The sequence below is a fragment of the Kibdelosporangium philippinense genome (assembly GCF_021390435.2).
Taxonomy (GTDB): Bacteria; Actinomycetota; Actinomycetes; order Mycobacteriales; family Pseudonocardiaceae; genus Kibdelosporangium; species Kibdelosporangium philippinense.
This window is the reverse complement of sequence record NZ_JAJVCN010000002.1, coordinates 854,375-1,080,406: the sequence shown is the minus strand read 5'-3', so window position 1 is coordinate 1,080,406 and position 226,032 is coordinate 854,375. Positions and strand designations below refer to the sequence as shown.

Sequence of the window (226,032 nt, the reverse complement as noted above, 5' to 3'; positions counted from 1 at the left end):
AGCGCCGGATTCTTGTGCAGGGCCTGGAACAACTCGGCTGCGGCGGTGCTGTCGATATCCGTGGAGTTGCCGAGGAACTGCAGGATGGCCGCGTCGTCGAACTTGGCGACTGAGACCTTGTGGCCGAACCGGGTGTCGAGCTGACCCTGGTACACCACGTCCCGGCAGGTCACGATCATCTGGCAGTCCCGGTAGCGTTCGGCGAAGTCGTGCAACGCGCGGACCACTCGGTCGTGATCGTCCCTGCCGACCTCGTCAAGTCCGTCGAAAAGCAGCGACAACCGGCCGGTGACCAACGATTTGGCGGCCAGTGCCCGATCGCGGTCGGCCCGGCGCCGCCGGTTGGGCAGGCACCGGCCGATCGCGTCCGAGACCAGATCGATCAGCTCGGCCGCCGAGGAGTTGCAGCGGTGCAGCTCGACCAGGACCGGCACCTTCCTAGTCGGCTCTCGTGCCCACGTCAGCATGGCGTTCTTGAGCAGCATCGACTTTCCCGCGCCGGCCGGGCCGACCACCACCGACCTCAGCTCGTTGCGGATGTTCTGGTAGAGGTCTGTGCGTTCACCATGCTGCTCGGACTGCAGCGGAACGTAGACCTTGGTGATGTCCGCGATCGTGTCGTCGGCGAAGCCTGCGCGGTGCCGCCGGAACTCCGTGGTGATCGACTTGCGGTAGCGGGTGATCTGCAGCCGGGTGAACCCCGTCGATTTCGGCCGGACGGCGGACCGCTTGATCAACTCGCCGAAGTAGATCTTCATGACCCACAACAGGATCGCGAGCACCAGCACGCCGATCCCCAGCGGTGCCAGCCAACTCCAGACGGCTCCCATGTCGCCACGATCGATCATGTGACCGCGCCCGTTATCGGGTCAGCACACATTCACCCGTGAGGCCTAAACACTTAGGGTGGTCGTATGAGCCGAGAACGACTGTCCGCTGTGGACGTGATCCGAACCAAGCGGGATGGTCACCGCCTGTCCGACGACCAGATCGACTGGGTGGTGGACGCGTACACCCGCGGTGTCGTCGCCGACGAGCAGATGTCCGCGCTCGCGATGGCGATCTTCCTCAACGGGATGGACACCGCCGAGGCCGCGCGGCTGACCCAGGCGATGATCGACTCCGGTGACCGGCTCGACCTCAAGGTCGACCGGCCGACCGTGGACAAGCATTCGACCGGTGGGGTCGGTGACAAGATCACGCTTCCGTTGGCGCCCTTGGTCGCCGCGTGTGGCGCGGCCGTCCCGCAGCTTTCCGGACGTGGGCTTGGCCACACCGGTGGCACGCTCGACAAGCTGGAATCGATCCCGGGATGGCGTGCTCAGCTGTCCACCGACGAAATCACCAGGCAGTTGGCCGACGTTGGCGCCGTTGTCTGCGCGGCGACCGAAGGGTTGGCGCCAGCGGACAAGAAGCTTTACGCGCTCAGGGATGTCACTTCGACCGTCGAGTCCATCCCGCTCATCGCGAGTTCGATCATGAGTAAGAAGATCGCCGAGGGCGCCGAGGCGCTCGTGCTCGACGTCAAGGTCGGGTCCGGCGCGTTCATGAAGAACCTCGACGACGCCCGCGCGTTGGCTGAAGCCCTTGTGGGGATTGGCAAGCAGCACGGCCGGAAGGTCACCGCTCTGCTCACCGACATGTCAGTTCCGCTCGGCCGGACGATCGGTAACTCCGTTGAAGTTGAGGAGTCCGTTGAAGTTCTGCGTGGCGGTGGGCCGCAGGACATCATCGATCTCACGGTCACGCTGGCCAGGGAAATGCTTGCTCTGGCAGGGATCGATACAGATCCGGTCGAGGTGCTGGCCAGCGGTGGGGCGTACGAAACGTGGTGCCGCATGATCAGCGCTCAGGGCGGTGACCCGGAGGCCGCGCTACCCAAGGCGAAACACGTTCACGTTGTTACGGCTGAGGAATCCGGCACCTTGGCAACCCTCGACGCATACGGCGTCGGTGTCGCGGCTTGGCGCTTGGGCGCGGGCCGGGCGCGTAAGGAGGACGCCGTGCAGCACGCTGCTGGCGTCATATGCCACGCGAAGCCCGGCGACCGGGTCTCAGCGGGAGATCCGCTCCTGGAGCTGCGTACGGACACGCCAGACGCCGTTGCGGCCGCACTGGAATCCCTGCAAGGCGCCTACACCATCGGCGACCCGTCCCCCGAGCACAAGCTGCTCATCGACACGGTCCGCTGAACACACAGCTCAGCCCTCGTGAGTGGAAATGCCGGTTCTAACCGGCAAAACCACTCACGAGGGCTGAGCTGGGGTTTTGCTTAGTTGTCGTCGCCGCTGTCGGCTTCTTCGAGCTCTTCGATGCGCGGCTTCTCGCCGTTGACCTTCTTGCTGCCGCGCGCACGACGCTGCTGGCGGGGCAGGGTTGACGGCGGTGCCGCGGGCATCGCCGGGCCGCCGCCCATCATCAGCTCGGCGAACGTGGCCATGGCCTCGTCGAGGTGACCGCCGATACGACGCTCGGTCTCCTCGTTGCTCTTCTTCACGAGCGAGGTGACCACAGTGGTGTCCGGCTGCGCCGCCAGGGTGCCCTGGACCTTCGTCAGGCTCTGCTCAAGCGTGCCGCCGAGCTCGCCGAGGCGTGCCGCGAAGCCGTCCTCGACGGTGTCCAGCCTGGTTGCCATGTCGTCCAAGCGGCCGAGCGCCTGCTCCAGACGCTGCGCGAGGGCTTCGAGCCGGTCGCTGGCGTCCATCGTCTCCTTGGTCTCGTCCAGCGCGGCGTTGAGCGCGTTGCGGGCTTCGTCCAGGGAGTGCGTGATGCCTTCACGGGTGTCGCCGAGCGAGCCGACCAGCGCCTCACGCGAGTCCGACACCGCCGATGTGACCGAGTCGCGGGAGTCCGCGACGGCGGACGCGATCGTGTCGTGCGCGTCGGAGACGGCCGCTGCGAGCTTCTCGCGGGAGTCGGCGACCGCGGAGCTGATCGAGTCGCGCGTCGAGTTGAGGTTGTCGCGCGCCTCGTCGAGCTTGCCCACGAGGCCGTCGTTGACCTCGGTGACGTGCCGGTGCAGCGAGTCCTTGGTGCCGTCGAGGTGCTCGTGCACGCCCTCGTCGACCTCGTCCAGACGGCCGCGCAGTGCGGTTTCGAGCGTGTCGATGCGCTCCTTGACCGGCACGTGGACCTGGCCGGGCAGGGTGTCGATCCGGGCGTCCTGCTTGTCGAGGTGCCCGTCGAGGGAGTCGATCCGCCGGTGGATGTTCGCCAGCTTGTCCTCGAGACCGTCCATCCGGCCGACGACGCCCTCCATCTTGCCAACGACGCCGTCAAGGCGGCCGTCGAGCTGCGCGAAGGGAGTTGCCAGCTTGTCGACGATCGATTCGACCGCACGCGCAAGGCTGGCGATGGCCGTGTCCTGGGCCTCGAGTTTCGCCATCGCCTCGTCCAGGCGCTCGGCGATCACGCCGACCTCGGTGCGGTCCGGGAGCTCGGACAGTCGCTTGCGCACCGAACCGAGCGAGTCCAGCGGGCTCAGCCGCGCGTGGATCTCGTCCAGTGCGTCGAACACCTGCTGCTGTTCGCTCTCACGGATCTCGGCCGCGCGCGTCAGCATGTTGCGCATCCGGTCGAACGACACCGTGGCGTTGTTGTTCTCGTTCACGGAGGTGACCTTCGTCCTGGGGAGGGGAGACGCTGGGAGCCTAGCCAGTCCCAAAACGCGTCCATACACCACCCGTTAGTTTCGTGTTAGTTGATCTCGGTCGATTACGCCGTTCAGCGGTAATGCGCCGTTGCGGCCGATGACCGAGTGGACACAGTACGTGGGCACGGTTGGACACGATCGGGTGACGGCAGGGGCGGGTAACGTACATGCATGTCGAACCCGAACCCGGTTACCCACGAGGCGATCCGGCGTGCCCCCAAAGTGTTGCTGCACGATCATCTCGACGGCGGCCTGCGACCTCGCACGGTGATCGAACTTGCCGACGCCTCAGGCTATGTCGATCTTCCCACAACCGACGAGGCCGAGCTCGGCCAGTGGTTCACCGAGGCGGCGAACGCGGGCACGCTCGAGCGTTACCTGGAGACTTTCGCGCACACCTGCGGGGTTATGCAGAGTGAGGACGCACTCGTTCGGGTGGCCTCCGAATGTGCGCAAGACCTGGCGGACGACGGAGTGGTCTACGCGGAAGTCCGCTACGCCCCAGAGCTCTTCACGGAGAAAGGCCTGAGCCTCGACCAGATCGTGCAAGCGGTCGAAGCGGGCTTCCGCGAGGGCGAGAAAGCGACCGGCGGCAAGATCAGGATCGGCACGCTGCTGTGCGCGATGCGCCAGAACGCTCGCTCAGCGGAAATCGCGGAGCTGGCCGTGCGCTACCGCGACCACGGCGTGGTCGGGTTCGACATCGCCGGGCCGGAAGCAGGCTTCCCACCCACCCGTAACCTCGACGCGTTCGAATACCTGCGCCAGCAGAACGCGCACTTCACCATCCACGCGGGTGAGTCCTTCGGCCTGCCGTCGATCTGGGAAGCGATCCAGCACTGCGGCGCCGAGCGCCTCGGGCACGGAGTCCGGATCATGGACGACATCAAGATCGACCCGGACGGAACGGCGCATCTGGGCAGGCTGGCCAGCTACGTGCGCGACCGCCGGATCCCACTGGAAATGTGCCCGTCATCGAACATTCAGACAGGAGCAGCGAACTCGATCGCCGAACACCCGATCGGCCTGCTGACGAAGTTGCGGTTCCGCGTGACAGTGAACACAGACAACCGGTTGATGAGCGGCTGCACGGTGTCCAGCGAGATGGCCGCGCTGGTGGATGCTTTCGGCTACGGGTGGGCGGACCTGCGGTGGTTCACGGTCAATGCGATGAAGTCGGCCTTCATCGGGTTCGACGAGCGCCTCGACTTGATCAACAAGGTGATCAAGCCTGGCTACGCGGCCCTGCTGGCCGAAGGCGAGCAGCACCCCTCCGAGTAAAACCCCTCGTGAGTGGTTAGCCGCGTTAGAACGCGTCTAACCACTCACGAGGTCTGATCAGTGGGTTTCCAGGCGGTCCTCGAAAGCGTTGACCAGCTTCTGCCAGGCCTCGACCTCGGCGTCGAACGGAGCGCTGGGCACCAGCCGTGTCGGGTCCGGGCGAAGCACGAACGAGATCAGCCAGCCAAGCGACTCCGACTCCGACAGTGCCTCGCCGACCGAGTCGTCGCCAGCCCACTCCGCGGTGTCGGTCAGCAACTCGACAGCCAGATCCAGCTGCGTCGGGTCGATAGCGTTCGGGCCTTCCTCGATGTCCTCGCCAAGGCCCTGCAGCACGTAGGTGTTGTCTTCTTCGACCTCGATCTCCAGCGAGCCGTCGGTCGCCTTGGTGACGACCTCTTCCCACGTGGAGACCTCGGCGAGGTCGTTGTCGCCGATCTCGCCGGATGCGATGTACCGGCCGAGGGCGCGGGCCGACGGGAAGACGTCGACCTTGCCTTCTTTGCCGAGGAACACCGGTGCGTCGTCGAGGTAGCAGCGCAGCGTGTAGTACTCCGACCCGTCGGTGATGATCTTCACCGGGTCGATGCCGACCTCGCCCCAGAAACCGAGCGGCGCGGGCTCGACGTCCTCATCCGAGTCAGCGTCAGCGTCGGCTTCTTCCTCCTCTGAGGAGTCGTCGTCGGCTTCTTCCGCTTCGGCCTGGAGCTTCTCCAGCTCCTCCGTGGCCACGGCCAGCGCGGGCTCGTCGACGTCAGGTGTCGCGACGACCTCGTCGATCGCGTCGAGCACCTCGTCCCACCGCTCGACGATGGTCTCGGCCAGCTCGGTCCACCTGCGCTCGCCGTCGCGGCCGGTGAAGGCCAGCGTGCCCTGGTCGAGCAGGTCGAAGCCCTCGGCTGCGCCGAGGACGTCGTTCACCGCGTCCAGTTCGCACACGTCCGCGAGCGAGCGCACGATCGCCACGATCCCGGCGAGCTCGTCGAGCGTCCACGTGTCGGGGTCCTGTGCCGCCAGCTCGGGCACGCCCACGAGGTCGTACTGGTGCTCCTCGTCCGGGAGCAACTCTTCAACGGTCAGCTTCGGCACGACCGGCCACGCGGGGTGGTCCGCCAGGTCGTGCTCGTCGACCGTCCTTACGAACGCCGCGAGGTGCGCCGCGTCTGGGAACCCGTACAGGTCGTCCTCGTCACCGAGGAACGCCTCCCAGTCCTCGCCTTCCTCCCGCCAGCGCGGTGCCCAGAGGGTGACCACGTCGCCCTGTGGCAGCCCGAGCTCAATCGGGACGATGTCCTGAGCCATTGGCCCTCCGCCTTCTCCTGCACGATCCCAGACGAACGCGCCGGTGCGATTTCTGGCACACCGGACGCGGGCAGCCTACGGGTTTTGCCAACCCCGTCGATCACCGGTCGCTACGCAGCGACGAAGGATCGAAGGAGTAAATGTCATCATCCTCTTCCTCGGCCACCGGAACGGCCGCCGGAGCCTGCACGGCGGCGGGCGCGCGATCACCGATGACGTCCCAGCCAGCGGCACGTGCCGGCGCGATGCCCATGGCGCCTTCGAGCTGCCTTGCCGCGTCGTCGCCCAGCACAAGGGCCAGTTGGTTGAGGCTGCGCTGGCGCGCGAACTCGGCCGCCTGGTGGGCCGTTGCCATGATCGTTTCCGAAAGCCAGCGCACGCCTCGGTGCATCGCTTCGGGCCGTAGCCGCAGTGACTTCAACTCGCCACTCGCGGTCGTGGTCGCTTCGATCAGACCGTCGGGGTCACGAGCGACGGCGTAGATCGACGCGATATTGCGCTGCAGGTCCTCGCTGGCTCTGCGGCGCAGTTCGGCTTCATGGACGAGTTCGTCGACTGGTGGTTCGGTCACGACAGGACACCGCCGAACTCTTCGTCGTCGCGGTCGCGGGGAAGCGGCTCGTTGGGCATGCCGAGATCGGTCAGGCTCTTGGCCGTGCTCGGGCTCACCACCTGTCGCAGTGACGAGTGCATGCGGCTGTTGGCGATCTTGGTCGCCTGTCCGGCGAGCCGGACGATCTCGCGCGCGACCTCATCGGGATGACGCCCGAGAACCGCGGGATTGATGTCGAGCGCGCGCATCATGCCGCCAGGGCTCACCGACACGCTGATCGCGTTGTCGCCGGACGCGGCCTGGCCGATGATCGGGCCGGTCCGGCCGACCACCGCGGCCACCCGTTCCCCTGTCTCGGCGACATTCCGGCCGAGCCGGTCCAGCTCGTCCTGAACGTGATCCTCATTCCCCACGCGTCGAGTCTATGGCCCGACGCGTTCACTGCGCAGGCAAAGCCTGGTTCTGCGCCCCACAACGGTGATGCTGCGCCAACCACGCGGCGGCCGGGACAGATCGAGGCGCCGCGAGCGGCCCACATGCCGTGCGAAGGAGGCCTTTCGCAGCACGCGGCCGCGTGCGCGTTGCCCAGCCAATGCTTCCTCTGGCGTGGTCTCGACCCAGATGAAGTGCAGTACTCGCCACGTCAGCGTGCCGATGATGACAAGCGTCAGCCGCGTGCCCACGCCTGTCGCCGGATCGTGCACGGCGACCGGCCCTGGCGCGAAGATCGCGGCCAGCGCGATCCGGATGCGGTGGACGATGTGCACGAGCGGGCGGTACCGCGAGTAGGGCGTGCCGCTTGGCAGCCTGCTGGCCAGCCACTCCCGGATCTGGTCGGAATCGACCACGGTGACGCTGGGACCCACATCACGCAGCAGCGTGCTTTTCCCCGCGCCGGGCAGGCCTGCGACGACCACAAGCGACCTGCGCTGCACTGCCATCATGACCTGTTCCATATCTGGAAAAACGACGGTCAATCGTCCCGTTGTTCCGGATTTCACGGATACACAGCGGATAGACAGAAATTAATAGTCCATAAGGGACAGTGTGACGTCAGTCGCCGAGCAGTTCGCTGCCCACCGCGTAAAGCGTGATCAGCAAGGGACGCAAGGCAAATCCGCGCTCAGTCAGCTGGTACGTCGTGCGCGCGGGGAATCCGGTCGCACGGACGCAGGAAGTCAAGCCGCGGGCGGTCAAACCATGCAGCCGGTCGCTGAGAACCTTGGCGGACAACGAAGGCAGCCGTGATCGAAGTTCACTGAACGACAGTGGCCCGTGCATGAGCTCACGGATGACCAAAGTGGTCCAACGACCGGAGATCGCGTCGAGCGCGACCTCGACCGGGCAGCCCGGCGAGGGCCGATTGGTTCGGCCACGGTCGTCGGGCACCAGCGAGGCGTCCCAGGTTTCCGTTTGGTGACCCACGCGAGCTTCGGCTTGGCTCTGCATATGACCAGTGTGCAGCACGCGGCTGACCTGCCGCACGCCTTCGCGAAGGCGTTCGACTCGTTCGATCCGGCGCAAGTCGAGCGCGTCTACGAGCCGGAAAGCCTGCTCGTGCTGGACGCGGGCAAACCGCTGACCGGTGCAGAGCGTGCCAGTGCCAACGCTGAGCTACAGAAACTGGGCAAGCGCATCACGGTCGAACCGCGCCATGTCTATGTCTGCGGCGACATCGCACTGTTGCTTGTGGACTGGAAGATCCCGGATGCCGGAATCTCCGGTACCGCGACGGATGTGGCGCGTCGCGGCCCGGATGGGTGCTGGCGTTACGTGATCGACAATCCTCAGCCGGTCGGCCGGTAGAAACCCATGAACGGCATGCCGATGTTCGACGTCCGGATCGGGTTGATCTGCACCGGGTCACCGGCTTCGATCATCTGTCCGTTGCCGATCACCATGGCCACGTGTCCTTTCCAGACAACGAGGTCACCCGGCAGCAGCTGGCTCTGATCCGGCACGGAGGCGCCGACGGCCTGAGCCGCTGAATGCCGCGGCAGCTCGTGGCCTGCGGCCGCGTACGCCCAGGACGTCAACCCGCTGCAGTCGGTGCCCGATGGCGGGTTCGACGCTCCCCACACGTACGGCGTGCCCAGTGCGCTCAAGGCCTGGCGAACGGCGGCCGCGGCGACCTCGTTCGGAGCCTCGACCGTGGCGCCGCCAGGCAGGTTGATGCCGACACCGCTGCCAGGCTGCGGGGGAGTAGCGACGGGCAGTTGCGGGCCGACGGCCGTGCCGCCGCCACCCCCACCGCCTCCTCCTGCGCCCCCACCGCCGCCGCCTCCTCCACCACCGGAGCCGCCGCCTTGGCGTGAGTCGAGACCGCTACGGCCGTCGGTACCGGCGCTCGCGGTGGACGTGGCGGTGTTGGGCGGGCCCATCGGGCCGCCGAGGCCGCCGACGGCGCCAGCGTCCACCTTGGCCAGTCCGGTCAGCTTGCCCACCAACGGAGTCAGCTCGTCCTTGACGTTCTTCAACGCCTGCGCGGTCTTGGTGGCGTAGTCGTCGGCCTTCGCCTTGGCGTCCGCCGCGGCCTGCCCCCACGCCGCTTCGTTGCCGCTCGCCTTGGCCGCCTCAGCCGCCTGCATGACCGGAGTCGCCCAGCCGACGAACTCGTCGATCAGGCCTTGGATCTTGGTGCGGCCACCGGTCACCGCGGTCGTCGCCGTGCTCGCGACTTGCTGCGCGGCAGTGCAGTTGCTCGCCAAGGTGTTCATCGCGTTGCCGAACGACGCCGACTTGCCCTGGAAGGCGTTGGCCTGTTCGCCGTACCAGCCCTGCATGGTCGTCTTGGCCTGCGACTCCTGACGGCCCTTCATCTCGTTCAACGCGGTCGCGCCGCGCCCGAACGTCTCGCCAGCCCTGCTGCCCGCGCCGGTGTCGCCATCCAGCTTGGCCAGATGCTGCTTCATCGGTTCGACCAGGCTGCCGATGAATCCCGCCGCGCTCATCAGATCTGCTCCGCCCGCCGGATCGACGAAGCGGTCTGTGCCTGCTGGTGCTGGTAGCCGACCAGCGCGTCGCCAACGGCCTTCGCCAGGTCGGCGAGGCCGGTCGACGCGGCCTTCACCCCGTCGAGCTGAGCCTGCGCGGCCTGCTGGAAGGCCGCGTTCAGGCCGACTTCGGCGCCGATCTTGCCGAAGCAGTCGCCAGGCAACGAGGTCACGCCGTTGAGTGTGGCCGTGCCGACGTTGCCGATCTCACCGGCGAGCGCGGTCATCGTGCGCTGGTAGCCCTCGAGCGCCTCAGGCTCGACTTTGAAGCCGCTGTCCGGCATGGTCCCCCCGTTGAGTCTCCTTCGCTGGCCCTACTCTGCACTACGACGCAGGCGGGCGGTGCCAAGTTCCACCTAAATTAATTGAGGGCTCGCAGGATCGCCCACGACTTGACCGTGCCGCTGCCGTCACCCCAGTCCAGATCGTCGGCGAATCCGGTGAAATGCTCGGTGACCAGGGAATTGTTCACGGCAACCTCCTCCGCCTCGGTTTCCGCGACCCGACTGCACGTGGTGTACAGCCAAGTCGGACGCTCCGGCAGCTGACCACCAGTGGCCAGCCACTCAGCGACGATCATGGTCGGCGGATTGGCGGCGACCTTGTCCTCGAAGTCGGCGGGCAGATCATGAAAGTTCCGCGTGACAACCGGTCCAGCGAGAATCTCGCCGCCAGGCACCTGTTCCCGATACACCACACCGGTCAGCGGATGATCAGGCTGGCGCATGGCGATGAACAGCGGCAGCACGTAATGCGTCCACGCGAGCACGGACTCGCCGATCGGATGGCTGCCGTTGCGACTCACCCCGACCGAGCGGTCCCAGGCGTACCCGCCCCACGCCGGATCGCCGACGCCGATGAGGACCTCCACGAACGTCGGGTCGTGCTCAAGCACGCCGCCGACCTCGATCCTGTAGGACCATTCGGGCAGGTCGAGCACATTGCCGTCCCGCACGCACTCGGTGTCCACCACGCTGGCGATGAACTCGGCGATCTGCTCGGGTTCGAACTCAGACATGCTTACGCAACACCACCCATGACTTCACGGTTCCGCTGGCATCGCCCCAGTCCAGGACGGCGTCAAAGCCAGGGAAGTCGTCTGTTGCCAACGCGTTGTTCACCGTGACCTCGCGGATCACCTGGTCGCCAGCCTTGCCTGACATCGTGTACAGCCACAGCGGCTGTTCCTCCGACAGCCGCACGTCGCCCAGGAGCCGCTCGGCGACCAGCAGGCTCGGCGGGTCGTTGGCGAGGACCTGCTGGAACGACTCGGGAGGCTCGCCGACGACCCGCATCATCACGGGCGCGGCCAGCAGATCGGCGTGCTGACCGGCGGCGTCCGTCGCACCGAGCCGGAAAATCGAGCTGACAAGCGGATTCGACGGCGCACGCAGAGCGATGAAAAGCGGCAGGACGTGATGCACCCAAGCCATCAGTGCCTGCGCGAGCGGATGCCCGTCCTCGCCCGCGACGCCGACGGCCTGGTCCCACGCGAGCGCTGACCATGCCGGATCACCGATTCCGATCGGCAGCTGTACGAGGTTGCCGTGCCATATTGGTTCGCTGACCCGCACCACCAGGGACAACTCGGGTAGTTCGACCGTGTCACCGCGCTGAAACGCCGCGATGCCGTGGCTTTCGCTCAGCATCGCGGCGATCAGTTGAGTGATCTTGTCGACCTCGGTCGTCACACTCCGAGAGGATGCCAGACTGTCTTGGCTTCCAGATACGCCCGCAGCCGGGAAATATCGGGCTGCTTGGTCCAGTCCTGTTCCTCCGACGGCGCGCGCAGCACGCGTTTCACGGTGCCCGCGGCCGCTTTTTCCAGTTCGGCGCGCAGGATCGTGGGCGCGCCGGACAAGTCGAGGGCGTTCACGTCCGCGTGCGAAGCCAGCCAAGGCGCCAGCTCCACGGCACTACCGGTCAGGATGTTGACAACTCCGCCCGGCACATCCGAGGTCGCGAGCACCTCCGACAGCGTGATCGACGGCAGCGGCCGGTCCTTGCTGGTCACGACCACAGCCGTGTTGCCGGAAGCGATCACCGGCGCCACTACGCTGACCAAGCCGAGCAGTGACGACTCTTGTGGCGCGAACACCGCGACCACGCCAGTCGGCTCGGGGACCGTGAACGAGAAGTACGGCCCAGCAACAGGGTTCGCGGCACCGAGGACGGTCGCGATCTTGTCTGTCCAGCCCGCGTACCAGACCCAGCGGTCGATTGCCGCGTCCACAAGGGACTGGGCGCGCTTTGCCGGAACTCCTTCGCTGGCAGCGACTTCGGTGACGAACTGGTCGCGGCGGCCTTCCATCAGCTCGGCGACCCGGTAGAGCACCTGGCCACGGTTGTACGCCGTCGCGCCGGACCACTTCCCGAAAGCCTTGCGGGCAGCGACAACCGCTTCACGAGCGTCCTTTCGGGACGCCTGTGCCGCGTTCGCGAGGAACTTGCCCTTGCTGTCGTTCACCGGGTACGAACGCCCGGACTCCGAGCGGGGAAAAGCGCCACCGATGTAGAGCTTGTAGGTTTTCGCGACACCCAAACGGTTCTCAGACATCGAGGTACGCCTCCAGCCCGGCCCGTCCGCCCTCGCGGCCGAAGCCCGACTCCTGGTAGCCACCGAACGGCGCGGTGGGATCGAAGCGGTTGAACGTGTTGGCCCAGACCACACCGGCCCGCATCTTGTTGGCCATATAGAGAATCCGCGAACCCTTCTCGGTCCAGATCCCGGCCGACAGGCCGTACGGCGTGTTGTTCGCCTTGGCCACAGCTTCATCCGGGGTGCGGAACGTCAAAACCGACAGCACCGGCCCGAAGATCTCCTCACGCGCGATCCGCATGGCCTGGCTGACATTCGAGAACACGGTCGGAGCGAAGAAGAAACCCTTGTCCGGCAACGGACATGGGCTCGTCCACTGCTCGGCGCCTTCGTCAACGCCTGCCTGGGTCAGCTCGCGGATCTTGGCCAGCTGCTCGCTGGAGTTGATCGCGCCGACATCGGTGTTCTTGTCCAACGGGTCGCCAACGCGCAAAGTGGACACTCGGGTGCGCAGTTTCTCCAGCAGTTCGTCCGCAATGGACTCCTGGACAAGCAGCCGCGATCCCGCGCAGCAGACGTGCCCCTGGTTGAAGAAGATCCCGTTGACGATCCCCTCGACGGCCTGGTCGAGCGGGGCGTCGTCGAACACGATGTTCGCGGCCTTGCCGCCAAGCTCAAGAGTGAGCTTCTTGCCTGTGCCTGCCAGCGAACCCTGGATCAGCTTGCCGACCTCGGTTGACCCGGTGAACGCGACCTTGTTGACCTGCGCGTGGTTCACCAGCTCGGCGCCGATGTTGCCCGCGCCAGGAATGATGTTCACGACACCCGGCGGCAGATCGGCCTGCTGGATGATCTCGGCCAGCACCAGGGCGGTCAGCGGCGTGGTCTCGGCTGGCTTGAGCACAACCGTGTTGCCGCAAGCCAAAGCGGGCGCGATCTTCCACGCGGCCATCAGCAGCGGGAAGTTCCACGGGATCACCTGACCCGCGACGCCCAACGGCTGCGGCGACGGACCGTAGCCCGCGTAGTCGAGCTTGTCCGCCCATCCCGCGTGGTAGAAGAAGTGCGCGGACGCGGTCGGGATGTCGGTATCGCGCGATTCCTTGATCGGCTTGCCGTTGTCCAGGCTTTCCAGAACAGCGAGTTCACGGCCGCGCTCGGCGATCATGCGCGCGATCCGGAAGATGTACTTGGCGCGCTCGGCACCGGGCATCTTGCCCCACACCTTGTCGTACGCGCGCCGTGCGGCCTTCACCGCTGTGTCCACATCGGACGGAGAAGCGGTCGATACCTCGGCCAGAACCTCCTCGGTGGCCGGGTTGATCGACTTCAGCGGCTCGCCGGTGCCCTCGACGAACTTGCCGTCGACGAACATCCGGTAGCTCGGCTTGAGGTTGGCGATGTCCCGTGACTCGGGAGCGGGTGCGTAGTCCCACGTAGTCATTGTCAGTCCACCGTCACATAGTCCGGGCCGCTGTAGTGGCCCTCCAGTTGGGTCCGTCGCTGCATCAGCAGGTCGTTGAGCAGGCTGGAGGCGCCGAACCGGAACAGTTTGGGGTCGAGCCACTGCGGCCCGGCGACCTCGTGCACCGCGACCAGGTAACGAACGGCGGTCTTCGTGTCGCGGATGCCGCCAGCGGGCTTCACGCCACGAAGTTCGCCGGTCGCTTTGAGCCAGTCGTGTACGGCCTGCAGCATCACGTGCGTGACCGGGAGCGTCGCCGCGGGGGACACCTTGCCGGTCGAGGTTTTGATGAAGTCGCCGCCCGCGAGCAGCGCCAGCCACGACGCGCGGCGGACGTTGTCGTACGTGACGAGCTCGCCGGTCTCCAGGATGACCTTCAGGTGCGCGTCGCCACATGCCGCTTTGACGGCCTGGATCTCCTCGAACACCTGGCCGTACCGACCGGAGAGGAAGGCGCCGCGGTCGATCACCATGTCCACTTCGGACGCGCCCGCGGTCACGGCCTGCTTGACGTCGGCCAGTTTGATCTCCCTGGCGGCCCGGCCGGACGGGAACGCCGTCGCGACGCTGGCAACCTCGATCGGTGCGCCCTGCAGGGCCTCAACCGCGGTCGCGACCAGGTCGGGATAGACACAGACAGCCGCGACCTGCGGCACCTCTGGCCGCTCGGGGTCGGGACGGCGGGCTTTGGCGCACAGCGAGCGCACCTTGCCAGGCGTGTCCGCGCCTTCGAGCGTGGTCAGGTCGACCATCGAGATGGCCATGTCGATGGCCTGGAGTTTCGCGGCTTTCTTGATGCTCCGCGTGGCCAGGCCAGCGGCTCGTTGTTCGACGCCGACCTGGTCGACACCAGGCAGCCCGAGCAGGAATCTGCGCAAGGTTGTCTCGTCGCGGGTCGCGTCGGCGAGTTCGGGCGGTAGCCCCTCGCTCGACCGCGCTGTCGTGGGTGTGGCCATGCGGAGAGTCTATGTCCTCGCAGGTGGGGCGCTGATTGACCGGGTTGTTACATTGAGAGGTGTGAGAGCGCTCTCACAACCTCGAAGAGGAGGAGCGATGCCTGCGCAAACCCTGCCAAAGCCTGGTTGGAAACGTTTCCGTCGACGTATCATGGCGGCGGTCGCGGTGACCCCATTGGCCATGGTGGTCATCCTGCTCACGACTCAGTCCCCGACTGGACACTCTGCCCATGCGACGACCTTCGACGCGGGCCCGATCGTGGCGTTCGCGGCATCCGAGTTCCGCGCGAACTGTTCGTCGAGCCACCGGGCAGGCAACGACCCGATCGTCTTCCCAGGCCAGACGAACGTCTCCCATATCCACGAGTTCTTCGGAAACCGCACAACGAACGCCCACTCGACCCTGCAGTCCCTGCGGGCAGGAACGACCAACTGCCAGCCCGCAGTGGACCTGTCGGCCTACTGGGTGCCGACGGTCTACAAGAACGGTGTCGCGATCACGCCGGAAAGCGTGATCATCTATTACCAAGGCATCCACAACGCGTCCCAAGCCGTCGCGCCGCCACAAGGCCTGCGGACAGTCGTCGGCAACGCGGGCGCGACGACCGCAGACCAAAACCCGGCGGTCCGGTGGTCATGTGTGGGGCACGGCGCCTCCAGCCGGGACTTCATGAACTGCCCGCCCGGTAGCAAACTGGAGACCTACCTGGACTTCCCGACCTGCTGGAACGGTCGAGACCTCGACTCGCCGAACCACAAGGACCACATGGCCTTCGCACCTGGCCTTGTCTGCCCGCCGTCCCACCCGGTCGTCCTGCCGCGTACGGAATTCCTGATCACGTACCCGGTCAACGGAACCGGCCTGACCCTCGCAGGCACACGGAATGGCGTCAATGTCACCACCGCGCCCGGATTCACGTTTCACGGCGACTTCATGAACGCCTGGGACCCCGCTGAGCTGGAACGCAGAATGCGTGACTGCATTCGTGCTCAGCGCGTCTGCGGCACCAACGGCAACCCGATCTAGAGACCAGTGGTCCCGTCGATCTGCTCTCTGAGCAGGTCGGCGTGGCCGTTGTGCCGCGCGTATTCCTCGATCATGTGCATCAGCACCCACCGCAGCGACACGGGCCCCTCGCCAGGCTCGTCCCCAGTGACATCGAGGCTCACAGCCGCAGACACGAACTGGTCAGCGAAAGCGACCTCGGCCCGCCAGGCCGCCCAAGCCTCGGGCACAGAGGCCCCGGCGACGTCGAAAGCGTCGGAAAACAGCGGCGAGCCAGCAGAACCAGCCAGCACCTGACGGAACCAGAACCGCTCGGACTCGGCCGCATGCCGCAGCAACCCGAGCAAGGACAGCCCGGTAGCCGCCAAAGGCCGCGAAGCCAGCTGCCCTGCAGACAACCCCAAGCACTTCAGTTCCAGCGTTTCCCGGTGCCACTGAAGGAAAGCCGTCACCGTTGTACGCTCGTCCGCCAGTGGCGGCCGCTTGCTACGGGTCATTCCTCGATCTCGCGGCGGTCGGCGTCCCGCAGGTGCTTTCGCTTGGGAGGCTTGACTTCCACCGCGCCCATCATCGCGAAACCGTTGATTCGCACGACCGGACGGCCTGGGGCGGGGGTGCCCATCGACTTGTCCTCGAACGCGCCCATGAAGCCGACTCCGTCCACCACAACGTGAATGTCGTCCGGTACGTAGATCTCCACGCCGCCCATGAAGGCGAAGCAGGTGATCACCGTCTCCGCCGCCTCGAACCGGGCGTACGTCAGGTTCAGCTCCACCCCGCCCATCACCGCGATCGCTTGGTGTTGCGAGGGGACGACCCATTCGCCCTTGCGTTCCACGCCGGACATCACCGCGACGGAGTTACGCGGCCCCACGGTCGCCCCGGGCACGATCCGGCTGCCACGCATCGGCGAGGGCACCGGCTGCGGGACCGGGCTGGTGGACTGCACGGGCAGGTCACGCGTGACCGGTTCGAGGTCGCCGAACGTCTTCGCCGCGTACACCGCGTCCAGTCGTTCTTCCAGCTCAGCCATCTCGATGCGGCCTTCGGCCATCGCGTTGTGCAGGATCTGCGCCACACGCTCGCGATCTTCGTTCGAGATCCGGATACTCAGGTGGTCCCCAGGCTGGTCTTGGCTCACGCCGCTGAGCGTAGTACCACAGGCGGCCCGCTACGGTGTCCGCCATGGACGTCGTCGAGGTCGATCACCCGCTGGCGAAGGCACGCCTCACCACCATGCGGGACGCGCGGACCGACAGCGCCGCCTTCCGGGCCGCGCTGCAGGAGTTGACCGTCATCCTCATTTATGAGGCGCTGCGGGACGCGCCTGTGCGCGTGGATCGCATCCACACGCCGGTCGCGCGCACGGACGGCTACTGGCTGGCGAATCCGCCGCTGCTCGTCCCGGTGCTGCGGGCCGGTCTCGGCATGGCCGATCAGGCGCAGAAGCTGATCCCGGACGCCCAGATGGGCTTCGTCGGGATGAGCCGCGACGAGGAGACGCTGCTGCCGACGCCGTACATGGAGTCGCTGCCCGACAACCTTTCCGGGCGTCCTGTGTTCGTGCTCGACCCGATGCTGGCCACCGGCGGCTCGATGAAGCACACGATCGACCTTCTGGTCACGCGCGGCGCCACTGACGTGACTGCGGTGTGTGTTCTCGCGGCGCCGGAAGGTATTCAGGCGCTCGCGGACTCCGGCCTGCCGGTCCGGTTGGTCACCGCCAGCATCGACGAACGGCTCAACGACTCCGGGTTCATCGTGCCCGGCCTCGGTGACGCGGGCGACCGTCAGTATGGAGCCGTCTGAACCTTGTCCCCAGCCGACAACTCGGTGAAAGCGAACAGGGCTCCCCGCTGCCCTGACTGCTTACGCGTACGGGCTGCTCGTCGCCCTGGGTACTGCCACCGAGACACTGAAGCCGGCGAGACCGGCGCGTAGTACGCGCTCGACCTGGCCGGCATCTGTGAGGTTTCCGTTCAGTTCCAGCGAGACCAACCCGTGCACGAGCCCCCAGACCGTCATCGCGGCGGTCTCGGGCTCGGGTAAGCCTGCCAGGCGGCCAACCTCGACCATCGGCCCAAGCACGTGGGTCGCGGTCTCGTGGTCCGGCTCGAAACCGGCAACCGCCTTGGTGAACATGATCAGGTACAGGTGGGGTTCGGCCAGTGCGGCACGGCGGTACGCCATGCCGAGTTGGACCAGGTCCTCGGCGGGATCGCCGGTACGGCTCACCTCGGTGAGCCTGTTGCCGAACCTGTGGAAGGCATCGACGTACAGCTCTCGCACGAGCGCGGGCTTCCCCCCGAACAGCGAGTAGACAGCTGTGGTCGACGTTCCTACGTCGGCTGCGAGTCTGCGTAGGCTCAGTGCGTCAGGACCTTCACCGGACAGCAGTTCCCCGGCACGGGCCAATAACCGGACGCGTAAGGCCTCGTCATGTGTCTTTGGGCGCGGCACTTGTCGAGATTAGCCCGGTTTTTGGTGGTCGGAACCGACTGTGCACCAATGGGCAACCTGGAGGGCAGTACCAGCCAGCCCTCTGCTTTTCGAGATGTAACCGTTAGGATGCCGCAATGGCCATGACCTTGCGCCTGAGTGACGAGGAAAGCGAGCAGCTCGCGGCCCTCGCGGCGGCCGAGGGACGCTCCTCAGAGGAGATCCTCCGGCTCGCGCTCGCCGAACGCTGGTCGAAGCTGCACAAGCAGCAGCAGATCGGCGACGTACTCGAACGCATTCTGCCGCGTTACCAGGGGCTGCTGGAGCGACTCGGGACCGGCTGACGATATAAGTCTCGAGTGATCACCTACCTGGACGCCAGCGACCTGCTGGTGCTCGCGGCGGCGGTGACCGGGGGCGATCTGGTGGTCAGGGACCTTGGCCTGCTGGATTCCGCGGCGCACCGGCCGCAGGCGACTGTGCTCGGCGTCGAGGCGTACGGCACCCTCTGGTTGAAGTCGGCCGCGCTGATGGAGTCCATCATCCGGAACAGGCCGCTGGCCGAGGGCAACTGGCGGCTCGGCTGGGTCGCCGCCGTGACGTTGTGCGACATCAACGGCTACTGGATCGACGCCGACGAAGACGACGCGCTTGACCTGGTCAGAGAGGTTGACCGGGGTGCGATCGACATCGCGTCGATGGGCGCGCGGTTCGAGTCGTGGGGCGTGCCGCATAAATAACCTTGACCTGGAGTGCACTCCAGGTTCTAGCGTCGTGGTGTGACATATGCGATCGCCCAAGCTGCCGAACGCAGTGGGTTGTCCATCGACACCCTGCGTTACTACGAACGGATCGGCCTGGTCGAGCCGCCTGCGAGAGACTCCGGCGGCAGGCGCAGCTACACCGATGAGGACCTTGCCTGGCTGGAGTTCCTCACCAAGCTGCGGACGACCGGTATGCCGATCAGGATGATGCGCGAGTACGCGCAGCTGCGGATGCGCGGTGTGGGGACCGAAGGCCGCCGTCATCAGATCCTTGTCGACCACCGCAAAGACGTCCTCGCCAGGATCGCCGAGTTGCAGACGTGCCTCGGGATCCTGAACTACAAGATCGATCTCTACGGTGACCGGCTGGAGGCCTCCGCATGACCCTGCCAACCCGCAAGCTTGGCGAATTAGAGGTCGGCGCACAGGGCCTCGGTTGTATGGGAATGAGCCAGAGCTACGGCCCCGCTGACCGCGACGAGTCGATCGCGACCCTCAACGCGGCGCTGGACGCGGGCGTGACGCTGCTGGACACGGCGGACGTCTACGGCCTCGGCCACAACGAGCAGTTGGTCGGCGAGGTGGTCAGGGCACGGCGGTCCGAAGTCGTACTGGCCACCAAGTTCGGGTTCAAACGAATCCTGGACAAGTCCGACCAAGGTGTTCGCGGCGACGCGGCGTACGTCAAGCAGGCCTGCGAGGCGTCGTTGAAGCGGCTCGGCGTCGACCACATCGACCTGTACTACGCCCACCGCATCGACCCGGCCGTCCCGGTCGAGGAGACCGTCGGCGCGATGGGAGAGCTGGTCAAGGCGGGCAAGGTCCGGTACATCGGCCTGTCCGAGGCGGGCGCGGAGTCACTGCGGCGCGCGGCCGCCGTGCACCCGATCTCGGCGCTGCAGAGCGAATGGTCGTTGTGGACCAGGGATATCGAGGGCGAGATCCTCGATACCTGTCGCCAGTTGGGCATCGGGATCGTGCCGTTCTCGCCACTTGGCCGCGGCTTCCTGACCGGCCGGGTCACCCAGGACTTCACCGAAGGCGACTCCCGGCGCAACCTGCCGCGGTTCATGGGCGAGAACTACGACCGGAACTACACGATCGTCGAGGCATTGAAAGCGTTGGCGGACAAGCTGGGCGTCACGCCTGGCCAGTTGGCGCTGGCGTGGGTGCAGAGCCAGGGCAGCGACGTCGTACCGATTCCGGGGACCAAGCGCCGGACGTACCTTGGTGAGAACATCGCCGCGGCCACGATCGAGCTCGCCGCGGATGATTTGGCGAAGATCTCGTCGGTGGCAGGGGAAGTGGCGGGCGAGAGGTATTCAACCGAGGCCTTGAAGCTGGTTAACGGGTGATTATCCTGTCGTGAGTGGTTATCCAGGTTAGAACACGGATAACCACTCACGAGGATTATCCTGCGGCGTTGGCCAGCTGTGGCGGGCATTCGCCGCCGGGTTCGGTGGCCAGTTCGTAGTGCCACATCTCGTTGGAGTACGTCTGGCACAAGCCGTATTTCGAGCCTTTCCGGCTGAACCAGTCCGCGGCGTCGGTGTAGCCGATATCCACGGCTTTCCCGGTGACGTGCGTGAATTTGTCCGGCGTGTTCACGTGTTTGCGCGCGTCAGCCAGGCTGCCGTATTTGCTGGTGGCCTCGTCCAGCAGTTGTTGCTGGTAGTCCCGGCTGCGCCAGCCGGACGTGACCACGACCTTGATGCCTTTGGCCTCGGCGTCACGGGCCGCTTGCTGCATCGCGTCCCGCAATTTCGGATCCAGCCTGCTGATCGCGGGATGGTCGTTGTCGAATGGCGAGACGCTGCTGTCCGCAAGCGCGGCATCGTCCTGTGAGGACGCGAGTTTCGGCGTGACAAGAGTGGTGCATGCCGACAGGACGAGGGCCAGCGCGACGATTGCCAATTTCACGGCGATGACTCTCGCGCGCTGGTGTCCTCGTCCTATCCGCGTAATGTCCTGATTGTGTAACTACTTGATCGCGTAGGCCCGGATGACCGTCTCGGTCACTGAATTGCCGTCGATATCCCGGGCAGTTGCCTTGAGCGACGCGTATCCGGCCGGTCCGGCCGGGAGTTCCACGCGGTCACCCCTGACCTTGGCGCGCTGCCAGGTCTTGCCTTCGTCGAACGAGATCTCGACCGACGTCTCCACGACCCACGACGGCCGTGCACCTGGCTGGTGTGCGGCGGTAACCTTGCCGGACAACGGTTTCCCGGCAGCGGTCGTGTTGTGCTCGTCGAGCGGAAGGTCGAATCGGACGTCCAACAACGGCAAGGCCGTCCGCTGATCCGTGCCCGCACCGGCACGGAACGTCCACTCGGAACGGGTCTTCGGCGACAGCTGCGGCGCCAACAGCTCGTACTGCGGCCGGTTGGCGTCCGCGATCAGCTGGAATCGGCCTGGCCCAGCGGGAACCACGAACTCGCCCAACGCAGGCCGATCGTTGCGGCGCCCGATTTCCTTGCCATCCTTCAACAACACCGTACTGCCGAGGTTGGTGTCGTCGAGTTGGGCCGCGTTGCCCGGGTCGCTGTCGGCGAACATCGGGATCGCCAGGTTGATCTTGTCGCCCAACCGGTACGCCGACGGCACGGGTTTGCCGTCCTGGCGGCTGATCGGAGCCTGCGTGAGCTCAGGACCGAGCGGCGCCGCGAACATCTTGGTCGAATGCCGCTGACCGGGCTTGAGCTGCACGGGAAGCGCGATCTCGCCGCCGAAGTCGCCCTTGTCCCAGAAGCCAGCGGCCGAGTACAGCAGCAGTTGCGCGCCGGGGGAGATGAAGTCGGTGCGCCGTTGCGGCCACTTGACCTCGACTTCGGCGTTGCCGCTGATACCGCCTGCGGTGAGCACACCAATCTGGAAACGGTACGTGCCCTTCGGCAGCGTGTCGTTGAACTGACGGTCGATCCGGCCGAGCTCGGCCTTGCGGAACCGGAAGTCGTGACCGGTCGGCACGCCCTGGACGGAGTCCGCGAGGAAGTACGCCACCGGGCTGTTCGGCCGTGCGTTGATGGTCAGCTCGACCGGGCCCTGCTTCAACTGGTCCTGCACACGCATCAGATCCGCTTGGTCGAACGCGAGAATCGTGTTCATGGCGGGCGGCGACTGATCTTCGATGGCCGGGTTGAAGTACGAGACCACGGCCCGTGCGCCCTTGGCCTTCAGCAGTTCGATTCCGCTGCGCAGCTGGGACTCCGGCGGATACATCGGCGCGTTCCAGTCGTTCGGCGTGATGATCGCGATCGCGCCGGTCACATCGCCCGCCTTGTTGATCGACTCGGTGTCGGCCTCACCCACGTCGACGACGCGTGCGGTCAGATCACCGGTGAAATCCAGGTCGAAGGGTGCGTAGGCAACCCGGAAGCCGAAACCCTGCGGCCCGTTGGCCTTGATCGTCGCCCACGGGTACGTCCAGTAGCTCGACGAGGCCAGGCTCAGCCCACGCATCCGGTGGCCGCCGAGGGTGTACAGGTTTTCCTGAGCCCCACCAGCGAGCACGGCGGTGCCGAGCCGTGGCCCGGTTTCGTCCACATCGGACAGGATGCCGATCCCGCCGCCCGCTTCGGCCTTGGCGTCGGGGTCGTCGATCCCGACCGTGACCTTCTTGCCCTTTTTGGTGTCCACAGTGAACTCGGTGTCACCGGAAACCTGAACGGGCAAAGCGAACATGGTCCGCGTGAACGACTGGTCAACGATCATCCCGAGCGCACGGTACTTGCCCGAGGGGACCTCGAACGTGGCCTCGCCGGTGTCGGTCACGATCCCGTCCGCGTACCCGGTCTCGTCGTTCTGCACCGTGACGAGCGCGCGGTACGGCTCGCCGTCCCGCGAAGGAACCTTGATGGTCAAGGTGTTCTTGGCGCCCTTGAGGTTCGCGGTCAGCGGTGTCGTGAGCACGAGCTCTCCCGCCTGCGCCCGCACGACGCCCTCGAACTCGCCGTTCGGCTTGTCGGTCGCGTCCGCCTTGACCGTGACCTGCGCGGTTCCCTTGGCGGGAACGGCGACGGTCTTGTCCGTGGTGAACAGGTTCGTTGGCCCGCCGTGCTTCTGCTTGACGTCAACGGTCAGCGTGAGCTGAACCGGGTTCGGGCCGTCGTTGACATAGGTGATCGTGCGGTTGGCGTCCTGCTTGCCCCACAGGTTGCCGAACGAGAGCACGCCCTCGGCGCGTACCTGCTGCTTGACGCCGCGTGCGATGTCAAGACGACCGGCGCCTTGCGCGAAGGTATCGATCCCGGGCAAGCGCTTGGCCGAGCTGATCAGCGCGCTCTTGAGCTGCCCGCCGGTCCACTGTGGATGCTGCCCGGCCAGGATGGCGGCGGCCCCGGCGACATGCGGAGTGGCCATCGAGGTGCCGGAGATCTTGGTGTAGTTCTCGTTGATGGAGAACGGGACGTAGGTGCCTTCCGCGCGAGCGGCGACGATGTCCGTGCCAGGCGCGGAGATCTCCGGCTTCAACCCGAAGTCCCCGACCCTCGGCCCCTGGCTGGAGGTGACGCTGAGCTCGTCGGACTTTGTGACGTTGGCAACCGTCAGCGCCCGATCGGCGCTACCGGGTGAGCCAACGGTTTCCGGCGCACCGGAGTTGCCCGCGGCGATGACGAACAGCGCCTTCTCGGAAAGCTCGTTCACCACCTGCGACATCAGGTCGGTGCCATCGCTGACGCCGCCGCCAAGGCTCATGTTGACAACCTTGGCGCCATTGTCGACGGCCCATTGCATGCCGTTGATGATCCAGTCCTCGCGGCCGCCGTACTGGCCAAGAACCTTGCCGATCAGTAGCCTCGCGCCCGGCGCGACCCCGGCGTACCGACCGTTGGAGGCAGCGCCGGTGCCCGCGATCGTGCTGGCCACGTGGGTTCCGTGGCCGACGTTGTCGCGGTTGTCCTCGTCGGTGAAGTTCTCCGCGACATCCACTTTGGACTTCAGATCCGGATGGTTGGCGTCGTAACCGGTGTCGAGGACAGCGACCTTGACACCGTCCGCCTTGAACCCCTGCTGCCAAGCCTCGGGCGCGCCAACCTGCTTGACACTTTGGTCAAGGGTGGCGTGCACCTTGCCGTTCAACCAGACCTTCTGGTCGCCTCGGCGTTGCTGCTTCCACGCACTGGCCGCGTCCTTCTTGGGGACGTCGACCGCCTGGATACCGTTGGTCGCAAGCCTGCCCGCGGTCGTGCCCGTGATGATCGTCGGCACGCTGGGCTCACGCGCGTCGTCGTAACCCTGTTGGACAAGCCCGGTGACGTCGAACAAGCGCTTGTCCAACTTGCCCGCGTTGACCTGGCTCATCGCATCATCGGGGACGACGAAGTCATGGCCGTTGAGCGTGTACCGCCAGACATGAACGTGCTCACGTCCCTTGGCCATCCGCACCCCAGCCACCCGCTCACCGGCAACCCGCACAAGGTCACCAGTGATCAAAGTGACCGTGCCAGGCCTGTCGGCGGCAGTTCCCGGGTTGAGCTCAGCCGCCGCTGTGGCCGGCACGGCCGCCAGCCCAACGGCGAGTAACGCGGCTGTCAGGACCGCGCACTGCTTTCTGCCCACACAAACCCCTCAGGTTGATGTGAGCCGACGCCCACCGTCGGCTCACATCCCCTCACGCCGAGTAGCCCTCTTTGGTTGCATGCCCGTCGTTCACAGTCACCAAGAAACCCAGGACGACGTCGATAGGCTGCGGACATGGCAGCCATCGACGTGCACAACGAGTCGCCGGGATGGCTCGTGCTCTGGCTCGAACCGCTGGGGAGTGACTATTGGTTGCGCCCTGGCGAGCGGTGCCGGGTCCGGACGGACTATCTCGGCGACGAGCCCGCATTCGCCGTCATCTACTGGGTTGGTGATGACGATCGGGCAGCTGGGATCGAGAACATCAACGTCATCGTCGAGCAGGGGGACTGTTTCGCGGAGGTCACCGACCCCGAGGGCAATGTCGTCGAATGCGGACGCCAGCGCCCGGACGAGATCGACCGGAAATGGCGCGGACTTGCTGAGACGTAGGTCTGCTCATCGCCTTGGCGAAGTGCCTGGGAGACCGCCAGCCAATTGTCCACAATGGACGAAAGCTCGGTGCGGTGAGGAGGTGTCAGCGCGTGAGGGCCGGTTTTGGTGCGTTGAACGCCAATGCCAGGAACTTTATGGGTCGGAATTTGATCGACGCTAGAGGCAAGCGCGAGCCGTTGACCTGCGTAGATTTGCGGCCGGCACAAGTGAGTCGGTGCTGGGGCTAGGGGTGCGGGCATGGCATAGCGTGCATGGGCGTGAGGGCCGAGTTTGGTGCGTTGAGTGCAGTCAGGGTGACCTTCACGGCGTTGCGTTCCGTGATAGGTGAGGCTGGTGTGACACGTGTGACAGGCGAGACGAATTTCTGTCCTTAATGGACCTTGAGATGCCCGAAAGCGGCCTGCCCGTGGACTTGGTCAAGTTCCTGGCATTGGCGTTGAACGCCGTGAGGGTGGCCTTCACGGCATCAGGCTGGCGGCGATGGTGGCGCCGAGTTCCCAGCAGGCGTCGATGTCCGCCTTGCTCAGGGTGCCGAGGACGTTCACCGGTGCAGCCGCCTTCGACCAGCCGAGGCCGGTGGTGATGGATTCGACGGCACGGATGGCGCCCTCTGTGCCTTCGTTGCCGTGCACGTAGAGCCCGTATGGGCGGCCGCGGGTCGAGTCGAGGCATGGGTAGTAGATCTGGTCGAAGAAGACCTTCAACGCGCCGGACATGTAGCCGATGTTCGCGGGAGTGCCGAGGATGTAGGCGTCGGCCTCCAGTGCGTCCGGGACGGTGGCGGCCAACGCTGGCCGCCGCACCACATCGACGCCTTCGATCTCCGGCGCGGTGGCGCCGGAGACGACGGCTTCGAACATCGCCTGCATGCCTGGTGACGGCGTGTGGTGCACGATCAGCAGGCGAGGCATCCTCAGGCTCCCAACAGTTCCGAAACAGCCGCGCGCACCTCTGCCAACCGGGCCTGAGCGGCAGCGCGCGCGTCGGCGAGGTCGCCGGAAACAGGTTCGACAACCTCCAGGTATGCCTTGAGCTTCGGTTCCGTGCCCGAAGGGCGAACCACGACCCGGAGTCCCGGTCCGGTGAACCTGAGCACGTCTGCCTCGGGAAGAAGGTCCTCAACGGAAACGGCTATCCCGGCGAGGGCCGAGGGAGGAGTGGAACGCAGCTCAGTCATCAGGCGGCCGATCAACGGCAACTCGGTGACACGCAACGAAACCTGGTCGGTCAGGTGGACGCCATGCTTGACGGCCAAGTCGGCGAGCACGTCGAGCAAGCCGCGACCGGAAGCCTGCAAAGACGCAGCGAGGTCGCAAGCGACCACAGCCGCAGAGATCCCATCCTTGTCACGCACGTAAGAAGGATCGACGCTGTTGCCAAGGGCCTCTTCGTAAGCGAACACCAAACCGTCGCCAGCACGCACAAGCCACTTGAAGCCGGTCAAGGTCACGGTATACCTGGCGCCGTAACCAGCAGCGACCGAGCCAAGCAAAGACGAAGACACGATGGTCGTCGCAACCAAAGCATCCGGTGTGCCCAAAGTGGACAGGATGTAGTCCCCAAGCAGTACGCCGGTTTCGTCGCCGCGCAGCATCCGCCACGAGCCGTTGTCACGCACGCCCAACGCGCACCGGTCGGCATCCGGGTCCAAAGCAATCGCTAGGTCAGCGTCAAGGGAAGCGGCGGCCGCGAGCAAAAGATCCGAAGCCCCAGGTTCCTCGGGATTGGGAAAAGCCACAGTCGGGAAAGCCGGATCAGGGTCAGCCTGAGCCGAAACCAGTGAAACATCCGTGAAACCCGCCAACCGCAAGGCTTCTAGGGCAGGCTGTCCGCCAACCCCATGCATCGGCGTCAGCACGACCTTCAAGTCACGCGAAGCCCCACGCGGCAAAGAAGCAACCCGGGCGAGGTAAGCGTCGACGACATCCTGCCGCGTCGAGAGAGGAATCTCGGTCCGCGGAACGGAAACCGCCGGTGGCGCATCACGAATCGCGGCCTCGATGAGCCGGTCATCTGGCGGCACGATCTGCGTACCATTCGCGTCGTACAGTTTGTACCCGTTGTCCGCGGGCGGGTTGTGCGACGCAGTGATCTGGATCCCCGCGACAGCACCGAGATGTCGGACGGCGAAAGCGGTAATGGGAGTCGGCAGTGGACCGTCCAACTGGCACACCTGAAACCCGGCAGCCGTCAAAACCGCGACCACGTCACGGAAGAAAGCCGCCGAGCCGTGGCGCGCGTCCCGTCCAACCACAACAAGACCACCAGCATGTCCCTTGTGGACAAGCCAAGACGCGACACCATAAGTCGTACGGACGACCACAGACCGGTTCATCCCGTTGAGACCCGCGCGAACCGGGCCACGCAGCCCGGCCGTGCCGAAGGTCAACGGGCCGGCCATGCGGTCTTCCAGCTCAGTCAAGGCTTCCGGAACCCCGCCCATTGCCCGAGCAAGCACTTGTTGGAGCTCGTTACGGTCCGCCGGATCGACGTCGTCGGCGATCCAGCGGAAGGTCTTGTCGCGCAGCGTCGACGACAGGCTCACGCCCGGACCACCAACTCGCGCAACAGCTTGCCCATGCTGGTCGCGGCCTTCCGGCCGGCTTCGAGCACTTCGAGGTGGTTCAGCGGCTCGCCGGTCAGCCCGGCCGCCAGGTTGGTCACCATCGACAGGCCGAACACCTCCATCCCGGCCGCGCGCCCGGCGATTGCCTCAAGCACGGTCGACATACCGACAAGGTCAGCGCCGATCGTCCGGAGCATCCGGATCTCCGCCGGGGTCTCGAAGTGCGGCCCCGGCAGCCCCGCGTACACGCCTTCCTGCAGCGACGCGTCGATCCCACGGGCCACGTCACGCAGGCGCGACGAGTACAGGTCCGTCAGGTCGACGAACTCCGCGCCGACCAACGGTGACGTGGCCGTCAGGTTCAGGTGGTCGCTGATCAGGACCGGTTGCCCGACCCAGTAGCCCTCACGGATCCCGCCGGCCGCGTTGGTCAGCACGATCGTCTGGCAACCGGCCGCGGCCGCGGTGCGTACGCCGTGCACGACCTGCTGGACCGGGTGGCCTTCGTAGCGGTGGGTCCGGCCGAGCATCAGCAGGACGCGCTTGTCGCCGACCTCGACCGACCGGACGGTCGCGCCGTGCCCGGAGACCACCGGGGGGAGGAAACCGGGCAGATCGCCCACTGGCACCTCGACCCCGGTGCCGATCTCGTCGGCCGCTGGCCGCCAGCCCGAGCCGAGCACCACGGCGATGTCGTGCGTCGCGCAGCCGGTCCGCTCGGCCAACGCGGTGGCCGCCGACTTCGCCAGGATCTGTGGGTCTTGCTGAGTACCGGTCACTCGCCGGAGCCTACGTCAACCGGCAACCGTTCCTTTGTCGACTTACGCACGGCGGCGAACACCAGGAACCCGATGGGCGCGAACAGGATCGTCACCACGAGTGCCGGCGCCATCACGAGCGGATGGATCCGCCCGCGCGCCTCGAGGTACATCCAGCGGCCGACGAACAGGTCGAACGCGATGATGTGCGCCCACACCAGCGTCGCGGCGGCGCCGTCGGCCATCGCGTCCTGCAGTCCGGTCAACGTCGGCCCGGTCACCAGCGGCAGCAGGTCGCCGAGCCGTGGGATCGCGATCACCAGGTAGAGCAGCGCGATCGGCGCGACGATCAGCGGCGAGCCGACGATCCGGCGGGTCCACGACCACCCTGGCGCGACGATCATCAACGCCCAGAACGGCGCGGCCAGGTAGAAGCTGAGCTGGAACAGGAACGACATCAGACCAAGGCCTTGCTTTTCGAGACCTTCGAGCGGACCGCGGTCGCCCACGCGCCCGCGCTGCCGACAACCAAAACGCCGAGCACACCCAACGTCAGGCTGTCCGGGGCGATCAGCGACTGCCCGCGCAAGGCCTGCCACAGCACGAGACCCAGCACGCCCGCGTAGAAGATTCCGCCGATCAGCACAAGCCGCGTGCGGATCTCCACGGACTCGAACCGCCTGCGCAGGAACAAAGCCAGCAACGGAAGTGTCTGCATGGCGTGGATTCCGAAGAAGTGCGGGATTCGCAGGTCGCCGCCGACCGTGCTCCAGCCGGTGATCGGCATGCCCGGTCCGCCGTCAACGACACCGACCGAGTGGCCGCCGATCATCGCCGGGTCGATGTCCTGGCGCAGCAATGCCATTTGCTCAGGGGTGGGCGGGGTCATGAAGAACGCGACCGCCATACCGATCAACGCGAGCACGACGCCGAGCCGGATCGCCCAGGCCATCGGCGCGTCGAGGACTCGTTGGCGCATCAACAGAATCGCGACCACGAGGTTGGCAACCCACAGCACCACGATCGCGTTGCCCATGATCGAGAAGACCATCGAGTCGAACCCCGGTGCGGCGTTGAAGTGGCTCGGCACGCCACGGACGGTCTGCAGGACCAGTGCGATCATCTCGATCACCATTGCCACGGTTGTGATCATCGCCATCCACCACGCGACGCGTTTTCCCTTGTGCAGCAGGGAAACCATCCAGGCAAGGGTGGCGGCGTACACCGCGATCGACACGGCGAACTTGAAGGGTTTGAGCCAGATCGGGTCGCCGATCAGGACTCGGTCGTCGAACAGCAGCCCACCGACTGACAGCACCAACTGCACCAGCGCCAGTCCGGCGAGCACGAGTAAAGGTCGATTCCACGTGCGGATTTCTTGTCTTACCGACATCTGCAGCCCCCTCGGCTGATGTGGATAGTGAAACTATCTGTTATCGATAAGTACACTATCCATCCTGAAGGCGTTCTAAGCAAGCCCCTTGGAGTCACGGATGCGGATGGCCGAGCTGAGCCGCCGGACCGGTGTGCCGGTGCCGACGATCAAGTACTACCTGCGTGAGGGCCTGCTCCAGCCCGGCGAGCGGACCAGCCCCAACCAGGCCATCTACGACGAGACACACATCCGCAGGCTGCGCATGATCAGGGCGTTGGCCGAGGTCGGCGGCCTGCCGATCGCCAAGGTCAGGGACGTGCTCGACGCGGTCGACTCACCCGAGATCCCCTTCGAGATCCTCGGCACGGTCCAGCACAGCATCGAGCCGCCAAGCGGCGGCACGGGCAGTGAGTACTGGGAGACGGCCCGCGAACGCGTGGCAAAGCTCGTGCTCGACCGCGGCTGGCGCTCCAACATCGAGAGTCCACCCGCGACGACCTTGATCGCCGCGGTGGCGTCGCTCTACGAACTCGGCCGCGAAGACCTCACCGCGATGCTGGAGCGCTACGCGCCCGCGGCGGAGAAGATCGCCGAGTACGACGTGAACGCGGTCACCAGGGGCCGTGGCCTCGAAGACACCATCGAAGGCGTGGTCATCGGAACCGTGCTCGGCGACGCCATTTTCGGCGCCCTGCGCAGGCTCGCGCACCAGCACGCCACGGCTCATGCCCTTGGCGTGCCGGACGAATACAAGGTGCTAGGGCGTGAGGGTGAATGACGGCGCGATCTTGTCGAACAGCGCGCCCTTGCCGGTGTCTTCCTCCACGGTCGGCACCGTCAGGCTGACCACCCAGAGATCCGCGTCGTTCATCGGCATCAGGTTGCTGTAGGTCGTGCGCCGCAACACCCCGGCGTCGACCGTGTTGTACTTCCAGTACTGACCGGACTCGAAGCTGTTGGTGTACTGCAGAATCAGCGGGTCGCTCGCCACGAAGGCGTCCCTCGGCCACGTGCTCTGCACGGAGTCCTTGAACTGGTTGATCTTGCGGCTGGGATAGAAGTCCGGGAACCGCTCAATGGTCAGCTCGTACTTGCCGTCCGGTGAGACGTAGTGCACGCGCGTGCTGACCGGCAGGTTCTTCGGCTGCCGTTCCTCGACGAACGTGTCCCAGCCGGGCGGGACCTTGATGGAGAACCCGCCGCCCTTGGTGCCCTTCAACGTCGCCGCGTCACCATTGCGGACCGCGAATTCACCCGGCGGTGTTGCCTCGGGCGGCTGCACGACGGGTTGCTGGATGACGGTCGGTTGGGTTGGCAGCAAAGACTTTCCGCCCGCATACCGGGTCGCGGCGAACCCGCCGCCCGCGGCCGCCAAGAACAGCAGGACAGCGGCGGCGTAGATCAGCGAACGCGGGACGCCCCGCCGGATCCGTGCCGTCGGCTCGGCATCCAACTCCAGCATCGGTTGTGAGGGTGCGAACGGCAGCGGACCGGGATCGTCCGCAAGCGAAGGCCCAGTGGAATCGACTTCCGGCTCGACGACCGGTTCGGGTTCCGGCTGCTTGGGCGCGGGGATGAAGCTCTCGGCCTCAGTGATGTCCTCCAGCGTGAACGGCGACGTGCCGGGCTCCGGCAGCAGGCCGTACATCCGCCTGCGCACCTCGGCCAGCGTCATCCGGTCGGTCGGCTCCTTGATCATCAGGCTGCTGACGACCTTGGCCATCGGACCGGTGTTGCTGGGCTTCGGCACATCTCCGTTGACGACCTCGAGCAACGTGGCGATCACGTCGCCCTCGGGGTCGTACGGCGCGTGCCCCTCGATGGTCGCGAACAGTGTCGCGCCGAGGCTCCACAGGTCCGCGTTGTTGGTCACCTCGCTACCGGACGCCACCTCGGGGGCGATGTACGCGGGCGAACCGAGCGTGATGCCGGTCTTGGTGAGGGTGTTCTCGGAGATGTTGTGCGCGATGCCGAAGTCGGCGAGCTTGATGCGGCCGTCCGTGGCGATCAGGACGTTCGCCGGTTTCACGTCACGGTGCGTGATCCCCGCCTGGTGAGCCGCCTGCAGCGCGGCGGCGACGGCGTCCGCGACCGCCGCGGCCTGCGTTGTGTCCAACGGGCCTTGCGAGCGCAGTAAGTGCGCCAGGCTGCTGCCCGGCACGAGCTCCATCACGACGTATGGGTCGCCGTTCTCGTGCGCGATGTCGTGCAGCGTGACGACGTTCGGATGCGACAACACGCCGATCGCGCGCGCCTCTCGTAACGTCCGTTCACGCACTTCATCGGCCTGCCCCTGGGGCATACCCGGCGGTAGCCGGATCTCCTTGACCGCGACCGGCCGGTGCAGGAATTCATCGTAGGCACGCCACACCGTGCCCATCGAGCCGTGTCCGATCACGCTGACCAGGCGATAGCGGCCCGCGATCACACGCGTTGCCTGCTCCACCTCGGCCTCGGACACCATGTCCCCCATTCTGCCGTTACCCCTGTCTACGCCCCTGAGATGGTCCGAGTCACAGTTTCGCCTCGGAACGCTTCACTAGCATCCCAAGGTATGAGTCAGGCGCACGAGCCGGAGTTCGTCCTCGCCGCGCAGTTCCCAACGCCCCAGCGTGCGCAGTGGGTGGACCTGATCGCGGGCGTGCTGCGCAAGTCGGGACGAGTTCCCGCCGACTTCGACGGCGACGCTGCCGGGAAGATCGCGACGAAGACCTACGACGACATCCTCGTCCAACCGCTGTATACCCGTGATGACGCCCCAGAAGCGGCAGGCATGCCGGGATTGCCGCCGTTTGTTCGCGGCAGCAAGCCCGAGGGCGCGATCGCGACCGGCTGGGACGTCCGGCAACGGCACGTCTTCACTGATCCAGCGGCCGCGAAGAAGGCGATCCTCGTCGACCTCGAACACGGCGTGACCTCGCTTTGGCTGGCCGTCGGCTCGGCAGGCCTGCCGATCGCGGCCCTTGAAGATGTGCTCGACGAGGTCTACGTCGACCTGGCGCCGGTCGTGCTCGACCCGGGCGCCGACTTCCTGGCGGCGGCGGATGCCCTGCTCAGCGTGCATTCGGACAAGGCGATCCCGGCCAGCGAGGTCGGCGGCAACCTCGGCGCGGACCCGCTCGGCCTGCGCGCGCGGACTGGCTCCACACAGGACTTCGATGGCGCGATCCAATTGGCCGTACGGATGTCCGACGAGTACCCAGCGCTCCGCACCCTTGTGGCCGACGCGCTGCCGTATCACCAGGCAGGCGGCTCGGACGCGCAGGAACTCGGGCTGTCCATCGCGACCGGCGTGGCTTATCTGCGTGCGTTGACTGACGCTGGCCTGACCGTCGAACAGGCCGCCAACCAGCTGGAGTTCCGGTATTCGGCCACCGCTGACCAGTTCAGCACGATCGCGAAGTTCCGGGCGGCGCGGCGCTTGTGGGCCCGTGTGCTGGAGGTTTCCGGCGCGCCGACCGTGCCGCAGCGCCAGCACGCGGTCACCTCGCCGGTGATGATGACTCGCCATGATCCCTGGGTGAACATGCTCCGGACCACCCTGGCGTGCTTCAGCGCCGGTGTTGGCGGCGCGGACGCCGTGACTGTGCTGCCGTTCGACCACGCGATCGGCCTGCCGGACGACTTCGCGCGGCGGATCGCCCGCAACACCCACGCGGTGCTGCTCGAAGAGTCCAAAGTGGCCGGAGTGATCGACCCGGCAGGCGGCTCGTACTACGTCGAACGGCTGACCGACGACCTGGCCGGCGCCGGATGGGCGTTCTTCCAGTCCATTGAGGCCGCGGGCGGGCTCGTGGCCGCTTTGGATTCGGGTCTGGTCGAGGAAAAGCTCGGCGAGACGTGGGCGAAGCGGTCGAAGAACCTGGCGCGCCGCAAGGATCCGCTCACCGGCGTGAGCGAATTCCCCAATCTGAACAAGAAACTTCCGGTCCGCGAGCCCGCACCAGCCGTCCCATCGGGTGGGTTGCCGCAGGTCCGGCTGGCCGAGGCGTACGAAGAACTGCGTGACCTCGCCGACGCGCAGCCGGAACGCCCGAAGGTCTTCCTCGCCACGCTCGGCCCGATCGCCGCGCACACCGTACGGGCGACGTTCGCGGCAAACCTGTTCCAGGCAGGCGGAATCGAGACGCCGAACGCGGGTGCGACGGCCACTGCGGACGAGGTTGCCAGGGCATTCACCGCGAGCGGCGCGCGGATCGCGTGCATTTGCGGCTCCGACAAGCTTTACGAGCAACGCGTACCCGATGTCGTGCAGGCGTTGCGTGCCGCCGGAGCGGTCAAAATCCTGCTCGCGGGCAAGGGCGACTACGCGGACGTCGACGGATACGTGCACGTCGGCTGTGACGTGCTGGCCGTGCTGCGGGATACCCTGAAGACGTTGGGAGTGGGAGCATGACGATCCCCGATTTCACACACGTCTCGCTGGGCGAACCGTCGCCGGGCGGTATCGCCGAGTGGCAGGCCGCGCTGGCGCAGTCCACCGGCAAGGGAGTCGACGCGCTGGTCTGGGAGACCCCGGAAGGCATCGGGATCAAGCCCGTCTACACCGCCGATGACCTCGACGGACTCGACTTCCTGGACACCTATCCGGGCATCGCGCCGTTCCTGCGCGGGCCGTATCCGGCGATGTACGTGACCCAGCCGTGGACCATCCGCCAGTACGCCGGATTCTCCACAGCCGAGGAATCCAACGCTTTCTACCGGCGCAACCTCGCCGCAGGTCAAAAGGGCCTTTCGGTCGCGTTCGACCTGGCGACGCACCGCGGCTACGACTCCGATCACCCGCGCGTGACCGGGGACGTCGGCATGGCCGGTGTCGCCATCGACTCGATCTACGACATGCGCCAGTTGTTCGAGGGCATCCCGCTCGACCAGATGAGCGTGTCGATGACCATGAACGGCGCCGTGCTGCCGGTGCTGGCGCTTTACGTCGTCGCCGCGGAAGAGCAGGGTGTGGCGCCGGAGCAGCTGGCCGGGACCATCCAGAACGACATCCTCAAAGAGTTCATGGTCCGCAACACCTACATCTACCCGCCGGCGAACTCGATGCGGATCATCTCCGACATCTTCGCGTACACCTCGCAGCACATGCCGAAGTACAACTCGATCTCCATTTCCGGCTACCACATGCAGGAAGCGGGCGCGACGGCCGATCTGGAGCTGGCGTACACGCTGGCCGACGGCGTCGAGTACATCCGCGCGGGCATGGCAGCCGGCCTCGAGATCGACAAGTTCGCGCCCCGGCTGTCGTTCTTCTGGGCGATCGGGATGAACTTCTTCATGGAGGTCGCCAAGCTGCGTGCGGCCCGGCTGCTGTGGTCCAAACTGGTCGCCCAGTTCTCGCCCCAGTCGCAGAAGTCCTTGTCGCTGCGGACACACAGCCAGACGTCCGGCTGGTCGCTGACCGCGCAGGACGTCTACAACAACGTGGTCCGCACGTGTGTCGAGGCGATGGCCGCGACCCAGGGGCACACGCAGTCCTTGCACACCAACGCATTGGACGAAGCGCTGGCGCTGCCGACGGACTTCTCCGCCCGGATCGCGCGGAACACTCAGCTTGTCCTGCAACAGGAATCCGGCACTACTCGGGTGATCGACCCGTGGGGCGGCAGCGCGTTCGTCGAGCGGCTGACCTACGAACTGGCTCGTAAGGCCTGGGGGCACATCTCCGAGGTCGAGGCCGCTGGCGGGATGGCCAAGGCGATCGACGCGGGCATTCCCAAGCTGCGCATCGAGGAAGCCGCGGCCCGCACGCAGGCCAGGATCGACTCCGGTCGTCAGCCGGTGATCGGCGTGAACAAGTACCGGCTGGACGCCGAAGAGCAGATCGATGTGCTCAAAGTGGACAATGCCGGTGTACGGGCGCAGCAGCTGGCGAAACTGGAGCGGCTGCGTGCCGAACGTGACTCCGGTGCGGTCGAGGATGCGTTGCGACGCCTGGAATCCGCCGCCGCTGGCACCGGGAACCTGCTTGAGCTGGCGATCGACGCGGCTCGTGCCAAGGCAACGGTCGGCGAGATCTCCGGTGCGCTTGAGAAGGTCTGGGGACGGCACTCCGGCCAGATCCGTACGATTTCCGGGGTGTACCGCGAGGAGGTCGGAACAGGAGTGGCAGGCGTGGACTCCGCGCGCCGGGTCGTTGACGCCTTCGCCGAGTCGGAGGGCCGCAGGCCGCGAATCCTGGTCGCCAAGATGGGCCAGGACGGCCACGACCGCGGCCAGAAGGTGATCGCGACGGCCTTCGCCGACCTCGGCTTCGACGTGGACGTCGGCCCGCTGTTCCAGACTCCCGGCGAGGTCGCGCGCCAGGCGATCGAGGCCGACGTGCACGTCGTCGGCGTGTCCTCGCTGGCCGCCGGGCACCTGACGCTGGTGCCCGCGCTGCGCAAGGAGCTGGCCGAACAGGGCAGGCCGGACATCATGGTCGTGGTCGGCGGCGTGATCCCGCCGCAGGACTTCGACCCGCTGTACGAGGCCGGTGCCGCGGCGATCTTCCCGCCGGGGACCGTGATCGCGGACGCCGTCGTGGATCTGCTCGGCAAGCTGCGGGTACAACTCGGGCATGACTGACTTCGTCCGCGGCGTGCTGGCCGGTGAGCGGGCCGTCCTGTCGAGGGCGATCACGCTCGTCGAGTCCACCCGGGCCGACCACCGCCAGCAGGCCCAGGAAATGCTGGTCGAGCTGCTGCCGCACGCGGGTGGCGCGCACCGGGTCGGCATCACCGGCGTGCCCGGAGTCGGCAAGTCGACATTCATCGACATGCTCGGCACCCAGTTGACTTCTGCCGGGCATCGCGTGGCCGTGCTCGCGGTGGACCCGTCGTCCAGCCGGACCGGCGGCAGCATCCTCGGCGACAAGACCCGGATGGCCCGGCTCGCGGTCGACCCGAACGCGTTCATCCGGCCGTCGCCGACGTCCGGCACGCTCGGGGGCGTCGCGCGGGCTACGCGCGAGACGATCGTGCTGATGGAGGCGGCGGGCTACGACATCGTGCTCGTCGAGACCGTCGGCGTCGGGCAGTCCGAGATCACCGTTGCCGGGATGGTCGACTGCTTCCTGTTCCTGACCTTGGCGCGGACCGGTGACCAGCTGCAGGGCATCAAGAAGGGCGTGCTCGAGCTGGCGGACGTGGTCGCGGTGAACAAGGCAGATGGTGATCATGAAAAGGAAGCGCGACGCGCCGCTCGTGAGCTCTCCAGCGCCATGCGGTTGCTGCGCAGCGGTGACGAGCTGTGGACGCCGCCCGTGCTGACGTGCAGCGGACTGACCGGCGCCGGGCTCGACGAGCTGTGGAACGAGGTCAACCGGCACCACCAGACGCTGGACGAGGCCGGTGCGCTCGCCGACAAACGCCGTCAGCAGCAGGTCGACTGGACCTGGGCGATGGTCCGCGACACGCTGATGACCCGATTGCGTGACCACGCCGAAGTCCGGTCCATCGCGCCTGAGCTGGAACGAGACGTTAGAGATGGGCGGTTGACCCCCACGATGGCCGCCGAGCGGATCCTGAAAGCCTTCGGTTTGCGATAACCTCAAACAATGATGCGAGCTGTGGCCGCTTGTGTGCTCGTTGTGCTGTTTTCTCTGCCCGTTGGGGCAGCAACGGCCGCACCTGCGGACCTCGCTCCGTACGCCCAGCAGACCGCCACCGCGCCAGCCGGGCCGTCCATCGCTCCTCAGCCGACCGAGGAGGAGCAAGCCAGCCAGCGGCAGCGTTTGGTGATCGGAATCGCCGCCGCACTGCTGCTCGGTATCGTGATCCTTGGCCACCGCGCCAGGCGTAAACGGGCCAAGAAGAACGCTGGGTGATCTCGATTCACCTGGACTGAACCCGGTCAACCGTTTGGCGCAGCCGCGCTACCGGCGGCCGGTTTGATCATCTGGTACATCACTCGTGCGTAAGCACGATGGTGCAGGATGGTGGCGAGTGACACTTATGTTGCGCCGACCGTGCACGATGTTCACTCAAGAACCTGAAGCTCGACCCCGGTACCACTGGTTCATTGGTTTGTTCCGTGGTGCTGCCGCGGAGGTGCGGCATGACTGTTCTGGACTCGCACGCCCAGGAGGGCGATCCTGACGTGCTGCTGACCGACTCCGGCGTCAGTATGCCCACTGTGGATGACATCGGAGCCGGTCGAGGGCCGTCCTGGTTGGACGGATGGCTTGCCGGCAGTATCGGCGACATCGTCGCCTGGTACCGGCACATCCACGCGCATCCCGAGCTGTCGAGGCAGGAGTTCCAGACCACCCAGCTGCTCGCCACGATGCTGGCGTCGGCCGGTTTGCAGCCGATCATCGGTCCAACCGGAACGGGGTTGATCTGCGACATCGGCACCGGCGACCGGTGTGTCGCACTGCGCGCCGACATCGACGCTTTGCCTTTGCAGGAGACAACTGGACTGCCGTTCGCGTCCAGGGTGGACGGCGTAGCGCATTCATGTGGACACGACGCGCACACGACGATCCTGCTGGCCGCGGGCCTCGCGCTGGCGTCAGCGCCCGAGTTGCCCGGCCGTGTCCGATTGGTCTTCCAGCCGGCCGAGGAAGTCATGCCCGGCGGCGCTTTGGACATGATCGAAGCCGGTGCGTTGAAGGGCGTCGAGCGGATCTTCGGGCTGCATTGCGACCCGCGCGTCGAGGTCGGCCGGGTCGGTACCCGCGTTGGCGCCATCACCTCCGCAACGGACCTGCTTGAGCTGCGGCTGACGTCACCTGGCGGCCACACTTCCCGTCCCCACCTGACCGCCGACCTGGTGCACGCGCTGGGCACGGTCATCACCGGCCTGCCCGCGCTGCTGTCGCGGCGTGTCGACCCTCGCTCCGGCACTGTGCTGGTTTGGGGCGCCGTGCACGCTGGTGAGGCACCCAACGCGGTGCCTGAGGAAGGCCTGCTGCGCGGCACCCTGCGTACCGGCGACCACGAGGTCTGGGAGGACCTGGAGCCCCTGGTCGCAGGGCTCGTGCAGTCGTTGGTGGCGCCGCTGGGTGTTGGTTACGAGCTGCACCACCGCCGTGGTGTGCCGCCGGTGGTCAACGACAGCGAAAGCACGGCCATCCTGCGTGCGGGCATCGAGTCCGCGCTGGGTGGGGATGCTCTCGCGGGGACCAAGCAGTCTTCCGGTGGCGAGGACTTCGGCTGGTACCTGGAGCACGTGCCGGGCTCCTTCGCCCGCCTCGGAGTGTGGCCTGGGGATGGAGTGATGAGGGACCTCCACCAGCCAACATTCCAGCTGGATGAGCGAGCTTTGTTGACGGGTGTCCGAGTGATGGTGCACACGGCGTTGACGGCACTAGCGGCCTAGTTATCCACAGGCGCTGTCAGTCGATCTGGCGGTGGAGTCATGCTTCCCGACATCGTGGAAGCATGACAAATTTGCTCACCCGAGCCTTCGAAGCCCTTCGGACTGCCGGACCAGAGGCAGTACTCACCCACCACACCGCGTTGGCCCTGTACGGCTGCAAGGCGGCCGATCGGGGCATCGTGCACGTCCTGGTTCCGGATCAACGCAGAGTCCGTTCCCGGCCAGGCGTCGACGTGCATCACGGCGACTTCTCCATCCGTGACGTGGAGAACGTCCATGGCCTTCGGGTGCTCTCACTCGACCACGCGCTCGCCCATGTGCTGTGCCGGGAGGCGTCCTCGGTCGCCCTGGCCTGCTTCGAACAGGCCGTGGAGAGATATCCGCCGGATCATCGTGGCGCCTTCGCCGAGCGTGTCGGCAGATGTATCCGTGCTCGTGCCGATCATCGAGGCCAGCGAAAGGCCCTGTTGATGCTCAGATCGTGCTACCGCCTTGCCGCCTAGGGGCCTATGCCCTGGCAGGGCCTGATCCGCAGGTCAGCGACGTAGTCAGCGGGCGCGCCCGCAGCCTCGGCGGCGTCGGCGACCACGCCCAGGTATCGCGCGGAAGGCAGACCACCCTCGTAGGCATCGAGAACGTACAGCCAGGCGACAACCGAGCCTTCCAACGTCTGGACCCGCAGCCGGATCTTCCGGTACAGGCCGAGCGCGCCCTCCCAGCGGTCCAGCCGGGATTCGTCGCGGGGACTGACGTCGTAGAGGACGGCGAACACCTGTGATTCGGGGTCTTCGACGATGGTCGCGAGTGCGCCCTCCCAGCCGAGGTCCTCGCCTCCGAAGGTCAGGCGCCAGCCCGTGAGCCACCCGGTACCCGCCATCGGCGAGTAGGGCGCTCGCTCGAGCATCTGGCTGGGATCCATGTTGGACCCGTACGCGGCATAGAGCGGCACGCGGACAGCGTAGCGACCCGACACATCCGGCGAAGGGATGCGGCTCGGGGAGTCGGATCAACAAGGCGTGGATACTCCCCGCCGACAGACGTCACTGGACAAGAATGAGGAGGTGTATTGCCTGGAAGCGGTGCTGGCAGACGAAGCGGTGCTCACAGACCTAGCCCGCACGATCCCTCACGCCCACATAGTGCCCATAGGGCAGCACGTGTCCTTGCTCCCAATAACCGGCGCGGTAGTGAACGCGCTCAACGACGGCACGGAGACCTGCTTAGAAGGATTCGCTCTAGCCCCAGCCACCCTCGGCCCCATGCTGGCAGGAAGCTCAAAGGCGGCCCCACTGGCCTACGTAGAAGCGGAGTACTTCGGCGGAGCAGGAACCCAGTCAGCCCAGATCTGGCACGAAGGAGAAATCATCCTCGGGCCTATACACCTGCGAGAAGGAGAACGCCCACCACCAGAAGGCACCCCCATCTCCCAAGCCCTAAGGCAGCTAGGTGTGGAGAAAGGCAACCACTTCGACGAGTTCGACGCAGTTGAGCTCGGCCGTCACCGCCGAACAGAAGACTGGCTGACAACCTGACCAAACCCAAAGGAGGCGAACCAAACAGACCGGCCAAGCCATGGAGCGCCCACGCGACTGAACCATGGAGTGGCCCACGCGGCCAAGCCATGGATGGACTAAGCAGGCGACCAAGTCGTGGGTTGCCAAAGCCTGAGCTGCCGAGCCCTACGCCCCCAAGTCATGGCCCGGCCAAACCCGAACCGACCGAGTCCGGGCCGTTGAGCCACGGAACTGCCAAGCCGTCGAGCAGTCCCCGCACGACCGAGCCGTGGACCCGGCCGAGCGGCCAAGTTCGTGGGGTTGTCGGGTCCGTCGGGTCCAGCGTCCGAACAAACCACCAGGCCGAGCCATGGACCAAGCAAGCCGCCAAGCCGTGGGGTTGCCGAGTCGCCAAGCCCCGGGCGTTCGGATAAGCAAAAGGCCACCACCGAGCCATCGAGCAAACAAGCAAGCGGCCAAGCCGAGCGATTGACCAAGCAAGCCGTCAAGCCATGAGCGGCCAGGCCGCGGAGGCCTGCTTGCCACCGGCTGCCGGACCATTGGTCATCGAGGTTGCCCGGTTGGCTCTGAGCTCCGCCCCAAATGAGTTCCGAAGCCTCAATGGACACCCACGGTCTCCGCGCTGGCAAGCGAACAGTGCCTTACCGCTGCCCGAACGCGGTTATAACCGCGGGCCAGGTGGGGTGAGCAGGGAATGCCCGGCTGCGTGACGGTGACGGTTCAAGCGTACGGTTTAGGGCGACCAGCTCGTGCGGTACAGGAGGAACCCCGTTGACCCGGATCGTGATCATGGGTGGCGGCGTCGGTGGCTACGAGGCGGCGCTGGTCGCAGCGCAGCACGGCGCGGACGTCACGATTGTTGAGCGCGACGGCCTAGGCGGCGCGTGTGTGCTGTACGACTGCGTCCCGTCGAAGACGTTCATCGCGTCGGCCGGTGCCCGGTCAGCCTTCCGCAACGCCGATGAGCTGGGGATCCGTACCAACGGCTCGGACGCGGCAGTCGAGGTGCCGGTCGTGCACGGCCGGGTACGCGGTTTGGCGCTCGCACAGTCGGCGGACATCCGTGCGCGCCTCCAGCGTGAAGGCGTGCGGCTGATCGCAGGCAACGCGCGGTTCGTCGACGAGCAGCCGGGGATGGCGGCCCACCTGATCGGCGTGACCCCGCACAACGGCGAGCCCGAAGTGATCGCAGCCGATGTGACACTGATCTCAACGGGAGCAACCCCGCGCGTGCTGCCCGGCGCGGTGCCAGATGGCGAGCGGATCCTCGATTGGCGCCAGCTGTACGACTTGACCGAGTTGCCGGAGCACTTGGTCGTTGTCGGTTCCGGCGTGACGGGCGCGGAGTTTGCCTCGGCCTACACCGAGATGGGCGTGAAGGTCAGCGTCGTCTCCAGCCGCGACCGCGTGCTCCCGCACGAAGACGCCGACGCGGCCGCTGTGCTCGAAGACGCCTTCGCCGAACGCGGTACGACGCTGTACAAGCACGCGCGTGCGGAGAAGGTCGAGCGAGTGACCGACGGCGTCGTCGTGCACCTGCAGGATGGCCGCAAGATCGAAGCGAGCCACGCGCTGATGACAGTCGGCTCAGTCCCGAACACCTCCGACATCGGCCTGGAAAAGGTCGGTATCGAACCGGGGCCTGGGGGATTCATCTCCGTCGACCGCGTGTCACGCACAGGCGTGCCAGGTGTGTACGCAGCAGGTGACTGCACCGGCGTGTTGATGCTGGCATCGGTCGCGGGCATGCAGGGCCGCATCGCGATGTGGCACGCGCTGGGCGAAGGTGTCGCGCCGATCAGGCTGAAGACCGTGGCGGCAAACGTGTTCACCCACCCGGAGATCGCGACGGTCGGCATCAGCCAGCACGCGATCGACTCGGGCGAAGTCCCCGCCCGCACAATCATGCTCCCGCTCGCGACCAACGCACGGGCCAAAATGGAGGGTCTGCGCCGCGGCTTCGTGAAGCTGTTCTGCCGCCCAGCGACCGGCGTGGTCATCGGCGGCGTGGTGGTCGCGCCATCGGCCAGCGAGCTCATCCTCCCGATCGCGATCGCCGTGCAGAACCAGTTGACCGTCGAGCACATGGCTTTGACGTTCTCGGTTTATCCCTCCCTGTCCGGTTCGATCACCGAGGCGGGCAGGCGTTTGATGCGCCACGACGACCTCGACTAGGCAGGCACCCAGTCGCCTTTGCCAATGCTGTCCGGTTTGATCATTCAGGCCGGACAGCGCGGGTCGGGAGCATCGGCGAAGCCAGGAGCGTTGTGAGGCTCGCGCTCGCCCGGGTAGCTTCGCAAGAGCCATCGCCTCGCCTACTTTCCAATGCTGTGGGACAGCCTGGTCTGATGCCTGATGCCCGATGCCTGTGCAGGTCAGGCCTTTGGCCATCGCCTCGCTGGCTTTCCGGTGCAGTGGGAGAGCCGGGCCTGCTGCTGTCCGATGCCTCGCTGCCTTTCTTCTGCTGTGGCACGGCTTCTGCCTGGGGAATTCGGTGGTGCTCACCTGTGCTGGCTGTTTGCCGATCGCGGTGACCAACGGTGTGGCTGACCCGGTGTTGGCTGGGCGGGAAAAAACTTTGAAACTCGGGGCAACCCGGAGATCGACTTGGGCGTGCTTGGTGCGAAGGCATGAACCCGCCTGAACTTGAGAAAGGGTCTCCGATGCGTATTCGCTCCACTGTGGCCGGTCTGGCGCTCGGCGCAGGTTTCTTGATTCTTGGTGCGCCCATCGCGATGGCGGACGCCGCAGCCTCCCAGCCGCCGACGCCGCCGACGTCGACTCGGCCGACCGAGACCCCAGGCACTCTTGTGCCGACGAGCACTCGGCTGACCACGCCGCCCACGGCCCGGGAGACCGCGCCGACTGAGCGGCCGAGGGTGCTCAGGCCGGTTGGTGCGCCGGAAACCGGTGCTGGCATGGAAGAGTCGTCCAGCCCGGCTGGGCCGCTGGCGATCGGCGGGATCGCGCTGGTGGCGGTCGCCGCCGGTGGGTCGGTGATCTACCGCCGCACGCGCAAGCAGGGCTGATCGCGGATGCGGAAATGGCTCGGTGGCGTCGTTCTTCTCCTCGCACTCGCGGGGTGCAGCGGTCAGGCCGAACAGCAACAACCGGCGGCGACGGGGCAACAGTCCATTGTGGAGGACAATGCCACGCCTGCCAAGGGTGTCGCTTCGTTGCCTGCTTCGACACCGACCGAGATCGTCATCCCGAAGATCGGCGCGCGTTCGTCGCTGATCCCGCTCGGCCTGAACGCGGACCAGACCATCCAGGTCCCGCCGGTCGACCAGCCGATGCAAGCAGGCTGGTACGACAAGGCGAGGACACCGGGCGAGCTGGGTCCCGCAGTCATCCTCGGCCACGTCGACGGCAAGAAGAAACCCGGGATCTTCTTCCGCCTCAAGGAGATGGCCGTCGGTGACGAGGTCTCCGTGTCCAGACAGGACGGGACGACCGCGCACTTCAAGGTCACGCACGTCGAGCAGATCGCGAAGAAGGAGTTCCCGAGCGAGAAGGTCTACGGCGACACCTACGGCTCGGAACTGCGGCTGATCACCTGCGGTGGCACGTTCGACCACGCGGCCCACAGCTACAAGGACAACATCATCGTCTACGCGACCTTGGTGCCTCCAACGTCCTGAGTGGATAGTGGGTGGTGATTTGGTGTGGGCCCCACACCAAATCGCGGCATCACGCGAGCGTCGGCGGTCCTTGGTCGATTCGCCTGCGAATCGCGTCGGCGTTGTCGAGTAACTCGCCGAACGGCATGCGCTCGTCCCACCACGTCACGCCCGCTTCAACGAGCGCTTGAAGCGTCGGCCATTCACCGGCTGGACTGGAACCACCGACCACGAAGTCGAACGGTTCGTCCGCCAAGCCTGCCTCGGCGCGCTCTGCTTGTAAGAACTTGCCTGCCGAGCGAACTTCGTCCAGTGGCGGCGGCTCTGCCTGCCATGCGCCGCTCAACATTGGAATGGCGCCGTCCCACCGTGCCGCGCGGCGCATCGGCGGCAGGTTCGGCCATCGCCCGCCGACCCAGATCGGCACGCGTGGCCGTTGTACGGGCGTCGGCCGGAACATCACGTCTCGTACTGTCACGTGCTTTCCCTCGAATGTCGTACGTTCCCCTGACCACAAGCGGTCAAGGACGGTCAGGCCCTCGTCGAGGCGCTCGGCGAGCACGCGCCGGGACGTCGGTTCGCCGAACGCGCCGTATTCGTCGTCAACGGGCTCGCCGAGACCCACGCCCAGGATCATCCGGCCGCCGGTGAGGTGGTCCAACGTGGTCACTTCGCGCGCGAGTTTCTGCGGGCGGCGGCGCGCGACCGGCGTGATCATCGTGCCGAGCTTGATCCGGCTGGTGACCAGGCCAGCCGCGGTGAGCAGGATCCACGGGTCCGCGATGTCCCTGACCAGACGCTTCTCGTGCACCACGTGGTCCCATATGAACAACGCGTCCCATCCCGCGTGCTCGACCGCTTGTGCGAGGACGGCAACGGCCTCCGGGTCGGCGAAGTCGCCGAAGTTCGGGATGTTCACTGAGAATCGCATGTCTCACACCATGCACCCGACCACCGACAAAAATGTCAGACTGGCCCGCATGACCGCCCGTACGCTGCTGATACTGCGGCATGCCAGCGCCGCGAACGAGCCTGGCACGGCCGACGCGGACCGTCCGCTGACCCCGATCGGCCGCAAGGAGGCCAGCGAGGCCGGACGGCGGCTCGCTGTGGCGAAGCCGGAACGCGTGCTGTGCTCGCCGGCGCTGCGCACGCGGCAGACCTGGCAGCAGGTCAGTGCGGAGCTGGCGAGTCAGCCCAAGGTCACCTTCGAACCGGGCATCTACGAGGCCAGCGTCGACGCGCTGCGTGAGCTGATCTGGCAGACCGGCGACGAGATCGGCACCCTGCTGCTGATCGGGCACAATCCGGCGGTGCACGAGCTGGCCTGGATCCTGCTCGGCGACCAAGCGCCACAACACTTTCCGCCGGCCAGCTTGGCCGAGGTGACGTTCGACGGGGCTTGGACTGAGCTTTAGGGCGACCAGTGCACATTCGCTTGATCGAGGTGAATTTTCGGCGGCTCAGCCGAGGCGTTGCAATACCAGACGCGTTACCAGCGCGGGTGGTTTAGTCATCAATAGGGGCAAAGCCGCCATTTTCTATCTCCGGTGAAGGTTGCTTGCAAAGTCTGGCAATTTTCGGGCGATCCCCGGCTCAACCATCTACCGTCATGGGCGTCTTTGTGGGTGAGAAAGCAGAACACACCTTTTCAAAGACTCGGGGAACCTGAAATGCACAAGAAGACCTTTTTCGGCACCGTTGCCCTCGGAATCGCCGGCCTCGCGCTGGCCGCACCCATGGCGAATGCGACGACGGCCAAAGGCTCGCTCGGCTTCGACCACAATCCGGCCAAGGCCGGCGACAAGATCAGCGTGATCGGCACCTGCGACGACCCCAAATTCACCACTGCCAAGGTGGATTCCACCGTGCTCGAGCCATTCGAGGTGTCCCTCAAGGACGACGGCAAGGGCGGCAAGGCGCTCACCGGCGCGACCACGGTCAAGAAGGACGCGAAGCCCGGCACCTACCCGGTGACCTACCAGTGCGGCACGGTCCGCGTGGCCTCGAAGCTGACCATCGTCACCGATGAAAAGACGAAGCCGACGGCCACTGCGACAAAGCCTGCCCCGGTCAAGCCGAGGGAGGCCCAGGTCGCGGTGAAGCCAAAGGGCTCGGCCAACACCGGAGACGGCAGCGAGGCCGCGGCCCAGCAGGATTCCGGGTCGGACGCGGGCATGTACGTGCTGGGCGGCGCGGGTCTGCTCGCGGCCGGTGGCGCGGGTGCCTACTTCTTGCGTCGTCGTTCGCACGCCTGAGGCACCGCGAATGTGGGGTGGCTTTGCCTCCGCGAGGTAAAGCCACCTTTTAAATGTCAGGGGAAACTCCTGAATTTTTGGGCGAAGTCCGGGGCAACCATCCGGCGTGCGGCACGTCTACACAACTGAGAGGAACGGGGGTCGGGGAAATGCGGAAGTGGTTGGGTGGCGCGCTCGTCGCGTTGGCATTGGTGCTCGGGGCATGTTCGGGGGAGCATGACGCATCGCCGCCGCCGACGAGTTCCGTTTCGTCTCAGGGCGACCAGGAGGACCAGGCGGTTAACGCGCTGCCAGCTTCCGTGCCGACGCATGTCTCGATTCCGAAGATCGGCGCGGAATCGTCGTTGGTCGCGCTCGGCCTGAATCCGGATCAGACGATCGAAGTGCCGCCAGTGAGCCAGCCGATGCAAGCGGGCTGGTACGACCAAGCGCCGACGCCTGGCGAGCTCGGGCCCGCGGTCATCCTCGGCCATGTGGACGGCAACCACCAAAAGGGAATCTTCTACCGTCTCAAGGATTTGGCGCAGGGCGACGAGATCTTCGTGACCCGCACGGACGGGACGAAAGCGAAGTTCGTGGTCGACCAGGTGAAGCAGGTTTCCAAGGACGACTTCCCGACCGACGAGGTCTACGGCAACACGACGAAGCCGGAACTTCGGCTGATCACCTGTGGCGGAGCTTTCGACAAGAACGCGCACTCCTATAAGGACAACATCGTCGTCTTCGCCTCGCTGGCACCGAACCAGGTCTAATCTCCGCTACACCTGGACCTGGTAGCAAAAAGCCCCTCGTGAGTGGTTAGGCGGGTTAGAACGCGCCTAACCACTCACGAGGGGTCAGGTCAGTCCGTCACCCAGTCGAAGGTCTTGGTGACGGCCTTCTTCCACTCCGCGTACAGGGCTTCCCGCTTGGCCTCGTCCAGTGCGGGCTCCCATTGCTTGTCCTGCGCCCAGTTGTTGCGGATGTCGTCCTCGCCGGACCAGAAACCGACCGCGAGGCCCGCGGCGTACGCGGCGCCCAGCGCCGTCGTCTCAGCGACCACCGGACGGATCACGGGGACGTTCAGGATGTCCGCCTGGAACTGCATCAGCAGCTCGTTGGCGACCATGCCGCCGTCGACCTTCAGCGCGGTCAGCGGGACGCCGGAGTCGGCGTTCATCGCGTCGATGACCTCGCGGGACTGGAAAGCGGTCGCTTCGAGCACCGCGCGGGCCAAGTGTCCTTTGTTGACGAACCGGGTCAGGCCGACGATCGCGCCACGGGCGTCAGACCGCCAGTAAGGCGCGAACAGGCCGGAGAACGCGGGCACGAAGTAGCAGCCGCCGTTGTCCTCGACCTGGCGGGCGTGCTCCTCGATCTCCGCGGCCGTGGTGATCATGCCGAGGTTGTCCCGGATCCACTGCACCAAGGAACCCGTTACGGCGATGGAACCTTCGAGCGCGTAGACCGTGTCGTTCGAGCCGATCTTGTAGCAAACCGTTGTCAGCAGGCCGTTCTCGCTCATCACCTTTTCGGTTCCGGTGTTGAGCAGAACGAAGTTCCCTGTGCCGTACGTGTTCTTCGCCTCGCCGGGGGACAGGCAGGCCTGGCCGAACGTCGCCGCCTGCTGGTCGCCGAGGATGCCCGAGATCGGCACGCCAGCCAGCGCGCCCTTCTCCCGGACGTGGCCGTAGACCTCCGAAGAGGACCTGATCTCCGGCAGCATGGATACCGGAATGCCCATCTCACCGGCGATTTCCGCGTCCCACTGCAGGGTGTCCAGATCCATCAGCATCGTGCGGGACGCGTTGGTCGGGTCCGTCACATGCACGCCGCCCTCGGGGCCGCCGGTCATGTTCCACAGCACCCACGTGTCCATGTTGCCGAACAGCAGCTCGCCGTTCTCGGCACGCTCGCGTGCACCGTCCACATTGTCCAGAATCCAACGGATCTTCGGACCGGAGAAGTACGTCGCCAGCGGCAGACCCGTCTTGGCCCGGTAACGCTCCTGGCCACCACCCAGCGCGCCGAGCTCGTTGACGATCTTGTCGGTTCGCGTGTCCTGCCAGACGATCGCGTTGTACACCGGCTTGCCGGTCGCTTTCTCCCACACCACCGCGGTTTCGCGCTGGTTGGTGATGCCGACCGCGGCGATGTCCGAGACGTGCAGGTCCGCCTTGGCGACCGCGCCTGCCGCTACTTCCCGCGTGTTGCGCCAGACCTCTTCCGGATCGTGCTCGACCCACCCGGCCTTGGGGAAGATCTGCTCGTGCTCCTTCTGGTCGACCGAGACCACCCTGCCGTCATGACTGAAGATCATGCACCGGGTGGACGTGGTTCCCTGGTCGATCGCGGCCACGTACTGGGCCATGGTGCGCTTTCCTTTCCTAGACAGGCAGTACGAGGTACAGCAGACCTGCGAGCAGCGCGCCGATCAGCGGACCGACGACCGGCACCCAGGAGTATCCCCAGTCCGCGTTGGCCTTGCCGCGGATCGGCAGCAGGGCGTAAGCGATCCGGGGACCGAGGTCACGCGCTGGGTTGATGGCGTAGCCCGTGGGGCCACCGAGTGACGTACCGATCACCAGCACGACGAACGCGACGCCCGCGTATCCCAGTGCGGAGTTGCCGAACTGCGGCACGCCGTCAGTGCCGAGCTTGACCGCCGGGCTCAACAGGATCCAGCCGACCAGCACGAAAGTACCGATCACCTCGGTGATCGTGTTCCACAGTGGATTGCGCACGGTCGGTGCCGTGCAGAAGATGCCGCGGGTGTTCTCCGGCTCAGGGTGCCTGTCGAACTGCAGTTTGTAGGTCGCCCAGCACAGCGTGGCACCGATGATCGCGCCGACCATCTGGGCGAGGATGTAGATCGGGACGTCCGCCCACGCCACCTTGTCGGTGACCGCGAGACCCAGCGTCACCGCCGGGTTGAGGTGCGCTCCGCTCGGTGCGGCGATGCTCGCGCCAGTGAACACCGCGAAGGCCCAGCCGATGTTCACGAAAAGGAATCCAGCGCCGCTACCGAGCGTGTCTCTCAGTACGTGGTTTGCCACCACCCCGTTGCCCAGCAGGATCAGTACGGCGGTACCCAGCATCTCCCAGACGAATATCTCGCCCGCGCCCATCGCCACCTCCAACGTTCGGCCACACGGACCTGGGCAGACGAGCGAAGCCCCCATTGGCAACGCTGCCAAACCCCTCGGTGAGCAGCGACGTTAGTGCGCGCTAACCATGATGTCCATGATCCGGTCGGCGCAATCCTTCTCACGTGTCCGCACGGCGCGATTGTCGGTGGTTGGCGGTAGCGTGAGGGACGAACAGCGCAATCGAGTCGCGCACGCAGTCGAAACGGGCAGGAGGCGTTACGTGGCCAGCCGGAAGCCAAGCCAGCCAGTCCGCACCGCAGACCCGGTGACCGTCCCAGGTCGCTTGGGCCCGGCCGAACGCGAGAACTCCTGGCGCAGGCTTGGCGGGGAAACGTTCGATCTTGTCGTGATCGGCGGCGGTGTAGTCGGCGCGGGCACAGCGCTCGACGCCGCGACCCGTGGCCTGCGAGTGGCCCTTGTGGAGGCGCGCGACCTGGCATCGGGGACGTCCAGCCGGTCGTCGAAGCTGTTCCACGGCGGCCTGCGTTACCTGGAGCAGCTCGAGTTCGGGTTGGTTCGTGAGGCGCTGCGCGAGCGTGAGCTCATGCTGACCAGAATCGCGCCACACCTCGTGAAGCCCGTCGCGTTCCTTTATCCGCTCACGCACCGCGTGTGGGAACGGCCGTACACCGCGGCCGGACTGTTCCTGTACGACACGATGGGCGGCGCGCGATCCGTACCCGGTCAGAAACACCTGACCAGGGCAGGGGCCCTGCGTATGGTGCCCGCGTTGAAGCGGGACGCGCTCATCGGCGGCATCCGTTACTTCGACGCGCAGGCCGACGACGCGCGCCACACCATGACCGTCGCGCGCACTGCTGCCCACTATGGCGCGGTTGTCCGGACGTCCACGCAGGTCATTGGCATGGTCAGGGAAGCGGACCGTGTTTCCGGCGTGCGCGTGCGTGACGTCGAGGACGGCCGCGAGACCGAGATCCAGGCCAACGCGGTGATCAACGCGACCGGTGTGTGGACCGACGAGTTGCAGCGCTTGTCCGGCAGTCGCGGCCGGTTCCGCGTGCGGGCGAGCAAAGGCGTGCACATCGTGGTGCCGCGCGACCGGATCGTGTCGGAAGCCGGGATGATCCTGCGTACCGAGAAGTCGGTGCTGTTCGTGATCCCGTGGGGCAGTCACTGGATCGTGGGAACCACGGACACGGACTGGAACCTCGACCTGGCGCATCCGGCGGCGACCAAAGCCGACATCGACTACATCCTTCAACACGTCAACGCGGTCCTGGCGACGCCGTTGACGCACGACGACATCGAAGGTGTCTACGCGGGACTGCGGCCGTTGCTGGCCGGGGAAAGCGAAGAAACTTCAAAGCTGTCGCGGGAACACGCCGTTGCCCGTGTCGCCCCGGGTTTTGTGGCGATCGCAGGCGGCAAGTACACGACGTACCGCGTGATGGCGGCCGACGCCGTGGACGCGGCCGCGGTCGATCTGCCCGGCCGGATCCAACCGTCCATTACGGACAAGGTCCCGCTGCTCGGCGCCGACGGCTACCACGCTCTGGTGAACCAAGCGGACCAGTTGGCAGCGAAGGCTGGTGTGCACCCGTATCGCGTGCGGCATCTGCTCAACCGGTATGGCTCGATGGTCCACCAGGTGCTCGCGCTGGCGGAGAACCGGCCGGAGCTGCTCAAGCCGCTGACCGCGGCGCCGGATTACCTGCAGGTCGAGGTGGTGTACGCGACGAGTCACGAAGGCGCGCTGCACCTGGAGGACGTGCTGGCCCGGCGGACCAGGATCTCGATCGAGTACGCGCACCGGGGCGTGGACGCGGCCGAGCAAGTGGCCGGTCTGATGGCCGAGATCCTTGGCTGGGACGACGCGACGATCAAACGCGAGGTTGAGCTGTACAACGCGCGCGTTCAGGCCGAGCGTGACTCGCAGACCCAGCCGAATGACGAGGCCGCGGACGCGTTGCGGTCCAAGGCACCCGAAGCCCGAGCCCAGATCACCGAGCCGGTCAGCTAAAAACCTCGTGAGTGTTTTCGCCGGTCTGGTGTTTTAACGTTCCGGGTGGTTGATCTTTGACATGGAGGCGGCCACCGCTCGATGATCTTGGTTCCTTCCACAGAACTTTGATCACGAAAGCGGTGGCCGTGTCTGGCAGTGTGCCTGATGGATCCCTTGTAGGCCAACTCCGGCGGCTGCGGCGGTTCCGCCGGGCGGTGTATGAGTCGTTCACGAGGTGGCCGGATGTGTTGTTCGAGATGGTGGACGCGTTGTTGTGTCATCCGGGCCGGTTGGAGTCGTTGCCGTATCTAAGCTTGGAGCCGGTGTTGCGGCGTGGGCATGGCAGTGTGTATGCCGCGTTGGATCGGGGCCGGATCGACGCCGCGGTGTTGGCGGGTGTGTTGGCGGGTGTGGTGGATCGGTCCTCGGGGCTGGTGTTCGCGTTGGATTGTTCGCAGTGGCCGCGTCCGGATGCGCCGACCAGCCCGGACCGGACGTTGAACTACGACGCGGGCAAGGATGTTGGCGGTGGCAGCGGGGTGGTGACTCCGGGCTGGTGGTTTCAGTGGCTGGCCGCGACCGGGACGAGCGGTTCGTCGTGGGCGTCGCCGGTGGCGGTGGCGCGTATCGCGGTGGGTGAGAACCACAATGTGGTTGCTGTCGGGCAGATCGAGGCGTTGCTGAAGCAGGTGGCTGCCGACCGGGACCCGGACGGTGGTGATGATGGTGGTGGTCTGGTTCCGATTGTGTGTGCTGACGGGGACTACAGCCCGGTGTATCTGGGTGGCCGGTTGACCGGCGAGCGGGTGCAGATCGTGGTCCGGTTGCGTAAGGACGCGGTGGTGATGGCCGATCCGCCGCCGCGGGAACCAGGCACGATCGGGCGGCCGCGAGTGCACGGGCCAAAGATGAAACTGTCCGATCGCCGTAGCTGGCGTGACCCGGACGAATACCTCGCGGTGCCCGCCGAGCCTGGGCGGGCCGCGGTGAGTGTGTCGGTGTGGCATGGGATGCACCCGCGTGCCTCGGAATCGGCGGCACTGCGGGAACCTGGCTACCGGCCCGGGTACTCCCGCCCGGTGACCCGGGGCAGTGTGGTCTGGGTGTGTTCGGCCGACCCGGCGTACCCGCCGATGTGGTTGTTCTGGACCGGGCCTGAGGGCTCGTTCGATCTTGACCGGGTGTGGCGGGCGTATCTGCGCCGTTACGGCATCGAGCACCTCTTCCGGTTCCTCAAGCAATACCTGGCTTGGACCCGCCCTCGAGTGCGTGGCCCCGAGCAAGCCGAGCGGTGGAGTTGGCTGGTGGCTGTGGCTTATGTTCACCTGGTCCTGGCGCGTGGGCTCATCGCCGATCAGCGACTGTCCTGGGAACGACGCCGGGGACCGCTCAGCCCGCTACGGGTCAAACGCGGGTTTCGTGGGCTTCACCCGCGCCTGGGATCTCCGGCGAAACCGCGAAAACCTTCACGGCCCGGTCCGGGCCGCCCGACAGGGCATACATCCATCCCCGCGACGCGGCATCGCATCGTCCGTCCAGTGACAAAAACCTAAACCCAGCAACGAAAGCAGGGCCGCCGCTCCGCGACGGCCCTGCCCACCATGCCCTCACAACGTTAAAACACCAGACCGGCGAAAACACTGGGTCGAAAATAAGGCTGTGGGGCTGTTAGGCGGCCTCCTCGACGGTGACGCGGTAGCCGAGTCGGGTCAGTTGGGTGGTCAGGCGTTGGGCTTGGCGGGTGCGGCCGATCCGGTTGGTGCAATGGTCGGGGCCGAGGTCGTGGTAGTCGGTGTTGTGGGTGAGCATGTGCCAGATCGCGGTCAGGATGCTGTGGCCGACGGCGACCAGGGCGCGTTTCTTGCCCCGTCGTGTGACCAGCCTGCGGTAGCGGGCGGCGAGGTAGGTGTGTTTGGTTCGGGAGGCGGCCATGGCCGCCTCCCCGAGCGCGGCGCGGAGCCAGCTGTCGCCTTTGCGGGTGCGGCCGGAGTAGTGCTTGCCGGCGGATTCGTTGTTGCCGGGGCACATCCCGGCCCAGGAGGCCAGATGATCGGCGGTGGCGAAGCGGGACATGTCCGGGCCGATCTCGGCGATGACGATCTCGGCGATACGTGTGCTGATCCCGGGAATGGTGATCAACCGCTCGATCTGATGACGAAAGGGCTCGATCTCGACATCGATCTGGGCGCTGATGGTGTCCATGGTGGTGTCGGCGTGATCGATCCGGTCCAGCATGGCCCGGCACAGCAGGGCGTGATGCGCGGTGAACCGGCCGTCCAGCGCGTGTCGTAGTTGGGGGATCTTGGCCCGCATCCGGCCCCGGGCCAGCTCGGCCAGTGCGTGCGGGTCACGCACCCCCGCGATCAACGCCTCGAGCATCGCCCGGGTGGATTTGCTCAGTGTCTCGGAGGTGACCGAGGTGATCTTGATACCGGCGTCCTCGAGGAACTTCTCCAGCCGTTGGACTTCCCGGGTGCGTTCGTGCACCAGGCTGGCGCGATACCGGGTCAGATCCCGCAACCGGCGGATCGGGGGTGGCGGCACGAAACTCGGCCGCACCAAACCGTGCTCCAGCAGCCGGGCGATCCACGCCGCGTCGGACACATCGGTCTTGCGGCCGGGCACGTTATGCATGTGTCGGGCGTTGAGCAGCCAGCATTCGAACTGGTCTTCCAACAGGTAATACACCGGCTTCCAATACACGCCAGTGGCTTCCATCCCGACCACGCTCACCTCGTGCTCGGTCAGCCACTGCCGGCAGTCCAGAATCCCGTTGGTCATCGCTGAGAACGTCCGGACCTCACCACGCCGCCGGCCGCCCGCACCAGGCTCTCGCACACACACCGTGAAACTGGTCTTACCGATGTCCAGACCCGCACACCGCTCGATCACCATGTCCATCACACACCTCCCACAGACCTGTCCAGATCACTGGCCGGGTCCGGGAAGCCCGGGGCAACAGAAGACTCTGGGTCGCGTGCTCGAAGCAACGGTTCTCCGTGACCCGGATCACCTTCCGGGCCCACAAAAGGAGAATCGGAATGAAGGCACGGTCCCTGCTCGCCGGCCTGTTCACCGCTGGAGTCGCGCTCGCTGGTCTGGTCATCCCGGCCGCGGCGGCGCAGGCGGATCAGCCAACAGGGCGTCGAACCGATGATTGTCAACGGCCGCCCGGCCTCTGAAGTCTATTCGTTCATGGTTTCCCTGCAGTCCGCCTCCGGCGGCCACTCCTGTGGTGGCTCGCTGATCAAGGCGAACTGGGTCGTCACCGCGGCACACTGTGGCCAGCCGGCCCAGGTTCGCGTCGGCACAACCAACCGGACCACCGGTGGTTCGGTCGCCCGCGTCACCCGGCGGATCGCTCACCCGTCGGCTGACCTCGCCGTTCTGCAGCTGGCGACCTCGGTGCCACAGGCGCCGATCGCCATCGCCGCGACCTCCGGCCCGGACGGCACCGCCACCCGGATCATCGGCTGGGGCCAGACCTGCCCGATCCGTGGCGGCTGTGGCGCGCCGGTCGGTCTGCAGGAGCTGGACACGTCGATCGTGGCGGACAGCCGGTGCACCGGCGGCGGCATCCGCGGCGCGACCGAGATCTGCACCAAACAACACCGGCGGCAACTCCGGTGCCTGCTACGGCGACTCCGGTGGCCCGCAGGTCAAGCGGGTCAACGGCGTGTGGCAGCTGATCGGTGCCACCAGCCGGTCCGGCAACGGTGACGCGCGCTGCGCCACCGGGCCGTCGATCTACGTCGATACCTCGGCGCTGGCCAGCTGGATCCGCACCAACAGCGGCGGCTGACAAAAGCTCGTGAGTGGTTAGTACGGCAGCAGCACAGTGTTATGTCTGTTGATATGTGCGGTGTTGTCGCTGGTAGTGGCTGTGGCGGGCGCGGGTCTGGTGGCGTCGGCGCCAGGTAGACCAGTGCTGGATGTGTGCTCGGGGGTGTACTGGACGGGTGAGGGTGGCCCAGAGTCGTCGGATTTCGTTGCAGGATAACGGGATCAGCCGATCAGGATCGGTTCTGGCGCCCCCTTTTCCGGTGTCCTATAGCGTGGTGGTGGGGTGCGGATGCGTTCAGTATGGGCGGTCACGGCCAGGAACGCCGCGGCGAGCATGGCCAGGGTGATGTGCCGGTACCACGCGATGTACTTGCGGACTTGATAATGGTCCAGCCCGGTCTCGTTCTTGGCGAACTGGAAGGTTTCCTTCACCGCCCAACGGGATCCGGCCACGCGCACCAGTTCCGCGAGTGGCACCGGACCGGCGGTGTGGCAGACGTAGTAGGCCAGATCGGTCGGATCGCTGATCGAGCGACGCACCAGCAGCTGATGCCGCTCGCCGGGACCGGGATCGATCAGCAGCCAGTCATACAAGCGGTGGCCCTTGCTGCCCCGCCCGGCCGAGAGCCGCTGCCAGCCCCGCGCCGGTGCCCGGCCGGCCAGCACGTCCGCGCGCGCCGGCCCGGTCGGCGTGGTCACCTGGTAATCGCAGGACACCGCCAGCACGTAGTTCACCGCCTGCTCGGCCAGCCAGTCGCGCAGGGCCGGGTTGTCGCCGTAGAGCTCGTCCGCGGTGAACCAGCCCACCGTGACCCCGGCCTCCAGCAGCCGGGCGAGCATCCGGCGGGCCAGCTCGGGTTTGGTCGCGAACTCGACCTCGTCGCCGATCCCGGCCTCGCGACAGCGATCCCGGTCGGCACACCAGGACTTCTGCGGCAGGTAGAGCTCCCGGTCGATCAACGCCCGGCCATGCCGGGAGACATAGGTCAGAAACACGCCGACCTGACAGTTGTCGATCTTGCCCGAGGTGCCGGTGTACTGGCGTTGCACACCCGCGGATTTGGTGCCCTTCTTGATGAATCCGGTCTCGTCGCCGACGAACACCCCACTCGGGTCATCCAGATGCGCCAGCACGTAGCCACGCACATCGTCGCGCACCGCCTCGGCGTCCCAGCGGTAGAAGTTCAGCAGGCGCTGCATGCCGTCCGGGCTGCTCTCCCCGGCGAGCTCCGCCAACGACCAGGAGTTCTTGCGCTCCACACCAGACAGCAGCCCGAGTAGGTACTTCTGAGCACGGGCACGCGAATCGGCCTGCGCGAACCGGCCAGCTACCAGCGCGAACATGTCATCAAACCCGGCCCGCCAGCGGGCGAAACCCTCGTCTACTACAGTCTCCGACGCGGCCACCGCGTCTTCCTCGAGTCCAATCACACCTCGAAGTTGATCACGCGGTGGCCGCACCCATGATCACGACCCCACACCAAGATCACACTGTGCGGCTGTCGTATTAGCCGTGTTAGAACACGTCTAACCACTCACGAGGGGGTTACTCCCACTCGATGGTGCCCGGGGGCTTGCTCGTGACGTCGAGGACGACACGGTTGACCTCGGGCACCTCGTTGGTGATCCGGGTGGAGATCCGCTCGAGCACGTCGTAGGGCAGCCGTGTCCAGTCCGCCGTCATAGCGTCCTCAGAGGACACTGGGCGAAGCACGACCGGGTGCCCGTAGGTCCGGCCGTCTCCTTGCACGCCAACGCTTCGGACGTCCGCGAGCAGGACGACCGGGCACTGCCAGATGTCGCGGTCAAGACCTGCCACCGTGAGTTCCTCGCGGGCGATCGAGTCGGCCGCGCGCAGGATCTCCAGGTTGTGTTCGCTGACCTCGCCGATGATCCGGATCGCCAGACCGGGCCCTGGGAAGGGCTGGCGGTGCACGATCGTCTCCGGCAGGCCCAGTTCGAGACCGACCCGGCGGACCTCGTCCTTGAACAGCGCGCGCAGCGGCTCGACGAGCTTGAACTCGAGGTCGTCCGGCAGACCGCCGACATTGTGGTGGCTCTTGATGTTCGCGGTGCCCGAGCCGCCGCCGGACTCGACGACGTCGGGGTAAAGCGTTCCCTGGACGAGGAAGTCGACGCCGTCCTCGGTCTTCAGGTCGCGCGCGGCCTGCTCGAACACCCGGATGAACTCGCGGCCGATGATCTTGCGCTTCTCCTCGGGGTCGGTCACCCCGGCCAGCGCGTCGAGGAACCGCTCGCGAGCGTCCACAGTGACCAGATTGACGCCGGTCGCGGCGACGAAGTCCCGCTCGACCTGGGTCCGCTCGCCCGCGCGCAGCAGGCCGTGGTCGACGAACACACACGTCAACCGGTCGCCGATGGCACGCTGGACCAGCGCGGCGGCGACCGCGGAGTCGACACCGCCGGACAGCCCGCAGATCGCGCGGCCGTCGCCGACCTGCTCCCGGATCGCGGCGACCTGGTCCTCCACAATGGACGCAACCGTCCACTCAGGACGCAGCCCGGCGATCTCGTGCAGGAACCGGCGAAGCACTTCCTGGCCGTGCGGGGAATGCCCGACCTCGGGGTGATACTGCACACCGGCGAACTTGCGCTCCACGTTCTCGAACCCGGCGACCGCGGCGCCGTCACTGGACGCGGTGACCGTGAAGCCCTCCGGCGCCTTGGTGACGCTGTCGTTGTGGCTCATCCAGACCGGGTGCTTGCCGGGCAGATCCTCGTGCAGCACACCGCCGGACACCGACAGCTCGGTCCGGCCGAACTCACGGATCCCGGTGGCTTCGACCGTTCCGCCGAGGCCGCGGGCCATCGCCTGGTAGCCGTAGCAGATGCCGAACACCGGCACACCGGCGTCGAACAGGGCCGGGTCGACGCTTGGCGCGCCTTCGACGAACACACTCGCGGGCCCGCCGGAGAGGATGATCGCGGCCGGGTCGCGGGCGATCAACTCCTTGACGGACTCGGTGTGCGGGACGACCTCGGAGTACACCTGGGCCTCGCGCACGCGGCGGGCGATCAGCTGGGCGTACTGGGCCCCGAAATCGACGACGAGCACTGGCCGGGCGCTGGCGTCAGACACTGATCCTTGCTCCTCTCGGTTGACGCAGGTCAAGCATCCCAGGGACTCGTGCCGATCTACTAAGTGGGTGAACAGGCTCACCCCCGGTACTTGGTCACGTACTCCTTGGAGTGACTAGTTTGGACACCATGGATGCTTACACGCCCACGCCTCGGCCCTGTTGGATCGCGGGACGCCCAGAACAGGGCGTGGAAGCACTGACAGTGCACCACCCGTTCGACAACTCCGAGGTGGCCACGGTCGCGGTGCCCGGCCCTGAGCAGATCGAGCGGGCGGTCGCGGCGGCAGCGGCTGTCGCCCCGGGGTTCCGGCGCACGCCCGCGCACATCCGGGCCGACGCGCTCGAACACGTCTCACGTGGACTCGCCGCGCAGGCGGAGGAACTGGCCGAGTTGATCACGGCGGAGAACGGCAAACCGCTGAAGTGGGCCGAGGTGGAGGTCAAGCGGGCGGTCTCGACGTTCCGGGTGGCCGCCGAGGAGGCGCGCCGGTTCGGCGGCGAGATCCAGCGGCTGGACACCGATCCGAGCGCGGACGGGCGGGTCGCGTTGGTCCGCCGGTTCCCGCGTGGGCCGGTGCTGGGCATCGCGCCGTTCAACTTCCCGCTCAACCTCGTTGCGCACAAGGTCGCGCCCTCGCTCGCGGTCGGAGCGCCGATCTTGATCAAGCCTGCGCCGCGTACTCCCTTGTCTTCTTTGGTGCTCGGCGAACTGCTGGCCGAGACTGATTTGCCGGAAGGCGCTTTCTCCGTGCTGCCGGTCGGTAACGAGGCCACGGCGGGACTTGTGCGCGACGAGCGGCTGCCGGTGGTGTCGTTCACCGGGTCAGGGCCGGTCGGCTGGTCGTTGATGGATGCCGCGCCACATAAGCACTTCGTGCTCGAACTCGGCGGGAACGCGGCCGCTGTCGTGTGCGCGGACTGGCCGGATTTGGACTTCGCCGCTCAGCGCATTGCCACGTTCGGTAACTACCAGGCTGGGCAGTCGTGCATCGCGGTGCAGCGGGTGCTTGTCGATCGCGCGGTCGCCGACGAGTTCATCGGCAAACTTGTCGACGCGGTTCGTGGGCTGCGCAACGGAGATCCGCACGATCCCGAGGTCGAGGTGGGCCCGGTTGTGGACGAGGCCGCAGCGGCCCGCGTCGAGTCATGGATCGAGGAAGCGACCTCGCGCGGCGCGAAACTGCTGGCTGGCGGGCACCGGGACGGCACGTTGGTCGAACCAACCTTGTTGCTGGACGCTCCAGAGGACAGCAAGGTCTGGGCCGAGGAAGTGTTCGGGCCGGTTCTCGCGGTGTCAATTGTGGACGGTATCGACGACGCATTCGAACGGGTGAATTCTTCGGCTTACGGTCTGCAGGCCGGTGTGTTCACTCGTGATCTGCCGACCGCGACCCGCGCGGGCACCGAACTGGAAGTCGGCGGCGTGATCATCGGCGACGTTCCGTCATTTCGGGCAGACCAGATGCCTTACGGCGGCGTCAAGGGTTCCGGCTTCGGCCGCGAGGGGGTCCGATCAGCCATGATCGACCTCACCGAGGAGCGGATAACGGTATTGACAAACGTTAGCCTCTGATCGGATCAATTACGTCACAATCGGAGTAATTGGATCACATTCCCGTTTCCCTTAGTAATTCCCATTCCTCCATTCGTGCGGTACATTCAGGCCGGTTCATGAGGGGAACCGCGTTGAAGAACACCCAGAGTCGACCATCGCCGCTCGGCCGACTCTGGTCAGGGGACACGTGCCCTGAGCGCGTGACGAGGAGGGAATTACCCATGACGACCGCCAACACCGAGAACGAGAACCTCGACGGCCTGGTCAAGCCCAAGAAGGACCAGGTGCGCCCGACCGGCCCGGTGCACCACGAGTCCGTTCCGGTCAACGCCGGTGGCGTGTTCGACTCCAGCGGTGGCGACCAGACCGACGGCCCCGTGCACCACGAGTCGGTCCCGGTGACCGCGCTGACTGGCGACCGCCCCAAGGGTCCGGTCCACCACGAGTCGGTCCCGGTGACCGCGCTGGGCACGGACGGTGTGGACGGCCCGGTGCACCACGAGAAGACCGAGGGCGCTGACGGCCCGGTCCACCACGAGAACGAGCCGGCCAAGTAGACCCGGCCGCTTTGCCTATTGCTGCCCGCCGACTCAACCGGTCGGCGGGCTGGCTTGTTGACCTTTCTGTGGTCTCATAGACCAGTGCCCGCGACACGCCCGACCGAAGGGACACACCGGTCAACCGCCAAGGCGGTCAGCGAGGCGATGGACCTGCACCGGCGTGCCGTCGAGATCGGGCACACCGGCCGGTTCACCCAGGAGATCCAGCTGCTGCGCCAAGCGCTGGCCACGCTGGACACGGTCGGCCCGAGTGATGACGTCGACTGGGTCCGCGCCCGCGTGCGGATCCTGATCACGCTTGCCTTTGCCGAAGCCGAATCCGGCACGCTGGCCCGCGGGCTGGCGCGGCTGGCACAGCTGCGTCCCGCCGTGCAGCGCCTGACCGACGAACGGGTACGGGCCGAGCTCAACGCCGCGATCGACGGCAACCACGCGGGCATGCTGATCCGCAGCGGACGTTACGAGGAAAGCATCCCGCTGCTCGACTCGGCCGTGGCGCACAAGGAACGCCTCCTTGAGCTGGGCAGTGACGATCCTGGCCGGCTGATGGACTCGATGATCGCGTCGCTGGCCAACCGGGGGCAGGCGTTCCTGGAGATGGGGCAGATCGAATCCGCCTTCATCAACCTCAACATGGCGATCACCCTCGGCCTCGACCACGGCTTGTCGATGCGCGTTGCCTACGTCCGCCACCAACTCGGCGACCTGTACCTGCGGTCCGGCGACATTCCACAGGCACTGCGGTACTACCAGGAAGCCGAACGCGACTACCTCGAACTCGGCCCGTTCATGCTGCCGCGACTGCGAATCGACCAGTCGCAAGCACTGATCGCGGCTGGCCTTGCCGACGAGGTGGCCAAGAACCTCGACGACGTACTGCCCCAAATGCAGGCAGAACGCGTACAACAGGACCTCGCGGAGGCCGAGCTGATGCGCGCGACGGCCGCACTGATGGAAGACAACCTCTCGCTGGGCCGCAAGCTCGCCAGCTCCGCGCGACGCCGTTTCAAGCGCCGCGGCAGCGACGCGTGGGCAGCCGTCGCCGCGCTGATCGGGTTGCGTGTAGACATCGCACGCGCCTGGCGCGGTGCAAGGATTCCCGTATCTCTCCCAACTCGTGCGAGCCAGCTGGCAGACGAACTCACGACCCTACGCCTGATGGACGAAGCCGCTCTGGCACGAACGTTGGCAGCCCGTCTGGAAGTACGACGCGGAAACGTAACGGAAGCAACAATGTTGCTCAGCGCGTTGCGTCGCCCAGGGCCCGTTACTCCCATCGAGCAAAGGATGCTGCTGCGCCTGACGCGCGCCGAACTTGCCGCAGCCGTAGGGAACCGACGGCGTGCGTTCTCTCAGGCACGCGCGGGCCTCAACGACCTCGGCAACGCCCGTGACCGCATGGGCGGCCTGGAGCTCGTGTCCGCGACCGCGATCCACGGCCAGCAACTCGGCGACCTCGCCGTCCGACTGGTGCTCGACGGCGGCGACTCAGCGGCCGTGGCCCGCCGCATGTTCGGCTGGCTTGAACAGACACGCGCGCAGATGTACCGCTATGAGCCGGTTTCCGGCATCGACGACCCGCAGCTGGTCGAGCTGATCGGCGAGATCCGTAACCTCGGATACGCGCTCCGACAGGCCAAACTGGACGGTCGCCCGACAACGAAACTGCGTTCCCGTTACGCCGACCGGCAGCGCGCGGCCATGCGCCTCGGCTGGCACGCGGCATCCCAGTGGGGCAAACCCCGCCCGGTCGCAACGGTGTCGGAAGTGTTGGCACGGCTCGGATCCAACGCGTTGATCAGCTTCACGGTGTCCGGCGACGCCTTGATGGCCGTTGTCCTGGCGCAGGGCCGCGTGCGGTTGGTGCGGCTGGGTTCGGCGGCCCAGGCAACCGAGAACGCGATGCGCCTACACGCGGACCTCAACGCCATGGCGCCGGATTTCCTGCCAGAACCGTTGTTCGAGGCGATCTCGGCATCGGCCCGTAAGCATGCGGCCGCGTTGGACGCGCAGCTGATGCGACCGCTGGCGGGATTGAACGGCGATCTGGTGATCGTGCCGACCGGCTCGCTGTACGCAGTGCCTTGGGGCGTCTTGGATTCGCTGCGGTCGCGGCCGGTTGTCGTTGCGCCGTCAGCGACCGCCTGGCTCGCGGCATCGGCTTCGCCGGTCCATTCTGGACATACCGCTTTGGTTCGTGGTCCAGGATTGTCGGCCGCGATTGGGGAAATCGACAAGCTGGCCGCGCACTACGAGAAGGCCACTTTGCTCGCCGGGGAGGACGCGACCTCGTTCCGTGTGCTGGAGAGTTTGGACGGCGCATCGCTCGTTCACATTGCGGCGCATGGGGAACACGAGGCCGAGAACGCGTTGTTCTCCCGGCTCGAATTGGTGGATGGCGCTTTGTTCGCCCATGAGTTGGCGCGATTGCGGCAGCCGCCACGGCAGGTCGTGCTCGCGGCTTGCGAGTTGGCGCTGAACCGGATCCGGCCGGGTGATGAGGCTTTGGGGTTCGCCGGAGCTTTGCTCGCCGGTGGCGTCGGGACGGTTGTCGCCGCAGCCAGCCGGGTTGGCGATCAGCCTGCTGCGGCGGCGATGGACGACTACCACCGGGCATTGGCGTCCGGCGCGTCGCCTGCCGTGGCGCTGGCCGACGCTATGGCTGTGGATCCACTGCGTCGGCCGTTCGTGTGCCTGGGTAGCTGAGCCTAGGATTGGGGAATGCCCTGCGGGAAGGCGAAGACGCGGTTCGGGTCGACTGCCTTGGCGACCTGCTGAAGCCTCGGCAAGTTGGCGCCGTAGTACGCGTTCGCCCAGTCCGGCATGGTCGGGTCGATGTAGTTCACATAACCCGTCACGCCGGAAAACTCCGTCAGCGCATCCCGGACCTCGCCGACCTGAGCGGTCGCCCGGCCCGCGCCTGCGGCGTCCGTCTTCATGTAGATCTGGGCGCTGGCAAAGGCTTTCCGGTGCGGGAAGGCCGTTTCCGACGGCGCGAGGTCCGCCACCGCACCGCCCAGTGCGTCGACCAACAGGTCCAGACCTGGGCGGCCGGTCATCACGCGGGCGATCTTCGCGGGATCGGCCGGGCCAGACAGCATCCGTGATGAGGCCACAAAGGACTGACGGGCGCTGCTGCCGGAGAAGAAACGCATCGCGTCGAGGTATTCCTTTGCTTGCACGACACGGGAAGACGGGCGGACCTTCAGTCCGGCCAGCAATCCGTTCAGCTCTCCCGGCGAGCCGACAAAGCAGCCGCTGACCTCGCAGGACGGGGCTTGGGCGGCACCGACGATGATGATGTTCGACCACAGTTCCGGCGGAGTCGTGCCGATCCATTGCTGCCACGCGCCAAGCACGTCCGGGACCGAGCCAACCGGGAATCGCATGGTGAACACCGAAAGCGCGGGCGCTGGGACACTGGCGAAAATGAACTCGGTCACGATTCCGAAATTGCCGCCGCCACCGCCACGCAATGCCCAGAACAGATCCGCTGACGTTCCACCGGATGCTTCGATGATTCTACTGTCCGCCGTGACTACCGTTGCCGCGTCGAGCCGGTCACACGTCAAACCGTATTTCCGGGAAAGCACACCGATTCCGCCGCCCAATGTCAGTCCGGCTATCCCGACGGTAGGGCACGAGCCAGCGGGCAAGCACCTTCCGGCTTTCGCCAGTGCCGTGTAGACATCGGTCAGCTTCGCGCCAGCTCCAATCCGGACTGTCCCGTCTGGACGGACGGTGACCTCTTTGAACTCCGAGAGGTCGACTTGCAGGCCCGATTCCGGGATCGAATAGCCCGCGTAGCTGTGCCCGCCACTGCGGGCCGCGATCGGGATTTTGGATTCCGCGGCCACGGACACACAAACCTGGACGTCCTCTTTGGTCTTGCAGCGCGCCAGCGCGGCCGGTGCGCGGCCGTCGGCCAGTGGGTTGTAGACGCGCCGAGCCGTGTCGAAATCCTGTTCGCCCGGCAGCAGAAGGGATCCGCTCATCCTGGCGCGCAAGGATTCCCAGTTCGGTGGGGGTGGCGGCACCGTCACCGTCGTTGTCGCAGGCGGCAACGGCAAAGTCGTCGGAGGTTGCCCGCCCGGCGCCTTTGTTCCGGTAGATGAACAGCCCGCGAAAACAGTACCGGCCCCAGCCAGCCCCGCGGCCTTCAAAAAGGCACGCCTATCCAACATCCCCGACTCCTCCCGACTTGACCATCATCGGGTGTCCGGCGACTCTTCGCACGACAATGTCGTCGGATGCATAACTGCCGAGGTGAGACTACAAAATGTCGCCCGATATGAGTAGCCCTGATTTATCGCAAGGCGCCGGGAGCCGATGCCGGTACGGTCGGCGCCTTCGGCACGACCGCGTCAATACGTCGATACGGTGATCCCTGTTCCGGCCGTGGATCGGCCTCGCCCTTGTTGGGCCACAAGGAAAACGCACGTTCGGCCTGCGCGGTGATGGTCAGCGACGGATTGACGCCGAGGTTGGCCGTGATCGCGGCGCCGTCCACAACAGACAGACCGGGATAGTTGTGCACCCGGTGATATGGATCGATCACGCCGGTCTCGCTGTTCTCGCCGATCGGGCAGCCGCCGATGAAATGCGCGGTGAGCGGGACATCGAAGATCTCGCCCCACGTTCCGCCGGCGATCCCGCCGATGTGCTTCGCGGTCAGCTGATTCGCCTGGTAACCGGCGGGAATGAAGGACGGATTCGGCTCGCCATGACCCTGTTTGGACGTGTACTTTCCGCGCTTGTCCACATAGGTCGTGATCGAATTGTCCAGCGACTGCATCACGAGCAGGATCACGGTCCGCTCGCTCCACCGATATCCGTTGAGCAGCCGGGCAGTCTGGATGGGATGCCTGACCATGAACCGCAAGGCCTGTTTCCACCGCGGCACGTCCGACCCGCCATCCGTGGCGATCGACTGAAGCAGGCTCATCGCATTGCTGCCCTTGCCATAACGCACCGGCTCGATATGCGTGTTCGCGTCCGGGTGAATGGACGACGTGATCGCGACACCGCGGCTGAAATCCCTGGCCGGATCCACCTTGAACCGGCCGGCGCCGATGATCGCCTCGGAATTCGTCCTGGTCAGCTCGCCCAACCGGGCGGAAAGCGCGGGCAGCGCGCCGGATCGGCGCATCTGGTGCAGCAGCTGCTGCGTACCCCAGGTGCCTGCCGCGAGCACCACCTGTGACGCGGTCAGCGTGTGCCTGAAACGCTTGCCTGTCTTACGGATCGCAACCTCGAACGATCCGTCCGCGCGTTCAGTCAGCCCGGTGACCGTGGTCAGCGGAACGATCTTGGCGCCGGCCTGCTCGGCAAGGTGCAGGTAGTTCTTCATCAGCGTGTTCTTGGCGCCGACCCGGCAGCCGGTCATGCACGAACCGCACTCGGTGCACCCGGTCCGCGCTGGCCCGGCGCCGCCGAAGAACGGGTCGGCGACCGTCTCACCCGGCTTGCCGAAATACACGCCGACCGGCGTCGGGTGGTACGAGTCCGCGACGCCCATATCCGCGGCCACCTTCTGCATGACCTCGTCGGACGCCGTCACGGTCGGGTTGGTCACGACGCCGAGCATGCGCGTCGCCTGGTCGTAATGCGGCTCCAGCTCGGCACGCCAGTCAGTGATGTGCGCCCACTGTTTGTCCTGGTAGAACGGGTCGAGCGGACGGTACAGCGTGTTGGCGTACACCAGCGACCCGCCGCCGACGCCCGCGCCCGCCAGGACCATCACGTCCCGCAGCAGGTGGATGCGCTGGATGCCGAAGCAGCCGACCGCTGGCGCCCACAGGTAGCGGCGCAGGTCCCACGAGGTTTTGGCGAACTCGTCGTCGGCGAACCGCCTGCCCGCCTCGATCACGGCGACGCGGTAGCCCTTCTCGGTCAGCCGGAGAGCGGCGACACTGCCACCGAACCCCGAGCCGACGACGATGACGTCGTAGTCAACCATCCCTCGAATCTAGTTCGGCGGACGCGTTCTGACTAGCGGTAAGTTTCTCGCCAGTAACTTCCGCTCGAAGCAAGCCGTAAGCGACCAGGTCATGATGCTCACCACCGCGTAGCTGAGCGCCCCTGACAACACCCTCACGAGTGAAACCAGCCTTCGCCAAAGCCCGCTGAGCAGGGATGTTGGTGACATCGGTGCTCGCCTGCACCCGGTTCGACGGCGTCGTCTCGAACACGTAGCACGCCAAGGCCCGCATCGCCGCGCCGCCGATACCCCGCCCCCGAGCCGCTGGAAGCAGCCCAAAGCCAAGGTCGTAGGCGCGCGACCGCACCGACGGCCCGTAGTCCACCGCGTGCCACGTCACATCGCCGAGCAACTCGACACCGGTCTCATCGGTGATCGCCAGCCGGAAAACCTCCAGCAGCGGTGGCCGCTCGTCCCGATCGGGGTCGAAGGCCGCGTCACCTCGCTCGGACAGGTAGTCCTGGTCGCCGTCCAGCATCTTGGCGAGCGTGAAGCCTTCACCGCGCGCCACGATTTCACGTGCGGTCACTTGTCCGTCCGCAGCAGGCTGTAACTGATCATGTCCCGGCGTTTCCCCCCACGTAACTGAGCACCACGCAGCACACCCTCGCGGGTGAAACCCGCCTTTTCAAGGGATTTCTGCGCCCGCACATTGGTCACGTCCGTACTGCCCTCGATCCGGTCGACATCGGTCGTGTCAAACAAGTACCGGACGAGCGCCTTGAGCACAGCCGTGCCAATCCCCTTGCCGCGTACACGCGGCAGCAGCTCACGCCCGAAGTTCCACGCGACGCAGCCATACGAGGGGCCGTAGATGACCGGATGCCACATCACCCGGCCCAGCAGTTCCGTTCCGGTCTCATCGGTGATCGCCAGCCGGTGAACCGGGGCCTCGTAGGGCATCGCCCGCCCGTCCCGGTCGACGTCGAACGCCCGGTCACCGTGCTCAGCCAGGTACTCCTGGTCGCCCTTGGCGAGTTCGGCCAACGCGAACCCGTCGCCGCGGACCACGATCTTGCGCACACCAACCCCCAAAGTCTTGTCTGTAGCCCAGTTAACCCAATGTCGCGGAAAAATCACCCGTTCCGAGCACGATTTCGGCAGCGCAGCCCATTGAGGCACGGTTGGCCGCCCCGGCCGCAGGCTGACGAGCCCGGCCGCATTGATCGCCCCCGCAGGCCACCGACCAGCGCGGCGGCCGATGACCCGCACGCGATTCACGTGCGCGATGCCGGGGTCACGGCGGATCCTCGTCCCCCGACGTCACCGCGGATCCTCAAGCGACCGCCCCGGTTGTCGCCTATCTCGTGACCGAGGCCCGGCCCGCTGACCGGACTACACGCTAACCGGACTGGCCCGCAGACCGGTCAGGCTCTCGCGGTCCGCCCGCCCCGCGCGCCTTCCGAACTCGGCAACGAAAGAGGCGGCGATCCAGTTCCAAGTCTGCAAGTCTGCACGGAACCACCGTCACGATCAACAACGGCTGGTCTCCCGGCGCGGGACTTAACTCAAGCCAGTGAACCGTGGGCAGTCGCCAAACTTGGTGTGGCGCTTGGCAAACTGCCCTTCACCGATCCGTCTGAGAAGCTCGCCGGAGACGCACCTGGCACTGCGGGCCGGGACGAAATCCGAGGAATGTTCGTCGGACATCTTGACAAAGTCAGCCCCTGATGGTCAGGCCGACCTTCTGGAACTCCTTCAGGTCCGAGTAGCCAGTCTTGGCCATCGCGCGGCGCAAAGCCCCGAACAGATTGTGCATGCCGTCGGTGTCGGTGGACGGGCCGAACAGCAGTTTGCGCAAGTCGACCTCGCTCTCCGCGGCCGGGACAACGCGGCTGCGCGGCAGCGACGGGTGTGCGGCGGCGGCGGTCCAGTACAACCCGCCGCCAGGTGCCTCGCTCGCGGCAGCCAAAGGCGCGCCCAGCATGACCGCGTCCGCGCCACAGGCAATGGCCTTGGCAATGTCACCGCTGGTTTCAATGCCACCGTCGGCGAGCACATGTACGTACCGGCCGCCGGTTTCGTCGAGGTAGTCACGGCGTGCGGCCGCTGCGTCGACGATCGCGGTTGCCATGGGAACGCCGATGCCGAGCACGCTGTCCGTTGACGTGACACCGCTGCTGTAGCCGTAGCCGACGATCACGCCTGCGGCGCCCGTTCGCATGAGGTGCATCGCGGTGCGGTAGTCGTGCACGCCGCCGGCGACCACTGGGACGTCGAGGTCTTCGATGAACTTCTTCAGGTTCAATGGTTCGCCGTCGCGCGACACGTGCTCCGCCGAGACGATCGTGCCCTGCACGACCAGGATTTCCACCCCTGCCGCCACCAGATCCGGCGTCAGCTCGGCCGCGCGCTGCGGGCTGACTCGCGCCGCGACCGTCACACCCGAGTCTCGAACTTCTTTGATCGACTGGGCAACCAGGTCTGCTTGGATCGGCGCGGAGTGCAGTTCCTGCAACACCTTTGTCACGTCCGACGCTTCGGTCGCCTGCTCTGCCGCGTCCACGAGCCGGTCGAGTACGTCGTCCACATTGGAGTGACGGGCCCACAGGCCTTCCGCGTTGATCACGCCGAGGCCGCCGAGTTCTCCGATCGCGACCGCGGTTCGCGGCGAGACGATCGCGTCCGTCGGGTGCGCGACCAACGGGATCTCGAAGCGGTACGCGTCGAGCTGCCATGCCGTGGACACGTCTTTCGACGAACGCGTCCGGCGGGACGGCACGATCTCGATGTCGTCAAGCTCGTACGCGCGCCGGGCCGTCCGGCCCATGCCGATTTCGACAAGGTCCCGCACTTGATGTCCTCCTGCTGCCATCGTCCTCAGCGCTTCACGTAGTTCGGCGCTTCGACGGTCATGGTGATGTCGTGCGGGTGGCTTTCCTTCAGGCCTGCCGCGGTGATCCGGACGAGCTGCGCTTCCTGCAGCTCGGCAATGCTGTGCGAACCCGTGTAGCCCATCGCCGCACGCAGCCCCCCGATGAGCTGGTGGACGACGTCGGCCAACGGGCCGCGGTACGGCGTGCGCCCCTCGATGCCTTCCGGCACAAGCTTGTCCTCGGACAGCACGTCGTCCTGGAAGTACCGGTCCTTCGAGTAGGACTTGCCTTCGCCACGCGCCTGCATCGCGCCAAGCGACCCCATTCCCCGGTACGTCTTGAACTGCTGACCGTTGACCAGGACGACTTCGCCGGGCGCCTCGGCCGTTCCGGCGAGCAGACCGCCGATCATGACCGTGGACGCACCCGAAGCGATCGCTTTGGCGATGTCGCCGGAGTATTGGATGCCGCCGTCACCGATCACCGGGACACCGGCCGGGCGGCACGCCTGCGCGGCCTCGTAGATCGCACTGATCTGCGGCACGCCAACGCCCGCGACCACACGCGTCGTGCAGATCGAGCCAGGACCGACGCCGACCTTCACGCCGTCCGCGCCCGCGTCGACAAGCGCTTGGGCGCCTGCACGGGTCGCGACGTTGCCGCCGACGATGTCCACGACGTCGCCGAGTTCCTTCTTCAGCCTCGCGACCATCTCGATGACGTTGCGCTGATGCCCGTGGGCGGTGTCCACCACGATCACGTCGACGCCCGCGTCAACCAGGGCCATCGCGCGCTTGTGCGCGTTCTCGTCGACGCCGATCGCCGCGCCGCACAGCAGCCTGCCGTCCGGGTCTTTCGTGGCCAGCGGGTACTGCTCGGTCTTGACGAAATCCTTGACGGTGATCAGGCCACGCAGTTTGCCCGCGCCGTCGATGATCGGCAGCTTCTCCACCTTGTGGCGGCGCAGCAGGCCGAGCGCGGGCTCCGCCGAGACGCCGACCTGGGCGGTGACCAGCGGCCCTTTCGTCATCACCTCGCTGACCTTCTTGGTGTGGTCCACCTCGAAGCGCATGTCGCGGTTGGTGATGATGCCGACTAGCACGCCCTCGGCGTCGGTGACCGGCAGGCCGGAGATCCGGTAGCGCGCGCACATGGCGTCCACCTCGGCCAGCGTGTCCTCCGGCGAGCACGTCACCGGGTCGGTCACCATGCCTGCCTCTGACCGCTTCACCGTCTCAACCTGGGTGGCCTGCACCTCGATCGGCAGGTTGCGCTGCAGAACGCCGATACCGCCGTTGCGGGCCATGGAGATGGCCATCCGCGCGTCAGTGACCGTGTCCATCGCCGCGGAAGCGAGCGGAACACGCAACGTTATGTTGCGGGACAGCTTCGATTGGGTGTCAACCTCGCTGGGCACCACACTGGACGCGGCTGGCAGGAGCAGGACATCGTCGAAGGTCAAGCCGAGCATCGCGAACTTGCCCGGTACCTCGTGGGCGGTGAGCTCGCTGGTCATGGTGGTCGCGGGCCCTTCCTGCGCCGATGTCTGCGTCCGCCTGGCGTTTTCGCAGGCGGGAGGAGTTCAGCTCATGGTATCTGGACAGGCGTGGGGGCCCGCCCGGTACCGTGCGAGACCGTGCCGCACGACTCACTGCCCCCAGACCCCTTCGCGGGCGACCCGGACGACCCTGCCCGGGCCATCATCGACCACGACGACGAGGTCGAGCACCCGATGGGAGAGGACGAGCGGGCCGAACTGCTGACCGACCTGTCCGACCTGGCCGTCTACCAGGCCCTGCTTGAGCACCGCGGGGTCAAGGGCGTGGTCGTGGACTGCGGTGAATGCCAGGAGCCGCACTACCACGACTGGGCCCTGCTGCGGGCCAGCCTCGAACAGCTGCTGACCGACGGCCGGATGCGTCCGCACGAGCCCGCCTTCGACCCGGACCCCGGTTCTTATGTGAGCTGGGAATACTGCCGTGGCTACGCGGACGGCGTGACCGCCACCGAAAGTGCCCGCTAAACGCTCGTGAGTGGTTAGCCGCGTTAGAACACGGCTAACCACTCACGAGGGTTGTTCAGGAACCTGTGTTTGGTTCGGGCTCTGTCTTGGGAGACACGCCGCCGTCACCCGGCCTGCCACCGTCACCCGGCTGCGGGTCGTCGCTGCGCGGCGGGCCACTGCCCGGATTGCTGCCTGGGTCGTTGCCGCCCGAGTTCGGCGGGTTCGACGAGCTGGACGGCGGCTCGGAGGTCGACGGGCTGGACGACTGCGACGGCGGCGAGCTCGGCGAAGGCGAGGTCGACGAGGAGCTGGCCGGCGGCTTGGAAGTATCGGTACGCGGGTTGAGCGAGCTTGTGGGCGGGCCCATGGTCAGCTGCTCGAGCAGGGACTCGTGCTCGGCCTTCAGCACGTCCTTGCCGTCTTCGGACGAGACGTTCGGCAGCTCGCTGCCCGCGGCGGCCAGTGCGTCCTTCGCCTCGTTGATCTTGCCCTGTTCCAGTGCCTGCTGTGCGTCATTCAAGTCTGTGCGCACGGACTTGGCGGCTTCCACCGAGCGTGCGTGGTCGGCGTAGAGGACTTTGCTCAACTCCCAGAGCGCGTCGCCGGGTTCGGCTCCTCGCGCAGCCATCCCTACGCCTGCGAACGCGACCGCCAGCACCGCGGCAGCGGCCGCGAGCGGGACGAGCATTCGAGGCCTGCGTCTCCGCGCCGATCGTGCCGCGGTGACGGTCGCCACAGCGGTTTTGGTGTCCACGATCTCTGGTACGGGAACGCTGTCCACATCCTGACGCCACGCCAGCAACAGCGCGTTGAGTTGGGCGTCGTCGAAGTCCACGGAGTCGGCATCGCCGTTGGTCTTGGCCGCGAGGGCGTCGAGGAGCGCGTCATCCGCGCGGACCTGCGCCAGGTCGTCGGCCTCTTCAAGGTCGAGTGCCGAAAAGTATTCATTTTCTGTCGAAACGTGGGTATCGTCACGTTCCGTGGGCATTACGCCCGAGGTGATCGGGTAAAGATCACCCGATCGGCCGGTCTGCGGCGACTCGGGTGACTCTCTGCCGTCACTTTCGTGCCGGTCGGCCATTCAGACCACCTCCTCCGCTGACAGAGTCTTACGTAGCCGTGCCAAAGCGCGGTGCTGGGCAACCCGGACCGCCCCTGGAGTCGACCCCACCGCTTCGGCGGTCTCCTCCGCGGACAGCCCGACGACCACCCGCAGCACCACGATTTCGCGCTGTTTGTCAGGCAGGACGTCCAACAGTTGCTTCATGCGCCTGGTCAGCTCGCCCTGCATTGCCCGTTGTTCCGGTCCCGCGTCGGTTTCCGGCTCGTCAGGTACGTCGGCCACTGGCTCCGAACGGTTACGCGCAGCCGCTCGATGAGCGTCTGCCACTTTGTGTGCGGCGATGCCGTACACAAAGGCCAGGAAGGGCCTGCCTTGATCGCGGTAGCTCGGCAGAGCTGTGAGTACCGCGAGGCACACCTCCTGGGCGACGTCGTCCGCCGAAGCGAATGAACGTTCCTGCCTACCGACCCGTGCGCGGCAATACCGCACCACGAGGGGACGTATGGACGCCAATACACGACCGACCGCCTGAGGGTCACCCTCGACGGCAGCGCTCACTGAAGCGTCCAGTCCGTCCCCCAAATTCGTCATCGCAGACAACAGCCTTGGCGTTACTCGTAGGCGTCCGACAGTAACCGTCACCGTGCGCGGAGTATCCCCCGTCACGGTGACAACCACCTCACCGTACCGGTCACCCCCAAGCGGCCTAACCGCCGGATGGGGCTTTGTGGTCGGATCCGACCACTAGGGACAACACTGGCTGACACTGGCGGGGAAGACTGTCGCTTCCGGCATGCGGAACGGCCCGAGGTCACCAACCCCCGGGCCGCACCACGCTGTAGATGGTCGTCGATCCGCCGCTAGGAAACCAGACCCCGGCGGAAACCATGCGCGACAGCTTGTGCCCGGTCGCGCACACCCAGCTTGCGGAACAGCCGCCGAGCGTGGGTCTTCACAGTGTCTTCGGAGAGATACAGCTCACGGCCGATCTGGCCGTTGCTCTTGCCCTGGCTCATCCCGCGCAGGACCTGCAGCTCACGGTCGGTCAGCTGGACACCGGGGTCCGATGGCTGACGCGGCGCGGGCACCGAGGTGCTTGCCAGGGTGTGGGCCAGTGCGGCGACCAGCTCGGGACGCGAGGCGTCCCAGCGCAGGTAACCACGAGCTCCACCGGCGATCGCGGCGGCGATGCTGCCCGCGTCGTCGGGCGCACCGAACACGATGACGTTCGCCTGCGGGTTTGCCGAGACGAGCCGACGCGTTGCCTCCACGCCAGTCGGTACGGCGCGCTGGGTACCCACGAGCACGACGTCCACCGGCTGGCGGGAGAAGCGGGCGAGCAACTCGTCACCGTGCGCTACGCAGTCGATGCGACTAACCCCGGGTACAGCAGACATAACGCGGGTGAGACCTTCCCGCACGCTGCGCCGGTCGTCGCAGATCAAGACCGTCGTCACGGGGACTCCTTCCTGCAGCCGAGTGACGTTCCTCCTCCCCTATCGGACGCTTGCGCGCCGACCTTGACACGATCTGGTGGTAATTCTGTGAACGAGTTCGCCCGGATGCTCGGCTGAGTGGGTTCCACCGATGTCAAGAGCGTGTCCGGCACCCATGGGGACGACGCTGCCAGGCGACGCGCGATCGGGTCAGCTCGTCGTAACACACAGTGCAAAGCCCCGGCGGCCCGGCCTCGGTGCCGCTCCGCCTTCTGGGGGTCCAGATCGGCGAGCAAGAGTGAGCAAGGCCACACCAGCGGCAATAACCCGTACTCGATGGCCTGGTCCACCACCCCTGACGCGAGGTGTCTGGCCCGAATACGCTCAGTGACGCCACCGTGGGCCGTCAGCGTGGCCGCGAGCACCATCTCGGACTTCGCGATATGCCTCGCCGCCCCGGCGGCACGGGCCCGGCGGAGCGCGGACTCGGCGAACGGTACCGATTCAGAAGAATTTCCGGAGGCGAGCTCCACTTCCGCTTTGACCCACCCGAGCCGAACCTGACCCCGCCACCCGACATCGCCGAGCGCGTCGGCGGCGGCGATCAGCCGCCGGGAGGTGGAGAGCCTGCCGGTGCCGAGCGCGTCGGCGGCAAGCCCGAGCAGCGCGTCCGACCGTGCACCCAAGGTGTCGATTCCGTCACAGTCGCCATCGACGGTGTCGGTCAGCTTCGCGAGCGCGGCCGCGTCGAACCGTCTGGCTAGGTCATGACCGCCGACTTGCCGTCGATGCGAGCCAAGCGTGCTCGCGGCGAGAGAGGCGATGACCGCGTCGGGATGCGTGAGCAGATCGGTGAGGATCGTCGACGCGGCGGCGTAGCGGCCCTGCCCGCCGAGGATCACGGCGGCGAGCCACCGGTCCTTGGGAGTGGTCGTGGTGGTCACGTGGGCGTCCGGACGGTCACCGAAGGCGGCCCGTCTCAGTTCGTCACTTGCGGACACCAACCACCACCGCTTCTATCTGGTCGACCGCCTCGGCCAACGCGTCAAGCCGTTGTACCTGGCCGGGCAACTGGACCGAAGCCCACCCCGGACCGCATCCGAACATCCTGGTCTTCTGCCGCATCCTGGGCACCTGCTCGAAGACGCCCGGATCGCCATAACGCGGAAGTTGCGCCCAGAGGACTACGGCAGCCGGAGCCGTCCGGCGGACAGCGGCCGCGAGCGCGTCGGCCGGGAGCGCTGCGCCGAGCATCTGCGTACCGACGTCCCGTCGCGCGAGAGCCGCGCGCAGTACATATAGCGGCAAACTGTGCCGCTCTTCGGGAGCGCACGACAGTAATACCGGCCGTGGGTTGCGGGCGCTCGTCAGCAGAGGGGTCGCCGCGATCATCGCGGCGAGTACGCATTCGTTGAGCAGATGTTCGACTTCGACACACGCCCCCGAGTGCGCCCACCGTCCCGCGACAGCCGTGAGCACCGGCCGTACGACACGGTCCCAGCACGCGATGACTCCGTCAGCCTCGATGGCTTCGATGAGCAACTGCTGCACGCTAGGGGTGTCCATAGCCAGCGCGGCGCGGCCGAGGCCTTTGGCCAACATGGAACTGTCCGGCACTTCCTTCTTGGGCGCCGGCACCTCCGGTTCGGCGTGAGCCTTGAGCGCGTACTCAGCGGCTTCCGCCGGCGAGGCGCCTCTTAGTAGCGCGCGTTGCATGAGTTCGAGACGCGCTACGTCGTCGGGGTTGTAGCGGCGATGCCTGCCCGTGGTGTGGTCACGCGGGCCTAGGCCGTAACGGCGGTCCCATGTCCGCAGGGTCGCTGGCGCGACCCCGAGCCGGCGCGCCACGGCTGCCACCGGCAATGACGGTTCCGGCACCTCCCCCTGCAGGGTGATGCCGAGCATGGAATCCGGCCCCGTCGCCACGCTGTTCATCGTCGAGCCGGACCGGGGACCCGGCAACCTGAGCCCTCCGGCCACAGTGGACTCATCGTCGGTAACGCATAGATACCTTCGAATTCCGACGGAGTGATCGTCGCGCGGCGACGCTGTGCACCGTCGAGGTCACCCTGCGCTGTGCGTAGTGGACCGGTTACTGGATTGGGTGATCTCTAGGTGATCACTCTTGAACAAGTATTGGCGCGGTTCTACTGTCGCCTTCGTTGGACCGAATGGAGTACTGACGTCCTCTCCACTGGAACGAGGAGGCGGGCCACGATGGCGGATACGCGCAGGCTTCCCGGCCCCAACGCGGACGTGTGGGACTGGCAGCTGGAAGGTAGCTGTCGCGGTATGGACAGCGCCTTCTTCTTCCATCCTGACGGCGAGCGGGGGCCGGCACGAAGCAGGCGGGAGGCGCGGGCGAAAGCGATCTGCCACGCCTGCCCTGTCCTGGAACTGTGCCGGAAACACGCACTCGCGGTACACGAGCCGTACGGGATCTGGGGCGGACTCTCCGAGTCCGAACGAGACAACATCATCAAGACCCGTAAGCGAAGTTTCGTCGGCGCGGGCACATAACCCGCTTCCTTCAACACAACTGAATCCCGGCGACGGCGCCCTTGCTCAGCAGGGGCGCCGTCGCTATCTGTCTACTGTAGACACTGAAGCCCGGGAATGTATCCACGTGTCCACCGTTCCTGAACACCGTGTCCACCGTTCCTGAAGGCCGTGTCCACCTTTGCGGCACACCGTGTTGCACGTTGCTTGCGGGCTTGCCCTGCTCCAGCGGGGTTCTTTGCGCTTGGGGCTTGCACCTCAGGGCATCTTGCATTGCACCGCCCTTGGCGCGTGTCCACCGTTCCGTCACGGTGAGTCAAACTGCTCGACTCGCTCCCAGCGCGGCTGGGGTACTCGCCGTGCGCCGCTCGCGCGTTCAACACACCATGACGGAGCCGGTGGACACGCGAGGTCGCGCCGTAACCCGTCGCTTCGCTCCGGGGGTTGGGCACAGCACAGCAAGCGCGCGGTAGGTATGCCCTTGGGGGAGTTAGATGCCGCTCGCGCACCACTTCGAACCGGATTCACGCATTTCTAGCGTGATCGTTTGGGTTTGGCCGTTCATGTCCAGCGCGATCGTGGCTTGGCCGGTCGAACCGGATTCCTTGACGTCCTGGACCGTCGCTTTCGTCCCTACTGGCAGCTTGGCCATCTCACGCTTGAGTTCGCTGGCGGCCGTTGGGCTGCACGCGAAGATGTCGGCTTCCTTCGCCGACTGACGGCTGATGACGTCCGCGGCCACGCGGGCCAGCACATCGGCGCTCGGCGCACCCGTCCCACTGCCGCCACTCGATGACGTCCGGGTCCTGCTCGGCCTGCTCGCGTTGGGCGGAGGGATGTTCACGCTCGGCGCGCCAGTCGGTTTCGCGCTGTCGCTGCTCGCGGGCGCACCGCTGCCGTTGTCGTCATTTCCCGACAGCACAAGAACGAGTACCAACGCGATCACAGCGGCTGTGGCGACACCCGCGAGCACGATTACCAAAGCGTTGTTGTTCTTTTGTGGTGGCGGATATGGCGGTGGATATCCCTGCTGTGGCGGATAACCGTGTTGCTGCGGGTAACCACCTGGTTGCTGCTGATAGCCGCCGCTGTACTGCGGCCCCTGCGGATAGCTCATTCCCCGTCCCCAGCCGTGAATTCCACCCTTGCGGCGGGAGCATAACCAGCAGTCTGACGATTCGCAGGATTTCGGGGAAATGCCGCTATCTTGGGCCGAATTGCGCCTGTGGCGGCACCGGAATCTGACCGCTCGGCTGCGGTGGCGGGCTCTGCCAGCCGGGCTGTGGCACGTTCTGGCCACTCGGGGCGTACTTCGGCGGGAACACCGGCCGGAACACCGCCGCGGCCACGAAACACGCCACCGCCAGGACAGCGACCACGATCATGTAGCTCAGGTCGTTCGGGACGGTGTCGGCGTTCGGACACGGGTACGCCCGCATCGGCACGCCGGTTTCGAAACACGTCACCGGATTGGCGGCCAACTGACCGCCTCGGATCGCCGCGAAGATACCCAGGCCGAGGCCGCCGAGGAAGAAGATGCTCTGGAACACCCAAGCCACGATGCGCACGGGCCGGACTCTAACGGCCGCGACGATCGGCCGGGGGCTGATTGAACCGTTGGCACTCGACTGGGTAGAGTGCTAGTTGCACGGCACCAGACACCGCCCCGGCACCCGCGACGGCGGGGTGGCCAGGAGCCGCTGTAGGTACCTGCCAACGACCCATGGAGGTCACTTCCGTGAGCGTGAACATCAAGCCGCTCGAGGACAAGATCGTCGTTCAGGCCAGCGAGGCCGAGGCGACGACCGCGTCCGGTCTCGTCATTCCGGACACCGCCAAGGAGAAGCCCCAGGAGGGCAAGGTCCTTGCGGTTGGTCCGGGCCGCATCGACGACAACGGCAACCGCGTCCCGCTGGATGTCAGCGTCGGTGACGTCGTCATCTACTCGAAGTACGGCGGCACCGAGGTCAAGTACAACGGCGAGGAGTACTTGATCCTCTCCGCCCGCGACGTGCTGGCCGTCATCAACTGACGACCTGCCACTTCACGTCAAACGCCCCGGCGGCCCCTTACCGGGGCTCCCGGGGTGTTTGTCATATAGAGAGGTAGTACATGCCCAAGCAGATCAGCTTCGACGAGGACGCTCGTCGGGCACTCGAGCGCGGGGTCAACAAGCTGGCCGACGCGGTCAAGGTGACTCTGGGCCCGCGCGGACGGCACGTCGTGCTCGCCAAGAAGTTCGGCGGCCCGACCGTGACGCTCGACGGTGTCACCGTGGCGCGCGAGGTCGAGCTGGACGACTCGTTCGAGAACCTTGGCGCGCAGCTCGCCAAGAGCGTCGCGACGAAGACCAATGACGTTGCCGGTGACGGCACGACCACCGCGACCGTGCTCGCCCAGGCCCTCGTGCGGGTCGGGATGCGCAACATCGCGGCTGGCGCGAACCCGACCTCGCTCGGCCGTGGCATCCAGGCCGCCGTCGACAAGGTCGTCGAGGTGCTGCTCGCCAAGGCCACCCCGATCAAGGGCCGCGACAACATCGCACAGGTCGGCACGGTCACCTCGCGGGACGCGTCGATCGGCGCGCTGCTCGGCGAGGCCATCGAGAAGGTCGGCGAGGACGGCGTGATCACCGTGGAGGAGTCCTCCACGCTGGCCACCGAGCTCGTCATCACCGAAGGTGTGCAGTTCGACAAGGGCTACATCTCGGCGCACTTCGCCACCGACGCCGAGGCGCAGGAAGCGGTCCTCGAGGACGCCTTCGTCCTGCTTTACCGGGAGAAGATCTCGGCGCTGGCCGACCTGCTGCCGATCCTGGAGAAGATCGTCCAGGCGAGCAAGCCGGTGCTGATCATCGCCGAGGACATCGAGGGCGAGGCGCTGTCCACCCTGGTGGTCAACTCCGCGCGCAAGACGATCAAGGCCGTCGCGGTCAAGGCGCCGTACTTCGGCGACCGCCGCAAGGCGTTCCTTGACGACCTCGCGTACGTCACCGGTGGTCAGGTCGTGTCCAGCGAGATCGGCATGAAGCTGGCCGAGGTCGGCCTCGACGTGCTCGGCTCCGCCCGGCGCATCGTGGTCACCAAGGACGAGACGACGATCGTCGAAGGCCGTGGCGACAAGGCCGAGGTCCAGGGCCGCATCGAGCAGATCCGCAAGGAGATCGAGGCGTCCGACTCGGACTGGGACAGGGAGAAGCTGCAGGAGCGCCTGGCCAAGCTGGCAGGCGGCGTCGCGGTGATCCGTGTCGGTGCCGCGACCGAGACCGAGCTGACCGAGCGTAAGCACCGCATCGAAGACGCGGTGGCTGCGACGAAGGCAGCGGTCGAGGAAGGCATCGTGCCCGGCGGCGGTTCGGCCATCGTGCACGCGGCCAAGGAGCTCGAGGGCAACCTCGGCCTCACCGGCGACGAGGCGACCGGTGTCGCCATCGTTCGCGAGGCACTGAGCGCCCCGCTGTACTGGATCGCCAGCAACGCCGGCCTCGAAGGCGCGGTCGTGGTGCATCGCGTCCGCGAGGGCGACTGGGGCCACGGCCTCAACGCGGCCAAGCTGACCTACGGCGACCTCGTCGCCGACGGCATCATCGACCCGGTCAAGGTCACCCGCTCGGCAGTCACCAACGCGGCCTCCATCGCGCGCATGGTGCTCACCACCGAGAGCTCGGTCGTGGAAAAGAAGGAAGAAGAGCCACCCGCGGCCGGACACGGTCACGGACATGGCCACGGCCACTGAGCTGTAGAACACAGAACGGCGCTCCCAACCCGGGGGCGCCGTTTTGCGTGTCCACCGTTCCGGAACACCGTGTCCACCTTTGCGACACCATGAAATTCCCGCTCCGGTCACCCAGGGGAATTTCGGTGTGCGGGAATGGACAACTCACTGTGCTGGAATGGTGGACACGGTGTGCCGCAAAGGTGGACACGGCGATTGTTCATCCTGGGATAACCCGATCGTGGGGAGAGCTTCGTACACCGGCGTGAGGGTGAGACCATGTCAATCCCCACCACACCCTCACGCCGTACTGTGCTGTTCGGTGGCGCAGCGGCCTTAGGTTTGACAGCACTGGGAAGCACGCAGGCGAGTGCGTCCGCCGACAAGCTCACCGACCCTTTCACCCTTGGTGTCGCGTCCGGCGATCCGTATCACGACAGCGTCGTTCTATGGACACGGCTCGCGCAGAATCCGTTGGCGGACAACGGTCTTGGCGGGATGCCAGACCGGCCTTACCTTGTCGAGTGGGAGATCGCGACCGACGAGAGGTTCCGCCGGACTGTCCGGCGTGGCGTTGAGTTCGCGCGGCCTCAGTCCGCGCACAGCGTGCACGTTGAGGTCGAGGGCCTCCGCCCGGGATCGGAGTATTTCTACCGATTCCGTACACAGGGCCATATTTCGGCCGCCGGAAGGACCAGGACCGCACCCGCGCCTGGCGTCACACGGACCGATCTGACGATGTGTTTCGCTTCCTGCAGCCATTTCGGCGCAGGGCATTTCACCGCGTACAAGCGTCTTGCTGAGGACGAGCCCGGTTTGGTTCTGCACCTTGGCGACTACCAGTACGAATATGCCGCTGGTGCCAACGATGTCCGCACGGTTCTCGGCCCCGAGACTCGGACGTTGGAGAACTACCGCCTTCGGCACGCGCAGTACAAGACCGATCCGGATCTTCAGCGAGCGCACGCGACCGCGCCTTGGCTTGTCGTTTGGGATGACCACGAGACAGAAAACAACTGGGCTGACGAGGTTCCTGAGCAGCCGGACCCGAACTTCCTCGACCGCAGGAAGAACGCTTTCCAGGCGTACTACGAGAACATGCCACTTCGGCGCACCGCGCGTCCACGCGGGATCGACATGCAGCTCTACCGCAAGCTCCAGTGGGGCGGCCTGATCAACTTCCACATGCTCGACACCCGGCAGTACCGCGATGACCAGGCGTGCGGCGACGGCGTCAAGCCGAACTGCGACGCACGGCTTGAGCCGACGCGGTCGATCACCGGCGAGGAGCAGGAGCGGTGGCTGCTTGACGGGCTGCGGCGCTCGCGGGCTCGCTGGGATGTGCTTGGACAGCAGGTGTTCTTCTCGCAGATCGATCTCACGCCCGGGGTCAACCAGGGCTACAACATGGATGCGTGGGACGGCTACAAGGCCAACCGGGACCGGATCGCCGAGGGCCTCGGCAAGACCCGCAACGGCGTCGTTCTGACTGGTGACGTGCACCGGCACTGGGCCGCCGAGATCAAGTCGGACTACACCGACCCGACTTCGCGTGGCCTTGGCACCGAGTTCGTCACCACGTCGATCACCAGCGGCGGTGACGGCAACGACGACCCGAACGCCGGGGTGCTCGCGGAGAACCCGCACGTCAAGTTCCACAAGAACCGGCGTGGGTACATCCGCACCAAGTTCACCGCCGATGAGCTGCGGGCGGACTACCGAATCCTGCAATACGTGCGCCAGCCTGGTGCGGAGGCGACGACCGCCGCTAGTTTTGTCGTCGCTGACCGCGACCGGAGCCTGCACCCGGCGTAATCCTGTCACCAACTAGGCCGATTGGACGCAAGTTATTGACGGGCAGGGCGCATGGCCGCAGAGTGAGCATGACCTGACCAAGGGGAGAAAACCGTCATGCGTTCTGCCCTCATCCTGGCCACGGTCGCCGGCCTTGTGCTCGGTGTGACCCCGGCCAGCGCTGAACCGCCCGACCAGGCGCGGCAACGCGACTTCCGCGCGGCCGCGGCCGAGTTCGGCGTACCGGAAAGCGTCCTGCTCGGCGTGTCCTATCTGGAGTCCCGGTGGGACGCCAACGCCGGAACCCCAAGCACCAGTGCCGGATACGGCCCGCTGCATCTCACGGACGTGCTGGCGGCCAACGCCGGCGGCGGCACACACCACGACAAAGGCACTGAGGATCCTCGTGGTGACGACTCGCGGCCGCCGCTCTTGCCCAAGCCCGGCCCAGTGATCGAACAGCTCCAGAAACTGCAGACGGTGAACGAGGCCGCCGCGCTGACCGGTCTGTCCACTCAGGATCTGCGGACGATCCCCAAGCAGAACATCCGCGGCGGTGCGGCCCTGCTTGCCAAGTACCAGAGGGACATCGGCGTCGTCAGCGACAACGCTGCCGATTGGTATGGCGCGGTTCTGAAGTACTCGGGCGCCAGTGACACCGGTTCGGCGGGCACGTTCGCCGACGAGGTGTTCGCGACCATCAACCAGGGCGTCGAGCGCGTCACCGACGACGGCCAGCGCGTGAAACTGGATGCCCGCACCGTCCAGCCGAACAAGCAGCAGCTCGACAAGGCAGGCCTCCGTAAGTCCACTTCGGACAACACGGAGTGCCCGCACAGCCTCGCCTGTGAGTGGATTCCCGCGCCGTACCAGGAGTACGTCAACAAGGACGGCGTGCTCACCTACGGCAACCACGACAAGGGCAACCGGCCGGAGTCGCAGGAGATCAAGTACATCGTCATCCACGACACCGAAGGCCAGTGGGACGGCGTGCTCAAGATGGTGCAGGACCCGACATACGTGAGCTGGCAGTACTCGCTGCGTTCTGCCGACGGGCACGTGGCTCAGCACGTCAAGGCCAAGGATGTGGCCTGGCAGGCGGGCAACTGGTACATCAACGCCAAGTCGATCGGCCTTGAGCACGAGGGCTTCGCCAAGCTCGGCACCTGGTACACCGAGGCGATGTACCGCTCCTCCGCGAAACTGGTCCGCTATCTGGCGGCGAAGTACCGGATTCCGCTGGACCGCGCGCACATCATCGGCCACGACAACGTGCCCGGCACGACTCCAGCGAACGTCCGCGGCATGCACTGGGATCCAGGCCCTTACTGGGATTGGGCGCACTACTTCGACCTGCTTGGCGCGCCTTTCCAGGCAACAGGGAACCTTGGCCTGGTCACGATCAAGCCGGACTTCGCGACCAACAGGCCTGCGTTCACCGGCTGTGTCAAGGCCGGTGAGCCGTGCACGCCGCGTGGGTCCACTTCGGTCATCCTGCACGCCGAGCCGGACGAGAATTCGCCACTGTTGAAGGATCCTGGCCTGCGGCCGGACGGCTCGCCCGGCACGATGGACGTCGCCGACCACAGCAGCCGGGTTGAAACCGGACAGCAGTTCGCGGTCGCGGATGTCCGTGGCGACTGGACCGCGATCTGGTACCTGGGCCAGAAAGGCTGGTTCCACAACCCGCGCAAGGCGCCGAACGCCGTTGGTGGAGTTGGCCTTGTGGTCACGCCAAAGCCAGGCAAGGCCACAGTTCCGGTGTACGGCAGGGCATATCCGGAGGCCGCGGCGTACCCGGCGCACATCACGCCGCAGCCTTTGGCACCGCTGCAGTACACGTTCTCCGCAGGTGAGCGGTACTCGGTTGGCCAGGCTATGCCGTCCGAGTACTACTGGGCGACCACCTTCGACCCCGCGAACCACACCGTTGTTCGCGGCAAGACGAAGTATCTCCAGATCCAATTCGGACACCGGATCATGTTCGTCAACGCTGACGATGTGGACGTGCGCCCGTCGTTCTGGCCTTATTAGACATACACCGTGTCGACGGGCATCCCTGGATCCGTTGGCAGCTCAAGCGAAGAAGGACGGACACCGGCAGCGACGAGGTGAGCGCCAAGAGCGGCGATCATCGCACCGTTGTCGGTGCACAGCCGGGGTCGAGGGACGCGCAGCTCGATCCCGGCTTCCGCACAGCGTTCCTGCGCGAGGCCGGAGAGCCGTGAATTCGCCGCGACACCACCGGAGATCACGAGCGTACCGATGCCGAGTTCCTTCGCGGCCCGAACAGCCTTGGCTGTCAACACATCCGCGACCGATTCCTGAAAGGACGCGCAGACGTCGTCCACCGGAATTGGTTTGCCGTCGGACTCCTGCGCCTCGACCCAGCGGGCGACCGCGGTCTTCAAACCGGAGAAGGAGAAGTCGAATTTCGGGTCCCGCGGGCCGGTCAGGCCGCGTGGGAACCTGATCGCGGTCGGGTTGCCCTGCTTGGCCGCCTTGTCGATCGGCGGGCCGCCCGGGTAGGGCAGGCCGATGATTCGCGCGACCTTGTCGTACGCCTCGCCCGCGGCGTCGTCGATGGTCGACCCGATCTCCGTGATCTTGCCAGCCAGGTCCTCCACCTTCAGCAGCTGCGTATGCCCACCAGAAACCAGCAACGCCAGGCATTCCGACGGCAAAGCCCCATGCTGCAAGGTATCCGCGGCTACGTGCCCAGCGAGGTGGTTCACGCCGTACAACGGGACGTCCAGCGCGGCGGCGTACGCCTTCGCGGCGGACACACCAACCAGCAGCGCCCCGGCCAAACCAGGACCGCACGTCACCGCGATCGCATCCACATTGGACAGGCTCAGTCCTGACTCGTCCAGCGCCCGTTCCATGGTCGGCACCATCGCTTCGAGATGCGCGCGGCTGGCGACTTCCGGGACCACACCGCCAAAGCGGGCGTGTTGGTCCACACTGGACGCGACCTGGTCGGCGAGCAGCGTGATCTCGCCGGTGTCGGACAGCCGGACGATTCCGACGCCGGTTTCGTCGCACGAGCTCTCGATGCCGAGAATTATCTTGTCACTCACTGGGTCTCCCCGGCCTTGCCATCGTGTACGCGTCCGCGCCGGACGGCTGGTAGTACCGCCTGCGTACGCCGATCCGTTCGAAGCCATGTGCCTCGTAGAGGCTGATCGCGGGCACGTTGTCGGTCCGCACCTCGAGGAAAACGGGTGCGTTCAGCTGATCCGCGCGATCAAGGAGGTCACGCAGCAACGCCTTGCCGATGCCTTTGCCCTGAAACTCGGGATCCACCCCGATCGTGTGCACCTCGCACTCGTAGTTCCCTGGACTGCCGAGCTCGGAAATGCCCGCGTAGCCGACCAGTCCACCGGGATCGGCGTGCGCGCCGATGTAGTAGTTGCCGTTGTCCAGCTCGAACTGGAAAGCCCGCACACTCCACGGATCCTCACCGGGAAAGAGCAGTTTCTCCAGCTCAGCGCACCTCTCAAGGTCCTCGGTGCGCAGCGGTTCGAGTCGGACAGTCACGCCCGGCTCACCCGCTTGCGCGCGCCCGGCTCGACCGCGTCCGGCCTGCGCAGATACAGCGGGGTGAGCGGCGGAGGCGTCTCACCGAACAGGTGCGAGGCCGCGATGACCAGGCCATTCGGGCTCGGCGACGCAGGCTCGACGGCCCGCTGCAGCAACTCGGCGCCCACGACCATGTCGGCATCGACGTCTTCGAGGTTCGCCGGTTTCCGCACGTCCGGGCCTTCGACGCGGTGACCGTTCTCGTAGCGCGCCCAGTACACCTCTTTGCGACGGGCGTCCGTGACCACGAGAAGGCGATGCACCTCAGGGAAGTCGGCGGCGATGGCGTCCAGCGTCGACACCGGATATACGGGCTTACCAAGCGCTTGGCCAAGGGCAGCCGCGGTGACCATGCCTGCCCGCAGCCCGGTGAAAGGGCCAGGGCCCGAACCGCACACGATGGCGTCGAGGTCGGCGTAGTTCAGCCCGGCCTCGTCCAGCGCCTCCTTGGTGTGCGGGGTCAGCAGCTCGCCGTGCGCGCGGGCATCGACCGTGACCCGGCTGGCCAGGGTGCGAGCCAGACCTTCGTGGTCGAAGTCGACGACACCAGCGGTGACCGCGGGTGTGGCGGTGTCAAGGGCGAGAACGAGCACTGACCAAGAGTACGCAGCCTGGACTTGACGCCGATGTCAAGGCCTAGCGTGGGGGCATGATGCGGATCGGGGAGCTGGCCCAGCGCGCGGGCACGAGCACGCGGTCACTGCGGTACTACGAAGCCCAGGGTCTGCTCCAGGCGCGCCGGGCGGCCAACGGGCACCGGGAGTACGACGAGAGTGACCTGCGACTCGTGCAGGAGATCCGGTCGCTGCTGGAGATCGGGTTCGCGCTGGAGGAGACCCGGCCGTTCGTCGAATGCCTGCGTGCCGGGAATTCGTCTGGGGACGCCTGCCCGGCGTCGATCGAGGTCTACCGCAGGAAGCTGGCCGAGTTGAACGCGGGAATCGCCCGGCTCAGCGAGATCCGCGACCGCCTCGCCGCGCAGTTGGAGACAGTTTCGGAGGAACCATGCTCGCGTTGACGGATTCGACTTTCGCGGCTCATGTGGCTTCGGCTGACCGGCCGGTGCTTGTGTATTTCTGGGCCACGTGGTGCCCGCCGTGCCGGATGGTCGCGCCGGTGCTGGCTTCGTTGGCGGGCGAGTTGGCTGAGGTCTTGGAGATCGTGAAGGTTGATGTGGACGAGGCCGTGGAGACGGCCCGGTCCCAGCGGATCATGGGCGCGCCGACGTTGAACTTGTATCGGAAGGGTGAACTCGTGCATTCGATGGTCGGCGCCCGCCCCAAGCACGCTTTGCTGCGGGAACTGGAACCGCACCTGGCACCCTCGTGAGTGGTTACGCCGGTTCTAACCGGCGTAACCACTCACGAGGGGCTACCTGCGGAAACGTAGGCCGTCCAGCAGCAGGTCGAGCAACCGGCCGATCTGCTCGTGCTTGGCCTGGTCACCAGCCAGTGCCACCCCGCTGAGACTCACCAGCATGTCCCACGCGTCGATGTCAGCACGGATCGTGCCTGCCGCGATGCTCGCGTCCAGCAGCTGTTTCAACGCGCCCTTCAGGCGTTCACGGCTGTCGGCGAAAGGATTTCCGCCCGAAGCGATCAGAGCCTTCAGCGCGTCCCCCATCCCCTGCTTCGTGATCATGTACGCCACGAAGTGGTCCATCCACGTCCGCAAAGCCACGTCAGGCGCCATTGAGCCCAGCAGCTCCGCGGCCGAGTCGATCAGCTTGGTCAGCTCGTCGCGGTAGGCCGCGTCGACGAGGGCTTCCCTGGTCGGGAAGTGCCGGTACAACGTCCCGATCCCGACTCCGGCGTCTTTGGCGATCGCCTCGAGCGTGACTTCGTCCGTCCCGCCCTGCGAGAACGCCTCGACGGCCGCTTCGATCAGCCGGTCTCGGTTGCGCTGCGCGTCCGCACGCAAGGGGCGAGCCGTCACTGGTCCTCCTTCAACGAGTTGCAAGCGGAGGCTCCTCCGCATAACCTGAAGAGGTAACGGAGGTCCCTCCGTTTCATATTCTACCGGCAAAGACACCAAGCTCATGGCATTCGACAGGACCAACACCGCCGCGGAAGTCATCGCCGGGATCGACCTCACCGGCAAGCGCGCGATCGTGACCGGCGGCGCCTCCGGCATCGGCATCGAGACTGCTCGCACGCTCGTCAACGCGGGCGCCGAGGTGACCATCGCGGCACGTGACATGAAAGCCGCGCAGACCGTCGCTGACGAGATCAAGGCGCACATCGCCCCACTCGACCTGTCATCACAGGCCTCGGTCAAAGCCTTCGTGGACGCATGGGAAGGCCCGTTGCACCTTCTGATCAACAACGCGGGCGTGATGGCGCCGCCGCTCACGCGCACCGCCGAAGGCTGGGAGTTGCAGTTCGCCACGAACCACCTCGGTCACTTCGCCCTGGCCACCGGGCTCTACCCGGCCTTGGCGGATGCCAATGGCGCCAGGATCGTGTCCGTGGCCTCCAGCGGACATCTGTTCTCCCCGATCGTCTTCGAGGACATTCACTTCCAGTGGCGCGAGTACACGCCCTGGCTCGGCTACGGCCAGTCCAAGACGGCCAACATCCTGTTCGCCGTCGAGGCCACCAGGCGTTGGGCGGACGCGGGCATCTTCGCCAACGCGCTGCACCCCGGCTCGATCATGACCAACCTGCAGCGGCACATGCCCAAGGAGGAGCTTGATCAGCGACGCAAGGAGGTCGGTGGCACCAGGTTCGTCAAAACGCCACAACAGGGCGCGGCGACGTCCATCTATCTGGCGACTTCGCCTGATCTCGACCAAGTCGGCGGGAAGTACTTCGAGGACGTCAAGGAGGCCGAACCTCGCCGGCCAGGTGAGTTCTGGGGCGTCGCGCCATACGCGCTCAACCCTGGAGACGGCCGAGCGGTTGTGGGAGGTGTCGCTCACCACACTGGGCTGACCGCACGTGGCCCCGGCATAGTGGCTTGCATGTTTGGTGAGCTGACCCGGGCTACCGACCGCCCAGCACTGCGCTTCAACGACGCGGAACTGACCTACCGGCAGCTGGCCGGTGCCGCGGGCGCTGTCGCCGCGCAGATCAAGGGCAAGACTCGAGTCGCTGTGTGGGCGACACCGAGCATCCAGACCGCGGTCGCCGTCGTCGGCGCGCTGGTCGCCGGGATTCCGGTTGTCCCGGTCAATCCGAAGATCGGCACGCGCGAACTCGAGCACATCCTCACCGACAGCAAGCCGGACATCGCGCTTCGCGAAGAAGACGTCGACATCACCGCGTCCGCACCGCTTCCTGAGCTCGACATCGCCGAGACGCAGCCTGCTTTCGTCGTGTACACGTCCGGCACGACCGGGCCGCCAAAGGGCGTCGTGCTGCCGCGCCGAGCCATCGTGTCCAATTTGGACGCACTGGCTACGGCCTGGCAGTGGACATCCGATGACGTCCTTGTGCACGGGCTTCCGCTGTTCCACGTGCACGGCTTGATTCTGGGCATCGTTGGACCGTTGCGGCGCGGTGGGTCCGTGCGGCACATCGGGAAGTTCTCGTCCGAGGCCGTCGCGCGCGAGCTCGCCGGTGACGCCACGATGATGTTCGGCGTGCCGACGATGTACCACCGGATCGCCGCCGATGCCGAGGCCGATCACACGCTGGCCAAGGCAATCGGGCAGGCGCGGCTGCTCGTGTCCGGGTCGGCCGCGTTGCCAGCCAGTGATCACGAGCGCATCTTCAAGGCGACCGGCCAGCGGATTGTCGAGCGTTACGGGATGTCCGAAACGCTGATGAACTGCAGTGTCCGTGCCGACGGGGAACGCAGGCCGGGCACGGTCGGGCCGCCGGTCGACGGCGTCGACCTGCGGATCGTCGACGAGCAGGGCAATACCATCCCGGATGGGGAGATCGGCGAGATCGAGGTACGCGGTCCGAATCTGTTCATCGAGTACCTCAACCGCCCGGACGCGACTGCGGAAGCGTTGCGGGACGGATGGTTCCGGACTGGCGACGTGGCCACTGTGGACCCTGATGGTTACGTCAGGATCGTCGGCCGACGGGCCACTGACCTGATCAAAAGCGGCGGCTACAAGATCGGCGCTGGCGAGATCGAGAACGTCCTGCTCGAGCACCCCGCTGTCGCCGAGGTCGCGGTGACGGGCGAGCCGGACGAGGATCTCGGCGAGCGGATCGTGGCGTGGATCGTGCCCGCTGGTGAACGGCCTGACGAGCAGGAACTGATCGACCACGTGGCCACACTGCTGACACCGCACAAGCGCCCGAGGGTCGTCCGGTTCCTGAATGCGTTGCCGCGTAACGAAATGGGCAAGGTGACCAAGCGTGCACTCGGCCAGTAACCCGCTCGACTGGCCAGCTTACGACGAGCTACTGGCTCGCGCGCGCCACACGACCGGCGTCGAGGAATCGGTGACGTACGGCCAAGTCCTGATCGGCGACATCGACGTGATGCTGATCGAGTTCGACTTCCGCTTCCTCGGCGGCTCGGTCGGCACCGCGACAGGTGACCGTCTCGTGCACGCGTTGTCCACAGCCCGCGCGCGCGGGATGCCCGTGGTTTCGTTGCTGGCGACCGGCGGCAGCCGGATGCAGGAAGGCATGTTCTCGCTGCTGCAACTGCAGCGTGTGGCCAGGGAATGCCATCTCAACAAGGAAAGCGGAGTCCCGCACGTGGCTGTGCTGCGCAATCCCACGACAGGTGGGGTGTGGGCGTCGCTTGGCGCCAGCGCGGACGTGATTCTGGGTGTTTCCGGCGCCCAGGTCGCGTTCGGCGGCAGCCGAGTCCGCTCGGGCGAGGACGTTCACCATCCCGTTTTCACGTCGGAAGGCCAGTTCGCGGCCGGTCTGATCGACGCTGTGGTCACACCGGGCACGCTGCCTGCGACGCTTGTGACCTGGCTCGAACTGCTGACTGGCGGCACACCCGAGCCTGCGGACGTGCCGAAAGCCCTTGGCAGAACAGAACTTCCGACTGACGGATGGGACGCGGTAAAGCGAGCACGTGATCCGCGAAGACCGCGCGCTTCGGCGTACCTTGAGTCCTATTTCGACACTTACGCCCTGATCAACGGCGACCGGAGCGGTGGCGTGGATCCCGGGATGCTGTGCGGAATCGGCTGGCGTGCCGGTCGTTCGGTCGCTTTCGCGGCACAGACCGGAACCGCGACTCGTCCAGCCGGATATCGCACGGCGAGCCGGTTGATCACGATGGCTGACCGGTTCGGCATTCCGGTGCTGACGCTGGTCGACACTCCCGGTGCCGCCAACGATGCCGCGTCGGAATCCGCCGGGCTGGCCGATGCGATCTCGGGCGTGTTCGCCGCGGTCGCCGCCGCCCATATCCCGGTGACCACGCTGGTGATCGGCGAAGGCGGCTCCGGCGGTGCGCTCGCACTCGCCGGAGCCGGTCGGACCTGGATCACGCCGGACGCGTATTTCTCTGTGATAGCACCGGAACTGGCCGCCGGGATCCTGAAACGAGATTCGGCCGAGGACCTCGCCGACCAGCTACGCCTCCGCCCCCAGGACCTGCTCGACCTTGGGATTGTGGACGGCATTGCGTGACGTGACAACCACAAGGGCGAGGACACCGACAACGATGCCGACGACGCCCGCGACCACATAGGACTGCTCAAGTCCACTTTCGAAACTCGTGGCGTGCGCGACGACCGTGCCGAGAACCGCCACACCCAACGCCATTCCCAGCTGACGGAACGTGTTCAGCGCGCCTGAAGCCATTCCCGCGCGCTCGTGCGGAACCGTGGCCATGATCGCGCCTGGCAACGCTTGTCCAGTGATACCAACGCCGAACCCGGCGACGCTGAGCCCCGGCAAGGTGACAATCCAGCTGTCGCCGGTCGTCAACAGCAAGCCGCCCGCGCCGATCAGGGCAAGCCCGATGCCGAGCGTGTACCGGAACGGCACCGAATGCAGATGCCTGCCGACCGTACCGGCGATCACGAGCGCTGCCGCGCTCATCGGCACCATCACAAGACCAGCTGTCAACGGCTGCAAGCCAAGTCGCTGCTGCAGCCATACCGACATGAACGGCGTGTACGCGAATGCCGCGAACGAGAACGCCATAGCTGCCAACAGGATGACTGAGAACGACGGCTGCCGGAACAGCTTGAGATCCAGCATCGCCTTCTCGCTGCGTGCTTGCAGGACAACGAAAACGATCAACATCGCCAGCCCGGCGGCGAGCCAGCCGAGCACCCGGCCCGAGCCCCAGTCGTGTTGCCCGGCCTCCATCAGTCCAAAGGTGACGGCACCGATTCCCGCCGTGAACGTCACCACGCCGGGCACGTCGACTCCCTTGGCGTTCGGGTTGTTCGACTCCGCGACCACCTTCGCGGTCAGCCAGACCGCCACGATCGCGATCGGGATGTTGACCAGGAAGATCCACCGCCAGCCGAAGGACTCGGTCAGCAGCCCGCCGAACAACGGCCCGATCGCAGCGGCCGCACCGGCGACCACACCCCAGATGCCGAGCGCGATTCCCCGATCCCGGCCGTGATACGTCACGTTCACGATGGCCAGCGTCGTCGCCAGCATTCCCGCGCCGCCGATCCCCTGCACGGCACGGGCGAGCACCATCACTTCGATGTTCGGCGCGAGTCCACATGCGAGGGACGCGATACCGAAAATCACCAGACTGCCCAGATATGTCCGTTTCCGGCCGATATGGTCGGTCAGCGAACCGCTCGCCAGGACCAGCGCGGCGAGCGCGAGCGCGTACGCGTCGATGACCCATTGCAGGCCATTGAGCAAGGCATTGAGCGTGTGCGCCATTTCCGGCAGCGCGATCGTCACGATCGTGACGTCGACGAGCAGGATGAACCCGCCGAGGCAGACCGCGACCAGCGGGGACCACTTCCCCATGTCGTTCTCCTTAGGACACTGTGGATACAGTCAGAGGATTGCTCGCGGCAGGCTGGGATTGCCACAATCGCGGCCCGCCCGACGCTTTTCGACATTCACCCCAGCTTGGTGGCGGAAACCGACAGCCGGGCTATCGTGGCGGCGTGGAACTCGACGAGACCGATATGGCGTTGGTCCACGCGTTGAACATCGACGGCCGGGCGCCGTTCAGCAAGATCGCCGAGGTACTCGGCCTGTCAGACCAGACCGTCGCACGGCGTTATCGCAGGTTGCGGGCGTCTTCCGCGGTCCGGGTGGTCGGCCAGACCTCACCGTGGCGAGTCGGTCACGTGCGCTGGTACATCAGGATCAAGTGCGCACCGGCGACGGCGCTGCCGGTCGCGTCCGCGCTGGCCAGGCGATCCGACACGTACTGGGTCCGGATGTTCTCCGGTGGCACGGAAATCGGCTGCGTCGCGCAGTCACACACCGCCGAGCACACGGATGCGCTTCTCCTGCAACAGCTTCCCAAGACGCCGCGGGTGAACGAGGTCACCGCGCACAGCCTGCTGCACGTATTCTTCGGTGGCCCGGCCGAGCACCTCGGCCTGCTCGACATCTTGACGAGGGACCAGGTCGAGCAGCTCCGGCCACGGATCCATCCGACCGACGAGGTGTTCACACTCGACGACGCCGACCACCGAATGCTTGCGGTACTTGAGCAAGACGGTCGCGCGGGCTTCATGGAACTGGCCAAGGCCACTGGCTGGTCGGAATCCACCGTCCGGCGGCGCCTCGATCACCTGCGCGCTGCCGGGGCGCTGTTCTACGACGTCGACATGGACATCCAGCTGCTGGGTTTCACCTGCGAGGCGATGATGTGGATGTCGGTTCCGCCTGCCGAGATAGCGGACGTCGGGACGGCGTTGGCCGCCCACCCGGAGGTCGCGTTCGTGGCCGCGACAACGGGCACAGCCAACCTGATCGCCTCGGTGATCTGCCGGGATGTTCCCGCTTTCTACCGGTATCTCACGACGAAAGTCGCCGCTCTCAAGGCCGTCAACCACATCGAGACCGCGCCCGTGATCCGGACCGTGAAACGGGGTGCCACCCTTGTCAGCTGAAGTCGACGACATCGACCGGGCACTGATCCACGCGCTCGAAGTGGACGGTCGGGCGCCGTTCAGCAAGATCGCCGAGGTGCTCGGCGTGTCCGACCAGACCATTGCGCGGCGGTATCGGCGGTTGCGGGCCGAGTCGATCGCGAAGGTGGTCGCGCAGACGGTTCCGTGGCGGGTCGGGCAAGTGCGGTGGTATCTGCGGATCAAAGTGGAGCCAAGCGCCGCACTTTCCGTGGCACGAGCGTTGGCGCGCAGGCCAAGGACCTACTGGGTGCAGATGAACTCCGGCGGCACCGAGATCACCTGCGTCGCACAGTCGACCAGTCCCGAAGAGCCGGACAACCTTCTGCTGCACCAACTTCCGAAGACACCAAGGGTCATCGACGTCACCGCGCACAGCGTTCTCAACGTGTTCCTCGGCGACGAGTCCTTCGGCTACGCGGCGATGTCCGACTTTCTCACCGCTGACCAAGTGGCGGCGCTCCGGCCGCCACTGTCCATAACAGACGAGATAGTCCCGTTGGAGGAAGCCGATCAGGGCATGCTGGCGGTCCTCGAACTGGACGGCCGGGCGGGCTTCGCCGAGCTGGCCAAGGCAACTGGGTGGTCCGAGTCAAGGGTCCGGCGACGGCTGGAAGCCCTGCGTGAGTGCGGCGCGATGTACTTCGACGTGGACATCAACTCGGCGGCGGTCGGGCTGACCAGCGAGACGCAGATGTGGATGTCCGTCGCGCCATCGGAAATCCAGCGCACCGGCGAGATCCTCGCGTCCCACCCGGAGATCGTCTTCGTCGCGGCGATGACCGGAACTGCCAACATCGGCGCGACCGCGTGCTGCCGTGACGTGCCAGCGTTCTACCGGTACCTGACCACGAAGATCGCCTCACTGCCCGCGATCAAGCACATCGAGACCGCACCCGTCATCAGGACCGTCAAACGCGGCGCCACCCTCGTGAGTGGTTAAGCGTGTTCTAACCCTGATAACCACTCACGAGACTTTCCACCCTGGTGGTCCAGGTACCGTGGGGCTCCACAGTGGCTACTCGGGTGTCGTCGGGGCGCCTTTCCAGGCGTACCAACAGGAAGTCCTCGGCCAGCTGCTCGGCGAGGCCTTCGCCCCACTCGATCACCACGGCCGCTGTGGTCAGGTCCGAGTCGAGGTCGAGATCGTCGACCTCTTCGACATGGCCGATCAACCGGTAGGCATCGACGTGCACGAGCGCGACCCCGTCCGGCGAACCAGGCTTGTGCACCCGCTCGATCACGAACGTCGGCGAGCTGACCCGGCCCTTCACGCCAAGCCCGGCCGCGATTCCACGCACCAGCACGGTTTTCCCGGCGCCGAGCGGACCGGCGAGCAACACCAGGTCGCCCGCGCCCAGCAGTTTGCCGAGCTTCTGTCCGAACTCGACTGTGTCGTCAACCGTTGGAAGGGAGATCATGCCCTGCGCCGCCACCATCTACGTCCCGCGCCACGACCACTGACGCACTGCCTGACCAGATCGACCAGGTGCTCGTTGACCTGATCGGGTTGTTCGAGGATCACCATGTGCCCGGCGCCGCGTAACCGGACCAGTTTCGCGTCCGGCAGCTCTTCGGCGATCCGTTCCGCGTGCGAGTACGGCGTCATCCGGTCGTGGTCGCCGCTCAGCACCAGCACGTAACAGTGCTGCAGACCGGCCAGCGCCTTGTACCTGTTGTGGCTGCCCAAGGTCTCGATGAAGTCGGCGAGCACCCGGACCGGGGTGACGTCGAGCATCTCCATCATGAAGTCGACCAGCCGCGGGCTGACGCTCCGGCTGCCGAACGCGATCAGCCGCACCGCGCGCCGCGTCAGCTGACCACCGGAGGCTCGGACCAGTTCCACGAGGCCTGGCTGCCAGTCGGCCAGCGTTCCCATACTCCGGGTCAACGGGTTGTAGCGGGACAGCAGCGGCCTCGGCAGCCCGCTAGCGCCGATCTCACCGGCGGACGTGCCGATCAACGCAACGCCACGGACCCGGTCGGCGAAAAGATCAGGATCCTGTTCCGCCAAGGCGATGATGGTCATCGCGCCCATCGAATGTCCAACTAGGACGATCGGGCCCTTCGGCACCATCGCGCGCAACACCGCGGCGAGATCCCTGCCCAACTGGTCGATCGTGCTGGACTCTTCGGTTGCCCTCGCGGACCGGCCGTGGCTGCGCTGGTCGTAGAGGACCTGGCGGACACGCGGGTCGGTCTGCTCGGCGAACATCCGGCGCTGGAAGTGCCAGGATTTCCGGCTCAGCGCGAAACCATGAACCAGCACAACGGTTATCTCCGGCGTGCCACCGTCGTCCGGGTCCACTTCCTCGACCGACAACGGCACACCGTCGTCCGCCGCGACCGTGCTGGTGCGGCTCGGCGGCATGAGCCCAAGCGGCTCGTCGGCGTACATGTCCTCAATATCGCGGCGTTTGGACCGAACGACAGCAGCTCCTATCGCAGCGCCCGTCGCCACAACGCCGACCGCGCCGCCGATAAGCCCTGCGACCCGGCCGTTCACCGCGTCCCCAGATACCGGCGCCGAACTCGCGGCCGGTACATATTCGTGACTATCTCGTAGTCGATGGTGCCCAAGTTGTCGGCCCATTCGCGCGCCGTGGGCTCACCGCGGTCACCCGGCCCGAAAAGGATCACCTCGTCGCCGACAGAAACCTTGTCGTCGCCGCAGTCGACGACAATCTGGTCCATCGAGACCCGGCCGACAACCGGACGCCGATGTCCGGCAACGAAAACCTCGAGCTTCCCGGAAAGCCCACGCGGCACGCCATCGGCATAGCCAACTGGCACGAGCGCGAGCGTGGTGTCCTGCTGAGCGACCCAGGTGTGGCCGTACGAAACACCTTCACCGGCGCGGGTGCGTTTCGCACTGACCACACTGGACCGAAAGGTCATCACCGGCCGCAGATCTTCGTGCTGTGGCACGGGATTGAGCCCGTACATCGCGATACCGAGGCGTACCAGGTCATACGCGAGGTCCGGCCTGGTCAGCGTGGCCGCTGAGTTGGAAATGTGCCGCATTGGCCGGAGCCCTTCGGCCAGCGCGACCTCGTAAGCCCACTCGAACCGTTCGACCTGACGGTCGACCGACGGGTTACCGGGCTCGTCGGCGGAGGCCAGATGCGACCAGATCGCGCGGACGTTGTAGCCCTTGGCGGCTCGGACAAGCTCGGGCCACTCCTCCGGGGAGCAGCCGTTGCGGTTCATGCCGGTGTCGACTTTGAGGTGAACCGCGGCGCCTTCGGCCGCACGCAGTTCGTCAAGGTTCGAAACCCCAAGGTCCACACCAGCCTTGGCAGCGACCGAGAGGTCGGCACCGGGCGGGTGCAGCCAGGCCAGAATGGGCGCCTCGATGCCCGCGTTACGCAGGTTGACCGCCTCAGCCGCGGACGTCGTGCCGAGCCACGCGGCGCCCGCCTCGAGCGCGGCCTTCGCGATCGGCTCAGCACCATGGCCGTAACCGTCGGCCTTCACCACGGCCATGACAGGAACCTGGGCTCGCTCGGCGAGCAGGGCGACGTTGTGCCGCAGAGCGTCGAGATCGACGATCGTCTCCGCGGAGGGCACGTATTGACCGGACATAACGTCGCCAATGCTCGCACACGTTTGTTACGTCGCGCGCTCTAGATCCTGCTGATGAAGAACTCCTGAGACGGCTTGCCCTGGTTGACCAGCCAGTCGATCCGGCCGTGCACCACATATGTGCCGTATGGCGTGACTGCGGCGGTGGTCGGCGCGGTGATTGCCGTTGGTGTGTGCTGCGTCACCACCGCGCTCTCCCAGAGGCCGCATGGCCGGAGCACGGTCACGGCGTCCTCGCCGGGTACGGAGATCTTGTTGGTCACGACCGCGAGCGAGCCGTCGCGCTGGAACGCTATGCCATCGGCACCGATGAGCGACTTGTTCATGGCGACTTCTGTTATGCCGTTCCTGGTGACCTTGAACAGCTTGCCGTTCGTGTAGTGGACGACCAACAGGAATCCGGCCGGGTGCCAGACGACCCCGTTCATGCCGAGGCCACCGGACAGGCGCGCATCGGTGATGAAGGGTGTGGCGATGCCGTTCACATCGACCTTGTAGATGGTGTCGCCCTCAGGGTCGGTCACGTAGGCGTTGCCGGACCAGTCGACCGCCAGGTCGTTAGGCGCCTTGCCGAACGTGACCAGGTGCAGCGTCCGGCCCGTGGAGAGCTCGAAGATGCCAAGGCCTTGGCTGTACGCGGCCAGGATGCGGTTGCGTGGGACGTCGACGCGGATGCCGAGCGGCCTTGGCATCGCCGGTTCGGTCACCAGTGTCTGCGGCTTTCCGTCACGGCCGACGACGGAGATGGAGTTGCGGACGGTCGAAGTGATCAGGAAGGCGTCCCTGGTCGGATCCCACGCCACGCCCTCGGGGTGGAGATAGTCACCGATCCCGCTGATCAGACTCGGCATTCCGGTGGCTCCGGCCGCTTGCTCTGTCCCGGTCGGCAGCACGGCCCCAGGCGCCGCCCCTGACTCTGAGGCTAACTCCATCCCCTGCGCTGATGACATGCCTGGGAGCGCCAGCAGCCCAGTGAGGACCAGCAGACCAAGTCTCTTCATTCGAACCCCTCCTTCCTTCAGGACTCAGACGTTAATCAGGGTTCTGATATTGGTCAATGTTCTAATTGAAAGTAGGATGTTGATATGCGGATGCCGATCGAGCAGCGCCTCGGGGCCGACCTGAAGGCGGCGGTGGATGCCCTGACGTCCGCGAAGCAGGTCGCGGTGAAGCCGAGCGGACTGACCGTCCCGCAGTACTCCACCCTGCTGTTCCTCAACGACAATCCCGGGATCTCAGCCGCCGCTCTCGCCCGGCTGTGCGCCGTGACCCCGCAGACGATGACCACGATCCTGCAGAACCTGGAATCGGCCGGACTGATCGTCCGGACGCCGCATCCGTGGCATCGCAACATGTTGGAAACACGGCTGACCGACGCCGGTCAGGCCGCCTTTGACGAGGCAGATGCACGGGCGGTCGCCGTTGAGCAGGCGCTGGCGGCCGAGTTCAGTCAGGACGAGGCGAAAACTTTGCGATCTTTGCTGGCCAGGGCCGTCAAGGCGCTGTCGGCGTAGACAAATCGGCGTGGTAATGCCATCACTCATGCGGGGGATACTGTAAGTTCGATCGGTGGCGCAAGACAGGGCGGTCCGCCGAAGGGCGGCGCATTTGGGCCCGGAAAAACGACGGCCCCTCATTCTTGACTCGGCGCTGCAGGTCTACCTGGCACACGGCTATCGCGGAACTTCGATGCAAGCGGTCGCGGACGCGGCCGGAGTCACCAAACCAGTGGTGTACGAATGCTTCCGCAACCGCGACGAGTTATTGCTCGCCCTGCTCGGCAGGGAGGAGAAACGACTCTTCGACGCCGTGATCGCGGCATTGCCGAAGATGCCGGACTTCGAGAACCTGGAAGCGCTGATAGGTCAAGGCCTAGAGGCTTTCCTGGTCGCGGCGACCGAGGCCCCCGACTCGTGGCGAGTGGTGTTCGAGTCGTCCCGTACCTCCGATTCCCCGGTGGCCAAGCGAGTTCGCGCGGCGCGGGAGACGATCCTCGGCAGGCTACGCGACCTGGTGGTGATGTACCTGGGCACCATCAACGTGGAAGACACCGAACGCAAAGCCCCGGTTCTGGCGGAACTGCTCGCCTCGATCTGCGAAAGCTGCGGCCGGATGCTGATCGTGGAAAAGCAACCGTGGACGCCGAAAGAACTCGCGGCATACGTGTCACGCCTGATGACTCTTGGTGTCAAACGCGCTTAGGCAACACTGAACAAAGTCGCCGACAACAGCGTTGCCGGCGTCGGCCCACGCAACTGCGACCTCGGTCGGGGCAACCCCGTCGACCGGTCGATATGTCACGCCCGGCCGCGCGTAGAACCGTGCCGAGGACTCAGGAGCGAGCGCGATTCCGTAGCCATTGGCGATGGCACTCAACCAATCATCCGGAGTTTCCGTGACGGCGCCGATCCGTGGCTCACGACCTTCGCGTTCTTCCGTGGCAAGCCAGTAATCACGCCACCAACCGGTTTCCGCCGGTGCCGCAACGAATGGCTCGTCCCATAGATCGCGGAAGTCGATCCGGTCACGCGCGGTGAGCGGATGCGCGGACGGCAAGACGATCAGCCGAGGCTCGCTGAGCAGGATCTTCACCTGCCAGTTTTCCTGGCCAGGGAACGGAATCCGGAGAAGAGCGGCATCGACATCGCCATCGTCGAGGCCCGCACTCGGGTTCGACCACGTGGCCTGCCGCATCTCCACCCGCCACCCCGGTCGAAGCTTGGTGAAGGCCGCGATGATCTCCGGAGTGGCCTCATTGGCGGCGCTGGCAAGAAAGCCAACCCGGAGGATCCGCGCGGCCCGACTGGCCGAGCCTTTGGTGTCCCGTAACACCCGATCCCAGTCGGTCAGCAGGCTCGGAACCTGGCGCGCCAACGTCTTTCCCGGCTCGGTGAGGGCCATCCCGGCGCGCGAGCGCGTGAACAGCGGCACACCGATGCGCCGTTCAAGCTGCTTGATCTGCTTGGTCAGAGCAGGCTGGGACACGAAGAGCCGCTCCGCGGCCCTGGTGAGGTTGCCTTCCTCAGAAACCGCGGCGAAGTAGCGAAGCAGCCGCGTGTCCACATCCATGCCATCAGGTTATGGATACGTGTATTAGACGCAACCCGAAAGCCGGACCACGGTTATGGCATGGCACATCTGATGATTCGCTACACCGTCCCACTGACCGAAGTTTCGTCGGTGAGAGATGCGGTCCACGCCGCCTTCAAAGCTCTGAATATCGAGCAGCCGCAAGGTATCCGGTACGCCTACCTGCGCAGCGGCGAGGACTTCATCGCCCTGCTGGACATCGCCGACGGCGTCGAAAACCCATTGCCCGGCATCGAAGCCGCACGTGAACTACAGTCCACGGTGGCAAAGGCGGCCACCGTGGCTCCGACGCCAGAGCCGTTTGAGCTCCTCGGCGCCTACCGGATGCTCTGATGTCCACGGCTCACGTCATCGTCGCCGTGATCACGATCGCGATGAACACCTACGCCGCGATCGCCGACTTCACCCGAGCGAAATTCGTGGTCGCCAACTCAACAGAGCTCGGCCTGCCACACTCCTGGGTCCTCCCCCTCGGCCTCCTCAAACTTGCCGGTGCACTCGGCCTCGTCGCCGGACTCGCCAGATTCGAGTCGTTGGGTATCGCGGCGGCGGCGGGTCTGGTGGCGTTCTTCGTTGGCGCGATGGCCATCCACATCAAGGCAAGCGTCTACCACAACATTGTGTACCCGGGCGCGTACCTGGCATCGGCAAGCGCAACGCTCGTCCTCGCTATCAACGGATAATTCCTGGCTGGGTGTGGCGATCCGGTTGGCTGGCATCAGTGTTTGAGGCCGGTTGGTTGCCCCGGGGCGTGAGCCCAGAGGGGTGCTTCGTGGGTGTTCCCTCCGGTTCGGCCTGGGCTTGTCCAACCACGGGGTGTCAGGGGGTCGGCTAACGCAGCCCAGCTCCGAGCGGGGGGCGATACCGGCTCCTTGACGCACCGTGGTTCCGTGAGGCAGGCCGGACCGGAGGGCACGCCCGCCCCACCCACAACCGAAGAATGCAAGCTGAAAGGACAACATTCCCTCTGGGCGGTCTGCCGTCCGGCGAGGGCAAGTCTCTTACATTCCAGAGCGACAAACCCCGCCACCAGGGGAGCCCCTGATCTTCACGTTACCCCAGAGGTACGACAGTTCTCGGACCGTCAAAGCGAAGGACCGGCACTCTCAGCCGTCCGCGCAAGGGCCCGACAGTCCCAAGGCCTGCGCAAAGGCGACAGTTTCGGGGCGATGCTTGGGAAACCCGCGTTCCTTCCTCCCATCAGGCCACCTGATGGGAGGAAGGAGGTTGGAGGTGTCGCGCCGATATTTGGTTGTGGTGGCGATTCCACGACTGGGCGTATCCGAGCGCGATCTAACGCCGTAATCCCGCCCAGAAGGCGCAATTGCTTTCAATGGCTGGGTTTTTCGGGGCGACCCTGGTCGGTCCGAGTTCTTGGACGTCGGCATCTGTCTTGAACCGTTTCCATTCCGGTGTGCCACTGCTGTTCGGGTTTCCGGTGTGCGCGAACGTCGTCCAGTAGCCGACCATGTTCTTGGACAAGGCTTCCTGTGCTGGATTCAGTGGATTGCCGAACAGCCTGTGGAAGAGGTAGTTCAACTCGAAGCTGTGGGCGGCGCCTTCCTCGAAGTTTGGCCAGTCGAACAGGACAGGCGCTGTCCGGTCGGTGAACTGGTACGCGTACACCGGGACTTCGGCTTCCTTGAACAACTTGTATGTATTGAGGTGATCGCAGGTCGCCAGCACGTTCCTCGCGTCGCTCAGCCGTGTCGCGTACGCGATGCTTGGGCTGGCGTAGTTGCCGACTGGATAGCGGGCCAGCACCTGATCTGCGAGCGGGCCGAAGTCCGCGCGGGTGAACTGCTCGTACTGTTCGACGGTCACGGGCTTTCCACTGCCGACGAAGAAGCTTCCGATGTCCATCCGTGCCTCGTCCAGGGTGTTGCCCCAGATCACCGGAACGTGGTTGTACTTGCCCTGCTTGATCGCGTCCGTCGGCTGCAACGGCAGTTCACGTCCGCCGATGACCGGGCCGCCATGGGGACCCCACGCGGTCAACAGATCCTTGACCGGCTTGCCACGCAGGCACGCCACATCCCTGCAGCCGACCTTTGATGAGACTTCGGCGCCGTGATCGTACGCCTCCGCACGCGTGAACATAGCAGCATCACAGCTGTAGCTCTGGCCGATGGCCTTGTGGAACAGTCCCTCGGCCAAAGGCGAGACGATCATGCTGCATACGCTCTCGGCACCGGCCGACTCGCCGAAGACCGTGACATTGCCCGGATTCCCGCCGAACGCAGCCGCGTTTCGCTGCACCCAACGTAAACCAGCCAGCTGGTCCTGGAAACCATAGCTTCCCGACTGGTTTCCAGTCTCCCGGGTCAACCCTGGCGTCGCCAGATACCCAAGTGGACCGAGCCGATACGCGACGGTCACCACGATCACTTTGCCTTGCGTGACCAGCTTGACCGGGTCGTAGTACCCCGGCTCGCCGGAAACGAAGCCGCCGCCATGGAACCACACCATCACCGGCAACGGCCGATTCACCCGCTTCGGCGCGGTGACGTTCAGATACAGACAGTCCTCATTGACCGATTCATCCGGCAGGTCTCCAGGTAGTTGAGCACACATCTCGCGCGGTTTTGTGGCGTTCAAGGGATCCCGCCACCGAGCTGCCGGTTGCGGCTCGCGCCAGCGAAGTGCGCCGACCGGCGGCTTGGCGAACGGGATCCCTTGGAACGAACGGACTTCCCCCGATACGGCACCCTTTACGGGACCGCGATCAGTGAAGACGAGCGTGGCCGGGGCGGCATTCGCCGGTCCGGCCAACAACCCCAGTAGACCAATGGTCGTCAGTACTAGTCCTCGCCATTTCACTTTTCCAGCATCTCAGCGGTGGGTGCGCGGGCGCGTCGAACTTTGGTATGACCTGGTAGCTACTAAAGGTTGTAGTGCCGCCCAGAAGGCGCAGTTGCTTTCCAAGGCAGGGTTTTTCGGCCCGACCATCGGCACGCCGAGCTCCTGGACGTCACCTGCGGACTTGTGCCGCTTCCACTCCGGCACCGCACGCCTGTTCGGGTTTCCGGTGTGCGCGAACGTCGTCCAGTAGCGAACCATGGTCCTGGACAACACTTCCTGCACCGGGTTCAACGGCGGGCCGAACACCCTGTTCCACAGATAGTTCAACTCGGAGCCGTGCATGGCGCCCTCGTCGAAGTTCGGCCAGTCGAACATGACCGGCGCTGTCCGGTCCGCGAACTGGTAGGCGTACATCGGAACCTTGGCGCTGAACAGCGTGTAAGCATTGAGGTGGCTGCACGTGGACATCACGCCAGGAGAATCCGTCTGCCAGGTGGCCAACGCGATGCTCGGGCTGGCGTAGTCGCCGACCGGGTAGCGGTCCAGCACCTTGTCCGCGGCCGGGCCGAACGTGTCCCTGGTGATCTGCTCGTACTGCGGCACAGTCACGGGTTTGCCCACGCCGTCGTACTGCATCCCGACGAACAGCCGACCCTCGTGCTGGTTGTTGCCCCACACCACCGGAACCTGGTTGTACTTTCCCTGCTTGATCGCGTCCGGCCGCTGCAACGGCAGCTCGCGTCCACCCACGACCGGCATACCGCCTGGCCACGCGGTCAGCAGGTCCTTGACAGGCTTGTCCCGCAGGCAAACCACGTCCGCGCAGCCGACCTTCGACGAGAGCTGCGCGCCTGCCACGTAAGCCTGTTGCGGGGTCATGGTGTCACGGTCGCAGCTGTACCTCTGCCCAATAGCCTTGTGGAACAAGCCTTTGGCCAACGGCGAGACGACCATGTCGCAGACACTGGCGGCACCGGCCGACTCACCGAAGACCGTGACATTGCCCGGATTCCCGCCGAACGCGGCCGCGTTTCGCTGCACCCAGCGCAATCCGGCGAGCTGGTCCTGAAAAGCGTAGTTCCCCGACTGGTTTCCGGCCTCCGCGGTCAGGTCAGGAGTCGCGAGGTAGCCGAGTGCGCCGAGCCGATAGGCAACCGTCACGACGATCACGTCGCCCTGGGTGACCAGCTTGACGGGGTCATACTCGGTCGGGGCACCGGCGAGGAAGTAGCCGCCGTGGAACCACACCATCACCGGCAACGGTCGATTCATCCACTTGGGCGTCGTGACGTTCAGATACAGGCAGTCCTCGTTGACGGACATCTCCGGCAACAGCAAGGGAGGTTGCGCGCAAGGGTCACGAGGTTTGCTGGTGTCCAACGGTTCCCGCCATCGCTTGGCGGGCTGCGGCGCGCGCCAGCGCAACTCGCCGACCGGCGGCTGGGCGAACGGAATTCCCCGAAACAAACGAACTTCTCCGGTCACCGCACCTTGGACCGGACCGCGGTCGGTGAACACGAGAGTGGCTGGTCCAGCGTTCGCCGGACCAGCCACCAACCCCAGTAGCCCAATCGTCGCCAGTACCACTCCACGCCATTTCACCCGTCCACCATGGCAGGAACGGCTGCGGCGCAAGCCTCCCCATCGGGTAGGACTCCGGCACCGGCGATCGAACCGATCGGACGGTTAACCCAGTCCAGCCCAGAATTCACAGTTGCTTTCCAGAGCCGGGTTCTTGGGCGCGATCCTGGCGAGGCCGAGCTCCTGGACGTCACCTTCCGACTTGTACCGTTGCCATCCCGGCACACCGTAGCCGTTCGGGTTGCCGGTGTGCGCGAACGTCGTCCAGTAGCGAACCATGTTCTTGGACAATGCTTCCTGCGCTGGCGTGAAAGGCTGCCCGAAGAGGCGGTTCCACAGGTAGTTCAGTTCGAAGGCGTGGGTGGCACCTTCGTCGAAGTTCGGCCAGTCGACAATGGACGGTGCTGTCCGGTCGGTGAACTGGTACGCGTACACCGGGGCGCCGGTCTTGAACAGGTTGTAGGTGTTGATGTGGCCGCAGGTGGACAAGTGCCCGGGCACGTCCGTCTGCCACGTCGCCAACGCGATGCTTGGGCTGGCGTAGTTGCCGACCGGGTAGCGGGCCAGCACCTTGTCCGCCGCCGGGCCGAACGTATCCCTGGTGACCTGCTCGTACTGCGCCACGGTCACGGGCTTTCCGGCGCCGTCGTACGTCAGGCCGACGAACAACCGCATCTCGTCCAAATTGCTGCCCCACAACAGCGGCACGCGGTGATACTTGCCCTGCCTGATCGCATCCGGTGGCTGCAGCGGCAGTTCACGTCCACCGACAACCGGTGCCCCGCCTGGCCACGCGGTCAACAGGTCCTTGACCGGCTTGCCCCGCAAGCAAGCCACATCCGCGCAACCGACGGTTGACGAAAGCTGCGCGCCTGCCGCGTAAGCCTGTTGCGGTGTGGTCGTTTCCTCGACACAGCTGAAGCTTTGCCCGATGGCCTTCTGGAACAGGCCCTTCGCCAACGGCGACACGATCACGTCACACACACTCGCGGCACCGGCCGACTCGCCGGAGATCGTGACGTTGCCGGGATTTCCGCCGAACGCAGCCGCGTTTCGTTGCACCCAGCGCAATCCAGCCAGCTGATCCTGGAAACCGTAGTTCCCGGACTGGTTTCCAGCCTCCGCGGTCAGCCCTGGCGTTGCGAGATAGCCCAACGGGCCGAGCCGGTATGCGACCGTCACCACGATCACGTTGCCTTGCGTGACCAGCTTGACCGGGTCGTATTGGGTCGCGGCGCCGCTGGTGAAGCCGCCGCCGTGGTACCAGACAATCACGGGCAGCGGCCGATTCACCCGCCTGGGTGTCGTAACGTTCAGATACAGGCAATCCTCATTGACCGACTCGGACGGCCCGAAGCCGGGAAGTTGCGCGCAGAACTCGCGCGGTTTGGTGGCGTCCAACGGTTCCCGCCAGCGGGCCGCCGGTTGTGGTGCACGCCAGCGAAGTGCGCCGACCGGCGGCTTGGCGAACGGAATCCCTTGGAACGAACGGACTTCTCCGGTCATCGCGCCCTGGACAGGGCCACGGTCGGTGAAAACGCGCGTTGCTGGCGCGGCATTCGCCGGACCGGCCAGCAACCCAAGCAGACCAATCGTTGTCAGTACCAATCCTCGCCATTTCACCCATCCACTTTGGCACTCCGACCGGTGCGCCCGCTTCCCCTTCAGGTATGACTCTCAGGCGCCGGTGGTCGAGCCTGGGCGCACGATCATCAGCACGGTCACGATCACCCACAACACGTTGAAAATCCCGGTATACATCGCCAGCCTGGCGTTTCTCGCCGGCGCGTCGAGCACCTTCGCCTGGATCGGCAAGATCACCAAGGCAAGATTCTCGCCAGAATGATCAGCCGCGCAGCCAGCGGATCGTGTCCGACAAAGCGGCAGCGATCATCGACGCCGGGGCAGGCGCGCCATCAGCAGCGATGGTTCCCGCGTGGGCGTGGGCATAGGCCGCGCATCCCGCAGCGAGCCATGGATCGACGCCGGCAGCCAAGACAGCGCCGAGAATCCCGGACAGGACATCACCTGAGCCAGCCGTGGCCAACCATGCTGATGGCGACTGGTTGACGAGCACGCGACCATCCGGCGCCGCGACGATTGTGTTGGAGCCCTTGAGAAGAACGTCCGCGTTGACGCGCCGAGCAAGTGATTTCGCTGATGCCACACGGTCTTTGCCGAGTGGCGCCAGCCGGGCGAACTCGCGGTCGTGTGGTGTAAGGACAACCGGCGTGTCCGGGTCGCGATGATCCCACAGGGTCGGGTGTTCTGCCAGCAGGGTGATCCCGTCGGCGTCAACACAAACCGGAACCCCGACGCCGAGGACGTACTGCATCAGTTCACGACCTGCCGTGCCTGTCCCGATTCCCGGGCCGACGACCCAGGCCTGGACCCGTCCAGCGTCCTCAATTGCCCCTGTGGCAACGACTTCCGGCCATCGCTGGCTCACGACTTCGGCCGCTGTCCCGGCGTAGCGCACCATCCCGGAGGTCGCGAGCACGGCACCACTGGCCGACAGGACCGCGGCGCCGGGATACGTCGCCGATCCGGCGGCGATTCCCGTGACACCTTGGGTGTACTTGTCGTCCTTGGGACCAGGGATTGGCCACGCGTCGGCGACATCGAGGCGCTCGATGATCCCGAAGTCCGGCTCGCCCAAGGATTCCGCGAGCCCGATGTCGAGCACCCGGACCACACCACACCTCGGGCTCAAGGCGTGCACGGGTTTGCGGCCGCCGAATGTGACGGTGATGTCCGCGTCCACGCACGGGCCGTCCTCCGCGCCCGTGTCCGGGTCGACGCCGCTGGGGAGGTCGATCGCGATGATCGGGGCGTCGATCTGGGCCACGAGGTCGGCGGCTTCCGGGCGTAGTGGGCCTTTTCCGGAAATACCGACAATCCCGTCGATCACCACGTCCGCCGGGCCGGGTTCGGTGACGATCCGGCCACCCGCCCGGCGGAAGGCCTTGAGCCCTTCGGCGTGCGCACGCTCGGGTTTCAGCAGGAACGCGTCGACCGCGATGCCCCTGCGGCGCAGGAAAGCGCCCGCCCAGAGCGCGTCACCGCCGTTGTTTCCCGCGCCGACGAGCAGCAGGACTTTCCGGGGCTGGAACTCCGCGGCGCAGACCGCGACACCGAAGGCTGCGCGCCGCATCAGGGTCGCTTCCGGCACGGTCTTGAACAGCTGCTGCTCGGCGGCCTTCACCCGGTCCGTTGTCCACACTCCGCGCATATCGACAACCGTACGTCCTGCCGCCGTGTCCACCACTGCAACACGGTGTGTCCACCGTTCCGGCACACCGAAAGGCACTTTCCGGCATACAGAGATCGCAGGCAGGCGGGGCCGGGGGAATTTCATGGTGTCGCAATGGTGGACACGGTGTTCCAGAACGGTGGACACGGTGTTCCGGAACGGTGGACACGGGGTGGGGGCTTGGAGTCGCGGGATTGGGAATCGTTACCAGTAAAACCAAGGTCGACCATCCGGTCACCGTGAGCACCTGGAACTACACCCATGACATCGAATACCGCCGTGAACTCAGCAAATCCAATCGGGTTCACGAATACACCGAGACCGTCGACGACCAAGGCTGGTGTTTCAGCCAGAAGCCAGAGAACAAGGAGGCGTGGTTGACCATGTACACCCAGGCGTGCGCCGAGGACTTCCTAGCCCGAAGGGGCGCCAAACCGGGCAACTTCGTCGTCACCGTCTACCGTGCATTCCCGGACCGCAGGGTCCTGGTCATCGCGATCCGTATGAAATGGGCACCGGGGCGCCTAGCCTGACTCCATGGAGCCTGACCGGATCCGTGCCAAAGAGCAGGTGAACGAACCACCGCGCACCGAACCTGTGGCCAACGCCAAAGAAGACGCCGTCTTCGCTGGCGGCAACCAGATGATCGCGCGGCTCATCGCGGGCGAATCCGAAGGGCTTCCCGGTGACAACGTGGCCGACCAGATCCGTGGCCGGCTCGGTGGCGGCAGTCCGTTGCCCGCCCAGCTGCGTACCCAAATGGAAAGCGGTCTGGGCCAGTCGCTTGGCGACGTACGGCTGCATACGGACTCCGCCGCCGCGAACCTGTCGGATCAGTTGGGCGCGCGTGCGTTCACCACGGGCAATGACGTCTTCTTCAACTCCGGGGTCTACAACCCGAGCAGTACCGAGGGCTATCACACGCTGGCCCACGAGGTGACGCACACGCTCCAACAGTCCGCCGGGCCCGTCGCGGGTACGGAGGTCTCGCCTGGACTGTCCGTGAGCGACCCACACGACCATGACGAGCGTGCGGCGCACGCGGCTGCCGACAAACTGACGGCCGAGCGTGGGTGATCAGGTGCGTCCGGGGGCCATCGGATAACGTCGCCCCATGGCACGCGCCAAGCAGCTGGCCTACGAGCTGGCACTTCCCGGCCCGCACTCGGTGTTGCGGGGTGACCTTGGCCTGGCCGGGCAGCCCGGAGTGCTGTTCACGCCCACGTCAGGCCATGGCTTGCCGGCCATCGCGTTCGGCCATGGCTGGCTGCAGCCGCCGCTGCGCTACCACGGCCTGCTGCGCCACCTGGCCACGCACGGCATCGTCGTGGCGGCGCCGAGCACCCACACGGGTCCGCTCGGGTCGCATCGGCTGTTCGCGGCCGATCTGCTGGCCGCGCTGAAGACGTTGGTGTCCGTTCAGCTGGGTGACGGGCAGGTCAAAGTTTCACCCGATCGGTTGGGCCTTGCCGGGCATTGCTTCGGCGGCGGCAGCGCGGTACTGGCCGCGGCTGAGGACTCGCGGATTCGGGCGGTGGCCACGTTGGCGGCCGCTGAGTCGCGTCCGTCCGCGGTCGACGCTGCACGGCACTGCCGGATGCCTGGGCTGTACCTGACGGCCGGGCTGGACCTGGTCGCGCCGCCCGTCGGCAACGCCGAGCTGATCGCGCGCTGGTGGGCTGGGCCGGTGCAGGTCCGTGAGCTGCCGAAAGCCGGGCACCTCGGGTTCACCGAGGGGCGGCACTGGAGCCAGTTGCTGTTGGCGGGCAAGGGTGAACGCAAGACCCAGCGGATTTCGCGCGCGCTGCTGACCGCGTTCTTCCTCAAGCACCTGACCGGCACGGACGCTTACGACGAGCTGCTGGACAACGACATCAAGGGCGCCAAGATCCTCGAGTCACCGGTTCTGCATCCAGGTGTTTGAGTAGTAGCCGGTCTCTTCGCCATCGTCAGGGGGCGCTGCTGGCCGGGGTGCGTTGCGACGGCTGAGCCACGGGTTTTTGGGCTCTGGTTCTGGCGGTTTGGCTGCGGCTTGTTCGGCTTCTCGGCGTGCCACTTCGTCCTGGTACGCCTTGTTCGCGGCCTCGCCCTGCTGGTACTCGGCGACGGACTGCGCGACGCCCGCGCGGTGTCGTGCGGAAATCTCGGCGAACTGGGCGCGCATGGCGACGACGGCCGGGTCGGATTCGTCGATCATTGCTTCCCCTTCGGGCCGAAGGCGCCGTACGGGTCGTCGTCACCGATCACCATGGGGACTGCCAGCTCCACGGCGTCGTCGAACAAGTCGCCCTGGGTACGCCATTTGCTCTGTCGTTCCTGGTCACCGCCTTGACCGCCGCCACCACCCATCGCGCCCATGGGCATGCCACCCATCGGCGCTCCTGCTGGCGGCCCGCCCGCTGGCGCACCTGCCGGTGGCCCTGCGGGTCGCGCGTCGGGGGTGCCGTCGTGCGCGGCTGGGGCTTGGATTCCGGCCATCGAGCCTGGTGGGAGTGGCGGTTGTGGGCTTGAACCGGAGCCTGCGGAACCTCCTCCGCCGCCACCTGACCCGGCGCCTTCGGAAGCACCACCTCCGCCTCCACCGCCTGACCCGGCGCCTGTGGCTGGGTTGACTGGTTGCGGTGGCGCGCTTGGTTGTTCCGGTTTGCTGCCGAAGTCCATCTCGTACCGCTTGCCGTCGACCGTGACGCCGACGCGGTCGGCGGACTGCGAGTGGATGCCGATGTGTGGCGAAGGCTTGGCTGGCGCCGATCCCGTGATCTTGCCGAAGGGGTCGAGGTCGGTGGTGGCCTGGATTCGTTTCAGGGCTTCGTTCAACGCGGTCCACGAGTTGGCGATCGCGGTCGTGGTCTCACCGATCAGCTTGCGTAGTGCGGAGATCGCGTTGAAGTAGCTGTCGCACATGGCATCCAGCGCGTTGATGGTCTCGTTGCTCCACCAGTGGCCACCGACCCCACCCTCATTGAGGTCTACTGTGGACGGACGGGTGAGTTCCTCGATCGGAATGGGCCGACCGAACGGCGGCCCGCCGGCGACCGCGACATCGAGCCGATCGACCTGCTGGCGCCGTAGATCAACGCCTTCGGACAGCGTGAACGTCTTAACTTGGCTGCCCACAGCGGTTTTCAGCTCGGTGATCGCTTCTTTTGTTGTGGTACGAGCACCATCCAGCGCGGCTGCGAACTGGTTGAGCGTGTCACGGAACTTCGTCGACGCTTTGCCCAACTGGTCAAGCTTTTCCACCGCGGTCTCAGCCGCGGGCCCGGACCATGCGTCGGTCAGCCGGTTGCGGATCGAGTCCGCGGTGCCGCGCATCTCATCGCTCGACGCGCGCAGATTGCCGAAACGTTCGATGTCGCCGAGCATCGGGCCGAAATCGATCCCGCCGAGATCGTCGACCATCCGGTCGTCTTCGCCGTTCCACGGCCGCGCCGCCCACCCACGCGCGCCGTTTTTGCTTGCCGGGTGGCCATTCCAGCATTGGTAGAGCTCACCGAACCGGCCGGTACGCGTGGACAGGTTGTCCTTGAACCACTTGAACGTCTCAAGCAACTCGGTCGTCGAGTCAATGTCCTTGGCGTTGACCGGTTTCAGCGGAGCAGTGATGTCATCGGAGGTCATTGCCCGCGCTCCTGATCCGCGCCGCTACCTCGGCATCCGCTTCGACGGTCTTCTGCTGCGCCGTGGCCAACGCCTCGGCGAGTGCGTTCACAGTCGGCGTCGCCTTGTCCAACACGCCACGCAAGGTCTCACGCAGTTTGGTGTACGTCTGGCCGACGCCGGTCCGTGCCGCGATCACACCGAACTTGTCCGCAGTCAACCCGTTGTCGGCCTGCGCGTACGCCCGCGCCGCGGCCAACGCGGCGCCGAACTCCGCCATCTCCTTGCTGATCGCGGTGACAAGCTCGTGATTGACTTCAAGCCTGTCCTTCATTCATCGCCCCCACACCAGGTTCAGCGCAGCCAGCTCTGGCCAGACATGTCCTCGTCGTCGTCTTCCTGCGCCCGGCGCCTGCCGCCGGACGCGGGCGCCTGCGGTTGCTGGCGCACCGGTTCGTCCTCGTCATCGAAGTCGCCGAACCTCATCACCGGTTCCGGCGCCGCTGCCCGGATCGCCTCAGCTTCCGGCACCGGATCGGGGATCGGCGGTGGCGGCGGGAAACCGATCGGAGGCGTCGGCGTCGACCACGCGTCCTGCTTCGGCTGCTCATCATCGAAGTCACCAAAGGACATCACGGTTTCCCGTTGCGGCGCCGTCCACGGCGACTGCGCCTGTTCCTCCTGTGCCTTCTGTTGCTTCTCTGCCTCGAGCCGCTCGTAGAACTCGCGGTTCTCCTCGGTTTTCTGCCGGTGCTCTTCCTCGATCTTCTCGGTCTGCTCGCGGTACTCGATGGCGATCTCGTTCGCCGCCGACTCGAACTGCGCCGTCACGCCCTCGTACTCGGCGAGGATGCGGCGCACCTCAGGGTCCGAGTAGTCGATCTCGTACACGCGCGAACTCCTTACCTGACGTCTTCGTCGAGCACACCGGCGATCCGGGCGGGCTCATTCTCGTCGGCGAACAGATCACCCGTCACCGACCACTGTCCGCCGCTTCGCTCGGTGTCGCCACCACCGCCACCGCCCGCGCCCATGCCACCCATCATCGGCATGCCACCCATGCCAGAGGCCGCCTGGTTCTGGTTCGCTGGCTGGCCACCGTCATCGGGGATCGCGGCGAGTCCCGCTTCCCCGGCCGCGGGCGCGACCTGGTTGAAGTCGTCGCCGCCGGACAGCAGGTCGCCTTGCGTGGACCAGGGCGAGTCGCCGAAGCCCGCGTCACCGGTGCCGACGCCGAAGTCACCGACGGCCTGCGTGCTCGTGGTCTGCGACGGCTGGTCCGATTCAACGGCTGAACCGTTGCCTCCTCCGAACGCTGCTGCTTCGGCTGTGCCAGCGCCCGCGAATGCTGCTGGGGTTGCGCTGGCGACGTCCTGGCGCGGCCCGTCGGTCTCGAACGAGCCTCCGAAGCCTTGGACCTGGGCCGCGTGCCGTCCTTCTTGGGTTTCGTACCTGGCGTTGGCGGGCTCGGCCTGGCCGACCTGCGGGTTGGCCGGGTCGCTGTAGTCCAATGTGTACGTCGTCGGCTCGCCGGTGCCGTCGTTCACGGTCAGCTTGACCACGTCCGGCTGGCCAGGCGGGTGCTCGGCGGTGATGGTGACGTTGCCGTCCTCCAGCACGATCTTGCCGTCCGGGCCGGGCTTCAACGTCTGGGTCGGGTCGCCACCGGCCGTGTCCGGCAGGGTTTGCACCGGTTTGCCGTCTGCCCCAAGGACCGGCTGGCCGTCTGGCTGTTGCCCTTGGCCTGGGGTGCCGGTCCCCGGAGTGCCTGGCGTGCCAGTGCCTGGGGTTCCCGTGGTCGGCTGGCTGAAGTCCATGTCGTAGGTCTTCGGCTTGCCGGTGCCGTCATCCACGGTCACCTTGACGTGGCCTTCGCTGTCCGGGCTGGTGACCGAGATCTTCTTGCCACCCTCGTCGATGGTGACGGTCTCGCCCGTGGCCGGCCCGCCCTTGCCAGGGTCGACGATCGGTTCACCAGGGACGTCGCTCGGGTCAGTCGTGTCCGACGGGCCATCGGTCGGAGCTGGCGGATAGGGCGGAGGCATCGGCGGCGGGCTGCCGGTACCAGGACCAGGGCCACCGGAACCAGGGCCGGGACCACCAGAACCTGGGCCAGGACCACCGGAGCCGGGACCGGGACCACCCTGACCGGGCTTGTCCTTTTCCTTGTCTTTGTCCTTGGGCTGGTCCTCTGGCGGTGGCTTCTTCGGCTGGTCGCCGCCGCCCTTAGCGAGCTCGTCCAGCTTGGCGAACGGCTGAAGGTTCAAGCCGCTGGACGCGTTCATCATGCTCTGCATGTGCTTGTCGACGGCGTCGTAGCACTCTTTGATCAACCGGCGGAACGTCCCGACATTGGTGCTGTACTTCTCACAGAAAGCGTCCAGCCTGCCCTTTTCGACGTCGTTGTACCAGATTCCGAACATGGCCTCCCAGATAGGAACCCCAGGCTTCGAACTGCGGGCGACGTCCAGGTTGTACGGGTCCCGGTTAAAGTCCTTGCCTGTTCTCAGGCAGAAGTCGATCTGGTCGATGGCCTCGCTGAAGTGCGCGATATCGACGTTCTCGTCGTTGCCGAGGTAATCCTTGAAATACTGGTCGGTCTGCCCGGTGGCGTAATCGACAAGTCGCTGGATGCACTTGCGGGATTCGTTGGCGAGACCGGCCAGATGGGTGGCGAGCTTGTTGGCCGAATCCTGATATGTCTTGGACGCGGTACCCAACGCGTTGATCTTGCCGACCGCGGTCTGGCCATTGTTGTCCTGCCAGTTGTCGTCCACCCGACCCGCGACCGTCTTCACCTCGTCGGAGAAGTCGGCCATGAAGGTGGCCGAGTCGGTCAGCCTGCGGGCGGTCTCCAGGATCGGGCCGAACTCGATCGCCTTCAGCTTCTCCAGCATGTCGCCTTCGGGCTGGTCCTTGTGGTCGCCCCAGCAGGGCTCCTTCATGAACCGGTTGCCCGACACCTGGTGGTGCTGCCAGCGGCGATAGATGATGCCGTTGCCGCTGCCGCTCGACAGTTCCTTGTGCCACCGCCCGATCGCGTCGTCGATCATCTTGCGCGCCGTCGTCTGATCGACGTCTGGATCCTTCAGAGTCCGATCGGCGGCATCCTGAACAGGGCGTGGTGTCATGTCGTCACACCGCCTCGGCCTGGTTCTTGAACGACTGCTTGTTCTGCTGCTCGGTCTGCGTGGTCATGCCCACCGACTGCTGCAGCGCGGTGACCAGCGAGGCGGCGTACTGCTGGCCGGTGGTCACCGAGGCCGACAGGGTGTCGAGACTTTGCTTGACGAAGTTGCCGGCCGCGGCGGCGTTGTTCGTCTGGCCGAAGTGGTTGGCCTGGACCTTCGCGTTCTTGATGTGCGTCACCAGCCGAGTGAGCCCGATGCTGAGGTCCTCAAGTCGAGGAACCAGGAGCTTCAGTTCCTCGGGATTCATCTTGACGTCAGCTTTGCCTTCCGGCATGGCTCCCCCTTACTCCACTTCGACAACGTTCTCGACTTCGACGCGCGGGGAGCGCGATCGGTGCCATCGTGTTTCGTCCGGTAAGGAATGTACCCAGGTCATCCTGGTCGCGACGGGTGAACGTGGCTATTGCCGCCAGTTCGGTGGGGGCGGCTGCTGGTATCCCGGCGGAGGCGGGCCGGGTGGCGGACCGTAACCAGGCGGCGGGCCTGGTGGAGGCCCATAACCGGGCGGTGGCCCGTAGCCTGGAGGGCCGGACGGGCCGGATCGCTGACCGGGTTGGTCGAACGCCTTGGCCACCATGGGCAGCAGCGACGTGACCGCAAGGCCGATTCCGATGAGAGCCTGGATGATCATCACGCCGGTGGTCTCGAACTCGAAGTACAGGAAATAGATTCCTTGACCGGCGTAACGGGTGAAGAAGCTTGCCACCATCGCAAGCGTGTTCAGACCACCCGCGATCACCAGCAGGATCGCACCCACGCGCTGCCTCGACAGCAACATGATGCCGCCGATCAGACCAAGCAGTGCGTTGATCACCCAGATGGCGAATGCGGAGATCTCTCCTTGCATCATCGAGTAGCCCCCGGTCAGCAGGCCCCAGAGGATCGCGACGATGCCTACGACGATCACGATCGGCGGCGGGGCTGGCGGCCTTGGCATCGGCGGACCGAACCCAGGCGGGCCGAACCCCGGTTGCTGCCAGCCTTGGTTGGGTGGCGGGCCGTAGGTCATTGGACTACCTCCACGTCGGCGGACGCTGCTGGTATCGAGGCTGTGGTGGTCCATAGCCGGGTGGGCCAGGCGGCGGGCCATAACCCGGAGGCGGAGGCATCGGCCGCGGTCCCGCAAGCGCTTGCGTCGCCTGCGCGTTGGCGGACGAAAATCATGATTCCGGCGATAACCGCCACAAGCGCCGGTACGAGTGAGAAAACATTTCCGCCAGTCACACTTCCGACGCCGAGCAGAATGCCCAGAATGCCGAGCATCACCAGATTTCCTGGCAATGGCGGTTTCGGTTGCGGCGCTGGCCCGAACTGTGGCGGTGGCCAGTTCTGGTTCGGGGGCGGGCCGTAGGTCACACGCTCAGCGTAACCAGCCCGCCCCCGTCCCGAGGGCTAATCAGGAGACTGCCGAGACCACTCCGGCCAGGCGGTTCGCCGCGGCTTCCGCCGCCGCTTCACTCGTCGCCTCGACCATCACTCGAACGAGTTGCTCGGTGCCCGACGGGCGCAGCAGCACCCGGCCGGTCTCTCCGAGCTCGGCCTCGACCTCAGCGACCGCGTCGTTGACCGACGAGGCCTTCGCGACCCTTGCTTTGTCCGCGACCTTCACGTTCACCAGCACCTGTGGCAGGCGCTGCATCACGCCCGCGAGCTCAGCCAGGGACTTGCCTGTCGCGGCGACGCGGGCCATCAGGCCCATCGCGGTGAGCAGTCCGTCGCCGGTGGTCGCGTGGCTCGGCAGCAGGACGTGGCCTGACTGCTCGCCGCCAAGCGAGTAGCCGCCGTTACGTAGCTCCTCCAGCACGTACCGGTCGCCGACGGCCGTCGTGCGGATCGTCACACCGGCTTCGCGCATGGCGAGGTGCAGGCCGAGGTTGCTCATCACGGTGGTCACGAGCGTGTTCTGCACGAGCTCGCCACGGTCCTTCATGGCCAACGCGAGCACAGCCATGATCTGGTCGCCGTCGATCAGGTTGCCGTTGGCGTCTACGGCCAGACAACGGTCTGCGTCGCCGTCGTGCGCGATGCCCATGTCCGCGCCTTCGGTGAGAACCGCCTGGCGCAGGCCGTCGATGTGTGTCGAACCACACTCTTCGTTGATGTTCTCGCCGTCTGGCAACGCGTGGATCGCGATCACTTCGGCGCCAGCCTCACGGTAGGCGCGCGGCGCAGCTGCCCATGCGGCGCCGTTCGCGCAGTCCACCACGACCTTCAGGCCGTCGAGACGCTGCGGCGACGCGGCCAGCAGGTGCTCGATGTAGCGGTCGAGCGCGTCAGGGACCGTGTAGATCCGGCCGACGCCCGCGCCGGTCGGACGGTCGAGTTTCGCGTCCATTCCGGCTTCGATCTCGTCTTCGACGTCGTCCGGCAGCTTGTGGCCGCCCGCGGCGAAGAGCTTGATCCCGTTGTCCGGCATGGGGTTGTGCGATGCGGAGATCATCACGCCAAGGTCGGCGCCGAGGTTGTCGACCAGGTAGGCCACCCCCGGCGTCGGCATGACGTCCACCTGCAGCACGTCCGCGCCAGCCGATGCGAGGCCCGCGGCGACCGCGGCCTGCAGCATCTCGCCGCTGGCCCTCGGGTCACGACCGACTACCGCGACCGGGCGGTGCGACCGGTCGTGTTCGGCCAGCACCCGGGCGGCTGAGGCGGAGACCGCCAAGGCCAGTTCCGGCGTCAGGTCGACGTTCGCAAGCCCACGCACGCCGTCGGTGCCGAACAACCGGCTCAATGAAACCTCCCTGAAGTAGCAGAACGGGAGCAGCAGAAAAATCCTGCTGCTCCCGTTCGCGGGCTGAATGTGTCAGCGCTTGCTGTACTGAGGCGCCTTGCGGGCCTTCTTCAGACCGTACTTCTTGCGCTCCTTGACCCGGGGGTCACGGGTCAGGAAGCCGGCCTTCTTCAGCGCCGGGCGGTCCTCGGCGTCGATCTCGATCAGCGCGCGGGCGATCGCGAGCCGCAGCGCACCGGCCTGGCCAGTGATGCCGCCACCGCGGAGGTTGGCGCGCACGTCGAAGAGCTCCGGCTTGTCCAAGATCACCAGAGGCTCACGGATGAGCTGCTGGTGCACCTTGTTCGGGAAGTACTCCTCGAGGCTCTTGCCGTTCAGCTTGAACTGGCCGGTTCCCGGGGTCAGCCGAACGCGGACCACGGCTTCCTTGCGGCGGCCGACGGTCTGAGCGACCTCGCCGGGGGCGGGCACGCGCACGACCGGGGCAGCCGCGGGGGCCTCCTCGGCGACGACCTCAGCCTCAGCCTGGTCGGCGACGACCTCGGGGGCCTCAGTGGCCTCGACAGCCGCTGGGGCGTCAGGGGTCTCGGTGGTCAGGTTCTCTTCACTCACTGGGCAACCTTGGTGATCTCGAAGGGCGTCGGCTGCTGCGCCGTGTGCGGGTGCTCAGGGCCGGCGTAGACCTTGAGCTTCTTGCCCTGGGCGCGGCCGAGCTTGTTCTTCGGCAGCATGCCCTTGACGACCTTCTCGACGAGCCGGTCGGGGCGAGTGTCCAGCAGTTCGCCGAAGGACTTCTTGGTGAGTCCGCCGGGGTAACCGCTGTGCCGGTAGGCGAAGGCCTGATCCCGCTTGCTGCCGGTGAGGACCACCTTCTCGGCGTTCACGATGACGACGAAGTCACCAGTGTCCACATGCGGGGCGTAGGTCGGCTTGTGCTTGCCGCGCAGAAGGGTGGCGACCTGCGTGGCAAGGCGGCCGAGCACCACATCCTGGGCGTCGATCACGTGCCAGGCGCGGGCCACCTCGCCGGGCTTCGGGCTGTACGTGGGCACGGGTCTACCTCATCGTCAAAACTTGCGTCTGGGTACCTGTGCGGGGCCGGACCCACGGCAGGTCGGACCCACCAAGGGCGCGCTAGTCACACGCCGCGCCGCACAACAACGATAGAAGATACCTGGTGCGCTCCCGGAGGGTCAAAACGCCCCCCTCTAAGCCGACCGGGCGGCCAGCCGGGCGGCCCTGCGATAGCCTCCCGATCTGGGACTTCTTTCCAGGGGGACGTGATGCGCGTAACCAGGTTGGCACTGGCTACCAAGGTAGTCGTCACCGCGGTTCTGGTGGCCGGGTGTGGCCAGGCGGTGACCGGCTCGCCGCTCGCGAATCCGGCCGACGCGAAGGCAGCAGGCCAGCGCCTGTACAACGCGAGCGTCGACGCCGTGAAGAAATACATCAAGGACGCGACAGACTTCCGGGGCACGGTCTACCGGTACGGCGTGATCAAGGACAAGCGGTCCGGTTCCGAGGTGAACGTCAGCATGCGCGGAACGCCGCCCGCGTTGATCACGAAGATCAAGTCCACCTCGCACCCTGGCTTCGACTACGACCTGTTCCGGCCGGCCGACGGTGACCGGCAATACATCCGGCTCGGTCCCGGCTACGCGAAGCTGGCGCCGACGTCATGGGTCTCCGAGCTTGCCCGGCCTGTTTCCGGGTTCTCCTGCGCCATCGCGGGGCTGCAGACGCTGTGCAAGCTGCTCGACGCGATGGATCAGACTGCGAAGGGCAATCCGAGCGACCCGCAGAGCGTCGGGCTTGACGACGGCGCGACCGAACTGCGGACCGGGATCTCCCTGAAGGCGTTCATCGACAACTCGGTGATCCCCATCCCGTCGGACATCACCGCGACGGTTGACGCACAGACGATGGGCCGGATCTTCCCGACCAAGATCGTCGTGAACGCCGACGGCACGCTGCGCAAGGTCGAGGTCAAGGGCGAGGCCCCCGGCAAGGACGGCAAGATCCAGCTCGAAGTCGGCTACGAGGCGCGCGGCCGGTCCGCGAGCGACGACTTCCCGCCGCTGCCAGCCGCCGACCAGACCACCGCACTGGCGGACGAGGCGGCCTCCAACGATTTCTGGGCACGGCTCGGGGCGATCCGCGGCTGACGCGAAGCGCCAGCGCGCGGCATTCGCCTGCGATAGCGTCGCTGCCGGAACTTCTTTCCGGGGGACATGATGCGAATAACCAGGCTGGTACTGCTCGCCGTACTACTTGTCGCCGGTTGCGGTCAGTCCGTCGCCGGGTCGCCGGTGCCGAACTCGGAGGCAGCGAAGAAATCAGCCGAACGGCTGTACAACCAGGGCATCTCGGCGATCAGCGGCTATTTCACCAATGTGAACAACTTCCGAGGCTCGCTCTTCTTCTACGCCGCGGTGAATGATCGCAAGAGCGGTTCGGACATCGACGTCGCGATGCGCGGGGCACCAGGCGAGCAGTACTCCCTGATGACGAAACACAGGTCGAAAACGCCGCCGGGATACGACTACGACGTCTATTCGCCCGCGGGCAGCGCGCTGGATTACGTCCGACTCGGCAAGGCGTACACCTCGATCGCGCCAACCCCATGGGTGTCATTGCCGACAATCAGCGACGGATACGTCTGCGCGATCAGCGGTCTGCAGACATTGTGCAAACTCGTCGACGCGCTCAGGGCGGTCGACAAGGCCCCGCCGCCCGGACGGATCACGACGGCCTCGCGACTCCCCGACGGCAGGACCGAGGTACGTACCGAGATCACGCTGAAAGCCTTTATCGACAACCGGGTGATCGGCATGCCCGCGGACGTCGCCGGGCTGATCGAACCGGAGATGATGAGCAAACTCGTCCCGCTCAAGATCATGCTCAGCAGTGACGGCGCGCTGCAGGGGGTCGAGGTCAAGGGCGCGGTGCAGGGCACCAAGAGCCGGGTCGAACTCGAAGTCGGTTATGAAGCACGCGGCACTGCCGTACCTGCTGATTTTCCTCCGCAGCCGCAAGCTGGCGACGTGACCGCGCTGCCGGACGAAACCGCGAGATCCGATTTCTGGAAGCGGATGGCCGCGGCCCAGAAATAGCTGACCTTGGAATGCGAAAAGGACCCCGGATCACCGGGGTCCTTGCGCTATCGGAGGGTGAGACTCAGCCCCAGAGACGCTTCACGCCGTGCTCGGTGGACTGGTACTCGGTCGCGGCCTGCATGGTGGCGGCACCGATCTGGGCAAGGACCTGGTTCAGGTCGTTCTGCGCCTGGTTCCAGGTGGTCTGTACGCGCTCCCACTCCTGCTTGGCGTCACCTTCGTAAGCGGCGCCGAGCGGGGCCAGCTGGCTGCGCAGGGTGTCCAGCTCGCCGTCCATCTTTCCGGCGGTGGCCTTGATCTGGTTACCGGCGTTCTCGACCGCGGCGAAATCAACCTTGATGTTCATACCGTCTGGCATTTGAAGTTCCTCCCAATGAAAAAGTCTGACTGACGAGAATGCAGAAGAAGATCTGGGTGAAGCGACTGATCAGCGGATCAGAAGGCGAAGCCGCCCTCGGTCTTCGCGAAGGTGTCCTTGGTCGCCTGCTCGTTGTGGCCGTACAGCTTGGCCGACTGGTCCAGGCTCTCGCTGATGGTCTGCAGGTCGGTCAGGATCTTCTCGGCCGCGGTGTTGAACCGCTGCACCAGCGAGTGGAACGCCTGCGCCGCAGCGCCTTCCCAGGTTCCCTCGAGCTGGGCGAGCTGGTTGCGCAGGTGAGCGATGTGCGCCTGCTGCGCCTCGCGGACGTTGGCGGTGTCAACCGACGCCTTGTGCAGCATGTCCGGCGTAATAGAGAAAGCACTACCCATTGGGAGCTACCCCCTTCTTTGAAGTTCCAGTTGCACGTTCTTTGTTCGTACAACCCTTCCGACGCAGACCCTGCCAGCTTCGGTTCCACTCTGTCCGCAGAAGTTTCGAGGTAGTTGCTCTAGTAAACGCTCTGGCGGGGAACCGGCGTTTATCGATGCGAATGCGAATGCCGAAAAACCCAGATCGACCTGCGGATATGCCGATTGGACCGGCAGTCGAGCGGCAGGATTTGCTCTTGTGAAATGTCGTCACTCGTCGGGGGAACCGGCGGCCTCAGTTCACCTTCATCGTGCGGACTACTTGATCGCAGGCGGCCATCACCCGGTCACGGCCGTTCGGGGTGTACTCGCAGCCGATGCTGACCTGGGCGCGCTTGTCGAACAACACGAACCATTCGACCGTCGCGTTGTCGACCTGCTGGCGGTAGGAGACCACGTCACGGCCTGCGTACTGGCCGTTCTCGTTCAGGTCGGACAGTCTCAGGTTCGTCGACTGCTGGTATTTCTGCCGCAGGCCGCCGACCGCCCGCTCGCGCTCGGCCGCTGGGTCGAAGGCCAGTGCCAGTTCCTGGACGATGATCGTGTCCAAGCCTTGCTCCGCGCCTTCCGGCTTCACTCTGACCTCGCGGTAGGTCGTGTCCGACGCGACCTGCTTCCAGTCCTGCGGCATCGTGAACTCGTAGTCGAACTGGGCGATCGTGCGGCCCGGCGGTGGTTCTGGTGTCGTGCCGCCTGACGTCAGGACGAGAACCACGACCACCGCCGCCACGATCGCGGCCGCCACACCACCGATCACCCACGGCTTCTTGCTGCTCTTCGGGGGCGGTGGCGGCGGGACAAATGGCGGAGGAGGCGCCAAGGGACGCGGTGGTGGCGGCGGGACGGGCGCCACACGGACGGTCGGTGGCACCTGCAAGAGCTCGTCGGGCACAGCCTTCAACGCGCCGCGAGCCACAACCGTCTCGGGCTGGTCGAGGGTGGTCGGCATGATCCCGATCCGTTCGTGCACCAGCCGCGCCACCATCGGGATCCGGCTCGATCCGCCGACAAGGAACACCTGGCTCGGCTGGGCACCGGACTCACGGATCGCGGCCGCCGTCAGCTCGACCGCCCGCCCCAGCGGCGCGACGATCAGCTGTTCAAGGTCCAGCCTGGTCACGTGCGCGTCCGCGAACGGAACCGGCATGGGCACGTCGGTATACGTGTGCCGCGAGAGGGTTTCCTTGGCGCCCTGGACATCCTGCGCGACGACACGTCTGCGCCTGCGGTCGGCGAGCTCGCGGCCTTCGATCAGGGAACGCCACGCGTCCGGGTCCGTGTTGGACACCAGTCGGCCGACGTGTTGCAGCAACGCCTGATCCACGTCAGCGCCACCGAACGACGGGTCGCCTTTTGTTGCCAGGACCCGGAAACCTGGGTTTCCCGCGCGACTGACCACGCTCACGTCCACTGTGCCGCCGCCGATGTCGAGCACCGCGATCGTGTCGGCATGGCCGGACAGGTTTTCGGCGTGGAACACCGCGGCCGCAACTGGTTCCGGGACAAGGGAAATGTGTTCGGACAGGCCGTTGGCCGCCTGGCGGAGTACCCGGGTCCGGATGCCGCCCCAGTCGGCCGGGTGCGTCAACACCAATTGGTCCACCCTGGCTCCGCCCGCGAAGCGGCGTGCTTCCTGGACAGCACGGGTGAGCACCGCGCGGATGACTTCCCTGACCGGGACCACGCTGTTGCCGAGCAGCAGTTCCGGCTCGTCGATCCGGCGCTTGGGGTTGGGCTCGTAGCGTGACGGGTCCACTGCGGCCTGACGCTCGGCCTCCAGCCCGACGAACAGGGTGCCGTCAGGCGACGCGTACACCGCCGAAGACAGCACTGGACGCCCGTCCATCGCGACGACCTGCGGTTCGCGGCCGTTGAGCGACACGGCGACACACGTGCTGGACGTCCCGAAGTCCACGGCGACGCGCAGCGTCATCTATCCAGTCACCCCCGGGAACTCGAAGCTGATCCGAATCGTAGGGGGTCAGTCGAGCAGCCCGGCGTCGTGCACGAGCAGCGCGATCTGCACCCGGTTGTTCAGGTGCAACTTGGTCAGCACGCTCGACACGTGCGTTTTGACCGTCGGCACGCTCAGGAACAGGGCCGCGCCGATTTCGGCGTTGGACTTGCCGTGGCCGACCGCGACCGCGACTTCGAGCTCACGCTCCGACAGCTCGTCGAGCCGCGTACGGGCCTCGATCTTGCGTCGGTCCTGGCCGGTCTCGGCGACCCGGTCGATCAGCCGCCGTGTCACCGCGGGCGACAGCACCGGGTTGCCTTTGACCACCCGGCGGACCGCTTCGACGATCTCGCCGGGTGGTGTGTCCTTCAACAGAAATCCCGCCGCGCCTGCCCGCAATGCCCGCAGTACGTGGGCATCCGCGTCGAAGGTGGTCAGGATGATCACCTCGGGGGCGCCGGGACGGGCCCGCAGCACCTCGGTCGCCGACAGCCCGTCCATTCCGGGCATCCGGATGTCCATCAGGACGACGTCCGGCTCATACGTCGCGACCAACGGCAGCACTTCGGTCCCGTCTTTCCCTTCGCCGACGACCGTGATGTCCGGTGCGCCGCCGAACATCATCGAAAGGCCCGCTCGAACCAGCGGGTCGTCGTCAACGATCAGGACAGATGTCGTCACGCAGGCCACGGTAGCCATGCCCGCAACCGCCATCCCTCAGTGGTCGGCCCGTGCTCGAGCCGTCCGTCGGCCAATGCCACGCGTTCCCCCAAACCTTTCAGGCCCTGGCTGTCCGCCGTCAGCGCTGCCGGTTCCTCAAGTGTGTTCACGACTTCGACGGTGACGCCGTCGCCCGGTTCGCCTGTCAGCGAGATCCGAACCGGCTGGCCGGGCGCGTGTTTGCGGGCGTTGGTCAGTCCTTCTTGGACGATCCGGTAGCTCGTCAGCCCGAGCAGATCGGGCAAGGAGGCGGAAACCTGTTGGCGCAGAAGTACATCCATCCCGGCGCGGCGGGACTCGCTGACGAGCGTGGCGATGTCGGCGAACGTCGGCTGCGGCAGTTCACCGACGGGCGCGCGCAGCACACCGATGACCTCACGCAGGTCCTGCAGGGCCTGGTGCGCGCTTTCCCTGATCACCTTGGCCGCTCTCGCGATGTCCTCGGTCGCCGCGGCCGGATTGAACTCCAGCGCGCCCGCGTGCACGCTCAGCAGGGAAAGCCGGTGGCCGAGCACGTCATGCATCTCCCGCGCGATCTCCTCGCGGACCCGGTGCGCCCGCAGTTGCGCCTCGGTCTCGGCGCGATCCGCACGATCCTTGAGCGAGGTGATGAACGAACGACGGTTGTAGATGAACAAGCCCCACCAGACCGCAATGCCTTGCAGCACAATGCCAAGCACCAGCGTGTTCCACGGACCGCCGGGGTCAGGCCGGACCGTGACGTAGATCGCCGACGAGATCACGCTCGCCACGAACACCGGCATCGAGATTCGCGGCGGCCGATGCACGGCGACCGTGAACAGCGACACGATCATGGCGCCCGCGGTCAGCTCGGACACCGTCGACACGGCCAGCAGGATCAGGCAGATCTGCACCGGCCAGCGTTTGCGGATCCAGATCGTGCCGCAGGCGATCAGGCCGACCACCTGGTCGACGTCGAACAGCCATGGCGGATCGGGCATCGGCAGGTTGCCGGTCAGCCGCTCGTTCGCCGCCAGCACCCCGAGCAAGGCCGCGAGCAGGAACATCGTGGTGTCCACGAGCCAGTCACGGACACTGCGGCGGCGCTTCATATCTTCAGGACTGTACGCGGGGCGCGGTGGCCGCGCGGAAACTTGATACTTTGGTCGGAGCGGCCGATTCCTCCGGCCGATCCGCTTGCGGCCCGCTGGTTCGTAGCTTTGACGACCATGCGGAAGGTCATTTGGCTGCTCGGTGTGCTGCTGTTGCTCATCGGTGTCAGCGGCACCGTCGATTACCTGTTCTACCAGCCGTTCTTCGGGTTCATCCTGAACTCGGTGAACCGGTGGGTGATTCCGAACATCGGATTTTTGGCCGGGTATGAGCTGTATGCCAATTTGACGGTCGCTGCGGTTGGCGCGGCGCTGGCCATCAGCGCTTATCGGTCCAACTAGGACCCCTCGTGAGTGGTTAGCCGCGTTCTAACACGCCTAACCACTCACGAGGCTTGACCTGGGAAATCGTCCTGTTAGGACTCGGGTTTGTTGCGGCGGATGGCGTGCATCACGAACAGGGTCAGCAGCAACAGCAGCACGCCACCGCCCGCGCCGATCAGCGCGACGGTCATCGCCGTCCAGTCCTTCGGTTTGATCGGCGGCATGCTCGCGGGCAGGTTCTCCGCTGTGTCGTTGGGGATGTTGAATTCGGCTGGCACCATCGCGGTCAGCGCGGCGATCGGGTTGATCATTCCGTAGCCGACCAGGTTGTCCCGGCCTCCGGGCGCCGCCGGATGCTGCGCGGTCATCTTGATCCGGTGCATCACGTCGCGGGCTTTGAGGTCCGGGAATCGCTCACGGATCAACGCCGCGAGACCGGCCACGTATGGCGCCGCGAAGCTCGTTCCTTGGATCGCGGTTCGCTGCTGGCCCTGGTAGGTCTGGTTTGCCAGCGTTCCGCCTGGGTCCAGGGAGATGATCTCCGTGCCCGGCGCGGCCACGCTCACCCACGGTCCCTGCACGCTGAACGGCGCCAGGTTTCCTTTGCGGTTCACCGCGGCGACCGAGATCACGTCTTCCGCGAACCATGGTGGCGTCACGATGTGCGTTGGGTTCTTCGGATCCGGGCCGTTACGAGGGTCTTTGCAGATCGGTCCCTGGTTTCCTGCCGAGGCCACGACCACTTTGTTCTGGTCCACCGCGTAGCGCAGGGCTCGCTGCAGGTCTTTCTCCGGGCCGTTCATCGCGAACTCCGCCGAGCGGCAGTTGTCCACCGACATGTTGATCACGGTGACTTCGTCGATGTTCGCCGCGTGCACTACTGCCTGCGCCAGCGTGGTCAGGTTTCCCGCGGTTTCCTCGGACGGGTTCGGTTTTTCCGGTGTTGGCGCTGGGGTTCCCTTGTAGATCTCGCTCGATTGCCGGATCGCCAGGATCTTCGCGTCCGGGGCTACCCCGGTGAAGCCGACCTTGGTCAGGTCAGGGCTCTTCGCCGCGATGATGCCCGCGACCTCCGTGCCGTGTCCGTCGCAGTCGTCCAACGAGTTCGAGTTCTTGCTGACGTAGTCCGCACCTTTGAGCACGCGACCTTTGAGGTAGTCGTGTTCACGTACGCCGGTGTCGATCACCGCGACTACTTGGCCTTTGCCGGTCGCGAATTTCTGCGCTTCTTCGATCCTGAGCTGCTGCTGGCCCCATGGCTTGTTGGGCAGCACGACGTTTCCGTCGTTCAGGCTGCTCATGCACTGGCCCTTGGGCGCGTAGTCGACGTTTTGGGGCGGCCCTTTGGTGTCCGTGATCAGCGCCCTGGACATGTCGACCTTCGGCGGTACCGGGCCCGAGGCGTACAACGGTTTCGGCTGCTGCTGTGCGTACCCAGGGTTGGACATCAGCAGGCCGGCGACGGCGATCACCGTCGCGATCTTCGTCGGTGTCGTGGTCATCGGACTCAGATCTTGAAGTCGAGGTGCCGCAACGTCGAGTAAAGGTCCATGACGGCCAGCGAAAGCGGCAGCACGGCCGCGATGCAGATCGCCTCGAAGATCTCCACGCCCCGACGCAGCGGCGGGGAGAACTTCTGCTCGGGGAAGATCACACCGAGCACGAGTGCCGCAGCGCCGATCAACAGCAGCGCGCCGAACACCCACAGCAGCCGGTCGAAGGAACTCGCCACGACCAGCCATCCAATGAGGACACCTGCGGCGGACAGCATTCCCGTTCCCAGCAACGCGATCGCCTGGCTGCCGTTGGCGTACGTCCGGCCGCGCAGCAACAGTACGAGCGTGACCACGACCGCGGTGATGACGCCCCAGACGCCTGGGGCCGTCGCGCTGATCATCGCGGAGATCGCCGCGACGATCCCGCTGCCGACGATCATGCCGGTCATATACTCGTGCGCCAGGCCCGCGCGCCGCTCGATCGAACGGTAGTCCGGCATGGCGGTGTCTTCTTTGAGGTCTTCCGCGCTGCCCGGCACGTTCGGCAGCGGCAGCTTGGCCAGCTGGATCGTCAGCCTCGGCAGCATCGAGATTCCGGCAAGCGCGGCAGCCGCCGTACCAGCGGCGATACCGGGCGCCGGGTGATCGATCAACGTCCCGACCGTGAACGCCAGGATGCCGAACACCGAGGCCGTTCCCGCGGCGACGAACGTGGTCACGCCCGCGCCGATCAGCAGGATCGACGCCGAGGCCACGATTCCCATCAAGGCCGAGCCGAGCAGGTAGTTCGCCGCGCCAAGACCATCCGGCACGATGTATATGCCGCTCACGAACGCCATGGGCAGACCGCCCGCCGCGGCGATGAGCACGCCCGCGGTCGTCGCTTGGTACGCACGCGCGACGACGGCGCCGGCACCCACCGCGATGATCGCGGTCGCACCGGCCGCGATGGCAGCCGCGAGCTGGGAGCCGCCGTTGACCGGGCCACCCATGAACACCGCGACCGCCGCGATCACGAGCGCGATCGCGCCCGCTATGTATCCGATGCGGTTGGCTGTCTGCTTTGTCCACGGGCGGAAGCTGTCCGGGCTGGACTCCGCGATCGCGTCGACCACGTCGTCGTACAGCGGTGGCGGCGGGTTCTCGTTGCGCTTGCGCAGCTGCAACATGTCGCCGTCGACGATGCCCAACGAGCCGAGCGTGCGGCTTGGTTCCAGTGGGTTGTCGCCCAGCTTGGCCAGGCACCACCCGCCGTGCCGCGCGCCGCCGTCCGGCGTCGCCTCCCCCGCCATGTCCAGCAGCATCGGCAGCAGATCGGCCACTGACACGTCAGCGGGAAGTGCGACGTCGATGCGCGTTCTCGGCGCGACGACAGTCACCCTGCTGAACACTGTCGTACCGGTAGCCACGCCTGCCCCCTTTTCAGCTTCTGCGGAAAGTTCGCCTGACCCTATGTGCTCGCCCACTTGGCCGGGTACTTCTTCACCGAATGGCTCATCCCTGTCGGTGGGCGCCCCTAGTATGGCCGGACCGGGATCTCCTCCGCTGGCGGTTCCGCGAACTGTGTCTTTACCGAACGTCGAAGAGGGGCCCCCACCGTGAGCACGCTGCAGTTCAAGCGCATGCCACGTCTCGCCGCACCGCGACCGCCTGGCGGCGAGGTGCACCTCGAGCCGCCACCAGAGGTGCCTCGGGTCATCCCCGGCAGCATCCTGATGAAAATGATGCCGGTCGTGATGATCGTGGCGATGCTGGGCATGGTCGTCATGATGTTCACCCTCGGCGGGCCGCAGGCGCGCAACCCGATGACGCTGCTGTTCCCGGTCATGATGATGTTCTCGATGGTCGGCATGTTCGCTGGCGGCGGTGGCCGAAGCGGCGGGCAGAAGAAAGCCGAGATGAACGAGGACCGCAAGGACTACCTGCGCTACCTCGGCCAGATGCGCGACCGGGCCCGTGAAGCCGCCCGTGACCAGCGGCTCGAGCGCGAGTGGATCCACCCGGACCCCGAGGCACTCTGGTCGATCGCCCAGTCCTCCCGGCGCATGTGGGAGCGCCGCCAAGCCGACGCCGACTTCTGCCACCTGCGGGTCGGCCGGGCCTCGACCAGGCTGGCCACCCGGCTCGTGCCGCCGCAGACCGGCCCGGTCGACGAGCTGGAACCGATCGCCACGCTGGCGCTGCGCCGGTTCGTGCGCGCCCACTCGATCGTGCCCGACCTGCCGATCTCGCTGGCGATCCGCAACTTCGCCGCGGTCAGCTTCTCCGGCGAGAAGGAGCTGACCCGCGCGCTGGCCAGGGCGATGCTGGCCCAGCTGGTGACGTTCCACACCCCGGACGACGTGATCGTCGCCGTCGTGACCACCGGCCGCGCCAAAGCCGAGTGGGAATGGGCGAAGTGGCTGCCGCACGCGCAGCACCCCTCGATGGTCGACGGCATCGGCCAGATGCGGCTGATGGCGGGCTCGCTCGCCCAGGTCGAGCACTGGCTGGACGAGCAGCTGCGCGACCGGCAGCGGTTCACCCGCAACGCGCCGCCGCAGCCGGACCAGCCGCACGTGGTGATCGTGATCGACGACGGTGACGTCACCCGTGAAGAGCAGATCATCCTGGAAGAAGGACTGATCGGCGTCACACTGCTCGACCTGTCCGACACGCTCGGCAACCTGACTTCCCGGCGTGGCCTGCGGCTGGTCGTCGAGCCGACGCGGCTCGGCGCGCGCAGCGGCACGAGCGGCGTCGAATGGTTCGGCGCGCCGGACACGCTGAGCATCGCCGAGGCGGAAGCGTTGGCGCGCAAGCTTTCGCCGTACCGGCTCGGCAGTGGTGCCGCGGACTCCGGCGAGGAGGAGCCGCTGCTGTCCAACCCGACGCTGCTGGAACTGCTTGGTATTCCAGGCGATCCGATGACGTTCGACGTGCAGTCGGCGTGGCGGCCACGACCGGTCCGCGACCGCTACCGGGTCCCGTTCGGGATCGGCGAGTTCGGTCAGGCCGTCGAGCTGGACATCAAAGAGGCGGCGATGGAGGGCATGGGCCCGCACGGCCTGTGCATCGGCGCGACCGGTTCCGGTAAGTCGGAGTTCCTCAGAACTCTGGTACTCGGCATGCTGGCGACGCACTCGTCCACGATCCTCAACTTCGTCCTGGTCGACTTCAAGGGTGGTGCGACGTTCCTCGGTCTCGACGACGCGCCACACGTCGCCGCGACCATCACCAACCTGCAGGGCGACCTGACGCTGGTCGACCGGATGAAGGACGCGCTCGCCGGTGAGATGAACCGGCGCCAGGAAGCGCTGAAGAACGGTGGCAACTTCAAGAACGTGTGGGAGTACGAGAAGGCCCGTGAGAACGGCGCCGACCTCGACCCGTTGCCCGCGTTGTTCATCGTGGTCGACGAGTTCTCCGAGCTGTTGTCGGCCAAGCCGGACTTCATCGACCTGTTCGTCGCGATCGGCCGGCTCGGCCGGTCGCTGCAGATGCACATGCTGCTGGCCTCGCAGCGCCTCGAAGAAGGCAAGCTGCGTGGCCTCGACTCGCACCTGTCGTACCGGATCGGTCTGAAGACGTTCTCCGCGGCGGAATCCCGTGCGGCGATCGGTGTTCCGGACGCGTTCGAGCTGCCTTCCATTCCAGGGTCCGGGTATCTGAAGTTCGACACCTCGACCATGGTGCGGTTCAAGGCTTCCTACGTGTCCGGCCCGTATCGGCCTGCCGGTATGCAGACCGCTGGCCCGTCGGCGCCGGTCACGAGTGACAAGCGGCCCCGGCTGTTCGTGCCGGACTTCATCGAGATCGCCAAGGAACCGATCAGGCCGGTCGAGCAGCCCAAGGAGCAGAAGCCGGAAGGCGGCACCGAGGAGAGCGAGCTCGACGTCATCGTCAAGCGGCTCTACAAGCAGGGCCCGCCCGCGCACGAGGTGTGGCTGCCGCCGCTGGAAGTCTCGTCCACATTGGACGAACTGCTCTCGCCGTTGCAGCCGACCGAGGACCGCGGCATGACCGTGCCCGGGCACTTCGCCAACGGACGGCTCCAGGTGCCGCTCGGCATCATCGACAAGCCGTTCGAACAGCGCCGTGACCTGCTGTGGGCGGACTTCTCCGGTGCCGCGGGGCATGCCGCGCTCGTCGGTGGTCCGCAGTCAGGCAAGTCGATGCTGCTGCGAACTCTGGTGATGTCGATGGCGTTGACGCACACCCCGCAGGAAGCGCAGTTCTACTGCCTCGACCTCGGTGGTGGAACGCTCGCGTCGCTGCGCGGCCTGCCGCATGTCGGTGGTGTGGCGTCCAGGTTGGACCCGGATCTGGCTCGACGGATGATCGCCGAGATCACCTCGTTGATCACCGAACGCGAGCAGATGTTCCGGGACAACGGGATCGACTCGATGGTCGAGTTCCGCAACCGGAAGCGGCAGGGCCAGCTCGCCGAGGACCCGTTCGGTGACGTGTTCCTGATCGTGGACGGCTGGATGAACTTCCGGCAGGAGTTCGAGGCGCTCGAGGCCCAGGTGGTGAACCTGGTCGCGCAGGGTCTTTCGTATGGCGTGCACGTGATCGTCGCCGCCAACCGGTGGGCGGAGATCCGGCCTGCGGTGAAGGACCTGATGGGCACCCGGTTCGAGCTGCGGCTCGGTGACCCGACCGAGTCCGACATCGACCGGCGCGTCGCCGTGAACGTGCCAGCTGGCCGCCCCGGCCGCGGTCTGACCCGCGACAAGCTGCACTTCCTCGTCGGCCTGCCGAGGATCGACGGCTCGCCGAAGTCCGAGGACGTCGGTGCCGGTGTGCAGGACGCGTCGGCCAAGATCAGGCAGTACTGGCGTGGCCCGTCGGCGCCGGCGATCCGCCTGCTGCCGGACCTGATGCCGTACGACGACCTGATCAAGATGGACAAGCACCGCAACTCCAGGCTGATCCCGATCGGTGTGAACGAGGACGAGCTGGCCCCGGTCTACCTCGACTTCGACGCCGAGCCGCACTTCCTCGCGTTCGCCGACGGTGAGTCCGGCAAGACGAACCTGCTGCGCAACATCGTCCGCGGAATCATGGAGCGCTACTCCGAAGACCAAGTGGTCGTGCTGCTCGTCGACTACCGCCGCACGATGCTCGGCTTCATCAACACCGGCCACCTGCTCGGATACGCGGTCTCGGCCAACCAGCTCAACGACATGATGCGCGACGTCGTCGGCTCGCTGAAGAAGCGGCTACCCGGTCCCGACACCACGCAGGAGCAGCTGAAGAGCCGCTCATGGTGGTCCGGCCCGGAACTGTTCGTCATCGTCGACGACTACGACCTGGTCGCAACCCAAGGCGGCAACCCGCTGCAGCCGCTGCAGGAATTCCTCCCGCAGGCCAAGGACGTCGGTATGCACATGATCGTCGCCCGCCGCTCGGGTGGCGCGTCGCGTGCGGCCTTCGACCCGATCATCGGCAAGCTGAAGGAACTGTCCGTCCCCGGCCTGGTGATGAGCGCGAGCAAGGACGAAGGTGTCCTGCTCGGCACGTACAAGTCCAAGCCGCTGCCACCTGGCCGAGGTGTGATGGTCACCCGCAAGCTCGGCCAGCAGCTGATCCACACCTCCTGGATCCAGCCGGACTAGCAGCCCTCGTGAGTGGTTGGCGGCGTTCTAACCCTGCTAACCACTCACGAGGCCTGAGCTGGGAAGTAGGCATATGTTCAGCCCGTCGGAAGACCAGAACCGGCGGCTGCTGCGGGCCCGGGACGCGATGGACCGGGAATTCGACAGTCCGCTGGACGTGCCTGCGCTCGCCCGGATCGCCCTGATGTCGCCGACGCACTTCACCCGGTCGTTCCGGGCGACCTTCGGCGAGACGCCACACCGGTATCTGCAACGGCGGCGGATCGAGCGGGCGATGGCGCTGCTGCGGTCCACTTCGGTCGCGGTGACCGATGTGTCCGCACAGGTCGGATTTGAGAGTCTTGGCACGTTCAGCCGGACTTTCCGTGCCATCGTCGGGGTGTCGCCGACCGAGTACCGCACCAGGACGCGGCCGGTCGCTGTCCCCGGCTGTTTTGTCAAAGCCTGGAGCAAACCGAGTAGTTTTGGATAAGCGCACGGGCCTTCGCCGGCCATAGTGTTCCCGGCATGTTCACCCGCATCAGCATCCATTCCGTCCCTGTCCTCGACCAGGACGAAGCTCTCGATTTCTACGTCGGCAAGCTGGGGTTCCAGGTCGTCGCCGATGTCGACATGGGATTCATGCGCTGGCTCACCATCAGCCTGCCGTCCGACCCGGAGCGCCAGATCCTGCTTGAAGTCCCCAAGCCGCCACGTCTCAGCGAGGAAGTCGCCGCCCAGGTCCGGGACCTGGTGACAAAGGGAGCGCTCGGTGTCGCCGCGATCCTCAACACCGACGACTGCCAGAAGACCTACGACACCCTCAGCGCGAAAGGCGTGGAGTTCACCGAGAAGCCGACTCAGCAGCCGTACGGAATCGACTGCGCCTTGCGGGATCCGTTCGGCAACCACATCAGGATCACCCAGGTAGCCGAGGGGCCAGTGGAAGTCACCGAAGAAGACATCGCCAGGTGGCGGGGCGACTCGTAATGACTCGGTGTGCTCCTGGCATCCGATGCGAGGAGCACACCGGGACCTTTTCCCGGCCCATCTAGGTGCACGCACCCTGGCCGACCATCAGCGCACATCAGACGATGCGCCGCGATGCGCAACATCAGGGGCTTGGGGTTGGCGGTGGTCGCGGCACTCGCGGTCACCGGCGTCGTGCTGTTCGGCGAAGGCAGCCCCGCACAGGACACGCGTTTGCTGTCCGGTGCGGCGTGGCTCGCGTCCGGCAAGGTCGGTCAGGTAACGCTGCTCGACGGGATGACTGCCGAGGTCTCGGCGCAGGTTCAGGTGGCGCCCAGCGGCAACTCGCTGGCGGTCGTACAGCAAGGCACCACTGCCTACGCCGTCGACAGGAGCGCGGGCACGATCCGGCGGATCGACGGCGCGACGTTCGACGTGAGCCAGCCGGAAACCCCGATCGCGGACGCGTCCAGGGATCTCACGGTCATCCCCGGCCGGACCGCTCTGTACACAGTGGACAATCGGCGCGGCATTCTCGCCGACACCGACCCTCGCACGCTGCAACGACGTGGCGAGATGATCTCGGTCGCCGACAAGCTCACCGCTGGCACCGCGGCCGTCGACGATGAGGGCGTGTTCTGGTCGATTGATCCGGCCACCGGCAAGGTTGCCAGGGTTCATGACGGTCAGCGGTCATTGCATGATGTCGCTGAGCCTGGCGAAAGTCTGATCACGCTAGCGAATGGGCATCCTGTCGTGATCGACCGGAAGGGCGCGCGAGCCATCAGCCTCAGCAGCACGACCGCGTCCGTTGTCGACACGATCCAGCTCGATGTCCGCCCGGATGATGTGCTGCGCGCAAGCGGCTCACCGCACAACGAACGCCTTTACGTCGTGCACAAACGCGGTGTGCTGACCGTGTGCGATCTGCTGGAAAGCGATTGTTCCAAGGTGGTTCCGCTTGCCGGAGACAGCGATTTCGGTGCGCCGGTGGAAAGTGACAATCGGCTGTTCGTGCCGAACTATGCCACCGGCGAGGTGTGGATCATCGATCTGCAGCGGTCCGCGGTGCTCGCCAAACCGAAGGTCCTCGACACCGGCAGCACGTTCCAGCTGCTCACGAAGGACAGTGTCGTCTTCTACAACGACCTGATGTCCGAGAAAGCCGGCGTCATCCAGCTGGACGGCACCGTCACGCCGACCGCCAAGTACGATCCCAAGAACCCGGCCAGAGGCGTGACCACGCCGGTCACCGGCGGCCCAGGAACGCAGCAGCCGACCAAACCCGCCACTGCCAAACCCGGCACCGACAAACCGACGCCGTCCCGGCAGACCGACCAACCCGGCCAGCGAACAGGCGCCGACAAACCCAAGTCACAGCTCAAGATCAGCATGAGCGATGTCAGCCCGATCGTCGGCCAGCCGATCGAACTGCGGGTGCAGAGCCTCAGCGGCGACCAACCCACCGAGGCTCAGTGGATGTTCGGCGACGGCGCATCCGGCGATGGCGCCACCACATCGCACAAATGGGCCGCGGCGAACACCTACCAAGTCGCTGTGAAAGCCCGGATCGGCACTGAGGAAGTCGCGACATCGGTGCCCGTCACGGTTTCCGCGACCCCGACGTACAAGGTCAGGGTGCGAACGCCCGACGGCGGTAAAATCACCGGAAACGGCATTGATTGCCCTGGCACGTGCGAGGTCGATCTCCCACCGGACACCGGCATCAAACTCGTCGCGACACCCAGCCAAGGCCGCACGCACGGCTCGTGGCAGAACTGTCCTGGCAGCACAACCAGTTGCGAGTTCGTCCTGACCGGCGACCGGCTGAACATCGGCTACACCTTCGGCACGGCCGCGGATCCGGTCACCGTCAGAGTCACGCAGAACGCCGACGGCATCGTGGAAGGCAGCGGGATCACGTGCCCGAGTACGTGTGAGGTCCAGGTCCCGCGCAACACCGAAATCTCGCTGAGCGCCCGGGCCGCCGACCCCGACCGGCACGCTTTCGACAAATGGGGTGGCGCGTGCACAGGCGCCGTTCAGCCTTGCAAGGTCAAGGCTTCGGCCAACGTGACCACAGTGCAGACCACCTGGAAACGCAAGCCGATCAAGCTGACCATCACCTGCACCAAGATCTACGACGCGGATGGCACCATCTCTGTGTCCAATGGAAGCAAGTGCGTGACTGCCGGCAGGGCCTCGACCTCGATCGTCGTCACCGGCAAACCCGGCGACTCATTCGACCTGGTCGCGACCGAGGACGCCCCCAAACGTGATGGCTACACCAGCCACTTCGACAAATATGGGGGCACTGGTGGCTGCCGCACCGATGGCACCAAGACCTGCCAGGTCACACTCAAGGACACAGATACTGAGGTGACCGTGACAGGGCACTTCCGGGGACTCAAGAAGAACTAGCTGCCACCGCCCTGCGCGGGTGGTGTGTCCACCGTGCCCGCGCTCGGATCCAGTGGCACCGTGTCGAAGCTCCGGTTCACGTCCTTCGCCGACAACGACGCCCCATCAGGCAACAGCCGCACAATCGCGTCCGGCGCCGGGCTTTGCTTGTCGAGACCGAGCGCACCCGCTGTCCTCGTGTCCGGGATGCCGTACTTCACGCCACGGTCCGAGATCAGGTAGATCGGGCCACGGTCGAAGTCCGCTTTGGACGCCGAACCCCTGACCACAGCGGCCCGGCCCGGCGGCATGAAGAATCCGTCCAGCCGCTGGCCGTCCGCACCCGGGGTCGAGATCTTCAGCGGCTGCATCCGGGCGCCCGACGTGTCCTTCGGCGTCGGCAGTTCGCCGCTGATGTGCAGCGACGTGTGGCCGTCGCGCGCGTCGCCCGTGCCCTGCAGGTTCCAGCCGAGGCAGGCGACCGAGTTGCCCGCGGCCTGCGCTTTCAGCACGTCCGGTGGGGTGTCCGGGGCCAGGTTGTCGTCGATCCGGTTCTGGATCGTCTGCGTGCCGATCTGGTCCGGCGAGACCTGCTGGAGGTTCGCGCCACCGGCCGACTTCTCGTACCGGATCAGGTCGGCCGTCACCGACTTGATCCGCTCGATGCCGTCGCTGTACTGGACGTAGTAGTCGCGGGTGTTGGCGTTCTGCACCGTGAACACCGCGCCGACCGGCACACCGAGGTTGGACGTTCCGCTGCCGGAGATCACGGGCGCGGCCAGCGCCTTCACCTCGGGGATCGCGTTCAGCATGCCCGTGCTGATCCGGCGGATGTCGGTGCCTTCGAGGTTGAGCGCCTGGCGCACCGACGCCTTCGTCACGTCGACCTCGGCGCGGACCGCGTTGGAGTTGCGCTCGTTGACGTTGCTCGGCGTCCGGTAGACCAGGTAGGTCTTCCTGTTCTCCGCCTGCACCAGCAGCGATTCGCCTGGCTGCAGCTCCCTGTTCAGGTCGCTCACGCCAGCGAGCACCGTCGTCTGGATGCCGGTCGCCTGGTTGGCTTCCGGCAACGACGGGTCGATCACGATCCGGTCGCACACCGCCCAGTTGTCCGAGATCCGCTGGTCGTCGGCGGGTAGCAGCTGCGGTCCGTTCAGGATCCCGGTCAGCTGGCGCTTCGGGATGTCCTTGAGGTCCTTGTCCGCGACCACCCGTGGGTTCTCCGGCGGCGTCGCCGGGGTGTCCACATCGGTCTCACCGCCGCCCGCGCCGCCGTTGTTCTGGCCCTGGTTCTGCTGGGCCAGCATCAGCAGGCGCGCCGACGCCAGGTTGAACGTCGGCGTCAGGGTCTTCGGGTTGCCGGAGACCACGTACACCGTGCCGGACGGCTGGGCGATGATGATCCCCGCTTCCGGCAGCGCCGGTTTGGGCGCGAGCAGGCCCACGATCACGAACCCGAGCACACCGATCGCGCCGAGGATGAACCCGACGGCGGTCGCACGCGAGTGCGTGCGCATCGGGTCGTGCAGCATCACTGCGTCCTTCCGGACCAGCGCGGACTGCATCCTTCGCAGCACGAAGCGATACGCCTGAACCTGAGACTTTGTCGTCGGTGTTGAGGGCATTCTCGGCCTGCAGCTCTCCCTGTCGCGGTACGGTTCCGCAGGATAGCCGTAGCAGAAGGCGCGGACTGGCAGTTCCGGTGAACTGGCACTGACCAGGCCTGCCATCGAGGGGAAGAGACGGATAGGGATGTCGGTGACCACGCCACCACGCCATGGCGGACCACCGCCGGGGGGACGTCCACCAGGCGGTGGGCCACCCGGCGGAATGCCGCCGGGAGGGCCGCCGCCGGGCGGAAGGCCTCCTGGTGGGCGCCCACCCGGTCCACCCGGTCCGCCGCCGGGTCAGCGTCCGCCGGGCGGTACGCCGCCGGGTGGCACCGGGCCGATGCCGCAGCAGCAGCCGAGTGCGCCCAAGATCCCGATCTCGGCACGCAGAAGGCAGACCGGCGCGAGCCTCGGCGCGCTGCCGGTGACCAACCTCGTCGTTGTCGAGCTCGGCCTGGCGATCGGCCTGATCTTGCTGGCGATCAACACGAGCCTGCTGTACGTGTCGATCTGTGTTCTCGTGGTCGCGCTGCTGTTCGCGTTCATCCGCTGGCGTGGCCGCTGGTTCCCGCAGTGGGTGAGCTTGACCACTCGCTACACGTTCCGGTCGCACGGCAGAGTGACGAAGCCCTCAGCCCCGATCTCGATGGAACAGGTCGCCGCGGACAGCGCGGCCGCGGTCACTGGCCCCGAGGACGCGCGCGTCGCGTTGCTGCGGTTGGCCGCGCCTGACCTCGTTGTCGCACACGCGCAGGATCACGAGGGCAACCCGCTGGGTTTGGCGTGGCACGACGGCTCGTGGACCGCTGTGCTGCTTGTCGATCCCACGCCGAGCTTGGTCACGCAGGCCGACGCGCTGCCAAGCCTGCCGCTCGGCGCGCTGGCGCCGTGCCTGGAAGACCGTGGTGTTGTGTTGGACGCGATTCAGGTGATCTGGCACTGTTACCCGGGAAGCACGTCGCTGCCGCCCAACTCGCCCGCGCTCAGCGCGTATCTCGAAGTGCTCGGGCCGTTGCCCGCAGCCGCGCGACGCACCACGTGGGTGGCCGTACGCCTTGACCCAAGTCGTTGTCCCGCAGCGGTTCGTGAGCGTGGCGGCGGTGTTGTCGGTTCGCATCGCGCACTGATCGGCGCGCTTTCTCGTGTCCGCAGCGCGCTCGAATCACGTGGCGTGCCAACGCGTCCGCTCGATCCCGACGAGTTGCTCAAGGCAGGCATCACGTCAGCCGAACTCACCGCGGTCGCCGGGACGAACACCCGCGTGAGCTTGCAGGAGAAGTGGACGGGAGTGACCGCGGCCGGTGTCGGCCACGCGAGCTACTCGATCACCGGCTGGCCCAACGGCAAAACCGCGACGAGCTTGAACGCGCTGACCGGTGTGCGGGCGTTGTCGTCGACCATCGCGTTGTCGCTTTCGCCTGGCGCAGAAGACAACCAGATCGGTGTGCGCGGTCTTGTGCGCGTCAGCGCGCGGACGCCCGGCGAACTCGACGCCGCCGACGGCAAGCTCGAGGAGATCTCCGACAAGCTCGGGATCACCCTGACCCCGTTGCGTGGCCTGCAGGTCGCTGGCCTCGCCGCCACGTTGCCACTGGGAGGTGCGGTGTGAGCAGTTCCAGGTTGGTGGACGCGCAGGGGCTCAACAAGGGCGTCGCGCCCGAGTTCACGGTCTCGCCGGAAATGCTCGACCACGTCAGCCTTTCCGGCGATCGCGGCGGCATGGTGCTCGGGATGGGCATGGGCGGCGAGCCGCTGATCGTGTCCGCGCTGCGCCCGGCACCGACCAGGATCGTGCTGGTCGGCGGGATGTATCTGGCGCTGCAGACGGCGTTGCGCGCGATGGCCGTCGGCGCGTGGGTGGTGGTCGCGACCGGGCGTCCGACGAAGTGGCAGGTGCTCGTGAAGGCTGCGGGCACCGGACCGGATGGGCGGCCGGTTCCGCTGGCGCAGATCCGCAGGCTCAGCCCGGTCGAACTGCCCCGGCCGAGCGAGGACGGCCCGCTACTCGTTGTGCACGACGGTGGACCGACGCCGCAGGAACTGTTCCCGCCGAGAACGCCATGGCAGACCACAATTTACGTTTTGCCGTATTTGCACCCGCAGGCTGGCGCCACCGCGAACGCGGCTGATCTTGTGCTTATGCAACGACTTCCAGCGGGCCAAGCACAACTCGCGCAGCGCATTTGGCGACTGCCCGCGCACTTGATCAATCAGCTCACGTCGCTGCAAGATGACCAGGTCGTGGCCTTCAACGCGAACCTCTGGCGGCCATTGAGATTGTTCACCACACAGCGCGAACAACAGATCCTTGGCCCCATTAGGCGCGGAGACTGACATCTTTCTGGGAATATGTAAACCCCCGATGTGACCTTGTGTTATCACCCGGTGACAGCTCAGTCTGTTGATCCGTCCTTCCCGTCGTGTACGGCCTGGTGTCGTCACAGGCCGTGCACGCCCTGCACGAAGGAGATCTCAGGATGGGTGTAAGTCGGGCTGCCCGAATCACGGGCATCGCTGGGATCGCCGCGGCCGTTGCCGCGTCGGTCGGGCTGGCCACGCCGGTGTCCGCCGCTCAAGGCCAGATTCTCGGCCTTGACGCGGCTGGCGTGGTCAAAGATTCCTTTGTGGTCGTTCTGAAGAACACGCCACAGACCGCTGCCACGCTGAGCCAGAAGTACGGCGCCAGCGTGACGCACACGTACAAGTCCGCGCTGAACGGCTTCGCCGCGACGATGTCCGAGGCACAGGCCCGCAAGCTGGCCGCCGACCCGGCCGTCGCGTACGTCCAGGCCAACAAGACGTTCACGGTCAACGACACCCAGCCGAACCCGCCTTCGTGGGGGCTCGACCGGATTGACCAGCGCAACCTGCCGCTGGACAACTCCTATACCTACCCGAACAACGCGTCCAATGTGAACGCGTACATTTTGGACACCGGGATTCGCCTGACGCACCAGACGTTCGGCGGCCGCGCGGTCACCGGCTTCGACGCGATCGACCAGGGCGGCACCGCAAACGACTGCCACGGCCACGGCACGCACGTCGCGGGCACCGTCGGCGGTTCACAGTACGGCGTGGCCAAGGGCGTCAAGCTCTACGCGGTCCGCGTGCTGAACTGCCAGGGTTCCGGCACGACCGCGCAGGTCGTCGCCGGAATCGACTGGGTGACCGCCAACGCCGTGAAGCCCGCGGTCGCCAACATGAGCCTCGGCGGCGGCGCTGACACGGCTCTGGACGACGCGGTGAAGCGGTCGATCGCGGCTGGCGTCACGTACGCCATCGCGTCCGGCAACTCCTACGGCGCAAACGCTTGCAACTACTCCCCGGCACGCGTGCCCGAGGCGATCACCGTGAACGCGTCGACCAACACCGACGCCCGCGCCAACTTCTCCAACGTCGGCACGTGCACCGACATCTACGCACCCGGCCAGAGCATCGTGTCCTCGTGGAACACGAACGACACCGCCACCAACAACATCAGCGGCACCTCGATGGCGACCCCGCACGTCGCGGGCGCGGCCGCGCTGTACCTGTCCGCCAACACGAACGCGACCCCGCAGCAGGTCCGTGACGCGCTGGTGAACTCGGCGACGAGCGACAAGATCACCGACCCGGGCGCTGGCTCGCCGAACAAGCTGCTGTACGTCGGCGCCGGTGGCACCGAGCCGCCGCCGGTCACCTGCGCGACCAAGACCAACGACACCGACTTCCCGATCCCGGACCGGGCCACAGTGAACAGCCCGATCTCGGTTTCGGAGTGCTCGGGCAAGAAGGGCTCGACGTCCGCGAAGGTCTCGGTCGACATCACCCACACGTGGCGTGGCGACCTGAGGATCGACCTTGTGTCGCCTGGCGGCACAGTCCGCAACCTCAAGGAGCAGACCGGCGGCGACAGCGAGGACAATGTCATCGAGACGTACACGGTGAATCTGTCACCGGAAGATGCCAACGGAACCTGGACATCGCGCGTCGCGGACATGCTGAGCGGCGACAGCGGAAACCTCAATAAGTGGACATTGGTCATCTAACAGCCAGACAGTTGGACTGTTCGGCGTAATTCACGTTGCGCCGAACAGTCCAATTCATTCCCAGAAGTTCTTTCTGGCGATACGTGACTCACCGAAGTTACGTTGTTCTCTTGCGTAATGCACTGGTAGCCGACAAATGTGTAGTTCGTTCCTTCCAAACCGTCCGTTCCGCTTTCCACCGGCGCGGACGCCCTGCTAGAAGGAGACCAGAGGATGCGAGTAATGAAGGCTGCCCGTATGACGGGCACAGCCGGAATCGCGGCGGTGCTGTTCGCCGCGACAATCGGACTGGCCACGCCTGCGCACGCCGCTGAAGGCACAATCCTCGACGTCAACGCGGCTGACGTGGTGCCGAATTCATACATCGTCGCACTGAAGAACACGCCGGCGAACGCCGCGTCGTTGACCCAGAAGTACGGCGGAACGGTCAAGTTCACCTACAAAGCCGCACTGAACGGTTTCGCCGCGGACATGACCGCGCAGCAAGCACGTCGTCTCGCCGCGGACCCAGCGGTCGACTACGTGCAGGCAGACCAGATGATGAGGATCACCGCGACACAGCAGAACCCGCCGTCGTGGGGCCTCGACCGGATCGACCAGCGCAACCTGCCGCTGAACAACGCATACACGTACCCGAACACAGCGTCCAATGTGAACGCGTACATCATCGACACCGGAATCCTGTTGACGCACAGCACCTTCGGTGGCCGTGCCCGCACCGGTTTCGACGCGATCACCTCGGGCGGCACCGCCAACGACTGCCACGGCCACGGCACGCACGTCGCCGGAACCGTTGGTGGCTCGCAATACGGTGTGGCCAAGGGCGTCCAGCTCTACGCCGTCCGCGTGCTCAGCTGCTCCGGCTCCGGCACGACCGCACAGGTCGTCGCGGGTGTCGACTGGGTGACCGCGAACCACCGCAAGCCAGCCGTTGCCAACATGAGCCTCGGTGGCGGCGCCAACACCTCGATCGACGCGGCAGTGCGCCGTTCGATCGCGGCAGGCGTCACCTACGCGATCGCGTCCGGCAACTCCGACGGCGCCAACGCGTGCAGCTTCTCCCCGGCCCGGGTCACCGAAGCGATCACGGTGAACGCCTCGACGAACACCGACGCCCGCGCCTCCTTCTCGAACATCGGTAACTGCACCGACCTGTTCGCGCCAGGCCAGAGCATCGTGTCGTCGTGGATCGGCAGCAACACGGCGACAAACAACATCAGCGGCACCTCGATGGCAACCCCGCACGTCGCAGGCGCGGCCGCGCTGTACCTGTCCACCGCACCCACCGCCACCCCGGCACAGGTGCAGAGCACGCTGATCTCGCGTTCGACCCCGAACGTGATCACCAACGCGGGCACGGGCTCCCCGAACCGCCTGCTGTTCGTCCAGCAGTAACGAAGGATCCCGCGTAGCCGGGGAGGCTCCCACCCTGCACAGGAGCGTCCTTCCTCGTGAGTGGTTATTCGTGTTCTAACACGAATAACCACTCACGAGGCCATAGTGCGGATGTTTCGAGTTTCGGCTGCTCGTGCCGCGAGGTCTTCGGGCGCCGGGTAGTCCACTTTGGTCAGGACTAGGCCATGGGCTGGGGCGACGGTGACTTCGCTGGAACGGGCCTCAGCGGTCAGCAGGCGCGCGGGCCAGTCGATCGGGCGCTTTCCTTCTCCCACAGCCAGAAGGGCGCCGACGAGGCTGCGGACCATCGAGTGGCAGAAGGCGTCGGCTGAGACCTCGGCGACCAGGATGCCTTCGGATCGGTGCCAATCGAGGCGCTGGAGTTCGCGGATCGTGGTAGCACCTTCCCTGCGTTTGCAGAAGGCCACGAAGTTGTGTGTTCCCAGCAGGGTCTGGGCTGCCGCGTTGATCAGGGATACGTCAAGCGGGCGCGGCCAGGCCACGATGTGGTTGCGCTGCAAGGGTTCCACGACGGCGTCGGATACGCGGTACGTGTAATGCCTGCGCAGCGCGGAAAAGCGTGCGTCGAAGTCCTTTGTGACCTCGGAAACGCCCAGAATCCTGATATCACCGGGCAAAGCGCGGTTCAGGCGGTACGCCTCGGGGACCGCAGGCAGGTCCACATGGGCCACTTGGCCCGTCGCGTGCACGCCAGCATCCGTGCGGCCTGCGACCGTCAGACGGACTTCAGGCAGCCGCAAAACTTGGGCGAGAGTGTCTTCCAGGACGCCACATACCGTGCGGCGTTCGGGTTGACGGGCCCAGCCAGAGAAATCCGTGCCGTCGTAGGAAATGTCCAGGCGTATACGCAGGAGCCCGTCGTCCCCAGTGGGGGCGACGGGCTCCTGGTCGAACTGATCCGTCAGGACTCGTCCTTCTTCTCGGACTTCTCCTCGGCGGTGTCCTCGTCAGCCTTGGCCTCGGCCGGAGCCTCGGTGTCGGCGTCCTCGACCTTGGTCACGTCGGCGTCGGCCTCGGCCACTGCCTCAGTGCTGGTCTCCTCCGCCGTCGGCTCGTCGGCCTTCTTGGCGAACTTGGTGCCGCGGGCCTTCTCCGCCTCGCTGGTCACGGTCTTCTCGTTGACCAGCTCGATGATCGCCATCTTGGCGTTGTCGCCCTTGCGCGGCAACGTCTTGACGATCCGGGTGTAGCCGCCGTCGCGGTCGATGAAGAACGGGCCGATCTCGGCCAGCAACCGGTGCACGACATCCTTGTTGCGGATCACCTTGGTGATCTCGCGACGGTGGTGCAGTGCGGCCGGGCTGGTCTTGAAGCCGCTCTCGCTGTACTTGTCCTTGCGCTCGGCCTCGGGAGTCGCCTTGGCGTACTCCTCGTTGGCCAGGTGCGCGTGCTTCGCCTTGGTGATCAGGCGCTCGGCCAACGGGCGCAGCCGCTTGGCCTTGGCCTCCGTGGTGGTGATCCGGCCGTGCGTGAACAGCGAGGTGGCCAGGTTGGCCAGCAACATCCGTTCGTGCGCCGGAGACCCGCCGAGGCGGCGACCCTTCGTGGGGGTGGGCATTTCCTAGCTCCTAGATATGTCCGCTCTTGAGCGTCCACAAGGGACTCAGAGCTGCTCCGTCTCGGCGTAGTCCTGGCCGTCGTCGTGGCTGGTGTCGACACCACTGTCCGCCGTAGCCCAAGCGCCCTCGACCGGGTAGTCGGCGGCCGCGGCCGTCGGGTCGAACCCGGGGGGGCTGTCCTTGAGCGCGAGGCCGAGGCTGACGAGCTTCATCTTGACCTCGTCGATCGACTTCGCACCGAAGTTACGGATGTCCAGCAGGTCCGCCTCGCTGCGCGAAACCAGCTCACCCACGGTGTGGATGCCCTCGCGCTTGAGGCAGTTGTACGAACGGACCGTCAGGTCGAGGTCCTCGATCGGCATCGCGTAGGCGGCGATGGTGTCCGCCTCCGCGGGCGACGGGCCGATCTCGATGCCCTCGGCATCGACATTCAGCTCCCGTGCGAGGCCGAAGAGCTCGACCAGGGTCTTACCAGCCGATGCCACCGCGTCGCGCGGCGTGATCGACGGCTTGGACTCGACGTCCAGGATCAGCTTGTCGAAGTCCGTGCGCTGCTCGACACGAGTCGCCTCGACCTTGTAGGTCACCTTCAGCACCGGCGAGTAGATCGAGTCGACCGGGATCCGGCCGATCTCGGCACCTGCCTGCTTGTTCTGCACCGCGGGCACGTAACCACGGCCCCGCTCGACGACCAGCTCGATCTCCAGCTTGCCCTTGCCGTTCAGCGTGGCGATGTGCAGATCGGGGTTGTGCACGGTGACACCGGCCGGCGGCACGATGTCTCCGGCGGTGACCTCACCAGGGCCCTGCTTGCGCAGGTACATGGTGACCGGCTCGTCCTCTTCGGACGAAACGACGAGCTCCTTGAGGTTCAGGATGATGTCGGTGACGTCTTCCTTCACCCCGGGAACGGTGGTGAACTCGTGCAGCACGCCGTCGATGCGGATGCTGGTGACCGCGGCGCCGGGGATCGACGACAGCAGGGTCCGGCGCAGCGAGTTGCCGAGCGTGTAGCCGAAGCCAGGCTCAAGCGGCTCGATGACAAACCGGGACCTGGTCTCGCTGACCGGCTCCTCGGCGAGGCTGGGACGCTGTGAGATAAGCACTTTCTTCGTTTCCTTCCCTGAGGCACCCGCTATTTGATGCCTGGAAATGGAGCCCCGGCGCTATCGGAACGCCGGGGCGTCAACAAGTCTTACTTCGAGTAGAACTCGACGATCAGCTGTTCCTGGACGGGCACGTCGATCTGCGCCCGCTCCGGCCGCTGGTGCACCAGGATCCGCAGGTTCGACGGCACCAGCTGCAGCCAAGCCGGGATCGGCCGGTCGCCGATGGTCGCCTTGGCGACCTCGAACGGCAGCGTCGGCAGCGACTTCGGCTTGACGTCGATGATGTCGAACTTGGTGACCTGGTAGCTCGGCACGTTCACCTTCACGCCGTTGACGATGAAGTGACCGTGGCTGACGAGCTGACGCGCCTGGCGACGGGTACGCGCGAGGCCCGCGCGGTACACCACGTTGTCCAAACGCGACTCCAGCAGCTGGAGCAGGACCTCACCGGTCTTGCCCTGCTGGCGGACGGCCTCGTCGTAGTACTTGCGGAACTGACGCTCGAGAACGCCGTAGGTGAAGCGAGCCTTCTGCTTCTCCTGCAGCTGAAGCAGGTACTCGCTCTCCTTGATCCGGCCACGGCCGTGCTGGCCGGGCGGGTAGGGGCGACGCTCGAACGCCTTGTCGCCACCGACGAGGTCAACCTTGAGCCGCCGCGACTTGCGCGTCGCGGGTCCCGTGTAACGAGCCATGTGTTCTTACTCCTCCCCGTGCCTCAGACCCGGCGCCGCTTGGGCGGGCGGCAGCCGTTGTGGGGCTGCGGGGTCACGTCCTGGATCGTGCCGACCTCGAGGCCGGCTGCCTGCAGCGAACGGATCGCGGTCTCCCTGCCGGAGCCCGGGCCCTTGACGAACACGTCGACCTTCTTCATGCCGTGTTCGGCGGCCTTGCGGGCGGCGTTCTCCGCGGCCATCTGGGCGGCGAACGGCGTGGACTTACGCGAGCCCTTGAAGCCGACGTGGCCGCTGGACGCCCAGCTGATCACGTTGCCCTGCGGGTCGGTGATCGAGACGATCGTGTTGTTGAACGTGCTCTTGATGTGAGCATGCCCGTGGGAGATGTTCTTCTTTTCCTTGCGCCGCACTTTCTTGACGGCGCCAGTACGAGACTTCGGTGGCATTTCTTCGGGTTTCTCCTACTTGGAAGCGCGAGTGGGTGAAGGAGCGACAGACCCGCGCCGGATACGCGTCCCGGCGTCGAGGTACAGGTCCCGCAGCGCCTCTGGGCGGGCGTTCTGCGGGGCGACGAGGGTGGCCCGCATGGCGGACCGGCCACGCCGCGACTGCGTGACGAGCTTGAGCGTCCTGCCGCAGTACTGGCTCACTTCTTTCCGGCCTTCTTCTTGCCGGCGACCGTCTTCTTGGGACCCTTGCGGGTGCGTGCGTTGGTCTTGGTCCGCTGACCGCGGACTGGCAGACCACGACGCCAGCGCAGGCCCTCGTAGCAGCCGATCTCCATCTTCCGGCGAATGTCGGCCTGGACCTCACGGCGGAGGTCACCCTCGACCTTGAAGTGCTCCTCGATGTAGTCCCTGAGCTTCAGGACGTCCTCATCGGACAGATCCTTCACCCGCAGGTCGGGAGACAACTCGGTCGCGTTCAGCAGCTCCTTGGAGCGGGTACGCCCGATGCCAAAGATGTAGGTAAGGGCGATCTCCAACCGCTTCTCGCGGGGGAGGTCTACGCCCATGAGTCGTGCCATTTCGGCGCTTTCTCCTTAAGGATCTTCTTCAGGTCTGCTCCCTGACCGCCCCGGGTTGACTCACTGAGCCCGGGCCCCGGCCTGAAGTCCGGGGGCACGCCGGATCCGTGTGATCCGGCAGGTCATAGGAGGTCCTCTGTGTTGTTGTTCAGCCCTGGCGCTGCTTGTGACGCAAGTTCTCGCAGATCACCATGACGCGACCGTGCCGGCGGATCACCTTGCACTTGTCGCAGATCTTCTTGACGCTCGGCTGGACCTTCACGCCTCAGCTCTCCTGTTCAAGCCTGGTAAAGGTCACTACTTGTAGCGGTAGACGATGCGCCCACGGGTCAGGTCATACGGCGAAAGCTCCACCACGACCCGGTCCTCAGGCAGGATACGGATGTAGTGCTGCCGCATCTTGCCACTGATGTGCGCGAGAACCTTGTGACCGTTCTCCAGCTCAACGCGGAACATCGCGTTGGGGAGGGGTTCGACCACGCGACCCTCGACTTCGATGGCCCCGTCTTTCTTGCCCATGTCCTCCGCGTTTCGTGACGGTGACTTACTTCCTACAAGGGCACGCCAAGAGTCGGACACGCGAGCGTTCATCAGATGAAAAACCGCACAACGAGACCGGCGCTACGTGCGCGCCACCAATCAAGTGTACGCACCCTGCGTCCGGACCCCAAATCGGGGGTCCTAGCTGCGGGTACGTCCAACACCCAACCACCAGAGTACGCCGAGAACGGCCCCTGGCGGCAGCATCGGCCAGAGGAACCACGGGTAGGCCGGGTCGAGGCTGATCAGCGAGACCATGAGCCAAATCACCAGGTTGATGGCGCTGACCGACAGCCAGATGGCTGTCAGAACGCGCATCGCCTTGCGGGCGTTGTCCGGCTTGGGCGGGGGTGGCGGCGGGGCGGGCGCGGGCAGGTCCCTGATCAGGGTGGCCAGGTCGCGTCGGGTTTTCGTCAACCAAAGGTTCGCCAGACGTTCGTCCAGCTCGGTCAGGGTGAGGCTGCCGTCGGTGTGCGCCATCCGCAGCCTTGCTTCCACGGCCTTGCGGTCCAGATCGGTCACACGGACGAGGTCAGGGGCGAAGTCGTCGGTCACCCTGACAATGGTCCCCGCGCAAGACCCGCAGGTGGATGGCGCAATCCCTACGTTTTCGGTAGGGCTGCCCCTACCCCAGAACGCCGTGTCCACCGTTCCGGCACACCGTGTCCACCATTGCTGAAGGCCGTGTCCACCATTGCAGCACAACGAGTTGCACGTTCCAGCACACCGAAATCCCCGCCGCTGGTGGCGATGTGGATTTCATGGTGCCGGAAAGGAGGACACGATGTGCCGGAACGGTCGACACGGTGTGCGGCAAAGGTCGACACGGTGTCGCAATGTGTATTTCGGTGTGTCGGAACGGTGGACACGGCCGCAAGGAACGGTGGACACGGTGTGTCGGAACGGTGGACACGCCGGTTTCGGGGTGGTTATTCAGGGGCGGTGAGGATCCAGGGGCCGTCGGCGGTGATGGCGACGCTGTGCTCCCAGTGGGCGGCGCGGGAACCGTCCTCGGTCACGACTGTCCAGCCGTCGTCGAGCTCGTCGGTGTCGTGGTCGCCGAGGCTCAACATCGGCTCCACGGCGATCGCCATGCCTTCGACCAGGCGCGGGCCCTTGCCCGGCTTGCCGTAGTTCGACAGGTACGGCTCCATGTGCATCTCGGTCCCGATGCCGTGGCCGCCGTAATCGCGGATGATGCCGTACTTGACGCCGTCTGCCTTCGCCGAACGCAGGATCGACTGTTCGATGGCGTGCGAGACGTCCGACAGGCGAGCGCCGACAACCAAGGCTTCCGCGCCTGCGTACAGGGCCACGCGTGTCGCCTCGGACAGCAAAGCGTCCTCGGGGCGGATCGAGCCCGCGGCCACCGTCACGGCCGCGTCGCCGTGCCAGCCTTCGAGGATCGCGCCGCAGTCGATCGAGATCAGGTCACCCTCGGCGAGCACCTGGTCAAGAGCAGGGATGCCGTGGACGACCTGCTCGTTCACCGACGCGCAGATCGATGCCGGGTAGTCATGGTAGCCCTTGAAGGACGGGATCGCGCCCGCGTCCCTGATCGTCTGCTCGGCGAGCTCGTCCAGCTCTCCCGTGCTCACGCCGGGTTTGACCGCCTTGGTCAGCAGGTCGAGCGTTCGTGCGACGACCAAGCCCGCCGCACGCATCGCTTCGAGCTCACCGCGGGACTTGATCTCGATCATCGACTGGCGCCCGCGCAACATGCCGAGCAGGCCACCCCTGCTCACTTGTCCAGCGCGTTGAGCACGCGGTTGGTCACTTCGTCGACGTCGCCGACCGCGTCGACCGTCACCACGATGTCGCGGTAGAAGTTCAGCAGTGGCTCGGTCTCCGAGCGGTACACGTGCTGGCGGTGCCGGATGACTTCTTCGTTGTCGTCCTTGCGGCCGCGGCCGAGCAGGCGGGCGACAACGACGTCTTCGTCGATCTGGAACTCGACGACCGCGTCCAGCTTGTGGCCGGACTCGGCGAGGATCTCGCCGAGCACTTCGGCCTGCGGGATGTTGCGGGGGAAACCGTCGAGGATGAAACCTCGCTTGGTGTCTTCTTCGGCGAGCCGCTCGTGGACCATCTCGTTGGTGACTTCGTCCGGCACCAGTTTGCCCTCGTCGAGGAACGCCTGGACGCTGCGGCCGAGCTCTGTCCCGTCCCCGATGTGGGCACGGAACAGATCACCGGTGGAGATGTGGGGCACGCCGAGCTTTGCGCTGAGCGTCCCGGCCTGCGTGCCCTTGCCCGCACCAGGCGGGCCGACCAGAACGAGTCGTGTCACCTGAGGAACCCTTCGTAGTTACGTTGCATGAGCTGGCTCTCGATCTGCTTCACGGTGTCGAGGCCGACGCCGACCATGATCAGTACCGCGGTACCACCGAACGGGAAGTTCTGGTTGTTCCCCGATCCAGTCACCGAGAGGAAGAAGTTCGGCAGGATCGCGATGATGCCAAGGTAGATCGAGCCGGGCAGGGTAATGCGGCTCAGCACGTAACTCAGGTATTCCGAGGTTGGACGTCCAGGGCGGATGCCGGGGATGAAGCCACCGAACTTCCGCATCTCCTCAGCACGCTCGTTCACGTTGAACGTGATCGTGATGTAGAAGTACGTGAAGAAGATGATCAGCGAGAAGTACACCAGGATGTGCACCCAGCTGTCCTGCTGGACCAGGTAGGTCTGGATCCAGCGCTGCCAGCCGGAGTCCTGTGCGCCGCCGATCAGTCGGGCGATCAGGTCGGGCAGGTAGAGCAGCGACGACGCGAAGATCACCGGGATGACACCGGCCTGGTTGACCTTCAGCGGCAGGTAGGTCGAGGTGCCGCCGTACATCCGGCGGCCGATCATGCGCTTGGCGTACTGGACCGGGATGCGGCGCTGGCCCTGCTCCATGAACACGACGCTGGCGATGATCGCGAGACCGAACAGGCAGATCACGGTGAAGGTGATCGGGCCCTTGTCCCAGATGATCTTGCCCTCGAACGGGATGCGGGCCGCGATGTTCACGAACATCAGCAGCGACATGCCGTTGCCGATGCCGCGCTCGGTGATCAGCTCACCCAGCCACATGATCACGGCTGTACCGGCGGTCATCGTGATGACGATGATGACCAGCGTCCAGATGCCGTCGCCGGGGATGATGTCCTGCGGGCACTCGCCGAACAGCTGACCGCGGTCGGCCAGCGCCACGATGCCGGTGGCCTGCAGGATCGCCAGCGCGATGGTCAGGTAGCGGGTGTACTGGGTCAGCTTGCCCTGTCCCGCCTGGCCTTCCTTCTTCAGCTGTTCGAACCGCGGAATGACCACGGTGAGCAGCTGGATGATGATGCTCGCCGTGATGTACGGCATGATGCCCAGCGCGAAAACGGACAGCTGGAGCAAAGCACCACCGCTGAACAGGTTCAGCAGCGAGTAGATGCCGTCCTGCTGGACGTTGGCCATACAGGCCTGCACGTTCGGGTACGAAACACCCGGCGAAGGCAGCAGGGCACCCACCCGGTACAGCACAATGATCCCGAGTGTGAACAGGATCTTCTTGCGCAGATCCGGCGTCGCGAGAGCCGAGCGGAAGGCGCCTAGCACGCAAGACCTCCTCGCGTCACCGGCATCCTGCCGGCGAACGACTGGGCCGGTGATTGCACCGGCGGGAACACAAGCCACGAACGCTTCGGGGCGCGTTTGTCCCGAAGCGTGTTCTCGACTCTAACAGCCTCACATGAGGGCTCCGCACCCCCGTCCGGCGCATTGATCAGTTCGCTGCTGGCGGAAGCGCGCTGGGATCACCGGCCGGCCAGTTGCGTGGATCCGGACCGAGCGCGTTGAGCTGGGGCAACTGCAGTTCAGCCCATGGCGAGAGCTTCCGGACGGGTGGCCACGCGACCCATTCGAACTCCTCGACCTCGGCAGGGTCGGGCTTCGGTTCATCGCTGACCGTGACCCGGTAGACGGGACACATCTCGTTCTCGACAACGCCATCCGGCATCGCGACCCGGTAGCGGAACGACGGCAGCACGAGCTCGATCGTGTCGACATCGAGACCAAGCTCGGTCTTCAGCCTGCGGATAACAGCGTCACGTATCGCCTCGCCGGGCGCGGGGTGGCCGCAGCAGGAATTGGTCCAGACACCTGGCCACGTCCGCTTGGACAGCGCCCTGCGGGTCAGCAGGAACCGGTTCTGCTCGTCGAAGACGTACGACGAGAACGCGAGATGCAGCGGAGTCTGTTCATGGTGGACCGTTGCCTTATCCGCGGTGCCGATGGCCTGCCCGGCCTCGTCAAGTAAGACGACCTGCTCCATGCGGATAGACAGTAATCGTTCAGCTCTCGTCCGCCGGTGGCTGCACTGGCACGGCGATGCCGGACGGCGGCGTCTCAGGCTCGCGGTATCGCGTGGGCAATCCGGCGATGGCGGTGGCGGCCAATGCGAGGAACGTCCCCGCGGCCATCATCCAGAACCCGAGGCCGACGGTCGTGTCGACGCGGGCGCCGGGCAATCCGGTCGCCCGGAAGGTGTCCATCCAGTTGGTCAGCTGAGGCAGGACTGTGACGGCGACGCCGAGCGTGAACGCGGCCGCGATGGCCATGCTTGTGGCAGCAACACGCCGATTGCCTTGTGTGGCAGCGATACGCGCGCCGACGAACGTGAGGATCGTTGCCACGAAGAGCATGACTGCGGCGAAGATCAGGCCGTAGGCGTTCACGACGATCGCGCCGACGCGTGCTGGCGCGTCAGTCTCGAAGCCCCAGCCGTCGAAGGTCATCGTGAAGTTGGCCGTGCTGGAGATCAGGCGGCCGATGAACAACGGGTAGAAGGGCGAGACCAACAGCAGGATCGCCGAGACCAGCGCGAACAGGGCGCCGACCAGGCGTCGCGGTTGCCACATGACACAGAGCGTGACAGACCGACGACACAACCCGATCACGGCACGGCGACTGGCGCCCGTTTGCGTTTCGTGGCGAAGCGGCCGCGACGAACACCAGGATGCCAAGGAGCAAGCACCAGCCGCCGAGCCCGATGTCGAAAAGCCGGAAACCAGACTGGTCGGTCGCCGGGAACGCCGTGAAATAGACGGGCACCATGGCTACGAAGAGCGACACCATGCCGACGTTGAACGCCGCGCTGGTGACGAGAAGAACCATCCGGCCTGCGGTCCGGCGAGCGGCGAACAGTCCGCCGACCAACGCCAGAGCCGCACCGACCAGCAGCTGGAACCCGGTCACCAGCCCGTCCCACGTCGACGGCATCTGCCTTGACTGAGCTACCCCAAGTTCGAGGGTGACCTCGGCGCCCCACGCACCGCCCGTTGCCTCGAAGTAGTCGCCGGGCGCGTCCTCCCACGTGGCCCCGAAGTGCGGCAGGAGCGCTGCGAGCGTGAGCAAAGCCGCGGCCACCAACGACAAACTTGGTAGCCAAGCCCCAATGGCGGTTCGAGAGATCCATGGCTGGCGGCGGCAGTACGACGGCAACCGCGGCGACCACCAGCAGTTGCCCGACGCCAAGGCACCAGAAACCAGTTCCGACAACCGTGGCGCCCTCGAATGCCGGATAGCGGTGGAAATAGCTGCCCACTGTGGAAATCGTGATCGCCGCGATGCCGACGTTGACCCCAGCGGCCGCGGCGAGCAGGACAACACGGCCCCTACTGACCAGCCCCGCCACCAGCGCGAGAACGGCACCGGCGAGCTGCTGGTAGCCGGTGATCAGCACACCGTTCCAGCCGTTGATCGCGACTTCACCCACGAACAACGGAAGGAACGCCGCCGCCACGAAGAACGTGGCCGCGAGCAACGACAGCGACGTGCTCACGGCCCAGCGGCGGCTCGAAAGTTCCATGGCGAGACCTTGGCTGCGGATCAACTGGGCGACAAGCGGCCAACCAGCGTATTCAAGCTATGGGCACAGGTTTGCGGCGGGAGATGGCGATCGCGGCGAAGAGGGCGATGAGCAGTCCGGCGAACCCACACCAGACACCAAGCCTGATTCCCAGCCCGTCGAGGATGACCAGCGTCTGCACGGTTTCCACGGTGATGCTGGCGTTGAACGCCACCGCCGCGACGAGCAGGATCATCCCGCGCGTTCGGCGGGTCACTGCGAGCAGACCGGCGGCCAACGTCAAAGCCGCGCCGAACAGCTGCTGGTACACGTGGGAAAACCCGAGATCCCAGAAGGGGTTCGATTCCACCGGCTCCACCGGCTGGGACAGCGGCACAATCGGCGCCAGCGCCAACAATGCCGCTGCCACCAACGCGAGCGTGGCGCCGAGGCCCCATCGGCGGTCCCTGAGATCCATCGCAACCGGTGGCAGCACGGCGACAGCGGCGGCGATGGCCAGCACCAGACCCGCCACCAGGCACCAGAAACCCGAGCCCGGCTCTGGCTGACCATCGACCGGGTAGTCCAGGAGCCTGATCACGGCTGAACCGACGATCGTCGCCACCCCAAGGTTGAACGCGGCCGAACCGACCAGCAGGACGACACCGCCTTTACGCCCCTTGCCCGGCGCCGAGAGCGCGGCGGCCAACGCGGCGACGAAAGCTAGCAGGACCCCGGCCAACTGCGGGAAAGCCGTGCCACCGCCGGCCAGGGCGGTCAGACTCACGCCGAACGAAATATCCGGCTCGAACAGGCCGGATGGCACGACGCCGATGTCACCGACGACCAACGGGACGAACACCGCCACACCGAAGAGCACGCCCGCGAGCAGAGACAGCACGGCGCTGGCGTGCCAGCGGCCGTTCCGAGGATCCATGGCGTGACCATGGTCGTCGATCAGCTGCGCGGCAAGCGGCCAAGCAGGGTATTCATGCGCGTGAGCGGGGCACAGACGGCCAGCAGGACGCCGCCAACCAAGCACCAGAAACCGGGCCCGAGGTCGGCCTTGTCGCTGGCCACCGCGTACAGCGTCAGCAACATCCACGCGACCGCGAGGTTGAACGCGCCGGACGCCACCGAGAGCACGCCGTTGCGACGGAACGCAAGCAGTCCGGCAGCCAATGCCAGAACAACACCGAACAGCTGTGGATAGATCGCGCTCGGCCAGCCAACGACGACGACGGGCGCATCAGGGCCGAACTTCGACGAGCTGACATACAGCGGAAGAAATGCCGCGAGGGCGAGTAAAACGGCCGCCAGCAACGACAACACGGCACTCACCAGCCAGCCGCGGTTCGAGTGATCCATGGCCCGCAACCTTGGCGGGGTGTGCGGTGAGGCGGCAACCGGGTTCAGCCCAAAGCAAAAGGCTGGCAGGACGAATCCCGGCGAGCCCTTTTCGTTGCACGGCAAGGGCTCGCCCTGGCCAACCCTGTTCAACACAGCAAAAGGCCCGCCAAGTCGGAGACCTGGCGGGCCTTTTTCAGCGCTGGGGCGTCACAGCTTGTTGATCGTGCCGCCCGCACCGGTGATCTTCTCGACGGCGCTGCCGGAGAAGGCGTGGACGGTGACGTCCAGCTTCACACCGGCGACGTCGCCGTCACCGAGGACCTTGACGAGCTGGCCCTTGCGGACCGCGCCCTTCTCGACCAGGTCGAGCACGCCGACCTTGCCGCCCTCAGGGAACAGCGAGGCCAGGTCGCCGACGTTGACGATCTGGTACTCCACGCGGAAGCGGTTCTTGAAGCCCTTGAGCTTCGGCAGCCGCATGTGGATGGGCATCTGCCCACCTTCGAAGCGCGCGGGCACGTTCTTGCGTGCCTTCGTGCCCTTCGTACCGCGACCAGCGGTCTTGCCCTTCGAGCCTTCACCACGGCCGACGCGGATCTTGTCGGACTTGGCACCGGGCGCTGGGCGCAGGTGATGGAGTTTGATGGCCATCAGTCGTTGACCTCCTCGACGACCACCAGGTGGCGGACCGTGTGGATCAGGCCGCGGACCTGGGGGGTGTCGTCACGCACCACGCTCTGGCGGATCTTGCGCAGCCCGAGGGTGCGCAGCGACTCGCGGTGGTTGTGCTTGGTGCCGATCTTGCTCTTGACCTGGGTGATCTGCAGCTTTGCCATGTCACGCTCCAGCCTGTGCACGAGCGCGCAGCATGGCGGCGGGAGCGACGTCCTCGAGCGGCAGACCGCGGCGGGCGGCCACCTCCTCCGGACGCTGCAGGCCCTTCAGCGCGGCGACGGTCGCGTGCACGATGTTGATGGCGTTGTCGCTACCGAGCGACTTCGACAGCACATCGTGAACGCCCGCGCACTCCAGCACGGCGCGCACCGGGCCACCGGCGATGACACCGGTACCGGCGCTGGCCGGACGCAGGAGCACGACGCCGGCGGCGTCCTCGCCCTGGATCGGGTGCGGGATGGTGCCTGCGATACGGGGAACGCGGAAGAAGTTCTTCTTGGCTTCCTCAACGCCCTTGGCGATCGCGGCTGGCACCTCCTTGGCCTTGCCGTAGCCGACACCGACCTGACCGTCGCCGTCACCGACGACCACCAGAGCGGTGAAGCTGAAGCGACGACCACCCTTCACGACCTTGGCGACGCGGTTGATCGCAACCACGCGCTCGAGGTGCGGGGTCTTCTCCTGGGCCGCGCCGCCACGGCCACCGTCGCGACGGTCCCTGCGGTCCCGGCGGTCGCCGCGGTCGTTGCCGCCCTGACCACCCTGCTGACCGCCGAAGCCGCCACCCTGCCGTGTACGTCCCGGCATCAGGCGTTCCTTCCGTTCTCGATTCCTCGGGTCTGGTTCATCAGAACTCCAGCCCCGCCTCACGGGCCGCGTCGGCGAGCGCCGCGATCCGGCCGTGGTAGTCGTAGCCACCCCGGTCGAACACGACCTTGTCGACGCCCTTGTCCTTGGCGCGGGCCGCGATCAGCTGGCCGACCTTGGCGGCCTTGGCCTTCTTGTCGCCGTCCAGCGCACGCACGTCGGCCTCGAAGGAGGTCGCCGCCGCGATGGTCAGCCCGGCAAGGTCGTCGATCAGCTGCACGGCGATGTGCCGCGAGGACCGGTTGACGACCAGGCGCGGACGAGCCGGCGTGCCGCTGATCTTCTTGCGGAGCCGGAAGTGACGACGCGTGCGGGCAACACGGCGGCGCGTGGAGATGTCCTTGCCGACCGGCTTGCGCTTGGTAACTGTCGCTTCGCTCATGTCACTTACCCGTCTTTCCGACCTTGCGGCGGATCTTCTCGCCCGCGTAGCGGACGCCCTTGCCCTTGTAGGGGTCGGGCTTGCGCAGCTTGCGGATGTTGGCCGAGACCTCACCGACGAGCTGCTTGTCGATCCCGCTGACCGAGAACCGCGTGGGCGTCTCGACCGTGAAAGTGATCCCCTGCGGCGCGACCACCTTGATCGGGTGGCTGTAGCCGAGCGCGAACTCCAGGTCGGAACCCTTGAGCTGGACGCGGTAACCGACGCCGTGGATCTCCAGCTTCTTCTCGTAGCCCGCGGTGACGCCGACGACGAGGTTGTTCACGAGCGTGCGGGTCAGGCCGTGCAGGGCCCGGTTCTGCCGCTCGTCGTTGGGCCGCTTCACCTCGAGCGTGCCGTCCTCGGCGCGCTCAAGGGTGATCGGCTCGACAATGGTGTGCGTCAGAGTGCCCTTGGGCCCCTTGACGTTGACCGTCTGACCGTCGATCTTGACGTCGACCCCTGAGGGGACGGTGATCGGCAGCTTTCCGATGCGGGACATGCCTTCTCTCCTCCCCTTCAGTTACCAGACGTAGGCGAGGACTTCCCCGCCCACACCCTGCTTGTTGGCCTGCCGGTCGGTCACGAGGCCGGTCGACGTGGAGATGATCGCCACGCCGAGGCCGCCGAGGACCTTCGGAAGGTTGGTCGACTTCGCGTACACCCGCAGACCCGGCTTGGAGATCCGGCGAAGGCCGGCGATGCTCCGCTCACGGTTGGGGCCGTACTTCAGCTCCACGACCAGGTTCTTGCACTTCTCACCCTGCTCAGCGCGGTAACTCGCGATGTAGCCCTCACGCTTGAGGATCTCGGCGATGTTCGCCTTGATCTTCGAGTGCGGCAGGACGACCTCGTCGTGGTACGCCGAGTTCGCGTTGCGCAGACGGGTCAAGAAGTCTGCGATCGGGTCGGTCATCGTCATGGTGACCTGTCAACCTTTCTCGCCGGGGTTCCCCTCTTGACAAGGGGCCTACGGCGAAATGGGAGGTAGAGGCGGGTTCGCCTTTACCAGCTGGACTTGCTCACGCCGGGCAGCTCGCCGCGGTGCGCCATCTCGCGCAGGCAGATTCGGCACAGGCCGAACTTGCGGAACACCGAGTGCGGACGACCGCAGCGCTGGCAGCGGGTGTAGCCGCGAACCTTGAACTTCGGCTTCTGCGCGGCCTTGTGGATCAACGCCTTCTTGGCCATGGATCAGTTCTCCCGGAACGGGAAGCCCAAGCGCTTGAGCAGCGCCCGGCCCTCGTCGTCGTTGATGGCGGTGGTCACGATCGTGATGTCCATGCCGCGCTGGCGGTCGATCGCGTCCGGGTCGATCTCGTGGAACATCGACTGCTCGTTGAGACCGAACGTGTAGTTGCCGTTGCCGTCGAACTGCTTCGGCGACAGACCGCGGAAGTCACGGATACGCGGGAGGGCGATCGTCAGAAGACGGTCGAGGAACTCCCACATCCGGTCGCCACGCAGCGTGCAGCGGGCACCGATCGGCATGCCCTCACGCAGCTTGAACTGCGCGATGGACTTGCGGGCCTTGCGAACCTCCGGACGCTGGCCGGTGATGGTGGCCAGGTCGCGGACCGCGCCCTCGATCAGCTTGCCGTCACGGGCGGCGTCACCGACACCCATGTTCACGACGATCTTCACGACACCGGGGATCTGCATGACGTTCTCGTAGGAGAAGTCCTTGTGCAGAGCCGGGGCGATCTCCGAGCGGTACCGCGCCTTGAGCCGCGGGATGGTCTTCTCAGTGGTAGTCATGATCAGATCTCCTTCCCGTTGCCCTTGCCGCGGGCCACGCGAACCTTGCGGCCCTCGTCGTTGACCTCGTACCCGACGCGGACGGCCTTGCCGTCGGCGACGACCATGACGTTGGAGACGTGGATCGGTGCCTCCTGGGTCACGATCCCGCCGGACTGCGCGCCACGCTGGGTCTGAGTGATCTTGGTGTGCTTCTTGATCCGGTTGACGCCCTCGACAAGGACCTTGTTGTCCTTCGGGTAGGCCTGGATGACCTTGCCCTTGGCACCCTTGTCCTTGCCGGCGATGACGACGACCGTGTCGCCTTTCTTCACCTTCATGACTAGAGCACCTCCGGCGCCAACGAAATGATCTTCATGAACTTCTTGTCCCGCAGCTCGCGGCCGACCGGGCCGAAGATGCGGGTGCCACGCGGCTCGGTGTCGTTCTTGATGAGCACCGCGGCGTTCTCGTCGAACCGGATGTAGGAACCGTCCGGACGGCGGCGCTCCTTGGCGGTGCGCACGATGACGGCCTTGACGACGTCACCCTTTTTCACGCCGGCACCCGGGATGGCGTCCTTCACGGTGGCGACGATGATGTCGCCGATGCCCGCGTAGCGCCGACCCGAACCGCCGAGAACACGGATGCAAAGGATCTCCTTGGCACCGGTGTTGTCGGCGACGCGCAGCCGCGACTCCTGCTGAATCACTGTCTCTCCCTGACCCGTTGTGGCGTGGCAGATTTCCGACCTGACACGCGCGGTCACTGTTTATTTTCCGACCCCCCTTCGGGGGATCGCCCGCCCCCAACCGCAGGAGCTAATGCTTGTGTTACTTGGCCTTCTCGAGGATCTCGACCAGCCGCCACCGCTTGGTGGCCGACAGCGGCCGGGTCTCCATGAGCAGAACACGGTCGCCGACACCGGCGGTGTTCTCCTCGTCGTGCGCGGTCACCTTGGTGTTGGTGCGCATGACCTTGGCGTACCGCGGGTGCTTCTTGCTCTGCTCGAGGCGGACGACCACGGTCTTGTCCATCTTGTCGGACACGACGTAGCCCTCACGGACCTTGCGGCGACCGCGGGCCTCAGTCTCGTTCACGGTTGGCTCGGTCATGCGGCACCTTCGTTCGTAACTGTCTCGTCAGGGGAAGCCGACAAGCCCAGTTCGCGCTCCCGCATCACTGTGTAGATCTTGGCGATGTCCCGCCGGACCGTACGCAGCCGGCGGTTGTTGTCCAGCTGGCCGGTGGCCATCTGGAACCGGAGGTTGAACAGCTCCTCCTTGGCCTCGCGCAGGCGGAGCACCAGCTCCTCCTCGGTCAGCTCGCGCATCTCGGTCGCGGTCACTCCAGCAGCCATCAGAAGTCACCACCTTCACGAGTCACGATGCGGCACTTCATCGGCAGCTTGTGGATCGCACGGCGCAGTGCCTCACGCGCCACGGCCTCGTTCGGGAAGCTCATCTCGAACAGCACGCGACCCGGCTTGACGTTGACCACCCAGTACTCGGGCGACCCCTTACCGGAACCCATGCGGGTCTCGGCGGGCTTCTTGGTCAGCGGACGGTCAGGGAAGATCGGGATCCAGACCTTGCCACCACGGCGGATGTGCCGGTTGATGGCGATACGGGCGGACTCGATCTGCCTGTTGGTCACGTACGAAGGCTCGAGCGCCTGGATGCCGTACTCACCGAAGTTGACCTTGGTGCCACCCTTGGCGGCACCACTGCGCTTCGGCGAGTGCTGCTTGCGGTGCTTGACCTTGCGTGGGATGAGCACTGCTCAGCCCTCCCCGTTTGCCTTGGCCTCCGGAGCCGCGGGGGCTTCGGACGGCGCCTGCGCTGCCTCGGCTGCCGCACGCCCGGCCTCGGTGCTCGTCGCGGTGGTGCCAGCGGCACCGGACCGGCGAGCCCGGTTCGGACGGTCGCGACGCGGAGCGCGCTCCTGCGTGGCTTGCTGAGCGGCGTCGTGCTGGCGGCGACCGCCGACGACCTCGCCCTTGTAGATCCAGACCTTCACGCCGATACGGCCGAAGGTGGTACGGGCCTCGAAGAAGCCGTAGTCGATGTCCGCGCGCAGCGTGTGCAGCGGGACGCGACCCTCGCGGTAGTGCTCCGAGCGGGACATCTCGGCACCGCCGAGACGGCCACCACACTGCACCCGGATGCCCTTGACCTGCGGCGAGCGCATGGCCGACTGAATGGCCTTACGCATCGCGCGGCGGAAGGCCACACGGTTGGACAGCTGCTCGGCGACAGCCTGCGCGACCAGCTGAGCGTCCGACTCGGGGTTCTTGACCTCGAGGATGTTCAGCTGGACCTGCTTGCGGGTGAGCTTCTCCAGCTCACCCCGGATACGGTCGGCCTCGGCTCCACGGCGGCCGATCACGATGCCCGGACGCGCGGTGTGGATGTCCACCCGGACGCGGTCACGGGTCCGCTCGATCTCCACCTTGGAGATACCGGCGCGCTCCATGCCCTTGGACAGCAGCTTCCGGATCTTGACGTCTTCCGCCACGTACTCCGCGTACTGCTTGTCCGCGTACCAGCGGGACTTCCAGTCAGTGGTGATACCCAGGCGGAAGCCGTGCGGGTTGATCTTCTGACCCACTAGCTGGCACTTCCCTTCTCACTGGTCTTCGCGGCCTTGCGGCCGGGCTTGCGAGCAGCCTCCGGCTTCGGACGCGAAACGACCTCGACCGTGATGTGGCTGGTGCGCTTGCGGATGCGGTACGCACGGCCCTGCGCCCGAGGGCGGAACCGCTTGAGGGTCGGGCCCTCGTCCACATACGCCTTGCTCACCCAGAGGGTCTCCGGGTCGAGGCTCTGGTTGTTCTCGGCGTTTGCCATGGCACTGGCGAGCACCTTCGCGACCGGACCGCTTGCGGCCTGCGGCGCGAACTGGAGCACGGCCAGGGCCTCGCTGGCGTTACGTCCCTTGATGAGCTCGACGATGCGGCGCGCCTTCATCGGCGTGGTCCGCACGTAGCGAGCCCGAGCCACGGCGGTAGGAAGTTCCTCCACCGCGGCTTCGTCACGGGCGTTCATCGCTGCTTACCCCTTGCTGGTTCGTGTTCTAGGCGCGCCGCTCAGCGGCGGCGGGACTTCCGGTCGTCCTTGATGTGGCCCTTGAAGGTGCGGGTCGGGGCGAATTCGCCCAGCTTGTGCCCGACCATGGCCTCCGAGACGAACACCGGGACGTGCTTGCGGCCGTCGTGCACCGCGATCGTGTGTCCCAGCATGTCCGGAATGATCGTTGACCGGCGAGACCAGGTCTTGATCACCGTCTTCTTGCCGGACTCGTTCAGCGCGTCGACCTTCTTGAGCAGGTGGTCGTCAACGAACGGGCCCTTTTTGAGGCTACGTGGCATGGTTCACTCCCTTCCTGCTCAGCGCTTCTTACCGGTCTTGCGACGACGGACGATCATCCGGTCGCTCGCCTTGCGGCGACGGGTCCGGCCTTCTGGCTTACCTGCCGGGTTCACCGGGTGGCGACCACCGGAGGTCTTGCCTTCACCACCACCGTGCGGGTGGTCGACCGGGTTCATGGCCACACCACGGACGGTCGGGCGCTTGCCCTTCCACCGCATACGACCGGCCTTGCCCCAGTTGATGTTCGACTGCTCGGCGTTGCCGACGGCACCGACGGTCGCGCGGCAGCGGACGTCGACGTTGCGGATTTCGCCCGAAGGCATCCGCAGCTGTGCCAGCGAGCCCTCGCGAGCGACCAGCTGAACGCTGGCGCCTGCGGAACGGGCGATCTTGGCGCCGCCACCTGGCCGCAGCTCGATCGCGTGCACCACGGTGCCGACCGGGATGTTGCGCAGCGGCAGGTTGTTGCCCGGCTTGATGTCGGCCTTGGGGCCGTTCTCGATCGGGTCGCCCTGGCGCAGCTTCTCCGGCGCGATGATGTAGCGCTTCTCGCCGTCGGCGTAGTGCAGCAGCGCGATACGCGCGGTCCGGTTGGGGTCGTACTCGATGTGCGCGACCTTGGCCGGGATGCCGTCCTTGTCGTTGCGACGGAAGTCGATCAGCCGGTACGCACGCTTGTGACCGCCACCCTTGTGCCGGGTGGTGATCTTGCCGTGCGCGTTGCGGCCGCCCTTCTTGTTCAGCGGCCGGACCAGCGACTTCTCCGGGTGATCACGGGTGATCTCGGCGAAGTCCGAAACACTGGAGCCGCGACGGCCCGGCGTCGTCGGCTTGTACTTGCGGATGCCCATCTCTGCGAGTTCCTCGTTCCCTTAGGCGGCCGGGCCGCCGAAGATCTCGATCGGCTTCGAGTCAGCGGAAAGCGTGACAATGGCGCGCTTGGTGTCCTTGCGCTTGCCGAAGCCGGTCCGGGTGCGCTTGCGCTTGCCCTGCCGGTTCAACGTGTTCACGCTGATCACCTTGACGCCGAAGACCTTCTCGACCGCGATCTTGATAGCGGTCTTGTTGGCCTCCGGGTGGACCAGGAACGTGTACTTGTTCTCCTCGAGAAGGCTGTAGCTCTTCTCGGAGATGACCGGCGCGCGCAGGATGTCGCGGGGGTCGGGAATCACTTCGACTCCTCCTCAACTTCACCGGAGCGAGCGGTCGCCGTGGCCGAGCGACCCGAGATCGGGCCGGCGACGAAGGCTTCGTACGCGTCCTTGGTGAACACCACGTCGTCGGCGAACAGCACGTCGCGGGTGTTCAACTGGTCCGGCCACAACACGTGCACGTTCGGCAGGTTGCGCACCGACAGCAGGTTCAGCTCGTCCGCACGGGTGAGCACAACGAGAACATTGCGCGCACTGGTGAGCTCGCCGATGACCTTGCGGGCGTCCTTGGTGGACGGTGCGTCGCCGGTGACCAAAGAGGACACGACGTGCAACTGCTCCGCGCGAACCCGGTCAGAAAGAGCGCCACGCAGAGCGGCAGCCTTCATCTTCTTGGGGGTCCGCTGGGTGTAGTCCCGAGGCGTCGGGCCGTGCACGACGCCACCGCCGACGAACTGCGGGGCGCGGGTCGAACCCTGGCGGGCCCGGCCGGTGCCCTTCTGGCGGTACGGCTTCTTGCCGCCACCGCGAACCTCGCCGCGAGTCTTGGTGTCGTGCGTGCCCTGCCGCGCTGCGGCTTCCTGGGCGACGACAACCTGGTGCATCAGCGGGATGTTCGCCTGCACGTCGAAGATGCCCGCGGGCAGCTCAACGGAGCCGTCGGTCTTGCCGTCCGGGGTGCGAACGTCAACGCTGGTCATTTCACGCACCACCCTTCGCGGCGCTCTTGAGGAACACGAGGCCGCCCTTGGGGCCGGGAACCGCACCCTTGATCAGGATGAGGCCCGACTCGGCGTCGACCCGGTGCACGGTCAGGTTCTGGGTGGTCACCTTCTCGTGACCCATACGGCCTGCCATCCGCAGGCCCTTGAACACGCGGCCCGGGGTGGCGCAGCCGCCGATCGAACCCGGGGAGCGGTGCTTGCGCTGGGTACCGTGCGAGGCGCTCAGACCCTTGAAGCCGTGGCGCTTCATGACACCCGCGGTGCCCTTGCCCTTGCTGGTGCCGGTGACGTCGATGACGGTGCCGGCCTCGAACACCTCGGCGGTGATCTCCTGGCCGACCTCGTATGAGTCCGCATCAGTGGTGCGCAGCTCGGCGAGCACTCGCCGAGGGGTCACGCCGGCCTTGGTGAAGTGCCCGGCCCGCGGCTTGTTCACCTTGCGCGGGTCGATGGCCCCGAAGGCCAGCTGCACCGCGGTGTAGCCGTCGTTGTCCTGGGTGCGTACCTGGGTCACCACGTTCGGCCCGGCCTGCACGACGGTCACCGGGACGACCCGGTTCGACTCGTCGAAGACCTGGGTCATACCGAGCTTGGTGCCCAGAATGCCCTTCACTTGCCTGTCAGACATGGTCTCGTTCTCTCCGCTGCGTTTCTCGCGCGCAGGCGCTTACTGGATGTTGACGTCGACGCTGGCCGGCAGGTCGATGCGCATCAGCGCGTCGACCGTCTTCGGCGTCGGGTCGAGGATGTCGATCAGACGCTTGTGCGTACGCATCTCGAAGTGCTCGCGCGAGTCCTTGTACTTGTGCGGCGAGCGGATGACGCAGTAGACGTTCTTCTCGGTCGGCAGCGGCACTGGCCCAACGACCCGAGCGCCGGTACGCGTCACGGTCTCGACGATCTTGCGCGCTGAGGCGTCGATCGCCTCGTGGTCGTAGGCCTTGAGCCGGATGCGGATCTTCTGTCCCGCCATGGTGGCTTTGCCGTTCCTTCCGTGATGTCCCTTGTCAGAGCTCTTTACCAGCGATTTCGCCGGCAGTGGAGGCTCCGCTCCCCTGTTCACAAGTCATGGTTCCCGGTCCACGAGGTCGGGCGTGTCGCGCCTGACTCACAGACCGGTCCCACAGTCGTATGGATCTCGCGGGGAGAACCTGACGTATGTGGGACGGGCGGCCGGAAGCTCAACAGAATTTCCGGCATAACCCTTATTTGTCTCACTGACGGCCGCCGTGCGCAGTTCCCGCATGACGGGCTTTCGCACTACAGCCCTCGCGCGGAGGCGGCCGGGTTCCTTGCGAGAACCGGCCGCCCCACGACGAGCAACCTATACAGGATGCCATACCGAAATATGGCGTCCAAATCGGGGTCGGCTTAGCCGACCAAAATCACTTGATGATCTTGGTCAGGGTACCGGCGCCGACGGTCCGGCCACCCTCACGGATGGTGAACCGCATGCCCTCGTCCATCACGATCGGCTGGATCAGCTGGACGGTCATCTTCGTGTCGTCGCCCGGCATGACCATCTCGGTGCCCTCGGGGAGGGTCACGACGCCGGTCACGTCGGTCGTACGGAAGTAGAACTGCGGGCGGTAGTTCTGGAAGAACGGCGTGTGGCGGCCACCCTCGTCCTTGGACAGGATGTAGACCTGCGCCTCGAACTCGGTGTGCGGGGTCGAGGTGCCCGGCTTGGCAACGACCATGCCGCGCTCGACGTCCTCACGCTTGACACCACGAACCAGCAGACCCACGTTGTCGCCGGCCTGGCCCTGGTCGAGCAGCTTGCGGAACATCTCAACGCCGGTGACCGTGGTCTTGGTCGCCTTCTCGCGGATGCCGAGGATCTCGACCTCCTCGTTGACGTTGACGACACCGCGCTCGATACGACCGGTGACGACCGTGCCACGACCGGTGATCGTGAAGACGTCCTCGATCGGCATCAGGAACGGACGGTCGGTCTCGCGGACCGGCTCCGGGATGTTCTCGTCGACCGCGTCAAGCAGCTCGAGCAGCTTGGCGCCCCACTCGGCGTCGCCCTCGAGCGCCTTCAGCGCCGAGACGCGGACCACGGGGAGGTCGTCGCCCGGGAACTCGTACTCGGTCAGCAGCTCGCGGACCTCGAGCTCGACGAGCTCGAGGATCTCCTCGTCGTCCACCATGTCGGCCTTGTTCAGGGCGACAACGATGTACGGCACGCCGACCTGGCGGGCAAGGAGCACGTGCTCCTTGGTCTGCGGCATCGGGCCGTCGGTCGCGGCGACCACCAGGATCGCGCCGTCCATCTGGGCGGCACCGGTGATCATGTTCTTGATGTAGTCAGCGTGACCCGGGCAGTCGACGTGCGCGTAGTGCCGCTTCTCGGTCTGGTACTCGATGTGAGCGATCGAGATGGTGATACCGCGCTGCTTCTCCTCCGGCGCCTTGTCGATCTCGTCGAACGGCGTGAAGGGGTTCAACTCCGGGTACTTGTCGTGCAGAACCTTGGAAATGGCCGCGGTAAGCGTCGTCTTTCCGTGGTCGATGTGACCGACGGTACCGATGTTGACGTGCGGCTTGGTCCGCTCGAACTTCGCCTTCGCCACTGGATTGTCCTCCTGGACTTGTTCTTATCCGAAAGGGCGAAGAATAGATTCACTTCGCCCCGCCGGGTCATCAGGGTCGGTTGTGCGGACCCCGGGGGAACCCCGGAGAGCCCACACGTTGTGTGGTGCTCCGGTGAGGGGTTATTCCCCCGTCGCCTTTGCGATGATCTCCTTCGCCACGTTCGTGGGAACCTCGGCGTAGGAGTCGAACTGCATCGAGTAGTTCGCCCGGCCCTGGGTCCGCGACCGCAGGTCGCCGACGTAGCCGAACATCTCGGACAGCGGAACGAGTGCCTTGACGACACGCGTGCCACTGCGCTCCTCCATGGCCTGGATCTGGCCACGGCGGGAGTTCAGGTCACCGATGACGTCACCCATGTAGTCCTCAGGGGTGGTCACCTCGACCGCCATCAACGGCTCGAGCAGCACCGGGCTGGCCTGCTTCGCGGCCTCCTTGAGCACCATCGAACCGGCGATCTTGAACGCCATTTCCGACGAGTCGACCTCGTGGTAGGCACCGTCGAGCAGGGTCAGCTTCAGGCCGACCAGCGGGTAGCCGGCGAGCACGCCGTACTGCATGGCGTCCTGCGCACCCTGGTCGACCGACGGGATGTACTCACGCGGAACGCGGCCACCAGTGACCTTGTTCTCGAACTCGTACAGCGCGCCGTCGGTGGTGGCCAGCGGCTCCAGCTTGACGACGACCTTGGCGAACTGGCCGGATCCACCCGTCTGCTTCTTGTGGGTGTAGTCCAGCTTCTCGACCGTCTTGCGGATGGTCTCGCGGTAGGCCACCTGCGGCTTACCGATGTTCGCCTCGACCTTGAACTCGCGGCGCATCCGGTCGACCAGCACGTCGAGGTGCAGCTCGCCCATGCCGGCGATGATCGTCTGGCCGGTCTCCTCGTCCTGCTTGACCTTGAAGGTTGGGTCCTCCTCGGCCAGCTTCTGGATCGCGGTGCCCAGCTTCTCCTGGTCAGCCTTGGTCTTCGGCTCGATGGCGACCTGGATGACCGGGTCGGGGAACGTCATCGACTCGAGGATGATCGGCTGCTGCGGGTCGCACAGGGTGTCACCGGTCGTGGTGTCCTTCAGGCCGATCGCGGCGTAGATGTGGCCCGCGATGGCCTCGGTGACCGGGTTCTCCTTGTTCGAGTGCATCTGGAAGAGCTTCCCGATGCGCTCCTTGCGCTCCTTGGTGGAGTTGATCACCTGCGCGCCGGAGTTGACCTGGCCCGAGTAGACCCGGATGTAGGTCAGCTTGCCGAAGAACGGGTGCACGGCGATCTTGAACGCCAGCGCCGAGAACGGCTCGTCGGTCGAGGGCTTACGGGTAGCGGCGGTCTCGCCGTCGACCAGCGTGCCCGCGACTGCCGGCACGTCCAGCGGGGACGGCAGGTAGTCGATGACCGCGTCAAGCATCGGCTGGACGCCCTTGTTCTTGAACGCAGAGCCACAGAGCACCGGATAGGCGGACCGCTCGATGGTGATCTTGCGGATGGCCGCCTTGATCTCCTCGACCGTGAGCTCCTCGCCGCCGAGGTACTTCTCCATCAGGTTGTCGTCGGTCTCCGCGACGGCCTCGATGAGCGCCTCGCGGTACTCGTTGGCCTTGTCGAGCAGATCGGCTGGGATCTCCTCGATCGCGTAGTCCTCACCCTTCTTCACCTCGCCGCGCCAGGTGAGCGCGCGCATGTGAATCAGGTCGATGACACCGATGAAGTCGTTCTCGGCACCGATCGGAAGCTGGATCGGCAGCGGCTTGGCGCCGAGCCGCTCCGAGATGGTGCGCACGGTGAAGTAGAAGTCCGCGCCGAGCTTGTCCATCTTGTTGACGAAGCAGATACGCGGGACGTCGTACTTGGTGGCCTGCCGCCAGACCTGCTCGGACTGGGGCTCAACACCCTCTTTGCCGTCGAACACGGCGACAGCACCGTCAAGGACGCGGAGCGAACGCTCCACCTCCACGGTGAAGTCCACGTGACCGGGCGTGTCGATGATGTTGATCTGGTGGTCGGCCCAGTAAGTGGTCGTCGCGGCGGACGTGATCGTGATGCCGCGCTCCTGCTCCTGCTCCATCCAGTCCATCGTCGCGGCGCCGTCGTGCACTTCGCCGATCTTGTAGTTGATCCCGGTGTAGAACAGGATCCGCTCGGTCGTCGTGGTTTTACCCGCGTCGATGTGAGCCATGATCCCGATGTTGCGGACCTTGGCCAGGTCGGTGAGCACGTCGAGTGCCACGAGAATCTTCCCCTGTCTTGCAGAGCTGTCGGACTGGTGGCTAGATCACCAGCGGTAGTGGGCGAAGGCCTTGTTGGACTCAGCCATCTTGTGCGTGTCCTCGCGGCGCTTGACGCTCGCCCCAAGGCCATTGCTCGCGTCGAGCAGCTCGTTCATGAGGCGCTCGACCATCGTCTTCTCACGACGGCTGCGGGAGTAGCTGACCAGCCAGCGCAGGGCCAGCGTGGTGCTGCGGCCGGGCTTGACCTCGATCGGCACCTGGTAGGTGGCGCCACCGACACGGCGAGGCTTGACCTCGATGGCCGGCTTGACGTTGTCCAGCGCGCGCTTGAGCGTCACGACCGGGTCGGTGCTCGTCTTCTCGCGGGCACCCTCAAGCGCGCCGTAGACGATCTTCTCGGCCACGGAACGCTTGCCGTCCTTCAGCACCTTGTTGATCAACTGGGTGACCAGCGGGGAGCTGTAGACCGGGTCGGAGATCAGCGGCCGCTTCGGGGCCGGTCCCTTGCGGGGCATCTCAGCTCTTCTCCTTCTTCGCGCCGTAGCGGCTGCGAGCCTGCTTGCGGTTCTTCACGCCCTGCGTGTCCAGCGAGCCGCGGATGATCTTGTAACGAACACCCGGGAGGTCCTTCACACGGCCACCACGCACGAGCACCATCGAGTGCTCCTGGAGGTTGTGGCCCTCACCAGGGATGTAGGCGGTGACCTCGATGCCGCTGGTCAACTTGACACGGGCGACCTTGCGCAGCGCCGAGTTCGGCTTCTTGGGCGTGGTGGTGTACACACGCGTGCACACACCGCGCCGCTGCGGGCTCCCCTTGAGCGCCGCGGTCTTGGTCTTGGCGACCTTGTCCTGGCGGCCCTTACGGACCAGCTGCTGGATCGTGGGCATGGACCGGCTTTCTCTACGACTGCTTCTTCATGGCGGTTGTCCGTGGTTCTGCTGTATTCCCCCTGGCCCCGCCGTAACCCGAGGTCGGGCGTGTCGCCCTTCCTCAACGGCCCGTGCGGGACAGCGCCACATCGAACAACCGCGGCATCCCAACGGGGTTTGGGAGTCTCCGTGCCGGTTCGCGTCGTCGTTCGCACGGACGACAGGCACACGGAGCGGCCCGACATCAGTCAGGCACGATTAGCAAAGATACCTGGCCCGTTCCGCACGGGCAAAACGGGGGTCGGACAGACCAGCTGTGGTGGTTAACAGCAGCTGGACACCGGGTTATTCCCAGGTCCGAAGTATCGGTTACGCCGAAGGGCTCACTGTCGTCTACACAGCCGGGTACATTCCGCAAGTCAGCTGTCACCGATTGGAGCCGAGGGGCGCGGGCCTTGTCCGAACCGGATTTCGACGCCGACCGTCTGGCGGAGCGCAACGCGGACCTGCGACGCCAAGTCGACAAGATGATGGAAGAGGTACGCCGCAAGACCGAGGACCTGAAAGAAGCGCAGGCCAGAATGACCGCGCTGACCGGGTCGTCGGAGTCGGCCGACGGCGTGATCAATGCAAGAGTGGACATGACCGGCAACCTGACGGAGCTGACGCTGACATCGCGCGCCTACGAGCGCACGCCCGAGCAGCTCGCGGCCGAGATCACACGTGTGATCCGCAAGGCGGCGGCAGGCGTGCGAACCGAACTGCACCGCGAAGCGAGCCAGTTCACCCCGGACGAGGACCTGATCGACCTGCCGGACCTGGTGCCCGGGGCGCCGTCGTTGCGTGACCTGTTCCGGATCGAGCAGCCGGAAGAGGATGAAACGGATCAGCCCGCTCGCCCGTCAGAGCCGGTAGCGGACGACGACTACTACGACAACCAGCAGATGTTCCGCCGGGACTGAGGGGGTCATTGGCGATGAGCAGCGAGTTGAAGATCAACCCCGACGGAGTGCGCGGGGGTGCGACGCGACTCGACGGTGTTGGCACGGACTTCACCAAGGACGCTGGTGACCTGAAGTCGAAGCTGCAGGCGGAAGGCCAGCCGTGGGGAGACGACGAGTCAGGGCAGAACTTCGCCAAGGACTACGTACCGGCGGCGGACGCGATCAGCAAAGCGGTCGGTGACGTGGCCGCGGCGTTGACCCAGATCGCCAAGAACCTCAAAGCACAGGCGGACGCCCACCAGAGCACGGACACGGGCAGCGCGCGGACCTTCAACAACACGCAGGTCTGAACCTATGGCGATCATGGACCCACCGGAGTTCGTCAAGGACATCGCGCCATGGGTGCTCGGCGGAGAGTGGCCGAAAGGCAACGAAGACGCGATGATCCGCCTCGCCGAAGTCTGGGAGGCGGCGGCGCGAGACATCGACGCGGCGATGAAAGCGGCGGACAGTGCGGTCAAAGAAGCCCGCGGCAGCATGGAAGGCGAAGCCGCGGAGCAGTTCGATGAATACTGGAAGAAATTTGTCGGCGGCGACGAAGCGGCGTTCGAGAAGCTGAAAGAAGGCTCGGAGTCGCTGGCGAAAGCCTGCCGTAACTGTGGGATGCAGATCGAGTACGCGAAGCTGTCGATCTGGGCGGCACTGGCAGCGTTGTTGATCCAGATCATCGCACTGACAGCGGCAGCGTTCGCGACCTTCGGCGGCTCGCTGGCCGGGGTGATTCCAGCGCAAATGGCCACGCGCCAGGTGATCGTGACGATCTTCCGAAACCTGGTGCAGCGCCTCGGGGAGCAGGTCGGCAAGAGCCTGCTGAAAAAGATGATGTTCTCGGTGGCGACCGAGGTCGCGGCCAACGTGGCGATGGACGCGGGAATCCAGCTCTTCCAGATGGCCAAAGGAACCCGCTCGGAATTCGACGCGGGAATGACCCTGGACGCGGTGAAATCCGGCGCGATCAGCGGAGTCCTCGGCGGAGCGGCTTCGGCAGGCGTCGGCAAGGTCATGGGCGACGGCCTCGGCGAAGGACTGGGCAAGAGCGTCGCCAGGGAAGCCGTGCAGGAAGGCGTGACCGGGGCCGCGGCAACGGCGGTGGAAGGTGCCATCTCCGGGGACTTCAGCCTGGAAAGCGTGGCACAGGGTGCGACCTCCGGTGGGGTCAGCGGCGGGTTGAGCGGGGCGAAGCAGCACGTCGCTGGGGTTCCGGCGGACTTTGACGTGCCCCCGGTCGCCGAGGAGACCGGCACCGTCCAATCAGGACTGGCCCCGCCACCTGCGTCGGGGGATTCGCCTGCGCCTCGGCCGGTCCAGTCCGCGGAGTCCGTTCAAGACAGCTCGTCGCGGCTGAGTTCGGCGGTTCCACCGGTTCAAGCCGGTTCGAGCGGTGGCGCTGTCCAGTCAGGCGCCGGTCCACAAGGGACGCCAGCAGCCCCGGCAGCGTTTTCCGGCGGGTCCGGGTCTTCGGGCTCTGCCAGCTCCTCAGGGTCTTCGGGGTCTCCATCTGGTGGCGCACCGCGGGCAGCGGCACCGCCAGCGAGCCCTGCCGCGTTCAGCTCAGGCGGTTCGTCGGGTGGTGCCAGCCCGGTGTCATCTGGCGGCGGCCCCGTGTCGTCCGGCGGGCAGAGCGGCGGCGGCCCATCCGGAGGCGGATCTTCCTGGGGCAGCCCAGTGTCATCCGGGGGGCCTTCGGGCGGTCCTGCGTCTTCCGGCGGCGCGTCTTCCGGCGGCGGTCCTGGTGGCGGCCCCGTGTCGTCTGGCGGGCAAAGCGGCGGTGCAGTGGCGTCCGGCGGGCCAGCCAGCGGCGGCGGCGCGGTTTCGTCAGGAGGCGGCTCATCCGCTGGCGGGTCTTCCGGCGGCCCGGTGTCATCCGGTGGCGGGTCAGCAGGTAGCGGCGGCGCGGTCTCAGGCGGCGCACCTTCAGCAGGCCCCACGCAAGGTGGAGGCCCAGTCACAGGAGGTACGCCAACACCCGGCGGCCCAACTCCGGGTGGCCCACCCCCGGCGGCCCCGGTCACAGGCAGCCCAACACCCGGCGGACCGACCCCCGCACCCGGCCAGTCAAGTGGCGCGGTCGGAGCGGCACCAATGCCGATGGCCGCACCAATGGCAGGCACCGCAGGCGGTGGAGGCACGCACACACCCTCTACGCCCGGCGGCAACCCCACGACAGGCCAGCCCTCCAGCAGTCCAGCAACAGGTACCGACAAGCTGGGCAACACACCCATCGGCCAACAGTCCGACCGAGGCCCAGCCACACCCCCCAGCCCAGCATCAGGCCCGCAACCCGGTGGTTCCCCGCAAGGCGGAGCAGTCCGCGACACCGCAACACCCGCCAGTCCCGCACCCAACCAGCAATCCGGCAGCCCGGCGCAGGGCGGGACCGTCCGCGACAGCGCGACAGCCACCAGTGGCCCTCTGAGGGAAACACCAGCCTCAGGCCCAACGCCGCACCAGACCTCGACACCAGGCGGCCCGGTCCGCGACATCGCCACACCAACTCCCACTCCACACCAGGGCTCCACTCCCGGTGGCCCTGTCCGCGACACCACACCCGGCAGCACCGTCCGCGAGACAGCCACACCACAGCAAGGCCCCACTCCCAGCGGCACGGTCCGAGACACAGCCTCCGGCAACCCCACGCCCGGTGGCGCAGTCCGCGATACCGCCGCACCCACTCCCGACCGCGGCCCACAGCCCTCTCCCACACCGCATCCGAGCCAGCACATCCCAACCACCAACACGACCGGGACAACGCCTGGGTCGTCCCAGACCCCGCACCCGACTGTCCAATCAGGACCAGCCAACCCCCAGGGCAGTCCACAAGGGACACACCAACCGGGCATGCCGTACCAGCAAAATGGCCCAACCCCCACGGGCCAGCCGTCACACGCCCAAGGTCCGGCACCGCACTCGCCAAGCCCGGCACCGCATACCTCTGGCCCCACGCAGCAACCGGCAGGCACAGGACACCACACCTCCAGCCCGACGCCCCACCACAGTGGCCCCGCGGACTCCGTACCTCCCGTGCAACGGCATCAGCCTGCCTCTGGGCCGCATCGGTTCTCCGGGAATCTGGAGACTCCGGTTCGGGCCAGTGATGATGGACCTGCTGCGCCGCAACGTAAACCGGCCGCCCTGCCGGATCACCTCAAGGATCTCAAGCAGCACATCACGCCCACCCAGTCCGGCATTGTCATCGAACGCCACGGGTCGGCGTTCCCGTCACATCAGCAGTCCGCGCAACGGCTTCCGAAGCATCCGACGCACTTCGTCGTCGACGTGCACGGCACTTCGGACAAGGCTCTTGCCGGGGAACGTGACCTGTCCGCCAAGGACACCGCTGACATCATTCGGGCTTCGGGATGGGACGGTAAGCAGCCGATTCTGCTTGTCGGCTGTCAGACCGGGTCGAAGCCCGATGGGTTCGCGGCCCAGCTTTCCCGCGAACTCGGCGGTGAGGTGACCGCTCCCAACCGGGACGCGTGGATCGACGACCGCGGCAATCTGTTCGCGAGCAGTTCGCACATGGGCCCAAGGGACATGCGTCCGGGTTGGCCGCCGAACGGCGAATGGGCGACCTTCAAGTCGGACGGCACCAACACTCCGCACAAGACTTCGTCGCCGCCGGGACACGTTCCGGATTGGCGTGCTGTCGGCAGTAAAGGGCCTGATTACGCGTACCGGCGCGGCGAAGCGCCCGGTAGCGCGAATGGGCCGACGACGTCTCGTCCGTCCTTGACGGATCGGATGGCTGGGACTCGCCAGCACGACGGCGACGATTCCAGTGCCAGTTCCCAGCTTGAGGACAAACGGCCGCCGAGGATCGTTGTGCCGGAGGGCACTCCGCTGTTCTTCGAGAACAAGCCGCAGTTCCGGGCTTCTCCGCTCGATGTGCAGCACATGAAGGAGTCCTACCCGCCCGGCATGTGGGAGCAGGACGCCGAGAAGATCGACGGGATCGTCGCGCAGCACCAGCAGTTCAAGGTGGTTCCGCGGGATCAGCTGATCGCCCTTCGCGGGCACACGGCCCATCACACGTTCGATACCGTCAACAATGCCTTGCGCACCAACGACATCCAGACGTTGCGGCACTACGACGGATACATCCGCACGGTCAACTCCGCGCTGAACCACCTTCCGCCGTATCAGGGCCTGGTCAGCCGTGTGATCAACACACAGCACCCCGCGCTTCGCGCGAGCCAGTACCCGATGGGCGCGGTCATCACCGAGCGCGGGTTCCTGAGCACCTCCCAAGAGGGGGCCAGCAAGTTCCCCGGCAAAGTCGAGCTGAGGATTCACTCGCTCACCGGCCGCGACATCGCACCGATCTCGCATCGGCCGAACGAGCGCGAGGTGCTTTTCCCGTCCGGCACCCAGTTCAAAGTCGTCGGCACTGGCTTCGACCCCAATACCGGCAAGCATTACATCCAGCTCAGGGAAATTCCTCCGCCGCCACCGCCGCAGCGCCCGATGGCCCCGCCACAGCAGCAGGGCGGCTACGCCCCCGGCCGCCAGCAGATTCCCATGCAGTCCGCGCAGGGGCCTCGCCAGCACCAGAACATCTACAACCAGCCGCCACAACAACGGCAGCAGCACCCGCAGGTTCCACAGCAGCAACATCCACAGTACGGGCGGCAGCCAGTACCGCCACAGCACCCGCAGCAAGGCCAGCACCCGTCGCAGCGTCCCGCACAGCAGCACGGCCAACAACCGGGGCAAGCTCCGCAACAGCCGGGGCAACAACCAACGCAAGCTCCGCAACGGGCGGGCCAGCGACCACACCAAGCCCAGCAACTAGCCGGTCAACAACAGACGGGCCAGCCGAACCAAGCCCAACAACGGCCACACACCCAACAACAGCCGGGTCAACAACCACATACCCAGCAGCCACCGCAGGCTCATCGACCCATCCAGCAGCCACCGGCGCAGTCGACCCACGACCGTGCCCAAACGACGACGCCGTTGCACCGGCCGCACCTCGAAGAAGCACCAACGACTCAGCCGCTGCGTCAGGAAACCCGGGCGCCCGAGCAGCGGACACCCGCGCAGGACTTCACCAATCGGCCCGACGACGCGCCTTCCGCGCAGAAGTTGCTCGACGAGATCCTCGCGCGGCCCGCAGACCGGATACCGCCAAAGGACGTGCCGGTCGATCTCAGAAGGTTCCCGGATGACGAGCGCCTTCCGCATGTCGCCGAGAACATCCGGCACACGCAGGCGGGTATCTCGCTGTTCGACGAGTCCGAGGACAAACAGCGGTACACCGCACGCACGGTCGAGCGGTTCCCCGGCCATTTCGTGGTGGACACACACGCCAAGGACGGCTTCGTGCGGTCCGGCGGCAGGCCGTTGTCCGCCGAGGACGTCATCAACATCATCGAGGCCCTGCCACCTGGCACGTGGGACCGCAGGACGCCGCTCCTGTTCACCGGCTGCAGGATGGGCATGGCTGCCGATGGTGTCGCGGCGCAAGTGGCACGGCACTTCGGCGTCGAGACCGTCGCGTCTCGCCGGGACACGTGGATCGACGACCACGGCAACATGTACTCGGCCGAAGTCGACGCCGCCGACACCGCGGCGAGTGGCTTCCCGAGGTCGAAGTGGCCGCCGAACGGCCAGTGGGCGCGGTTCACGCCGGACGGCATGGTCCACATCTCCGAGAACAATCCGTACCCACCAGGTCACACGCCTGATTGGGGCAACGACGTTCCGGAGAAGGCCCCGACAAGCGCGGCGCCCCGAGGCATAGACGACACGACACCTCGGCTCACCGGCGACGACGTCCGGGAGTACCTCGACCGCCCCAACGTCTCGGAGGCACTGGACCAAGCAGTCGGCCCTGAGCACAAGGTCAAGGTCGACGGGGTCGAGCAGGACATCCGCGACTTCGTCAAACAACGCCTGCCGCAGCATCCCGAACTCGTTGAAGCGATGCAGAAGGCGGACTACCTCGAGAAGTCCTTGCTCAGCAACCCGAGGACGATCTCGTCGCTGCTGTCGCACCCCGACGCGATCCCGATCCTCACCGACGCCGTTGACGAGGTGCACAGCCGCGGCGCGGAACAGGTTGAGCGGGCATACGTCCAAGCAGGCGCCGCCACGCCGACACCGCTCACTGCCGAGCAACAGCAGGTGTCCGCTGCGGCCAAGGACGCGACCCGGGTCTTCAAAAAGGCAGAGACCTACCAGCTACCGATGGGCGACACTCCGCTCGACGAGTACCTGGATGCCCGGTACAAGGACGCCGCCAAGGCACAGCCGGAGCTCAACAAGATCGTCAAGGACCTCGCCCAGCAGCTCGATGGCGAACCTGGTTTCCGTCCAGGGCCCAAGGACATTCACCGTTCGCGGGCGAAGATCCTTGGTGACTACGCCGGTGACGCGTCGCTGCTGACCGACCTCGTCGGCGCCAAGATCACCTTCGACAGCATCGAGAACATCTACCGCGCAATGGACGTGATCCGGTCGGACAACAGACTAGAGATCGTCAAGTTCAAGGACCGGTTCGACAAGCCACAGGCCAGCGGATACCGCGATCTGCAGATGAGCGTCCGGATGGCGCCGAACGACCACATCGCCGAATTCCGCCTGCACCTCGCCGCCCTTGATGACGTCAGCTCATGGGAGCACTCGCTCTATGAGGTGACACGAGACTTCGAAGCGGTCGCGAAGGCCGAGGAACGCGATATGACAACGCATGAGCGGGCACTCATGGCAGCGGTCAACATGAGGCTGCGGGTGCTGTTCTGGAACGCACTGAACGAGGTTCTGTGATGGCGGACGAGCAGTACGAGTACTTCCTCGTGTACGCACGCACCTACAAAATGCTGCGCACCCTCGGCGGGCCGAAGGGCTTGGCGTTGAACCTGACGACTGGCGACTTCGAGCCGGACACCAAGTACATCACCCAGATCATGTTCGCCACGACACAAGAGATCTTCTCCCTCGACGAAGAAGAGTTCATCCGGGAGACCGAAGAAGCCCGCAAGCATTTCCTCAGCGGCGATGGGCCGATCTTCGCTTTGTACGAAGTGGTCGACGGCATTTACGCACAGGCCCGCGCCGAGGGCAGGCGGATAACGCCGGACGAGATCGCACTGATCGACGGGATATTCAAGCGGACCTTCAAGATGTGGGACGAGGAGTTCGCCCGTCGCCGGGCAGGCGAACCGGGTGCCAACACCTACACCTCCAAGGCCATCGAATCGAGTAGCCCAAGCGGCGGGGAGGCGTAGGCAGATGCGGGAGGACAGTGTGCTGCTGGCAGTGCACCTCGGTGTCGTGCACCGGTGTGGCAGGCGGTCGAACGGCACCGTCGACTTGATCGCGCCAGCCGGAACCGTGCCGTCCAGCGACTTCGAGCGGATGGAGGACGGCTCGTTCGTCCGGGCCGTCTCCGAGAGTGAGCCGGAAGGCCTGTTCACGTTGACCGTGCGCGGGATCGAGCATCACGATCCGTTGCTTGGCTATCTGGCGCCGGATCCGCAGACCGAGGTCCGGCAGGTCCGCCAGACGGTCTGGCCGGGCGCCAGGGACGAGTTGCGTTTCCCGCTCCCAGTCACGCTTGACGACGACGAGCCCGAGCCCAACACCGGCACGCTCGCGACCGATTTGAGCGTCTCACTTGTCGCTGGTGCACCGAACGGCTGGCAGCAGATCAGCATCGAGTGCGACGCGCTTGGCGACCGGTTGGAGTTGCGCGCTCGCGTCACTCTCGAAGACGACGACGTGCACGAATGGTCGCCGCCCGCCATTGTCTCGCACTGGTTCCACCGGTTGCGGATGCTGTCGCACCGGCCGTCCAAGGGCACGTGGTTCAAGGCGAAGTACGAGCTCAAGCGCGGCGCACCGGCGAGCATCGAGTTCGACTTCGACTTCCCCGACGACAGCGACGCGCAGGGCAGCTTCAGCGATCTTCGTGTCCTGCCAAGGCATGCGGAGGCGATCCCGCCGAAGATGGCACAGACGGCGTTGGTCGCCTACGAGTTGGCGGCGCAGGCACATCGCGCCGAGATCGCGCAAGACGACCGGGACCAGCCGGAGCAGAAGCCGTACACCCTGATCGCCAGGCTGTTCGACGGGTTCACCAGCAATGAGCGGCCGTACGTGTACCGGCCATCGCTCACCACCGCCGAACGCGACGCCATCCTGTCCTATTTGGACAACGGCAAGGTCGTTCTGTCGTCGCGCGGCTTCTCCCCCGACCTGCTGCACCCGGAGCGCGACAGCCTTGTGCCGATGGCGTTCCTGACCGACGGCAAATGGGTGTGGACGGCCGCGTCGGCGTATTACCTGCGCAAGCACGGGATTCCGCCCGCGCCTGACTTCGTCCAGCACATCCGCGACATGGGTTACGAGCCGCCGCGCAGCGTGCCGAGGTTCGCATTGGACCGCGCGTCCGCGCTGGCGATGGGCAGGCCCGAAAGCGAAACTTCGGCGTGGGAGGACTACGACCGCGCCGCGTACGCGATCGCGGACATGGCGGCCCGATTCCGGGTCAGCAGGCGCTACTACAGCTCTGGCAGGCTGAAGGACCAGGCCTGGTGCATGGTCAGGGAAGGCGACCGCTGGGCCGCGTTCTGGTACACCGAGGAGGACGACCGGCGCGAGCTCGAGCACGTCTTCGACACGGTCGGCCAGGCGGCGACGTACATCATCGGCCAGCTGTGGCAGAACTACCCGAACCTGCAGCGTGAGCCGAACGAGGTGCTTGACCCCTACGAGGTCCTCGACCTGCCGATTCCGCCGTCGCCGCCGTTGGACAACTTCGAGCACTTCACGTACATCACGGTCAGCGACTTCGATGTCGAGCAGTTCGGCCCGCCCAACTCGAACCTCGTCTACGCGCCCGGCACCACGGCTGAGCAGATTGTTCCTGTGCTGCATGGGGATTCCGAGCCACGACGGCTGCGGCTGACCGGCGAGTGGACGATCGTTTCGTGCCTGACCAAGGGCAGCGAGAACCGGCCGGGCGGGGCGCAGGCGTACATCCTGCCGCTGGCAACCGAGGGATACCTGCACTGGGGCCAGATCGTGGAGTTGTCCGGAGCGGACGGTTCGTGATGCCGGAGTGGAAGACAGGACTTGACGTTCGTAACCTCAACGGGGTCGACATCGCCCTGCCGGGGTGGATGAAAGGCGCGGCGATCGGCGGCGCGCTGGGCGCGTCGGTCCAGTTCAACTCGGCCGCGGACATCCAGAAGCGCTACGGCGAACACGGCCCGATGCAGTTCTCCGACGTGTTCGGCAAACCAGGCGCGATCACCTCGGACACACAACTGATGTTGCTGTCGATGGACGCGATGGTCCGTGCGCATGTCCGTGCGACTTGGTTTGAGCGCACCGACCCGGTGAACGAGGTCAAACTGGGCCTGCGCCGGTGGTTGGTGATGGAGCAGGACGGCTGGTTCCCGCGCGCGAACGAGCTTTTCGAGCGCCGCTGGGCTGATCGCGCCACAGTCGACGCGATCCGGCACTACATGGACGACGGCACGTTCGGAACGTTCGGCAATCCGCTGAACAACTCCCAGGGCAGCTCGGTGTTGAGCCGGGCAGGGGTTGCCGCGCTGTGGAGCAGTGACATGGCCGAGGTGTTCGACATTGGTGCTCGTATCGCGGCTTTGACTCACGGGCATCCGAACGCTTATCTCGCCGCGGGCGCTTATGCGGTGATTGTTCATTACTGCTTGCGGGTCAGGAACCTTGTGCGTGCCATCGATGCGGCGCGCACTTACCTGACCCGGTGGAAAGGGCATGAGGAGGTCCACGACACGCTGAGCAGGGTCGTGGACGCGCAGTTCTCGGCTGACGCGAAGCTTGATCCCGCGACGATCGAAAGCTTCGGCGACAGCACTACTGCCCTTGGAGCGCTGGCGATCGCGGCCCGGGCGGCGATCTCGGACCACCGGTTCGAGTATGTGGTGGGTCGCGCGATCACCATCAATGGCGACAGCGCGGCGACCGGGGCTTTGGCTGGTGCGCTGTATGGGGTTTCGGGTGGCGGGAACCATCTGCCCGAGGACCTGGTCGCACAGGTGGAGTTGAGTGAGCGGATGAGCACATTGGCCTACCAGGTACGCCGCGAATTCAGCGAGGAACCGATGTACAGCGACGAGTTCTACAGCTGGTTCCCCTTCTCCCAGAAACGCTGACCCCACCCCACCGCCGTGTCCACCGTTCCTGAACACCGTGTCCACCGTTCCAGCACACCGTGTCCACCGTTGCGGCACACCGTGTTGACCGTTGCTTGCGGGCTTGTCCTGTTCCAGCGGGGTTCTTTGCGCTTCGGGGCTCATCCCTCAGGGCATCTTGCGTTGCACCGCCCTTGGCGCGTGTCCACCGTTCCGTCACGGTGAGTCAAACTGCTCGACTCGCTTCCAGCGCGGCTGGTACCCGCCGGGCGCCGCTCGCGGGTTCAACTCACCATGACGGAGCCGGTGGACACGCGGTTGGGGGGCTAGATCCAGCCGTTGTCTCTGACCATTTTGGCTGCTTGGGCTCGGGTTTTGGCTCCTAGTTTCGTCATCGCCGATGAGACGTAGTTCCGGACTGTTCCTGCCGAGAGGTTCAACGCTCTGGCGATGTCCGGTGCCGTACGGGAGTCGTCGACCATCCGCAGGACTTCGAGTTCGCGGTCGGTCAGCGGACACGGGTTTTCGGCGAGGGCTGAGGCCGCGAATTCCGGGTCTACGTAACGCATTCCCGCGTGCACTCGGCGGATCACGTCTGCCAACAGGGCGGCTGGTGCGGTTTTGGCCAGGAAACCTTTGGCTCCAAGGGAGAGTGCTTGGCGCAGGACTCCTGGGCGAGCGTGCCGGGTGAGCATGATCGCTCTCGTGTCGATCAGCTCCAGCACTTTCAGGCCGTCCATTGTGGGCATTTCCACGTCGAGCACGACCACGTCCGGCTTGTGCTCGGCGATCGCGAGCAGGGCTTTCGAGCCGTCGTCGACGTCCGCGACCACTTCGAGGTCCGGTTCAAGGCCAAGCAGGGAGGCGACGGCTTGCCTGGTCAGCTGTTCGTCGTCGGCTAGGACCACTCGGATCATCTCGGCAGGCTCGCAATCACCTCGAAGGACGCAGGTTCGACGTTTCCGGCCGTGAATGAGCCGCCTGCCGCCGTGACACGCCTGGTGAGACTCACAAGGCCGCTGCCGTCCTCGGCTGACTGGAGTGGCGCCACGCCGTCGTTGACCACGCGGAGCACAACCGAGTCGGGTTTGGCAGCAAGGGAAACGCTGCACGAGCGGGGGTCTGAGTGGCGCAAGGCGTTGGTCATGGCTTCTCTGAGCACGCGGCCGAAGAGGTCTCGTTCGCCGGTGGTCAGGTCGGCCGGGTCGGCGGCGAAGTCGCAGGAGATTCCGGCTGATTCCAGGAGTTTGCGGGCACCGGTGAGTTCCGTGGCGAAGTCGGTTGGCCGGTTGCCTTGCACGAGCGCGCGGACGTCTCGCAACGCGTTGCGGGCCAATTGTTGTACTTCGATCATTTCGGCCTTGGACTTTTCCGCGTCGGTCAGCCGGACCGCGAGTTCGCTTTTCAGTGACACGACTTCCAGCGCGTGCCCGAGGATGTCGTGCAGATCTTCGGCCAGCCGCAGGCGTTCCCGCGTCGCCGCGAGGTCGGCGGCGTCCCGGCGGGCCTGTTCGAGCTTCAACGCGCCTTCCCATTGGCGGTACGTCATCCCGACGCTGAACGCGAGCGCCACGGTCATGAACGTCGACGTGAACAGCAGCACGCCCAGCGCGGCCTGCTGTCCAGTGAGAAAGAGGACCACAACGAGCAAAGCGACCTGGACCGCGACCAATATGCCGATCCTGCGCCAGGCGTAGCCCATCGTTCTGCCGACGAAGTACTCGGAAGCCGCCATCCCGACGAACACTGTGCTGAACGAGCCCGCGAGCACATCGACCGCGCACGCGGCGGTCGACAACATGAGCGCCAACGCGGACAGGCCATAGAGGTGCAGGTTCGAGAACGGCTCCCACGGACCGCGCATCAGCCGCAGGGTGTTGCGGATGCGCACGGTCAACATCACCGCGGTGCCGATCCCGATCACCGCGATCATGTACGGGTTCGGGGCCAAGCGCAGTACGAAGAACAGTGGCAGCAGCACGACGAGCTCGGTGAACAGCAGCATTCGGCGGGTCATCCGGCGCAACGGCTCTAGGACGGTCTCGGCCACGTTCATCAAACTAACAGCACATGACACCTGTCATCCCAGCTCATGACGGCCACGACTACTGAACGTGCCGCCAATTCGCGAACCTTGTGGCATGAACGTGATTGAAGTGTCCGAGTTGACCTATCGCTACGGGCAGTTCGTCGCAGTCGCCGGAGTCGACTTCACGGTTCGCCAGGGGGAGATCTTCGCGCTGCTCGGGACGAACGGCGCCGGTAAGACCACGACATTGGAGACCATCGAGGGCTTCCGCAAGCCCGCGAGCGGCCGGGTCAGGGCGTTCGGGCTGGACCCGGCGGCCGACCGGCCCGCACTGAGCGCGCGCACGGGCGTGATGTCACAGCAGACCGGGCTGATCGGCGAGCTGACTGTGGCTGAGACGCTCGACCTGTGGGCCGGACTGACCACCCGCAAGGATTCCGCGAAGGCGCTTTTGTCCACAGTGGAGCTGACGCATCGGGCGGACGTCCAGGTGGACAAGCTTTCCGGGGGTGAACGGCGGCGGCTGGATTTCGCCTTGGCGATCTGGGGGCGTCCGCCGCTGGTGATCCTGGACGAGCCGACCACCGGCCTCGACCCGGAATCACGCCAGGGGTTGTGGGACACCGTCGAGCACCTCAAGGACATCGGCACGTCGGTCCTGCTGACCACGCATTACCTGGAGGAGGCGCAGGCGCTGGCCGACCGGGTGGCGATCATGCACAACGGCCGGATCCAGGTCTCCGGGACGCTGTCGGACGTGTTGTCCGAGCAGCCCGCGCGGATCACCGCCAAGGTTCCGTACGGCATGGAGCTGCCGAAACTTCTCGGTGACGTGGCGCTGGACAACGAGCAGCTGACCGTACAGACCCACGACCTGCAGGCGGATCTGCACGAACTGCTGCAGTGGGCCGACCGCAATGCCGTGCGGCTGCGGGATCTCAACGCCACCCAGGCGTCACTGCAGGAGATCTTCCTCTCGATCGGAAAGGCATGACCATGGTCGTCCATCTGGCAATGACGGAACTGCGGTTGCTGTTCCGCAAGAAGCTGACCATGTACTCGATCGTGTTCGTGCCGCTCGCACTGTGCGCGATGGCCTGGTTCCAGCTGCGGGACATGCCCGCGTCGGAATGGCCGTGGCAGATGGGCTTCACGTTCGTGATGCTGCTGGCGGTGTCGGTGTACCTGGTCAGCGCGATGGTGTTCACCTCGCGCAGGCAGTCGCTTGTGCTGCAACGACTTCGTACATCGGAGCTGACCGACAACGGCGTGTTCGCCGGGATCGCCGGGCCGATGATGGTCATCGGAATCGCGCAGACCCTGATCTACTTCGGGTTCTGCCTGGCGATCGGGGCCCCTGCGCCGCAACAGGTCGGCGTTGTCCTCATCGGACTCGTCCTCGGCCTGCCGACGGCGTTGCTCGCCGGAATCGTGACGGCCGCGTTCTCCCGGAGTGTCGAGGCCACCCAGATCACGTCGCTGCCGCTGCTGTTCGCCGCGATCGCCGGGGCGATCATGATTCGGTCGGACAACACGACCGTGTCCACGATCGGCGCCCTGTTGCCGATGGCGGGTCCGAGCCAGCTGGTCGGTGAAGGCTGGGCCGGGTCGACGCCGCTGCTCGCGCTGGGTGCCACGGTCGCGTGGCTGGCGCTGCTCGGGTTCGCGGCGCAACGGTTCTTCAAGTGGGAACCACGCCAGTAACAGCACTGGCTTATATAAGCTGTGGCTGCTACGTTGGCGGTATGACGGACCTCATCGAGCAGATCAACGCCGTCCGCCGAACGGTCACGAAACGGCAGGTCAAGACGGGAGAAGGGCGTTCGATCGCGCTCGCTCAGACCTACGGCGCCGCGATCGAGGACGTCTGGGACGCATGCACGAACCCCGAACGCCTGGCGCGTTGGTTCGCGCCCGTCTCAGGCGACCTGCAGCTCGGCGGGCGCTACGCGATCGAAGGCAACGCCAGCGGCACGGTCGAGCGCTGCGATCCCCCGAAGAGCTTCGCGCTGACGTGGGAATACGACGGAGACCCCAGCTGGGTCGAGGTAAAGCTGACCACGGAGGCGAACGGGACCCGATTCGAACTGGAGCACACCATGCCGGTGAACGACCACTGGGAGCTCTACGGCCCAGGCGCGGGCGGGGTCGGCTGGGACTTGTCGCTGGCGAGCCTGGCGGCGCACTTGGCCGAGAAACCGTTGCCACCAGAGAAAGAATGGACGACATCACCCGAAGGCGTGAACTTCATGCGCGCCAGCAGTTCCCGTTGGGGCGAGGCGGGCATCGAAGCCGGAGAGGACGAGGAATGGGCGCAGGCGGCGGCCGACCGTACAACCGCCGCCTACACGGAAACTACGGACGAAAACGATCAGCCGTAACAGCCATGACGTACCGATCGTTCGGGTACTCGTTCACGGTCCACATCTCGTCAGTGGACGGCCGGTAGGTCATGTCCTCCGGACCCATCATCCACGTGCCCTCGTAGATGTTGGCGAGCTTGCCCGGCTGCCAGACGACCAGGTCGCCGCGGCCGTTCCTGCCGTTGCTGCGTGAGATGTAGTACCAGGACTTGTCAGGACCGTCGCCGCCCTTGATGGCCGCGGCGCCTTGCATGGCACGGATGTTGACCTGGTACGCCCAGTCCGCCGTGGTGTCGGACAGTTCGCGCGTCTCGTAGTTGATGTTCCAGCGGAACAACCGTGATCCGTCGCCAACCTCGTCGTACTCGGTGACGAGAACGCTGTCCGGCGTGGTCGAACGGTCCAGCGAGATCGCGGAGAACCGGACGTTGTTGTTGTCACGCTCGTAGGTGAACTTGCGCGGCAAAACGTACTGGTAGCCGTAGGCGTAGTAAGTGCCGTCAGCCGCGCGGCCGATCTTGGTGTCGTCGGCGGTGGAAACCTTCAGGATGTTGTTGAGGTCGTACACCTCGATGTTGTCCGTACTGGCGACGTACAACAGGTTGCCGTACCACATGATGCCGCCAGCGTGGTTCGGCGACGTGGACGCGAAGTTGGCGTTTCCGCTGGTCGTGGTCGGTGCGACCAGCAGAACGTGCCGGTAGACCGGCTTCAGCGGGTCGGTCCGGTCGATGAAGCTGATCCGCGCGCCCTTGTTGGCCGCAGTGCCGTCCTTGTGGCCGTACCACGAGACCAGGACGACCTTGCGGTCCTGCCACACCCCGGATTCCAGGGCGTCGCTGCTGGTGGTGATGCCCTGCGGATACCAGTCCGGCGTCTTGTCATCGCCGTCCTGCCACAGGAATCCCGCCGCGAAGTTCGGCGTGATCCGCTCGCCGTCCTCCTTGGGAATCCGCAGCGCTGTCCGGTTCGCACTGTCCAAAACGGACTTCACGTCCGCGTTCGGCAGCGCGTTGACCAGCTTGGTGTAGTCGGCATCGTTGGCCGAACGCTTCAGCTTGAAGTCCGCCGCGTTGAGTTTGCTCGCCGCGTCCACCGCGGCGGTTGCCGTGGGCACGGCCCCCAGAGTCATGACCATCAGACTGGCCGCCGCGATCGCGGCAGCACGCATTTTCTTCACAGTCCAGGCATATCCAGTGAACTGTCGTTGAATCTACGGCTGAACGGGAATCTCACAGCCTATGCAAGGAACAGTCAACGAGAAACCAGGGATTCACCGGGCGCGACCACGGTGTGCCCGGCATTGGCGGCTGCCACCGCCAACCGCTTGTCATACGTGACAAATGCTTCGACGTTCTTTCCCAGCGCCGCGACAGCATCCGCTGTGGCGAGATGGATGGAGTCGAGCGATCGCAGATTCGGCTCTAGGTAGGCCGCGGCAGTCGCGCGTACCTCATCATTGATCTCTATGCGGTACAACCGCTTCAGCACACCGGTCACCGCGCCTAGCAGCTGCGGATGGCCACGCCGCAACGCACGCGGCACCTCTACCTCGGACAGCATGGAAGTCACCAGGTCCGCACGAGCATGCTCGGCGATCCAATCGACGAGCGCACGTGACTCCGGCTCCTGCGCGATCAGTTTGATGATCGCGCAGCTGCCCAGATAGATCACCAGCGCTCCTCCTCGCGCATGGCGATGAGCGCGTTGGTGGCTGTCTTTTCGTGATCAATCGGCCCGGCGGGCACAACGAACGGACGCGGCAGTGTCGGCGGTTTCGCCCAGCCCATCTCCACGAGATCATCCAGCTCACCGCTGGCCACCGGCACAAGCCTGGCGACCGGCTTGCCGCGGTTGGTGATCTCGACGGTTTCACCGTTCGTCACACGATCGAGCACACTCGCGGTGTCCTGGTTGAGCACTCTGATCGGGACCTGCTCCATGCCGCTCATTGTACTACATGAGGTAGAACAGCATCGCGGGTTCAGAAACGGGCTCGGTAAAGGTCGCGCAGCTGGTCACGCCCGTTCATGCGATCGACACTAGCGCGGGATCAATGCCGCCGCCGATCCAGCTCACGCTGCTTACCGCTACGCCCTTAGCCGAACCACAACACGCGCAGGACATCGACGCGCCGCTGGTCATCGAGGATCAGGTACACGATCACGCCCTCGCCCATCGACCCGCCAAACACCCACTGGCGCATGGGCTCGTCGGGTTTGGTCAGGTTGTACGGCTCGCCATGCCACGGCGTGAGCTCAAGGACGCCCAACACCTGCGCGAGCACCGCGAGAACTGCGTCCGGCAATGCAGCGATCTGATCAGCCACGTCACCGTCGATGACGATGCGATACACCTACAGGCCCAGCCGCTCCCGGATCAACGCTTTCACGTCATCGGTGGACACGGCGCCAGCCGGTTCCGCGCCGGTCCGCAGCCTGTCCTCGGCGCGTTGCAGCATTCGGCGGTGTGCCTCCGGGTCAGCCTGGGTCATCCGGGCAACGCGATGCCAGTGCGTCAGCGCGGCGTGCAGCTCGTCCAAGCTCAGTGTGTCCGCGGCCGTCCGCAGTGCCTTGCGGTAGTCGCGGTCGAAGTCAGCGGCTTCCTCAGGCAGCAGCGCCGCACGGATCGCGCGGGGCGTGGTGCCCGGCGGTTCCGTGGGGAAGTGCTCTGCTGCTGACGCCGTCACGCTCTTAGCGTAGCAAGCACCCAGTAACAATCGACGTATCGCCGCGAGCGATAGCGAGCAGGCGGGGAGTCGGTGATGGGTGCCTGCGGTTCCGGCATGGTGGACACGCACACTCGCACATAAGGAGAAAGGCCCCCGGCGAACCGGGGGCCTTCTCTTAGCTAACTACGCCTCAGCGATAGTCGCGGCCGAAGTCGTAGTCGTCCAACGGAACCGCGGCACCTGTACCGGTGCCGAAGACATCCGGGGTGTAGTAGCCGTCGTCGTAGGACGGGATCGCGTATGCGGCGACCCTGGCCTCTTCCGTTGGCTGGACCTGGATGTTGCGGTACTTGTTGATGCCCGTGCCTGCCGGGATCAACTTACCGATGATGACGTTCTCCTTCAGGCCGACGAGCTTGTCGCTCGCGCCCTTGATCGCCGCGTCGGTCAGGATCTTGGTGGTCTCCTGGAAGGAGGCCGCCGAGAGCCAGGACTCCGTGGCCAGCGACGCCTTGGTGATACCCATCAGCACCGGACGACCGGAGGCGGGCTCGCCGCCTTCGGAGACGATCCGGCGGTTCTGCGACTCGAAGTCCGCACGCTCTGGCAGCGAGCCGGGCAGGAAGTCGGTCGAACCGCTGTCGATGATCGTGACGCGGCGCAGCATCTGCCGGACGATCACCTCGATGTGCTTGTCGTGGATGGACACACCCTGCGCCCGGTACACCTTCTGGACCTCTTCGACCAGGTGCATCTGCGCGGCCCGCGGGCCCATCACGCGCAGCACCTCGTGCGGGTCCGGCGTACCTTCCAGCAGCTGCTGGCCGACCGAGACGTGGTCGCCGTCGGCGAGCGGGCCGGACGGGGTCACGGCAAGGCGCTGACGCTTGGACAGCTTGTCGAAGATGATCTCTTCGCTGCCGTCGTCTGGGATCAGCGTGATCTTCCAGAACCGGTCGCCGTCCTCGATCCGCACGCGGCCGTCGACGTCGGCGATCGGCGCCTTGCCCTTCGGCTGACGGGCCTCGAACAGCTCCTGGACACGGGGCAGACCGGTGGTGATGTCGTCACCGGCGACACCACCCTGGTGGAACGTACGCATGGTCAGCTGCGTACCGGGCTCACCGATCGACTGGGCGGCGACGATACCGACGGCCTCACCCACGTCGACCAGCTGACCGGTCGCCATCGAGCGGCCGTAGCACATGGCACAGACACCGACGGCCGACTCGCAGGTCAGCACGCTGCGGACCTTCGCCTTGACGATCCCGCTGTCGATCAGGCGGTTGAGCGCCGGGTCGCCGAGGTCATCACCGCGGTTGACGATGATGTTGCCCTCGTTGTCGGTCACGTCCTCGGCGATCGTGCGCGCGTAGACACTGGTCTCCACGTGCTGGTCGCGCAGGACCTTGCCGTCCGGCGTCTTCTCACCGATCTTCATCTGGATGCCGCGGCTGGTGCCACAGTCGATCTCACGCACGATGACGTCCTGCGAGACGTCCACCAGACGACGGGTCAGGTAACCCGAGTCGGCGGTACGCAGCGCGGTGTCGGCCAGACCCTTACGGGCACCGTGCGTGGCGATGAAGTACTCACCAACGGAGAGGCCTTCACGGAAGTTCGCCTTGATCGGCCGTGGGATGTACTCACCCTTCGGGTTGGACACCAGACCACGCATACCGGCCAGCGACCGGACCTGGGTCATGTTGCCCGCCGCGCCCGACTTCACGATCGTCGGGATCGGGTTGTCGTCGGGGAAGTAGTCCTCCATCGCCTTGGCGACGTCCTCAGTTGCCTGAGTCCAGACCTTGACCAGCTCGTTGTTGCGCTCGGCGTGCGAGAGCTGGCCACGCTGGTAGCGCTTCTCGACCGCGTCGGCCTTCTGCTCGTACTGGTCGAGGATCTCGGCCTTGTTCGGCGGCACGACGACATCGGAGATGGCGATCGTGACACCGGACCGGGTGGCCCAGTGGAAGCCCGCGTCCTTCAGCTTGTCCAGCGTCCGGGCCACGGTGACCATCGGGTAGCGCTCGGCGAGGTCGTTCACGATCGCGGCCTGACGCTTCTTGGGCATCGGCTCGTTGATGAACGGGTAGTCCTCGGGGAGCAGGTCGTTGAACAGGACCCGGCCAAGAGTGGTCTCCGCCAGCCAGGTGCTGCCCGGCTCGTAACCCTCCGGGCGCATCTGGGCGTTCGGCGTCCGGTTCTTGATCCGGATCTTCACCGGTGCCTGCAGGCCGATGACCTTGCGGTCGAAGGCCATGATCGCCTCGGCCGGCGAGGAGAACGCGAGGCCTGCGCCTGCCGCCTTCTCGTCCAGCCTGGTCAGGTGGAACAGACCGGTGACCATGTCAAGACGCGGCATGGCCAGCGGACGGCCCGACGCGGGCGACAGGATGTTGTTCGACGACAGCATCAGGATCCGGGCCTCGGCCTGAGCCTCGGCCGACAGCGGCAGGTGCACCGCCATCTGGTCACCGTCGAAGTCCGCGTTGAACGCCTCACAGACCAGCGGGTGCAGCTGGATGGCCTTGCCTTCGACCAGCTGCGGCTCGAAGGCCTGGATACCGAGGCGGTGCAGCGTCGGTGCGCGGTTGAGCAGCACCGGGTGCTCGGTGATGACCTCTTCGAGCACGTCCCACACGGCCGGGCGGGCCCGCTCGACCATCCGCTTGGCGGACTTGATGTTCTGCGCGTGGTTGAGGTCAACGAGCCGCTTCATCACGAACGGCTTGAACAGCTCGAGCGCCATCGCCTTCGGCAGACCGCACTGGTGCAGCTTGAGCTGCGGGCCGACCACGATGACCGAACGGCCCGAGTAGTCGACACGCTTGCCGAGCAGGTTCTGGCGGAACCGGCCCTGCTTACCCTTCAGCAGGTCCGACAGCGACTTCAGCGGCCGGTTACCTGGACCGGTGACCGGACGGCCACGGCGGCCGTTGTCGAACAGCGCGTCGACGGCCTCCTGCAGCATCCGCTTCTCGTTGTTCACGATGATCTCGGGCGCGCCGAGGTCGATGAGGCGCTTCAACCGGTTGTTGCGGTTGATCACCCGGCGGTACAGGTCGTTCAGGTCGGACGTGGCGAACCGGCCACCGTCGAGCTGAACCATCGGCCGCAGGTCCGGCGGGATGACCGGAACGCAGTCGAGCACCATGCCCATCGGCGAGTTGCGGGTCGACTGGAACGCCGCGACGACCTTGAGGCGCTTGAGGGCACGCAGCTTCTTCTGGCCCTTGCCGCTGCGGATGGTCTCCCGCAGGTTCTCGGCCTCGGCGTCCACGTCGAAGTTGCCAGCCAGCGTCTTGATCGCCTCGGCACCCATCGAACCGGTGAAGTAGTCGCCGTAGCGGTCGATCAGCTCGCGGTAGAGCAGCTCGTCGGCGATCAGCTGCTTGATGTCGAGCTTGGTGAAGGTGGTCCAGATCTCGTCGAGCCGGTCCAGCTCACGCTGGGCCCGGTCGCGGAGCTGGCGCATCTCCCGCTCGCCACCCTCCTTGACCTTGCGGCGCACGTCGCTCTTGGCGCCTTCGGCCTCCAGCTGCGCGAGGTCGCCCTCGAGCTTCTGGGCACGCGCCTCGATGTCGGCATCGCGACGGGCCTCGACCTGCTTGCGCTCGACGCCGATCTCCGACTCGAGGGTGGGCAGGTCGTTGTGCCGCAGCTCGGTGTTCACGCCGGTGATCACGTAGGCCGCGAAGTAGATGATCTTCTCGAGGTCCTTGGGCGCCAGGTCGAGCAGGTAGCCCAGCCGGGACGGCACACCCTTGAAGTACCAGATGTGCGTGACCGGCGCGGCCAGCTCGATGTGGCCCATGCGCTCACGGCGGACCTTCGCGCGGGTCACCTCGACGCCACAGCGCTCACAGATGATGCCCTTGAAGCGGACCCGCTTGTACTTACCGCAGTAGCACTCCCAGTCCCGGGTCGGACCGAAGATCTTCTCGCAGAAGAGTCCGTCCTTCTCCGGCTTCAGGGTGCGGTAGTTGATCGTCTCCGGCTTCTTGACCTCGCCGAAGGACCACTGGCGGATGTCGTCCGCTGTGGCAAGGCCGATACGGAGCTCGTCGAAGAAGTTGACGTCAAGCACGTCGGTTCTTCTCCCCTTTGGTTGAAAGACAGCAGATTCGGGGGATTCAGGCGAGGCGGGGGCCGGTTTCCGGCCGTCCCCCGGCCTCGGCGAGGTCAGTTCACAACGTCGTCAACGGAAGGCGATTCGTTGCGGGACAAGTTGATCCCGAGGTTCGCGGCAGCGCGCTCCAGGTCCTCGTCGTCCCCGTCGCGCATCTCGATCGCGGCGCCGTCCGAAGACAGCACCTCCACGTTCAAGCACAGCGACTGGAGCTCCTTGAGGAGCACCTTGAAGGACTCCGGGATACCCGGCTCCGGGATGTTCTCGCCCTTGACGATCGCCTCGTAGACCTTCACGCGGCCCACGACGTCGTCGGACTTGATCGTCAGCAGCTCCTGCAGCGTGTAGGCCGCACCATAGGCCTGCATCGCCCAGCACTCCATCTCACCGAAGCGCTGGCCACCGAACTGCGCCTTACCACCCAGCGGCTGCTGGGTGATCATCGAGTACGGGCCGGTCGACCGGGCGTGGATCTTGTCGTCGACCAGGTGCAGCAGCTTCAAGATGTACATGTAGCCGACTGCGACCGGGTACGGGAACGGCTCGCCGGAGCGGCCGTCGAGCAAGATCGCCTTACCGTCCTTGTTGACCATCCGCTCGCCGTCCCGGTTCGGCATCGTCGAGCCGAGCAGTCCGGTGAGCTCCTCTTCGCTGGCACCGTCGAACACCGGGGTCGCGGTGTTCGTGTCCGGGTCCACCTCGTAGAGGTCGGATGGCAGCTTGGCCGCCCACTCCGGGGATCCGTCGATCTTCCAGCCTGTCTTGGCCAGCCACCCGAGGTGAGTCTCGAGGATCTGGCCGATGTTCATACGACGCGGCACACCGTGCGTGTTCAGCACGACGTCCACCGGCGTGCCGTCCGGGAGGAACGGCATGTCCTCGACCGGGAGGATCTTGCCGATGACACCCTTGTTGCCGTGCCGGCCGGCGAGCTTGTCGCCGTCCTGGATCTTGCGCTTCTGCGCCACGTACACGCGGACCAGCTCGTTCACGCCCGGGGGCAGCTCGTCCTCGTCCTCGCGGGAGAACACGCGGATACCGATCACCTTGCCGGTCTCACCGTGCGGCACCTTCAGCGAGGTGTCGCGGACCTCGCGGGCCTTCTCACCGAAGATGGCACGCAGCAGGCGCTCCTCCGGGGTCAGCTCGGTCTCACCCTTCGGCGTGACCTTGCCGACCAGGATGTCGCCGTCGCGGACCTCGGCACCGATCCGGATGATGCCGCGCTCGTCGAGGTCGGCGAGCACCTCCTCGGAGACGTTCGGGATGTCCCGCGTGATCTCCTCGGCACCCAGCTTGGTGTCGCGGGCGTCGATCTCGTGCTCCTCGATGTGGATCGAGGTCAGGACGTCGTCCTGGACGAGACGCTGCGACAGGATGATCGCGTCCTCGTAGTTGTGGCCTTCCCACGGCATGATCGCCACGAGCAGGTTCTTGCCGAGGGCCATCTCGCCGTCTTCGGTGCACGGACCGTCCGCGACAACCTGGCCGACCTCAACCCGCTCACCCTCGTTGACGATGGGCTTCTGGTTGATGCACGTGCCCTGGTTGCTGCGGCGGAACTTGTGCAGCCCGTAGGTCTGGCGGGTGCCGTCGTCGGCCATCACCGTGATGAAGTCCGCGGACAGCTCCTCGACCACACCGGCCTTGCTTGCCACGACCACGTCACCGGCGTCGACCGCGGCACGCAGCTCCATCCCGGTGCCGACCAGCGGCGACTCGGAACGCAACAGCGGAACGGCCTGACGCTGCATGTTCGCGCCCATCAGGGCGCGGTTGGCGTCGTCGTGCTCGAGGAACGGGATCATGGCCGTCGCGACCGACACCATCTGGCGCGGCGAGACGTCCATGTAGTCGACACCGTGCGGGTCGATGTACTCGACCTCACCGCCCTTGGTACGGACGAGGACGCGGTCCTCGACGAAGTTGCCGTCGGCGTCGGTCGGCGAGTTGGCCTGCGCCTTGACGTAACGGTCTTCCTCGTCCGCGGTCAGGTAGTCGATCTGCTCGGTGACCCGGCCGTCGACGACCTTGCGGTACGGCGTCTCGATGAAGCCGAACGGGTTGACCCGCCCGTAGGACGAGAGCGAACCGATCAGGCCGATGTTCGGACCTTCCGGCGTCTCGATCGGGCACATCCGGCCGTAGTGCGACGGGTGGACGTCACGGACCTCCATGCCGGCCCGCTCACGGGAGATACCACCAGGGCCGAGGGCCGAGAGGCGACGCTTGTGCGTCAGGCCCGCGATCGGGTTGGTCTGGTCCATGAACTGCGACAGCTGGGAGGTTCCGAAGAACTCCTTGATCGCCGCGACCACCGGACGGATGTTGATCAGCGTCTGCGGCGTGATCGCCTCGACGTCCTGCGTGGTCATCCGCTCACGGACGACGCGCTCCATCCGGGACAGGCCGACCCGGATCTGGTTCTGGATCAGCTCGCCGACCGTGCGCAGGCGGCGGTTGCCGAAGTGGTCGATGTCGTCGACCTCGACCGGCAGCTCACGGCCGTCCTTGCCCATCATCGTGGTGTCGCCCGCGTGCAGCCGGACGAGGTACTCGATGGTGGTGACGATGTCCTCTTCGGTCAGCACACCGGTGTCGTACGGCTCGACGACACCCAGCTTCTTGTTGACCTTGTACCGGCCCACCTTGGCCAGGTCGTACCGCTTGTCCTTGAAGAACAGGTTCTCCAGCAGGGTCTGCGCCGACTCCTTGGTCGGCGGCTCGCCCGGGCGAAGCTTGCGGTAGATGTCCAGCAGCGCCTCGTCCTGACCAGCGGTGTGGTCCTTCTCGAGGGTGGCGAGCAGGGTCTCAGAGAAAGAGAAGCGTTCCCTGATCTGCTCGGTCGTCCAGCCGAGGGCCTTCAGCAGGACGGTCACCGGCTGGCGGCGCTTGCGGTCGATGCGGACACCGACGGTGTCGCGCTTGTCGACGTCGAACTCGAGCCAGGCACCACGGCTCGGGATGATCCGGGTGTCGAAGACGTCCTTGTCGGTCGTCTTGTCGACAGCGGTTGCGAAGTAGACACCGGGCGAACGCACCAGCTGGGACACGACGACACGCTCGGTGCCGTTGATGATGAACGTGCCCTTGTTGGTCATGACCGGGAAGTCACCCATGAACACCGTCTGGCTCTTGATCTCGCCAGTGGTGTGGTTGGTGAACTCGGCCGTGACGAACAGCGGTGCGGCGTAGGTCATGTCCTTGTCCTTGCACTCCTCGACAGAGGCCTTGACCTCGTCGAAGCGTGGGTCGGAGAAGGAAAGCGACATCGAGCCGGAGAAGTCCTCGATCGGCGAGATCTCGTTCAGTACTTCCTCGAGACCACCGACGGGGTTCTCGTCACCGGCGTCGACACGGCGCTGGAACCACGCCTCGGCTCCGGTGAACCATTCGAAGGACTGGATCTGCAGGTCGAGCAGATTGGGCACGCCGAGCGGCTCGGACAGCTTCGCGAACGAGACGCGCTTCGGAGCACCTGGGATTCCGGACATGGAGTTGGTCGCAGCAGTGGCTTCGGTCGCGCGGGAGACTGCCAAGATGCGTCCTTCCAGGGACTATGAGCGGTTGAGCGGCCGCGTTAGCAGGCAACTAACGCAACTGTCAAGGGTGCTTGATGCCCAGCATCCTAGCTCTCGGGTAAGGGCGCACGGAAAGTGGGCAGAGCAAAGACGCAGTCTAGCCATAAAAGCGGCGACTGTCCAGGGGCCACAGAAACGGCCCCCCGCTCACGACAACAGCGTGACCCTGCCCGGTTCTCCAGTCAAGGGGCCACGCGGTGTTCACCCACGTGGACCAGCAAATCCATCCCTGTTGGACCAGCTAGCGGGGGATAGAAGCTACCAGACGTTCAACGGTTTCGTTGATCAAGGGTGGGCACAGCGAGTGATAGGGCACGCACAGATCCTTGAGCACTTCGCTGAGTGCGGCCTCGAAAGCCCGGACTCCGGGGGGCGGAAAAGGTGACCGAGACCACACTACGAAGTCGTAGTCGGCGGCCTCCCACGCGACCGTGTCCTCGACCCGGCGCATCACGTGATGCTGAACGTACTCGTGCCGGATCTTGCGGGCGGCCCGGTAGCGTGCCAGCTCATCGATCACCGGGCGGGCGGTGATCACCAGGTTGCTGGCGCGCACGGCGGCCGACTCGGCCATCCGCACGATCGTGATCGCGTCCTCCGCGGCCCGGCCATCGACCTTCGCGAGGGCGTCGACCGACGATTCGGGGTCGGGGTGGGACCGGGTGCCGATGGTCAACGTGTTCGGGCCGAGGTGCTTGGCCAGGGCGTCGACGATCTCCGTCTTTGCCGGGCTCGTCGCACCGGCGACCGCGACGAGGGTGCCGCGGTGCGAAGGCAGGGCAATCTTCATTGTGCGCGGGAGACTACCGTCCGTGGCCCCCATTCACGCCACGTCGCGCCCGCTGTTCACTCAACCGTGTCTACCTGTTTTGCCGTGAAGGTCACCTTCGCGGCGTTAGTCAGTCTGTCCTCTGGTGAAGACGCCCGTTGAGGGGTGAAAATCGGTGTTGGCTGCCCGCTGACGTCGTTGTCTCTATGGTCTGTGAAGGCCGTGCGTTAGTCAGTCTGTCCTCTGGTGAAGACGCCCGTTGAGGGGTGAAAATCGGTGTTGGCTGCCCGCTGACGTCGTTGTCTCTATGGTCTGTGAAGGCCGTGCGTTAGTCGGACGCTGGGAGCCCTTGGTGGGCCCTTGATTGTTGCTTCGAGCACGCGGATCAGATTCGTTGTTGCCTGGGCTCCCGCGGGTAGCCGCCCCGCCGGACGCTCGGGGAGAGGCCGATGTTGGAGCAGACACAGGACAACGAGGAGATCATCGCGCGGGTGGCCGCGTTGGATATCGGTAAGGCCGAGGTGATGTGTTGTGTCCGGGTGCCCGATGAGGCGCGTCCGGGTAAGCGGCTGCAGGAGGTCCGGCCGTACTCGACGATGACCCGGTCGTTGCTGGTGCTGGCTGATCGGCTGGCCGGGCTGGGCGTGACCCGGGTGGTCATGGAGTCCACATCGGACTATTGGAAGCCGGTGTTCTACCTGTTGGAGGCGCACGGGTTCGAGACCTGGCTGGTCAACGCCCGCGATGTCAAGCATCTGCCCGGCCGGCCGAAGACGGATCGATTGGACGCGGTGTGGTTGTGCAAGGTGGCCGAGCGGCAGATGATCCGGCCCAGTTTTGTCCCGCCGTCACCGATCCGCCGGCTACGGGATCTGACCCGGTATCGGCGTGACCTGGTCGAGGTCTGCACCGCGGAGAAGCAGCGGGTGGAAAAGCTCCTGGAAGATGCCCAGATCAAGCTCTCGGTGGTGGTCTCGGACATCTTCGGGGTGTCCGGCCGGGCCATGCTGGCCGCGCTGGTCGCCGGGCAGCGGGACCCGAAGGTACTCGCGCAGCTGGCCCGCACCTCGATGCGGCGCAAGATCGGCAGGCTGGAAGAGGCGTTCACCGGGTTTTTCACCGATCATCACGCGTTCCTGTTGTCGACCATGCTGGCCCGGGTGGATGCCGGGATCGCTGACGTCGCCCGAGTGGATGCCGCGATCGAGGAGTTGATCGCCCCTTTCGCCACAGCGGTCGACCAGCTTGATGAGATCACCGGCGTCGGGCGCACCGCCGCCCAGGTAGCCATCGCCGAGATCGGGCTGGACATGGCACGCTTCCCAACTCCGGGCCACCTGTGTTCCTGGGCCAAGTTCGCTCCCGGGGTGTCGGAGTCGGCCGGCAAGAAGAAAGGCAAAGCTGCCACCGGGCACGGCAACCCTTACCTGGCCCGAATCCTGGGCGAGGCCGCAGTGTCCGCCAGCAGGACCAACACTTTTCTCGGCGAACGCTACCGGCGCATCGCTCGCCGCAGTGGCGCCAAGAAGGCCATCGTCGCGGTCGGCCGTTCCATTCTCGTGATCATGTGGCACCTGTTATCCGACCCCAACGCCCGGTTCCGTGACCTCGGCGCCGACTACTTCGTCCAGCACACCAACACTCAACGCAAGGTCCGCAACCACATCAGCCAACTGGCCGCTCTGGGCTATCGCGTCACCCTCGAACCCGCGGCCTGACAACCCAACTACCAACCCGGCTCCGCTGCGCTACGCCGGGTGCCTTCGGCCTGCCCACTCACCATCGATTTTCGGATCAGACGCGCGAGGGCCTCCCCTGACGCGTTCAACGCCAATGCCAGGAACTCAAGTTTCGGAGTTCGATCGCGACTGTAGCCGGGCGTGGGCCGTTGACCTGCGATGATCTGCGGCTGGCGCGGGTGGGACTGGCCGCCCAGGCGAGGGGTGCGGGCATGACGTGACGTTCAGGGGTGTGAGGGCCGAGTTTGCTGCGTTGAACGCCGTGAAGGTGGCCTTCACGGCATTGCGTCCCGTGGTAGGTGGAGCTGGTGTGACATGTGTGACTGACGAGGCGAATTTCTGTCCTTAGTGGACCTTGAGGTGCTCGGCAGCGGTCGGCCCCGCGGACTTGGTCAAGTTCCTGGCATTGGCGTTAGACGCGTGAGGGCCTCCCCTGACGCGTTAGATGTCCATGTCAGGAGTTGAGGCTTGCTGGCCACGGTGACAGGACCGGTGTTCAGGTCGGTGACCTGCAGGTCTCCGTGGTGACACAGCGCGGAGGCTCTCGTAGCCGCGGTCAGTGTGGCGCGTACGGCGCCGCGGCGGGCGCGCCTCGCGAGGGGAAGATTCGGGGCGTTCAACGCCGCCAGGGTGACCTTCACGGCATCCCACCCCGTCACACATGTGAGCCCTAAATGGCGTTGAACGCCCCAAACTCTCGCCCCCCACTCTGCTTGAAACGGTTTACATACCGACCGTTCGGCAGAAACTGTTTCCCTTGTGCCCTTACCCGAGTCCGTATTACCCAGTGCCGAAAAAGTTCAATCCATTTACGAAGTTGCCGCAGGTTCCGCGATTTCGGTGAGTGCGTCCACCACCCGTTGCAGCCAGTCAGTCAGATCACGATCGTGTTCGAAACGACCCGGGTCGGCCTTGGGCATCGTGTGCCGATGCGCCTCCGTGCCCGCAGGCACCGGCATGACACCGGCGGCCACCCCGAAAACGACGCGCATGTTCGGAACGGCTGCCTGCCACGCCTCGATCTCGTGCCGTTCCCGCAGGATGACGACCCCGCCGGTCTCCGGAAGGGAGTCGAGAACTACCTGGGTTCCCGCGTAGAGCCAGCGCACCACGTCCGGCTCCCACCACAGCCGGATCGGCTCGGGTTCCTCGTCCGGGATGATCTCGCGCAATGCTGCGACCAGCGGCGGATATTCGGCAGGCGTTGTCGCCAGCGGTAAGCCGATCGCGTCCGCGGTCGGATCCTCACCGGCGTATTTGGTATACCGCCACTCGAGCAACTCGCTGTACCCGGCCATTTGCCTGCGCAGCCATGCCACCGCGTGCGGGCTGAACACACCGATCAGCTCGTCACCGGCACGGTCCCAGCAGACAGTGAGGTGCACAAGGTCCACGAATACCCGAGGATCAATTCCTACGCCACCGATTCATTCGGATTCCCACGCGATCACGACGGATGCACTCGTCACCCGACTGGTGTGTCCACCATTCCGACACCCCGTGTCCACCATTCCCGCACACCGTGTCCACCACTCCGGCACTATGAAATCCCCGCGCGGGCGCCGCACTGCGCATCTCGGTGTGCCGGAAAGTGCATCTCGGTGTGTCGCAGTGGTGGACACGCCGGGGTGAGTTACTTCGGGGTCTCGAAGAAGTCGAGCTTCACGATCTTCCATTTGCCGTCGACCCGCTGCATGTTCATCGCGAACTGGGTCGGGCCGCCAGACGGCTGCTTGTCCTCACGGACACCGATCTGGTCGGCGAAGACGAGGACGCGGGCCTCGTCACCGGACAGGCTGACCACGCCGACGCTGACCGGGTTGACGACGACCTGGAGTTTCTGGGTCTGGATGTCGGTTTCCAGCGCCTTCATGGATTTGTCGTACTGGTCGACGGCTTCTCCGGCCAGGTACTCCTTGGCCCTCGCGGTCGCCGCGGGCATGTCGTCGAACTTGTACGAGAGCACGGAGACGACGGCCGTGTTGGCGGCGCCGACGACGTCCTTGGTGGTGTTGGTGTCCGAGAGGGCGTCGTTGCCCGCGCCGGTCCTGGCGTCACTGAGCTGCTGCATGAAGAAGAAGCCGAGACCGCCGAGCAGCACCGCGACGACCACCAGGATGGCGGGGATCAGAAGGTTGAGTTGTTGTGGCTGGTCCGGGGAGGGGTCGGTGGCGGCCGAGGGGGCGGTTCCATCAAGGGCTTCCGAGGGATCGGCGCCTGCCTTGTGCTCCGACTCGGCTGGAACTGCGTCATCCGGCGCGGCGGCTTCGCCGGGCTGGGTCGATGGCATCCGATCGGACTCGGTTGCTTCCCTCAGGTCGCCCGACAGCGTCGCCCTTGATTCAGCGACTTTCCCGGTCCTGGCGGATGGCTTCCGCCTTGGGGCGGGCTCAGCCACCGGGTCTTGGGCGGGGGCGTCCTCGCCGATCACGGGGACGTCGAGCGCGGGCGTGACCTCTTCGGGCTGCTCTGGCTGGTCCGTGCGGCGGTGCAGGCCCGCGACCTTGGGCCGCCGGGCTGGCGGGGTGGCTGGACGGCGACGAGGGGGTGTCACTCTCGAATGTCCTTACTGCTGGCCGGTGGCGGAGTACGGGACCTGGCGAAGCGCCTTGACCTTCCAGCCGTCATCGGTCTGGTCCAGCGCTGCCTCGATCCGCAGCCGCTTGGTGGTCGGCGCCTTGTCGCTCTCCTTCACGGTCGTGTCGACCACGACCAGGATGGTTGCCTCCTTGCGCTGAAGGTTCACGTCCGTCACCGCGGTTTCCCGGACCGCTGCCGTCGTGACCACCTTGGCGTCGGAGATTCGCTTCTTGAAGGCGTCCTGGTTCTTGGCGTAGTCGTCGTGCACGGAGCCGGTCGACACGTCGAGGAACCGTTGGTAGGTCGCGTCAACATTGTTGAAGTCCAACGAGGTCAACGTGGCCACGGCCGCCGCTCCGCTCGTGCTCACTTCCTCACGGGCGCGTCGGACGTCGGCGTCGTCACCGCTCGCGCTGGCCCACCAGATGCCGAAGACCGCCGCGAACGCGAAAGCGACCACGACAAGTGCGATCGAGCCGATCAGTACCCCGCGTTGGGCAGTCATGGTCCTCCGAGCGTCTGGATGAAGGTCATCGGTCCTGGCTGGATCGGCTCGCCGAGCACACCGATCAGACCACCGGACTGCTCAGCCAACTGCTGCGCCGGCCTGCCCGCGTTGGCCTGGATCTGTGCCTGCGAGGGTGCCGCGACCTTCCCACCGTACGGGGCGTTCTGCGAGCCGCGGACGTTGATCGGGCTGCCGACAGGTTCGGCACAGTACGCCTTCTCGTTCGTCGCCACCGGCCGTTGGTCGTCGCCGGGGCGCCGCGTGGTGCCTTCGTAGCCCTTCACGCATGGCGGCGGGTTGAAGATGTTCAGCGCCAGGCCGAGGTGTGCGGTGCCGTCGTTCGGGGCGACGGTGTGTGCGCCGACCGCGACCACCGGATACGTGACAAGCGCTTGTTCGAGACCGGCGGTCCGGGTGACCAGGATGTTCGACGTGGTCAGCAGATTCGCCAGAACCACGCTCAGCCCGGAGCCGGATTCCCGCAGCAGCCCGGTGACCTGCTCGGCCGCCTGTGGCGTCGCCGCGATCAGCCTGCGGATGTCGCCGTCCGAGTTCTTCAGCTGCTCGTTCAGCTGCGCCAGGCTGTTGGAGAACGACTTGATGTTGCCGGACTCCACGTTCTGCGTGTCCAGCACGGTTCCGGCGTTCTGCAACAGCTGGATCGTCTGTGGCAAATGCTCCCGCGCGGCCTTCGTGAACTCGCCGGTCGAGTCGAGCAGCTGCGACAGGTCCGGCCCCGTGCCGGAGAAGGCTTTGTCGAGCTCGTCGACGACCGTCTTGAGCGACTCGGTCGGCACCGACACCACAAGATCGTCGAGGTCACGCAGGACCTGATCGGTTGACAGCGGCGTCTTCGTCCGGTCGGCGAGGATCACCGAGTCGCCGGACAGGTACGGCCCGGCATCCTGCTTTGGCTGCAGATCCACGAACTGCTCACCGACCGCGGATCGGTTGGCCACGACCGCCTGCAGGTCCATCGGGATCCGCGGGGCATCCGGCTGGATGTCCAGGTCCACTTCGATGCCGTCGCGCGTCAACCGGATCTCGCCGACCCGGCCGACCTGCACGCCGCGGTACGTCACCTCGGCATTGGTGAAGATCCCGCCGGAGTCGGCCAGCTGCAGCCGGACCGTGTAGCCCTCGTTGCCGAAAAGCTTGCCGACGTCGGTGAACCGGAACAGCGCGTACACCACCGCGACGATCGCGATCACGAAGAACGCGATGATCTGCAACCTCGTCCGCTTGGTCAGCATCGCTGGCCTCCCAGGATCGAACCGAGCAGACCACCCGCGTTGTTACACGACTGACCCGACGCGTTGGGCTGTTTGTCGAGGTCCGGCACGCCAAGCGGCGAACCGGCGCCTGCCCGCTCGCCTTCCTGACCGACGAGCAGGTCCTTGACCAACGGGATGTCCTGCAAGGGGTTCTGCCTGCTACGGGACAGGTTGTTCATGATCTCGCCGAGGTTCAGGTCGATCTTGGCGTACAGGTTGAAGTAGTCACCCTTCACGCCTGCCACCGCGGAGTCCGGGAACGGGAAGCTGAGCAGCAGCTCCAAAGCCTTGGGCAGGTTCGCACCGGCCTCGCTGAGTTTCTGCAGTGTCGGTGCGAGCGCTTTCAGGTCCGCGACCAGGTTGGTCTTGCTCTTGTTGACCGTGTCGACGGCGACGTCCGAGAGCTGGTCGAGGTTCTGCAGCATGGTCACCAGCTGCGGCCGCTGCTCGGCCAGTACCTGCAGGCCAGGGCCGATTTCGTCGAGCACCTTGGCGATCTTGTCCTTCTGCCCGTCCAGCGTGCTGGACAGTTTCCGCAGCCCGTCGAGCGCCTTGGTGATGTCGCCGCGCCGAGCGTCCAAATCGGACACGAGCTTGTTCGTGTTGGTCAGCAGCGCACGCAGTTGCGGCTCGTTGCCGTCGGCGACCTGGTTGAGCTCGTTGGCGATGGTCCGCAGCTGGTCGACGCCACCGCCGTTGAGCAGCATCGACAACGCACCGAGGACCTCTTCGACCTCGGTGTTGCGGTTGGTCCGGTCCAGCCCGATGTACGCGCCGTTGGCGAGCTTTCCCTGTTGCTTGCCCGCGTCGGGCGCGGCCAGCTCGACGTACTTCTCCCCGAGGAGGCTGGATTGCCGGAGCCTGGCGAAGGAATTGCCGGGCAGCTGCACGTCACCGCGCACGCTCATGGTCACCTCGGCGGTCCAGCCGTCGGGCGCCAGGGTGATCGCCTCGACCCGGCCGATCGGGACCTCGTTGACCTTCACGCCGGACTGCGGCACGAGGTCGAGCACATCCCTGAACTGGGCTTTCACCGTGTACGGCTGGTCGCCGAGATCGGCGCCGCCTGGCAACGGCAGGTCGTAGATGCCTTCGAAGCTGCACGAGCTGAGCGCCAGCACGCCCGCGCAGGCCCCGACGATCAAGCGCAGCTTCATCGCCCACCTCCCAGCGGAACCGGGAACTTGGGCTGGAAACCGTTGTCGTACGCGGTAAGCAGCTGCGCGACCGACGGAAGGCCCTTCACCAGCGGCGCGACTGTCTTGCAGGTGTCGGCCAGCAGCGGCGGGATCTGCTTCGGCGTGCCCTGCGCGAGCAGCTGGCAGACCATCACGATCGGCGGCTGCGTCAGCTCGTTGAGGTTGGCGCGCGCGTCCAGCGTTCCGGAGGAGGCGTTGTACGTGTTGAGCACGTTGCCCAGCGCCAGCGGGGCCACGTCAAGCACCTCAGCGAGGGCGGCACGTTGCTCGACCAGGACCTGCGTGATCGACGCCAGTTTGTCCACATTGGACTTCAGGCGGTCCCTGTTGTCCCTGATGAACACCTGCACCTGCTCCAACGCGGTCGCCAGCTGGGACACCGCCTGCGCGAGGTTGCCGCGTTCGGCGGCGAGGAACTTGCTCACGTCGGCCAGCTGCTCGGAAAACTGCCGGACCTGTTTGTCGCTCGTGGCAAGCGTTCCGGTGAACTTGTTGAGATTGTCCACTGTGGAGAACAGCTGTTCCTGGCTGCCGGACAGGGTTCTGGCCGCCTGGCCGAGCTGTTTGATCGTGTCGTGGGTGGCCTGGCCGTTGCCTTCAAGGTTCTTGGCCAGTGTGTCCAGCAAGTCCGACAGGGCGCCGTTCTGGTTGGCGCCGTTGGGGCCGAGCGTGGTGCTCACCCGGTTCAGGCTCTTGTAGAGGTCGTCGACCTCAAGCGGGGTCGCCGTGCGGTTGCGCGGGATCGTGGCGCCGGTGTTCATCTGCGGCCCGGCAACGTACGCCGGGGCGATCTGCACGTACCGGTCGCTGACCAGCGACGGCGCGACGACCACGGCGCTGGCGTCCTGCGGAATCGCCCGGTCGCTGTCGACCAGCAACTCGACCTTGACCTGGTCGCCCATCGGCTCCACCTTGCCGACGGTCCCGACCGCGACGCCGAGCACCCGCACGTCATTGCCCTCATACAGGCCGACTGCTTGGCCGAAGTACGCCGTGATCCGCTTGGTTCCGTTGTCCGTCAACACGAACCAGATCACGGCCGCGGCCACGAGACCCAGCACGCAGGCGATCGCCACACCGCGTCCGAGGTCGCGCCCCTGGCGCGTTTTGAACGTCATGGCGTGCACCCCTGCGGGTTGATCGGACCGACGGACGGCGGCAGCAGACCGCAGATGTAGTTGTCGAACCAGCGCCCGTTGCCGAGCGTGTTGGCGAACTGCCGGACGAACGGTGCCAGCTTCTCGATGCCCTTGCCCAGGTCATCCTGGTTGCGCTGGAGCATCGCGGTGAACTGGTCCAGCGAGGCCAGTACCGGGTCGAGCTGCTTGGAGTTGTCGTCAACCAGGCCTTTCAGCTCCGCGGAGAGCCTCTTGGTGCCCTCGAGCAGCGAACTGATGGCCTGTTTGCGTTTACGGACCTCGTCGAGCAGCTTGTTGCCGTCCTCCAACAGCTTCGCCACCTCGGCGTCACGGTCGGCCAGCGTCTGCGAGACCTGCGCGGTGTTGCCCAGCAGCTGCGCCAGCTGGTCGTCACGGCTGGAGATCGTCTTGGACAACGCGGACAGGCCGTCCAGCGCGCCCTTCACGTTGTCCGAGGTGTTCGAAAACGTATTCGTCAGCACCTCGAAGCTCTTGGCCAGCTGCGGGGTGTCGACCGCGTCGACCGTTTCGGCCAGGCCACGGAAGGCTTCGAGCACGTCGTAGGGCGCGATCGTGCGGTTGCGCGGGATCGGCTGGTTCGGGTTCAGCGTGCCCGCGCCGTCCGGCTCGACCGCGAGGTACTTCTGCCCGAGCAACGTTTTGATCTTGATGGCCGCCCTGGTCCGGTCACCCATCCAGGCGTCCTTGACCTTGAACGACACCAGCACCGAGTCGCCGTCCAGGTCGACGTCGGTGACCTTGCCGACCTTCACACCGGCGATCCGCACCTCGTCGCTCGGCTTGATGCCCGCGGCCTCGGAGAACTGGGCCTGGTACGTCGTACCGCCGCCGATGATCGGCAGGTCGTCGGAGTAGACCGCGGCCAGCAGGACCAGCGCGATCACCACGAGACCGGTGATGCCGATCGTGATCGGGTTGCGGGAGCGGAAAGACCTCATCCTTTGCACCTCGGCTGAGTGACCGGCGCGACCGGGATGCTGATCGGCTCGTTGATCAACGGTGGCAGCGCCACCTGACCGGACGCCGAGCAGAGGTAGAAGTTGAACCAGGACCCGTAGCTGGCCGTGCGGGTCAGGGTGCTCAGCTTCTCCGGCATGAACTGGAAGAAGTGCTCGACGATCTGCTCGTTGTCGTTGAGGTTCTTGGTGAACGTGCCGAGCGCGGCGATGTCGTCGCGCAGTGGCTCACGGGCTTCGTCGAGCAGCCCGGCGGTGGTGCCGGCCAGCCCGGACAATGCCTGGATCGCGTCGCCGATCGGCTTGCGGTCCGCGGCAAGGCCCGAAACCAGTTGCTGCAGCTGGACAACGAGGTCGCTCAGCTGCTGGCCGCGGGCGTTCACCGTGTCCAGCAGGCCATTCAAATTGGTGATCACTTCGCCGATCACCGCGTCCTTGTCGGCGATCGTCTGGGTCAGCGAGGCGGTGTGCGACAACAGCGACTCGACCGTGCCGCCTTCGCCTTGCAGGACCTGGATGATCTCGTAGGACAGCTTGTTCACGTCATCCGGGCTCAGAGCGCGGAACAAAGGCTTGAAGCCGTTGAACAATTCGGTCAGATCCAGCGCGGGCCTGGTGCGCTCCAACGGAATCGTGGCGTCCGGCGCGAGAACCCCGGTCCCGGTGCCCTGGGCCAGTGCGATGTACCGCTGGCCGACCAGGTTGCGGAACTTGATCGTCGCGGTCACCCCGGCCGGGAGCTGGCGGCCCGCGTCGACCGAGAACTTCACCTCGGCCTGCTTGCGGTCCGCGATCCCGACCTCTTCGACCTGGCCGACGCGCACGCCCGCGATCCGGACGTCGTCGCCGGGCATCAGCGAGGTCACGTCGGTGAACCTGGCCGAATACGTGTTGGTGGAACTCAGGTTCGTGTTCGCGATGCTGATCCCGAGCACGGCCGTGGCGACCACCGTGACGACGATGAACACCGCGAGCTTGATCATCGGCGCGGCGAGACCCCTCATTTGGCGGTCACCTCCGCTCCACGGAACACCGGCGCGGCAAGGAAACTCGTCCAGGCGGGCACGTCCTCAGGGTCCACACCCAGCCTTCCGGCCATCATCGCGGCCACGAACTCCTGCTCGGTCTGCGTGTTGGCCAACCCGAAGGACGATGGAGTCGTGCCGCCCTCGACGACCTGGCCGATCAAACTCGGCGGCAGCACGCCGTCCTGCGCGGATCTGGCCGCGGGCGGCGACGTGGAGCCGTCCTTGAGCGGCCCCTCGGGCGGATGCTGCGGGAACGGGTTGGGGAACTGCTTGAAGTCGTAACAGCGTGGACCACGTTTGTCCGCGTAGCGCGGCTCGTCCTTGCCCGGCTTGTATGCACCGCGGTTGACCACGATCTCGATCGTCGCGTGCAGGCCCGGCTCGCCGGTGCCCTTGCCGAACGCCTTGTCCAGCACCGGAATCGTCTCGGCCATCTGCCGCAGGAAGCACGGATACTCTGGCGCGTACTTGGCCAGTACCTCCAAGGTCGGCCGGGAGTTCTCGGCGAACTGGATCAGGTTGTTCTTGTTCACGGCGAGGAACGTCCGCAGATCCGTGCCTGCCGTGGTCACGCTCGCGTACAAATTGGACAGGTTGGTGCGCTGCTCGGCGATCGTCTTCGACGTGGTGGTCAGGTCCGTGAGCGCTTGGACCAGTTGCGGCGCGGCCTCGCTGTAGGTGTCCGAGAACTTCACCAGTGCCTGCAGATCGTGCTGCAGCTGTGGCACGTGCGGGGTCAGCTCGCCGACGTACTGGCCGAGGTCGGACAGGGTTTCGCCGAGCGGCTTGCCCCTGCCTTCCAGCGCAGTCGAGATCGCGGTCAGCGTGCTGGACAGCTTCTGCGGCTGAACCGCTTGCAGCACAGGCAAAAGGTCGTTCAGTGCCTTCTCGACCTCGATCGCGGGCGCCGAGGTGTCCTGCTTGATCTGCGAGCCTGCCCGCAGTGTCTGAACCGACGGCTGCGGCGGGATCTGCAGCGCCACATAGCGTTCACCGAACAGGGTCTTCGGCAGGAACCGCGCGGACACGTTACTCGGGATCAGGTCCACTTTGTCCGGATCGAGCGCCAGCGTGAGCTCGGCGCCGTGCGCGGTCGGCGTGATCTTCTCGACCGAGCCGACGATCAGCCCGCGCACTTTCACGTCCGAGCGCTGCTGCAACTGGTTGCCGACCTTGTCGGTGGTCAGCGTGACGCGGGTGAACGACGAGAACGCCTTGTTGAAGAACGCCACGCTCAGCACGACGAAACCGACCAGCGTCGCGATGAACAGCAGGCCGAGGAGCCTTCGGGTGAGCGTGGTCATCCGGCGATCCTCACGGTCGTCGTTGTGCCCCAGATCGCCAAGCTCAGGAAGAAGTCGAGCAAGGTGACCGAGACGATCGTGGTCCGCACCGCGCGGCCGACGGCGACACCAACGCCCGCAGGGCCGCCGCTGGCGCGGTAGCCGTAGTAGCAGTGCGTCAGGATGATGATCACGGCGAAGATCAGGACTTTGCCGAACGACCAGAACACGTCCTGCGGCGGTAGAAACAGGTCGAAGTAGTGGTCATACGTGCCAGCGGACTGGCCGTAGAAGTAGACCGTGATCGTCCTCGATGCGACGTACGAGCTGAGCAAACCGATGATGTACAAGGGAATGACCGCGATGAACCCGGCCATGATCCTGGTCGTCACCAGGTACGGCAGCGACGGCACGCCCATCACCTCAAGCGCGTCGATCTCCTCGGAGATCCGCATCGCGCCGAGCTGAGCGGTGAAGCCCGAACCGACCGTCGCGGACAACGCCAAGCCCGCGACCAACGGCGCGATCTCGCGGGTGTTGAAGTACGCGGACACGAAGCCCGCGAACGCGGCCGTGCCGATCTGGTTCAGCGCCGCGTAACCCTGCAGGCCGACGACCGTGCCGACGAACAACGTCAGCCCGAGCATCACGCCGATCGTGCCGCCGATCACCGCCAGCGCGCCGCTGCCGAAGCTCACTTCGGCAAGCAAGCGCATGGTTTCCCGCATATAGCGGGTGATCGTGGCCGGGATCCACGCCAATGCCCTGACGTAGAAGGACATCTGGTCGCCGGCTTTGTCCAGTACGTCCAGCGGCTTGCGGAGTTGGTCTCGGACAGCCATCTCAGCTCCCCTTCGCCGGGACGACCGTCAGGTACACCGTGGTCAGCACGAAGTTCACGAAGAACAGCAGCAGGAACGTGATGACGACGGACTGGTTCACCGCGTCACCGACGCCCTTCGGGCCGGCAGCGGGGTTCAGGCCGCGGTAGCAGGCGACGACACCAGCGATGAACCCGAAGACCAGCGCCTTGATCTCGCTGATCCACAGATCCGGCAGCTGCGCGAGCGCCGAGAAACCGGCGAGATACGCACCGGGCGTTCCACCCTGCAGGACCACGTTGAAGAAATAGCCACCGAGCACACCGACAACGCTGACCAAACCGTTGAGCAGCACCGCGACGAGCATCGACGCGAGCACCCGTGGCACGACAAGGCGCTGCACGGCGGAAACACCGAGCACCTCCATCGCGTCGATCTCTTCACGGATGGTCCGTGCACCAATGTCCGCGCACATCGCCGAACCACCGGCACCGGCGACAAGCAGCGCGGTCACCAGCGGCGCTGCCTGCTGGATGATCGCGAGCACGCTCGCCGCACCCATGAACGACTGCGCGCCGAGCTGCGTCACCAACGAACCCAGCTGCAGCGCGATGACCGCGCCGAACGGGATCGCGACCAGCGCGGTCGGCAGGATGCACACACTCGCGATGAACCACGACTGCTGGATGAACTCCCGAACCTGGAACGGCCGCTGGAAGAACCCGCGGACGACGTCGAGCCCGAGGGCGAACATCTGGCCGGTTTCCCGAAGCGCGCCAGCACCAGGGAATGACGACCTGGTGGAGCGAACGGTCACGCGCCACCACCCTGGCCCTGCTGGGGCGGCTGCCACTGGGTCTGCGGAAGGTCGGCCAGGTCACCCTGGATGCGCTCGCGCGGTTGCGGCGACGGTCTGTGTCCAGCTGGGACAGTCGCCATCATGTGCGGATGGACGTTGTAACGCTGTTGTTCCGCCGGGGTCAGGCTTTCGATGATGCCTTCCTGCGCGGCGGGCGGCAGCGTGTGCAGGATGCTCATCACCCGGTCCTTGCGCCGCCGTACCCCTTGGCGCTCAGGCAATCCAGGCGTCGGCTGCAGCTGAGGAACGACACCGCGAACGTCCTCAGTGGACCCGTCGTGGTGCCCGGCGTCGGCGAGCTGCTGCTCGGCCGCCATGGTCGCGGTGTCCTTCTCCTCGGACATGCCGATCGGCCCGATCCGGCGGCCGTTGAGGAACTGCTCGACAACGGGCTCTTCGGACGTCAGCAGAACCTCGCGCGGCCCGAACATGACCAGCTCGCGCCGGAACAGCATGCCCAGGTTGTCCGGCACGGTCCTGGCGAGGTTGATGTTGTGCGTGACGATCAGGATGGTCGCGTCGATCTGCGCGTTCAGGTCGATCAGCAGCTGGCTGAGGTACGCGGTACGCACGGGGTCGAGACCGGAGTCCGGCTCGTCGCACAGGATGATCTCCGGATCGAGCACGAGCGCACGGGCCAGACCGGCCCGTTTGCGCATACCGCCGGAAATCTCACCGGGGAGTTTCTTCTCCGCGCCGGTGAGGCCGACCATCTCCATCTTCTCTAGCACGATCTGCCGGATCTCGGACTCGGACTTGCGCGTGTGCTCCCGCAGCGGGAAGGCCACGTTGTCGAACAGGTTCATCGACCCGAACAGCGCGCCATCCTGGAACAGCACGCCGAACAGCTTGCGGATCTCGTAGAGCTGCCGCTCGGAGCACGAGACGATGTCGACACCGTTGATCACGCACTTGCCACGGTCGGGTTTGAGCAAGCCGATCATGGATTTGAGGAAGACGGACTTGCCGGTGCCGGACGGGCCAAGCATCACGCTGACCTCACCGGGCGGCAGGGTCAACGTGACATCCCGCCAGATGGTCTGACGGCCAAAGGACTTGGTGAGACCCTCGACCACCACTTCGGCGCCCATCGACCCTCCCGAGCTTGAGTACCTCTTCCACCCAACGAGCGGGGCCCGACGGGGTTACTACCTGGTACGGCCGACGACCATATCTGCCACCCGGACCTGCACCCTAGACCAGTCAGCGCAGTGCGTCGTATTCGCTACTAAGGATGCTGTGCGTAGCGGGGTCGTCTGGATACCGTCAGTTGTCTTCCCTGCATCTTCCCTGCAACGGACGGAGAGAGACATGGGCAAACGCCTGGCGGCGTTACTCAGCGGAGTCCTGACCGCCGGACTGGTCCTGGCGGCGCCCGCGAATGCGAGCGGTGTATTGACGGGCGTCCCGGCCTACGAGGGCAGCGGCATTCAGGACCCCGCACTAGTCGGAGCCACGCCGGTCAAGCCCGGGCACAAGATCGAAGGCTTCTCCGGTGCGAGCGTCCAGTCGATCATCGGCCCGGACAACCGAGTCAGGGTCAACCCGACAACGACCTTCCCAGCACGAGCGACCGTGCTGATCACCCGGACATCTGGCGGAGTCGAACGCCAGCACTGCACAGGATGGATGTACAGCGCATCCCTGGTCCTGACGGCAGGCCACTGCGTGTACGGCGGCGGCGCGTACTACACAGGCCTGCGCTTCTACCCGGGCTACAACGGCGACACAGCACCGTACGGCTCGTGCACCGCGACAACGCTGATCGCCAGCGCTGGCTACCGTGCGAATGGCGCACCTGACGAGGACTATGGCGGCGCGAAGCTGAACTGCACCATTGGCAACACGGTTGGTTGGTACGGCGCGTTCTCCACGACCGCGTCGTTGAACGGAACGCCGACGACAATCCAGGGCTACGGCGGCGACAAGAACAAGCAGCAATGGCTGTCGACTGACCAGATCCGCGTCTCGAACCCGCTGCGGCTCTACTACCAGAACGACACCATCGGCGGAAACAGCGGAAGCGCTGTCGCCACCAACCGCCCAGCCGGATCCCCCGGCTGCTCGGGCTGGTGCTCACTGGCATTCCACGCGTACGGCGGAACCCAGAACAGCGGCGCCCGCATCACGGCGGCCCGCCTGACCGAAGTCAACGGCTGGCGCTAACCCACCCGGGCGTGTCCACCGTTCCGGCACACCGTGTCCACCGTTCCGACACACCGTGTCCACCGTTCCGACACACCGTGTCCACCTTTGCGGCACAGTGAAATGCACTTTGCCGCACTTTGAAACGCCATGAACAGACGAACGCCCCGAGGTGCGCCTCGGGGCGTTCGTTTTTGCTTTTCCGGCTTCGCTGGTTCGTCTTTGCGTTCCAGCTGGGCTGGTTTTACTACCGCGTGTCCGCCCCACCGGCACGGTGAGTCAAACTGCTCGACTCGCTTTCAGCCTGGTTGGCTTTCGCTTTTCGCCGCTCGCGTTCAACACACCATGCCGGAGCGGCAGACACGCGCGGGTTCCCCCGTCATCGACTTCCCTCGCTCGCTTCGCTCGCGGGGGCGTCTTTTCCTCTTTTTTGTTTGAGGTTTTGCTGCTTGAGGGGTGTTACTTCAGGGAGATCTTGGCGCCGACGGCCTCGAGCTTCTCCTTGGCGGCCTCGGCGGCCTCCTTGGCGACCTTCTCCAGGACCGGCTTCGGGGCACCCTCGACGAGCTCCTTGGCCTCCTTCAGGCCCAGGCCCGAGACGACCTCGCGGACGACCTTGATGACCTGGATCTTCTTGTCACCAGCCGACTCGAGGATGACGTCGAACTCGTCCTGCTCCTCGGCGGCCTCAGGGGCGGCACCAGCCGGGCCCGCGACGACCTGCGCGACCGGGGCGGCGGCGGTGACGTCGAAGGTGGTCTCGAACTCCTTGACGAACGCGGACAGCTCGAGCAGCGTCATCTCCTTGAACGCGTCGAGCAGCTCTTCGGTGCTGAGCTTCGCCATGATGGCGGCTCCTTTCTTCTAGCTAAGCGGGTGGGGGTGAACTTCAGCTCTCGGCGGGAGCGTCCGCTGCTGCCTTCTTCTCCTGCAGCGCGGCGGCCAGGCGGGCCACCTGCGAGGCCGGGGCCTGGAACAGCCCGGCGGCCTTGGACAGGTTGCCCATCATCGCGCCCGCCAGCTTGGCGAGCAGCACCTCACGGGTTTCGAGGTCAGCGATCTTGTTGACCTCGTCGACCGAGAGCGGGCGGCCATCCATGTAGCCGCCCTTGATGACCAGACCCTTGTTGTCCTTCGCGAAGTCACGAAGCGCCTTGGCGGCGTCGACGGGCTCGCCGTCGACGAACGTGATGGCCGTCGGGCCTTCGAAGAGAGCGTCGAGGCCCTCAACTCCGGCGTCCTTGGCGGCCAGCTTGACCAGGGTGTTCTTCGCGACACGGTAAGACGCGGTGGTGCCGAGAGCGCGGCGCAGCGTGGTGAGCTGCGACACGGAGAGGCCGCTGTACTGCGTGACGACGGCGGCCGAGCTCGTACGGAACTTGTCCGCGATCTCGGCGACTGCGGCCACCTTGTCCGGCTTCGCCATGTTCGCCTCCTCTCTGGGCTACGACCACTGGCACCCAGCCCGGAAAAGACGAAACGCCCGGCGCGCAGGCACGGGCGTAAGAAAGAATCTCAGCTCGTTGTACCTGCGCGGGCCACCCTTGCGGGATCTTCATCTTCACGGGGGAAGAGACCAGCGGTCTTCGGTAGAACGACGACAACGATACGGGACACGATCCTGCCTCTCCAAATCGCCCCCGGCATGATGGTGGACGTGGCCGAAAACGAGCGCCCCAACAACCCGGCACCCTACGACCCGGAACAGCGGAAGCAGTTCGAACAGTTCCAGCAGTACCAGCAGTTTCTGAAGTTCCAGGAGATGCAGGCACAGGGTCAGCTGCCGCCAGCGGCAGGCCAGCCACCGGTGCCGGTTCCGCCTTCGCCGCAGCCTGCGCCGAAGAAGAAGCTGCCCGGCTGGGTGAAGTTCCTGTTCAGCAAGGCCTTCCGCAGGCTGCTGCTGCTCGCTGTGGTGATCGCCGCGGTCGCGTGGGGATGCTCGTACCTGCGTGACGTGTTCAACGTCGCCCCTCAGGACGACGGCCTCGGCGTGCAAGGCGGCGCCGGTCCCGGCACGAAGCAGTCCCCCGGCATGCCCAACGAGGTGATGAGCACCTTGTACCGGAGCATCGCCTCGGGCGAGCCGACGTTCGCGTGTTCGTCGTTCAGTCCGACGGGTGCCGCCGCGTTCGCCGCCAGTTTCGGTGTCGCGGACTGCCCGGCGGCCGTCGCGAAACTCAAGCCGGAAGTGGCGCCGCTGACCAGGAACCCACGGATCGAAATCCCCGAAGGCGCGACGACGATCCGGGTCAGCTCATGCTCGTTGTTCGTCAAACCGGGCACGACTTCCTTGGGAGTCTTCATCTTCACGCCGTTCGAACGCGCGTGGATCATCTCCGGCCACGAGACCGAGACCTGCGCGCCCCCAACGACTACGAGTGCCGGACCGACGCGGTGATCACGGCCTGAACGGCGCCGGTGATCCGCTCGACGGCCTGATCCGGGTCCGGACTGCCGACTTCTAGCCATGTCATCGTTGCTTCGACGGTCACGGTGAGCGCCAGGTGCGCGGCCCACTTCGCCCAGACCTTGTCCGGGATGACTTCGAGCATCCGCTGCTGCAGTGTCTCGATCAGTTCGGCACGCAACTCGTCGATGTCCGAACGGAACTCCGGCTCCCGCGCGGCCTGGTGGAAAAGCAGGTGGAACTCCGCGGTTTCCTTGGCAGCCCAGATAACCAGAGCGCCCACAGTGGACTCCGTGAGCTCGTCACCTGTCGCTGCGGCGAGCCGTTCGCCCGCACGGACACAAGCAGCGCGGTACAAGTCCGCTTTGGACTCGAACAGCCGGTACAGGATCATCCGGCTGATCCCCGCGGCCTTGGCGACATCGTCCAAACCGGTCGCCGAGTAGCCGCGGTCTGCGAAAACCCTTGTCGCGCAAGCAAGAACCTGCTCACGTCGCTGCGGCCTCGGCAGCTTCACCGCTGTTGCACCTCCATGTATACGATCAGTGTATACACATACGTAACATCAAGGCCCGTGAAAAAGGCGGACCCGATGTGGGTCCGCCTTTTTCGTGCCTAAGGCACCGCTCAGACGGCGGCGTCGTCGGCCAGCAGGTTACGGGTACGAGCCGGGTCCACCGGGATACCGGGGCCCATCGTCGTGGTGAAGGTGACCTTCTTCAGGTACTTGCCCTTGGCCGAAGACGGCTTGGCCCGCAGGATCTCGTCGAGCGCGGCCGCGTAGTTCTCGACCAGCTTGTCGTTATCGAACGACGCCTTGCCGATCACCAGGTGCAGGTTGGCCTGCTTGTCGACGCGGAAGTTGATCTTTCCGCCCTTGATGTCGGCGACAGCCTTGGCCACGGCGGGCGTGACGGTTCCGGTCTTCGGGTTCGGCATCAGGCCACGCGGGCCGAGGATGCGGGCGATCCGTCCGACCTTGGCCATCTGGTCCGGGGTGGCGATCGCGGCGTCGAAGTCGAGCCAGCCACCCTGGATGCGCTCGATCAGGTCCTCGGCGCCGACCGCGTCGGCTCCGGCTGCCTCGGCCTCAGCGGCCTTGTCGCCGGTCGCGAACACGATGACCCGGGCGGTCTTACCGGTTCCGTGCGGCAGGTTCACGGTGCCGCGGACCATCTGGTCGGCCTTGCGGGGGTCGACACCCAGCCGGATCGCGACCTCGACGGTCGCGTCCATCTTCACCTTGGAGGTCTCCTTGGCGAGCTTGGCGGCCTCGAGCGGCGAGTACAGCCGCTCCTTGTCCACCAGCTCGGCGGCCTGACGATAGGCCTTGCTGCGCTTTGCCATCTGTTTCCCTAACTAACAGTTCGTGGTCGCGGGCCGCGCTCGGCCCTCCCACTGGTTCTTGCGAAAGTTCTTATTCGACCGTGATACCCATCGAACGAGCGGTACCGGCGATGATCTTGGCCGCTTGGTCGATGTCGTTGGCGTTGAGGTCGGCCTGCTTCTGCTGGGCGATCTCCTTCACCTGGTCCCAGGTCACCTTGGCGACCTTGGTCCGGTGCGGCTCGCCGCTGCCCTTCTCCACACCGGCGGCCTTCAGCAGCAGCTTCGCGGCCGGCGGGGTCTTGAGCTTGAAGTCGAACGACCGGTCTTCATACACGGAGATCTCGACCGGCACCACGGTGCCGCGCTGCGACTCGGTCGCGGCGTTGTAGGCCTTGCAGAACTCCATGATGTTGACGCCGTGCTGGCCCAGTGCGGGGCCGACCGGCGGTGCCGGGTTGGCCTGGCCCGCCGTGATCTGCAGCTTGATGATCGCTGCAAGCTTCTTTTTCTTGGGTGGCATTCTCGTATTCCTGTTTCCTGCGTTGGTCCGCGCGGCGAACCTGCCGTACCGCCGCGTGGCCGGCCGGCCTTACACAGGCCGGTCAGATCTTGGAGACCTGGCTGAACGACAGCTCGACCGGGGTCTCCCGGCCGAAGATCGACACCAGGACCTTGAGCTTCTGCGCGTCCGCGTTGACCTCGTTGATGGTCGCGGGCAGCGTGGCGAAGGGGCCGTCCATCACTGTAACCGACTCGCCGACCTCGAAGTCGACCTCGACGGCCGGCTTGGACGCGGCAGCCGCTGGCTTGCCGGCCGCCGGCTTGGTCTGCTCGACCTGCGGCAGCAGGAACTTCGCCACCTCGTCGATGGTCAGCGGGGAAGGCTTGGAGGTCGCGCCGACGAACCCGGTGACACCTGGGGTGTTGCGGACCGCGCTCCACGATGGGTCGTTCAGGTCCATCCGGACCAGGATGTAGCCGGGCAGCACCTTGCGCTGCACCTGCTTGCGCTGGCCGTTCTTGATCTCGGTGACCTCTTCGGTCGGCACCTCGACCTGGAAGATGTAGTCCTCCATGTCGAGGGTCTGGATCCGGGTCTCGAGGTTGGTCTTGACCTTGTTCTCGTAGCCAGCGTAGGAGTGGATCACGTACCAGTCGCCCGGCGCGCGGCGCAGTGCCTCACGCAGCTCGGCGACCGGGTCCTCCTCCTCGGAGTCGGCTTCGTCCGCCGCGGCAGCAGCCGGCTCTTCGGCGTCGTCGACGTCCTCGTCGGTCTCCGCCTGGTCGAGGAGCTCCTCGTCCTGAGTGGCGACGACCTCGTCGTCGGCCGGACTGGTCAGCCCCTGGCCGCCAGCGGCGCCGTTCTCGGAGGTCACTGTGATCTCGCTTCCTATCTCTACATCTCGCGTTCGGCTTGCTTATCCGAAGATGAGCGCCACCAGCTTGCCGATACCCAGGTCGAGACCGGAGATGATGGCCACCATCACGGCAAGGAAGACCAAGACGACCGCGGTGTAGGTGATCATCTGCTTGCGCGTCGGCCAGATGACCTTGCGCAGCTCGGCGACCACCTCTTTGAGGAACCGGAAAAGCCGGGCGAACAGGCCCGCGCGCTTCTCCTTGCCGTCACGCGACGGAGTGGCGTGGCCCTTCTTGCCCTCGGCCTCGGACTCCGACGCGGGCTTGCTCTTCGGCTTGGCCTTGGCGGACGGAGCGGCGTCCTTGCGCGCGGCAGGACGCGCCGACGCACGACGCTCGCGCCGCGCAGCGGCGGTCACCGGACGGGACTGAGGCTTCTGGTCCTCGTCCCGATCCTTGCCCGGCTCCTCGCTCACGCCAGTTCCTCCGCTCGCCAGCCTTGTCCTTGCGTTGCAGGGGCGACAGGACTTGAACCTGCAACCTGCGGTTTTGGAGACCGCTGCTCTGCCAATTGAGCTACGCCCCTTTGGTGGTGACCTCTCAGCCACCAGGTGGACGAGATTCACTGTCCCCACTCTGTCAGGTCTGACCGCGTGGGGCAAAGTGACTTTCGTTCCGAGTTCGAAAGTGTACGGCAAGCCCTTCGGGGCGATGAAATCGCGGTCCCCCCAAGGCCCGTCCCACCTGGTGGATCTGCGACGATGCAGGCATGTCAGCACGCGTTTCGGCACGGATCGGCGGGATCAGCGAGTCGGCGACCCTTGCGGTCGACGCCAAGGCGAAGGCGCTCAAGGCGGCTGGCCGCCCGGTGATCGGCTTCGGCGCGGGCGAGCCGGACTTCCCGACCCCCGAGCCGATCGTGCAGGCCGCGATCGAGGCCGCCGCAGATCCGCGTAACCACCGCTACACGCCCGCAGCCGGTCTTCCTGAACTGCGCGAAGCGATCGCGGCGAAGACCAAGCGCGACAGCGGTTACGACGTCGAGGCCAGCCAGGTGATCGTCACCAACGGCGGCAAGCACGCGGTCTACCAGACGTGCGCGACCCTGCTCGACCCCGGCGACGAGGTGATCCTGCCCGCGCCGTACTGGACCACGTACCCCGAGGCGATCGCGCTGGCCGGTGGCGTGGCTGTGCCGGTTGTGACCGACGAAACCCAGGACTACCTGGTCACGCCTCAGCAACTGGAAGCGGCTCGCACGCCGAGGACCAAGGCGCTGATGTTCGTCTCGCCGTCCAACCCGACCGGCGCGGTGTACCCGCGTGAGCAGGTCGAGGCGATCGGCCGCTGGGCGGTCGAGCACGGCATCTGGGTGATCACCGACGAGATCTACGAGCACCTGGTCTACGACGGCGTCAAGGCCGAGTCCATGCCGGTCGTGGTGCCCGAACTGGCCGACACGTGTGTGGTCATCAACGGCGTCGCCAAGACGTACGCGATGACCGGCTGGCGGGTCGGCTGGATGATCAGCCCGAAGGACGTCACGAAGGCCGCTGCGGACCTGCAGTCACATCTGTCGTCGAACGTGGCGAACGTGTCCCAGCGAGCCGCGCTCGCGGCCGTTTCGGGCCCGCTGGACGCCGTGCACGTGATGCACGAGGCGTTCGACCGGCGCCGTCGCACGATCGTCGACATGCTCGCGGCCATCCCCGGCATCGAGGTACCGACGCCGAAGGGCGCGTTCTACGTGTACCCGTCGGTGAAAGGCTTGCTGGGCAAGGAGATCCGCGGCGTCAAGGCGGAAACCAGCAGCGACCTGGCCGCGTTGATCCTCGAGCACGCCGAAGTGGCCGTGGTGCCAGGTGAAGCGTTCGGCACACCGGGCTATTTCCGGCTGTCGTACGCCCTCGGCGACGCGGACCTCGCGACCGGCCTCACCCGGATGGGCGACCTGCTGCGCGAGGCCAAGTAGTACTCACCGGAGATCGGCGAGCGCTCGCAAGACCTTGGCGATCTCCTCGGGTGTGTTCAGGATCGATGTCCCGATCCGCAGGTACCGCAGGGCAAACGGCGCGACGGTGATCTGGATCTGCTTGGCGCGCAAGCGTTCCACGACTTGCTCGCGCGCAACACCCGTCGACGACGAAGCACACGATGCCAGCCGAGACAGCGGGATCACGTGGGGTGCGTTGTGTCACACCACTGATGGTCGCCAGCCCTTCCTTGACCTGCGTGCTCAGCTCGGCGATCCGAGCCGCCACGCGAGCACGTTCCAGCTGCTGCTGGAAGTCCACGGCGGCAGGCAACGCGAACAAGTGCTCGTACGCGACGAACCCGCCAGGTCCCAGGTTGGACGTCGGGGTCCGCCAGTCGAAGGACGGCACAGTCGGCACGAAATGCTGGATGGCGTCCGGTTTCACCCAGATGATCCCGGTGCCGCGTGGCCCGAAGAGCCACTTGTGCGTCCCGGAGACGAAGACGTCGGCACCTGTCCGGGCCGGGTCCTCGTCGACCGCAGCGAGGCCGTGCACACCGTCGACGATCAGCAGGCATCGGTCTTGTTCCGCCCTGCCCCGGTTCGCTTCGGCCACTACGGCCGCGAGCTCACGCAGCGGCGTGCGGACGCCTGTAGTGGACTGCACCCAGGTGACGCCGACCGCCCGGGTAGCCGGTGTGATGTCCGCTCGTAGCCGCGACGCCATCTCGTCGACCGTGGTCTTCGCGGAGTCGGCGAACATGGGCACGGTCCGCGGCCAGCCGGGCGGCCTGTTGCATCGAATAGTGGTCCTCGTCGTGCACCACGATCTCCTGGCCGGCCCGCAGGCGCAGGCCTGCGAACACAACGCCGAGACCGGTCGTGGTGTTCTGCACGAAGGCGATGTCGTCGCCCTTGCCGCCGATGTAGCCCGCGATCGAGGCGGCGACCTCACCGGGCCGCGTCAGCAGGTACTCCTCAATGACACCCGTATTGGCGTCCAGCCCTCGGCCGAGCTCGTCAATTCGCGCACGCACCGGGCGCGGATGTGAGGCGAAGAGGAAGTGCGCGAAGTTGATCAACCTGGGATCGGTGCGGAACTGACTGCGCACAGCGTCCCAACCGGACGCAGCGGCGGCAGAGCCGCTCACCGCTAAGTTCCCTGCGACGATCCCGGTGCCGAGGATCAGCTGCCGTCGGTTCATGCGACCGAGTCAAACACATACGGTGGGTGACGACCGTGTCACTCAGGAAGGTAGGCGAAGAAGTGCCTGTGCCTTGCCGAGCACCGACTTGCCCTCGAACTTCGCGACGATGTCGACTCTGGCCGTGCCGTCCTCGTTGAGCTCGCGGACCTTGCCGGAAAGCTCGACGGTCGCACCCTTGTCGTCGTTCGGGACCACGACGGGACGGGTGAACCGCACACCGTACTCGAGAACCTTGCCGGGATCGCCAACCCATTGGGTGACCACGCGACCGGCCAGCGCCATGGTGAGCATGCCGTGCGCGATCACGTCCGGCAGGCCGACTTCCTTGGCGAACGGCTCGTTCCAGTGGATCGGGTTGAAGTCAAGCGACGCACCCGCGTAGCGGACCAGGTCCTTGCGGGTGACGTGGACCGTGAGCTGGGGCAGCTCGTCGCCGACGGCGGTCATGAGGCCACCTCTTCCGGCTTCGCGGCGTCGCGCACCACGAGCTGGGCATGTGACACGACAACGAGGTTGTCCTCGGCGTCGAAGATGTCGGCGCGCATGTTGATGAAGTCGTTGCCAGCGCGGTACATGATGTCCTCGATGTGGACGATCACGCGCAGCTCGTCACCGGCGTGCACCTGGCGGTGGTAGTCGAACTTCTGGTCCCCCTGCACCATCCGGCTGTAGTCGAGCCCGAGGTCGGGGTCGTCGATCACGACGTTGATCGCGGCCAGGTTGATGATGGTGAGGAAGGTCGGCGGGGTGATGACGTCCGAATACCCGGCAGCCCTCGCGGCAGCCGGGTCGGAGTACAGCGGACTGTCATCGCCGATCGCCTCAGCGAACTCCCGGATCTTCGCCCGGCTCACCTGGTAGACGGGCGATGCCGGGTACGTACGTCCGATGAAGGAGGGATCGAGAGCCATCGTGCTACAGGCTCAGCGAGTTTCCTTGTGCGCACGGTGGGTGCCGCAGTTCGGGCAGAACTTCTTCAGCTCGATGCGGTCCGGGTCGTTGCGCCGGTTCTTCTTGGTGATGTAGTTGCGGTGCTTGCACACCTCGCACGCGAGCGTGATCTTCGGTCGCACGTCAGTGGCAGCCACAGCAGTACCTTCCTAAGCAAAGCGGAAATCCCCAGCCGCCTGGGGGTCCAGGGGGCTTGCCCCCTGGGCGGGGTCTGGGGGCCGCGCCCCCAAGTGTAATGCGTAGCGAAGAGGGCGAGCGCGCACAGCGCGCAAGCACTCCTCGCCTATTCGCGTAGCGGTGGGCGGACTTGAACCGCCGACACAACGATTATGAGCCGTTTGCTCTACCACCTGAGCTACACCGCCACATGGAACAAGCCGCGATGCCTTGGTGGACATCACGGCCGGGCCCACAGAGCCCCAATACGGAATCGAACCGTAGACCTTCTCCTTACCATGGAGACGCTCTACCGACTGAGCTATTGGGGCTTGCTCTAGGAGCGAGGTGAACTCTACACAACTCGCTCCACCGAATAAAACCGGGGGTCCCTTCTAGGACAACAAGGTGAGCACAGTCTCGTCCATGCGGCCGGACGTCTTGGTCGTCCGCGCCTGCAACCAGGCCTCCAGCCTGCTCTCGGACAGCGGGCGGGAGATCAGGTAGCCCTGGATGACGTCGCAGCCCATCGCGGACAGCTGGTCGCGCGCCACGTCCTCCTCGACACCCTCGGCGACCACGGACAGGCCGAGCGAGTGGCCGAGCTCGACGATCGAGCGGACCACAGCGAGGTCGGACAGGTCCGTGCCCATGCCGAACACGAAGCTCTTGTCGATCTTGACCTCGTCCACCGGCAACTGCCGCAGGTACGCGAGCGAGCTGTACCCGGTGCCGAAGTCGTCGACCGCGAGGACCACGCCGAGCGCGTGCAGCCTGCGCAGCACCGGCAGGGCCTTCTGCGGGTCGGCCATCACGCCGGACTCGGTCAGCTCCAACGTCAGCAGCTCAGCGGGCACGCCGTAGCGCTTGAGCAGCTCCGAGACCTGCTCGGGGAAGTCCTGCTCGGCGAGGCTGCGCACGGAGATGTTGACCGCGGCCGAGATGCGCAGGCCCTTGTCGAGCCACTTGCGGACCTTGGTCAGCGCCTGCTCCATCACGAACCCGGTGAGGGCACCGACCAGGCCGGCGGCCTCGATGGCCGGCACGAACTCGTCGGGATCGAGGTTGCCGTACTCCGGGTGGGTCCAGCGCACGAGCGCCTCGACACCGAGCACGTTGCGGCTTGGCAGCGCGACTTTGGGCTGGTAGTGCACCTTGACCTGGCCGGTCTCCACCGCGTGCCGGAACTGGGTGACCAGCTGGAACCGGCGCAGGAAGATCTGGCCCATGCTCGGCAGGTACGCCCTGACTGGCTCGCCGCCTGCCTTCGCGGCGCGTACGGCCACGTCAGCGTGCTGCAGCAAGGTGTCGACGTCGACGACCGTCTGCTCGTCCTCCATCGAGGCGGAGGCGTAACCGACGACCGCGCCCGCGTCGAGCGTGAGGCGTTCCACGACGTATGGCGCGATCAGCATGTCCCGCAAGCGTTCCGCGAGGGCGTGCATCTCGTCGATCGGACGGCTGGGCAGCAATGCCGCGAAGCCCATGCCCTCCAGCCTGGCGATCATGCTCTCCGGGCCGAGGGTGTCGCGGATCCGGCGTGCGGCAGCGGAGACCATCCGGTCGCCCCAGGCGTAGCCCAGTGCGTCGCTGACCGTGGACAGCACGTCGAGGTCGACGCGGAGAACCATGGCCTGCGGGTCTGAGCGCAATGCCTCGGTCGCGGCCTGACGGAAACCGGGCCGGTTGAGCAGGCCCGTCAGCGGGTCGTGGTACGCGTCGTGGCGCAGCCGCGACAGCAGCCTGCGGTTGTCCAAGGCGGTCGCGAGGTGGCTGGCCATCGTGCCGATCAGGCGCATGTCGGCCGTACCGAAGCCACGCCAACGGCTCTGACGGTCGTGCGCTTCCACGACACCGAGCAGGTGGCTGGCGCTACGCAATGGGACAACAAGCGCTTCTGTCGCGTCGCGGCGCAGCAAGGACTGACGGATCTCCGGCATCGCGTCTATGCGACGGAAGTGCCGTACGTGCGAGCCAGGCAGGCGCAGCAACGGATCGCCCTTGGTGCCGGACAAGTCGCCTGTGTTCAGTTCTTGGGGCAGTTCCGTGCCTGCGATGACCGTGCGCATCGGCGCTGATGGATCGAACCTGATGTGCAGCACGACCCTTGTCGCGGACAGCTGGTCCTTGATCCGTTCGGCGATCGCGTCCCATTCGTCGCTGGCCACGCCCGCGGAGATGTCGTCGAGCCCGGACGCCGGTTTCGCGGCGGCCTGCTGGCCCGAGCGCGCGACGATCAAGCTGACCTGGGACATCGCTTCAAGATCACGTTGGTCGCGGAGCAGGCCGGAGTATGCCACGTACAGGGCGCCGAAGCCGGACAGCGCGAGCAGGATCAGCGGCCAGCCGCCTTCTTCCTGCACAGTCACGACATAACCGACGACACCGACCGCCGAGTTGACCATGCCCAGCACGAGCGTGCGTCCGACCAGCAGGATTCCCGCGGAAAGCCGCATCCGCCTGCCGAGGACGTGCACCGTGACCAGGCCAAGCAGCGTGCTCGAGACCGGCGCGGCGAAGGCGCCGACGAATGGGCCCGCCCAGCTGGGGCCGACGCCGTCGAGGCCGAGCTGGAACGCGTGCAGCACGGCGAACGCGGTGCTGATCTCGATGATCAACACGCCCGCGTTGTAAAGGACACGGTCGTGCACGCCACGGATAAGTAGCGTGCTGACGCCCGCGACGACGTGCGCGAGCAGCACGAGTTCGAAGGGTGCGACGAACAGACCGATGGCCAGCGGGATCTCGGTGAACGAGATCGACCAGCTCACGCCGCTGCGGACGTCGACGTTGATGGCGAGCTGTTCGGCTACCAGGAACCCGACGACCAGCAGCAATCCCGTCCAGATGTGGCTGGAGTTGTAGTCGGTCGGCGGCAGCCACCAGGAGACCAGCAGGGCCCCGAGCAGGCCGATGATGACAACGCTGACAGAATAAAAGCGGAAACGACGGACAAGCGGGGTCTCATCTACCGGCTCCACGGCATCCGGTCGCTCCGCCATGCCGCCTCCTCGTCCGACCGGGGTACGGGCATCTCGGGTACGTCGCGGCATCACCACAGCGTCACCACAGCTTGCGCAGTCGGGCCACTGTACCCCGATCAGGCGAAATAGCCACCCATTCCGACGGCACAGAGTCCCCGTCGGCCTCGCGAACCGGTGACAACCAGGCGCGTTCGTGCCGCGGCACGGACATGACGTTGATCACTTTCCAACCCCTTGGACGGCAGGCGAAGTTTCCACGCCTAGACCGGCTGGTAGCGAAGAATTCGCGGCAGATCCGTGCCGCGAGGGAGACTTTATCCGGCCATTGACCAGGTTGAGACCTACCTGTTATCGCGGCCACAGCGAACTTCGCCCGACTGGGGGAACGGAATCTCCGTAGTTCTACCGATATGCGCGGCCACTCGGGCTGGCTACCGTGCCCCTGGGCTTCGTGGGGGCGCTGCCGTAAGGACGACGTCAGCGCTAGGGGAGCCTCCTCATGAAGACCATTGCCCTGGTCGGAGCCGTGCTCGCAGTGGTAACGACCATTGTCCTGCTCGGCCAAGGCAATCCAACGGAGAAAGTGCGCGTGCTGCCAGGCGCAGCGTGGCTGCCTTCGTCGAAGGTCGGTCAGGCGACCCTGCTCGACGGCACAACTGCCGAAGTTGTCGCCCAGGTCCCGGTCGCGGCTGGTGGAAACGTTCTCGAGCTGACACAGCAGGGAACGACCGGGTACGCCGTAGACAAGACCTCCGGCGTGATCCGGCGCATCGACGGCGCGACCTTCGAACTCACCCCGCCTTCGGCCTTGCTGCCCAACGTGACCAGCGGGCTCACCGCGTTCGCCGGGCCGGACACGCTCTACGCGGTCGACACCCAGCACGGAATCGTGATGCCCGCGGATCCGCGCACGGTCCTGCCGATCGGCGACGCACAGCCGCTGTCCGCGCAGCTCGACGCGAACACGGCCGTGGTGGACGACCGAGGCCAACTGTGGATCATCGACAACGCCACGGGCTCGCTCAAGCGGTTCGTCGGCCGGTCCGGGCTGACGAAGGAGAACGTCACGCAGCCAGGCAAGAGTGTGCTCGCTGTCGCCAACGGCCTGCCGGTGATCGTGAACACGGCCAGCCGCGAGGTGATCACGGTCGACGCGGACGGTGAACCTCAGGAGCGCATCCGCCTCGAACTGCGGCAGGACGACGCGGTGCGGATCACCGGCTCGGCCCGTAGCGACCGGATGTACATCGTGGCCTCCCGTGGTGTGCTGAACATCTGCTCGTTGTCGGAGGCTGACTGCGGCCGTGCCGTGCCACTGGCCGGAGACCTCGGCGCGCCTGTCGAGGCGGGCGACCGGTTGTTCGTGCCGGACTACAGCACCGGCAAGGTGTGGATCATCGACCTGGTCGGGGCACGCGTGGTCGGCCAAGCCGACGTGCTCGGCTCACGCGGCAAGTTCGACCTGCTCAACCGGGACGGCGTGGTGTTCTTCAACGAGTCGGGAGGCGAGCGCGCCGGCGTGATCCGGATTGACGGGTCGGTGCAGCGGGTGAGCAAGTACGACCCGAAGAACCCAGCGAAAGGGTTGTCCGGTCCAGCCGCGAGCAAGCTGCCGAGCGGCAGCGCACGGCCGGGCAGTGCCACCACCTCCATTCCGCCGCGGACCGGGAACACGACCCCGACATCGGAGCCGCCGCCTGCGGAAACCGGGGTGGACCTGCAGATCAGAGTCTCGAAGAGCACACCGCGCACCGACGAGCGGATCACCCTGTCCACCCAGCTCGGCGACACACCGCGCCGCGTCGAATGGACATTCGGTGACGGCACGCGCGCCGAGGGCGGCACTGTCGATCACGCTTGGGCGGACGCGCAGACGTACCTGGTGAGCGTGCGCGTGGAGATGCCCGACGGCCGAACCGGCGCGGGGTCAACGAACGTCGCCGTCAGCGATATCCCGAAGGCCCGGTTGACCGTGACCGCCGGTGAGGGCGGTTCCGTGGCGTCCGAAGACGGCAACCTCAAATGCCCGGCTAAGTCAACCTGCACGTACGACTACAACGAGGGCGCGAC

The 226,032-nt window shown here is 65.9% G+C and carries 229 protein-coding genes, 3 tRNA genes and 2 pseudogenes (2 of these 234 only partly in view); 75 read left to right on the top strand and 159 right to left on the bottom strand.

The annotated features are described in order from the left end of the window. Positions 1-830, bottom strand: the 5' end (the start) of a protein-coding gene (locus tag LWC34_RS24160; RefSeq protein ID WP_233727426.1) for an NACHT domain-containing protein. It extends 2,131 nt beyond the left edge of the window; 830 of the gene's 2,961 nt are visible here — the first part of the coding sequence; it begins with the start codon at positions 828-830; the stop codon falls past the left edge of the window. Positions 831-914: 84 nt separating this feature from the next. Between LWC34_RS24160 and LWC34_RS24155 the strand changes: the two genes are divergently transcribed. Next, positions 915-2,192 (top strand): thymidine phosphorylase, encoded by a 1,278-nt coding sequence (locus LWC34_RS24155; protein WP_233727425.1) that lies wholly within the window; start codon positions 915-917, stop codon positions 2,190-2,192. Between the two features lie 80 nt (positions 2,193-2,272). Here the strand turns inward: LWC34_RS24155 and LWC34_RS24150 are convergent, their stop codons facing one another. Continuing rightward, positions 2,273-3,571: a hypothetical protein gene (locus LWC34_RS24150; protein WP_235729914.1), complete on the bottom strand. Its 1,299-nt coding sequence runs from the start codon at positions 3,569-3,571 to the stop codon at positions 2,273-2,275. Between the two features lie 252 nt (positions 3,572-3,823). On the opposite strand from LWC34_RS24150, the gene LWC34_RS24145 reads away from it, so the two are divergent. Then, positions 3,824-4,933 (top strand): adenosine deaminase, encoded by a 1,110-nt coding sequence (locus tag LWC34_RS24145; protein WP_233727423.1) that lies wholly within the window; start codon positions 3,824-3,826, stop codon positions 4,931-4,933. A gap of 57 nt (positions 4,934-4,990) precedes the next feature. On the opposite strand, the gene LWC34_RS24140 is transcribed toward LWC34_RS24145, so the two are convergent. From LWC34_RS24140 to LWC34_RS24120, 5 genes are all read right to left on the bottom strand, one after another. After that, positions 4,991-6,235: a SatS C-terminal domain-containing protein gene (locus LWC34_RS24140; RefSeq protein WP_233727422.1), complete on the bottom strand. Its 1,245-nt coding sequence runs from the start codon at positions 6,233-6,235 to the stop codon at positions 4,991-4,993. Positions 6,236-6,335: 100 nt separating this feature from the next. Further along, a complete protein-coding gene (locus LWC34_RS24135) occupies positions 6,336-6,806 on the bottom strand; it encodes a YbaB/EbfC family nucleoid-associated protein (RefSeq protein WP_233727421.1) in 471 nt (156 codons plus the stop codon). Continuing rightward, positions 6,803-7,201, bottom strand: a complete 399-nt coding sequence (locus tag LWC34_RS24130) for a YbaB/EbfC family nucleoid-associated protein (protein ID WP_233727420.1) — start codon at positions 7,199-7,201, stop codon at positions 6,803-6,805. The genes LWC34_RS24135 and LWC34_RS24130 overlap by 4 nt, the downstream gene beginning before the upstream one ends. A gap of 9 nt (positions 7,202-7,210) precedes the next feature. After that, the gene (locus LWC34_RS24125) at positions 7,211-7,732 is read right to left on the bottom strand and encodes an AAA family ATPase (protein WP_233727419.1); all 522 of its coding nucleotides are present in this window, start codon (positions 7,730-7,732) and stop codon (positions 7,211-7,213) included. A gap of 109 nt (positions 7,733-7,841) precedes the next feature. After that, positions 7,842-8,237, bottom strand: coding sequence for a winged helix-turn-helix transcriptional regulator (locus LWC34_RS24120; protein ID WP_233727418.1), 396 nt, complete (start codon positions 8,235-8,237; stop codon positions 7,842-7,844). Here LWC34_RS24120 and LWC34_RS24115 point away from each other — a divergent pair, their 5' ends adjacent. Continuing rightward, the gene (locus LWC34_RS24115; RefSeq protein WP_233727417.1) at positions 8,238-8,594 is read left to right on the top strand and encodes a YybH family protein; all 357 of its coding nucleotides are present in this window, start codon (positions 8,238-8,240) and stop codon (positions 8,592-8,594) included. It begins immediately after the preceding gene. Here the strand turns inward: LWC34_RS24115 and LWC34_RS24110 are convergent. From LWC34_RS24110 to deoC, 7 genes are all read right to left on the bottom strand, one after another. Then, entirely contained in the window at positions 8,576-9,739 is a 1,164-nt protein-coding gene (locus LWC34_RS24110) for a C40 family peptidase (RefSeq protein ID WP_233727416.1), read from the bottom strand. The two genes, LWC34_RS24115 and LWC34_RS24110, sit on opposite strands and share 19 nt — an antisense overlap. Next, positions 9,739-10,065: a type VII secretion target gene (locus LWC34_RS24105; RefSeq protein ID WP_233727415.1), complete on the bottom strand. Its 327-nt coding sequence runs from the start codon at positions 10,063-10,065 to the stop codon at positions 9,739-9,741. Before LWC34_RS24105 ends, LWC34_RS24110 begins: the two co-directional genes overlap by 1 nt. Positions 10,066-10,142: 77 nt before the next feature. Beyond that, a complete protein-coding gene (locus tag LWC34_RS24100) occupies positions 10,143-10,799 on the bottom strand; it encodes a hypothetical protein (RefSeq protein WP_233727414.1) in 657 nt (218 codons plus the stop codon). Next, the gene (locus tag LWC34_RS24095) at positions 10,792-11,472 is read right to left on the bottom strand and encodes a hypothetical protein (protein ID WP_233727413.1); all 681 of its coding nucleotides are present in this window, start codon (positions 11,470-11,472) and stop codon (positions 10,792-10,794) included. The genes LWC34_RS24100 and LWC34_RS24095 overlap by 8 nt, the downstream gene beginning before the upstream one ends. After that, complete coding sequence (locus tag LWC34_RS24090) at positions 11,469-12,338, bottom strand: aldehyde dehydrogenase family protein (protein ID WP_233727412.1); 870 nt, start codon at positions 12,336-12,338, stop codon at positions 11,469-11,471. The genes LWC34_RS24095 and LWC34_RS24090 overlap by 4 nt, the downstream gene beginning before the upstream one ends. Next, positions 12,331-13,764, bottom strand: coding sequence for an aldehyde dehydrogenase family protein (locus LWC34_RS24085; protein WP_233727411.1), 1,434 nt, complete (start codon positions 13,762-13,764; stop codon positions 12,331-12,333). Before LWC34_RS24085 ends, LWC34_RS24090 begins: the two co-directional genes overlap by 8 nt. Positions 13,765-13,766: 2 nt before the next feature. Continuing rightward, the gene (deoC, locus tag LWC34_RS24080) at positions 13,767-14,741 is read right to left on the bottom strand and encodes a deoxyribose-phosphate aldolase (protein WP_233727410.1); all 975 of its coding nucleotides are present in this window, start codon (positions 14,739-14,741) and stop codon (positions 13,767-13,769) included. Positions 14,742-14,838: 97 nt separating this feature from the next. Here deoC and LWC34_RS24075 point away from each other — a divergent pair, with 97 nt between their 5' ends. Beyond that, positions 14,839-15,768, top strand: a complete 930-nt coding sequence (locus LWC34_RS24075) for a DUF1996 domain-containing protein (RefSeq protein ID WP_233727409.1) — start codon at positions 14,839-14,841, stop codon at positions 15,766-15,768. On the opposite strand, the gene LWC34_RS24070 is transcribed toward LWC34_RS24075, so the two are convergent. Both LWC34_RS24070 and LWC34_RS24065 read right to left on the bottom strand, forming a co-directional pair. Beyond that, complete coding sequence (locus tag LWC34_RS24070; RefSeq protein ID WP_233727408.1) at positions 15,765-16,244, bottom strand: DinB family protein; 480 nt, start codon at positions 16,242-16,244, stop codon at positions 15,765-15,767. The two genes, LWC34_RS24075 and LWC34_RS24070, sit on opposite strands and share 4 nt — an antisense overlap. Beyond that, complete coding sequence (locus LWC34_RS24065; protein WP_233727407.1) at positions 16,241-16,888, bottom strand: DUF1707 SHOCT-like domain-containing protein; 648 nt, start codon at positions 16,886-16,888, stop codon at positions 16,241-16,243. Before LWC34_RS24065 ends, LWC34_RS24070 begins: the two co-directional genes overlap by 4 nt. Positions 16,889-16,932: 44 nt before the next feature. Between LWC34_RS24065 and upp the strand changes: the two genes are divergently transcribed. Beyond that, positions 16,933-17,556 carry a uracil phosphoribosyltransferase gene (gene upp, locus LWC34_RS24060; protein ID WP_233727406.1) on the top strand — a complete coding sequence of 208 codons (624 nt, stop codon included), beginning with the start codon at positions 16,933-16,935 and terminating at the stop codon, positions 17,554-17,556. A gap of 60 nt (positions 17,557-17,616) precedes the next feature. Here the strand turns inward: upp and LWC34_RS24055 are convergent, their stop codons facing one another. Continuing rightward, positions 17,617-18,207: a TetR/AcrR family transcriptional regulator gene (locus LWC34_RS24055; protein ID WP_233727405.1), complete on the bottom strand. Its 591-nt coding sequence runs from the start codon at positions 18,205-18,207 to the stop codon at positions 17,617-17,619. 116 nt (positions 18,208-18,323) lie between these two features. Here LWC34_RS24055 and LWC34_RS24050 point away from each other — a divergent pair, with 116 nt between their 5' ends. From LWC34_RS24050 to LWC34_RS24035, 4 genes are read left to right on the top strand one after another with little or no spacing between them, the layout of a single operon-like run. Next, positions 18,324-18,530, top strand: a complete 207-nt coding sequence (locus tag LWC34_RS24050; RefSeq protein ID WP_033388278.1) for a ribbon-helix-helix protein, CopG family — start codon at positions 18,324-18,326, stop codon at positions 18,528-18,530. A gap of 15 nt (positions 18,531-18,545) precedes the next feature. After that, on the top strand, positions 18,546-18,926 hold the full coding sequence (locus LWC34_RS24045) for a type II toxin-antitoxin system death-on-curing family toxin (protein WP_233727404.1): 381 nt from the start codon (positions 18,546-18,548) through the stop codon (positions 18,924-18,926). 39 nt (positions 18,927-18,965) lie between these two features. Next, positions 18,966-19,334, top strand: a complete 369-nt coding sequence (locus tag LWC34_RS24040) for a MerR family transcriptional regulator (RefSeq protein ID WP_233727403.1) — start codon at positions 18,966-18,968, stop codon at positions 19,332-19,334. Beyond that, the gene (locus tag LWC34_RS24035; RefSeq protein WP_233727402.1) at positions 19,331-20,305 is read left to right on the top strand and encodes an aldo/keto reductase; all 975 of its coding nucleotides are present in this window, start codon (positions 19,331-19,333) and stop codon (positions 20,303-20,305) included. Before LWC34_RS24040 ends, LWC34_RS24035 begins: the two co-directional genes overlap by 4 nt. A gap of 55 nt (positions 20,306-20,360) precedes the next feature. Here the strand turns inward: LWC34_RS24035 and LWC34_RS24030 are convergent, their stop codons facing one another. Both LWC34_RS24030 and LWC34_RS24025 read right to left on the bottom strand, forming a co-directional pair. Next, positions 20,361-20,870, bottom strand: a complete 510-nt coding sequence (locus tag LWC34_RS24030; RefSeq protein ID WP_233727401.1) for a D-alanyl-D-alanine carboxypeptidase family protein — start codon at positions 20,868-20,870, stop codon at positions 20,361-20,363. 60 nt (positions 20,871-20,930) lie between these two features. Continuing rightward, the gene (locus tag LWC34_RS24025; protein WP_233727400.1) at positions 20,931-24,509 is read right to left on the bottom strand and encodes a S8 family peptidase; all 3,579 of its coding nucleotides are present in this window, start codon (positions 24,507-24,509) and stop codon (positions 20,931-20,933) included. Between the two features lie 135 nt (positions 24,510-24,644). Between LWC34_RS24025 and LWC34_RS24020 the strand changes: the two genes are divergently transcribed. After that, the gene (locus tag LWC34_RS24020) at positions 24,645-24,962 is read left to right on the top strand and encodes a hypothetical protein (protein ID WP_233727399.1); all 318 of its coding nucleotides are present in this window, start codon (positions 24,645-24,647) and stop codon (positions 24,960-24,962) included. Positions 24,963-25,423: 461 nt separating this feature from the next. Here LWC34_RS24020 and LWC34_RS24015 read toward each other — a convergent pair whose 3' ends face one another. The 5 genes from LWC34_RS24015 to LWC34_RS23995 are packed head-to-tail and all read right to left on the bottom strand — an operon-like array spanning position 25,424 to position 29,682. After that, positions 25,424-25,876, bottom strand: coding sequence for a flavodoxin family protein (locus LWC34_RS24015; RefSeq protein WP_233727398.1), 453 nt, complete (start codon positions 25,874-25,876; stop codon positions 25,424-25,426). Between the two features lie 2 nt (positions 25,877-25,878). Next, a complete protein-coding gene (locus LWC34_RS24010) occupies positions 25,879-27,510 on the bottom strand; it encodes a phospho-sugar mutase (protein ID WP_233727397.1) in 1,632 nt (543 codons plus the stop codon). Further along, positions 27,507-28,310 carry a purine-nucleoside phosphorylase gene (locus LWC34_RS24005; RefSeq protein WP_233727396.1) on the bottom strand — a complete coding sequence of 268 codons (804 nt, stop codon included), beginning with the start codon at positions 28,308-28,310 and terminating at the stop codon, positions 27,507-27,509. The genes LWC34_RS24010 and LWC34_RS24005 overlap by 4 nt, the downstream gene beginning before the upstream one ends. Further along, positions 28,307-28,747, bottom strand: coding sequence for an ABA4-like family protein (locus LWC34_RS24000; protein WP_233727395.1), 441 nt, complete (start codon positions 28,745-28,747; stop codon positions 28,307-28,309). The genes LWC34_RS24005 and LWC34_RS24000 overlap by 4 nt, the downstream gene beginning before the upstream one ends. Further along, positions 28,747-29,682, bottom strand: coding sequence for a hypothetical protein (locus tag LWC34_RS23995; protein ID WP_233727394.1), 936 nt, complete (start codon positions 29,680-29,682; stop codon positions 28,747-28,749). Before LWC34_RS23995 ends, LWC34_RS24000 begins: the two co-directional genes overlap by 1 nt. Positions 29,683-29,782: 100 nt before the next feature. Here LWC34_RS23995 and LWC34_RS23990 point away from each other — a divergent pair, with 100 nt between their 5' ends. Continuing rightward, on the top strand, positions 29,783-30,442 hold the full coding sequence (locus LWC34_RS23990) for a MerR family transcriptional regulator (RefSeq protein WP_233727393.1): 660 nt from the start codon (positions 29,783-29,785) through the stop codon (positions 30,440-30,442). Here LWC34_RS23990 and LWC34_RS23985 read toward each other — a convergent pair. Then, the gene (locus tag LWC34_RS23985) at positions 30,422-32,128 is read right to left on the bottom strand and encodes a serine/threonine-protein kinase (RefSeq protein WP_233727392.1); all 1,707 of its coding nucleotides are present in this window, start codon (positions 32,126-32,128) and stop codon (positions 30,422-30,424) included. The two genes, LWC34_RS23990 and LWC34_RS23985, sit on opposite strands and share 21 nt — an antisense overlap. Before the next feature lie 90 nt (positions 32,129-32,218). On the opposite strand from LWC34_RS23985, the gene LWC34_RS23980 reads away from it, so the two are divergent. The 6 genes from LWC34_RS23980 to LWC34_RS23955 all read left to right on the top strand — a co-directional run bounded on the left by LWC34_RS23980 (position 32,219) and on the right by LWC34_RS23955 (position 39,473). Continuing rightward, entirely contained in the window at positions 32,219-34,060 is a 1,842-nt protein-coding gene (locus LWC34_RS23980) for a methylmalonyl-CoA mutase family protein (RefSeq protein ID WP_233727391.1), read from the top strand. Further along, positions 34,057-36,234 (top strand): methylmalonyl-CoA mutase, encoded by a 2,178-nt coding sequence (gene scpA / locus LWC34_RS23975; RefSeq protein ID WP_233727390.1) that lies wholly within the window; start codon positions 34,057-34,059, stop codon positions 36,232-36,234. Before LWC34_RS23980 ends, scpA begins: the two co-directional genes overlap by 4 nt. Next, on the top strand, positions 36,227-37,195 hold the full coding sequence (gene meaB, locus LWC34_RS23970; RefSeq protein WP_233727389.1) for a methylmalonyl Co-A mutase-associated GTPase MeaB: 969 nt from the start codon (positions 36,227-36,229) through the stop codon (positions 37,193-37,195). The genes scpA and meaB overlap by 8 nt, the downstream gene beginning before the upstream one ends. Positions 37,196-37,204: 9 nt before the next feature. After that, on the top strand, positions 37,205-37,474 hold the full coding sequence (locus LWC34_RS23965; RefSeq protein ID WP_233727388.1) for a hypothetical protein: 270 nt from the start codon (positions 37,205-37,207) through the stop codon (positions 37,472-37,474). A 230-nt stretch (positions 37,475-37,704) separates the two neighbouring features. Next, entirely contained in the window at positions 37,705-38,970 is a 1,266-nt protein-coding gene (locus LWC34_RS23960) for a M20 family metallopeptidase (RefSeq protein ID WP_233727387.1), read from the top strand. A gap of 62 nt (positions 38,971-39,032) precedes the next feature. After that, positions 39,033-39,473 (top strand): hypothetical protein, encoded by a 441-nt coding sequence (locus LWC34_RS23955; RefSeq protein ID WP_233727386.1) that lies wholly within the window; start codon positions 39,033-39,035, stop codon positions 39,471-39,473. Here LWC34_RS23955 and LWC34_RS23950 read toward each other — a convergent pair. After that, entirely contained in the window at positions 39,470-39,919 is a 450-nt protein-coding gene (locus tag LWC34_RS23950; RefSeq protein WP_233727385.1) for a gamma-glutamylcyclotransferase family protein, read from the bottom strand. The two genes, LWC34_RS23955 and LWC34_RS23950, sit on opposite strands and share 4 nt — an antisense overlap. Positions 39,920-39,986: 67 nt before the next feature. Here LWC34_RS23950 and LWC34_RS23945 point away from each other — a divergent pair, with 67 nt between their 5' ends. The 4 genes from LWC34_RS23945 to LWC34_RS23930 all read left to right on the top strand — a co-directional run bounded on the left by LWC34_RS23945 (position 39,987) and on the right by LWC34_RS23930 (position 44,125). Then, the gene (locus LWC34_RS23945; RefSeq protein ID WP_233727384.1) at positions 39,987-40,502 is read left to right on the top strand and encodes a hypothetical protein; all 516 of its coding nucleotides are present in this window, start codon (positions 39,987-39,989) and stop codon (positions 40,500-40,502) included. Between the two features lie 753 nt (positions 40,503-41,255). Then, on the top strand, positions 41,256-42,659 hold the full coding sequence (locus tag LWC34_RS23940) for an NAD(P)H-quinone dehydrogenase (RefSeq protein WP_233727383.1): 1,404 nt from the start codon (positions 41,256-41,258) through the stop codon (positions 42,657-42,659). Positions 42,660-43,147: 488 nt separating this feature from the next. After that, complete coding sequence (locus tag LWC34_RS23935) at positions 43,148-43,513, top strand: GVDTG sorting domain-containing protein (protein ID WP_233727382.1); 366 nt, start codon at positions 43,148-43,150, stop codon at positions 43,511-43,513. A gap of 6 nt (positions 43,514-43,519) precedes the next feature. After that, positions 43,520-44,125, top strand: coding sequence for a class F sortase (locus tag LWC34_RS23930; RefSeq protein ID WP_233727381.1), 606 nt, complete (start codon positions 43,520-43,522; stop codon positions 44,123-44,125). A gap of 49 nt (positions 44,126-44,174) precedes the next feature. Here the strand turns inward: LWC34_RS23930 and LWC34_RS23925 are convergent, their stop codons facing one another. Then, the gene (locus tag LWC34_RS23925) at positions 44,175-45,035 is read right to left on the bottom strand and encodes an LLM class flavin-dependent oxidoreductase (protein WP_233727380.1); all 861 of its coding nucleotides are present in this window, start codon (positions 45,033-45,035) and stop codon (positions 44,175-44,177) included. A 49-nt stretch (positions 45,036-45,084) separates the two neighbouring features. Between LWC34_RS23925 and LWC34_RS23920 the strand changes: the two genes are divergently transcribed. The 3 genes from LWC34_RS23920 (at position 45,085) to LWC34_RS23910 (ending at position 47,114) form a co-directional block, all read left to right on the top strand. Further along, complete coding sequence (locus tag LWC34_RS23920) at positions 45,085-45,522, top strand: SixA phosphatase family protein (protein ID WP_233727379.1); 438 nt, start codon at positions 45,085-45,087, stop codon at positions 45,520-45,522. Between the two features lie 255 nt (positions 45,523-45,777). Next, complete coding sequence (locus LWC34_RS23915; RefSeq protein ID WP_233727378.1) at positions 45,778-46,362, top strand: GVDTG sorting domain-containing protein; 585 nt, start codon at positions 45,778-45,780, stop codon at positions 46,360-46,362. A gap of 149 nt (positions 46,363-46,511) precedes the next feature. Next, a complete protein-coding gene (locus LWC34_RS23910) occupies positions 46,512-47,114 on the top strand; it encodes a class F sortase (protein ID WP_233727377.1) in 603 nt (200 codons plus the stop codon). An 89-nt stretch (positions 47,115-47,203) separates the two neighbouring features. Here LWC34_RS23910 and glpK read toward each other — a convergent pair whose 3' ends face one another. Together glpK and LWC34_RS23900 are read right to left on the bottom strand one after the other, a co-directional pair. Continuing rightward, positions 47,204-48,712: a glycerol kinase GlpK gene (gene glpK, locus LWC34_RS23905; protein WP_233727376.1), complete on the bottom strand. Its 1,509-nt coding sequence runs from the start codon at positions 48,710-48,712 to the stop codon at positions 47,204-47,206. A gap of 16 nt (positions 48,713-48,728) precedes the next feature. Continuing rightward, on the bottom strand, positions 48,729-49,469 hold the full coding sequence (locus tag LWC34_RS23900; RefSeq protein ID WP_233727375.1) for an MIP/aquaporin family protein: 741 nt from the start codon (positions 49,467-49,469) through the stop codon (positions 48,729-48,731). A 241-nt stretch (positions 49,470-49,710) separates the two neighbouring features. On the opposite strand from LWC34_RS23900, the gene glpD reads away from it, so the two are divergent. Then, a complete protein-coding gene (gene glpD / locus LWC34_RS23895) occupies positions 49,711-51,471 on the top strand; it encodes a glycerol-3-phosphate dehydrogenase (protein ID WP_372496575.1) in 1,761 nt (586 codons plus the stop codon). Between the two features lie 122 nt (positions 51,472-51,593). Continuing rightward, the gene (locus LWC34_RS23890; RefSeq protein WP_372496548.1) at positions 51,594-53,006 is read left to right on the top strand and encodes a transposase; all 1,413 of its coding nucleotides are present in this window, start codon (positions 51,594-51,596) and stop codon (positions 53,004-53,006) included. Between the two features lie 115 nt (positions 53,007-53,121). Here the strand turns inward: LWC34_RS23890 and LWC34_RS23885 are convergent, their stop codons facing one another. Further along, complete coding sequence (locus LWC34_RS23885) at positions 53,122-54,354, bottom strand: IS110 family RNA-guided transposase (protein ID WP_233727374.1); 1,233 nt, start codon at positions 54,352-54,354, stop codon at positions 53,122-53,124. A gap of 140 nt (positions 54,355-54,494) precedes the next feature. Here LWC34_RS23885 and LWC34_RS23880 point away from each other — a divergent pair. Continuing rightward, positions 54,495-55,255: pseudogene (locus LWC34_RS23880) on the top strand (S1 family peptidase). A 203-nt stretch (positions 55,256-55,458) separates the two neighbouring features. Here LWC34_RS23880 and LWC34_RS23875 read toward each other — a convergent pair. Together LWC34_RS23875 and guaA are read right to left on the bottom strand one after the other, a co-directional pair. Beyond that, complete coding sequence (locus LWC34_RS23875) at positions 55,459-56,580, bottom strand: IS701 family transposase (RefSeq protein WP_233728856.1); 1,122 nt, start codon at positions 56,578-56,580, stop codon at positions 55,459-55,461. 202 nt (positions 56,581-56,782) lie between these two features. Continuing rightward, positions 56,783-58,336 (bottom strand): glutamine-hydrolyzing GMP synthase, encoded by a 1,554-nt coding sequence (gene guaA / locus LWC34_RS23870; protein ID WP_233727373.1) that lies wholly within the window; start codon positions 58,334-58,336, stop codon positions 56,783-56,785. Between the two features lie 128 nt (positions 58,337-58,464). Here guaA and LWC34_RS23865 point away from each other — a divergent pair, with 128 nt between their 5' ends. The 3 genes from LWC34_RS23865 (at position 58,465) to LWC34_RS23855 (ending at position 63,158) form a co-directional block, all read left to right on the top strand. Then, positions 58,465-59,910 carry an aldehyde dehydrogenase family protein gene (locus LWC34_RS23865; protein WP_233727372.1) on the top strand — a complete coding sequence of 482 codons (1,446 nt, stop codon included), beginning with the start codon at positions 58,465-58,467 and terminating at the stop codon, positions 59,908-59,910. A gap of 203 nt (positions 59,911-60,113) precedes the next feature. After that, on the top strand, positions 60,114-60,449 hold the full coding sequence (locus tag LWC34_RS23860; RefSeq protein WP_233727371.1) for a hypothetical protein: 336 nt from the start codon (positions 60,114-60,116) through the stop codon (positions 60,447-60,449). Between the two features lie 84 nt (positions 60,450-60,533). After that, positions 60,534-63,158: a CHAT domain-containing protein gene (locus LWC34_RS23855; protein ID WP_308200130.1), complete on the top strand. Its 2,625-nt coding sequence runs from the start codon at positions 60,534-60,536 to the stop codon at positions 63,156-63,158. A 2-nt stretch (positions 63,159-63,160) separates the two neighbouring features. On the opposite strand, the gene LWC34_RS23850 is transcribed toward LWC34_RS23855, so the two are convergent. The 6 genes from LWC34_RS23850 to guaB all read right to left on the bottom strand — a co-directional run bounded on the left by LWC34_RS23850 (position 63,161) and on the right by guaB (position 70,764). Further along, positions 63,161-64,636 (bottom strand): FAD-binding oxidoreductase, encoded by a 1,476-nt coding sequence (locus LWC34_RS23850; RefSeq protein WP_233727370.1) that lies wholly within the window; start codon positions 64,634-64,636, stop codon positions 63,161-63,163. A gap of 122 nt (positions 64,637-64,758) precedes the next feature. After that, positions 64,759-66,411, bottom strand: a complete 1,653-nt coding sequence (locus LWC34_RS23845) for an FAD-dependent oxidoreductase (protein ID WP_233727369.1) — start codon at positions 66,409-66,411, stop codon at positions 64,759-64,761. Beyond that, complete coding sequence (locus tag LWC34_RS23840; RefSeq protein WP_233727368.1) at positions 66,404-66,961, bottom strand: GNAT family N-acetyltransferase; 558 nt, start codon at positions 66,959-66,961, stop codon at positions 66,404-66,406. The genes LWC34_RS23845 and LWC34_RS23840 overlap by 8 nt, the downstream gene beginning before the upstream one ends. Beyond that, on the bottom strand, positions 66,958-67,455 hold the full coding sequence (locus LWC34_RS23835) for a GNAT family N-acetyltransferase (RefSeq protein ID WP_233727367.1): 498 nt from the start codon (positions 67,453-67,455) through the stop codon (positions 66,958-66,960). The genes LWC34_RS23840 and LWC34_RS23835 overlap by 4 nt, the downstream gene beginning before the upstream one ends. 637 nt (positions 67,456-68,092) lie before the next feature. Continuing rightward, entirely contained in the window at positions 68,093-69,226 is a 1,134-nt protein-coding gene (locus LWC34_RS23830) for a GuaB3 family IMP dehydrogenase-related protein (RefSeq protein WP_233727366.1), read from the bottom strand. A 26-nt stretch (positions 69,227-69,252) separates the two neighbouring features. Next, positions 69,253-70,764, bottom strand: coding sequence for an IMP dehydrogenase (gene guaB / locus LWC34_RS23825; protein ID WP_233727365.1), 1,512 nt, complete (start codon positions 70,762-70,764; stop codon positions 69,253-69,255). Positions 70,765-70,884: 120 nt separating this feature from the next. On the opposite strand from guaB, the gene LWC34_RS23820 reads away from it, so the two are divergent. Beyond that, a complete protein-coding gene (locus LWC34_RS23820) occupies positions 70,885-71,271 on the top strand; it encodes a DUF5319 domain-containing protein (RefSeq protein ID WP_233727364.1) in 387 nt (128 codons plus the stop codon). Positions 71,272-71,326: 55 nt separating this feature from the next. On the opposite strand, the gene LWC34_RS23815 is transcribed toward LWC34_RS23820, so the two are convergent. The 5 genes from LWC34_RS23815 to LWC34_RS23795 all read right to left on the bottom strand — a co-directional run bounded on the left by LWC34_RS23815 (position 71,327) and on the right by LWC34_RS23795 (position 75,657). Next, positions 71,327-72,334 carry an anti-sigma-D factor RsdA gene (locus LWC34_RS23815; protein WP_233727363.1) on the bottom strand — a complete coding sequence of 336 codons (1,008 nt, stop codon included), beginning with the start codon at positions 72,332-72,334 and terminating at the stop codon, positions 71,327-71,329. Then, a complete protein-coding gene (locus LWC34_RS23810) occupies positions 72,335-72,907 on the bottom strand; it encodes a sigma-70 family RNA polymerase sigma factor (RefSeq protein ID WP_033384041.1) in 573 nt (190 codons plus the stop codon). 269 nt (positions 72,908-73,176) lie between these two features. Then, complete coding sequence (locus tag LWC34_RS23805) at positions 73,177-73,773, bottom strand: response regulator transcription factor (RefSeq protein ID WP_018682728.1); 597 nt, start codon at positions 73,771-73,773, stop codon at positions 73,177-73,179. Next, positions 73,770-74,753, bottom strand: coding sequence for a hypothetical protein (locus tag LWC34_RS23800; protein ID WP_233727362.1), 984 nt, complete (start codon positions 74,751-74,753; stop codon positions 73,770-73,772). The genes LWC34_RS23805 and LWC34_RS23800 overlap by 4 nt, the downstream gene beginning before the upstream one ends. Then, a complete protein-coding gene (locus LWC34_RS23795) occupies positions 74,740-75,657 on the bottom strand; it encodes a MerR family transcriptional regulator (protein WP_233728853.1) in 918 nt (305 codons plus the stop codon). Before LWC34_RS23795 ends, LWC34_RS23800 begins: the two co-directional genes overlap by 14 nt. A gap of 312 nt (positions 75,658-75,969) precedes the next feature. On the opposite strand from LWC34_RS23795, the gene LWC34_RS23790 reads away from it, so the two are divergent. Further along, positions 75,970-76,272, top strand: coding sequence for a WhiB family transcriptional regulator (locus LWC34_RS23790; protein ID WP_054295690.1), 303 nt, complete (start codon positions 75,970-75,972; stop codon positions 76,270-76,272). A 469-nt stretch (positions 76,273-76,741) separates the two neighbouring features. On the opposite strand, the gene LWC34_RS23785 is transcribed toward LWC34_RS23790, so the two are convergent. After that, positions 76,742-77,368: a hypothetical protein gene (locus tag LWC34_RS23785; RefSeq protein WP_233727361.1), complete on the bottom strand. Its 627-nt coding sequence runs from the start codon at positions 77,366-77,368 to the stop codon at positions 76,742-76,744. Positions 77,369-77,453: 85 nt separating this feature from the next. Beyond that, positions 77,454-77,819 (bottom strand): hypothetical protein, encoded by a 366-nt coding sequence (locus tag LWC34_RS23780; protein WP_233727360.1) that lies wholly within the window; start codon positions 77,817-77,819, stop codon positions 77,454-77,456. Positions 77,820-77,989: 170 nt separating this feature from the next. Here LWC34_RS23780 and groES point away from each other — a divergent pair, with 170 nt between their 5' ends. The 4 genes from groES (at position 77,990) to LWC34_RS23760 (ending at position 83,793) form a co-directional block, all read left to right on the top strand. Further along, on the top strand, positions 77,990-78,283 hold the full coding sequence (gene groES / locus LWC34_RS23775; protein ID WP_125728378.1) for a co-chaperone GroES: 294 nt from the start codon (positions 77,990-77,992) through the stop codon (positions 78,281-78,283). A gap of 80 nt (positions 78,284-78,363) precedes the next feature. Then, positions 78,364-79,986: a chaperonin GroEL gene (gene groL, locus LWC34_RS23770; RefSeq protein ID WP_233727358.1), complete on the top strand. Its 1,623-nt coding sequence runs from the start codon at positions 78,364-78,366 to the stop codon at positions 79,984-79,986. 258 nt (positions 79,987-80,244) lie between these two features. After that, positions 80,245-81,780 carry an alkaline phosphatase D family protein gene (locus LWC34_RS23765; RefSeq protein WP_233727357.1) on the top strand — a complete coding sequence of 512 codons (1,536 nt, stop codon included), beginning with the start codon at positions 80,245-80,247 and terminating at the stop codon, positions 81,778-81,780. 96 nt (positions 81,781-81,876) lie between these two features. Continuing rightward, complete coding sequence (locus LWC34_RS23760) at positions 81,877-83,793, top strand: N-acetylmuramoyl-L-alanine amidase (RefSeq protein ID WP_233727356.1); 1,917 nt, start codon at positions 81,877-81,879, stop codon at positions 83,791-83,793. On the opposite strand, the gene tsaD is transcribed toward LWC34_RS23760, so the two are convergent. Genes tsaD through tsaB form a run of 3 tightly spaced genes read right to left on the bottom strand, consistent with a single transcriptional unit; the run spans position 83,790 to position 85,934 of the window. Further along, the gene (gene tsaD / locus LWC34_RS23755; protein WP_233727355.1) at positions 83,790-84,839 is read right to left on the bottom strand and encodes a tRNA (adenosine(37)-N6)-threonylcarbamoyltransferase complex transferase subunit TsaD; all 1,050 of its coding nucleotides are present in this window, start codon (positions 84,837-84,839) and stop codon (positions 83,790-83,792) included. The genes LWC34_RS23760 and tsaD overlap by 4 nt on opposite strands. Then, positions 84,832-85,299, bottom strand: a complete 468-nt coding sequence (gene rimI, locus LWC34_RS23750) for a ribosomal protein S18-alanine N-acetyltransferase (protein ID WP_233727354.1) — start codon at positions 85,297-85,299, stop codon at positions 84,832-84,834. The genes tsaD and rimI overlap by 8 nt, the downstream gene beginning before the upstream one ends. Continuing rightward, entirely contained in the window at positions 85,296-85,934 is a 639-nt protein-coding gene (tsaB, locus tag LWC34_RS23745; protein ID WP_233727353.1) for a tRNA (adenosine(37)-N6)-threonylcarbamoyltransferase complex dimerization subunit type 1 TsaB, read from the bottom strand. Before tsaB ends, rimI begins: the two co-directional genes overlap by 4 nt. Positions 85,935-85,993: 59 nt before the next feature. Between tsaB and LWC34_RS23740 the strand changes: the two genes are divergently transcribed. Together LWC34_RS23740 and trxA are read left to right on the top strand one after the other, a co-directional pair. After that, positions 85,994-86,359, top strand: coding sequence for a MerR family transcriptional regulator (locus LWC34_RS23740; RefSeq protein ID WP_233728851.1), 366 nt, complete (start codon positions 85,994-85,996; stop codon positions 86,357-86,359). Further along, the gene (gene trxA / locus LWC34_RS23735; protein WP_233727352.1) at positions 86,347-86,670 is read left to right on the top strand and encodes a thioredoxin; all 324 of its coding nucleotides are present in this window, start codon (positions 86,347-86,349) and stop codon (positions 86,668-86,670) included. Before LWC34_RS23740 ends, trxA begins: the two co-directional genes overlap by 13 nt. 42 nt (positions 86,671-86,712) lie before the next feature. Here the strand turns inward: trxA and LWC34_RS23730 are convergent, their stop codons facing one another. Then, positions 86,713-87,276: a TetR/AcrR family transcriptional regulator gene (locus LWC34_RS23730; RefSeq protein ID WP_233727351.1), complete on the bottom strand. Its 564-nt coding sequence runs from the start codon at positions 87,274-87,276 to the stop codon at positions 86,713-86,715. Positions 87,277-87,379: 103 nt separating this feature from the next. On the opposite strand from LWC34_RS23730, the pseudogene LWC34_RS23725 reads away from it, so the two are divergent. From LWC34_RS23725 to LWC34_RS23715, 3 genes and pseudogenes are all read left to right on the top strand, one after another. Beyond that, a pseudogene (locus tag LWC34_RS23725) lies at positions 87,380-88,057 on the top strand (SDR family NAD(P)-dependent oxidoreductase); the annotation flags it as partial. A gap of 246 nt (positions 88,058-88,303) precedes the next feature. Continuing rightward, positions 88,304-89,674, top strand: coding sequence for an acyl-CoA synthetase (locus LWC34_RS23720; RefSeq protein WP_233728850.1), 1,371 nt, complete (start codon positions 88,304-88,306; stop codon positions 89,672-89,674). Beyond that, positions 89,658-90,899 (top strand): carboxyl transferase domain-containing protein, encoded by a 1,242-nt coding sequence (locus tag LWC34_RS23715; protein ID WP_233727350.1) that lies wholly within the window; start codon positions 89,658-89,660, stop codon positions 90,897-90,899. Before LWC34_RS23720 ends, LWC34_RS23715 begins: the two co-directional genes overlap by 17 nt. Here the strand turns inward: LWC34_RS23715 and LWC34_RS23710 are convergent. Beyond that, entirely contained in the window at positions 90,843-92,216 is a 1,374-nt protein-coding gene (locus tag LWC34_RS23710) for an MFS transporter (protein WP_233727349.1), read from the bottom strand. The genes LWC34_RS23715 and LWC34_RS23710 overlap by 57 nt on opposite strands. Positions 92,217-92,359: 143 nt before the next feature. Between LWC34_RS23710 and LWC34_RS23705 the strand changes: the two genes are divergently transcribed. Both LWC34_RS23705 and LWC34_RS23700 read left to right on the top strand, forming a co-directional pair. After that, entirely contained in the window at positions 92,360-93,319 is a 960-nt protein-coding gene (locus LWC34_RS23705) for an Lrp/AsnC family transcriptional regulator (protein WP_233727348.1), read from the top strand. Then, on the top strand, positions 93,309-94,280 hold the full coding sequence (locus LWC34_RS23700) for an Lrp/AsnC family transcriptional regulator (protein ID WP_233727347.1): 972 nt from the start codon (positions 93,309-93,311) through the stop codon (positions 94,278-94,280). The genes LWC34_RS23705 and LWC34_RS23700 overlap by 11 nt, the downstream gene beginning before the upstream one ends. Before the next feature lie 7 nt (positions 94,281-94,287). Here the strand turns inward: LWC34_RS23700 and tsaE are convergent, their stop codons facing one another. From tsaE to LWC34_RS23680, 4 genes are read right to left on the bottom strand one after another with little or no spacing between them, the layout of a single operon-like run. Then, a complete protein-coding gene (gene tsaE, locus LWC34_RS23695) occupies positions 94,288-94,758 on the bottom strand; it encodes a tRNA (adenosine(37)-N6)-threonylcarbamoyltransferase complex ATPase subunit type 1 TsaE (protein ID WP_233727346.1) in 471 nt (156 codons plus the stop codon). After that, complete coding sequence (locus LWC34_RS23690) at positions 94,755-95,843, bottom strand: alpha/beta fold hydrolase (protein WP_233727345.1); 1,089 nt, start codon at positions 95,841-95,843, stop codon at positions 94,755-94,757. The genes tsaE and LWC34_RS23690 overlap by 4 nt, the downstream gene beginning before the upstream one ends. Further along, positions 95,840-96,922, bottom strand: coding sequence for an alanine racemase (gene alr / locus LWC34_RS23685; RefSeq protein ID WP_233727344.1), 1,083 nt, complete (start codon positions 96,920-96,922; stop codon positions 95,840-95,842). The genes LWC34_RS23690 and alr overlap by 4 nt, the downstream gene beginning before the upstream one ends. A 41-nt stretch (positions 96,923-96,963) precedes the next feature. After that, positions 96,964-97,923 (bottom strand): SMP-30/gluconolactonase/LRE family protein, encoded by a 960-nt coding sequence (locus LWC34_RS23680; protein WP_233727343.1) that lies wholly within the window; start codon positions 97,921-97,923, stop codon positions 96,964-96,966. 84 nt (positions 97,924-98,007) lie between these two features. Here LWC34_RS23680 and LWC34_RS23675 point away from each other — a divergent pair, with 84 nt between their 5' ends. Both LWC34_RS23675 and LWC34_RS23670 read left to right on the top strand, forming a co-directional pair. After that, on the top strand, positions 98,008-98,436 hold the full coding sequence (locus LWC34_RS23675; RefSeq protein WP_233727342.1) for a MarR family winged helix-turn-helix transcriptional regulator: 429 nt from the start codon (positions 98,008-98,010) through the stop codon (positions 98,434-98,436). A 55-nt stretch (positions 98,437-98,491) separates the two neighbouring features. After that, positions 98,492-99,124 carry a TetR/AcrR family transcriptional regulator gene (locus LWC34_RS23670; protein WP_233727341.1) on the top strand — a complete coding sequence of 211 codons (633 nt, stop codon included), beginning with the start codon at positions 98,492-98,494 and terminating at the stop codon, positions 99,122-99,124. Here LWC34_RS23670 and LWC34_RS23665 read toward each other — a convergent pair. Then, positions 99,089-99,991 carry a LysR family transcriptional regulator gene (locus LWC34_RS23665; protein WP_233727340.1) on the bottom strand — a complete coding sequence of 301 codons (903 nt, stop codon included), beginning with the start codon at positions 99,989-99,991 and terminating at the stop codon, positions 99,089-99,091. The two genes, LWC34_RS23670 and LWC34_RS23665, sit on opposite strands and share 36 nt — an antisense overlap. A 60-nt stretch (positions 99,992-100,051) precedes the next feature. Here LWC34_RS23665 and LWC34_RS23660 point away from each other — a divergent pair, with 60 nt between their 5' ends. Continuing rightward, positions 100,052-100,345, top strand: coding sequence for a hypothetical protein (locus LWC34_RS23660; RefSeq protein WP_233727339.1), 294 nt, complete (start codon positions 100,052-100,054; stop codon positions 100,343-100,345). Further along, positions 100,345-100,695 carry a DoxX family protein gene (locus LWC34_RS23655; RefSeq protein WP_233727338.1) on the top strand — a complete coding sequence of 117 codons (351 nt, stop codon included), beginning with the start codon at positions 100,345-100,347 and terminating at the stop codon, positions 100,693-100,695. The genes LWC34_RS23660 and LWC34_RS23655 overlap by 1 nt, the downstream gene beginning before the upstream one ends. 610 nt (positions 100,696-101,305) lie before the next feature. On the opposite strand, the gene LWC34_RS23650 is transcribed toward LWC34_RS23655, so the two are convergent. The 5 genes from LWC34_RS23650 to LWC34_RS23630 form a co-directional block, all read right to left on the bottom strand. Continuing rightward, positions 101,306-102,832 carry a carboxylesterase/lipase family protein gene (locus LWC34_RS23650; protein WP_233727337.1) on the bottom strand — a complete coding sequence of 509 codons (1,527 nt, stop codon included), beginning with the start codon at positions 102,830-102,832 and terminating at the stop codon, positions 101,306-101,308. A 12-nt stretch (positions 102,833-102,844) separates the two neighbouring features. Beyond that, positions 102,845-104,416 carry a carboxylesterase/lipase family protein gene (locus LWC34_RS23645; protein ID WP_233727336.1) on the bottom strand — a complete coding sequence of 524 codons (1,572 nt, stop codon included), beginning with the start codon at positions 104,414-104,416 and terminating at the stop codon, positions 102,845-102,847. Positions 104,417-104,500: 84 nt separating this feature from the next. Beyond that, entirely contained in the window at positions 104,501-106,018 is a 1,518-nt protein-coding gene (locus LWC34_RS23640) for a carboxylesterase/lipase family protein (RefSeq protein ID WP_233727335.1), read from the bottom strand. Between the two features lie 54 nt (positions 106,019-106,072). Continuing rightward, positions 106,073-106,216 (bottom strand): hypothetical protein, encoded by a 144-nt coding sequence (locus tag LWC34_RS23635; protein WP_233727334.1) that lies wholly within the window; start codon positions 106,214-106,216, stop codon positions 106,073-106,075. Positions 106,217-106,241: 25 nt separating this feature from the next. Then, a complete protein-coding gene (locus LWC34_RS23630) occupies positions 106,242-107,627 on the bottom strand; it encodes an NAD(P)H-hydrate dehydratase (protein WP_233727333.1) in 1,386 nt (461 codons plus the stop codon). A gap of 260 nt (positions 107,628-107,887) precedes the next feature. Between LWC34_RS23630 and LWC34_RS23625 the strand changes: the two genes are divergently transcribed. The 3 genes from LWC34_RS23625 to LWC34_RS23615 are packed head-to-tail and all read left to right on the top strand — an operon-like array spanning position 107,888 to position 109,572. Beyond that, complete coding sequence (locus LWC34_RS23625; protein ID WP_233727332.1) at positions 107,888-108,181, top strand: hypothetical protein; 294 nt, start codon at positions 107,888-107,890, stop codon at positions 108,179-108,181. Positions 108,182-108,185: 4 nt separating this feature from the next. Further along, positions 108,186-108,725 carry an eCIS core domain-containing protein gene (locus LWC34_RS23620; RefSeq protein WP_233727331.1) on the top strand — a complete coding sequence of 180 codons (540 nt, stop codon included), beginning with the start codon at positions 108,186-108,188 and terminating at the stop codon, positions 108,723-108,725. A gap of 37 nt (positions 108,726-108,762) precedes the next feature. Beyond that, positions 108,763-109,572: a dienelactone hydrolase family protein gene (locus LWC34_RS23615; protein WP_233727330.1), complete on the top strand. Its 810-nt coding sequence runs from the start codon at positions 108,763-108,765 to the stop codon at positions 109,570-109,572. Here the strand turns inward: LWC34_RS23615 and LWC34_RS23610 are convergent. From LWC34_RS23610 to rplM, 10 genes are all read right to left on the bottom strand, one after another. Further along, positions 109,546-109,845, bottom strand: coding sequence for a hypothetical protein (locus LWC34_RS23610; protein WP_233727329.1), 300 nt, complete (start codon positions 109,843-109,845; stop codon positions 109,546-109,548). The two genes, LWC34_RS23615 and LWC34_RS23610, sit on opposite strands and share 27 nt — an antisense overlap. After that, positions 109,842-111,269 carry a WXG100 family type VII secretion target gene (locus LWC34_RS23605; RefSeq protein ID WP_233727328.1) on the bottom strand — a complete coding sequence of 476 codons (1,428 nt, stop codon included), beginning with the start codon at positions 111,267-111,269 and terminating at the stop codon, positions 109,842-109,844. Before LWC34_RS23605 ends, LWC34_RS23610 begins: the two co-directional genes overlap by 4 nt. Next, the gene (locus tag LWC34_RS23600) at positions 111,256-111,582 is read right to left on the bottom strand and encodes a hypothetical protein (RefSeq protein ID WP_233727327.1); all 327 of its coding nucleotides are present in this window, start codon (positions 111,580-111,582) and stop codon (positions 111,256-111,258) included. The genes LWC34_RS23605 and LWC34_RS23600 overlap by 14 nt, the downstream gene beginning before the upstream one ends. Positions 111,583-111,602: 20 nt before the next feature. Next, positions 111,603-112,139: a hypothetical protein gene (locus LWC34_RS23595; protein ID WP_233727326.1), complete on the bottom strand. Its 537-nt coding sequence runs from the start codon at positions 112,137-112,139 to the stop codon at positions 111,603-111,605. Between the two features lie 11 nt (positions 112,140-112,150). Next, positions 112,151-114,379 carry a hypothetical protein gene (locus tag LWC34_RS23590; RefSeq protein WP_233727325.1) on the bottom strand — a complete coding sequence of 743 codons (2,229 nt, stop codon included), beginning with the start codon at positions 114,377-114,379 and terminating at the stop codon, positions 112,151-112,153. A 4-nt stretch (positions 114,380-114,383) separates the two neighbouring features. Continuing rightward, a complete protein-coding gene (locus LWC34_RS23585) occupies positions 114,384-114,713 on the bottom strand; it encodes a hypothetical protein (protein WP_233727324.1) in 330 nt (109 codons plus the stop codon). 126 nt (positions 114,714-114,839) lie between these two features. After that, on the bottom strand, positions 114,840-115,448 hold the full coding sequence (locus tag LWC34_RS23580; RefSeq protein ID WP_233727323.1) for a hypothetical protein: 609 nt from the start codon (positions 115,446-115,448) through the stop codon (positions 114,840-114,842). A 387-nt stretch (positions 115,449-115,835) separates the two neighbouring features. Further along, complete coding sequence (gene glmM, locus LWC34_RS23575; RefSeq protein WP_233727322.1) at positions 115,836-117,170, bottom strand: phosphoglucosamine mutase; 1,335 nt, start codon at positions 117,168-117,170, stop codon at positions 115,836-115,838. A gap of 72 nt (positions 117,171-117,242) precedes the next feature. After that, complete coding sequence (rpsI, locus tag LWC34_RS23570; RefSeq protein ID WP_233727321.1) at positions 117,243-117,782, bottom strand: 30S ribosomal protein S9; 540 nt, start codon at positions 117,780-117,782, stop codon at positions 117,243-117,245. After that, a complete protein-coding gene (gene rplM, locus LWC34_RS23565; protein WP_233727320.1) occupies positions 117,779-118,222 on the bottom strand; it encodes a 50S ribosomal protein L13 in 444 nt (147 codons plus the stop codon). Before rplM ends, rpsI begins: the two co-directional genes overlap by 4 nt. Before the next feature lie 231 nt (positions 118,223-118,453). Here rplM and LWC34_RS23560 point away from each other — a divergent pair, with 231 nt between their 5' ends. Further along, the gene (locus LWC34_RS23560) at positions 118,454-119,335 is read left to right on the top strand and encodes a hypothetical protein (RefSeq protein ID WP_233727319.1); all 882 of its coding nucleotides are present in this window, start codon (positions 118,454-118,456) and stop codon (positions 119,333-119,335) included. Between the two features lie 69 nt (positions 119,336-119,404). Continuing rightward, a complete protein-coding gene (locus LWC34_RS23555; RefSeq protein WP_233727318.1) occupies positions 119,405-120,283 on the top strand; it encodes a hypothetical protein in 879 nt (292 codons plus the stop codon). Positions 120,284-120,347: 64 nt separating this feature from the next. Here the strand turns inward: LWC34_RS23555 and LWC34_RS23550 are convergent, their stop codons facing one another. The 5 genes from LWC34_RS23550 to LWC34_RS23530 all read right to left on the bottom strand — a co-directional run bounded on the left by LWC34_RS23550 (position 120,348) and on the right by LWC34_RS23530 (position 124,825). Continuing rightward, positions 120,348-120,644 carry a WXG100 family type VII secretion target gene (locus LWC34_RS23550; RefSeq protein ID WP_233727317.1) on the bottom strand — a complete coding sequence of 99 codons (297 nt, stop codon included), beginning with the start codon at positions 120,642-120,644 and terminating at the stop codon, positions 120,348-120,350. Between the two features lie 77 nt (positions 120,645-120,721). Beyond that, positions 120,722-121,036, bottom strand: coding sequence for a WXG100 family type VII secretion target (locus LWC34_RS23545; RefSeq protein ID WP_233727316.1), 315 nt, complete (start codon positions 121,034-121,036; stop codon positions 120,722-120,724). A 274-nt stretch (positions 121,037-121,310) separates the two neighbouring features. Then, positions 121,311-123,008 (bottom strand): type VII secretion-associated protein, encoded by a 1,698-nt coding sequence (locus LWC34_RS23540; RefSeq protein WP_233727315.1) that lies wholly within the window; start codon positions 123,006-123,008, stop codon positions 121,311-121,313. Between the two features lie 48 nt (positions 123,009-123,056). Then, positions 123,057-123,731 carry a response regulator transcription factor gene (locus LWC34_RS23535; RefSeq protein WP_233727314.1) on the bottom strand — a complete coding sequence of 225 codons (675 nt, stop codon included), beginning with the start codon at positions 123,729-123,731 and terminating at the stop codon, positions 123,057-123,059. After that, a complete protein-coding gene (locus LWC34_RS23530; protein WP_233727313.1) occupies positions 123,710-124,825 on the bottom strand; it encodes a sensor histidine kinase in 1,116 nt (371 codons plus the stop codon). Before LWC34_RS23530 ends, LWC34_RS23535 begins: the two co-directional genes overlap by 22 nt. Before the next feature lie 117 nt (positions 124,826-124,942). On the opposite strand from LWC34_RS23530, the gene LWC34_RS23525 reads away from it, so the two are divergent. Next, entirely contained in the window at positions 124,943-125,167 is a 225-nt protein-coding gene (locus LWC34_RS23525) for a hypothetical protein (protein ID WP_233727312.1), read from the top strand. A 74-nt stretch (positions 125,168-125,241) separates the two neighbouring features. Here LWC34_RS23525 and mycP read toward each other — a convergent pair whose 3' ends face one another. Together mycP and eccD are read right to left on the bottom strand one after the other, a co-directional pair. Beyond that, on the bottom strand, positions 125,242-126,651 hold the full coding sequence (gene mycP / locus LWC34_RS23520; RefSeq protein WP_233727311.1) for a type VII secretion-associated serine protease mycosin: 1,410 nt from the start codon (positions 126,649-126,651) through the stop codon (positions 125,242-125,244). A gap of 5 nt (positions 126,652-126,656) precedes the next feature. Further along, positions 126,657-128,054: a type VII secretion integral membrane protein EccD gene (eccD, locus tag LWC34_RS23515; RefSeq protein ID WP_233727310.1), complete on the bottom strand. Its 1,398-nt coding sequence runs from the start codon at positions 128,052-128,054 to the stop codon at positions 126,657-126,659. Positions 128,055-128,243: 189 nt separating this feature from the next. Here eccD and eccCa point away from each other — a divergent pair, with 189 nt between their 5' ends. The 4 genes from eccCa (at position 128,244) to LWC34_RS23495 (ending at position 135,614) form a co-directional block, all read left to right on the top strand. Then, entirely contained in the window at positions 128,244-132,245 is a 4,002-nt protein-coding gene (gene eccCa / locus LWC34_RS23510) for a type VII secretion protein EccCa (RefSeq protein ID WP_233727309.1), read from the top strand. A gap of 73 nt (positions 132,246-132,318) precedes the next feature. Then, positions 132,319-132,717 carry a helix-turn-helix domain-containing protein gene (locus LWC34_RS23505; RefSeq protein WP_233727308.1) on the top strand — a complete coding sequence of 133 codons (399 nt, stop codon included), beginning with the start codon at positions 132,319-132,321 and terminating at the stop codon, positions 132,715-132,717. A gap of 35 nt (positions 132,718-132,752) precedes the next feature. After that, positions 132,753-133,214, top strand: coding sequence for a VOC family protein (locus LWC34_RS23500; RefSeq protein WP_233727307.1), 462 nt, complete (start codon positions 132,753-132,755; stop codon positions 133,212-133,214). A gap of 114 nt (positions 133,215-133,328) precedes the next feature. Then, on the top strand, positions 133,329-135,614 hold the full coding sequence (locus LWC34_RS23495; protein WP_233727306.1) for a PKD domain-containing protein: 2,286 nt from the start codon (positions 133,329-133,331) through the stop codon (positions 135,612-135,614). Here LWC34_RS23495 and eccB read toward each other — a convergent pair. Then, positions 135,611-137,218: a type VII secretion protein EccB gene (gene eccB, locus LWC34_RS23490; RefSeq protein ID WP_233727305.1), complete on the bottom strand. Its 1,608-nt coding sequence runs from the start codon at positions 137,216-137,218 to the stop codon at positions 135,611-135,613. The two genes, LWC34_RS23495 and eccB, sit on opposite strands and share 4 nt — an antisense overlap. 409 nt (positions 137,219-137,627) lie before the next feature. On the opposite strand from eccB, the gene eccE reads away from it, so the two are divergent. The 4 genes from eccE to LWC34_RS23470 all read left to right on the top strand — a co-directional run bounded on the left by eccE (position 137,628) and on the right by LWC34_RS23470 (position 142,626). After that, entirely contained in the window at positions 137,628-138,812 is a 1,185-nt protein-coding gene (gene eccE, locus LWC34_RS23485) for a type VII secretion protein EccE (protein WP_233728849.1), read from the top strand. Positions 138,813-138,883: 71 nt separating this feature from the next. Further along, entirely contained in the window at positions 138,884-139,537 is a 654-nt protein-coding gene (locus tag LWC34_RS23480) for a hypothetical protein (protein WP_372496660.1), read from the top strand. A 143-nt stretch (positions 139,538-139,680) separates the two neighbouring features. Next, the gene (locus LWC34_RS23475; protein ID WP_233727304.1) at positions 139,681-141,231 is read left to right on the top strand and encodes a S8 family peptidase; all 1,551 of its coding nucleotides are present in this window, start codon (positions 139,681-139,683) and stop codon (positions 141,229-141,231) included. A gap of 213 nt (positions 141,232-141,444) precedes the next feature. Next, the gene (locus tag LWC34_RS23470; RefSeq protein ID WP_233727303.1) at positions 141,445-142,626 is read left to right on the top strand and encodes a S8 family peptidase; all 1,182 of its coding nucleotides are present in this window, start codon (positions 141,445-141,447) and stop codon (positions 142,624-142,626) included. Between the two features lie 92 nt (positions 142,627-142,718). Here the strand turns inward: LWC34_RS23470 and truA are convergent, their stop codons facing one another. The 43 genes from truA to rpsL form a co-directional block, all read right to left on the bottom strand. Next, positions 142,719-143,492, bottom strand: a complete 774-nt coding sequence (truA, locus tag LWC34_RS23465) for a tRNA pseudouridine(38-40) synthase TruA (protein WP_233728846.1) — start codon at positions 143,490-143,492, stop codon at positions 142,719-142,721. A gap of 56 nt (positions 143,493-143,548) precedes the next feature. Then, positions 143,549-144,205, bottom strand: a complete 657-nt coding sequence (locus LWC34_RS23460) for a bL17 family ribosomal protein (protein ID WP_233727302.1) — start codon at positions 144,203-144,205, stop codon at positions 143,549-143,551. A gap of 45 nt (positions 144,206-144,250) precedes the next feature. Continuing rightward, a complete protein-coding gene (locus LWC34_RS23455) occupies positions 144,251-145,312 on the bottom strand; it encodes a DNA-directed RNA polymerase subunit alpha (RefSeq protein ID WP_233727301.1) in 1,062 nt (353 codons plus the stop codon). An 89-nt stretch (positions 145,313-145,401) separates the two neighbouring features. Beyond that, positions 145,402-146,007: a 30S ribosomal protein S4 gene (gene rpsD / locus LWC34_RS23450; protein ID WP_233727300.1), complete on the bottom strand. Its 606-nt coding sequence runs from the start codon at positions 146,005-146,007 to the stop codon at positions 145,402-145,404. A 23-nt stretch (positions 146,008-146,030) separates the two neighbouring features. Next, positions 146,031-146,435, bottom strand: coding sequence for a 30S ribosomal protein S11 (gene rpsK, locus LWC34_RS23445; RefSeq protein WP_033384187.1), 405 nt, complete (start codon positions 146,433-146,435; stop codon positions 146,031-146,033). A gap of 15 nt (positions 146,436-146,450) precedes the next feature. After that, positions 146,451-146,639, bottom strand: a complete 189-nt coding sequence (locus tag LWC34_RS23440; protein ID WP_233727299.1) for a hypothetical protein — start codon at positions 146,637-146,639, stop codon at positions 146,451-146,453. Further along, on the bottom strand, positions 146,636-147,016 hold the full coding sequence (gene rpsM, locus LWC34_RS23435) for a 30S ribosomal protein S13 (RefSeq protein ID WP_233727298.1): 381 nt from the start codon (positions 147,014-147,016) through the stop codon (positions 146,636-146,638). The genes LWC34_RS23440 and rpsM overlap by 4 nt, the downstream gene beginning before the upstream one ends. Before the next feature lie 148 nt (positions 147,017-147,164). Next, a complete protein-coding gene (gene rpmJ / locus LWC34_RS23430; protein WP_010148647.1) occupies positions 147,165-147,278 on the bottom strand; it encodes a 50S ribosomal protein L36 in 114 nt (37 codons plus the stop codon). A gap of 35 nt (positions 147,279-147,313) precedes the next feature. Continuing rightward, positions 147,314-147,535, bottom strand: a complete 222-nt coding sequence (gene infA, locus LWC34_RS23425; RefSeq protein ID WP_033384191.1) for a translation initiation factor IF-1 — start codon at positions 147,533-147,535, stop codon at positions 147,314-147,316. Between the two features lie 162 nt (positions 147,536-147,697). After that, the gene (locus LWC34_RS23420; RefSeq protein WP_233727297.1) at positions 147,698-148,111 is read right to left on the bottom strand and encodes a DUF1707 SHOCT-like domain-containing protein; all 414 of its coding nucleotides are present in this window, start codon (positions 148,109-148,111) and stop codon (positions 147,698-147,700) included. A 374-nt stretch (positions 148,112-148,485) separates the two neighbouring features. Continuing rightward, entirely contained in the window at positions 148,486-149,256 is a 771-nt protein-coding gene (gene map, locus LWC34_RS23415) for a type I methionyl aminopeptidase (protein ID WP_233728844.1), read from the bottom strand. A gap of 41 nt (positions 149,257-149,297) precedes the next feature. Next, on the bottom strand, positions 149,298-149,846 hold the full coding sequence (locus LWC34_RS23410; RefSeq protein WP_233727296.1) for an adenylate kinase: 549 nt from the start codon (positions 149,844-149,846) through the stop codon (positions 149,298-149,300). After that, positions 149,843-151,144, bottom strand: a complete 1,302-nt coding sequence (gene secY / locus LWC34_RS23405; RefSeq protein WP_233727295.1) for a preprotein translocase subunit SecY — start codon at positions 151,142-151,144, stop codon at positions 149,843-149,845. Before secY ends, LWC34_RS23410 begins: the two co-directional genes overlap by 4 nt. A 166-nt stretch (positions 151,145-151,310) precedes the next feature. Next, positions 151,311-151,859 (bottom strand): isopentenyl-diphosphate Delta-isomerase, encoded by a 549-nt coding sequence (gene idi, locus LWC34_RS23400; protein ID WP_233727294.1) that lies wholly within the window; start codon positions 151,857-151,859, stop codon positions 151,311-151,313. A 19-nt stretch (positions 151,860-151,878) separates the two neighbouring features. Then, positions 151,879-152,445, bottom strand: a complete 567-nt coding sequence (locus tag LWC34_RS23395) for a hypothetical protein (protein WP_233727293.1) — start codon at positions 152,443-152,445, stop codon at positions 151,879-151,881. Positions 152,446-152,480: 35 nt separating this feature from the next. Beyond that, positions 152,481-153,395 (bottom strand): hypothetical protein, encoded by a 915-nt coding sequence (locus LWC34_RS23390; protein WP_233727292.1) that lies wholly within the window; start codon positions 153,393-153,395, stop codon positions 152,481-152,483. Between the two features lie 52 nt (positions 153,396-153,447). Then, the gene (locus LWC34_RS23385; RefSeq protein ID WP_233727291.1) at positions 153,448-154,311 is read right to left on the bottom strand and encodes a hypothetical protein; all 864 of its coding nucleotides are present in this window, start codon (positions 154,309-154,311) and stop codon (positions 153,448-153,450) included. 20 nt (positions 154,312-154,331) lie between these two features. Continuing rightward, positions 154,332-154,742, bottom strand: a complete 411-nt coding sequence (locus LWC34_RS23380; RefSeq protein ID WP_233727290.1) for a hypothetical protein — start codon at positions 154,740-154,742, stop codon at positions 154,332-154,334. Between the two features lie 189 nt (positions 154,743-154,931). After that, positions 154,932-155,378, bottom strand: a complete 447-nt coding sequence (rplO, locus tag LWC34_RS23375) for a 50S ribosomal protein L15 (protein WP_233728843.1) — start codon at positions 155,376-155,378, stop codon at positions 154,932-154,934. Continuing rightward, on the bottom strand, positions 155,375-155,560 hold the full coding sequence (rpmD, locus tag LWC34_RS23370) for a 50S ribosomal protein L30 (protein ID WP_054297492.1): 186 nt from the start codon (positions 155,558-155,560) through the stop codon (positions 155,375-155,377). The genes rplO and rpmD overlap by 4 nt, the downstream gene beginning before the upstream one ends. A 1-nt stretch (position 155,561) precedes the next feature. Beyond that, positions 155,562-156,206 carry a 30S ribosomal protein S5 gene (rpsE, locus tag LWC34_RS23365; RefSeq protein WP_173140150.1) on the bottom strand — a complete coding sequence of 215 codons (645 nt, stop codon included), beginning with the start codon at positions 156,204-156,206 and terminating at the stop codon, positions 155,562-155,564. Between the two features lie 40 nt (positions 156,207-156,246). After that, positions 156,247-156,648 (bottom strand): 50S ribosomal protein L18, encoded by a 402-nt coding sequence (rplR, locus tag LWC34_RS23360; protein ID WP_233727289.1) that lies wholly within the window; start codon positions 156,646-156,648, stop codon positions 156,247-156,249. Between the two features lies 1 nt (position 156,649). Then, positions 156,650-157,189 carry a 50S ribosomal protein L6 gene (gene rplF, locus LWC34_RS23355; protein WP_233727288.1) on the bottom strand — a complete coding sequence of 180 codons (540 nt, stop codon included), beginning with the start codon at positions 157,187-157,189 and terminating at the stop codon, positions 156,650-156,652. A gap of 21 nt (positions 157,190-157,210) precedes the next feature. Then, complete coding sequence (gene rpsH, locus LWC34_RS23350; protein WP_233727287.1) at positions 157,211-157,609, bottom strand: 30S ribosomal protein S8; 399 nt, start codon at positions 157,607-157,609, stop codon at positions 157,211-157,213. 83 nt (positions 157,610-157,692) lie between these two features. Continuing rightward, a complete protein-coding gene (locus LWC34_RS23345; protein ID WP_033384211.1) occupies positions 157,693-157,878 on the bottom strand; it encodes a type Z 30S ribosomal protein S14 in 186 nt (61 codons plus the stop codon). 3 nt (positions 157,879-157,881) lie between these two features. Further along, positions 157,882-158,445 (bottom strand): 50S ribosomal protein L5, encoded by a 564-nt coding sequence (rplE, locus tag LWC34_RS23340; protein ID WP_233727286.1) that lies wholly within the window; start codon positions 158,443-158,445, stop codon positions 157,882-157,884. 2 nt (positions 158,446-158,447) lie between these two features. Then, entirely contained in the window at positions 158,448-158,765 is a 318-nt protein-coding gene (rplX, locus tag LWC34_RS23335) for a 50S ribosomal protein L24 (protein WP_233727285.1), read from the bottom strand. A 2-nt stretch (positions 158,766-158,767) separates the two neighbouring features. Next, entirely contained in the window at positions 158,768-159,136 is a 369-nt protein-coding gene (gene rplN / locus LWC34_RS23330) for a 50S ribosomal protein L14 (RefSeq protein ID WP_033384214.1), read from the bottom strand. A 121-nt stretch (positions 159,137-159,257) separates the two neighbouring features. Further along, positions 159,258-159,539 carry a 30S ribosomal protein S17 gene (gene rpsQ / locus LWC34_RS23325; RefSeq protein ID WP_233727284.1) on the bottom strand — a complete coding sequence of 94 codons (282 nt, stop codon included), beginning with the start codon at positions 159,537-159,539 and terminating at the stop codon, positions 159,258-159,260. Next, positions 159,536-159,784 carry a 50S ribosomal protein L29 gene (gene rpmC / locus LWC34_RS23320; protein WP_233727283.1) on the bottom strand — a complete coding sequence of 83 codons (249 nt, stop codon included), beginning with the start codon at positions 159,782-159,784 and terminating at the stop codon, positions 159,536-159,538. Before rpmC ends, rpsQ begins: the two co-directional genes overlap by 4 nt. Next, entirely contained in the window at positions 159,784-160,203 is a 420-nt protein-coding gene (rplP, locus tag LWC34_RS23315; RefSeq protein ID WP_033384217.1) for a 50S ribosomal protein L16, read from the bottom strand. The genes rpmC and rplP overlap by 1 nt, the downstream gene beginning before the upstream one ends. A gap of 3 nt (positions 160,204-160,206) precedes the next feature. Continuing rightward, a complete protein-coding gene (gene rpsC, locus LWC34_RS23310) occupies positions 160,207-161,034 on the bottom strand; it encodes a 30S ribosomal protein S3 (RefSeq protein ID WP_233727282.1) in 828 nt (275 codons plus the stop codon). Next, positions 161,034-161,471, bottom strand: a complete 438-nt coding sequence (gene rplV / locus LWC34_RS23305) for a 50S ribosomal protein L22 (protein WP_233727281.1) — start codon at positions 161,469-161,471, stop codon at positions 161,034-161,036. The genes rpsC and rplV overlap by 1 nt, the downstream gene beginning before the upstream one ends. 41 nt (positions 161,472-161,512) lie before the next feature. Next, the gene (rpsS, locus tag LWC34_RS23300) at positions 161,513-161,794 is read right to left on the bottom strand and encodes a 30S ribosomal protein S19 (protein ID WP_033384221.1); all 282 of its coding nucleotides are present in this window, start codon (positions 161,792-161,794) and stop codon (positions 161,513-161,515) included. Positions 161,795-161,812: 18 nt separating this feature from the next. Further along, the gene (rplB, locus tag LWC34_RS23295) at positions 161,813-162,646 is read right to left on the bottom strand and encodes a 50S ribosomal protein L2 (RefSeq protein WP_233727280.1); all 834 of its coding nucleotides are present in this window, start codon (positions 162,644-162,646) and stop codon (positions 161,813-161,815) included. 21 nt (positions 162,647-162,667) lie between these two features. Further along, positions 162,668-162,967: a 50S ribosomal protein L23 gene (gene rplW, locus LWC34_RS23290; protein WP_308200128.1), complete on the bottom strand. Its 300-nt coding sequence runs from the start codon at positions 162,965-162,967 to the stop codon at positions 162,668-162,670. Further along, positions 162,964-163,647 (bottom strand): 50S ribosomal protein L4, encoded by a 684-nt coding sequence (gene rplD / locus LWC34_RS23285; protein WP_233727279.1) that lies wholly within the window; start codon positions 163,645-163,647, stop codon positions 162,964-162,966. The genes rplW and rplD overlap by 4 nt, the downstream gene beginning before the upstream one ends. Position 163,648: 1 nt before the next feature. After that, on the bottom strand, positions 163,649-164,299 hold the full coding sequence (gene rplC / locus LWC34_RS23280) for a 50S ribosomal protein L3 (protein WP_233727278.1): 651 nt from the start codon (positions 164,297-164,299) through the stop codon (positions 163,649-163,651). Positions 164,300-164,338: 39 nt separating this feature from the next. Beyond that, on the bottom strand, positions 164,339-164,644 hold the full coding sequence (gene rpsJ / locus LWC34_RS23275; protein WP_003938093.1) for a 30S ribosomal protein S10: 306 nt from the start codon (positions 164,642-164,644) through the stop codon (positions 164,339-164,341). Positions 164,645-165,056: 412 nt separating this feature from the next. Continuing rightward, positions 165,057-166,250, bottom strand: a complete 1,194-nt coding sequence (gene tuf / locus LWC34_RS23270; protein WP_233727277.1) for an elongation factor Tu — start codon at positions 166,248-166,250, stop codon at positions 165,057-165,059. A 141-nt stretch (positions 166,251-166,391) separates the two neighbouring features. Further along, positions 166,392-168,491, bottom strand: coding sequence for an elongation factor G (fusA, locus tag LWC34_RS23265; RefSeq protein WP_233727276.1), 2,100 nt, complete (start codon positions 168,489-168,491; stop codon positions 166,392-166,394). 45 nt (positions 168,492-168,536) lie between these two features. Beyond that, positions 168,537-169,007 (bottom strand): 30S ribosomal protein S7, encoded by a 471-nt coding sequence (gene rpsG / locus LWC34_RS23260; RefSeq protein ID WP_054295772.1) that lies wholly within the window; start codon positions 169,005-169,007, stop codon positions 168,537-168,539. Between the two features lies 1 nt (position 169,008). Beyond that, positions 169,009-169,383: a 30S ribosomal protein S12 gene (rpsL, locus tag LWC34_RS23255; RefSeq protein ID WP_025361387.1), complete on the bottom strand. Its 375-nt coding sequence runs from the start codon at positions 169,381-169,383 to the stop codon at positions 169,009-169,011. A gap of 437 nt (positions 169,384-169,820) precedes the next feature. On the opposite strand from rpsL, the gene LWC34_RS23250 reads away from it, so the two are divergent. From LWC34_RS23250 to LWC34_RS23220, 6 genes are read left to right on the top strand one after another with little or no spacing between them, the layout of a single operon-like run. Then, positions 169,821-170,327: a YbaB/EbfC family nucleoid-associated protein gene (locus LWC34_RS23250; RefSeq protein ID WP_233727275.1), complete on the top strand. Its 507-nt coding sequence runs from the start codon at positions 169,821-169,823 to the stop codon at positions 170,325-170,327. A 14-nt stretch (positions 170,328-170,341) separates the two neighbouring features. Next, positions 170,342-170,659, top strand: coding sequence for a WXG100 family type VII secretion target (locus LWC34_RS23245; RefSeq protein ID WP_233727274.1), 318 nt, complete (start codon positions 170,342-170,344; stop codon positions 170,657-170,659). Between the two features lie 4 nt (positions 170,660-170,663). Next, positions 170,664-177,140 (top strand): DUF8616 domain-containing protein, encoded by a 6,477-nt coding sequence (locus LWC34_RS57070; protein ID WP_284051639.1) that lies wholly within the window; start codon positions 170,664-170,666, stop codon positions 177,138-177,140. Next, positions 177,140-177,601: a hypothetical protein gene (locus LWC34_RS23230; RefSeq protein ID WP_233727272.1), complete on the top strand. Its 462-nt coding sequence runs from the start codon at positions 177,140-177,142 to the stop codon at positions 177,599-177,601. The genes LWC34_RS57070 and LWC34_RS23230 overlap by 1 nt, the downstream gene beginning before the upstream one ends. A gap of 4 nt (positions 177,602-177,605) precedes the next feature. Continuing rightward, positions 177,606-179,429 carry a hypothetical protein gene (locus LWC34_RS23225; protein WP_233727271.1) on the top strand — a complete coding sequence of 608 codons (1,824 nt, stop codon included), beginning with the start codon at positions 177,606-177,608 and terminating at the stop codon, positions 179,427-179,429. Further along, the gene (locus tag LWC34_RS23220) at positions 179,429-180,517 is read left to right on the top strand and encodes an ADP-ribosylglycohydrolase family protein (RefSeq protein WP_233727270.1); all 1,089 of its coding nucleotides are present in this window, start codon (positions 179,429-179,431) and stop codon (positions 180,515-180,517) included. Before LWC34_RS23225 ends, LWC34_RS23220 begins: the two co-directional genes overlap by 1 nt. 305 nt (positions 180,518-180,822) lie before the next feature. Here the strand turns inward: LWC34_RS23220 and LWC34_RS23215 are convergent, their stop codons facing one another. Together LWC34_RS23215 and LWC34_RS58130 are read right to left on the bottom strand one after the other, a co-directional pair. Then, the gene (locus LWC34_RS23215; protein ID WP_233727269.1) at positions 180,823-181,413 is read right to left on the bottom strand and encodes a response regulator transcription factor; all 591 of its coding nucleotides are present in this window, start codon (positions 181,411-181,413) and stop codon (positions 180,823-180,825) included. Beyond that, entirely contained in the window at positions 181,410-182,546 is a 1,137-nt protein-coding gene (locus LWC34_RS58130) for a sensor histidine kinase (RefSeq protein ID WP_233727268.1), read from the bottom strand. The genes LWC34_RS23215 and LWC34_RS58130 overlap by 4 nt, the downstream gene beginning before the upstream one ends. 91 nt (positions 182,547-182,637) lie before the next feature. Here LWC34_RS58130 and LWC34_RS23205 point away from each other — a divergent pair, with 91 nt between their 5' ends. From LWC34_RS23205 to LWC34_RS23195, 3 genes are read left to right on the top strand one after another with little or no spacing between them, the layout of a single operon-like run. Continuing rightward, positions 182,638-183,519, top strand: a complete 882-nt coding sequence (locus LWC34_RS23205) for an ABC transporter ATP-binding protein (RefSeq protein WP_233727267.1) — start codon at positions 182,638-182,640, stop codon at positions 183,517-183,519. Continuing rightward, a complete protein-coding gene (locus tag LWC34_RS23200) occupies positions 183,516-184,229 on the top strand; it encodes an ABC transporter permease (RefSeq protein WP_233727266.1) in 714 nt (237 codons plus the stop codon). Before LWC34_RS23205 ends, LWC34_RS23200 begins: the two co-directional genes overlap by 4 nt. Positions 184,230-184,270: 41 nt before the next feature. Continuing rightward, positions 184,271-184,906: an SRPBCC family protein gene (locus LWC34_RS23195; protein WP_233727265.1), complete on the top strand. Its 636-nt coding sequence runs from the start codon at positions 184,271-184,273 to the stop codon at positions 184,904-184,906. Here LWC34_RS23195 and LWC34_RS23190 read toward each other — a convergent pair. The 8 genes from LWC34_RS23190 to LWC34_RS23155 all read right to left on the bottom strand — a co-directional run bounded on the left by LWC34_RS23190 (position 184,881) and on the right by LWC34_RS23155 (position 196,062). Continuing rightward, complete coding sequence (locus LWC34_RS23190; protein ID WP_233727264.1) at positions 184,881-186,068, bottom strand: hypothetical protein; 1,188 nt, start codon at positions 186,066-186,068, stop codon at positions 184,881-184,883. The genes LWC34_RS23195 and LWC34_RS23190 overlap by 26 nt on opposite strands. Positions 186,069-186,142: 74 nt before the next feature. Beyond that, the gene (locus tag LWC34_RS23185; RefSeq protein ID WP_233727263.1) at positions 186,143-186,562 is read right to left on the bottom strand and encodes a type II toxin-antitoxin system VapC family toxin; all 420 of its coding nucleotides are present in this window, start codon (positions 186,560-186,562) and stop codon (positions 186,143-186,145) included. After that, on the bottom strand, positions 186,559-186,831 hold the full coding sequence (locus tag LWC34_RS23180) for a type II toxin-antitoxin system Phd/YefM family antitoxin (RefSeq protein WP_233727262.1): 273 nt from the start codon (positions 186,829-186,831) through the stop codon (positions 186,559-186,561). Before LWC34_RS23180 ends, LWC34_RS23185 begins: the two co-directional genes overlap by 4 nt. A 155-nt stretch (positions 186,832-186,986) precedes the next feature. Further along, the gene (locus LWC34_RS23175) at positions 186,987-187,217 is read right to left on the bottom strand and encodes a hypothetical protein (RefSeq protein ID WP_233727261.1); all 231 of its coding nucleotides are present in this window, start codon (positions 187,215-187,217) and stop codon (positions 186,987-186,989) included. Positions 187,218-187,244: 27 nt separating this feature from the next. Then, the gene (locus LWC34_RS23170; RefSeq protein WP_233727260.1) at positions 187,245-187,577 is read right to left on the bottom strand and encodes a DUF6247 family protein; all 333 of its coding nucleotides are present in this window, start codon (positions 187,575-187,577) and stop codon (positions 187,245-187,247) included. Positions 187,578-187,749: 172 nt separating this feature from the next. After that, a complete protein-coding gene (locus tag LWC34_RS23165; protein ID WP_233727259.1) occupies positions 187,750-191,649 on the bottom strand; it encodes a DNA-directed RNA polymerase subunit beta' in 3,900 nt (1,299 codons plus the stop codon). Positions 191,650-191,744: 95 nt separating this feature from the next. Then, positions 191,745-195,230, bottom strand: coding sequence for a DNA-directed RNA polymerase subunit beta (gene rpoB, locus LWC34_RS23160; RefSeq protein WP_233727258.1), 3,486 nt, complete (start codon positions 195,228-195,230; stop codon positions 191,745-191,747). A gap of 283 nt (positions 195,231-195,513) precedes the next feature. Continuing rightward, positions 195,514-196,062 carry a hypothetical protein gene (locus tag LWC34_RS23155; protein ID WP_233727257.1) on the bottom strand — a complete coding sequence of 183 codons (549 nt, stop codon included), beginning with the start codon at positions 196,060-196,062 and terminating at the stop codon, positions 195,514-195,516. 428 nt (positions 196,063-196,490) lie between these two features. Here LWC34_RS23155 and LWC34_RS23150 point away from each other — a divergent pair, with 428 nt between their 5' ends. Beyond that, the gene (locus LWC34_RS23150; RefSeq protein ID WP_233723845.1) at positions 196,491-197,759 is read left to right on the top strand and encodes an IS110 family RNA-guided transposase; all 1,269 of its coding nucleotides are present in this window, start codon (positions 196,491-196,493) and stop codon (positions 197,757-197,759) included. A gap of 830 nt (positions 197,760-198,589) precedes the next feature. On the opposite strand, the gene LWC34_RS23145 is transcribed toward LWC34_RS23150, so the two are convergent. The 12 genes from LWC34_RS23145 to LWC34_RS23090 all read right to left on the bottom strand — a co-directional run bounded on the left by LWC34_RS23145 (position 198,590) and on the right by LWC34_RS23090 (position 210,539). Continuing rightward, positions 198,590-199,174, bottom strand: a complete 585-nt coding sequence (locus LWC34_RS23145; protein WP_233727256.1) for a DUF2017 family protein — start codon at positions 199,172-199,174, stop codon at positions 198,590-198,592. Between the two features lie 239 nt (positions 199,175-199,413). After that, positions 199,414-200,334 carry a hypothetical protein gene (locus LWC34_RS23140; protein WP_233727255.1) on the bottom strand — a complete coding sequence of 307 codons (921 nt, stop codon included), beginning with the start codon at positions 200,332-200,334 and terminating at the stop codon, positions 199,414-199,416. Between the two features lie 12 nt (positions 200,335-200,346). Next, complete coding sequence (locus tag LWC34_RS23135; RefSeq protein ID WP_233727254.1) at positions 200,347-200,865, bottom strand: Rv1363c family protein; 519 nt, start codon at positions 200,863-200,865, stop codon at positions 200,347-200,349. Next, complete coding sequence (locus tag LWC34_RS23130) at positions 200,862-202,121, bottom strand: MCE family protein (RefSeq protein ID WP_233727253.1); 1,260 nt, start codon at positions 202,119-202,121, stop codon at positions 200,862-200,864. The genes LWC34_RS23135 and LWC34_RS23130 overlap by 4 nt, the downstream gene beginning before the upstream one ends. Beyond that, a complete protein-coding gene (locus tag LWC34_RS23125; RefSeq protein ID WP_233727252.1) occupies positions 202,115-203,299 on the bottom strand; it encodes an MCE family protein in 1,185 nt (394 codons plus the stop codon). Before LWC34_RS23125 ends, LWC34_RS23130 begins: the two co-directional genes overlap by 7 nt. Continuing rightward, positions 203,296-204,459 (bottom strand): MCE family protein, encoded by a 1,164-nt coding sequence (locus tag LWC34_RS23120; protein ID WP_233727251.1) that lies wholly within the window; start codon positions 204,457-204,459, stop codon positions 203,296-203,298. The genes LWC34_RS23125 and LWC34_RS23120 overlap by 4 nt, the downstream gene beginning before the upstream one ends. Continuing rightward, entirely contained in the window at positions 204,456-205,439 is a 984-nt protein-coding gene (locus LWC34_RS23115) for an MCE family protein (RefSeq protein ID WP_233727250.1), read from the bottom strand. The genes LWC34_RS23120 and LWC34_RS23115 overlap by 4 nt, the downstream gene beginning before the upstream one ends. Then, positions 205,436-206,461 (bottom strand): MCE family protein, encoded by a 1,026-nt coding sequence (locus LWC34_RS23110; protein ID WP_233727249.1) that lies wholly within the window; start codon positions 206,459-206,461, stop codon positions 205,436-205,438. The genes LWC34_RS23115 and LWC34_RS23110 overlap by 4 nt, the downstream gene beginning before the upstream one ends. Further along, positions 206,458-207,789 (bottom strand): MCE family protein, encoded by a 1,332-nt coding sequence (locus LWC34_RS23105; RefSeq protein WP_233727248.1) that lies wholly within the window; start codon positions 207,787-207,789, stop codon positions 206,458-206,460. Before LWC34_RS23105 ends, LWC34_RS23110 begins: the two co-directional genes overlap by 4 nt. Further along, positions 207,786-208,610: an MlaE family ABC transporter permease gene (locus LWC34_RS23100; RefSeq protein ID WP_233727247.1), complete on the bottom strand. Its 825-nt coding sequence runs from the start codon at positions 208,608-208,610 to the stop codon at positions 207,786-207,788. The genes LWC34_RS23105 and LWC34_RS23100 overlap by 4 nt, the downstream gene beginning before the upstream one ends. Position 208,611: 1 nt before the next feature. Beyond that, positions 208,612-209,343 (bottom strand): MlaE family ABC transporter permease, encoded by a 732-nt coding sequence (locus LWC34_RS23095; protein WP_235729875.1) that lies wholly within the window; start codon positions 209,341-209,343, stop codon positions 208,612-208,614. Between the two features lie 59 nt (positions 209,344-209,402). After that, the gene (locus tag LWC34_RS23090) at positions 209,403-210,539 is read right to left on the bottom strand and encodes an ABC transporter ATP-binding protein (protein ID WP_233727245.1); all 1,137 of its coding nucleotides are present in this window, start codon (positions 210,537-210,539) and stop codon (positions 209,403-209,405) included. 220 nt (positions 210,540-210,759) lie between these two features. Here LWC34_RS23090 and LWC34_RS23085 point away from each other — a divergent pair, with 220 nt between their 5' ends. Then, on the top strand, positions 210,760-211,614 hold the full coding sequence (locus LWC34_RS23085; protein WP_233727244.1) for a trypsin-like serine peptidase: 855 nt from the start codon (positions 210,760-210,762) through the stop codon (positions 211,612-211,614). A gap of 438 nt (positions 211,615-212,052) precedes the next feature. Here the strand turns inward: LWC34_RS23085 and rplL are convergent, their stop codons facing one another. Beyond that, positions 212,053-212,439, bottom strand: coding sequence for a 50S ribosomal protein L7/L12 (gene rplL / locus LWC34_RS23080; protein ID WP_233727243.1), 387 nt, complete (start codon positions 212,437-212,439; stop codon positions 212,053-212,055). Positions 212,440-212,482: 43 nt separating this feature from the next. Continuing rightward, entirely contained in the window at positions 212,483-213,019 is a 537-nt protein-coding gene (gene rplJ, locus LWC34_RS23075; protein WP_233727242.1) for a 50S ribosomal protein L10, read from the bottom strand. Between the two features lie 231 nt (positions 213,020-213,250). Between rplJ and LWC34_RS23070 the strand changes: the two genes are divergently transcribed. Then, positions 213,251-213,991, top strand: coding sequence for a hypothetical protein (locus tag LWC34_RS23070; protein WP_233727241.1), 741 nt, complete (start codon positions 213,251-213,253; stop codon positions 213,989-213,991). On the opposite strand, the gene LWC34_RS23065 is transcribed toward LWC34_RS23070, so the two are convergent. The 6 genes from LWC34_RS23065 to LWC34_RS23040 all read right to left on the bottom strand — a co-directional run bounded on the left by LWC34_RS23065 (position 213,966) and on the right by LWC34_RS23040 (position 217,274). Beyond that, positions 213,966-214,517 carry a TetR/AcrR family transcriptional regulator gene (locus tag LWC34_RS23065; RefSeq protein ID WP_233727240.1) on the bottom strand — a complete coding sequence of 184 codons (552 nt, stop codon included), beginning with the start codon at positions 214,515-214,517 and terminating at the stop codon, positions 213,966-213,968. The genes LWC34_RS23070 and LWC34_RS23065 overlap by 26 nt on opposite strands. A 110-nt stretch (positions 214,518-214,627) precedes the next feature. Further along, positions 214,628-215,347, bottom strand: coding sequence for a 50S ribosomal protein L1 (gene rplA, locus LWC34_RS23060; protein ID WP_233727239.1), 720 nt, complete (start codon positions 215,345-215,347; stop codon positions 214,628-214,630). Between the two features lie 70 nt (positions 215,348-215,417). Further along, complete coding sequence (gene rplK, locus LWC34_RS23055) at positions 215,418-215,849, bottom strand: 50S ribosomal protein L11 (RefSeq protein ID WP_037265260.1); 432 nt, start codon at positions 215,847-215,849, stop codon at positions 215,418-215,420. 82 nt (positions 215,850-215,931) lie between these two features. Further along, positions 215,932-216,705, bottom strand: coding sequence for a transcription termination/antitermination protein NusG (nusG, locus tag LWC34_RS23050; RefSeq protein ID WP_233727238.1), 774 nt, complete (start codon positions 216,703-216,705; stop codon positions 215,932-215,934). 42 nt (positions 216,706-216,747) lie between these two features. Beyond that, entirely contained in the window at positions 216,748-217,164 is a 417-nt protein-coding gene (gene secE, locus LWC34_RS23045; protein WP_233727237.1) for a preprotein translocase subunit SecE, read from the bottom strand. 37 nt (positions 217,165-217,201) lie between these two features. Then, positions 217,202-217,274: transfer RNA gene (locus tag LWC34_RS23040), tRNA-Trp, on the bottom strand. A gap of 183 nt (positions 217,275-217,457) precedes the next feature. Between LWC34_RS23040 and LWC34_RS23035 the strand changes: the two genes are divergently transcribed. Further along, entirely contained in the window at positions 217,458-218,660 is a 1,203-nt protein-coding gene (locus LWC34_RS23035; RefSeq protein ID WP_233727236.1) for a pyridoxal phosphate-dependent aminotransferase, read from the top strand. Here LWC34_RS23035 and LWC34_RS23030 read toward each other — a convergent pair. The 8 genes from LWC34_RS23030 to LWC34_RS23000 all read right to left on the bottom strand — a co-directional run bounded on the left by LWC34_RS23030 (position 218,623) and on the right by LWC34_RS23000 (position 223,980). Continuing rightward, the gene (locus LWC34_RS23030) at positions 218,623-219,390 is read right to left on the bottom strand and encodes an aminotransferase class V-fold PLP-dependent enzyme (RefSeq protein WP_284051712.1); all 768 of its coding nucleotides are present in this window, start codon (positions 219,388-219,390) and stop codon (positions 218,623-218,625) included. The genes LWC34_RS23035 and LWC34_RS23030 overlap by 38 nt on opposite strands. Then, on the bottom strand, positions 219,293-219,868 hold the full coding sequence (locus LWC34_RS57060) for an aminotransferase class V-fold PLP-dependent enzyme (RefSeq protein ID WP_284051638.1): 576 nt from the start codon (positions 219,866-219,868) through the stop codon (positions 219,293-219,295). Before LWC34_RS57060 ends, LWC34_RS23030 begins: the two co-directional genes overlap by 98 nt. 42 nt (positions 219,869-219,910) lie before the next feature. After that, the gene (locus LWC34_RS23025; RefSeq protein ID WP_233727234.1) at positions 219,911-220,318 is read right to left on the bottom strand and encodes a MaoC family dehydratase; all 408 of its coding nucleotides are present in this window, start codon (positions 220,316-220,318) and stop codon (positions 219,911-219,913) included. Further along, positions 220,315-220,782, bottom strand: a complete 468-nt coding sequence (locus LWC34_RS23020) for an FAS1-like dehydratase domain-containing protein (RefSeq protein ID WP_233727233.1) — start codon at positions 220,780-220,782, stop codon at positions 220,315-220,317. Before LWC34_RS23020 ends, LWC34_RS23025 begins: the two co-directional genes overlap by 4 nt. 12 nt (positions 220,783-220,794) lie before the next feature. Beyond that, positions 220,795-220,959: a 50S ribosomal protein L33 gene (gene rpmG, locus LWC34_RS23015; RefSeq protein WP_033384328.1), complete on the bottom strand. Its 165-nt coding sequence runs from the start codon at positions 220,957-220,959 to the stop codon at positions 220,795-220,797. 155 nt (positions 220,960-221,114) lie between these two features. Next, positions 221,115-221,187: transfer RNA gene (locus LWC34_RS23010), tRNA-Met, on the bottom strand. A 50-nt stretch (positions 221,188-221,237) separates the two neighbouring features. Continuing rightward, positions 221,238-221,310, bottom strand: a tRNA-Thr gene (locus LWC34_RS23005). A 63-nt stretch (positions 221,311-221,373) separates the two neighbouring features. After that, positions 221,374-223,980 (bottom strand): putative bifunctional diguanylate cyclase/phosphodiesterase, encoded by a 2,607-nt coding sequence (locus LWC34_RS23000; protein ID WP_233727232.1) that lies wholly within the window; start codon positions 223,978-223,980, stop codon positions 221,374-221,376. A gap of 481 nt (positions 223,981-224,461) precedes the next feature. Here LWC34_RS23000 and LWC34_RS22995 point away from each other — a divergent pair, with 481 nt between their 5' ends. Next, a protein-coding gene (locus tag LWC34_RS22995) for an InlB B-repeat-containing protein (RefSeq protein WP_233727231.1) crosses the window boundary here: on the top strand, positions 224,462-226,032 show its 5' portion. 646 nt of this gene lie beyond the right edge of the window; the window shows 1,571 of its 2,217 coding nt (coding positions 1-1,571); the start codon lies at positions 224,462-224,464; its stop codon lies beyond the right edge, outside the window.

Bases quoted from the DNA above. Each gene is read 5' to 3' on its own strand.
- LWC34_RS23120 (WP_233727251.1), bottom strand. From the start codon at position 204,459: ATGACGTTCAAAACGCGCCAGGGGCGCGACCTCGGACGCGGTGTGGCG.
- LWC34_RS24020 (WP_233727399.1), top strand. From the start codon at position 24,645: ATGGCAGCCATCGACGTGCACAACGAGTCGCCGGGATGGCTCGTGCTC.
- LWC34_RS23205 (WP_233727267.1), top strand. From the start codon at position 182,638: ATGAACGTGATTGAAGTGTCCGAGTTGACCTATCGCTACGGGCAGTTC.
- scpA (WP_233727390.1), top strand. From the start codon at position 34,057: ATGACGATCCCCGATTTCACACACGTCTCGCTGGGCGAACCGTCGCCG.
- LWC34_RS24150 (WP_235729914.1), bottom strand. From the start codon at position 3,571: ATGCGCAACATGCTGACGCGCGCGGCCGAGATCCGTGAGAGCGAACAG.
- rpsS (WP_033384221.1), bottom strand. From the start codon at position 161,794: ATGCCACGTAGCCTCAAAAAGGGCCCGTTCGTTGACGACCACCTGCTC.
- LWC34_RS23460 (WP_233727302.1), bottom strand. From the start codon at position 144,205: ATGCCCACCCCCACGAAGGGTCGCCGCCTCGGCGGGTCTCCGGCGCAC.
- LWC34_RS23560 (WP_233727319.1), top strand. From the start codon at position 118,454: ATGCGCGTAACCAGGTTGGCACTGGCTACCAAGGTAGTCGTCACCGCG.
- rpmC (WP_233727283.1), bottom strand. From the start codon at position 159,784: ATGGCTGCTGGAGTGACCGCGACCGAGATGCGCGAGCTGACCGAGGAG.
- LWC34_RS24015 (WP_233727398.1), bottom strand. From the start codon at position 25,876: ATGCCTCGCCTGCTGATCGTGCACCACACGCCGTCACCAGGCATGCAG.
- LWC34_RS23795 (WP_233728853.1), bottom strand. From the start codon at position 75,657: ATGCTCGGCATCACCCTGCAGGGGGAGGTGCCGGAACCGTCATTGCCG.
- LWC34_RS23525 (WP_233727312.1), top strand. From the start codon at position 124,943: ATGCGGAAGGTCATTTGGCTGCTCGGTGTGCTGCTGTTGCTCATCGGT.
- LWC34_RS23965 (WP_233727388.1), top strand. From the start codon at position 37,205: ATGATGCGAGCTGTGGCCGCTTGTGTGCTCGTTGTGCTGTTTTCTCTG.
- groL (WP_233727358.1), top strand. From the start codon at position 78,364: ATGCCCAAGCAGATCAGCTTCGACGAGGACGCTCGTCGGGCACTCGAG.
- rplK (WP_037265260.1), bottom strand. From the start codon at position 215,849: ATGCCACCCAAGAAAAAGAAGCTTGCAGCGATCATCAAGCTGCAGATC.
- LWC34_RS23995 (WP_233727394.1), bottom strand. From the start codon at position 29,682: ATGTCGGTAAGACAAGAAATCCGCACGTGGAATCGACCTTTACTCGTG.
- eccB (WP_233727305.1), bottom strand. From the start codon at position 137,218: ATGCCCTCAACACCGACGACAAAGTCTCAGGTTCAGGCGTATCGCTTC.
- LWC34_RS23475 (WP_233727304.1), top strand. From the start codon at position 139,681: ATGGGTGTAAGTCGGGCTGCCCGAATCACGGGCATCGCTGGGATCGCC.
- LWC34_RS23535 (WP_233727314.1), bottom strand. From the start codon at position 123,731: ATGGCTACCGTGGCCTGCGTGACGACATCTGTCCTGATCGTTGACGAC.
- deoC (WP_233727410.1), bottom strand. From the start codon at position 14,741: ATGGCCACACCCACGACAGCGCGGTCGAGCGAGGGGCTACCGCCCGAA.
- LWC34_RS24070 (WP_233727408.1), bottom strand. From the start codon at position 16,244: ATGACCCGTAGCAAGCGGCCGCCACTGGCGGACGAGCGTACAACGGTG.
- LWC34_RS24145 (WP_233727423.1), top strand. From the start codon at position 3,824: ATGTCGAACCCGAACCCGGTTACCCACGAGGCGATCCGGCGTGCCCCC.
- LWC34_RS23540 (WP_233727315.1), bottom strand. From the start codon at position 123,008: ATGACGCTGCGCGTCGCCGTGGACTTCGGGACGTCCAGCACGTGTGTC.
- LWC34_RS23760 (WP_233727356.1), top strand. From the start codon at position 81,877: ATGCGTTCTGCCCTCATCCTGGCCACGGTCGCCGGCCTTGTGCTCGGT.
- rplV (WP_233727281.1), bottom strand. From the start codon at position 161,471: ATGAACGCCCGTGACGAAGCCGCGGTGGAGGAACTTCCTACCGCCGTG.
- alr (WP_233727344.1), bottom strand. From the start codon at position 96,922: ATGTCCGGTCAATACGTGCCCTCCGCGGAGACGATCGTCGATCTCGAC.
- LWC34_RS23085 (WP_233727244.1), top strand. From the start codon at position 210,760: ATGGGCAAACGCCTGGCGGCGTTACTCAGCGGAGTCCTGACCGCCGGA.
- LWC34_RS23480 (WP_372496660.1), top strand. From the start codon at position 138,884: ATGCTCGACCACGTCAGCCTTTCCGGCGATCGCGGCGGCATGGTGCTC.
- LWC34_RS24000 (WP_233727395.1), bottom strand. From the start codon at position 28,747: ATGTCGTTCCTGTTCCAGCTCAGCTTCTACCTGGCCGCGCCGTTCTGG.
- LWC34_RS23385 (WP_233727291.1), bottom strand. From the start codon at position 154,311: ATGGATCCTCGGAACGGCCGCTGGCACGCCAGCGCCGTGCTGTCTCTG.
- LWC34_RS23920 (WP_233727379.1), top strand. From the start codon at position 45,085: ATGACCGCCCGTACGCTGCTGATACTGCGGCATGCCAGCGCCGCGAAC.
- LWC34_RS23150 (WP_233723845.1), top strand. From the start codon at position 196,491: ATGTTGGAGCAGACACAGGACAACGAGGAGATCATCGCGCGGGTGGCC.
- LWC34_RS23555 (WP_233727318.1), top strand. From the start codon at position 119,405: ATGCGAATAACCAGGCTGGTACTGCTCGCCGTACTACTTGTCGCCGGT.
- LWC34_RS24105 (WP_233727415.1), bottom strand. From the start codon at position 10,065: ATGCCGGACAGCGGCTTCAAAGTCGAGCCTGAGGCGCTCGAGGGCTAC.
- LWC34_RS24125 (WP_233727419.1), bottom strand. From the start codon at position 7,732: ATGATGGCAGTGCAGCGCAGGTCGCTTGTGGTCGTCGCAGGCCTGCCC.
- LWC34_RS23875 (WP_233728856.1), bottom strand. From the start codon at position 56,580: ATGTTCGCGCTGGTAGCTGGCCGGTTCGCGCAGGCCGATTCGCGTGCC.
- LWC34_RS23230 (WP_233727272.1), top strand. From the start codon at position 177,140: ATGGCGGACGAGCAGTACGAGTACTTCCTCGTGTACGCACGCACCTAC.
- LWC34_RS23155 (WP_233727257.1), bottom strand. From the start codon at position 196,062: ATGAAGATTGCCCTGCCTTCGCACCGCGGCACCCTCGTCGCGGTCGCC.
- LWC34_RS23810 (WP_033384041.1), bottom strand. From the start codon at position 72,907: ATGACGAATTTGGGGGACGGACTGGACGCTTCAGTGAGCGCTGCCGTC.
- rpsE (WP_173140150.1), bottom strand. From the start codon at position 156,206: ATGCCGGGACGTACACGGCAGGGTGGCGGCTTCGGCGGTCAGCAGGGT.
- LWC34_RS23680 (WP_233727343.1), bottom strand. From the start codon at position 97,923: ATGAAGAGACTTGGTCTGCTGGTCCTCACTGGGCTGCTGGCGCTCCCA.
- LWC34_RS23095 (WP_235729875.1), bottom strand. From the start codon at position 209,343: ATGTTCGCCCTCGGGCTCGACGTCGTCCGCGGGTTCTTCCAGCGGCCG.
- LWC34_RS23865 (WP_233727372.1), top strand. From the start codon at position 58,465: ATGGATGCTTACACGCCCACGCCTCGGCCCTGTTGGATCGCGGGACGC.
- LWC34_RS23915 (WP_233727378.1), top strand. From the start codon at position 45,778: ATGCACAAGAAGACCTTTTTCGGCACCGTTGCCCTCGGAATCGCCGGC.
- LWC34_RS23930 (WP_233727381.1), top strand. From the start codon at position 43,520: ATGCGGAAATGGCTCGGTGGCGTCGTTCTTCTCCTCGCACTCGCGGGG.
- LWC34_RS23860 (WP_233727371.1), top strand. From the start codon at position 60,114: ATGACGACCGCCAACACCGAGAACGAGAACCTCGACGGCCTGGTCAAG.
- map (WP_233728844.1), bottom strand. From the start codon at position 149,256: ATGATCGAGATCAAGTCCCGCGGTGAGCTCGAAGCGATGCGTGCGGCG.
- rpsQ (WP_233727284.1), bottom strand. From the start codon at position 159,539: ATGACCGAGCCAACCGTGAACGAGACTGAGGCCCGCGGTCGCCGCAAG.
- rpsK (WP_033384187.1), bottom strand. From the start codon at position 146,435: ATGCCACCGAAGTCTCGTACTGGCGCCGTCAAGAAAGTGCGGCGCAAG.
- LWC34_RS23180 (WP_233727262.1), bottom strand. From the start codon at position 186,831: ATGGAGCAGGTCCCGATCAGAGTGCTCAACCAGGACACCGCGAGTGTG.
- LWC34_RS23630 (WP_233727333.1), bottom strand. From the start codon at position 107,627: ATGCGCGGAGTGTGGACAACGGACCGGGTGAAGGCCGCCGAGCAGCAG.
- LWC34_RS24110 (WP_233727416.1), bottom strand. From the start codon at position 9,739: ATGAGCGCGGCGGGATTCATCGGCAGCCTGGTCGAACCGATGAAGCAG.
- LWC34_RS23885 (WP_233727374.1), bottom strand. From the start codon at position 54,354: ATGGACATGGTGATCGAGCGGTGTGCGGGTCTGGACATCGGTAAGACC.
- rplF (WP_233727288.1), bottom strand. From the start codon at position 157,189: ATGTCCCGCATCGGAAAGCTGCCGATCACCGTCCCCTCAGGGGTCGAC.
- rpsL (WP_025361387.1), bottom strand. From the start codon at position 169,383: ATGCCCACGATCCAGCAGCTGGTCCGTAAGGGCCGCCAGGACAAGGTC.
- LWC34_RS23785 (WP_233727361.1), bottom strand. From the start codon at position 77,368: ATGAGCTATCCGCAGGGGCCGCAGTACAGCGGCGGCTATCAGCAGCAA.
- LWC34_RS23030 (WP_284051712.1), bottom strand. From the start codon at position 219,390: ATGGCGTCGCGGCTACGAGCGGACATCACACCGGCTACCCGGGCGGTC.
- meaB (WP_233727389.1), top strand. From the start codon at position 36,227: ATGACTGACTTCGTCCGCGGCGTGCTGGCCGGTGAGCGGGCCGTCCTG.
- rplA (WP_233727239.1), bottom strand. From the start codon at position 215,347: ATGGCAAAGCGCAGCAAGGCCTATCGTCAGGCCGCCGAGCTGGTGGAC.
- rplJ (WP_233727242.1), bottom strand. From the start codon at position 213,019: ATGGCGAAGCCGGACAAGGTGGCCGCAGTCGCCGAGATCGCGGACAAG.
- LWC34_RS24035 (WP_233727402.1), top strand. From the start codon at position 19,331: ATGACCCTGCCAACCCGCAAGCTTGGCGAATTAGAGGTCGGCGCACAG.
- LWC34_RS23220 (WP_233727270.1), top strand. From the start codon at position 179,429: ATGCCGGAGTGGAAGACAGGACTTGACGTTCGTAACCTCAACGGGGTC.
- trxA (WP_233727352.1), top strand. From the start codon at position 86,347: ATGCTCGCGTTGACGGATTCGACTTTCGCGGCTCATGTGGCTTCGGCT.
- LWC34_RS24155 (WP_233727425.1), top strand. From the start codon at position 915: ATGAGCCGAGAACGACTGTCCGCTGTGGACGTGATCCGAACCAAGCGG.
- LWC34_RS23195 (WP_233727265.1), top strand. From the start codon at position 184,271: ATGACGGACCTCATCGAGCAGATCAACGCCGTCCGCCGAACGGTCACG.
- infA (WP_033384191.1), bottom strand. From the start codon at position 147,535: ATGGGCAAGAAAGACGGGGCCATCGAAGTCGAGGGTCGCGTGGTCGAA.
- LWC34_RS23135 (WP_233727254.1), bottom strand. From the start codon at position 200,865: ATGACTGCCCAACGCGGGGTACTGATCGGCTCGATCGCACTTGTCGTG.
- LWC34_RS23580 (WP_233727323.1), bottom strand. From the start codon at position 115,448: ATGACCTACGGCCCGCCACCCAACCAAGGCTGGCAGCAACCGGGGTTC.
- LWC34_RS23115 (WP_233727250.1), bottom strand. From the start codon at position 205,439: ATGAGGTCTTTCCGCTCCCGCAACCCGATCACGATCGGCATCACCGGT.
- rplB (WP_233727280.1), bottom strand. From the start codon at position 162,646: ATGGGCATCCGCAAGTACAAGCCGACGACGCCGGGCCGTCGCGGCTCC.
- LWC34_RS23495 (WP_233727306.1), top strand. From the start codon at position 133,329: ATGCGCAACATCAGGGGCTTGGGGTTGGCGGTGGTCGCGGCACTCGCG.
- LWC34_RS23020 (WP_233727233.1), bottom strand. From the start codon at position 220,782: ATGGCTCTCGATCCCTCCTTCATCGGACGTACGTACCCGGCATCGCCC.
- LWC34_RS23615 (WP_233727330.1), top strand. From the start codon at position 108,763: ATGGCACGCGCCAAGCAGCTGGCCTACGAGCTGGCACTTCCCGGCCCG.
- LWC34_RS23100 (WP_233727247.1), bottom strand. From the start codon at position 208,610: ATGGCTGTCCGAGACCAACTCCGCAAGCCGCTGGACGTACTGGACAAA.
- LWC34_RS23025 (WP_233727234.1), bottom strand. From the start codon at position 220,318: ATGACCGCCGTCGGCGACGAGCTGCCCCAGCTCACGGTCCACGTCACC.
- LWC34_RS23605 (WP_233727328.1), bottom strand. From the start codon at position 111,269: ATGACCTCCGATGACATCACTGCTCCGCTGAAACCGGTCAACGCCAAG.
- glpK (WP_233727376.1), bottom strand. From the start codon at position 48,712: ATGGCCCAGTACGTGGCCGCGATCGACCAGGGAACCACGTCCACCCGG.
- tsaE (WP_233727346.1), bottom strand. From the start codon at position 94,758: ATGATCTCCCTTCCAACGGTTGACGACACAGTCGAGTTCGGACAGAAG.
- rpsG (WP_054295772.1), bottom strand. From the start codon at position 169,007: ATGCCCCGCAAGGGACCGGCCCCGAAGCGGCCGCTGATCTCCGACCCG.
- LWC34_RS23090 (WP_233727245.1), bottom strand. From the start codon at position 210,539: ATGGGCGCCGAAGTGGTGGTCGAGGGTCTCACCAAGTCCTTTGGCCGT.
- LWC34_RS23740 (WP_233728851.1), top strand. From the start codon at position 85,994: ATGCGGATCGGGGAGCTGGCCCAGCGCGCGGGCACGAGCACGCGGTCA.
- LWC34_RS23395 (WP_233727293.1), bottom strand. From the start codon at position 152,445: ATGTGGCAACCGCGACGCCTGGTCGGCGCCCTGTTCGCGCTGGTCTCG.
- rpsD (WP_233727300.1), bottom strand. From the start codon at position 146,007: ATGGCTCGTTACACGGGACCCGCGACGCGCAAGTCGCGGCGGCTCAAG.
- rplD (WP_233727279.1), bottom strand. From the start codon at position 163,647: ATGACCAGCGTTGACGTTCGCACCCCGGACGGCAAGACCGACGGCTCC.
- rplX (WP_233727285.1), bottom strand. From the start codon at position 158,765: ATGAAGGTGAAGAAAGGCGACACGGTCGTCGTCATCGCCGGCAAGGAC.
- LWC34_RS24115 (WP_233727417.1), top strand. From the start codon at position 8,238: ATGACCAGTGTGCAGCACGCGGCTGACCTGCCGCACGCCTTCGCGAAG.
- rpsM (WP_233727298.1), bottom strand. From the start codon at position 147,016: ATGGCACGACTCATGGGCGTAGACCTCCCCCGCGAGAAGCGGTTGGAG.
- idi (WP_233727294.1), bottom strand. From the start codon at position 151,859: ATGGAGCAGGTCGTCTTACTTGACGAGGCCGGGCAGGCCATCGGCACC.
- LWC34_RS23765 (WP_233727357.1), top strand. From the start codon at position 80,245: ATGTCAATCCCCACCACACCCTCACGCCGTACTGTGCTGTTCGGTGGC.
- rplE (WP_233727286.1), bottom strand. From the start codon at position 158,445: ATGACTACCACTGAGAAGACCATCCCGCGGCTCAAGGCGCGGTACCGC.
- LWC34_RS23600 (WP_233727327.1), bottom strand. From the start codon at position 111,582: ATGAAGGACAGGCTTGAAGTCAATCACGAGCTTGTCACCGCGATCAGC.
- LWC34_RS23345 (WP_033384211.1), bottom strand. From the start codon at position 157,878: ATGGCCAAGAAGGCGTTGATCCACAAGGCCGCGCAGAAGCCGAAGTTC.
- LWC34_RS23845 (WP_233727369.1), bottom strand. From the start codon at position 66,411: ATGGTTGACTACGACGTCATCGTCGTCGGCTCGGGGTTCGGTGGCAGT.
- rpmD (WP_054297492.1), bottom strand. From the start codon at position 155,560: ATGGCAAAGCTGCAGATCACCCAGGTCAAGAGCAAGATCGGCACCAAG.
- LWC34_RS24140 (WP_233727422.1), bottom strand. From the start codon at position 6,235: ATGGCTCAGGACATCGTCCCGATTGAGCTCGGGCTGCCACAGGGCGAC.
- LWC34_RS23000 (WP_233727232.1), bottom strand. From the start codon at position 223,980: ATGGCGGAGCGACCGGATGCCGTGGAGCCGGTAGATGAGACCCCGCTT.
- LWC34_RS57070 (WP_284051639.1), top strand. From the start codon at position 170,664: ATGGCGATCATGGACCCACCGGAGTTCGTCAAGGACATCGCGCCATGG.
- LWC34_RS23125 (WP_233727252.1), bottom strand. From the start codon at position 203,299: ATGAAGCTGCGCTTGATCGTCGGGGCCTGCGCGGGCGTGCTGGCGCTC.
- LWC34_RS23610 (WP_233727329.1), bottom strand. From the start codon at position 109,845: ATGATCGACGAATCCGACCCGGCCGTCGTCGCCATGCGCGCCCAGTTC.
- LWC34_RS23720 (WP_233728850.1), top strand. From the start codon at position 88,304: ATGTTTGGTGAGCTGACCCGGGCTACCGACCGCCCAGCACTGCGCTTC.
- LWC34_RS23215 (WP_233727269.1), bottom strand. From the start codon at position 181,413: ATGATCCGAGTGGTCCTAGCCGACGACGAACAGCTGACCAGGCAAGCC.
- rpsJ (WP_003938093.1), bottom strand. From the start codon at position 164,644: ATGGCGGGACAGAAGATCCGCATCCGGCTCAAGGCCTACGACCACGAG.
- LWC34_RS23960 (WP_233727387.1), top strand. From the start codon at position 37,705: ATGACTGTTCTGGACTCGCACGCCCAGGAGGGCGATCCTGACGTGCTG.
- LWC34_RS23585 (WP_233727324.1), bottom strand. From the start codon at position 114,713: ATGCCGGAAGGCAAAGCTGACGTCAAGATGAATCCCGAGGAACTGAAG.
- LWC34_RS23380 (WP_233727290.1), bottom strand. From the start codon at position 154,742: ATGGATCACTCGAACCGCGGCTGGCTGGTGAGTGCCGTGTTGTCGTTG.
- LWC34_RS23505 (WP_233727308.1), top strand. From the start codon at position 132,319: ATGTTCAGCCCGTCGGAAGACCAGAACCGGCGGCTGCTGCGGGCCCGG.
- LWC34_RS23790 (WP_054295690.1), top strand. From the start codon at position 75,970: ATGGCGGATACGCGCAGGCTTCCCGGCCCCAACGCGGACGTGTGGGAC.
- LWC34_RS23130 (WP_233727253.1), bottom strand. From the start codon at position 202,121: ATGCTGACCAAGCGGACGAGGTTGCAGATCATCGCGTTCTTCGTGATC.
- LWC34_RS23985 (WP_233727392.1), bottom strand. From the start codon at position 32,128: ATGGTGTCCGAGGCCGAGGTGGAGCAGGCAACGCGTGTGATCGCGGGC.
- upp (WP_233727406.1), top strand. From the start codon at position 16,933: ATGGACGTCGTCGAGGTCGATCACCCGCTGGCGAAGGCACGCCTCACC.
- LWC34_RS23245 (WP_233727274.1), top strand. From the start codon at position 170,342: ATGAGCAGCGAGTTGAAGATCAACCCCGACGGAGTGCGCGGGGGTGCG.
- LWC34_RS23225 (WP_233727271.1), top strand. From the start codon at position 177,606: ATGCGGGAGGACAGTGTGCTGCTGGCAGTGCACCTCGGTGTCGTGCAC.
- LWC34_RS23550 (WP_233727317.1), bottom strand. From the start codon at position 120,644: ATGCCAGACGGTATGAACATCAAGGTTGATTTCGCCGCGGTCGAGAAC.
- LWC34_RS23530 (WP_233727313.1), bottom strand. From the start codon at position 124,825: ATGAAGCGCCGCCGCAGTGTCCGTGACTGGCTCGTGGACACCACGATG.
- LWC34_RS23980 (WP_233727391.1), top strand. From the start codon at position 32,219: ATGAGTCAGGCGCACGAGCCGGAGTTCGTCCTCGCCGCGCAGTTCCCA.
- LWC34_RS24100 (WP_233727414.1), bottom strand. From the start codon at position 10,799: ATGTCTGAGTTCGAACCCGAGCAGATCGCCGAGTTCATCGCCAGCGTG.
- LWC34_RS24050 (WP_033388278.1), top strand. From the start codon at position 18,324: ATGGCCATGACCTTGCGCCTGAGTGACGAGGAAAGCGAGCAGCTCGCG.
- LWC34_RS23675 (WP_233727342.1), top strand. From the start codon at position 98,008: ATGCGGATGCCGATCGAGCAGCGCCTCGGGGCCGACCTGAAGGCGGCG.
- LWC34_RS23110 (WP_233727249.1), bottom strand. From the start codon at position 206,461: ATGAGGGGTCTCGCCGCGCCGATGATCAAGCTCGCGGTGTTCATCGTC.
- LWC34_RS23955 (WP_233727386.1), top strand. From the start codon at position 39,033: ATGACAAATTTGCTCACCCGAGCCTTCGAAGCCCTTCGGACTGCCGGA.
- LWC34_RS23105 (WP_233727248.1), bottom strand. From the start codon at position 207,789: ATGACCACGCTCACCCGAAGGCTCCTCGGCCTGCTGTTCATCGCGACG.
- LWC34_RS23710 (WP_233727349.1), bottom strand. From the start codon at position 92,216: ATGGGGAAGTGGTCCCCGCTGGTCGCGGTCTGCCTCGGCGGGTTCATC.
- rplR (WP_233727289.1), bottom strand. From the start codon at position 156,648: ATGAGCGAAGCGACAGTTACCAAGCGCAAGCCGGTCGGCAAGGACATC.
- LWC34_RS23850 (WP_233727370.1), bottom strand. From the start codon at position 64,636: ATGTTGGATAGGCGTGCCTTTTTGAAGGCCGCGGGGCTGGCTGGGGCC.
- LWC34_RS23200 (WP_233727266.1), top strand. From the start codon at position 183,516: ATGACCATGGTCGTCCATCTGGCAATGACGGAACTGCGGTTGCTGTTC.
- LWC34_RS23935 (WP_233727382.1), top strand. From the start codon at position 43,148: ATGCGTATTCGCTCCACTGTGGCCGGTCTGGCGCTCGGCGCAGGTTTC.
- LWC34_RS23900 (WP_233727375.1), bottom strand. From the start codon at position 49,469: ATGGGCGCGGGCGAGATATTCGTCTGGGAGATGCTGGGTACCGCCGTA.
- LWC34_RS23545 (WP_233727316.1), bottom strand. From the start codon at position 121,036: ATGGGTAGTGCTTTCTCTATTACGCCGGACATGCTGCACAAGGCGTCG.
- mycP (WP_233727311.1), bottom strand. From the start codon at position 126,651: ATGACCACGACACCGACGAAGATCGCGACGGTGATCGCCGTCGCCGGC.
- LWC34_RS24120 (WP_233727418.1), bottom strand. From the start codon at position 8,237: ATGCAGAGCCAAGCCGAAGCTCGCGTGGGTCACCAAACGGAAACCTGG.
- LWC34_RS23655 (WP_233727338.1), top strand. From the start codon at position 100,345: ATGTCCACGGCTCACGTCATCGTCGCCGTGATCACGATCGCGATGAAC.
- LWC34_RS23665 (WP_233727340.1), bottom strand. From the start codon at position 99,991: ATGGATGTGGACACGCGGCTGCTTCGCTACTTCGCCGCGGTTTCTGAG.
- LWC34_RS23590 (WP_233727325.1), bottom strand. From the start codon at position 114,379: ATGACACCACGCCCTGTTCAGGATGCCGCCGATCGGACTCTGAAGGAT.
- LWC34_RS23035 (WP_233727236.1), top strand. From the start codon at position 217,458: ATGTCAGCACGCGTTTCGGCACGGATCGGCGGGATCAGCGAGTCGGCG.
- rpsH (WP_233727287.1), bottom strand. From the start codon at position 157,609: ATGACGATGACCGACCCGATCGCAGACTTCTTGACCCGTCTGCGCAAC.
- LWC34_RS24090 (WP_233727412.1), bottom strand. From the start codon at position 12,338: ATGTCTGAGAACCGTTTGGGTGTCGCGAAAACCTACAAGCTCTACATC.
- LWC34_RS23990 (WP_233727393.1), top strand. From the start codon at position 29,783: ATGCGGATGGCCGAGCTGAGCCGCCGGACCGGTGTGCCGGTGCCGACG.
- rplC (WP_233727278.1), bottom strand. From the start codon at position 164,299: ATGTCTGACAGGCAAGTGAAGGGCATTCTGGGCACCAAGCTCGGTATG.
- LWC34_RS57060 (WP_284051638.1), bottom strand. From the start codon at position 219,868: ATGAACCGACGGCAGCTGATCCTCGGCACCGGGATCGTCGCAGGGAAC.
- LWC34_RS24075 (WP_233727409.1), top strand. From the start codon at position 14,839: ATGCCTGCGCAAACCCTGCCAAAGCCTGGTTGGAAACGTTTCCGTCGA.
- guaB (WP_233727365.1), bottom strand. From the start codon at position 70,764: ATGACCAGCGAGCTCACCGCCCACGAGGTACCGGGCAAGTTCGCGATG.
- LWC34_RS23660 (WP_233727339.1), top strand. From the start codon at position 100,052: ATGGCACATCTGATGATTCGCTACACCGTCCCACTGACCGAAGTTTCG.
- LWC34_RS24085 (WP_233727411.1), bottom strand. From the start codon at position 13,764: ATGACTACGTGGGACTACGCACCCGCTCCCGAGTCACGGGACATCGCC.
- LWC34_RS23470 (WP_233727303.1), top strand. From the start codon at position 141,445: ATGCGAGTAATGAAGGCTGCCCGTATGACGGGCACAGCCGGAATCGCG.
- LWC34_RS23620 (WP_233727331.1), top strand. From the start codon at position 108,186: ATGGAGCCTGACCGGATCCGTGCCAAAGAGCAGGTGAACGAACCACCG.
- LWC34_RS23815 (WP_233727363.1), bottom strand. From the start codon at position 72,334: ATGGCCGACCGGCACGAAAGTGACGGCAGAGAGTCACCCGAGTCGCCG.
- LWC34_RS23910 (WP_233727377.1), top strand. From the start codon at position 46,512: ATGCGGAAGTGGTTGGGTGGCGCGCTCGTCGCGTTGGCATTGGTGCTC.
- LWC34_RS23500 (WP_233727307.1), top strand. From the start codon at position 132,753: ATGTTCACCCGCATCAGCATCCATTCCGTCCCTGTCCTCGACCAGGAC.
- LWC34_RS23390 (WP_233727292.1), bottom strand. From the start codon at position 153,395: ATGGAACTTTCGAGCCGCCGCTGGGCCGTGAGCACGTCGCTGTCGTTG.
- rplL (WP_233727243.1), bottom strand. From the start codon at position 212,439: ATGGCGAAGCTCAGCACCGAAGAGCTGCTCGACGCGTTCAAGGAGATG.
- LWC34_RS23925 (WP_233727380.1), bottom strand. From the start codon at position 45,035: ATGCGATTCTCAGTGAACATCCCGAACTTCGGCGACTTCGCCGACCCG.